Below are 221,309 nucleotides of genomic sequence, written 5' to 3'. Positions count from 1 at the left end.
TTCGCAGCCCGCCGCTTCAGTCCGGTTGCTTGCCTGGATGTCACAGCAACGGCGCGCTTTTCAGTCGCAGCAAACCTCGATCAATGGCCAACGAAGACGGCATTACGCCACCAGAATTGTCCACCTTACCTGCGATTTGAAGGGATTCCCTTTAACCCTCCTCAGAGAATTCCTAAACCCCCGTAACGGGTGCCTGCATGCATTGAATCGTTCCGGCGCGAGGCTTAATTTTCGCGGCCCATAGATAGCGATCAATCCAAGCAGCGGTGGTCAGCGTGTTCAAGAACGTACTGGTTATCTGCGCAGGCAACATCTGTCGCAGCCCGACAGGCGAACATCTGCTCCGGCGGAACCTGGCTCAAACAGGCATCCAGGTCAGCTCTGCTGGCCTGACCGCCGTAGTCGGTCATCCACTCGAACGCCACGCGCTCGCGACACTGCAACGCCACGGCCAAGCCCCCCGGGAGCATCAGGCGCGCCAACTGACGCCCCAGCTTCTACAGGCTTCCGACCTCGTGCTGGTCATGGAGCACCGCCAACTACAGGACGTCATCCGGCTCTCCCCCGTATCACGCGGCAAGACCTTCCTGCTTGGCAAATGGCAAAGCGAGCGCGAGATCCCCGATCCCTATCGCCGCGGACCCGCCGCTTTCGAGCATGCCTATGCCCTGATCGAGGAAGGCGCCGATGCCTGGACCCGACGTCTTCAACCTCAACGCTGAACTCCTCAAGAAGCCCTTTATGCAATACCCACAAGCGCCCGCCATTCCGCCGGCCGTCAGTGATGATGACGAAATCGACCTGCTCGCCCTGTTCGGCACCCTGCTCGACCACAAGTGGCTGATCGCGGGTATCACCGCCGGCTTCATGGTCGTGGGGGCTGCCTATGCCCTGCTGGCGGCCCCGGTTTATCGCGCGACAGCCACCATTCAGGTCGAACAGAAAAAGCCCGGTATTCCGGGACTGTCGGACATGAGCGATCTGCTGGGAACACAATCGCAAGCGGTTACTGAAATCCAGTTGTTGACGTCCCGCTCGGTGATCGGCAAAGCCGTGGATGCGCTCAAGCTGGATATCGATATTCAGCCATCGCTGTTCCCGGTGCTCGGAAACTTCCTCCATCGCCGCTATTCCCCGGACCATCAGGGAGACATTGCCTCGCCTCTGCTGGGTATGAGCCGTTTCGCCTGGGGCGGGGAAACGCTGAAGATATTCCAGCTGGATGTACCCGATGCACTGCTCGAGAAGAAGCTGAAGCTCATTGCCGGCGACAACGGCCAGTTCACCCTCCAGGATGATGACAACAACACGCTGGTGGAAGGCCAGGCTGGTCAGCCCGCCGAGCAGAACGGCGTAAAGATCCAGGTCGAAACGCTGCATGCCAACCCCGGCACGCGCTTCACGGTCATCCGCGAGCGTCGCCTCAGCGCCATTCTCGATTATCAGCGGGCGCTCAACGTCAGCGAGACCGGCAAGGAGTCCGGCATCCTCACCTTGTCGCTGGATGATGAACAACCTGACCAGGCGCTTGCCGTCCTCAATGCCATCAGCCAGCAGTACGTGCTGCAAAACGTCCAGCGTGCTTCTGCCGAAGCCGCTTCCAGCCTCGACTTCCTGCGCGGACAGTTGCCGGAAGTAAGGCATGACCTGGAGCAATCGGAAAACGCCTTGAGCGGTTATCAATCCCGCGCCAAGTCAGCCGACATCAGCCTGGAGACCAAGGCACTGCTGGACCATAGAAGAAGTTCGTCGTCACATCACCGAGGCGCTTGCCGATTATGTCGAACAACCGCAGGTGGACATTGCGGTCATGCGCTATTCCAGCCAGCGCGTGGTGCTCAATGGAGCCTTTGTAAAAGCCGGCCAGCAACCCATCACCGCCACACCTTTGACACTGATGGAAGCTATAGGCGCCGCCGAACTGGACACGGCCAATGCCGACCTTTCCGGCCTGACGCTCCAGCGGGACAAACAGGTGTATCGCCTGAACCTGGATGCCCTGAATACTGCCCAGGGCTCGGACCTGTACAACCTCTACCTGAAAGACGGCGACCGCATCTACCTGCCCTACAACGACCGCAAGAAGGTCTACCTGATGGGCGAGGTCAACGCACCGCGCGCCCTGACCTTCAAGACCCGCGAGATGAACCTGGCTGACGCGCTGGGCAGTGTCGGCGGCCTCAACCAGACCACCGCCAATGGCAAGGCCGTGTACGTCATCCGCGGCGTGGAGAACCTGGAAGCCGAACGTGCGACGGTCTTCCAACTGGACGCGAACTCACCTACCGCCTTCATCCTTGCCCAGCAGTTCCAGCTGCGCCCTCAGGACGTCGTCTACGTCGGCCCGGCCGGGGTCACTCGATGGAACCGTCTGATCAGCCAGTTGGTGCCATCTGCCGGCATCGTGGGCACCGGCTCAACCGTCCAGCGCAACCTCAATAACAACTGATACGACCCCATGACTGCCCTTCGCCTGATCGCGCTGGCCGCATTGGCCGCGTCACTGAGTGGCTGCAACCCCTTGATGCAAGGCTCCCTGAATACCCTGGGCGCCAGCCTTCACGGTCCTGCGAAGCTGGAAGTCACGCAGGCGCAGGTCGATGCGCTGCCCTATTACCAGATCCAGGTGACGACCGAGTATGGCTCGGCGGTAATGGCGCTGGTGCGCGTGCAGGGCAAGCTGCAGTATTGGCGGACCAACGCCAACCAGCTATTGCTGCTGGAAGACGGTGTCATCGTACGCACTCTCGGCTTCCCGAATGATCTTCTGGGGACGCGACTGGCCTCGGACTCACCCTTTTCCCGTGGGTTGCAGGGCATTGCGAACGGGCAGCCAAGCCAGCGCTGGATCGATCTCGACTCGAACGCCCAGTTCGATGTCCCCCTCAAGGGCGCTTTCCGTCTGGCCGGTATCGAGACTGTGCGCATTCTCGACCGGGACCACTCCCTGCTGCGCGTCGACGAATCCCTGGACTCCCCGCTTGCCGGCATGTCTTCGACCAACCACTACTGGGTCGACCCACAGGATGGCTTCGTCATGCAAAGCCGCCAGCAGGTCACGCCCAGCCTGAGCGTCACACTCACCCAACTGCGGCCCCTGCGGGGGCAACCATGAGTCTTGCGCGGATCGGCTGCCTGCTGCTGGGCCTCACGCTCGGCAGCACATTGTCTGCCAACACCCGCATCGAGGTGCTCGGAGCGATCCCCTCTCCAGGGGAAAAGGAAATTGTCGAAGGCTTGCGCCTGGGTGACCTGTTAGGTCAACTGCGGATAGATCCGCTGGGCTACTGGCTGGGTGCGTCCTGGCAACGCGAAAGCCTGAAGCAGGAACAGCAGCGCCTGAAAGCAGGCATCCTGTTCGACCTGATCCAGCTCCGGCGCCTCGCGCTGCTTCAGAACGAGCCTGGGATGGCCAATGCGGCCCTGCAATTGAACGAGCAGGTGAGCCGTCTTCCAGTCACCGGGCGGCGCTTTTACCGGCTCGATCCGTTGGCCGTCGAACTGAATGCCGCCCACTCGCCCAAGCTTCAGGGCGGCGACCGGCTGATCTTTCCAGCACGCCCCGACAGCATCCGTGTCATCGGCGCGGTATCGAGCGATTGCACCCTTCCGTTCGCCACCTTGCAGCAAGCCTACCGGTATGCGCAGCAGTGCCCCGCCCTGGCGGAGGCGGATCCGGACTACCTCTACCTGATTCAGCCTGACGGGCAGGTTTCCCGGCTGGGTATCGCCCTGTGGAATCGAGAAGAAGCCGATCCCCCCGCGCCCGGCGCCGTGCTGCTGGTCCCTCTGGATGCCGCCCGGGTGGACGCAATTACTCCGGACCTGAACCATGAGCTGGCCCAATTCATCGCTACCCAGCCTCTGCCGATGGAATCGCCATGAACTGCCGCCACGGTCTTTACCTGCTGCTGGTCGGCGCCAACCTGGCCTTCGCCGAGCCACGCTACACACAGAACGACTTCGGGGGTGTCGGCCTGCTGCAAACGCCAACCGCACGCATGGCGCCAGCAGGCGAGATCAGCATCAACGCCAACCGCACCGATCCCTACTCGCGCTACAGCTTCTCGCTGCAGCCCTTCGAGTGGATGGAGGGTAGTTTCCGCTATACGTCCATCAGCAACCGCAAATATGGCGCAGATGACTTCAGCGGTGATCAGAGCTACAAGGACAAGGCTTTCGACGTCAAATTCCGCCTCTTGCAGGAAAGCCGCTGGGCTCCCGAGATCGCCCTGGGCGGCCGCGACGTCGGGGGCACCGGCCTGTTCTCCAGCGAGTACTTCGTCGCCAACAAGCGCGTCGGCGATTTCGACTTCAGCCTGGGTTTGGCATGGGGCTATATCGGTAATCGCGGAGAGCTGGACAACCCGTTAGGGTGGATCGATGATCGATTCAAAACCCGTCCAGCACCAACCGGAACCGTCGATACGGCGGGTTCGGTCAACTCCAACAGCTACTTCCGTGGCCGCCCCTCCCTCTTCGGCGGCATCAACTGGCAGACGCCCTGGAAACCGCTGTCCTTCAAGCTCGAATACGACGGCAACGACTACCAGCACGAACCCCTCGACAACCCACAGAAGCAGGATTCCCCGTTCAACATCGGTCTGGTCTACAAGGCCAGCGATTCGATCGACCTGACGGCCTCCTTCGAGCGCGGCAACACCGCCATGTTCGGCATCACCCTGCACACCAACTTCGCTACCCGCAAGGCGCCGGCGAAAGTGAGCGACCCCGCTCCCGAAGCCTTGGCAAAGCGAGTTGAGCAGAAGCCAGGCGAGACTACCGACTGGGCCGACGTCTCCCGTCGCCTGGAAGAAAACGCCGGCTACAAGGTGGGGCGCATCACGCAGAAAGACCGCGAGATCGTGGTCTACGGCGAGCAGACCCGCTATCTCTACGCGCCCGAAGCGGTAGGACGTACCGCACGTATTCTCGACAACACGACCGACGACAGTATCCAGTGGTTTACCGTCGTCGATACACGCTATGGCCAGCCCATCGTCGAAACCAGCGTGCCGCGTCGACTATTCGAGGAAGTGGCCAATCAGGAACGGCCGCTGGAAGACCTGCGCCGCACCACCGAACAGAACGTGCCGCTGCCGCAGCGGGAACAGCTGCTGTATCAGCAGAAGCCCGAACCATTCAGCTACAACGTCGGCCTCGGCTACAACCAGAGCATCGGCGGGCCGAACGACTTTCTGCTCTATCAGTTCACCGCCGACCTCGACGGCGAATACCGCTTCACACCGAGCCTGTGGGCGAACGGCCTGCTCAGCGTCAACCTGTTCAACAACTTCGACAATTTCACCTACGACGCGCCGAGCAACCTGCCACGCGTGCGCACCGATGTCCGCGAGTACATGACGACCTCCAACGTCATGCTGCAGACCTTCCAGCTGAACAAGACCGCACGGTTGGACCAGGATCTGTACGGCATGGTCTACGGCGGTTATCTGGAAAGCATGTATGCCGGGGTGGGCGGCGAACTGCTGTATCGCCCCATGAACGAGAATTGGGCATTGGGCGCCAACCTCGACCTCGTTCGCCAGCGCGAGTTCGACCAGCACTTCGCCCTGCGCGACTACCAGACGGCCACCGGCTTCGTCACCCTCTACTGGCAGACCGGTTTCGAGGACATCCTCGCGCAGGTCAGTGCTGGCCGTTATCTGGCGCGCGACTGGGGCGGCACCCTCGATCTGTCCCGCCAGTTCAGGAACGGTGTGCGCTTCGGCGCCTGGGTCACACTGACCACGGCGGACAAGGAGGCCTATGGCGAAGGCAGCTTCGACAAGGGCATGTACGTGTCGATCCCCTTCGACGAGCTGATGAGCAGCTCCACCATGCGCCGCGCCAACCTGACCTGGGACCCGCTGACCCGTGACGGCGGCGCGCGACTGAGCCACGACTATTCACTGTACGACCTCACCGATGGGCGCGATCAGGTCATGTTCCAGAACCTCTTTGGACGCATCGTGAAATAACTCGGAGCTCACCCAGATCATGGCGCGGAAACCAAAGTCACCCACAATGGTCTGACGCGCCCTGAATCCAAGGAGAGCTCCCCATGAAAACCCTCCCCCTGCTGCTGATGACCGGCCTGCTCGCCGCTTGCAGCTCCACGTCTTCCGGCGACAAGGCATCGCTGGAGGGCGAAGTCTTCTACCTTCAGCGCATCGCCCTGCCACCAACCGCCGAGGTCACCGTCAACCTGCAGGACGTATCGCTGGCCGACGCCCCGGCCATCGACCTTGCCCAGCAGCAGTTGGAGCCGGGGCGTCAGATGCCGCTGGCGTTTCATCTGGACTACGACCGCAACCAGGTCAAGCCGGGCCACACCTACGCCGTCAGCGCGCGCATCGAAGACGGCGGCCGCCTTTTGTTCATCACCACCGAGCGCCACAGCGTCAAACTTGACGGCGGCGATCCGCAGCCGCTGCGCATCCGCGTCGATCCCGTGCACTGATTCACCACGCCGCCGGGTTTTCTCCGGCGGCCATCCTCCGTTAATCTCCCCCCTCCCTTCTCCACCTCGGCGGTTCGCAACCGTCGTGTTTCACCAAGGAAGTATCGATGCTGCGATTCCCCGTTCTGCTGGCCGGCGCCCTGCTGTCCGTCAACGCCTTTGCCCTGTCCCTCTCCGACCTCAGCCAGAGTGACGCCACCGGCGGCCTGAAGGACGCGCTGACCCAGGGTGCGCAGGTGGCCGTGAAGCAGCTCAGCCAGCCCGGCGGTTTCAGCAATGATCCGGCCGTGCGCATCGAACTGCCCGGCAGGCTGGGCAAGGCCGCCAAGACCATGAAGCAGTTCGGCATGGGCGCTCAGGTCGACCAGCTCGAAGCGAGCATGAACAAGGCCGCCGAGGCCGCCATGCCGCAGGCCCAGGCGCTGCTGGTGGACGCGGTGAAGAAGATGACCGTGACCGACGCCAAGGGCATCCTGCAGGGCGGCGATCACTCCGCCACCGACTACCTGAACCGCAGCAGCCGCGAACAGCTGCGCGCCAAGTTCCTGCCGATCATCAAGCAGGCCACCGACCAGGTGGGCGTGGCCAAGCAGTACAACGCCTTCGCCAGTCAGGCTGCGGCCTTCGGCGTGGTCGATGCCAAGAGCGCCAACATCGAGAACTACGTGACCGAGGAAGCGCTGGACGGCTTGTTCAAGATCATCGCCGAGCAGGAGAAGACCATTCGGCAGAACCCGACAGCTGCGGCCACTGGCCTGGCGAAGAAGGTGTTCGGCGTGCTCTGAGCACATCCGAATGTCAAAAGCAAAAGCCCGGCATCTGCCGGGCTTTTGCTTTTCTGTTCATGCAGAGCAAGCGTGGGTTAATCGCCTCTCGGGCGCTCATATCTGCTGCTGAGGAACGGCGGAAGCCTTCCGCTCGGCGATTGCTTGCAGCGCAAGTGGGTCATCATCGAACCAACCCGTCTGCGAAAGACCCAGTTTCTCCTCCAGCAATACGCAGATCGCCAGCGCCGCATTGGCTCGGTCTTCGCGTGCTTCCCGAATGGTTTTTTCGATTTCTTTTCGCAGTTTCATGCTGTCCTGCCTTGGGCTTGGCCACTGTCATGTGGAGGCGCTCGATGCACCATGTACTGGCGGTGGGCTTGTCAACCTCGTCGCCGCTGTCGAGCTCCTTTGTATTCCTATTTACACAGGGGATCTTTCTGATTCTGAACTAAGAATGCTTGAAGCGCACAGCTGTGCACAAAGTCTCGCCGGAGGCTTCCTACTCCAATTTGGGTCATAGGCGTACTGGACAATCACCCTGTCATACGCACGTGCGTTCGCAGAAGCGCGGCATCCGTAGGGCGGATAACCCGCTCCGGGTTATCCGCCCTACAGGCTGCAATCGATGGGGTATCGCTTCGCTCCACGCCATCCTACGCAGTGCCGCCACGCTCAAGCACGCGGGCGGCGTCGCCGAGGCGCGCCAGACGCTGCCTTGCCATTCGAGCACCGCCAGCGGGTAACCCTGTACCTCGCGCAAGGCATGGCGGGGGGCGGAGCCCGCCGGCAACTGCGCGTCGCGCAGGACCGGCACGACCTCATTACTCAGCCACTGCCGCAGGTTGCGGTTCTCCGGGTGGTAGAAGTACACGAGCAGCAGCGTGTAGAGGCCGCTTTCGCTGACCAGCAGTTCGTCCTCCCGGCTGCCGACCAGGCGCTCCCAGCGGTACTGGTCAGGGTCGAGCTTGCGGGTGGTGCGACCGCTCACATCGGAATTGGTCAGGCGCGCGAGGTCGCGGGCGGGGAACCAGGCCTGACGATCGATCATCAGGCCCCGCAAAAATCGATCGTAGCGCTGGAAGGTCTGGAAGCTCAGGCCATTGTCGGCCGGGAACAAGGTTGAAGGGCTCATGCGGTCTCTCCTTGTACAGCTGGAAAGCCGCCATCCCGGGGAGGGAGGCGGACCGTGCAAGGGTGGAAGACCGGGCGTTTGGGACCAATATCCGGCCGGGCCGAAGCCCGCCTCGCACGGTCCGCCATAGACAGCCAGAGTCGGTCCGGCCTTCGAAAAGGCCGGACCATCCCTGCTACAGCAATACTCAAACGCTACAGGCTTCCACACCTGACCACGGCTGTTCCGTGGCGGAGAGAACGCTAAGCAGCCGGCTTGTAGGACCGCAACGCCGTTGATGAGTCAGGCGGTTCCTGAATGGGTAACCCGAGCCTGACGGAGTGATCCGGGCTTGGGAATCGTGCTCAGGAAAGGACAGCGAGGGTGACAGGCCAATGGGTTCGCGTCTGTCAGGCGATTCACTTCATAAGGTCGGACGGCGGATAACGCTGCACGTTATTCGCCCTACGTCGCGTGCCGGCCTGTCGGAGCGTGGTGGCCCGCTACCCGGACGGACGGCGGTGCGTCCGGAAATCCGTTCGCGAGCAAGCTCGCTCCTACAAGGGACCACCGGCCCAGGGCCGGCGTCCCGTCAGACCTCTTTCTTCACCCGGAACCACGCCGCATAGAGTGCCGGCAGGAACAGCAGCGTCAGCGCCGTGGCGACGATCAGGCCGCCCATGATCGCCACCGCCATCGGCCCGAAGAACACGCTGCGCGACAGCGGGATCATTGCCAGCACGGCGGCCAGGGCGGTCAACACGATGGGGCGGAAGCGTCGTACCGTGGCCTCGATGATGGCGTGCCAGGTGTCCATGCCGTGGGCGCGGTCCTGCTCGATCTGGTCCACGAGGATCACCGAGTTGCGCATGATCATCCCCGCCAACGCGATGGTGCCGAGCATGGCCACGAAGCCGAAGGGTTTCTGGAAGATCAGCAGGAACAGCGTCACCCCGATCAGCCCCAGCGGCGCGGTGAGGAACACCATGATCATCCGCGAGAAGCTGCGCAGCTGGATCATCAGCAGGCTGAGCACCACCACGATGAACAGCGGCACGCCGGCGTTCACCGAATTCTGGCCCTTGGCCGAATCCTCCACGGTGCCGCCGACGTCCAGCAGGTAGCCGTCGGGCAGTTCGGCGCGGATGGGGTCCAGCGTGGGCGATATCTGTTTCACCAGGGTCGCCGGCAGCGAGTCATCGTAGATATCGGCGCGCACGGTCACGGTGGGCAGGCGGTTACGCCGCCAGATGATGCCTTCCTCGAAGCCGTACTCCAGCGTTGCCACCTGCGACAACGCCACGCTGCGGCCGCTGCTGGTCTGCATCGACAGGCTGGGCAGCTGCGACAGGTCATGCCGGCCGCGCTCGTCGCCACGCAGGAGGATCTCGATCAGCTCGTTGTCCTCGCGGTAGAAGCTGACAGTGGAACCTGTCAGCGAACTCTGCAGGAACTGCGAGATGTCCGAGGTGCTCACGCCCAGGGCGCGGGCGCGCTCCTGGTCGATGTCGAGGAAAATGGCCTTGCTCGGCTCCTCCCAGTCCAGGTGCACGTTCACCACGTGGGGGTTCTGGCGCATCTTGTCGGCGACCTTGCGCGCCAGCTCGCGGACTTCCGGGATGTGCTCGCCGGAAACGCGGAACTGCACCGGGTAGCCCACCGGCGGGCCATTCTCCAGCCGGCTGATCCGGGTACGCAGGGTCGGGAAGTCTTCGTTCATGTGCTTGATCAGCCACTGACGGACTTCCTCGCGGGTCTCCAGGCTTTTCGCAAGGACCACGAACTGGGCGAAGCTCGCCGCCGGCAATTGCTGGTCCAGCGGCAGGTAGAAACGCGGCGAACCGGTACCGACGTAGGCTACGTAGTTGTCGATGCCCGGATGCTCGGCGAGCATCTTCTCCAGGCGATTGACCTGCTCGGCGGTGGCGGTGAGCGAGTCACCCTCGGCCAGCTTCAGGTCCACCAGCAGCTCCAGGCGCGCCGAGGGCGGGAAGAACTGCTGCGGTACCAGGCGGAACAGCATGATCGAGCCAATGAAGGCCGCCACGGTCAGCAGGATCACCGTCTTGCGGTAGCGCACGCACCACTCCACCACACGGCGGAAACGCTGGTAGAACGGCGTCGAATACGGGTCGTGGCCCTTGTCGCTGCCGCCGTGCTTTTCCGCATGGCGCTTGGCGAGATCGGGCAGCAGCTTCTCGCCCAGGTAGGGCACGAAGACCACGGCAGCGATCCACGACACCAGCAATGCAATGGTCACCACCTGGAACAACGAGCGGGTGTATTCGCCGGTGCCCGATTGCGCGGTGGCAATCGGCAGGAAGCCGGCGGCGGTGACCAGGGTGCCGGTGAGCATCGGGAAGGCCGTGCTGGTCCAGGCGTAACTCGCCGCCTTGAGCCGGTCGTAGCCCTGCTCCATCTTCACCGCCATCATCTCCACGGCGATGATCGCGTCGTCCACCAGCAGCCCCAGCGCCAGCACCAGCGCGCCGAGGGAAATCTTGTGAAGGCCGATGCCGAAGTAGTACATGCAGGCGAAGGTCATCGCCAGCACCAGCGGGATCGACAGCGCCACTACCAGGCCGGTACGCAGGCCGAGGGAGAAGAAGCTCACCAGCAGCACGATGATCAGCGCCTCGGCCAGCACGCGGACGAACTCGCCGACGCCTTCGCGCACCGCCGCCGGCTGGTCGGAAACCTTGCGCAGCTCCATGCCCGCCGGCAGCGTCTGCTGCAGGCGCTCGAACTCGGCGTCGAGCTTCTGGCCCAGCACCAGGATGTCGCCGCCGTCCTTCATGGCCACGGCGATGCCGATGGCGTCCTCGCCCATGAAGCGCATGCGCGGCGCGGGCGGGTCGTTGAAGCCACGGTGCACGTCGGCGACATCACCGATGCGGAAGGTGCGATCACCGACGCGGATCGGGAAGGCGCGGATGTCCTCCACCGAATCGAAGCGTCCGGACACACGCAGCTGCACACGGTCGGTCGCCGTCTCGAAGAAGCCGGTGGCGGTCACGGCGTTCTGCTCTTCCAGCGCCTTCTGCACTGCCGCCAGCGGCAGGCCGAGGGTCGCGAGCTTGGTGTTGGACAGGTCGATCCAGATCTTCTCGTCCTGCAGGCCGACCAGTTCGACCTTGCCGACGTCCTTGATGCGCTGCAGTTGCAGCTGCAGGCGGTCGGCGTAGTCCTTGAGCACCGCATAGTCGAAGCCCTTGCCCGACAGCGCGTAGATATTGCCGAAGGTGGTGCCGAATTCGTCGTTGAAGAACGGTCCCTGGATGCCCTGTGGCAGCGTGTAGCGGATGTCGTTGACCTTCTTGCGGATCTGGTACCAGAGCTCGGGAATGTCGCGGGAATGGAAGTCCTCACGGGCGACGAAGGTCACCTGGGATTCGCCGGGACGGGAGAAGGACACGATGCGGTCGAAGTCGCCGGTCTCCATCAGTTTCTTCTCGATGCGCTCGGTGACCTGGCGCGAGACTTCCTCGGCGGTCGCGCCCGGCCAGTTGGTCTTCACCACCATGGCCTTGAAAGTGAACGGCGGGTCCTCGCTCTGCCCCAGCTTGGTGTAGGACAGCGCGCCGACTATGCCCAGCAGGAGCATCAGGTAGAGGACGATGGAGCGGTTCTGCAGCGCCCAGGCGGAAAGGTTGAATTGCATCGGGCGTTACTCCTTCGCCACCAGCTTGATCGACCGGTTTTCCCGGTCGACAGGCCGTACCTCCTGCCCTTCGCGCAGCACCTGCACGCCGGCGGCCACCACCCAGTCGCCGTCCTTCAGGCCTTCGAGTACCGGCACGCGATCCTCGGCGTAAGGTCCGATGCGCACCGGGCGGCGATGCAGGGTGGAAGTCTGCGGGTCGACCACCCAGACGAAGGGCTGACCGGCCTCCGAGGTCAGCGCGGCGAGCGGTACCGCCAGCGGCACGGTGCCCTCGGCATGGATGTAGACACGGGCGCTCTGCCCCAGCTCGGCGGGCACCTTGGCGTCGTCGAAAGCGACCCGCGCGGCGAAGGTGCGCGACTGCGGGTCGGCCGCGGGTGACAGCTCGCGGATCTTGCCGCTGAAGCGTTTGTCACGCTGCGACCAGAGCTCGACGCTCACCGACTCGCCAATGCGGAAGCGGTCGATGGCATGTTCAGGGAAGCTGATCAGCACTTCGCGGTCGCCATCGGCTGCCAGGGTGAAGACGGTCTGCCCGGCGGCGACCACCTGCCCCACTTCAACCCGGCGGGTGGCGATCACGCCGTCCTGGGGCGCACGCAGAATCGCGTAGTCCGCCTGGTTGCGGGCCACGTCGTACTCGGCGCGAATCTGCTTCACCCGCGCCTCGCCGGCGCGGTAGGTGTTTTCGATGTTGTCGAACTGCGACTGGCTGACCAGCTGGCGCTCCAGCAGGGTCTTGTAGCGGGCGTATTCGGAGCGGACGGTCTGCAGGTTGGCCTCTGCGGCAACCACCTGGGCGCGCGTGGCTTCGAGCTGCAGGCGAACGTCTTCAGGATCGAGTTCCGCCAGCGGCTGGTCCTTTTTCACCCGTTCGCCCGTTTCCACCAGACGCTTGCTGACTTTTCCGCCGATGCGGAAGGCCAGTTCCGGCTCGTGGCGGGCATGGACTTCGCCGGGATAGGCCTCGGTGATGTCCCGCGCCGGTAGCGGCTGCACCACGATGGCCGGGCGCGCCGCTGGTTTCGCGGGCTCGCCGTTACCGCAGGCGGAAAGGGAAAGGATGAAGGCAGCAGGCAGCGCGACAGACAGAGCATGGCGGAACATGATGTGTGACCTTTCGCAAAACGCGGTTGGAATTCTTATACTCCCCGGTATAGTAAAAATACAGAACCCATCAGTCCAGTATTAGAAATGTAAAGACATGTCACCATCGAACTCATCGAACGGACCGGGTCGCCCGAAGGATCCGGCCAAGCGCAAGGCGATTCTCGAAGCCGCCAAGGAGCTGTTCGTCCGCTACGGCTACGACGGCAGCAGCATGGAGGCCATCGCCGCCGAGGCCGGGGTGTCCAAGCTCACCGTTTACAGCCACTTCACGGACAAGGAGACGCTGTTCGTCGAAGCGGTGCAGGCCAAGTGCGCAGAAAACCTGCCCGAGCTGTTCGCCGAGCCGCCTGCCGATGCGCCGCTGGAAAGCCTGCTGCTGACCTTGGCGCGCGGTTTCAACCAGTTGATCAACAGCCCCGAGGCGATTGCCCTGAGCCGGCTGATGGTGGCTCAGGGTGCGGGCAACCCGCATCTGTCGCAGCTGTTCTTCGAAGCCGGTCCGCAACGCGTTCTGGACCAGATGGAGCGCCTGCTCGAGCAGGCGCGCCAGCAGGGCAAGCTGACGATGGACAGCCCGCGCCGGGCGGCCGAGCACTTCCTGATGCTGGTGCAGGGTTGCGTGCACTTCCGCCTGCTGATCGGCTGCGAAGCACCGCCCACGGAGGCGGAAGCCGAGGCTCATGTCCAGGAAGTGGTCGCGCTGTTCCTCAAGGCGTTCCGGCCGTGACGGAGTCAGGCCCACGCTGGCGCTTCGGAAATCGCTAGGAGCAACGGTCTGCTTCTGAAAGTCCGTGCCTGTATTTCCCTCTCCCTAACCCTCTCCCTGAGACCATAGGGTGCAGGTTGAAACCAAGGCGTCAGCTGGCACGGGCGGCTCCCACTCCCTTCGGAGCGGGGCGCGCAGCCAGGGCGGGAGAGAGGGCTGGGCTCAGCACAGGACTCTTCCGGTAGGAGCGGACTCCGTCCGCGATGACATTCGGCGCGATGCGAACCTATCGCGGACAGGGTCCGCTGCTACCCAAAGCCTTGGCCCCGCGGCTTGCAGTCAGCCCTTGAGGCTCTTCAGCGGATAGATGTCATACCGGCTGGACTTGCCTTCCAGGCTGTAGCCGGGCTTGGCGCCCTCGATGATCGGCGCCTTGCGCGGGCGCTTGACCACCACGCGGTGGCTGGCCAGTTTCAGGGCGGCTTCGAGCAGCGCCGGGGCGTCGAGGTCATCGCCCACCAGCGGGCGGAACAGGCGCATCTCCTTCTTCACCAGCGCACTCTTGTCGCGGTGCGGGAACATCGGATCGAGGTAGATCACCTGCGGCGCCACCCCTTCCCATGCGGCCATGCGCTCGATGGCATTGCCCTGCAGCAGACGCATGCGCGCGACGATGGCGCCCACCTCGAAATCCCCCGCCGCCCGGGCCAGGCCGTCTTCCAATAGCGCGGCGATGATCGGCTGGCGCTCGGTCAGGTTCATCTCGCAGCCCAGGGTCGCCAGCACGAAGGCGTCCTTGCCCAGGCCGGCGGTGGCGTCCAGTACATGGGGACGCACGCCCTGCTGGATGCCGACGGCCTTGGCAATCATCTGCCCGGCGCCCCCGCCGAACTGCCGGCGGTGGGCGGCGGCGCCTTCGAGGAAGTCCACCCGCACCGGGCCGGGCGAATCCGGCCCCAGCTGCAGCAACTGCAGGCCATCATCACCCAGTTGCAGGGCGAAGTCCGCCTCGTCTTCGCCCATCGGCAGCCCGAGCCTCTGCGCCCACTGCTCGGCGGTGGCCTGCCAGGCAGGCGCCAGCGCCTGGACGACGATGCGCGGCGGGGTGAGGACTTCGGTCATGACGAGGCGATCCTGGGAAAAACCGCGATTCTACCGCAGCGTGAATGCCCGCGGGCTCACCGGCAGATCTGCCAACCGCCGAGGTCGAGGTGGAAGTGGTCGTGATGCGCGCGGTTGTAGTCCGGCCCGAGCACGCCGTCGAAGTTGTCGCATGCGCCATCGCGCACGGCACGCAGGAAGCGCGCCGCCTCGTCCTCCCCGCGCCAGTTCTTCGCGACGACGATGCGCCGGCCATCGGCGAGGCGGAAGGCGGCTATGTCCAGTGCGTTGGCGGAGGCGTGCTGGCTGCGCCGGGCATCGGTGCGACCGTAGATATTGCGACAGGCGAAGCTCCCCAGATGCTCCACACCAGCAACCGGCTGGCCATAAGTTTCCCGCGCGGCGGGCTGCAGGGAATGCCGCTCGAACAGCGCGAAGCTTACCGCCAACGGACAGCTGGCGAGGAAGCTGCTGCTCAGCTTCACCCCGGCGGCCTGCACGCGCCAGACGTTCCGCAGCGGGCAACCGGCCACGGGCTCGCCGTCGGCCATGGGCTGCACCTTGAGGTCGGAGCTTTGCAGCGCCAGCCGGCAAAGGTCGACATCGTCGCGCAGGCGCCAGAGCTTGTAGCCTGTCAGCAGGTTCGGCTCGTCCCGCACGTCCAGCGGCGCCCAGGGATTCCAGCGATCGGGCAGCTTGGCCCATTGCTGCTGCACCGCCAGCGCAAGGCCGCCGACAGCGAAGAAGAATCCCAGGAGCCACCGGCGCAAGCGTCAGCCCCGGAACAGCCCGTTGAGTTGGTCGAACGGCATGGCGCCGTGCATGGGCTTGAGGTCACCTTTCACCAGAGCCTGCGAAGCGCTGAAGAAAGCGCCATAGGCCGCGCGCGCCAGGGTCGAACCGACGCTGACGCGCTTGACCCCCAACTCAGCCAGCTCATCCAGGCTCAATTGCACGGCGGGCGAGCCCACCAGCACGTTGACCGGGCGCGGCGCCACCGCCTGCACCACCGCCGAGACTTGCTCGCGGGTCTTCAGCCCTGGCGCGTAGAGCACGTCGGCTCCGGCCTCGGCAAAGGCCACGAGGCGGCGAATGGTGTCATCCAGGTCGGCACGGCCATGCAGGAAGTTTTCCGCCCGCGCCGCCAGGGTGAAAGTGAACGGCAGCGCGCGAGCGGCCTGCACAGCGGCGGCGACGCGCTCCACGGCCAATTCCAGCGGGTAGATCGGCGCATCGGCACGGCCACTGGAATCTTCGATGGAGCCGCCGACCAGGCCGCAAGCGGCCGCCAGTCGAATGGTCTGCGCGCAGTCCTCCGGCGTATCGCCATAGCCATTCTCCAGATCGGCAGCGACCGGCAGCGGCGTCGCTTCGACGATTTCGCGCGCGTTCGCCAATGCCTCGTCGCGACTCACCGCGCCTTCGGCGTCGGGGCGGCCGAGCGCGAAAGCCAGGCCCGCGCTGGTGGTCGCCAGCGCCTCGAAGCCCAGGTGCGCGAGCATCTTCGCCGAGCCGGCGTCCCAGGGGTTGGGCAGGACGAACAGGCCGTCGCGCTGGTGCAGGGCGCGGAAGGCTTCGCCGCGTTCTTGTTGGCTGCGCTGGGGTTGTTGCGATGTCATGGGCGTCTCCTTGCCGAACGGGGGAAGCAGCAGGTTAGCCCCCTCGCCCATCGAACGCCATGCACAGTGGCCAGCTCAGAGCAGGCCGAGCTGCTCCACTTCCGGTTTGGGCTCGAACAGCGGTGGCAGCCCCGGCAGGCGCTCGCGCAGCAAGGCGTGGAAGCGTTGCGCCTGTTCGGCGGCGCGGTGATTGTCCGGAGTATGGAGGAAGACGTAGGGCGTCAGGCCCTGCTCGATCCACTGGGCGACCTTGCCAATCCAGGGCGTGAGATGGACGAGATTGGCATCCAGATCCGGCCCGCCGATGAAGCGCACCTGCGGGCTGTCGCTGAAGGCCGCCGGGCGCACCGGCACCTTGGGTTTCTTCGACTGCGCATGGAGCACAGCCGGGTCGTCGGACTGCACCGCGAATAGCGCCCGCGAGTCCAGGCAGATGCGTTCGACACCGCGATCCAGCAGCAGGCGGTTCAGCGCGCGCTCCTCGTCACCCTTGGCGAAGAATGCCGGGTGGCGCACTTCCACAGCGATGCGCCGCGCGGAGAATTCATCCAGCCAGGCGGCCAGCTCGCCCAGGCGATCGGGCCCGAAACTGGCGGAAACCTGCAGCCACAGCGGCGCCACGCGCTTGCCCAGCGGCGCCAGCAGGTCGAGGAAATCCCGCGTGGTCTCCAGCTGGCCGCGCAGGTCGCCGCCATGAGTGATGTCGCGCGGCAGCTTGGCGCAGAAGCGGAAGCTCTCCGGCATGGTCTGCGCCCAGCGCACAAGCGTTTCGGCGTTGGGGCGGGCGTAGAAGGTGGTGTTGCCTTCCACGGCATTGAACACCTGGGAATAGAAACCCAGGGTATCGGCAGGGCGAAGATCAGCGGGATAGAAGGTGCCACGCCAGGCGGGCTCGTTCCAGGAAGGACAACCGAGGTAGTACGGCAGCAGCATCAGGCGTAGAGGTCGAGACCGACGACTTCCTGGCCTTCGTACGGGCCGGCCATGCTGGCGGTGCTGGTGTAGCTGGCCAGGGCCTGGGCGGCGCGGGAACTCAGCGGGCGCTGGTATTCGAGGTTGTCGCGCAGGGTCGCGGGCACGCCATAGCTGCTCGCGCTGGAAGACTCCACGCGGCGGGTGCGGGCCTGGGAATCCAGCCCCTGGCTGGCCGAGGTCGGCGCGGGCTGCTCGCGGCGGGTCTCGACGTCACGCTGCACTTCCCGATACGGAGCGACCGCAGTACCCGTTCGGGAACCGCGCTCCGGCGTCTGGGAAGTGGAGGTGAAACCATCGATACGCATGGCAGAAACTCAGTGGGAATGCAGCCACTCTAGCGAGCGGGGTCCGCTGCGGTCAATTGGCGCCGGTCAGGCTTTCTTCGGGGTCGCCACGTTGTCGCGCAGGTACACCGGCTGGGCCTGCTCTGCGTCAACCGCCTCACCGCGAGCCCAGGCGAATTCGGCCAGGGTCAGCAGGTCTTCTGCATGCGGCAGCAGGCTGGCGTCATGGGCGGCAACCTTAACCGCGAGGCGCTCCTCGAAGCCCCAGCCGGTACCGGAACCGAACCACTCGCCCTGGGCGTCGCGCGGCAGTTCCACGCGCTCGGGCGGCAGTACCGCCTCGGCGCCGGCCAGGCGCATCTCGCCCTGCCCCAGGCGGTAGCAGCCCCAATACACCTCGTCCATGCGCGCATCGATGGCGGCAGCCACCTGACTGGCGCCATGCTCGCGGTAGGCGCGCTGGGCCAGTACGGCCAGGTCGGAGATTGGCAGCACCGGTTTCTGCAGTGCGAACGCCAGGCCCTGCACCACGCCGATGGCGATACGCACGCCGGTGAAGGCGCCGGGGCCGCGGCCAAAAGCGATTGCGTCGACGGTGGACAGCGCGATGCCGGCCTCGCCGAGGAGGTCCTGCACCATGGGCAGCAGGCGCTGGGCGTGCAGGCGCGGGATCACCTCGTGGCGTACGAACCGGCGGCCGTCATGCAGCAGGGCGACGGAACAGGCTTCGGTCGAGGTATCCAGGGCCAGCAGCGTGGGCATGGTGTTTTCCATCAGAAGAAAAAACGGGCGGGCATTATAAACGCCAAAGGCCCGCATGTGCGGGCCTTTGGCTGTTACGGCGATGGATCAGTTCAGAGCGCCGAGCACCTTGGCGGTGATCTGCTCGACCGAACCGACACCTTCGACGCGGGTGTACTTCGGAGTGCCCTGGGCGTCGGCCAGCTTCTGGTAGAAATCGACCAGCGGCTTGGTCTGCGAGTGATAGACCGACAGGCGGTGACGCACGGTGGCTTCCTTGTCGTCTTCGCGCTGGATCAGGTCTTCGCCGGTCTCGTCGTCCTTGCCTGCCACCTTCGGCGGGTTGTGCTCGATGTGATATACGCGGCCCGAGGCCGGGTGAACGCGGCGACCGGCGATACGGCCGACGATTTCCTCGTCGTCCACGGCGATCTCGACCACGTGGTCGATGCTCACACCGGCTTCCTTCATGGCCTCGGCCTGGGGAATGGTGCGCGGGAAGCCGTCGAACAGGAAGCCTTTGGCGCAGTCGGGCTGGGCGATACGTTCCTTGACCAGGTTGATGATCAGGTTATCGGATACCAGGCCGCCGGCGTCCATGACGCTCTTGGCCTGCAGGCCGAGCTCGGTGCCAGCCTTGACCGCTGCGCGCAGCATGTCGCCGGTGGAAATCTGCGGAATGCCGAACTTCTCAGTGATGAAGCGAGCCTGGGTACCTTTGCCGGCACCGGGCGCCCCGAGCAGAATCACACGCATCGATATGCTCCTTAATACTTGTTAAGCGAAATCACGGATCCGCCTCGTGGGGCCAATCTCATCATGCTTGCAATGGCGCAGAGGTGCGCCGAAAGGTTGCTCACGATACACAGCGGTCCCACACCACACAAGCCGGCCATGGGGACTGCGCACGCCGATCCCGGGCCATGTTTGCGCCCGGAATCAGCCATCAAATTAACCTCATTTGGCGGCTCGGCAATCCACCTTTGGTGGGGGGAGCGACCCTTCAGCCGGTATTGCGCAGGCCCGCTGCGATACCCGCCACCGTCACCAGCATGGCTTGCTCCAGACCGCCGCAGGCATCGCCCGTGCAGCGCCGCGAGCGAGCCAGCAGCTCAGCCTGGAGCAGGTGCAGCGGGTCCAGGTAGGTGTTGCGCACGCCGATGGATTCGCGCGTCTCGGCGGCGTGGGCGAGCAGCTGCGATTGCCCTGTAAGCCCCAGCACCACTCGCACCGACTGCGACAATAGGTCGCGTAAATGCGCACCTAATGGTCGCAGTTCCGATTGCACCAGTCGCTCGTCGTAGAGTTGCGCGATTTCCCGGTCGGCTTTTGCCAGCACCATTTCCAGCATGTCGATGCGCGTGGTGAAGAATGGCCACTCCTTGCGCATGCGCCCCAGCAGCGCGCCTTCGCCGCGTTCGATAGCCTTGAACAGGGCGTCTTCCCAGCCGAGCCAGGCCGGCAGCATCAGCCGAGTCTGGGTCCAGGCGAAGATCCAGGGGATTGCCCGCAGGCTTTCCACCCCACCCTCGCGACGCTTGGCCGGGCGGCTACCCAGCGGCAGCCGGCCCAGTTCCTGCTCCGGCGTGGCTTCGCGGAAGTAGTCGACGAACTGCGGGTTTTCCCGCACCACCGCGCGGTAAGCGAGCACGCCGTCGGCGGCCAGGCGATCCATTTCCTCGCGCCAGGCCGGCTCGGGCACCGGCGGCGGCTGCAGGGTGGCCTCCAGCACAGCAGCGAGATAGAGATTGAGGTTCTGCTCGGCGATGTCCGGCAGGCCGAACTTGAAGCGGATCATCTCGCCCTGCTCGGTGGTGCGGAAGCGCCCGGCCACCGAGCCCGGCGGCTGCGAGAGGATCGCCGCGTGGGCCGGGCCGCCGCCACGGCCGACGGTACCGCCGCGGCCATGGAACAGCAGCAGCTCGACACCGTGGTTGCGGCAGATGTCCACCAGCGCCTCCTGCGCACGGTACTGCGCCCAGGCGGCGGCGAGGGTGCCGGCGTCCTTGGCCGAGTCGGAGTAGCCGATCATCACTTCCTGCGGCCCGGCCAGCCCGGTGCGGTAGCTGTCGAGGCTGAGCAGGCGGTCGATGCAGGGACCGGCGTTATCCAGGTCGTCCAGCGTCTCGAACAGCGGCACCACGCGCATCGGCCGTTGCAGCCCGCATTCCTTGAGCAGCAGCTGCACGGCGAGTACGTCGGATGGCTGCCCGGCCATGGAAATGACGTAGGAGCCCAGCGACGCCGCTGGCGCCTGCGCCACCACGCGGCAGGTGGCGAGCACTTCGGCGGTCTCCGGCGAGGCCTGGTAATTGGCCGGCAGCAGCGGACGGCGGCTGGAGAGCTCTTCCAGGAGGAATTCCTGGCGCACGCTTTCGTCCCACGCCGCGTAGTTGCCAAGGCCCAGGTATTCGGTGATCTCGCCCATTGCCTTGGCGTGGCGAGTGGAGTCCTGGCGTACGTCCAACCGCGCCAGGAACAGCCCGAAAGTCGCGGCGCGGCGCAGGGTGTCGAGCAGGTCGCCATCGGCGATCACGCCCATGCCGCATGCTTGCAGCGAGCGATAGCAGAGCTGCAGCGGCTCCAGCAGTTCGCGGTTGTCCTGCAGCACTTCCGCGCCCGGCTCCTCGCCGGTATGGATGGCGCGCTCGGCCCAGGCACGGGTGGCACGCAGGCGTTCGCGCAGTTGCTTGAGCAGCGCGCGGTATGGCTCGGCGACGTCGCCAACTTCAGCGCGCAGTTCGTCGCTGGCCTGCTGCATGGAAAGCTCGGCGGCCAGGCTGTCGACGTCGCGCAGATACAGGTCGGCGGCCATCCAGCGCGCCAGCAACAGCACCTCGCGAGTGATGGCGGCGGTGACGTTGGGATTGCCGTCGCGGTCGCCGCCCATCCACGAGGCGAAACGGATCGGCGCCGCCTCCAGCGGCAGTCGCTCGCCGAGTGTTTCCTGCAGGGTGCGGTCGACGTGACGAAGGAACGCCGGCAGCGCCTGCCAGAGGGAATGCTCGATGACCGCGAAGCCCCATTTCGCCTCGTCCACCGGGGTCGGCCGGGTGCGGCGGATCTCGTCGGTGTGCCAGGCCTCGGCGATCAGGCGCTGGAGTTTTTCCTGCACCGCCTGGCGCTCCTCGGGCAGCAGGTCGGAGTGATCGCCGGCAGCCAATTGCGCGGCGATGGCGTCGTATTTCTGGATCAGCGTGCGCCGCGCCACCTCGGTGGGGTGCGCAGTGAGCACCAGCTCGATCTCCAGCTCCGCCATCTGGCGCGCCAACCCCTCTGCGCCCAGGCCGGACTTGCGCAGGCGCCCCAGCAGTTCAGCCAGCACGCGGTTTTCGAAGGGCTCGGGCTCCTTGGGCGTGCGCCGGCGGATGCGGTGGTACTGCTCGGCGATATTGGCCAGGTTGAGGAACTGGTTGAAGGCGCGCGCCACCGGCAGCAGTTCTTCCTCGCCCAGGCCGTCGAGGGTCGCGGTGAGCTGCCTGGCGCCTTCGGCGGAGCCGCGGCGGGCGGCCTTGGCGCCGGTGCGGATCAGCTCGATCTTGTCGAGGAAGCCCTGCCCGTACTGGGCGCGGATGGTCTGCCCGAGCAGCTCGCCGAGCAGGTGAACGTCCTCGCGCAGGCGCGCGTCGATATCCGGCATCACGGTCTCCTTGGTGCGAGTCCTTGATTGAAAAAGCGTCGCTTGGCGCTTCACAGTGCCGCCCAGTGCGCTGGCTGGCAAGGGCGCGACGAACGCCCACAGTCATGCTCGGACAACGTCTAGGCTGAAAGTTATCCCCATCGACGGGAAAACCTGCGGCGACCTCACGAGGGCCGACCGCCATGCAAAGACCCTAGAGGTGAACATGAAGATTCGCGAGCTGGTACGCCATTGGGAAAAGAACGCCAGGGGGCGCATGACCCACCACCAGTACAGCATTCCGCTGGATGTCGAGACCGCCGCGCGCCTGGGCGCGCTGCACGACATGTACCCCAAGCGCAGCGTCGAGGAACTGCTGGGGGAACTGGTCAATGCGGCGCTGGAAGAACTGGAGGCAAGCTTCCCCTACGTGCAGGGAAACAAGATAGTGGCGCAGGACGAACAGGGCGACCCGATCTACGAGGACATCGGCCCGACCCCGCGTTTCCTGGCGTTGTCGCGCAAGTACCTGCACGAGCTGACGGAGGCCGAGCATTCCTGATGAAAGCGCCCCGGCAGATGCCGGGGCGTTTGTTTTACCTGTAGAAGCGACAGCATGCCTCTGGGAGGTCGTGCCCAGGGTTTCCCTCTCCCCCGCCCTCTCCCTGAAGGGAAAGGGAGCCGTCTGCGTCGGCTGACACATTGGTTTCAACCTGTGCCGAACCGGTCCCCTCGCCTTCAGGGAGAGCGCAGATCCTCGCACCGGACCTCATGCAGGAGCGCGCGCATAGGGCGCTCCGGGCGGGTGCGATCAATGCCGGCCGTGGACGCCCGGGACGTGCAGATGCCCCGCCTCGGCGCAGGCTTCAGGAATCACCGAAGGCTCTGCCGGCTGTTCCAGCTCGCGCAGGATGCCGCAATCCTCGCTGCTGCCTTCGCCCTGGCACTGCGCACGCAGGTCGCGCAGTTGCTGGCTGAGCGACTGCAGCTCGGCGATACGCACCTCGACATGGTGCAGGTGTTCGTCGATCAGGCGATTGGCGGTGCCGCAGTCGGATTCGGGGCGGTCGCGCAGGCCGAGGAGAATGCGGATTTCCTCCTGGGTCATGTCCAGCGAGCGGCAATGGCGGATGAAGGACAGCCGCTCGACGTGGCTGGCATCGTACTGCCGGTAGTTGCCTTCGCTGCGCGACGGCGCGGGCAGCAGGCCTTCGCGCTCGTAGTAGCGGATGGTTTCCACCGGGCAGCCGGTCAGTTTCGCCAGTTCACCGATCTTCATTCGAGACTCCTCGCCAAGGGACGCTTGACTCTGTAGTTGCTACAGGGTGTGCAATCAGCAGCAACTCGTCAAACAGGAACGGACGACATGACTGCCAATCGCCAGGGGCCGATCATCCATGGCCCCGCCTCAATCCAGGAGCAGCACCGCGAACACGAAGCCGCCGGCTGCTGCGGCTGCGACAAAGGCGCGCTGCTGCGTGCCCCGGCCGCCGAACCTGCACCGCACTCGCACGATCACGATCACGATCACGATCACGATCACGATCATGGCGAGGGCCACGGCGCTCGGGCGCAAGACGCGGCGAAAGCTGCGGCCGGCTCGGCCAGCGGCGAGCTGCGCTGGACCAGCCTGCGCATCGAAGCCATGGACTGCCCCACCGAGGAACGCCTGCTGCGCGATGCGCTAGGCCGCGTATCCGCCGTGGAGGACCTGGACTTCAACCTGATGCAGCGCCTGCTGCGCGTGCAGCATCGCTTCGACAGCATCGAGCCGCTGCAGAAGCTGGTCGCTTCCCTCGGCATGCAGGCCGAGCCAGTGGACGAAAACGCCCCCGTTTCCGCACAGCCCACCCGGCAGAAGCCCTGGTGGCCGCTGGCGCTGGCCGGTGTCGCAGCGGCAGGCGCGGAGTTCTTCGAGTGGTTCGCCATCGGCCCGCAGTGGCTGGTGGCGGCGCTGGCCATCGCCGCCATCCTCGGTGCAGGCCTGCCGACCTACCGCAAGGGCTGGATCGCCCTGAAGAACCGCAACCTCAACATCAACGCCCTGATGAGCATCGCCGTGACCGGCGCCATGCTCATCGGCCAGTGGCCGGAAGCGGCGATGGTCGCGGTGCTGTTCGCCATCGCCGAACTGATCGAGGCCAAGTCGCTGGACCGGGCACGCAATGCCATTCGCGGCCTGCTGCAACTGGCTCCGGAACTGGCCACGGTGCAGGTCGACGGGCAGTGGCAGGAAGTTTCCGCCAAGTCCGTCGCCCTCGGCGCACGAGTGCGGGTGCGTCCCGGCGAGCGCATCGCCCTCGACGGCGAGGTGCTCGAGGGCCGCTCCAGCGTCAACCAGGCCCCCATCACCGGCGAGAGCCTGCCGGTGGAAAAACAGGCCGGCGACACCCTGTTCGCCGGCACCATCAACGGTGAAAGCGCGCTGGAATACCGCGTCACCCGCGTCGCCGACGACAGCACCCTGGCGCGGATCATCCACGCCGTGGAAGAGGCACAGGGCTCGCGCGCACCGACCCAGCGCTTCGTCGACCAGTTCTCGCGCATCTACACCCCGGTGGTCTTCCTCATCGCCATCGCCACCGCCCTGCTGCCGCCGCTGTTGTTCGGCGGCGCCTGGCTGGACTGGGTCTACCGCGCCCTGGTACTGCTGGTGATCGCCTGCCCCTGCGCCCTGGTGATCTCGACCCCGGTGACCATCGTCAGCGGCCTCTCGGCGGCGGCGCGCCTGGGTATCCTGATCAAGGGCGGGGTGTTCCTGGAAATGGGCCGTTCGCTGGAGTGGATCGCCCTGGACAAGACCGGCACCCTCACCGAAGGCCGCCCGCGCCAGACCGACTTCACCGCCCTGCGGGAGACCGCCGCCGGCGACGTGCGTGCACTGGCCGCCAGCCTCGCTGCTCGCTCGGATCACCCGGTGTCGCACGCCGTGGCCCAGGCCGCCGAAGCCGACAATATCTCGCTGTACAGCGTCGGCGAGCTGACCGCCCTGCCCGGCCGCGGCGTGAAAGGCGAGATCGACGGCCACACCTACCACCTGGGCAACCACCGCCTGGTGGAGGAGCTGGAGCTGTGCTCGAAGGAACTCGAAGCACGCCTGGACGCCCTCGAGCAACAGGGCAAGACGGTGATCGTGCTGCTCGATGCCGAAGGCCCGCTGGCGCTGTTCGCCGTGGCGGACGGCGTCAAGCAGACCAGCCGTGAAGCGGTCGCTCAGTTGCACGACCTGGGCGTGAAGACGCTGATGCTGACCGGCGACAACCCGCACACCGCCAATGCCATCGGCGCGCAGGTCGGTATCGACGTCGCCCTGGGCAACCTGCTGCCCGAAGACAAGCTGAGCGAGGTGAAGCAGCGCCAGGAAGGCGGCAAGCGCGTCGGCATGGTCGGCGACGGCATCAACGACGCCCCTGCCCTGGCCCGCGCCGATATCGGCTTCGCCATGGGCGCGGCGGGCACCGACACGGCCATCGAGACCGCCGGCGTGGCACTGATGGACGACGACCTGCGCAAGCTGCCGTCCTTCATCCGCCTGTCGCGCCAGACCCACCGCGTGCTGATCCAGAACATCACCCTGGCGCTGGGCATCAAGGCGGTGTTCCTGGCCCTCACCCTGGCCGGGGAAGGCACCCTGTGGATGGCGGTTTTCGCTGACATGGGCGCCAGCCTGCTGGTCGTGTTCAACGGCCTGCGGTTGCTGCGTCATCGCGGCTGATTCCAGCGGATCGTCGCCAATGCCCGCCAATACGGCGGGCATTTTTTTTGAACCCCCTGACAAAACCCTTAGTCCCCTAATCAGATGCCCACGAAGCCGCAGACCCGTGCGGCGGCATCCGCCGGCACTCGAAACGCCGAGGGAACCCCTTACCAATCGTCAGAGGATTCACCCAATGGAACTGAAATCTCAAAGCGCTCGAACCGTCCCTGCTCTTTCCACCTCCACTTCGCTGCGTCGCTGGCGCCTCGGGCTGCTGGCCGTGGGCAGCGCCGTGCTGCTGGCCGGCTGCGCCGGCAACCCGCCCAGCGAGCAGATGGCCGTTACCGAATCGGCGGTGAATGCCGCTGTCAGCAACGGCGGGCCGGAATACGCCCCGGTGGAAACCAAGAACGCCCAGGACAAGCTCGCCCAGGCGCGTATCGCCCTGAACGACAAGGAATACGACCAGGCCAGGAAACTGGCTCAGCAGGCCGAGTGGGATGCTCGCGTGGCCGAGCGCAAATCCCAGGCCGTGAAGGCCCAGAACGCGGTGAAGGACGCCCAGCAGGGCGTGATGGAGTTGCGTCAGGAAGGCCTGCAACAGGCCCAGTGATCCCGCCCTTACGCCCGGCCAAATCAGGAATTTCGACATGAAAAAGTTCATCGTACTGCCCGCTGTTTCCACCCTCGCCCTGGCCCTGGCCGCGTGCTCCACGCCGCCGAACGCCAACCTGGAGAAAGCCCGCGGCGACTTCCAGGCGCTGCAGGCCCAACCCCAGGCTACCCAGCAGGCCGCCCTGGAAACCAAGGATGCCGGCGACTGGCTGGCCAAGGCCGACAAGGCCTACCGCGACGGCGCCGACCAGCAGGAAGTGGACCAACTGGCCTACCTGACCCAGCAGCGCATCGAACTGGCCAACCAGACGGTGGCCCTGCGCGATGCCGAGGATCAGTTGAAGAACACCTCCGCCCAGCGTGCCCAGGCGCGACTGGATGCCCGCACCGCGCAGCTGAACAAGCTCAAGGGCGAGCTCAACGCCAAGCAGACTTCGCGCGGGACCATGGTGTCCTTCGGCGATGTGCTGTTCGACCTCGACCGTGCCGAACTCAAGCCCGGCGCCATGGGCAATGTGCAGAACCTCGCCGGTTTCCTGCAGCAGAACCCGGAGCGCAAGGTGATCATCGAGGGCTACACCGACAGCAGCGGCTCGGCTTCGTATAACCAGAGCCTGTCCGAGCGCCGCGCCGACGCCGTGCGCATGGCGCTGTTGAGCCAGGGCGTGTCGCCCGAGCGCGTGACCACCCGTGGCTACGGCAAGGAGTACCCGGTGTCGAGCAATGCGACCCCGGCCGGCCGCGCCATGAACCGTCGCGTGGAAGTGACCATCTCCAACGATGCCAATCCGGTGCAGCCGCGTTCTTCGGTGAGCGCCACCTACTGATCCTTCGGGACACGGCGCTCTTGCAGGATGGCGTGGAGCGAAGCGATACCCATCGATCACTGCACCTGCAGCATGGGTATCGCTGCGCTCCACCCCTCCTACGATCAGGATCCGGCGACACAGTCCGCTCTTGTGCTCTTCATAGGAGCGAGCCTGCTCACGAAGCGAACGTCCTCATCCGCTCCGTTCATTAAGCCAGAGGCCGGGGCGATCAGCCCAGCAAGCGCCGATAGAGCTCTGCCATCTCCGCCGAGAACGGCACCAGCACCAATTCCCGCAGCGAACTTCCCTCCCCGCGCGGGCGACTCAGCTCGTCCACGGCGACCTGCGCTGCCGCTTCGGCGGGATAACCGTAGATGCCGGTGCTGATGGCGGGAAAGGCAACACTGGCAACGCCCTTGTCCTCAGCCAGTTGCAGGCTGTTGCGATAGCACTGGGCGAGCAGCTCCGGCTCGCCGTGCTCACCGCCGCGCCAGACCGGCCCGACGGTGTGGATGACGAAACGTGCCGGCAGGCGGAAGCCGGGGGTGAGCTTCGCCTGGCCGGTCTTGCAACCACCCAGCGGGCGGCAGGCATGGACCAGATCCGGACCGGCGGCCCGATGGATGGCGCCGTCGACGCCACCACCGCCCAGTAGCGAGCTGTTGGCGGCGTTGACGATGGCGTCGACATCGAGACGGGTGATATCGCCCTGCCAGACGCGGATCTGGGGATGGCTCATGTTGCTTGCTCCCTTGGCCTGCGATGGCGGGCTCGCCGTCACTTGACCTCTTGCGGGGTCTGCTCGCCCAGGCAGCGCACGGCGCGCTTGCGGCCGTCGACCAGCACGCCGGTCAAGCCCTTCTGGGTCATGTCGAACATCACCAGCACGCCATCGATGCACTGCGCCTGCTGGTCGGCCGGGTCCAGCGCGAGCTTGGTGTCCTGGCCAGGGACGCTTTTCAGCATGGTGAACTGGGTCAGCTCCAGCGCGTCCTCGGGCTTGGCGAAGTGCAGGTAGCCGTAGTACCAGAGCGTGCCGACCGAGACGAAGATGGTGGCGATGACGGTGAGGATGTAGGAGATCGGGTTGCGGTCGTTCATGGGTTGCCTTGTTGTTTCGGGTCGGCCTGCGATTCCTCTGGCTTCGCCGGAGAGGGAGAGTTCGGGACTTCGGCCAGCCGGCGCAACCCGGTGAAGTGCTGCGGGTCGTCGAGGAAGCGCAGCATCACTTCGCGCCACACGGGTTCGCCGAAGGTTTCCACGTGGTTGCCGCGCGTCAGCTGCAAGACCTTGGGCGGTGGCGCGGCCTTGTAGAGGCTCAGGCCGTTGTCCAGGGGCACAATGGTATCGTCGATGCTGTGGAAGAACAGCACGGGTGCGCCAGAAAGTCGCGGCACGGAGCGGATCGCGCTGTCGACATCGGGCACCAGCCAGGACAGCGGCACCTGCAGCGGCCAGGTCAGCCAGCTGGTGTTCAGGGTGTATTGCGCTACGTTGCGATAGCTGGCCGGCACCCCGTCGAGCACTACGGCGTACAGCTGTTTCTGGCGCTGCGGGTGCGCGCCCAGGTAATGCACGGCCATGGCGCCGCCCAGGCTCTGGCCGAGCAGGATCACCGGCTTGCCCTGCACCTCCGGCGCCTTGTCCAGCCAGGCGAAGGCGGCATCGATGTCCTGGTAGATCGCCGGCAGGCTCGGCGATCCCTGGGAATGCCCATAGCCGCGGTAATCCAGCATCAGCACCTGGTAGCCCTGCTCCGGCAGCCAGTAGGCGCCTCCCAGGTGCCAGGCCATGTTGCCGCCGTTGCCGTGCAAGTGCAGCACGGTGCCCTTCACCGGCACGCCTGCCTTCGCCGGCAGCCACCAGCCGGCGAGCTTCACGCCATCGGCAGTGGTCAGGGTGACGTCGCGATAGTCCAGCCTGGCGCGGGCCGGGGTGATGGCGACGTCGTCGCTGGGGTAGAACAGCAGGGAGCTGCAGCCGCCTAGTGCGAGGAGCAAGGTCAGAGTGGCGGCGCGGAAACAGCGGTTCAGCATGAGTTCGTCCTTGGCATACATCACCCCAGGATTGCAGGGAAACACCTTGCGTAGGATGGGTGGAGCCTGCGATACCCATCACCCTGCAGCGCCGAAACATCGATGGGTATCGCTTCGCTCCACACCATCCTACGACCGCGGTCCATCCCGCGTAGGCAGTCAGAGGATATTGGCGTAATCCGCCTCGATACGGTCGAGGCTGAGGTGATTGAGGAAGTTGGAGAAGCACATCCACGCCGACAGGGCGTTGAGGTCGCGGAATTGCGGCGGCAGGTACTTGGGCGGCACCACCAGGCCCTCGTCCACCAACTGCCGCAGGGTACGCATGTCTTCCAGGGTCGCCTTGCCGCAGAACAGCAGCGGGATCTGCTCGAGCTTGCCCTTGCGCACGGCGAGCTGGATGTAGTTGTAGATCAGGATGAAGCCCTTCAGGTACGACAGGTCCTTGGTGAATGGCAGGCCCGCGGGCGTCGAGCCGCGGAACACGCGGCTGGAATTCTGGTAGCTGCTTTCCTGGCTGTAGCCCTGCTCGCGGTAGAAGTTGAAGACTTCCATGAAGTCCGCGCCCTCCTCGGCCATGTGGATGGCGCGGGTGCGGTTGGTGAGCTTGCGCAGACGCGTCGGGTAGGAGGCGAAGGCAATCACTTCCATCAGGATCGCCAGGCCTTCCTGGGTCACGGTGGAGGACGGCGGGCCCTTGGCCAGGAAGGTGCAGATCGGCTGGTTGAGGCCGTTGAGCGTGGTGCCTACGTGCACCAGCCCTTCATGGACTTCCAGCGCGCGTACGTCGCGTTCGTTGAACATGGCGTCGGCGCGCACCTTGATGTAGTCGGCGCCGGCCGCGGCGTCGGCGACTATGCCATCGGACTCGAAGACGCGGATGGTGTCTTCCTTGCCGTCGAACACCTGGTTCAGGCGCTCCTGCAGCATCTTCACCGCGTCGCTGGCGGTGAGGGTCTTGGGCTCGTCCTTCAGGTCGCCGCGGTCGGCGATGTTGTTCAGGTAGTCCGAGAGCATCAGGCCGAGGTCCGCCAGGGTCGGATCGCCGGCATGGAAGGCGTCCGAGGCCGAGCCATAGAGCTCCTGGGAAATCAGGCCGAAGTCCTGGGTGCCGCGCGCTTCGAGCATGCGGATGACCATGCGGTATTCCTTGCACATGCGCCGCATGATCTGCCCCACCGGGTTGAACTGCCCCAGGTGGCGGGTGATGTCGCGCTCGATGTTCTGGAATTCCTGCTTCTTCGCGCTGCTGTCGAAGGACAGGGGGCGGCCGTCATAGTAGGAGCGGTCGACCCTGGGCGCGTGCTTGCCGCGCCCCTTGAGGAAGTCGTCGCGGATACCGTCGTCCCACTTGATGGCGTCGAGGACGCGGATCGGCGTCTGCGCCTCGACGATGCGGTCGGACAGGCCACGGATGATCTGCTGGTATTCGTTGGGCGTGGACTTCTTGCGCCGTGGGGTCATTGCCTTTCTCCCGGGGTCACGCGCGAAAAGCGCAGCGCTTCGACGAACACGTCGGAGTTGGCCGGCTCGTTGAGGTACTTGATCACCTCCGGCAGCGGGCTGCTCACCAGGGCGCCGGCGCCCTGCTCGGTATCGACCTTCTCGCCCTTCAGCGTGCCGTCTTTCATGTCCTGCAGGATGTGGTCGACGTCGAGGTTATAGATCACCAGTTCGTCCTTGTCGGTGATCTCGAAACCGGCCAGGGCGAAATTGCCGCCCATGCTTTTCGGCAGCCCGGCGGAGAGGTACCAGCGCTTGCCATGGTGGGCAACGGTAAAACCGAAGTCCTCGACGCTGTCGGTATTGTCCTTGCTGTCGACATAGCTGACAGCGCGGTAAAGGTTGGAACCGGAGCGGGTGACTTCGAGGAACTGCTCCTCGCCGTACTCGTCCACACGCGACCACTGGCCCAGCAGGTGAGCCGGCGCGGGCTCGTTGGCCGGAATCGGGTCCTTGAACGTCACCAGGCAACCACTGAGCAGGCAGATGCTCAACAGCAGCAGTGCACGCCAGACTTTCATCACGCCCTCCTTAGATCCGTTTGCCTTCCCATGCGACAGGCGCAGGCATCCGGAATTCCGACACGAAAACCCCGCCGGATGGCGGGGTTGGAATGCAGCAGCCGGGGCTACAGGCCCATCACCAGGTCGAGATAGCGGCTAAGGATGGCACGCATTTCCTCGATCTGCAGGTGGTCGGCCCCGTCCAGCAGGCCCTGATACTCCATCTGCAGGATGATGGCCGTCAACACCCGGGCATCCTGCTCGGGCTGCCTTGAACCGAGCACTTCGAAGAAATGCACCACGCCCAGCGACAGGATGCGCCGGTGGCGCTGCGCCAGATCGCTGAGGCTGGGGTTGAGCAGCGCTTCCTGGCGGAAGGCCTGTTCGGCCAGCAGGTGCTCGCGGCGCTCGTTGAGCTGGACCTGCACATATTTGATCGCCAGCTCGACGATATTGGCAGTCAGCTCGCGGCGCGCCTGCGCATCGTCCTGGGCGAGGCCCGCCGCCATGGCCTGGAGATCGCCTTCGACGCTGGACCAGAAGGTCGACAGGGCTTCGGCGCTGCGTTCGACGAAGAGCGCAAAGGTGTCGGTGATGAGGTCCTGGATGTCCTTGAAGTAGTAGGTGGTGGCCGACAGCGGCACACCGGCCTCGGCGGCCACGGCGCGGTGGCGCACGGCGCGGACGCCGTCGCGCACGATGATCCGCAGGGCGGCGTCGAGGATCGCCTGGCGGCGCTGTTCGCTGCCCTGGCGGCTGGCCTTGCGGCCCTGGTATTTGACGCTTTCTGCGATGGCGCTGGCGACTTGCGCGGCGCTGTCTCGCGGGGACACTTGGGTCACTGGCATTACCTCCGGCGGCGCGGCCTGATGGCGCATTGTTCGAGCTTTTCTGTGGGAAAACAATTGCTGCCGTGCGGCTGCGACACCGGCGCAAGGAGCGGGCCGCGAGGCAGAGCAGGCGGCTTGGAATCAGGCCTGGGTGTGAGACGTGCTACAGGTCCGCCAAGCCACGGGAACAGGATGCATTTCGTCGGATGGTATATCGCCCGAATCCCACGTCTCTGCAGGAGCGAGCCGGCTTGCGAACGGCCCCACCGGAAGCCCCTGAGTGGACCCGTTCGCGAGCACGCTCGCTCGCACAGAAGCTGTCCGCTGCCCAAACGAAAAAGGCCGCCCGAAGGCGGCCTTTCTCGCTGATCCTGCACTTACGCCTGCGGGCGCATGTGCGGGAAGAGGATGACGTCGCGGATCGACGGCGAGTTGGTCAGCAGCATCACCAGGCGGTCGATGCCGATACCTTCGCCGGCGGTGGGCGGCATGCCGTATTCGAGCGCGTTGACGAAGTCGGCGTCGAAGTGCATCGCCTCGTCGTCACCGGCGTCCTTCTCCTTGACCTGCAGCATGAAGCGCTCGGCCTGGTCTTCGGCGTCGTTGAGCTCGGAGTAGGCGTTGGCGATCTCGCGGCCACCGATGAACAGCTCAAAGCGGTCGGTGACGCTCGGGTCGTTGTCGTTGCGGCGGGCCAGCGGCGACACTTCGAACGGGTACTGGGTGATGAAGTGCGGCTGCTCCAGCTTGTGCTCGACCAGCTCTTCGAAAATCATCACCTGCAGCTTGCCCAGGCCTTCGTGGCCGAGGACCTTGGCGCCGGCCTTCTTGGCGATGGCGCGGGCCTTCTCCAGGTCGGTGAGGTCAGCCGCGGTGAGTTCCGGGTTGTACTTGAGGATGGCGTCGAACACGGACAGGCGGGCAAACGGCTCGCCGAAGTGGAAGACCTTGTCGCCATAGGGCACGTCGGTGCTGCCGAGCACGGCCTGGGCCAGCTCGCGGAACAGTTCCTCTGTCAGGTCCATGTTGTCTTCGTAGTCGGCGTAGGCCTGGTAGAACTCGAGCATGGTGAACTCGGGGTTGTGCCGGGTCGAGACGCCTTCGTTACGGAAGTTGCGGTTGATCTCGAAGACCTTTTCGAAGCCACCGACCACCAGGCGCTTCAAGTAAAGCTCGGGGGCGATACGCAGGAACATGGGCATGTCCAGCGCGTTGTGGTGGGTTTCGAAGGGCTTGGCCGCCGCGCCGCCGGGGATGGTCTGCAGCATCGGGGTTTCCACTTCGAGGAAGCCGCGATCGGACAGGAAGCGACGGATGTGGGCGATGACCTGGGAACGCACACGGAAGGTGTGGCGGGTTTCCTCGTTGACGATCAGGTCGACGTAGCGCTGGCGGTAGCGCTGCTCGGTGTCGGTCAGGCCGTGGTGCTTGTCAGGCAGCGGGCGCAGCGACTTGGTCAGCAGGCGCACGCTGGTCATCTCGACGTACAGGTCGCCCTTGCCCGAGCGGGCCAGGGTGCCTTCGGCGCCGATGATGTCGCCCAGGTCCCAGGTCTTGATCTCGGCCAGGGTCTCCTCGGGCAGGGTCTTGCGGTTCACGTAGACCTGCAGGCGGCCGCTGCTGTCCTGCAGGACGATGAAGGAGCCGCGGTTGAGCATGATGCGACCGGCAACCTTGACCGGGATGGCGGCTGCTTCGAGCTCTTCCTTGGTCGCGGTTTCGTACTGTTTCTGCAGGTCCGCGAAGTAGTTCTCGCGGCGGAAGTCGTTGGGGAAGGCGATCGCCTTGGCTTCACGCACGGCGGCAAGTTTTTCCTTGCGCTGGGCGATCAGCTTGTTTTCTTCCTGTTGCAGTTCGGTAGCGTCGAGTTGTTGGTCGCTCATGGTCGTCTATCTGCCTGGCGTCTATATCAAAAGGGGATACGGTAGGAGCGGCCGGCCGGTTCGCGAGCAGGCTCGCTCCTACAAGGTGTCGTGGATCAGAGGCCCTGTTTCAGGCTGGCTTCCAGATACTCGTTCAGGTCGCCGTCGAGCACCTTGTCGCAATCGCTGCGTTCCACGCCGGTACGCAGGTCCTTGATGCGCGACTGGTCGAGCACGTAGGAGCGGATCTGGTGGCCCCAGCCGATATCGGACTTGGTGTCTTCCAGCGCCTGCGAGGCGGCGGTGCGCTTCTGCATCTCCTGCTCGTACAACCGGGCCCGCAGCATCTTCATGGCGGTGTCCTTGTTGGCGTGCTGGGAGCGTTCGTTCTGGCACGCCACCACGGTGTTGGTCGGCACGTGGGTGATACGCACCGCGGAGTCGGTGGTGTTCACGTGCTGACCGCCCGCGCCGGAGGAGCGGTAGGTGTCGATGCGCAGGTCGGCCGGGTTGATCTCGATCTCGATGTTGTCGTCGATCTCCGGCGAGACGAACACCGCGGTGAACGAGGTGTGGCGACGGTTGCCGGAGTCGAACGGGCTCTTGCGCACCAGGCGGTGCACGCCGATCTCGGTGCGCAGCCAGCCGAAGGCGTATTCGCCCTTGATGTGCACGGTGGCACCCTTGATGCCGGCGACCTCGCCTTCGGACAGCTCGACGATCTCGGCGTCGAAACCGTTCTTGTCGGCCCAGCGCAGGTACATGCGCAGCAGCATGTTGGCCCAGTCCTGGGCTTCGGTGCCGCCGGAGCCGGCCTGGATGTCCAGATAGGCGTTGTTGGGGTCCATCTCGCCGCTGAACATGCGGCGGAACTCGAGCTTCTCGAGGATTTCGCGCAGGCGCTGGACTTCGGCCTCGACGTCGCCGACGGCGCCCTCGTCGTTCTCCTCGACCGCCATGTCGAGCAGGTCGCGGGAGTCGGCCAGGCCGCCGGTGAGCTCGTCGAGGGTCTCGACGATCTGCGCCAGCATGGCGCGCTCGCGGCCCAGGTTCTGGGCGTATTCGGGCTTGTTCCAGACCGCCGGGTCTTCCAGTTCGCGGTTTACTTCGATCAGACGATCATGTTTCAGATCGTAGTCAAAGATACCCCCGAATGGAGTGGGTACGGTCGGAGAGGTCCTTGATGCTGTTGAGGATCGGTTGGATTTCCATGGCGGGCATCTCTCACGGGTAAAGGGCGTAGAAAAGCCGGCAAGTATACGTGAACTGTCGCGCCCCTAAAAAGGTTTACGACAGATCGCCGCCACCCGCCCGGCGCCCTTCCCCGCTCGCTCAGCCGGCGATGGCCACCTGGTTGCGCCCGCCGTGCTTGGCGTTGTAGAGCGCCTGGTCGGCCAGCTCGATGAGCTGGCGGCAGGTTTGCCCCGCCTGCGGGATCAGGGTCGCGACGCCGACGCTGACGGTCAGCGGGGACCCGGGACTCGGCAGTTCGTGGCGGATGTTCAGTTCCTGCACCGAGCGACGCAGCTTCTCGGCCAGCAGGCGTGCACCGCCGGGAGAAGTGTTGGGCAGGACCATGACGAACTCCTCGCCGCCGTAGCGCGCCGGCAGGTCGGAGGGCCGGCTGGCGCTGGCACGCAGGGCCCCGGCCACCTGGCGCAGGGCCTCGTCGCCCTGCACATGGCCGAAGGTGTCGTTGTAGGCCTTGAAATGGTCGACATCGACCAACAGGATCGACAGCTGGGTCTGTTCGCGCAGGCAGCGGCGCCACTCCATTTCCAGGTATTCGTCAAAGTGCCGGCGGTTGGACAGCCCGGTGAGGCCGTCGGAATTCATCAGCCGCTGCAGCACCAGGTTGGTCTCCAGCAGCTGCTGCTGGCTCTCGCGCAAGGCGCGGTAGGCCTCGTCGCGCTGCTGCAGGGCGAGGTAGGAGCGCGAGTGGTAGCGCACCCGGGCGATCAGCTCGATGGCGTCGGGCAGCTTGACCAGGTAGTCGTTGGCGCCAGCGCTGAACGCCGCGCTCTTCACCGCCGGGTCTTCCTTGGTCGACAGGACGATGATCGGCAGGTCGCGGGTGGCCGGGCTGGCGCGGTACTCGCGCACCAGCGAGAGGCCGTCGGCGCCCGGCATGACCAGGTCCTGGAGGATCACCGTGGGCTTGATCTGGATCGCCAGGGCGATGGCCTGGTGCGGGTCGGAGCAGAAGTGGAAGTCGATGCTGGGATCGTCCGCCAGGGCACGGCGCACGGCCTCGCCGATCATCGGCTGATCATCCACGAGCAGCACCATCACAGCGGAGTCGCCGGGGGTGTTCACGGGGTAGTTACTCTGACTTGAATTCATGGAGAGGGGGTTCATGCAATCAGCTCCGTAGCCCGCGCTCAGGCGCAGACCTCAGCGAGTCTGCGGGCGATGTCGCCCAGGGGGCGGATCTCTACCGCGGCGCCAATCGCCGCCGCGGCCTTGGGCATACCGTACACGGCGCTGCTGCCCTGGTCCTGGGCCAAAGTCAGGAAACCGCGCTCACGCATGTGCTTCAGGCCCTCGGCGCCGTCCCGGCCCATGCCGGTGAGCAGCACGCCGACGGCATCGCCGCTCCAGCATTCGACCACGCTGTCGAAGAACACGTCTATCGAGGGCCGGTAGATATGACCGCTGGGCTCGGCGGTATAGGCCAGTTCGCCGCTCTTGAGCAGACGGATATGGTGGTTGGTGCCGGCCAGCAGCACGCAGCCGGGCTGTGGCGATTCGCCATTGCGTGCCAGGCGCACCGGGATACGCGACTGGGTCGACAGCCATTCGGCCATGCCCGCGGCAAAGACTTCATCGACGTGCTGGACCACCACGACAGCCGCCGGGAAGCTTTGCGGCAGCGCGGCGAAGAGTTCCGCCAGCGCCGCCGGGCCGCCGGCCGACGAGCCGATCGCCACCAGCTTGTGCGCACCGCTGCCCTTGCGCACCCGCGGCGCGCTGGCGATCGGGCGGCTGTCCTGCGGGGCATTGAGCCACGCCAGGTTCTGCAGCTTGCGCAGCAGCGGGCGCGCGGCTTCGGCCGGGTCGCCGCAGCCCATCACCGGGGTGTTCACCGCATCCACCGCGCCGTTGCCCATGGCATCGAACACACGGCTCATGTTGCGCTCCAGGTCCACCGTGACGACGATGATCGCGCAGGGGCTCTGCGCCATGATCCGGCGGGTCGCCTCGACGCCGTCCATCACCGGCATCAGCAGGTCCATCAGCACCACGTCGGGCTTGTGTGCGGCGCACATCTCGATGGCCTCGGCGCCGTTGGCGGCGACCCAGACGACGCGGTGCGCCGGCTCGAAGGCCAGCGCGCGGCGCATGGCCTCCACCGCCAGGGGCATGTCGTTGACTATCCCTATCTTCATCCCTGCGCACTCCCGATCAGGTCGACCACCGCATCCAGCAGGGCCTCGTCGTGGAAGCTGGCCTTGGCCAGATAATAGTCGGCGCCGGCGTCCAGGCCGCGCCGGCGGTCTTCTTCGCGATCCTTGTAGGACACCACCATGACCGGCAGCGATTGCAGGCGGGTGTCGCGGCGGATCAGAGTGACCAGCTCGATACCGTCCATGCGCGGCATGTCGATATCGGTGATGACCAGGTCGAAATGCTCCGAGCGCAGGGCGTTCCAGCCGTCCATGCCGTCCACCGCCACCGCGACGTCATAGCCACGCCCCAGCAGCAGCTTGCGCTCCAGCTCGCGCACGGTGAGCGAGTCGTCCACCACCAGCACGCGCTTGCGCGCAGGGCCGCTGAGGCGGCCGGTGGGGTCGATGCGCTCCAGGCGACCGGTGGCAAGGAGCTTTTCCACCGAGCGCAGCATGTCCTCGACGTCGAGGATCAGCACCGGCGTGCCGTCGTCCAGCAGTGCGCCGGCGGAGACGTCCTGTACCTTGCCCAGGCGAGCATCCAGCGGCACCACCACGAGGGTACGCTCGCCGATGAATTTCTCCACCGCCACGCCGTAGGCGCTGTCCCGTTCGCGGATCACCACCACGGCAATCTCGTCGGGCGAAGCCTCGCCGTCGGGGCGTTGCAACAGCTGGCTGGCGGACACCAGGCCGACATGCCGGCCCTCATGCCAGAACTGCTGGCGGCCTTCGAGCTGGACGATCTCGTCCGGCGCCAGGCGGCGCATGCGCTCGATGTGCGCCAGCGGGAAGGCGTAGGCTTCGCCGCCGATGCTGACCACCAGGCTGCGCACCACCGACAGCGTCAGCGGCACTTCCAGGTGGAAGCGCGCGCCCTGCCCGCTCACCTGCTCCATGCGGATGCCGCCGCGCAGCAGGCGCACCATGTGCTGCACGGCGTCCAGGCCGACGCCACGGCCGGACACCTCGGTGACCTGCTCGCGCATGCTGAAGCCGGGCAGGAACAGGAAGCTCAGCAGTTCCTCCTCGGTGAGGCGCGCCACGGTTTCCTCGGTGGACAGCTGGCGACGCACGATGGCGCTGCGCAGGCGTTCGAGGTCGACGCCACCGCCGTCATCCTGCAGCACCAGCACCAGCATGCCGGCGTGGTGGCGGGCCAGCAGCTGGATCGTACCCTCCTCCGGCTTGCCATTGGCAGCGCGCACTTCGGCGGACTCGATACCGTGGTCTACGGCATTGCGCAGCAGGTGGGTGAGTGGCGCTTCGAGCTTCTCCAGCACGTCGCGGTCGACCTGGGTGGTGGCGCCGTGCACTTCCAGGCGCACGGTCTTGCCCAGCGAACGACCCAGGTCGCGGACCATCCGCGCCTGCCCGGAGAGCACGTCGGAGAAGGGCCGCATGCGGCAGGACAGTGCCGTGTCGTAGAGCGACTGGGCGCGCTGTCCGGCCTTGAAGCTGAATTCGTCCAGCTCGGCGATCTGCTCGCTGAGCAGTTGCTGGCACTCGCCGACCAGGCGGCGCGCGTCAGCCAGGTAGGCCTGCGCCTCGGCGTCGAGATTGGCCGTGTTGGCGGCATCGCGGGCGCCATCGAGCACGCGGCTGGCGCTGGCCTGGATGCGCTTCAGACGCTGCAGCGAATCGAGCAGCGGCTTCAGGCGCTGGGACTCCACCAGCGACTTGCTGGAATAGTCGAGCAACTGGTTCAGGCGCTCGGCGGTCACCCGCAGTACACGCTCGCCCGCTTCATCGCTGTCGCTGGAACGACGACGCTGGGGGCGCTCAGCAGAGGCCGACGGAGCTTGCGCAGGCGCCTCCACAGCTGCCGGAGCAGGCTCGACAGCTATCGCCGGCGGCGGCGCGGCCTGGGCTGGCGCCTTGCCCGACAGCAAGGCCTGCAGACGCTCGACCATGACCGGCACGCCCTGCTGCGCCTGCTCGGCCCGTTCGGGCTGGGCATCGGCGATATGCAGGAGGATATCGGCGCCGGCCAGCAGCGCGTCGATATGCCCCGAGCTCAGCAGCAGGCGGCCCTCCTGGGCGCCGACCAGGCAATCCTCCATCACATGGGCAACCTGCACGCCGGCATCCAGCCCGACGATCCGCGCCGCCCCCTTGAGCGAATGCGCGGCACGCATGCAGGCTTCGAGCTGGTCGGCCTGGGTCGGGTTGCGCTCCAGCGCCATCAGCCCTTGCACCAACACCTGCGTCTGGGCCTCCGCCTCCAGGCGGAACAGCTCCAGCATCGATGCATCCTTCATCTGGTCCGGGGTCATGCGAGGCTCCGGGCGGCGGCGTCGAGCAGGGCTTCCTGGTCGAGCAGGCGGATGCTGCGATTGCGCCACTGCATCACCCCGCGGGTGAAGCGGTCGTTGGCGGCGTGGCTCTGGGAGGCGGCTTCGACGATGGCCGTCTCATCCAGCTCATGGATGCCGTCCACTTCATCCACCGGCGAAATGATCGGCCCGCCGACGGCGGCCAGGATCAGCATGCGCGGCACGATGCGCGCGTTGTCACGGACGGCCGCGCGAGCGTCGAGGCCCAGCAACTCGCCCAGGGAAATGCAGGCCACCAGCGTGCCGCGCACATTGGCCACGCCCAACAATGCCGGCGAACGCTGGTGCGGTAACGAATGCACGACACAGGCAGGCGCCACCTCCGCCAGGGCACGGGTGGGCAGGCCCAGCCATTCCTCGCCGAGGCGGAAGATCAGGTGCGGACTGCCCTCTTCGACCGCGGGCTCGGGGCTTTCCATCGGGTCCAGGTCTGCCGTTTCGCTGCTCAGTGCGTAACGGTCCAGCAGGCTGATGGCGGCGGCGGCATGCACCGGACAATTGCGGCAATGGATGTACTCGGCGAGCCTCGGGCAACTGCGGTCGCCGCGCACGCCGATGCGGTTCCAGCAGTCGTCCACGCTCGGCAGGTCGCCGCCCAAGGACGAGCTGTCGAGGTATGCAGAATCGCGTTCAACCATTGCGCTTCACTCCTCGCGCGGCACGCTCCTGCAGGCGCCGGGCGCCGGCGGCATCCCCCTGCGCCGCGAGCAGCGCGGCCAGGTGTTGCAGGCTTTCCTGGTGATCGGGCTGCAGATACAGGGCCTTGCGGTAGAACGCCTGCGCCTCGCTGCCGTGGCCCTGCGCATCGGCCAGCAGGCCGAGCCAGTAGAAGGCTTCGGCGTTCGGGCCCTTTTCGGCCAACAATGCCTCGCAGCGCTGGCGCGCCTCGGCGGCATGGCCGGAATTGGCCAGCCGGGCAATCTCTGCCAGCGCGTCACCCGCGGTCGCAGGCACCGGCTCCGGGGCCCTGGCGACCAGACGCGGGCGCACCGGCGCCGGCTTGGGCGGCGCCGGACGAGGAGTCGGCGCGGGGGCCACCCAGTTCAGCGGCGCCGCACGGGGCGCCGGTTCGGCAACCTGCAGCGGGAAGGCAAAGGACTGCGGCACGCCCAGCGGACGCAGGCCCACGCGCGACATCAGGCTGGCCTCGGCCGGGCCGATGAACAGCACGCCGTCGGCCCGCGCCAGGCGGCGCAGAACATCCACCACCTGTTCCTGGGTCGGACGGTCGAAGTAGATCAACAGGTTGCGGCAGAACACATAGTCATAAGGCGCCTCACCGGCCAGCAAGCCCGGCGCCAGAAGGTTGCCGGCGCGGAACTGCACCTTGCGCCGCACCGCCTCGGCCACCTGGTATTCGTTGCCGTCGACGCTGAAGTAGCAGTCACGGAAACTCAGGTTGGCGCCGCGGAACGAATTGCGCCCGTAGCGCCCCTCCTGCGCCCGCTCCAGCACCGCGCGGCTGACGTCCAGCGCATCCACCTGGAAGGCGGAAGGCGCGAGGCCGGCGTCCAGTAGCGCCATGACAATGGAGTACGGTTCCTCGCCGGTGGAGCACGGCAGGCTGAGAATACGCAGCGGCCGGGAGCCGGCCAGTTCCAGCACGCGCCGGGACGCGAGGTCGGCCAGCGCGCCGAAGGATTCGGGGTAACGGAAGAACCAGGTTTCGGGGACTATCACCGCCTCGATCAGCGCCTGCATTTCCTCGGCGGAGCCTTGCAGTTGCATCCAGTAATGCTCGGCGTTGCCACCGCTGACCTTGTTGCAGCGCTGGCGCACGGCGCGCTCGATCACGGCGTCGCCGACCGACTCGGCATCCAGGCCGATACGCTCCTTGAGCAATTGGGCGAAACGCGGATCGGTCATGCCGACGCTCCTCCCGCGTCCTGCAGAAGGCGCGCGCGGGCTTCATCGCTGAGCAACTGGTCGACGCCCACGCGCTGCAGCAGGCCCTGCTCGTCTTCCAGCACGGGGCCGAGGTAGCGGGCGCTGCCGTTGTCGAGTTCGTAGTCACGGAAGGCCGCAGGATCACGGCGCAGGGTGTGGGTCGCCTGTTCGAGGATCAACCCAAGGCGCTGCTCCGGGCCCTCACCTGCGGCGCGGTAACGCACCAGCACCAGGCGTGTGCTGGTGCGGCGCGGCGCGCTGTGCCCAAAGGCCAGTTGGTTCATGTCCAGCACCGGCAGCAGTTCGCCGCGGTGCGGGAACAGCCCTGCGACCCAGGCTGGCGCTTGCGGCACGCGCTTGAGCGCAGGCACCGGCAGCACCTCGATGACGTCGTGGACGTCCAGCGCATAGCGATCCGCGCCCAGGCGGAACTGCAGGTACAGCCTGCCCGCCGCGGCGGCGTCAGACCTTGAAGCGGGAGACGCCATTGCGCAGTCCGTTGGCCACGAGGTTCAGCTCGTCGATGGCGAAGCTCGCCTGGCGCAGGGATTCCACGGTCTGGCCAGTGGCCTCGCCGAGCTGCACCAGCGCCTGGTTGATCTGCTCGGCGCCGGTGGCCTGGGCCTGCATGCCTTCGTTGACCATCTGTACGCGCGGCGCCAGCGCCTGCACCTGCTGGATGATCTGCGAGAGCTGCTCGCCGACCTGGCCGACTTCCGAGATGCCGCGACGCACCTCCTCGGAGAACTTGTCCATGCCCATCACACCGGCCGACACGGCGGACTGGATCTCGCGCACCATCTGCTCGATGTCGTAGGTGGCCACGGCAGTCTGGTCGGCCAGGCGGCGCACTTCGGTGGCGACCACGGCGAAGCCGCGGCCGTATTCGCCGGCCTTCTCCGCCTCGATGGCGGCATTGAGCGAGAGCAGGTTGGTCTGGTCGGCCACCTTGACGATGGTGGTCACCACCTGGTTGATGTTGCCGGCGCGCTCGTTGAGGATCGCCAGCTTCGCGTTGACCAGCTCGGCCGCGCCCATCACGTGATGCATGGTTTCTTCCATTCGCGCCAGGCCCAGTTGGCCGGAGCCGGCCAGGGTGGAGGTCTGTTCGGCGGCCGAGGACACTTCGGTCATGGTGCGCACCAGGTCGCGCGAGGTGGCGGCGATTTCCCGCGAGGTGGCGCCGATCTCGGTGGTGGTGGCGGCCGTTTCGGTGGCGGTGGCCTGCTGCTGCTTGGAGGTGGCGGCGATCTCGGTCACCGAGGTGGTGACCTGGATGGCCGAGCGCTGCGCCTGCGATACCAGGCCCTTGAGCTCTTCGGCCATGCCGTTGAAGCCGGTCTCGATCACCGCGAATTCGTCGTTGCGTTCCATCGCCAGGCGCGTGGTGAAGTCGCCGCTACCCATGACCTGCAGACCCTTTACAACCTGGCGCACCGGCTCGGTGATGGCGCGCATCAGCAGCAGCCCGCAAGCCGCGGCGGCGGCGATGGCCAGTAACAGGGAGATGAGCATGATCGCCTTGGCGGCAGCCACCTCGTCGACGATGTCGGACGCTGCGGCATCGGCGATTTCCTTGTTCAGTGAGATCAACTGGTTGAGCGTCTTGCGGCCGTCGTCCCACAACGGTTCCAGGCGTTCCAGCAGCAGGCGCCGCGCGCCTTCACGGTCTGTGCCGTAGAGCTGCAGCACCTGCGCCAGCAAGGTGTCGTACTCGCTCGCCTGCTGCTTGAAGTGAGCGAGCATTTCCTTATCGCGGGGGTCATTGACGGTGAGCTCGTAACGAGCGATGCGCTCGACCAGTGCGTCATGGTTGGCGCGGAACTCCTGGCGACGGGCATCGTCCAGAGGCTTGCCATCACTCAGGCCGACCACCACCTGGGTCATCAGGATGCTGTCGGTCCATGCCGAACGCACAGTGGTCAGCGCGTAGGTGCCGGGCATGGCGTCCTGACTCACCCGCTGGGTGCTGTGCTCCACCCGCAGCAGGCGCGTGTAGGAAATCACCACCATCAGCAGCATGATCGCGACGACGACGGCAAAGCTGGCCAGGATGCGTTGGCGTAGAGTCCAATTCTTCACAGCGTTCCCCAGAAGATGTGTGGCGTGCCGACGGATGATGGATTCGGGCGGACAATCGCGCGAATGTAAATTCCTACTAAATCGTCAGCAAGATAGGACATATAGTATCTGTAGACGCCTGAAGCTCCTCTCTTTATTCCAAATTTTTAGTACGACGGTTCCTTTCATTCTGACCGCCCCTACTCGCCGTTTCGCCCGCATCCGATGTTGAGCCTCTCTCTCGCCGCCCTCGCCGGTCTCTTCCTCTCCGCCTTTGGCGCCGCCACCCTGCTGCCGCTGCAATCGGAAGCCGTGCTGGTCGGCCTGTTGCTGGGCGGCCAGTACCCGCTGTGGTCGTTGCTGCTGGCCGCCAGCCTGGGCAACGTGCTCGGCTCGCTGGTGAACTGGTTGCTGGGACGCGGAATAGAGCGCTGGCACGGTAGCCGCTGGTTCCCGGTGAGCGATGCGGCGCTGGAAAAGGCCCAGCGTCACTACCGGCGCTTCGGCAGCTGGTCGTTGCTGCTGAGCTGGGCGCCGGTGATCGGCGACCCGCTGACCCTGATCGCCGGTGTCATGCGCGAACCGCTGTGGCGCTTCCTGCTGCTGGTCACCGTCGCCAAGGTCGGGCGCTACGCGGTGCTGGCCTGGCTCACGCTCGTCTGAATATTCCATCGTAAAAAGCGGACAGAAATTTCGTCTGCTAGTCCTGTTTTGCCACTGCTTGAAAAAAATGGCGCCAATTAATATCAATACGCCACTATTTCCTTGGCAGAGGCCTGCGGGCCTAGACCACGACCGATGAAAAGGAATTCGCGATGTTCAGAAGCATGAGTATTGGCCGCCGCGCCTCCCTGGGTTTTGCCGTGATGGGCTTGTTGCTGGTATTCCTCGGGCTGTTCTCGCTGTACAAGCTCTCGACCTTGCGCGCCGCCTCCGAAGAGATCGACAGCAACTGGCTGCTGAGCATCAACCACATGAACCAGCTGTCGGGCGACATCGCCCGCATCCGCCTGGAGTCCATGCGTCTGCTGGTCAACCACGACAGTGCTGCGCGCCAGCGCAGCCTCGACCTGATCGCCGAGGCGCGGCAGGACAAGGACAAGGTGCTCGCCGACTACCGCCGGCTGATCCTCAGCGCCGAGGAGCAGCAGCACACCGATGAGCTGCGCCAGGCGCTGGATGGCTACCTGGGATACGTCGACCAGCTGCTGGAGAATGTCCGCCGGGACGACAACGAAGGCGCGCTGCAAATCCTCAACGGCAGCATTGCCCAGCAAGGCGCGGAACTGAACAAGCGCCTCACCGCGCTGATCGACCTCAACCGCAACGGCGCTGCTGCGGCAGCCAACCGCGCCGTGGAGCAGTACCAGAGCGGTCGGCTGGTGGTGGGCACGGTGCTGCTGCTGAGCGTCGGTCTCACCCTACTGCTGGCCTGGCAACTCACCCGCAGCATCGTCGTGCCGCTCAACCAGGCGGTGCGCGTGGCCCGGACCATTGCCAGCGGCGACCTCAGCCAGCGTTTCAGCGTCGAAGGTCGCGACGAGCCGGCGCAACTGCTCAACGCCCTGGCGGACATGCAGAACAGCCTGCGCGAGACCATCCGTGGCATCGGCAACTCCGCCAGCCAGCTGGCTTCGGCCGCCGAAGAGATGCACAGCGTGATGGAGCAGAGCAGCCGCGCGCTGCAGCAGCAGAGCGACCAGATCGAGATGGCCGCCACTGCCGTCAACCAGATGACCAGCGCCGTGGAAGAAGTGGCCAGCAACGCCGCCTCCACCTCCGCCGCCTCCCGCGAGGCCATCGACGCCGCGCGCAGCGGCAGCGAGCGGGTCGACGAGACCTCCAGCGCCATCGGCACCCTGGCCGACGAAGTGGGCCAGGCCTCGCAGCAGGCGGAAGTCCTGGCCAGCCAGGCGCAGGACATCGGCAAGGTGCTGGAAGTGATCCGCAGTGTCGCCGAGCAGACCAACCTCCTGGCACTCAATGCCGCCATCGAAGCCGCCCGCGCTGGCGAAGCCGGGCGCGGTTTTGCGGTGGTCGCCGATGAAGTGCGCTCGCTGGCCCAGCGCACCCAGAGCTCGACCCGCGAGATCGAGGAGCTGGTCTCGGCCATCCAGAACGGCAGCGACCGCACCGTTGCCGCCCTGCTCAGCAGCACCGCCCACGCCGAGCGCACCGTCAGTCGCACCGGCGAGGCCGGCGCATCGCTGCAGGTGATCCTCGAGCGCATGTCGCTGATCAACGAACGCAACCTGGTCATCGCCAGCGCCACCGAGGAACAGGCCCAGGTCGCCCGCGAGGTGGACCGCAACCTGCTGAACATCCGCGACCTGGCGACCCAGACCTCGGCCGGCGCCACCCAGACCAGCGCAGCGAGCCAGGAGCTGTCCCGCCTGGCCGTGGACCTGAACGGCATGGTGGCGCGCTTCGTGGTCTGACGCGCCACTGCTTACTCCCGTTTCGCTCGATATAAAGCGAAACGGGAGCTGTCAGCAGGGAATTTTTCCGGCATTTTCCTATCCAATGGCCATCATGGAACGCCACAGGGTGGATAGATGAAACTGTTGAAATTGTCGGCCGTGCTGGCCGCCGCCGCGTTGCTGAGCGCCTGCGGAGGCAACGAGGCCAAGGTCTGCGGTTCGGACGATGTGAAGAACCAGTTGGTGAAGATCTTCCTGTCCGGCGCGCTTTCTGCCCAGTCCGACGCGCTGAGCAAGGCCGAGCTGAAAGACGTGGCGATCATCGAAAAGGACCCGGACAGTGGCGTACTGGAGTGCGTCGGTACCCTGACCGTGCCGGTGGTTGGCCAGGTCGCCTCGGGCACCCTGAAGTACCAGATCGCCCCGGCGGCCAAATCCGAGCACGACTACCTGCTGCTGCTCGCCGATGGCCCGCTGGCGAATGCCTTCGCCAAACGCATCGAGGGGATGATCCCGCGGCAGTGAGGGGTCTGCGCAGGCAATGAAAAACCGGCCCATGTGGCCGGTTTTTCATTGACGGTTTTTTTGCAGGCAGGGACCCGCAGCCTCCGGAGAAATCAGAACCCTTCCAGATCGATCAACTCGCCCTCGAAGCGAATCGACCCACCCTCCTCGTTCGCCTCGCCACCCTGGATTTCGCCGTAATAGGACAGCCCATTCTCCAGCGTCACACAGACGTGGGTCGGCTCTTCCGGCGCGTCCAGCTGGCCCTTGAAGCTCACCTCGATCACCCCCTCCTGCGGCGCGCTGAGGGTCACCGTCACGCGGGCGTTGTCCACCGCTTCGGCCTCGCGGCCCCAGTGCTCGGCGCTGACGGTCACGGTGGCGATTTCCTGTTTCATGCTCGAAGACTCTCCAACAAGGCTCCGGCGCCATGCGCGCCGGCTGATGGCGCCAAGGATACCGCGCCGCCGAAGCTACCGAAACGGCGGTTTTTCCCTGCGACCGCCTGTCGCCTGCCCTCCCCGCACTTCCACGCACCGCCCGCCACTGCTGGCCCCGGGCGCTCCGACTCCAGGGCAAATACGCCTTGCGCAAACCGTATTATGGTATACCATGATACCGAATCCCTTCCCCAACCCAGCCGAAGTCACAACTGGAGCGACCCATGAGTTTCGAGATTCGCAAGATCGTCACCTACAGCGAGCAGACCTTCATCGAAGCCGGCAAGGCTACCGACACCCCGGTGACCATGGTCGGCCTGGCCGTGGTGATCAAGAACCCGTGGGCCGGTCGCGGGTTCGTCGAAGACCTGAAACCCGAGATCAAGGCCCACTGCTCCGAGCTGGGCGCGCTGATGGTCGAGCGCCTGACCGCCGCCATCGGTGGCGCTGACAAGATCCAGGCCTACGGCAAAGCTGCCGTAGTGGGCGCCGATGGCGAGATCGAGCACGCCTCCGCCGTCATCCACACCCTGCGTTTCGGCAACCACTACCGCCAGGCCGTGGACGCCAAGAGCTACCTGAGCTTCACCAACAAGCGCGGCGGGCCGGGCACCTCGATCCAGATCCCGATGATGCACAAGGACGACGAAGGCCTGCGTTCGCACTACATCACCCTGGAAATGCAGATCGAAGATTCGCCGCGCGCCGACGAGATCGTCGTGGTCCTCGGCGCCGCCGACGGTGGCCGTCTGCACCCGCGCATCGGCAACCGTTACATCGACCTGGAAGAACTGGCCGCCGAACAGGCTCAGTGATTCACACCGTGCAGGAGCGCTCCATGATTCGGCTCACCGCTGAACGCACACCGGCCGGCACCAGTTACCTGGCGACCGGCCAGGGCCACCCCGTGGTACTGATCCACGGCGTCGGCCTGAACAAGGAAATGTGGGGCGGCCAGATCGTCGGCCTGGCCCCGCATTTCCAGGTCATCGCCTATGACATGCTTGGCCATGGCGCGAGTCAGCTGCCGCAGCCGGACTGTGGACTGGTCGGTTACGCCGACCAGCTGCGCGAGCTGCTCGACCACCTGGGCGTGGCCAGCGCGATGGTCATCGGTTTCTCCATGGGTGGTCTGGTGGCGCGGGCATTCGCCCTGCACTACCCCGAACGCCTGGACGGCCTTGTCGTGCTGAACAGCGTGTTCAACCGCAGCGCCGAACAGCGCGCCGGCGTGATCGAGCGGACCCGCCAGGCCGCCGAGCACGGCCCGGACGCCAACGCCGAGGCTGCCCTGTCGCGCTGGTTCAGCCGCGAATACCAGGCGGCGAACCCGGCGCAGATCGCGGCGATCCGCCAGACCCTTGCCAGCAACGATCCGCAGGGTTATCTGACTACCTACACACTATTCGCCACGCAGGACATGTACCGCGTGGACGATCTGGGCAGCATCAATGTGCCGACCCTGGTCGCCACCGGTGAGCTGGACCCGGGCTCGACGCCGAAGATGGCCACCGAGCTCGCCGAGCGCATTCCGGGCGCCAAGGTGACGGTGCTCGACGAACAGCGCCACATGATGCCGGTGGAGTCGCCGCGGCTGGTCAACCAGATGCTGCTCGACTTCCTGCAACAGGCGCAGGTTTCCAAGAATCACGTACAGGGGAATGTCGCATGACCCTCGCACGCTTCCAGATGTTCATCGATGGCCAGTGGGTCGATGCCGTGTCCAGCAAGACCTTCGAGAGCCTCGACCCCGCCCGCGCGCAAGCCTGGGCCGAACTGCCCGACGCCGATGAAGTCGATGTCGAGCGCGCCGTTCAGGCCGCCCAGCGCGCCTTTGACGACCCGGTGTGGCGCGGCCTCACCGCCACAGCGCGGGGCAAGCTGCTGCGCCGCCTGGGCGACCTGATCGCCGAGAACAAGGAACACTTGGCGCAGCTGGAAAGCCGTGACAACGGCAAGCTGATCCGCGAGACCCGCGGCCAGGTCGGCTACCTGCCGGAGTTCTTCCACTACACCGCGGGCCTTGCCGACAAGCTCGAAGGCGGCACCCTGCCGCTGGATAAGCCGGACCTGTTCGCCTACACCGTGCACGAGCCGCTGGGCGTGGTCGCCGGGATCATCCCGTGGAACAGCCCGCTGTACCTGACCGCGATCAAGCTGGCCCCGGCCCTGGCCGCCGGCAACACCATCGTGCTCAAGCCTTCCGAACACGCCTCGGCGACCATCCTCGAACTGGCCCGCCTGGCCACCGAAGCCGGCTTCCCGGCCGGGGTGGTCAACGTGGTCACCGGCTTCGGCCCGAGCACTGGCGCTGCGCTCACCCGCCACCCGCTGGTGCGCAAGATCGCCTTCACCGGCGGTGCCTCCACCGCGCGCCACGTGGTGCGCAGCAGCGCGGAGAACTTCGCCAAGCTGTCGCTGGAGCTGGGTGGCAAGTCGCCCAACATCATCTTCGCCGACGCCGACCTGGACAGCGCCATCAACGGCGCCGTGGCCGGCATCTACGCCGCCTCCGGACAGAGCTGCGTCGCCGGTTCGCGCCTGCTGGTGCAGGACGAGATCTACGACGAGTTCGTCGCCCGCCTGGTGGAGCGCGCCCAGCGCATCCGCATCGGCAACCCGCAGGACGAGCAGAGCGAGATGGGCCCCATGGCCACCGCGCAGCAGCTCGCCGTGGTCGAAGGCCTGGTGGCCGACGCCCTTGCCGAAGGCGCCCGTCTGCGCCTGGGGGGCAAGCGTCCGTCGATCGACTCCGAGGGCTGGTTCTACGAGCCGACCCTGTTCGAGTGCGACAGCAACTCGATGAAGATCATGCAGGAAGAAGTCTTCGGCCCGGTCGCCTCGGTCATCCGTTTCAAGGACGAAGCAGAGGCCCTGGCAATGGCCAACGACTCGCAGTTCGGCCTGGCCGCCGGCATCTGGACCCGCGACCTGGGGCGCGCCCACCGCATGGCCCGTGGCATTCGCAGCGGGATCATCTGGGTCAACACCTACCGCGCGGTGTCCGCCATGGCCCCCATCGGCGGCTTCCACAACAGCGGCTACGGTCGCGAGAGCGGCATCGATTCGGTGCTGGCCTACACCGAGCTGAAGACGGTGTGGATCAACCTCTCGCAGGCGCCCATGCCCGATCCCTTCGTGATGCGCTAAGAGGAGCGACGAGATGATCGAACCTGGCATCTACAAAGAAGTGATGGGCTCCTTCCCGTCCGGCGTCACCGTGGTCACCACCCTGGATGCCGATGGCGAGATCGTCGGCATTACCGCCAGTGCGTTCAGCGCGCTGTCCATCGACCCGGCGCTGGTGCTGTTCTGCCCCAACTACGGCTCGGACACCTACCCGATCCTGCGCGACAGCAAGCAGTTCGCCATCCACCTGCTGTGCTCCGACCAGCAGGCGGAGGCCTACGCCTTCGCCAGGAAGGGCAAGGAGAAGGCCAAAGGCATCGAGTGGCGCCTAAGCGAGCTGGGCAACCCGCTGCTGACCAAGGCCACCGCGATCATCGAATGCGAGCTGTGGCGCGAGTACGACGGCGGTGACCACGCGATTATCGTCGGCGCGGTGAAGAACCTGATCCTGCCGGAGCAGGAGGTCACCCCGATGGTCTATCACCGCGGCAAGCTCGGCGCACTGCCGGAGATAGCCGGCTGAAGCTTTCCAAGGCCGCTCGCCAGCACCCTCGGCAGCGGCCTTTTTTATTCCAGCCCGTTGGCTGGAGCTCTTCGTAGGAATGGACAGGAGCGACCGATGAGCAACGAGAAATACGAAAAGGGCCTGGCCATCCGTACCCAGGTGCTGGGCGAGGCCTACGTCAACAAGTCGATCCAGAACGCCGACGACTTCACCCGTCCGCTCCAGGAGATGGTCACCGAGTACTGCTGGGGCCACGTCTGGGGCCGGGACGGCTTATCGCTCAAGGAACGCAGCATGATAAACTTGGCGATGATTTCGGCACTCAACCGCCCCCACGAACTCAAGCTGCACGTGCGTGGGGCTCTGCGTAACGGGTTATCCCGCGAGCAGATCCGCGAGATCCTCCTGCAGGTCGGCATCTATTGCGGGGTTCCCGCAGCGGTGGACAGTTTCCGCCTCGCCCGCGAAGCCTTCGCCGAGGCCGACGCCGAGGAACGTGGTTGATTGCTGGCCCGACTTGACGATGGCGCGCCTTCAGGCGCTCCATCGTTCTTCCTATGGACAGCCAGAACACAGAGCGGACCCCATGAAACGCTTGCCACTCGACGATAGCTTCAAGGTCAATCGCAACCCCGTCACCCTGCGCGAAATCGTCCTCGACAAGCTGCGCGGCGCCATCCTCAACTTCCAGCTGCTGCCGGGCGACCGCCTGGTGGAGCGCGATCTGTGCGATCGCCTGGGCGTCAGTCGCACTTCGGTGCGCGAGGCACTGCGCCACCTGGAGTCCGAGGGCCTGGTGGAGTTCGCCGATGCCAAGGGGCCGCGCGTCGCCATCATCACCCTGGAAGATGCGGTCGACATCTACGAGCTGCGCTGCGTGCTCGAAGGCCTGATCGTCCAGCTCTTCACCTTGAACGCCAAGGCCCGCGACATCCGCAACCTGGAGCGCGCGCTGGAAGAGAACCGCCAGGCGTTGGAAGACGGCGAGCTGCAGCAGGTGATCGAATCGGTGCAGGGTTTCTACGACGTGCTGCTCGAAGGCTCGGGCAACCGCACCGCCGCCACCCAGCTACGCCAGCTGCAGGCACGCATCAGTTACCTGCGAGCCACCTCCGTGTCTCAGGAGAACCGCCGCAGCGCCAGCAACCAGGAAATGGAGCGCATGGTCGAGGCGATCAAGAGTGGCGACCCGGTCGCGGCTCACCAGGCCTCGGTCGACCACGTCCGCGCCGCCGCCAAGGTCGCCCTGGACTACCTGCGCTCCAAGCAGGACGGCGCCGGCAACGTGCGCGACATCGCCACCCCCATCGCGCTCAAAGAGCCGCGCATAGGCCGCTGACGCCATGCCCGCCCCGCGCTTCTGTCCTGCTTGCGGCAGTGGCGGCCTCAGCCGCCAGTGCCCGCCGGGCGATACCCATGAGCGCCTGATCTGCGCGGGCTGCGGTTACATCCACTACGAGAACCCCAAGGTCATTGCCGGCTGCATCATCGAGCGCGACGGCAAGTACCTGCTCTGCCAGCGCGGCATCCCGCCGCGCCCAGGCACCTGGACGCTGCCGGCCGGTTTCATGGAGAACGGCGAAACCACCGAACAGGCAGCCCTGCGCGAAGTCTGGGAAGAAACCGGCGTACGCGCCGACATCGTCTCGCCCTACTCCATCTTCAGCGTGCCGAAGATCAGCGAGGTCTACGTCATCTTCCGCGCCAGCGTGATCGAGGAAACCGGCGAGCACGGTCCCGAGACCCTGCAGGTGAAATTCTTCGCCCCGGAAGATATCCCCTGGGAATGCATCTACTACCCGGCGATCCGGCAGATCCTCGAACGCTACATCGAGGAGCGCCAGGCGGGGGTGTACGGCATCTACATGGGCAATGACGACACCGGCAAGGTGCACTTCATTCGTTGATACCCAACGCTGCGGCGAACAACGCCCCCCGTCACCCGACTCCAACCTGAAGGAACGTGCCACGCACGCGATCCGTCGACACGGCCGACGATCGATACCGACGCCATCGCCACCCACAAAAAAGCCCAAGCAAAAAAAGCCCCCGGCTCCACGATGGAAGCCGGGGGTTCAAGGGATGAAACGTCAGAACCGAATCAGTGCGCGCCCTTGGTCAGGTCGCTCTCGTTCCACTGGTCGTACACGCAGGCATCGGCGGCGGCCCAGCGCACGCGGACTTCGCTGCCAGGGGCCAGCGGCTGGGTGTTGCCGGAAAGCTCCTTCAGCGTCAGGGTCGCACCGCTGGCGGTGACCACGCTGCAGGTCAGGCTCTCGCCGAGGAACACCGTCTCGGCCACCTTCGCCGGGATTTCGTTCCAGCCTGCCGCCAGCGGTGTGGCAGCGGCTTGAGCGGGGCTCAGCACCTGAGCTTTTTCAGGGCGCACCATCAGCAGGATGTCCTGGCCTTCGCGCAGGTTCGCGGTCGGGCGGATGGCCAATGCGCGGCCTTCGAACTCCGCCGCGGCGTTGCCGTGGGCACGGGCGCGGAGGAAGTTGGAGTTGCCGAGGAACGACGCCACGAAGGCATTCGGCGGGTTCTGGTAGAGGTCGTAGCCGCTGCCCAGGCCGACGATCTTGCCGTGGCTGAAGATGGCGATGCGCTGGGACAGGCGCATGGCTTCTTCCTGGTCGTGGGTGACGTAGACGATGGTAATGCCCAGGCGACGATGCAGGTGGCGCAGTTCGTCCTGCAGGTCTTCGCGCAGTTTCTTGTCCAGCGCGCCGAGGGGTTCGTCCATCAGCAGGATGCGCGGTTCGTAGACCAGCGCCCGGGCGATGGCGACGCGTTGCTGCTGGCCGCCGGAAAGCTGCGCCGGGCGGCGGTGGGCGAACTTGTCCAGCTGCACCAGCTTGAGCATGGCGTCGACGCGGCGGTCGCGCTCGGCGCCCTTCTGCTTGCGGATGTCCAGCGGGAAGCCGATGTTGTCGCGCACCGAGAGATGCGGGAACAGCGAGTAGCGCTGGAACACCATGCCGATGTCGCGCTTGTGCGGCGGCACGTTCACCAGCGACTGGCCTTCGACCAGGATTTCGCCGCTGCTGGGCGTCTCGAAGCCGGCCAGCATCGACAGCGTGGTGCTCTTGCCCGAGCCGCTGGAGCCGAGGAAGGTGAGGAATTCGCCGTCCTGGATGTCGAGGGAAATGTTGTCCACGGCGGTGAAATCGCCATAGAACTTGTTCAGGTTGCGCAGGCTGACCAGGGTCTTCTGCTCGCGGGATTCTTGGATCACGGCACTCATGGCATTTACCTCGGCACTCAGGCGCGGATTTCGTTGCGCCGGCGCAGGGCGGCGGCGATCACCATCACCAGCACCGACAGGCCGATCAGCAGCGTCGAAGCGACGGCGATTACCGGGGTCAGGTCCTGGCGCAGGGTGGTCCACATTTTCACGGGCAGGGTCTGCAGGGTCGGGCTGGCCATCATCACGCTCAGCACCACTTCATCCCAGGAGACCAGGAAGGCGAACAGCGCGCCGGCGACCATGCCGGGGCGGATCGCCGGGAAGGTCACCTTCATCACCGCCTGCAGGCGCGACGCCCCGCAGATCACCGCGGCGTCCTCGATGGACTGGTCGAACAACTTCAGCGAGTTGATGATCGAGATGATGGTGAACGGCAACGCGACGATCACGTGGCTGACCACGAAGGAGAACAGCGTGCCGGTGTAGCCGAGCTTGAGGAACAGCGCGTAGACCGCCACCGCGATGATCACCAGCGGCACGATCATCGGCAGGGTGAACAACCCGTAGAGCAGCTCGCGGCCGGGGAACTTGCCGCGCACCAGGGCGAACGCGGTGGGCAGGCCCAGGGCGACGGAGCAGATCGTGGTGAGGATCGCCACTTTCAGGCTGGCCAGCGCCGCGTTCATCCATTCGGGGTTGGAGAAGAACTGGCCGTACCACTTCAGCGTCCAGCCCGGCGGCGGGAATACCAGCCACTGCGAGGAGCCGAACGACAGCAGGACGATGAACACGATGGGCAGCAGCAGGAAGGCCGCGATGGTGCCGGTCGTGAGGTAGAGGCCGACACGCATGCGCCGGCTCATGGCATTGGGTGAGAGCAGCATGGCTTACCTCGCGCTACTGGAAGCCACCGGGGATTCCGGCTGCAGCTTCAGGTAGAGGTAGAACAGCACCAGGGTGATGGCGATCAGCAGCGCGGCGGCGGCGCTGGCCAGGCCCCAGTTGAGGAAGGATTGCACCTGCTGGACGATGAACTCCGGCAGCATCATGTTCTGCGCCCCGCCCAGCAGCGCCGGGGTGACGTAGTAACCCAGGGACATGACGAAGACCATCAGGCCGCCGGAGAACAGACCCGGCCGACACAGCGGGATGAATACCCGGAAGAAGTTGGTCCAGGGGCTGGCGCCGCAGATCGAGCCGGCCTGCAGCACCATCGGGTCGATGGCGGCCATGGTCGCCTGCAGCGGCAGCACAATGAACGGGATCATGATGTAGCTCATGCCGATCACCACGCCGGTGAGGTTGTGCACCAACTCCAGCGGCTGATCGATGATGCCCAGCGCCATCAGGGCCTTGTTGATCACCCCCGAGGCCTGCAGCAGGACCAGCCAGGAGTAGGTGCGCGCCAGCAGGCTGGTCCACATCGACAGCAGCACGATGTTCAGCAGCATGCGCCCCCACCCACGCGGCACCAGGGTGATCGCCCAGGCCAGCGGGAAGCCCAGCAGCAGGCTGATCAGGGTGACCAGCGCGCCGACCGCGAAAGTGTTGAACAGCACCCGCGAGTATGCCGAGTTGGCGAATAGCTGGGCGTAGTTGTCCAGGCCCAGGGTCGGTTCCAGCACGCCGCGCAGCAGCAGGCCGATCAGCGGGGCGAGGAAGAACAGGCCGAGGAACAGCAGCGCCGGCAGCAGGTTGCGGAAGCCGCGCCAGCGGTGGGTGAGCACTTCATCCTGTCGCATGGGTTCTGCCTTCGGGGTGGCGCTGCCGGCGGCGCGGGATGCGCCCCCGGCGGCCTGGCCCGGCTGCATCACAGCCATTTTCACTTGACCAGCCATTCGTTCCACCGTGCGGCGATCGCCGGGCCATTCTTCGCCCAGTAGCCGTAGTCCAGGGTGATCTGCTCCTGCGCGTAGGCGGTGGGCAGGTTAGGCGCGAGGTCGCCCTTGAGCTGGCCGACGCTGTCCAGGTTCACCGGGGCGTAGGCAGTCAGGTTGGCGAAGTCGGCCTGGCCCTTGGCGCTGCTGGAATTGGCCAGGAACTTCATCGCCGCGTCCTTGTTCTTGGCGCCCTTGGGCACCACGAGGAAATCGGCCATGACCAGGTTCTGCTTCCAGCTCACGCCCACCGGCGCGCCGTCCTGCTGCAGGGCGTAGATGCGGCCGTTCCAGAACTGGCCGAGGGTCGCCTCGCCGGAGGCCAGCAGTTGCTGCGACTGTGCGCCACCACCCCACCAGACGACGTCCTTCTTGATGGTGTCGAGCTTCTTGAAGGCGCGGTCCAGGTCCAGCGGGTAGAGCTTGTCCTTGGGCACGCCGTCGGCCAGCAGGGCCAGTTCCAGCACGCCGGGGCTCGGCCACTTGTACAGCGCGCGCTTGCCCGGATAGGTGGCGGTGTCGAACAGCGCCGACCAGTCCTGCGGCTGCTTGCCGCCGACCTTGCCCTGGTTGTAGCCGAGCACGAAGGAGAAGTAGAAGGAGCCGACGCCGTGGTCGGAGACGAAACGCGGGTCGATGCGGTCGCGCTTGATGGTGTTGAAGTCCAGGGGTTCCAGCAGGCCTTCGGCGGCAGCGCGCAGGGCGAAGTCGGCTTCGACGTCGACCACGTCCCACTGGACGTTGCCGCTCTCCACCATGGCCTTGAGCTTGCCGTAGTCGGTGGGGCCGTCCTGCACCACGGGGATGCCGGTGGACTGGCTGAAGGGTTCGGCCCAGGCCTGCTTCTGCGCATCCTGGGTAGTGCCACCCCAGCTGACGAAGCTGAGGCTGTCGGCGCCGAAGGCAGCGGTGCCGGTTGCGCCGAGGAATGCAGCGGTCAGGACCGCGATCGCACGTTTTTTGAACACCATCTTGCTTGCCCTCATTGTTGTGATTGTTCACGGCGGTCTTCGTGGAACGCCTGTCTGGAGCAGGTGGCCGTAGCGTCGTCAGGTTGCGATGGAGTGGCACGCTGACCGGCAGAAATTGCAAGGCCTACGGAATGTCATATTATGGTATTCCAAACTTTCCGCAAGTCCCCGGCGACACCGGCCATCGTGGCAGCGAAGCTTGGGTGAACACCCCGTCGTTCCTCGTGTTGCGCAGGTGATTGATTGAAAAGGAAATCTTTTTTCATCCTCACCGTGCTGAATTTTCCTGGCGAAAAGCCAGCACGGCGAGCGGACGAACGGATCAACTTTCGAAAGGCAGCGTCTCCACCACTTCCAGGTCGTAGCCGGTGAGCCCGGCGTACTTCAGCGGCGCGCCCAGGTGGCGGATCTTGCCGACGCCGATGTCCTGCAGGATCTGCGCGCCGGTGCCGACCTCGGAATAGATGCGCGACTGCGAGCGGGTGAACTGCCGCGGCGCCTGGGTGAGCTGCGGCACGCGAGCCAGCAGCGCCTGGGACGACTCGTTGTTGGCCAGCACCACGACCACGCCATGGCCGACTTCGGCGACCTTCTGCAGGGCGGCCCAGAGCGTCCAGTTCTTCGGCCCGGTGTACTCGGCGCCGACCAGGTCACGTAGCGGGTCGATCACGTGCACGCGCACCAGGGTTGGCTCGTCGCGCTTGATATCGCCCATGACCATGGCCATGTGCACGCCGCCTTCGATGCGGTCCTCGTAGGTGACGAGGCGGAAGGTGCCGTGCACGGTGGGCAACTCGCTCTCGCCGATGCGCGCGACGGTGTGCTCGTTGCTCAGGCGGTAGTGGATCAGGTCGGCGATGGTACCGATGCGGATGCCGTGGCGCTTGGCGAAGGCTTCCAGGTCCGGGCGCCGGGCCATGCTGCCATCGTCGTTCATGACTTCGACGATCACCGAGGCCGGGGTCAGCCCGGCCAGGCGCGCCAGGTCACAGCCCGCCTCGGTGTGGCCGGCGCGGGTCAGCACGCCGCCTTCGCGGGCGCGCAGGGGGAAGATGTGGCCGGGCTGCACCAGGTCCTCGGCGCGGGCGCCCGGCTGCACGGCGGTAATCACGGTGTGCGAGCGGTCGGCGGCGGAGATGCCGGTGGAAACGCCGGTGGCCGCCTCGATGGACACAGTGAAGGCGGTGGAATAGGCGCTGCCGTTGGCCGGCACCATCTGCTCCAGGCCCAGGCGGGCGCAGTGCTCGTCGGTCAGCGTCAGGCAGATCAGCCCACGCGCCTCGCGGGCCATGAAGTTGATCGCCTCGGGCGTGCAGCGCTCGGCAGCGAGCAACAGGTCGCCTTCGTTTTCACGGTCTTCGTCGTCGACCAGGAGCACCATCTTGCCCTGGCGGTAGTCTTCGATGATGTCTTCGATGCGGTCGAACGGCATGGTGCAGTACTCGGCTGGATCGTGGATGAAAAAATCTGGTATACCATAATACATTTCTTAGCCGAAACAGCAGCAAGCAGAGGTGAACATGAAGGCTTACTGGATCGCTCACGTCGATATCACCGACCCGGAGCAATACAGCGAATACACCCGTCGCGCCCCGGCGGCCTTCGCCAGGTACGGAGGCAAGTTCCTCGCCCGAGGCGGCCGTTCCGAGGCCCTCGAGGGACGCCCTACTCCTCAGCGTAGCGTGGTGATCGAGTTCGATTCCTATGAGCAGGCGATGGCCTGCTACCGCTCGGCGGAATACCAGGAAGCCTGCGCGCACCGGCAGGGCGTGGCGAAGGCGGATATCGTCATCGTCGAGGGGTTCGAGGGGTAAGGCCCGGCCATGGGCGAGCGGGATTGCCGTCGGCCCTGCCGACGGATCGCGGGCATGGCCCGCTCCTACAGGGGGGCAGTACCGCTCTGGCTCTGGCTCTGGCTCTGGCTTTAATGAGGCTTCCAGAGAAGTATCCACACGCGCCGACTGCCCCGTTCAGGAGGCTTCGTTGAAGCGGAGTTTCAGGGGTTGAGCGACATGGATGTCGCGAGAGCTGCGATGGGCCAGGGACGGCCCTTCGCAGCGTGCCCCTGAAACTCCGCTTCAACGAGGGAATTTTTCGCCTAAGCAAAAAACCGGATGTCCGGGGCAAGACCTTTTGGTTCCTTTTGGGAGGGCGGCTATCCGACGTTTGCCAAAAGGGACTCGCCCGAGGGGGCGAAACCCAATCTCTCAGCGCACACATCAGCGGCGCAGAAACACTGCCCTCCCTGCAACCAAAGCTCTAGCTCCAGACCGTACAGGCAAAAAAAAGCCCCACCGAAACCCGGCAGGGCAGAGAGTGTAAAACCCAGGTCGAAACCTTATTCCGCGATCCCCAGCGCCACCGGCTGGCCGACTTCGCGGGCCTGGCCGCGGGTGGCCAGGCAGTAGTACAGCGGGACGGTCACCAGCAGGCCGACCAGCCACGACAGGTCCACCCCGTCGATGTAGTTGGCGTAAGGGCCGATGAACAGCGAGGTATTGGCGAACGGCAGCTGCACGATGATGCCGATGAAGTAGGCAATGATCGCGTGCGGGTTGAAGCGCCCGTACACGCCGCCGTCACGACGGAAGATCGAGTTGATGTCGTAGCAGCCGCGCTTGATCAGGTAGAAGTCGATCAGGTTGATCGAGGCCCAGGGCACCAGCACGATCAGCATCGCCAGAATCAGGCCGATGAACTGCGAGATGAAGTTGGCCGAGGCGCCCAGCGCCATCAGGCAGCTACCCGCCAGAACCACCGAAGACAGCACCACGCGCACCCGCACGCTGGGCGTCCAGCTGCCGGCGAAGGTCTGGATCGAGGTGACGATGGAGAGCACCGCGCCGTAAAGGTTCAGCGCGTTGTGGCTGATGATGTTGAGCAGGAACAGCAGCATCAGGATCGGGCCGAACATCCCGGTGGCCTGCTTGACCGCGACCATCGCATCGGTGCCCTCCGGGGTCGCCAGCACGGCGACGGCGCCGAAGCTGAACGACAGGCTGGTACCCGTCACCGCGCCGGCGAAGGTCGCCAGGAACGGTTTGCCGATACCGACGCTGGCCGGCAGGTAGCGCGAGTAGTCCGAGGTGTAGGGCGCGAAGCTGATCTGCCAGATGATGCCCAGGCACAGGGTGGCCAGGAAGCCGGACAGGTTGAAGGCGCCGCGAGAGAGGAAGTTCGCCGGCAGATCACCGCCGAGCATGATGACAAAACCCAGCAGCAGCGCGCCGCCCATCACCCAGGTGCCGATACGGTTGAGGGTGTGGATGAAGCGATAGCCGATCACGCCGATGGCGGTGGCACTGAGTGCGCCAATGATGATCGCCACGGACGTCGGGGTCGCCGGAACCAGGCCCTGGATCGATTTGCCCGCCAGGACGATGTTGGAAATGAAGAACCCGACGTAGATCAGTGCGGTGAAGAACACGATCAGCAAGGCGCCGTAACGACCGAACTGGCCCCGGCTCTGGACCATCTGCGGGATGCCCATCTGCGGGCCCTGCGCCGACGCCAGGGCGAGGAACACGCCGCCGAACATGTGGCCCAGGACAATGGCAACCAGCCCCCAGAGCAGGTCGAGGTGGAACACCTGAATCGCCATCGCGCCGGTCACTACCGGCAGCGGTGCGATATTGGTGCTGAACCACAGCGTGAACAGGTCGCGGGAGCGGCCATGACGCTCGGCCGGCGGCACGTAATCGACGGTATGGTTCTCGATCAGCGGAGTATCGGACATCGTTTTTGCCTTGCTTATTGTCTTTGTAAGGTCAGGTCATCCGGCGCCCCTGAATCGGGCAGAAACGGCGCTGCGGTGACGCCTGCAATATTATGGTATTCCAAATACCAAGCAAGGTATTTCTGAGTAACCGTTGGTCGAATGGTAGCCAACGGCGTGTCTGGCGGACACTCACCCTATCGGCGAAAGCCCCGTATTCCGTAGCCTCCAGCCGACAGTCGGCCTTACACCGTCCATCCATCGGGAAAAGAAAGGGCTTGCTTTCGAAGTATTACGGTATACCATCATACGAAACGACCACTCCCGATGGCCGGCTCACAAGACAGGTACTCGCAATGATCGACCACGCTGCCTACAAACAAGTCATGGGCTCCTTCCCGTCCGGAGTCACCGTCATCACCACGATGGACGACGATGGCCAGGTGGTCGGCCTCACCGCGAGTGCCTTCAGCTCCCTGTCGATGGACCCGGCCCTGGTGCTGTTCTGCCCCAACTACAGCTCCGACTCCTACCCGGTGCTGATCCGCCGCAAGCACTTCGCCATCCACTTGCTCTCCGCGGACCAGAAGGGCGAGGCCTATGCCTTCGCCAGCAAGGGCAAGGACAAGGCCCAGGGCATCGAATGGACCCTGAGCGAACGCGGCAACCCGCTGCTGGAAAATGCCACCGCCATCATCGAATGCGAACTGTGGCGCGAATACGAGGGCGGTGACCACGCCATCCTGGTCGGCGCGGTGAAGAACCTGATCGTGCCGGACCAGCAGATCACCCCGATGATTTACTGCCGCGGAAAGATGGGCGCGCTGCAGGCTTTCGCCTGACCGCCTGATCTTTCGCCGTCCGGCGCAGGCCCCTTCTTGCGGGAGTGAGAAGGGGCTTTTCTTTGGCCCGCTGATTGGTCCTGGTGCGCTCTAACTCCGCCAGCGGCGGAGCCACCATGAGACGCAAACGTAGGATGGCGTGGAGCGCAGCGATACCCATCGATCCAACGCACCGATAAGCCCGGCGTAGCGCCAGGTGGGCCAGGCGTGCGCAGCCTGTAGGAGCGCGCCATGCGCACGATCGCGGGCATGGCCCGCTCCTGCAGGGAGCCTCTTTCTCAGCCCCAAAGAAAAGGGCCCGCCTTCGCGAGCCCCTTTTCCCCATCAGGTCCTGAACCGCGACACCAGGCGGTTCAGCTCGTCCGACAGCCCGCTCAGGGTCTGCGCATCGCCCCGCGTGGCCTCTGCCAGCCCGGCCACTTCCTGGGCATCGCGGTGGATCTGGCTGATGTGCCGGTTGATCTCCTCCGCCACCTGGTGTTGCTCCTCGGCGGCGGTGGCGATCTGGGCGTTCATGTCGCGGATCACGTCCACCGATTCGCGGATCGCCCCGAAGCACGCGCGCGCCTCGCGGATCGAACCGACGGTGCGCTGCGACGCCTCCAGACTCGACTGCATCTGTCGCCCGGTATCATGGGTGCGGCGGGCCAGGGTGCCGAGCAGGTTGTCGATCTCCCCGGTGGATTCCGCCGTGCGCCGTGCTAGCGCGCGCACCTCGTCGGCCACCACGGCAAAACCCCGGCCCTGGTCGCCCGCCCGCGCCGCCTCGATGGCCGCGTTGAGTGCCAGCAGGTTGGTCTGCTCGGCGATGGAGCGGATGGTGCCGAGGATCGACTGGATGTCGTTGCTGTCCTGCTCCAACTGGCGCATGGCATCGGCCGAGTGGGCGATCTCCTCGCTCAAGCGGCCGACGCTGTCCACCGCCTCGTCGATCTGCTGCTGGCCGTCGTGGGCCTGGCGCTGGCCACTGTCGGCGGATTCTGCCGCCTGACTGCAGGAGCGCGCGACCTCGTTGGCGGTCATCACCATCTCGTTGAACGCGGTGGAGACCATGTCCACCGCTTCGCGTTGGCGTGCGGCGGTATCGGCCAAGGCCTGGGAGGTCTCGCGGCTGCTGCCGGAACTCTGGTGGATGCTGCCGGCGGCGGTGCCGATGCTCTGCACCAACCGGCGAATGGCATCGAGGAACTGGTTAAACCAGCCGGCCAGTTGCGCCGTCTCGTCGCGGCCACGCACGGCGAGGCGGCCGGTGAGGTCGCCGTCGCCCTGGGCGATGCCCTCGAGACCAGCGGCCACAGCCCGCACCGGACGCACGACCAGCCCGGCGAACAGCGAGCCGATACCGGCGAATGCCAGGGCGATGACCACGGCTATCAGGGCAATGCCCCAGGTCAGGCGGGTCGCCTTGCTCATCACTTCGCTTTCCTTGATCAGGCCGACGAAGCGCCAGCCCAGTGTCTCGGACGGCCAGACGTTGGCCAGGTAAGGCTCGCCGCCGATGGTGACTTCTACCAGCCCCTTCTGCGCGCTGGCCAGGCGCTGATAATCGCCACCCAGTTCGCCCAGCTGCTTGAAGTTGTTCTCCGGGTTATGCGGGTCGACCAGGATGGTGCCGTCGCCTTCCATCAGCATCAGGTAGCCACTCTCGCCAAGGCGGATGGCCTTGACGATGTCGGTCAGGCGCTTGAGCGAGACGTCGATGTTGACCACACCGCCCTGCGGACCGAACTGGTTGGCGAAGGTGCGCACGCTGCTCACCAGCACCACCTTGTCCGCCGCCCAGTAGTAGGCCTTGGTGCGCAGGGTCTTGCCCGGCTGCGCCATGGCCGCCTGGTACCAGGGGCGGGTACGCGGGTCGTAGTTGGCGAGCTGGGCGTCGCCCGGCCAGAAGCTGTAGCCGCCCTCGCGGGTGCCCAGAGAGACGTAGGCGTAGTCCGGGTGGCTCTGCGCCAAGCCGGTGAAGAGGTCGAACACGCGCTTGTCCAGCTCCCCGGTCGGGTGCTGTGCGGCGTCGGCACCGATGTACTGCTTGAGGCTGCTGTCGATGGCCGTCAGTTGGGGATGGTCGGCGAGGTATTCGACGTTCTGGGTGATGCCGTCGAAGAACAGCTGCATGGCGTTCTCGACCTGGCGGATCTCCCGGCTGCTGCCATCGATGAAGCTTTCCCGCGCCTCGCCGCGCAGGTTGAGGATCACCAGCACGGCGACGAGGATCACCGGCAGGCTGGCGATGGCGGAAAAGGCGAGGATCAGTTTTTGTTTGAGGTTCATCCCTACTCCCTTGGTCTGCTCACGGCAGAAACGCCTTGCAGACATCCCGTATTATGGTATACCAATATGCAACGGAACCCCAGCGTGGAGATGGCCCATGGCCAATACTCCATGCCAGCCACCGACAAGACGTGATGCGTGCCTGCGCATCCCAACCGCCGGCTGCCGCGCCGGAAACAAGAAAGGTTCGAGGTAAGCGATATGAAGTTTTCCCTGTTCGTGCACATGGAGCGCTACGACGACCAGCCCAGCCACCGCCAGCTGTTCGAAGAGCTCACCGAGTTGACGCTGATGGCCGAGGCCGGCGGTTTCTCCACCGTCTGGATCGGCGAGCACCACGCCATGGAGTACACCATCTCGCCGAGCCCGATGCCCCTGCTGGCCTACCTCGCCGCGCGCACCGAAACCATCCGCCTGGGCGCCGGCACCATCATCGCGCCCTTCTGGCACCCCATCCGCGTGGCGGGTGAATGCGCCCTGCTCGACGTGATCAGCAACGGCCGCATGGAAGTAGGCCTGGCCCGCGGCGCCTACCAGTACGAGTTCGACCGCATGGCCAACGGCATGCCGGCCGGCGACGGCGGCAAGTACCTGCGCGAGATGGTCCCGGTGGTGAAGGCGTTGTGGCAGGGCGATGTGGCCCACGACGGCGAAATCTGGAAGTTCCCCACCTCCACCTCCTCGCCGCGCCCGATCCAGAAGCCGACTCCGCCGATGTGGATCGCTGCCCGTGATCCGGACTCGCACAACTTCGCCGTGGCCAATGGCTGCAACGTGATGGTCACGCCGCTGATGAAGGGCGACGAGGAAGTCGTCGACCTGAAGAACAAGTTCGAGGCCGCCCTGGCCAACAACCCGGATGTGCCGCGCCCGCAACTGATGGTGCTGCGCCACACCCACGTGCACACCGCCGACGACCCGGAAGGCTGGAAAGTGGGCGCCGAGGCGATATCGCGCTTCTACCGTACCTTCGACGCCTGGTTCGGCAACAAGCAGACTCCGGTCAACGGCCTGTTGCCGCCCAGCCCGGAAGAGAAGTTCAAGGAGCGTCCGGAGTTCGAGCTGGAGAACATCCGCAAGAACACCATGATCGGCACCCCGGAAGAAATCATCGCGCGCATCCGCCACTACCAGGAACTGGGCGTGGACGAATTCAGCTTCTGGGCCGACAACAGCCTGCCGTACGCGCAGAAGAAGAAGTCGCTGGAACTGTTCATCCAGCACGTGGTACCGGCGTTCCGCTGATCGTCGCTGCTTGCCACAAAGGGCGCCTTCGGGCGCCTTTTGTTTTTCTTCTCGCACCCACCGATATCGGGAAAACCTCGAGCGCAGGATGGCGTGGAGCCCAGCGATACCCATCGACTCCGGCGCACCGACAGCATGGGTATCGCTGCGCTCCACCCATCCTACAAGGTGCCTCCCTCCCTGCCCGCGAACTACCAGCTCCTACAGGCGGACTTCGGCTTCCCAATGAAAAGGCCCGGCATCAGGCCGGGCCTTCGTCATTTCAAAGAAACTCGAACGAGCTACCACTCGCGCGGCGCGATCAGCTCTTCGATATCGGCATCGAAACCGTAAGCGTCGGCGATGAAAGCGACGTCCCCGCCGATGCTGTCCCGGGCGGCCGTCTCGATCTCGCTGCCCTGATCCTCGAACTCCTCGCCCAATGCATTGAAGGCCAGAGTGGTTTCATGGGTCAGTGCGTACAGCGCCTCCAGGTCCGCCGGCGCCTGCGCCTCAATGGCCTCGCACAGCGCCACCAGCAGCTGCTGCCCCTTGGCGACCAGCTGCGGCGGGAAGTAGCTGTCGCGCACCATGTCGTCGAGGAAGCTGTACTGACTCAGCTTTTCATTCTTGATGGCCATGATCGTATTCGCTCCTTGAGTGATCCAGCGGTGTACCGGGCACGGCATCCTAAGGCGAAGCCGCAACCGATGCCACGCAGGACTCCCGCGCTGGCGACAGACATGAAAAAAGCCCGGCAACCAGCCGGGCCCTTTCACCTCAGCCGGGGATCAATTCGCGTGGATATCGTTGTCCTTGGTCTCCTTCAGGAACAGCAGCGAGCAGACCAGGCTCATCGCCGTTATCAGCACCGGGTACCACAGCCCGTAGAAGATGTTGCCGGTGTACACCACCAGGGCGAACGAGATGGTCGGCAGCAGCCCGCCGAACCAGCCGTTGCCGATGTGGTACGGCAGCGACAGCGAGGTGTAGCGGATGCGCGTCGGGAACAGCTCGACCATCAGCGCCGCCAGCGGGCCGTAGCAGCAGGTGGCAATGAAGATCAGCGCGACGATGATCGCCACCACCATCGGCCGGTTCACCAGCGAGGAGTCGGCCACGGTCGGGTAGCCGGCCTCCTTCACGGCAGCGCCCAGCGCGGCGGCATCGAAGCCCTCGATACGCTTCTCGCCCACGGTCACAACCAACTCGCTGCCGGCCGGCGCGGCCACCGAGCTGTAGGGCACGCCGCCCTTCACCAGCAGGGTCTTGGCCTTGTCGCAGGCGCTGTCGAATTTGGCCTTGCCCACCGGGTCGAACTGGAAGGTGCAGGTCGCCGGATCGGCCATTACCGTCACCGGAGCCTGGCGCGAGGCCGCGTCGATCTGCGGGTTGGCGTAGTGGGTCAGCGCCTTGAACAGCGGGAAGTACAGCACCGTGGCCAGCAGCAGGCCGGCGATCAGCACCGGCTTGCGACCGACCTTGTCCGACAGCCAGCCCATGACCACGAACAACGGCGCACCGATCACCAGGGAGATGATCAGCAGTCCGTTGGACAGCGCCGGGTCGACTTTCAGCACCTGGGTGAGGAAGAACATCACGTAGAACTGCGCGGCGTAGAAGGTCACCGCCTGGCCGGCGTTGATGCTGAACAGCGCGATCAGGACGATCTTCAGGTTGCTCCAGTTGGTGAAGGACTCCTTGAGCGGCGACTTGCTCACCTTGCCCTCGGCCTTCATCTTCAGGAACGCCGGCGACTCCTGCATGGACAGGCGAATCCAGGTGGAGATGCCCAGCAGTACGATGGAGATCAGGAAGGGCAGCCGCCAGCCCCAGGTCTCAAACTCCGGCCCGGTGATCTGCCGGCAGCCCCAGATCACCACCAGCGACAGCAGCAGGCCGCCGGTGGCGGTGCACTGGATCCAGCTGGTGTAGGCGCCGCGCTTGTGGTCCGGCGCGTGCTCGGCCACGTAGATCGCCGCGCCGCCGTACTCGCCGCCCAGCGCCAGGCCCTGCAGCAGGCGCAGCACGATGAGGATGATCGGCGCGGCCACGCCGATGGTGGCGTAGGCCGGCAGCAGCCCCACCGCGAAGGTCGACAGGCCCATCAGCAGGATGGTGACGAGGAAGGTGTACTTGCGCCCGATCATGTCCCCCAGGCGGCCGAACACCAGTGCGCCGAAGGGGCGGACGAGGAAGCCGGCGGCGAAGGCCAGCAGGGCGAAGATGAACGCGGTGGTGTCGTTGACCCCGGCGAAGAAATGCTTGGCGATGATTGCCGCCAGCGATCCGTAGAGGAAGAAGTCGTACCACTCGAACACCGTGCCGAGCGACGAGGCGAAGATCACCTTGCGCTCATCGCGGCGCGAGGTCGCGGGCCGCTCGTAGGAACTGGACTGCGCTACATCGGTCATTACGGGCTCTCCTGCCCCTTCTGGGGGCTTTTGTTTTTGTCAGCCTCGACTGCCACGGCTGTCACACCGCGCGATACCGTTGAGTTGCTACACGCCAAATAAAAAGTGGGCAGACGGGATCACCGTCACGCCACCGGAGCTTCCTCCTGTGTGCGCCCACTGGAAGGGATGACCTCCGCGCCGCGCGCGGGTTCGCTCAAAATCATCTGTGCGGCCTTCTCCGCGATCACCAGCACCGGCGAGCAGCTGTTGCCGGAGGTCAGGCTGGGCATGATCGAGGCATCGGCGATACGCAGGCCGGGAATGCCATGCACGCGCAACTGGCTGTCCACCACCGCACCCTCTCCCTGCCCCATGCGGCAGGTGCCGGCCGGGTGGAAGATGGTGGTGCCGATCTCGGCGGCGGCGCGGTGCAGGTCTTCTTCGGTCTGGTAATCCGGGCCGGGCTTGAACTCCACCGGCTGGTAGCGCGCGAGCGCGGGCGCAGCAGCGATGCGTCGAGTCAGGCGGATGGCATCGGCAGCCACGCGCAGGTCTTCCGGGTGGCTCAGGTAGTTGGGCTGGATCACCGGCTTGTCGCGCGGGTCCAGCGAGCGCAGCGTGACCGAGCCACGGCTCAATGGACGCAGGTCGCACACCGAAGCGGTGAACGCCGGGAAGCTGTGCAGCGGCTCGCCGAAGCGCTCCAGCGACAGCGGCTGCACGTGGTACTCGAGGTTGGCCGAGCGCTGGTTCGGATCGGACCTGGCGAACGCGCCCAGCTGGCTCGGGGCCATGGACAACGGGCCGCTGCGCTTGAGCAGGTACTCCAGGCCCATGCCCATCTTGCCCCACAGGGTGGAGGCGATCTGGTTCAGCGAGGGCGCGCCGTTCATGCGGTAGATCAGGCGCAGCTGCAGGTGGTCCTGCAGGTTGCCGCCCACGCCGGAAAGCTCATGGCGCACGCCGATGCCATGCTTCTCCAGCAGGTCGCGCGGGCCGATGCCGGAGCGTTGCAGCAGCACCGGCGTGTTGATCGCCCCCGCACAGAGAATCACCTCGCGCCGGGCTCGCAGCTCACGCCGCGCGCCCTGCCAGCTCACTTCCAGCCCGGTGGCGCGGCCGTTCTCGAGCAGCACGCGCAGGGCCTCGACATTGGTCAGCACGGTGAGATTGGGGCGGTTGGCGATGGGCCGCAGGAAGGCCTTCGACGCGTTCCAGCGCACACCGGAACGCTGGTTGACCTGGAAGTAGCCGCAGCCCTCGTTGTCGCCGCCGTTGAAGTCCTCAACCGGGCGCACACCAGACTGCGCCGCCGCCTCGCGGAAGGCATCGAGGATCGCCCAGGACAGGCGCTGCTTCTCCACCCGCCATTCACCACCCAAGCCGTGCAGCTCGCTCGCCCCGCCGAAGTGGTCCTCCATCTTCATGAACAGCGGCAGCAGGTCGTTCCAGCCCCAGCCTGGGTTGCCCTCGGCCGCCCAGCCGTCGTAGTCCAGCGCCTGGCCACGCATGTAGATCATGCCGTTGATCGAGGAACAGCCGCCGAGCGTGCGCCCCCGCGGGTACTTGATGGCGCGACCGTTCAGGCCCGGCACCTGTTCGGTGTCGAAACACCAGTCGGTGCGCGGGTTGCCGATGCAGTAGAGGTAGCCGACGGGAATGTGGATCCAGGGATAGTTGTCCGGGCCACCGGCTTCGAGCAGCAGCACGTGGTTGGCAGGGTCGGCGGACAGACGATTGGCCAGCAGGCAGCCGGCAGGGCCCGCGCCGACGATCAGGTAGTCATAAGCATCCAGTGCCTGGGGCATGGAGTAGTACCTCGTCGTGCTTGTTCTTTTTATCTGAAGACCGAGCCTAGTCGTTCGTTCGTGATAAAAGAACAGTCGTTTCGAGTCAGCTGCTGTGCGTTTTCTAACAACAAGGACCGCCGAGATGTTCGACTGGAATGACCTGCGCTACTTCCTGGAGCTGCACCGCAGCGGCCGCCTGCTGACCACCGCCAAGCGCCTGGGCACCACCCATGCCACGGTGGCACGGCATATCGAGAGCATCGAGCGCGACCTCGGCACCCAACTGTTCGCCCAGCACACCGGCGGCTACCAGCTCACCCCGGCTGGCCAGGCGCTGCTCAAGCACGCCGAGGCCATGGAGAACACCGCCCTGCTCGCCCAGGAAGAAATGAGCCAGGCCATCTCACCGCTGGGGCAGATCCGCATCGGCGTCACCGAAGGCCTGGGCACCATGTTCCTCGCTCCGCGCCTGGGCGAACTGATGCAGCGTTACCCCGGCCTGGAAGTGGAACTGGTGTCAGTGCCGCGCTTCGTCAGCATCACCAACCGCGAGGCGGACATCGCCATTACCCTGGAACGCCCCAGCGCCGACCTGGTCATCAGCCGCCTGCTCACCCGCTACCGCCTGAGCCTGTTCGCCAGCCCCGCCTACCTGGAAAAAGCCCCGCCCCTGCGCGACCGCGAAGACCTCAGCCAGCACCCGTGGATCGGCTACGTCGACGACCTGCTGTTCAGCCAGGAACTGCTGTTCCACCACAGCTTCTGCCGCCACCCGCAGGTGGTGTTCCGCAGCACCAGTGTGGTCGCCCAGCAACAGGCCGCCCAGGCCGGCATCGGCATCGCCATCCTCCCGCAGTACATGGGCCTGCACGACCCGCGGCTGGTGCCGGTGCTGCCGGAGGAATTCATCGAGCGCGAATACTGGATGTGCACCCGGCGCGAGCTGCACCGGTCGGTGCGGCTGAGATTGGTGTGGGATTTCCTGGTGGAAGTCTGTGGGCGCGAGCAGGGAATTCTGGTGGAAGGGAAAACCGGAGTACCCGCGTAGGGCGCATAAAGCGGAACGCTTTATCCGCCGACCAGACGACGGATAACGATTGGGGCGTATCCGCCCTACAGGGAATCAACTAGCAGCGCAGGATATGGCAAATGCTCGCCATTCCAGACTCATCAATATCAGGGAAGAATCATGAGCCTGGACTTTTTTCTGGAGGCCAGCAGCGATCTGTCCCTCGAGCTAATTGAAGGCACGCTGAACTCAATCGGCGTTCATGCAACCCAAGCACTGCCGAACGAACTGGAAGCAGTATTCGAGTCAGGGCTTTCCATATGCGTCAGTTATTCCTCCGACCCGAACATTCGCGCCGAAGATTCGAAAGGAATGTCTTTTGCTGTCGCGTTGCGAGGCTACCTGAGGATTAAGGGCGCTGAGCCGGACGGCCTCTCCCCGTTGGACGATCTGGACAGATTGATCACTGCAATTTCGAACCAAGCCACCGGACAATTCCTGGTCAGCTTCCAATATGAGTCGACGATTTACTGGAGAGACCGGAAGGAACTGCAGCGCAATATCTAGCAGCAAACGGGCTCAGGGGGCAGCAAACCTTTTCAGACGTCAAATTCAGCAACTGCTTGATTGACCGGATCATGGACATTTTCTAACGTCCTTCGCCATGGTGCTGAACACACCCTCGCGGCGGAATACATGCCCGTTAGCATGGAGCGTTACGTATAGGACGCCCAATCCATGTCCCTTTCCACACCCCAATCCCTTCACCGCGAAGAGCGACAAGCCCTGGCCCGGCGCCCATGGCCTGTCCGCCCAGCTGTGGAGCGAGACCACTCGTACCGACGAGATGATGGAATACAAGCTCTACCCGCGCCTGCTGAGCGTGGCCGAGCGCGCTTGGCATCGTGCCAGCTGGGAGCAGCACTACAAGGCGGGCCGCGAGTACAAGGGTGGCGAAACCCACTGGGTGGACACTAAAGCCCTGCAGCGCGACTGGGAACGCTTCGCCAACCTGATCGGCCAGCGTGAGCTGACCAAGCTCGACAAGGCCGGCGTCGGTTATCGCCTGCCAGTGCCGGGAGCGAAGGTGGTCAATGGCAAGCTGGAAGCCAACAGCGCCCTGCCCGGCCTGGGCATCGAATACTCCACTGATGGTGGTCGGCACTGGCGCCGCTATGAACAGACCGCGCAACCGGAGGTGGGCGACCCGGTGCAGGTCCGTTCCGTCAGTCCGGATGGCAAGCGTCATAGCCGGGAGGAACCGGTGGAGAGCTGAATCGGCCAGCTCTGCCGAAATAAGGAACACCCTGTGGCTTGGGCCATGGGGCGTTCTGTTTTCTGAGCCCCTGCTGCCAGAACCTCAGCGCAACTGGCTTGCAGAAACCAGCCTATTCAGGCCTGGCTCACTGGAGCATCGCTGCTCATGAACAGGCAAGCATTTCAAGCTGGCACTTCCGTTTTTCCTAGCCCTTCTGAAGCCGTACCTTTCAGACAACGGTACGCCTTCTGCCTTTGAAACAGAAACCGAGCAGCCAATTGCCTGAAACATCTGTTTTAGAGGGTCTGCCATAAATCAGTATTGCTGAACACAAGCTGAACGAACCATAACTTCGAAGTAGCAGGCGCCACCGTTTCGGGGGGGCCGTTCCTGACGGGAATTATCGAAGTTGAATGCTGTACAGCAAGACGATGCCGCGCCGCCGCAGGACAGCGGCCTCGAATGCCTGGTGACCCTGGCCCGCTTTCATAATATTGCCGCCAGCGCCGAGCAGTTGCGCCATGAGTTCGTCGGCGGTACCCAGACCTTCAATCGCGACCAGCTTCTCCTCGCCGCTCGCAAGCTCGGCCTGAAAGCCAAAGCTGTCGACACGCGCCCCGAGCGCCTGGCCCAAACCCCGTTGCCCGCCATCGCCGAGGCCGTCGATGGCACCTTCTTCATCCTCGCCCGCGTCGATCAGGGCCAGGCGCTGGTGCACATTCCTGGCAGTCCGCGTCCGCAGACGCTTTCGCTGGAGGACTTGGCCAGTCGCTGGGAGGGCCGGCTGATTCTGCTGCAATCCCAAGCCTCGATTACCGGTGAACTGGCGCGCTTCGACTTCACCTGGTTCATCCCCGCCATCGTCAAGTACCGCAAGCTGCTGGGCGAGGTGTTGTTGGCTTCGTTCTGCCTGCAGATTTTTGCTCTGCTCACGCCGCTGTTCTTCCAGGTGGTGATGGACAAAGTACTCGTGCACCGCAGCCTGTCCACGCTCAATGTGCTGTGTATCGGCTTGCTGGCGATCATGCTGTTCGAGACGGTGCTCAGCGGTTTGCGTACTTATGTGTTCGCCCATACCGCCAGTCGAATTGACGTGGAGCTGGGCTCGCGTCTGTACCGCCATCTGATCACCCTGCCCCTGGCCTACTTCCATGCGCGCCGGGTAGGCGACTCGGTGGCGCGAGTGCGCGAGCTGATTGGATCACATCCTTCGTCGATCTCGACCTAAACAAGTATCAGCACGTTGAGACAGGTGAACTATTCGGATACGCGACAACCATCACAGGAAACAACTTAAACAACACAATCATTGGAAACGGGACAAACAACGTACTTTCTGGCAATGCTGGAAACGCCACACTTAAAAGCACGCATGGAAACGACACTTATTTGTTCGGAAGAGGTTTCGATCAAGACACCGTCATAGAAAAATGGAGAGCAGACACGCTCATCCAGACAGACACTCTGCAATTTGGAAGCAGCATAACCGCAGATCAACTCTGGCTTTCCAAAGATAAGAATTCAGCCTACGGCCTATCGATAAAAATTATAGGCACAACCGACGAAGTGACCGTCAGTGACTTCCTAGCCCCAGTAAATGGCCGCACTATAGAACATTTAACAACCAATGATGGCAAGGTACTACTGGCAAGCAATGTAGACAAACTGATCGACGCCATGGCTGCATTCTCTCCACCAAGCTTGGGCCAGACAACACTTCCGGCGAACTACCAACAAGCGTTCTCCTCCGTAATAGCAGCTGCGTGGAGCTAACGCCAGATCCGGCGGCATCCTGAGGGCTGCCGCCCTTCCGCCACATATATAGAAGGTTATTTAAATGCCAAAAGTCAGCGTTATACTTCCCGTATACAACGGATCAGCTTATCTTGTCGAATGCATTGAGTCTCTGCTTCAGCAAAACTTCAAGGACTTCGAAATTTTGCTGATCGATGATTACTCTACTGATAATAGCCGCGACATCTGCGAAGCTTATAGCACTCGAGATAAGCGCATCCGTTTCTTCCAGAACTCTGTAAACCAAGGTACTGCCAGCACCACCAACTTAGGACATAGGTTAGCGCAAGGAAAATATATTGCACACGCAGACCAAGACGACATTTCGAAACCACAACGTCTAGCCGGACAAGTGGCTTTCCTTAACAGAAACCCTGAAATCTGCATGATAAGCGGGCAAATGCAAGCCTTTGGCTTGAAAAATGGCTCTCTCGGCATTCCACAGCAGGACCCCGAAATAAAGAGCAATTTTCTGCCGGCGATGCATAATTTATTCAACCCTACAGCAATGATCAGGAAGTCATTTCTGGAAGAGAATTCCTTGTACTTCAATCCAAACCAAAAGGGTGCAGCGGATTATGGCTTTTTTGTCAACGCAATGTGTAGTGGTGGTAAATTTGCCAATCTTCCAGAAGTGATACTTAGCTATCGCCTTCACGGTCAACAACAGTCAGGCGACAAGGCATTGCAAGCTATCACCAGCAGAATTCGTTCTCAGGTGATCAATGAGTTCTTCCCTGAACTCAATCAGTTGGAGGTTGCTCAAGTCGAACCCCTGCTCCGCTGGCTTGCCCCGCCCGCCTTGCATCGCTCGGACGTTGAAGCCGGTCTTGAACTGTTACCACGCCTTATGGCCGCCAAAATTTCAAAACATGGGGAGAGCCGCGAACAACGCAATGGCTTCCTGAAGGCTTGTCAACAGCGCTGGAGCGACGGACTCACGCAGCTGCAAACCAAAGCCTGAGTAGTCATCGCTTGCGGTACTTCAAGCCGAATCCAGAGCGTCTCTCCGGACCGACCTAGGTCCAAAGCAGTGAGTTTCCTCCTGAATGTGGTCCTGAGCCGTAATATCCAGCGTTGCGCGCTACGCCAATGGCAGCCACTGCAGTGGTGACCGGTGTGCAACACGTCAGGCCCGGACGTAAATCGGGGAGGACTAGAGGAGTTACTAGCGACGCCCCCTCTTTGACGTGAATGCCCCAATCCCTGCCGCAGGGCATCGTGCAAATACCACCGTACAGTAGAAGCGAGCTTGCTCGCGAACCCGCCCAACGCGGGAGCCATGGGGAAACGGTTCGCGAGCAAGCTCGCTCCTACAAGGGCAATAGCGGAGGCGTTACTCCGCGCGGGCCTGCTCGACCTTATCGGAAGCGGACCACAGGCGGTAGCGCACTTCGACGTCTTTCGGCGCGTAGACCACGATGGGCAGCTTGCTGTTGTAGCGCAGCACGAAGCCGTCACCGATCACGGGAACGAAGGCCTCGTGCTTCTTGCCGTCCGGACAGGCCATCATCGTGCTGGCCGGGCCGCTGACCTTGTCCAGGCGGTAGTAGGTGTAGCCCCAGCCTTCCAGGGTCTTCTCTTCCAGGGTGCCGCCCAGGCGCTGGCGGTTGCAGTCGACGGTCAGCGTCTTGCCGGCCAGGATCTCGACCTTGAAGTTCTCTTCATGGGCCTGCTTGGGCAGGTGGATGACCTGGCGGACGAAGCCGTCATCGGCCTTTGGGTAAGGCGCGACATCTTCGAGCTTGGCGGCGTTGGCCAGGGTGGCTGTGGCGCTGAGCAGCAGCGCAGTGGGCAGGGTGTAACGAGCGAACGGCATGAAGCCTCCTTGCAGAATTGAGGAACGAACGCGCCGCGAAGGTGCGTTCGTCCGAGCCTCTCTGACCGTTAGATTGTACGAATGCTCCTACGGCCATGCCCTGAGTTGTATCAAGCTACTTCGCCGCCCGTCTTGGCCTGTTGCTCCAGGTGCGCCTGCAGCTGCGGGTCGAGGTTGAGGTTGTAGGCCAGTTCGTCGAGGTAGGTCCGCTCGGCGTCCTGCTGGTCATCCACCAGCATCACGCTGACCAGGTACATCTCCGCTGCCACCGCAGGGTTGCCCTGGGCCGCGCGGGCGACATCGGCGGCGTCCAGCGGCTTGCGCATCTCGGCGTCGATCCACGCTTGCAGTTGTGGCTCGCCGGCATGGCGTTGCAGTTCGGCCTGGATGGCGGCCTGCTCACGCTGATCGATGCGGCCGTCCGCCTTGGCCGCCGCCAGCATGGCCTGGAGGATGGCGTGGCTGTGGGCTTCGGCTTCGGGGCCATCGAGCTGGTCGACAGTGGCCAGCGATTGTTGCTGCGAGGCATTGGCGTTCTGCTGGCGCTGCCAGTTCTGGTAAGCCTGGAACGCCATCATGCCCAGCGAGGCCAGCATGGCGTAATTGGTGCCGCCGCCAGAGCGGCCCTGCGGCATGCCGCCACCGCTGTTGCCGCCACCGAGCATGCTGCCGAGCACGCCACCCAGGCCGCCGAGCCCACCTCCACCGGCGCTGCCACCGCCGAGGATCGAGCCCAGCCCACCCAAGCCGCCACCACCGCCGGCTGCGCCGCCGCCCAGAAGCCCGCCGAGCAAGCCGCCCAGGCCACCCAGCGGATCTGCGCCACCGGCGCCGCCCTGTTGCTGTTGCGCCGGCGCGCCCTGTCCGGCCCGCAGCAGTTGTTCCAGTAGATCGGTTGTGTTCATGACCAGTCCCTCGCCATCGCGCGGTGTGCGTTGGGCAACGATAGTCCCGCCACACCGATGCGCCAGCGCCGTCCGCCGGCCGGCCCGGCATGCTCGGGACGCCCGGCGACGGAGACTGCCGCCCCGCGCCATCGGGAGCCAGACGAAGCGGTGCTGTGACGATCTTTATTCAGCGCTTGCGAGGGAGATCACGGGCTAGGCCGGAACAGCCTCCAGTGCCTTCTGCGCCTGGGCCTCCAGTTCCACCTTGAGGCCGGCGTCGAGGCTTAGCTGGCGGGCCAGTTCGTCGAGGTAGGCGCGCTCCATGAAATTGGTCTCGTCCACCATCAGCAGGCTCGCGAGATACATCTCGGCGGCCATTTCCTCGCTGCTGGCGGCGCGGGCGACTTCGGCAGGATCGAGCGGCTTGGCCAGCTCGCGGTCGAGCCAGCCCTGCAGCTCGAGGTCCCCGGTGAGCTTGGCGATCTCACCGTCGATCAGCTGGCGTTCGCGATCGTCGATATGCCCGTCGGCCTTCGCGGCCGCGACTATGGCCCGCAGGATGGCATGGCTGTGCTGCTCGGCCTGCGCCGGCGGCAGGCGGTCGACGGTCTGCGGCTCACCGCGCGGGGCACTGGCCTGCTTCTGCTGCCAATTGCCGTAGGCCTTGTAGGCGAGCACGCCGAGCGCCGCGAGACCGCCATAGGCGACGACCTTGCCGCCCACCTTGCGCGCCTTCTTGCTGCCCATCAGCAGACCCAGCGCGCCGGCGGCCAACGCACCGCCACCGGCGCCGGACAGCAGGCTGCCCAGGTCCAGGCCGCCCTTGCTGCTGCCCTGCGAGCTCTGGCCGCCGCCCTGTTGGGTGAGGCCCTTGTTCTGCATCAGTTCCTGCCCGGACTTGAGCAGTTGGTCGAGCAGGCCACGTGTGTTCATGGCGATCTCCGCTAGCTATCGAGATGAAAAGTCAGGCCTTCGACTCTAGCTCGCAGCCTTGTCACAGCGCAGGCGCAGAGTGCTTCCGGATATTGCGGGCCGATGCCCGCGGGGTGCACAGGACAAACAGGCCGCTTTCATTCGATTAAAAAGAATGCTCCTATAGATTTTCGATAATTGACAATGAAAAGCGCCCTGCCCGCTCTGGAGAGCGGCTCCCGGCGCTTTCCCGACTTCGCAAGCGGTTACCGCCCATGATGACGCTCCGCCAGATCCGCCACTTCATCGCCGTCGCCGAGACCGGCTCGATCTCCGCCGCTGCCCAGGCGGTGTTCATTTCCCAGTCCACCCTGACTTTGGCCATCCAGCAACTGGAAGAAGAGATTGGCGTGCGCCTGTTCGACCGCCACGCCAAGGGCATGACCCTGACGCACCAGGGCCACCAGTTCCTGCGCCAGGCGCACCTGATCCTGGCCACGGTGGAGAACGCCAAGCGCAGCCTGCAGCAGAGCACCGACCAGGTGGCGGGCAGCCTGACCATCGGGGTGACCAGCCTGGTGGCGGGCTATTACCTGGCGGACCTGATCAACCGTTTCCAGCGCGCCTACCCCAACGTCAAGACCCGCGTGGTGGAGGACGAACGCCCGTACATCGAGCACCTGCTGGTGAGCGGCGAGATCGATGTCGGCGTGCTGATCCTCTCCAACCTGGAAGACCGCCACGCCCTGCAGACCGAAGTACTGACCCACTCGCCGCACCGCCTCTGGCTACCGGCACAACACCCGCTGCTGGAGCGCGACAGCATCGCCCTGGCCGATGTGGCGGGCGAGCCATTGATTCAGCTGAACGCCGACGAGATGGGCCTGCACACCCAGCGCATCTGGTCGCGCGCCGGGCTGGTACCACAGGTGACGCTGCGCACCGCCTCGGTGGAAGCGGTGCGAAGCCTGGTGGCGGCCGGCCTGGGTCTGTCGATCCAGCCGGACATGACCTACCGCCCCTGGTCGCTGGAAGGGGACATCATCGAAGCGCGGCCGCTGGTGGACCTGTCCGAGCCGCTCGACGTGGGACTGGCGTGGCGTCGCGGTACCGCGCGTCCGGCACTGGTGGACCCGTTCCTCACCGTCGCCCGCGAGCAGCCCAACGCAAAACGCCTTTCGATCTAGAGGCTTACAGCGTTCTATTTAATCGAACGGCGCTTTCAGTAATTAGAATTTGTCGACCCCACGCCCGGACTCTAGTCTCTCGTCCCATACCAAAGGGCCAGGTTCCGGGCACCGCCCTACGCCGGAGCACGTACATGGCCCCCGAAAACAAGACAGATAAAAGACGAGTTTCCAAGATGACCGGCGCAACCCTGCATACCGCCTTGCTGATCGACGGCCAACTGGTCGCTGGCGAAGGCATGGCCGAGCCGATCATCAACCCGAGCACGGGCGAGACTATCGTCAGCATCGCCGACGGCTCCATCGATCAGGTCGAGCAAGCTATCGCTGCTGCCCATCGGGCCTTCCCCGCCTGGGCCCGCACTACGCCCGCGCAACGTTCCGCCGCGCTGCTGGCTATCGCCGACGCCATCGACAAGCGCGCGAGCGATCTCGCCCAACTGGAGTCGCTGAACTGCGGCAAGCCCCTGCATCTGGCGCGCCAGGACGATATCCCGGCCACCGCCGACGTGTTCCGCTTCTTCGCTGGCGCCGTGCGCTGCCAGCAGGGCCAACTGGCCGGGGAGTACGTGCCCGGTCACACCAGCATGGTGCGCCGCGACCCGGTGGGCGTGGTCGCCTCCATCGCGCCGTGGAACTACCCTCTGATGATGGCCGCGTGGAAGATCGCCCCGGCACTGGCCGCCGGCAACACCCTGGTGTTCAAGCCGTCCGAGCACACCCCGCTGAGCATCCTCGCCCTGGCGCCGGCCTTGACTGAAATCCTCCCCGCCGGCGTGATCAATATCGTCTGCGGCGGCGGCGAAGGCGTCGGCAGCCACCTGGTCAGCCACCCGAAGGTGCGCATGGTCTCGCTCACCGGCGACATCGTCACGGGGCAGAAGATTCTCCAGGCCGCCTCCCGCACCCTCAAACGCACCCATCTGGAGCTGGGCGGCAAGGCGCCGGTGATCGTCTGCAACGACGCCGACCTCGAAGCCGTGGTCCAGGGCGTGCGTACCCACGGTTACTACAACGCCGGGCAGGACTGCACCGCCGCCTGCCGCATCTATGCCCAGGCCGGCATCCATGACCGCCTCGTCGCCGAACTGGGCGACGCCGTGGCCAGCATCCGCTTCGCCCGCAAGCGCGACGCCGACAACGAGATCAGCCCGCTGATCAGCGCCCGCCAGCGCGACCGCGTGGCCAGCTTCGTCGAACGCGCCCTCGGCCAGCCGCACATCGAACGCGTCACCGGCGCCGCTGTGCATTCGGGCCCCGGCTTCTACTACCAGCCGACCCTGCTGGCCGGCTGCAAGCAGCAGGACGAGATCGTCCAGCGCGAGGTGTTCGGCCCGGTGGTCACCGTGACCCGCTTCGACCAGTTGGAACAGGCGGTGGACTGGGCCAACGACTCCGAATACGGCCTGGCCTCCTCGGTGTGGACGCAGAACCTGGACAAGGCTTTCCAGATCGCCAACCGCCTGCAATACGGCTGCACCTGGATCAACACCCATTTCATGCTCGCCAGCGAGATGCCCCACGGCGGGCTCAAGCGCTCGGGCTACGGCAAGGATTTGTCCAGCGACTCGCTGCAGGACTACAGCGTGGTGCGCCACATCATGGCGCGCCACGGCCAGCAACTGGATTGAACCGTCCGGCGGCATCGCCCGCCGGCCTATAAGAAACGCCCCGACGCCAAGCCGTCAGAGGGCTGTTGCTCGATTGAACTGCCCCACCAATAGAGACAACAACGAGAGGGAGACACCCGATGCGCAAGACTGCACTGCTCAGTGCCATCACCACCGCCCTGCTGGCCAGCGCCGGCGTCCAGGCCGCCGAGGCCCTGAAGGAAGTCGGCAACGGCGAAGGCCGCCTGGACATCATCGCCTGGCCCGGCTACATCGAGCGCGGCCAGTCCGACAAGAACTACGACTGGGTTACCCAGTTCGAGAAGGACACCGGCTGCCAGGTCAACGTGAAGACCGCCGCCACCTCCGATGAAATGGTCAGCCTGATGGCCAAGGGTGGCTACGACCTGGTCACCGCATCCGGCGACGCCTCCCTGCGCCTGATCTACGGCAAGCGCGTGCAGCCCATCGATCCGTCGTTGATCCCCAACTGGAAGAACATCGACCCGCGCCTGAAGGACGCCGCCTGGTACGTGGTCAACGGCAAGACCTACGGCGCGCCGTACCAGTGGGGCCCGAACCTGCTGATGTACAACACCAAGGTCTTCCCCACCGCGCCGGACAGCTGGAAGGTCGTGTTCGAAGCGCAGAACCTGCCCGATGGCAAGCCGAACAAGGGCCGCGTGCAGGCCTACGACGGCCCGATCTATGTCGCCGATGCCGCGCTGTACCTCAAGGCCACCCAGCCGGAGCTGGGCATCACCGATCCGTACCAGCTCGACGAGAAGCAATACGCCGCCGTCGTCGACCTGCTGCGCAAGCAGCATGACCTGATCCACCGCTACTGGCACGACACCACCGTGCAGATGAGCGACTTCAAGAACGAAGGTGTCGCCGCTTCCGGCGCCTGGCCCTACCAGGCCAACGCCCTGAAGGCCGAAGGTCAACCGATCGGCACCGTGTTCCCGAAGGAAGGCGTCACCGGCTGGGCCGACACCACCATGCTGCACGCCGAAGCCCAGCACCCGAGTTGCGCCTACAAGTGGCTGAACTGGTCGCTGGAGCCCAAGGTACAGGGCGACGTGGCGGCCTGGTTCGGCTCGGTGCCGGCCGTGCCGGAAGGCTGCAAGGCCAGCACCCTGCTGGGCGGCGAAGGCTGCGCCACCAACGGCTACAACCAGTTCGACAAGATCGCGTTCTGGAAGACCCCGGTGGCCGAGGGCGGCAAGTTCGTCCCCTACAGCCGCTGGACCCAGGATTACATCGGGATCATGGGCGGCCGCTAAGGCAGGGATTTCCCCCGAGCGCCTGACAGCTCCCTCTCCCTTCAGGGGGGGACGCCTAGTCAGAGGGTTGGGGAGAGGGAATCCAGGCTCCGTGCCTGAGGCCAGCCCTCTCCCCCTGCCCCTCTCCCTGAAGGGAGAGGGGAGCCAGTCCCGCGCAACGCCTACCCACGAACCACATCCGTACCGATTCACCCGTATCTCAGATTCACGGGCAGGGCTCCCCTACGCCGGATTCCTGCCCCTTGGAGCGTGCACCATGACCACTCCCGCTGTTCAATTCACCCAGGTCTCCCGCCAGTTCGGCGACGTCAAGGCCGTTGACCGGGTGTCCATCGACATCAAGGACGGCGAGTTCTTCTCCATGCTCGGCCCGTCGGGTTCGGGCAAGACCACCTGCCTGCGCCTGATCGCCGGCTTCGAGCAACCCACCGCAGGCTCCATCCGCATCCATGGCGAGGAGGCCGCGGGCCTTCCGCCCTACCAGCGCGACGTCAACACCGTGTTCCAGGATTACGCGCTGTTCCCGCACATGAGCGTGCTGGAGAACGTCGCCTACGGCCTCAAGGTGAAAGGCATCGGCAAGGCCGAACGCCTCAAGCGCGCCGAAGAAGCCCTGGCCATGGTTGCCCTGGGTGGCTACGGCGTGCGCAAGCCGGTGCAGCTCTCCGGTGGCCAGCGCCAGCGCGTGGCCCTGGCCCGCGCCCTGGTGAACCGTCCGCGCGTGCTGTTGCTGGACGAACCCCTCGGCGCCCTCGACCTCAAGCTGCGCGAGCAGATGCAGAGCGAGCTGAAGAAGCTGCAGCGCCAACTGGGCATTACCTTCATCTTCGTCACCCATGACCAGAGCGAAGCGCTGTCCATGTCCGACCGCGTCGCCGTGTTCAACAAGGGCCGCATCGAACAGGTCGACACCCCGCGCAACCTCTACATGAAGCCGGCCACGCCGTTCGTGGCCGAGTTCGTCGGTACCTCCAACGTGCTGCGTGGCGACATTGCCCAGAACCTCACCGGCAACGCCCAGCCCTTCTCCATCCGTCCCGAGCACATCCGTTTCGCCCACGGCGAGCGCAGCGCCTCGGATATCGAGATCAGCGGCCTGCTGCACGACATCCAGTACCAGGGCGCGGCGACCCGCTACGAGATCCGTCTGGATAATGGCCAGAACCTCTGCCTCAGCCAGGCCAACAGCCAGTGGGCCGACGTCGACCTCGCCCACCAGCCGGGCCAGCGCGTGACCGCTCGCTGGGCGCGCGAGGCGATGGTGGTGCTGAACGAGGGCGCGTGACATGGAACTGACGATGAACGCACCGGTACCGCAGGCCAGCAATGGCCCGCTGCGGCGCCTGTCCAACCTGCTCTACCGCAAGCCGACGCTGTACCTCTCGCTGCTGCTGATCCCGCCGCTGCTGTGGTTCGGCGCGATCTACCTGGGCTCGCTGCTGACGCTGCTGTGGCAAGGCTTCTATACCTTCGACGACTTCACCATGACGGTGACGCCGGACCTGACCTGGGCCAACTTCGGCTCGCTGTTCAGTGGCTCCAACTTCGACATCATCCAGCGCACCGTGCTGATGGCGGTCGCGGTCTCCATCGCCAGCGGCGCGGTGGCCTTCCCCATCGCCTACTACATGGCGCGCTACACCACCGGCAAGACCAAGGCTTTCTTCTACATCGCCGTGATGATGCCGATGTGGGCCAGCTACATCGTCAAGGCCTATGCCTGGACCCTGCTGCTGGCCAAGGGCGGCGTAGCCATGTGGTTCGTCCAGCACCTGGGCCTGGAGCCCGTGCTGAACCTGCTGCTGGGCATTCCGGGGATCGGTGGCAACACCCTGTCCACCTCCAGCTTCGGGCGCTTCCTGGTGTTCGTGTACATCTGGCTGCCGTTCATGATCCTGCCGATCCAGGCTTCCCTGGAGCGCCTGCCGCCGTCACTGCTGCAAGCCTCGGCGGACCTCGGCGCGCACCCGCGGCAGACGTTCCTCCAGGTCATCCTGCCGCTGTCGATCCCCGGCATCGCCGCCGGCTCGATCTTCACCTTCAGCCTGACCCTGGGCGACTTCATCGTGCCGCAGCTGGTGGGCCCGCCGGGCTACTTCATCGGCAGCATGGTCTACGCCCAGCAGGGCGCGATCGGCAACATGCCGATGGCCGCCGCCTTCACCCTGGTGCCCATCGTGCTGATCGCGGTCTATCTCTCCATCGTCAAACGTCTGGGGGCCTTCGATGCACTCTGAGAAAGCATCCTGGGGGCTCAAAGCAGCTGCCTGGGGCGGGCTGGTGTTCCTGCACTTCCCGATCCTGATCATCTTCCTGTACGCCTTCAACACCGAGGACGCGGCCTTCAGCTTCCCGCCCAAGGGCTTCACCCTGCACTGGTTCAGCGTCGCCTTCGCGCGCCAGGACGTGCTCGAAGCCATCGAGCTGTCGGTGAAGATCGCCAGCATCGCCACGCTGATCGCCATGCTGCTGGGCACCCTGGCCGCGGCCGCGCTGTACCGCCGCGACTTCTTCGGCAAGGAAGGCATCTCGCTGATGCTGATCCTGCCGATCGCCCTGCCCGGCATCATCACCGGTATCGCGCTGCTGTCGGCGTTCAAGACCCTCGGCATCGAGCCGGGCTTCCTGACCATCGTCATCGGCCACGCCACCTTCTGCGTGGTGATCGTCTACAACAACGTCATCGCGCGCTTCCGCCGCACCTCGCACAGCCTCATCGAAGCCTCGATGGACCTGGGCGCCGACGGCTGGCAGACCTTCCGCTACGTGATCCTGCCCAACCTCGGCTCGGCGCTGCTGGCCGGCGGCATGCTGGCATTCGCGCTGTCCTTCGACGAAATCATCGTCACCACCTTCACCGCCGGCCATGAACGCACCCTGCCGATCTGGCTGCTCAACCAGCTGGGCCGCCCGCGCGACGTGCCGGTGACCAACGTGGTGGCGATGCTGGTGATGATCGTGACCATGCTGCCGATCCTCGGCGCCTACTACCTGACCAAGGGTGGCGAGGGCGTGGCGGGGAGCGGGAAATAACCTGGGTGCCGTGCGGCCCTCTCCCTAACCCTGGCTGCGCGCCCCGCTCCGAAGGGAGAGGGGACTGGATCGGCGCAGGAGGAAACCACAGTTTCAGCCGGCACGAACTGCTCCCTCTCCCTTCAGGGAGAGGGCGGGGGAGAGGGAAAAGCCCCCACTCCGAACTCACAGAACCCCTCAGGCCCGCCGGCCCCCAGGACCGGCAGGCCCCCAAGAAGAAACACCCCAACCGAATTGGCACCACGCTTCTGAACAAGAGGACCCAACCATGCAAACCCACCTGCTGATCAACGGCCAACTGGTCGCTGGCGAAGGCGAGAAGCTCGCCGTCCTGAACCCATCCCTGGGCACCACCCTGGTGGAAATCGCCGAGGCCACCCCGGCCCAGGTCGATGCCGCCGTGCTGGCCGCCGACGCAGCCTTCGACAGCTGGTCGCAGACCGCGCCGAAAGACCGCGCCATGCTCCTGCTGCAACTGGCCGACGCCATCGACGCCAACGCCGAGGAACTGGCCCGCCTGGAGTCCAACAACTGCGGCAAGCCCTACTCCGCCGCGCTGAATGACGAACTGCCGGCCGTGGCCGACGTGTTCCGCTTCTTCGCCGGCGCCTGCCGCGTGATGCAAGGCTCCGCCGCTGGCGAATACCTGCCGGGCCACACCTCGATGATCCGTCGCGACCCGGTGGGCGTGGTCGCCTCCATCGCGCCGTGGAACTACCCGCTGATGATGGTCGCGTGGAAACTCGGCCCGGCCCTGGCCGCCGGTAACACCGTGGTGCTCAAGCCCTCCGAGCAGACCCCGCTGACCGCCCTGCGGCTGGCGCAGCTGATGGCCGGCATCTTCCCCGCCGGCGTGGTCAACCTGGTCTTCGGCCGTGGCCCGACCGTGGGCGAGCCGCTGACCACCCACCCGAAAGTGCGCATGGTGTCCCTGACCGGCTCGGTCGCCACCGGCAGCCGCATCATCGCCGGCACCGCCGATACCGTGAAGCGCATGCACATGGAACTGGGCGGCAAGGCCCCGGTACTGATCTTCGACGACGCCGACATCGACGCCGCCGTGGAAGGCATCCGCACCTTCGGCTTCTACAACGCCGGCCAGGATTGCACCGCCGCCTGCCGCATCTACGCGCAGAAGGGCATCTACGCCAAGTTCGTCGAGAAGCTCGGCGCCGCCGTGGCCAGCATCCAGTACGGCGAGCAGGACGACCCGAACACCGAACTGGGCCCGGTCATCACCGAGCAGCACCTGGAGCGCGTGATCGGCTTCGTCGAGCGCGCCCGCCAGGTTCCGCACATCGAAGTCGTGACCGGCGGCAAGCGTGCCGACCGTGCGGGCTTCTTCTTCGAGCCGACCGTACTGGCCGGCGCCCGCCAGGACGACGAAGTGGTCCGCCGCGAAATCTTCGGCCCGGTGGTCTCGGTCACCGAGTTCGAGGACGAAGCACAGGCGCTGGCCTGGGCCAACGACTCCGACTACGGCCTGGCCTCCTCGGTGTGGACCCGTGACATCGGCCGCGCCCATCGCCTGTCCGCCCGCCTGCAGTACGGCTGCACCTGGGTCAACACGCACTTCATGCTGACCACCGAGATGCCCCACGGCGGCATGAAGCTGTCGGGCTATGGCAAGGACATGTCCATGTATGGCCTGGAGGACTACACCGCGATCCGCCACGTGATGATCAAGCACTGATCTGACAGCGGTCTGCAGGTCCCGGCGCCGTGCCCTGCATGGCGCCGCACTTACCGGCCATCCGGCCGACAACCCGCGGGCACGCCCGCAACGGAGGCAAGCATGCGTCACCTCGTCAGAGCGTTCTACCTGCTGTCGCTGTTCACCTTTGCCGGCCTCGTACAGGCCGCAGAGTCGCCAAAACAGATAGTCGATGCCTACATGGCCGCATGGAACGCCCACGACGCCGAGAAGGCCGCCGGCTACCTGGCCAAGGATGCGGAGTACTTCGACGTCACCGTCGGCACTCCGCAGAAAGGCCGCGAGGCCGCACGCGACAATGTGATCAAGGTGTTCGTGGGGGCCGTTCCGGACCTGAAATGGAAGATGAACGGCAAGCCGATAGTCGACAAGGACGGCATCGCCTTCCAGTGGACCTTCAGCGGCACCAACACCGGCGCCTGGGATGCCCAGACCCCGGCGACCAACAAGCCGCTGTCGTTCGACGGCGTGAGCTACGTGAAGGTCAAGGACGGCAAGATCGTCTACCAGGGCGACTACTACGACGCCCTGGGCCTGCACAAGCAGCTCGGTTGGTAAGCGTTTCGTAGGAGCGGACTCCGTCCGCGATCGGTCCGCCATCGCTGGGGATCCTCGCGGGTGAATGTGCACCTACGCTGCCGGGAGGCCATTGCAGGATGGGTGGAGCGCAGCGATACCCCTGCGGTTTACGCGAAGAACGATGGGTATCGCTTCGCTCCATACCATCCTACGCCCCGCCCGCGACTGAAGCCGCACCGCTGGAAAGCGGCTGACATAAGAAAAATCCAAGCCCTCGCCTACCCCTGCCCTCCTCCGCCACTGCAGTGTCCCAACCCATGCCAACCACACTCGAACCACGGCCCGCCAAGGCCGAAGAAAGCTCCAGCCCCCGCTCCACCATCGACCAGGTCAAGCAGCTGATCGCCGACCTCAACGAGCGCTGGACGCAGATCAGCAAGGTCTCCGAAGTCATCAAGCAGATCGCCAGGAACACCAACCTGGTCGCTCTGAATGCCGCCATCGAAGCCGCCCGCGCCGGGGAAAGCGGGCGCGGCTTCGCGGTGGTCGCCGACGAGGTGCGCCGCCTGGCCACCCAGTCGGCCAACGCCACCGCCGACATCGGCAATGTCGTCGCCTCGATCAGGAGCGAGAGCGCTCGCGCCCTGGCCGACGTCGAACAGGCCGAGCAGTCAAGCCTGCTGGACACCGCCCGCGTTGTGCTCGCCAGCGAGACCCAGCGCCTGGAAGCACGCTTCGCCGTGATGGCCACCGCGCTCTATGGCCTGAAGCACTTCATCCTCGGCATGAAGAGCCGCAACCTCGGTCCGCAGCGTGAGCAGATCGACGCGGTGATGCACGAATACCTGACCCGTAACCCCGAGCTGCTGGCCTTCGCCTGCGCTTGCGAGCCCAACGCCTTCGACGGCCGCGACCGCGAATTCATCGACTCCCCCGGCCACGACGCCAGCGGCCGGCTCATGGCTTACTGGCACCGGGGCAGCGGCGTGGCCCAGCGCGAATGTCTGGTCGGCTACGACAAGGCCGACGGCAGCGGCGACTGGTACCAGATCCCCCGCGACAAGGGCCGCGACGTGTTCATGGAGCCCTACGAGTACAGCGTCGGCGGCAGCACCGTGCTGATGACCTCGTTCATGTCGCCCATGTACGCCAATGGGCGTTTCCTCGGCATCCTCGGCGCCGACTACACCCTGCACCAGTTGCAGGAAAACCTCGGCAAGCTGACACCCATGGGCAACGGCCAGTACATGTTGCTCTCCAACGCCGGCGTCTACGTCACCCATCCCGACGCCAGTCGCCTGGGTGACAAGGCCAGCGAACTGCCGCAGGAGGCACGCAACGCCGTCGCGCAGGGGCGCAGCTGGGAACTGGTGAAGGGCCGCAGCGTGCAATTGCTGCACCCCATCCGCGTGGGCGACAGCGATGCGCCCTGGGCGCTGTTGATGAGCTTCGAGCTGGCGCAGGCCGGCGAGTAGCACCCGGGCCGTGACGCTGCTCGTGGTTCGCGAGCTACCCCCGATCCGGCAGCTCGGTGATATGGATTTCCGTCACCAGCGCCGGCTTCACCAGCGGCGTGCGCGACAGCAACGGGCAGAACCGCGCCAGCGTGCCGATCAGCTCCCACTGGGTATCCAGCGATCTCGCCAGCTCCTCCACGTCCGCCAGCGCCCGCTGGCCTGCGCGTTGCAGGAGCGGATCGGGGCTATGGCGGAGCTCCACCGACAACTGGGTGATCAGCGCGCTGAGGTTGGACATGTTGCGGGTGGCGAGGGCGAGGATGTTCGCCAGCAGGGCGATTTCCGATTGCGGAATGACAGCAGGCGTTGCAGAGGCGTCCATGCGTGCTCCGATGGTGCTCAGGTGGGTAGGGCGCAATCCTTGCGCGAGCCCCGTGAGAGTAGCATCAGAACGCCACATTGCGACAGATATCACATTTCATTTCTTTTCCTGACCAATTGGTCATCTTCATCCAAGGGCCGCACACTCCGACCTCAAAGCGCGACCTGATACGCAATTCCCCCTCCCCGGCGACGGAACCCCCCAGGCGCGTTTGAGCGCAATAACCCCGCTTCCTATGATCCGCGGCCATTTTTGAACATTGTCTGCCTACCCAGCACGGGAGCCAGGCCTTCGCCTCCTGAAGATGCCGCCGATGGAACCGACCGCGAACTCCCCCCGCCCTCCCGACATCCGGACGCCGCCGAACCGCCCGCCCGCCAACGCGTTCGAACCCGTCGATCCCTCGGTCGAGGAGTCCGCCGCCGTCGAACCCCTGAGTTCCTGGTACGGTCCCGGTACGTCCTACACCGTGATGCCACGCGCCGTGCCGCCTGCGCCCGTAGAGCCAGCCCTCCAGCCGAGCCCCGAGGTACCGGCTGACACCTTGTCGCCGGGAGTCGCGGAGCTTGATGGCGCCGAGGCCGCTCTGCTGAAACCTGCCGCCAGGCCATTGATGAACTGGCCGCTGATGGTCGGTGTTGTCGTTGGCATGCTGCTCACCGTGCTGCTCATAGCGCTGTGGTACTCCTGGGTGACCTACAGTGCGCCGGACGCCCCGGCCAATCGAGCAGGCGCACCGGCAGAAGCGCCGGATTCCGCCCCCCCTGCCCCTGCCAACTACAGCCAGGACGACATGCTGACCCAGGAACCGCTGGACGATGCTCCATGGCTCACGGCGCCCTCCGAGCCGACACCGGAAGCACTTCCCGCCCCGGCTGTCGATGACCGGCAACCCGCGGCCGACGCCGATGGCGCAGTGCATTTGCCGCCGATCCGGTCGAGCGCTCCAACAGCTACGCCTGGCGCAGAGCAGACAACGCCCACGGTTCCGGCCCCGGTGCAGAAGCACCCGCAACCGAAGCAGCCGGCGCTTCCTGCGCCGGCGCCGAGGAATATTCCTGAGCCGATCAAGACCTCGACCATCACCGACAAGAAGCCAGCCATCCCGGCAAAGCCTCGCAGCGCACCAACGCCTGCCGCATCCGGCACGCTGGTCGTCGCCGTGCAGCCGTGGGCCGAGGTCTGGATCGATGGCCGCAAGCGCGGCATCAGCCCGCCGCTGCTCAAGCTGCAACTGCCACCCGGCATCTACACGATCGAACTGCGCAACCCGGACCTGCCCAGCTACAGCCAGAAGGTGCAGATCGCCGGCGGCCAGTCGGTGACGCTGCAGCACAGCTTCCAGTGAGCGCCGGCAGGCATTCTCTTCCGCATACGGACCGCCCTATGAAGACGCTGCACTTTCTTTCGACATCGCTGCTGATCGGCCTTGTGGCGCTGGCCTCAGGCTGCGGGAGCCATCCGGACGCACCACCCGCGCCGCCCGCAAACGACACCCAGGCACACGCGGAAAGCACCTTCGGCGAAGGCCTGCGGCTGTATGAGGCAGGGCATTACTACCTGGCCGAGGAGCAGTTTCTCTCTCCGTCCTTGTGGGCCGGCGACACCCAGGTACAGCTGAAGGCGCTCAAGTACCTGGCGTTCAGCTACTGCGTCACCGAGCGGCCGATCCAGTGCCGCTTCTCCTTCGACCGCGCCTTGCAGATCGACCCGACCTTCCACCTGGGAACCGCCGAAGCGAGCCATCCTCTCTGGGGGCCGGTGTTCGTTTCGGCGGCACGCCGTTGAACCACGTCCCCGACCCCGAGGCCCCCATGTTTCTCACTTACCGACCACGCCGCTGCCTGGCGCTATGCTTGCTGGCGGTCTTGCCGCTGGCCCAAGCCGAGGCTCATGAAAGCCCGAGTGCCGCCGTGCAGAGCCTCTGGAGCGACGAGCAGGTTTCCAGCCGCGTACTGAGCGCCAGTTTCACCGAGCAGGTGTCCAAGGCCGGCCTTGAGTTCCGTACCGAGGTGAAGAACGCGCCGATCTATCGGCAAGCCGCCGGGGAATCCGCCTGGGTGGCGGTCGGCAACAAGCGCTTCGACGCGGTCGCGACAGCCTGGGGTAACTTCCCCCGGCTGGACATGCGCCATACCCGCCTGCTGGAAATCAGCCTTCCGAAAAAACGTTATCAGCTGATCGCCGGGCCCGGCACCGGCCTGTTCGGCGTCGGCGACTGGCAGCGCTACGGCTTTCTCCACGTGGTCGACGTGAGCTCGCCGTCGGCGCCGGTCTATTACCCGCTCTACGCCGACGCCGACCTGGCTGAACACGCGTTGGGCCGCCTGCCCGACTCGCCGGAGCTAAACTATGCACGCCTGGTGCCCGCCAGCCGCAACAAGGCCGGCGAGATCGATGCTTATGAAGTCTCGCTCTACGCGCTCGGGCGCAAGGGGGTTGAGCGCGTCCTCAGTCAGGGCGTTCCGCTGGTCTATCTGCTCAAGCACGAAGGCGAAGCCTGGATGATTGATCGTGTGGAGCGCACACCCGTGACGAAGGCGCGGGACGAAGAACATCGCTCCTTCACCACTCCATTGCGCCCAGCACTGTTCTCGGTGAAGGAAAGCGGCCAGCCGTGAGCCTCAGCCGTCCACAGCCCGGCTGCAACTTCGGGATTTGAAGCAAAGAGGGGACACTCGGTACTGGCCCACGCGCCCCCCGGTCAAGCGTCAAATCTGCCCGTATGCCTTGCGCTTGGGCGTGCCGCGTTGCGCGGCGCGCAGGTACTGCGCCGGCCAGGGCACCGGTTGACCGCCCAGTTCGTCGGCAGCATGCAGCGGCCAATACGGGTCGCGCAGCAACTCACGGGCCAGCAGGATCAGGTCGGCCTGCCCGGTCCGCAGGATGTGCTCGGCCTGCACCGGTTCGGTGATCATCCCCACGGTGCCGCTGGCAACCTCCGCTTCCTTGCGCACCCGCTCGGCGAATTGCGTCTGGTAACCCGGCCCCACGGGAATCTCGGCGTTCACCGCAGTCCCCCCGGACGACACGTCGATCAGATCCACCCCCAGGTCCTTCAGGCGGCGCGCCAACTCCACGGTTTCGTCGGGGTTCCAGCCGTCCTCTACCCAGTCGGTGGCGGACAGCCGGACGAACAGCGGCAGTTCCTGCGGCCACACCGCACGCACGGCTTCGGTGACTTCCAGAAGGAAGCGGATGCGGTTCTCGAAGCAGGTGCCGTACTGGTCACGGCGCTGGTTGGAGAGCGGCGAAAGGAACTGGTGCAACAGATAGCCGTGGGCCGCGTGTACTTCGGCGATCTTGAAGCCGGCGGCCAGGGCGCGCTCGGCGCCGCGCACGAACTGCTGCTTGATGGTCGCCATCTGCTCTTCGCTAAGCGCGATGGGCGCGGTGTGCTGCGGATCGAAGGCGATGGCCGAGGGCGCCACCGGCGTCCAGCCGCCTTCGCTGATCGGCACCGAGCCATGCTTGCCCAGCCAGGGCGCCCAGGTACTGGCCTTGCGCCCCGCGTGGGCGAGTTGCACACCTGCGACCGCACCCTGGGATTCGATGAAGCGGGTGATGCGCCGCAGCGGCTCGACCTGGTCGTCATTCCAGATGCCCAGGTCCTCGGCGCTGATCCGCCCCTCCGGAGCGACCGCCGTGGCCTCGACTATCACCAGGCCGGCGCCACCCACGGCGCGGCTGCCCAGGTGGACCAGATGCCAGTCGTTAGCCAGGCCGTCCTGGGCAGAGTACTGGCACATGGGCGATACGGCGATGCGGTTCGACAGGGTCAGTTGGCGCAGGGTCAGGGGCTCGAACAACTGGCTCATGATGGCACTCCCTCTTGGGTCTTCAGATCTTGTCCTACAACTGTAGACCGGGATCGCCTAAGGATAGGTCCGGATGATCGGTGGCTCCGACGCAGCCGAGTCAGCTGCGGCAGGACGGAAAACGCTGGAGCTCGCGCAGGAGCGCATGTATCCGCGATAGGCACCGCCCAGGTAGAGGATGTACCGGCGAAAAACCATCGCGGACGCAGTCCGCTCCTGAGCCACGAACTCTCAGAAGCAGACCGTTGCTCCTGCAGAGAAGGCCCAACAACCGGCCGTCAGTGCAGCTCGCTCGATCTGCCCATGGCCGCCACCGCTCCCGGTGCCAGGCTGTAGCGTTTGTTGCCATCGCGTTCGAGCAGGCCCGACAGGTGCAAGCGGCGCAGCGTCTGGCTGACGCAACTGAGCGAGATGGGCAACCCCGGCTCCTCCAGGTAGGCGTGCAACTCGACCGCCGTGGCCCTGCCGCAGACCACCAGTGCATCGAGGATGTTCAGCCGCGGCAGGCTGCTGCGCAGGCCGGCATGTTCCAGCAGTTGACGGGCCGGGCGCGGCAGACGCGGCTGCACCGGGGAACTGACTTTCATCGCTGCTCGTACGGGAGCGGTCATGGGCGCACCTCGAAAGACAGTGTGGCAACGTGGATCACGCTGTCATAGCGCTTGCCATCGAAGCTGGCGCCGCCATTGATCTGGGCGGAGACCTCCAGCACATAGCGCGCCGGGAACGGCGTGGTCAGGGTCACTGTGCCGTCCGCCGCCGGTTTCAGGCTGCGGCTCCACTGCTCGGAGGTGTACACGTTGACCTGCGAGGCCGGCACTACAGTGCCTTTCCAATGCAGGGCAAAGGTGTTGCCGCCGGGCGCGGTGGGCACCAGTTCCAGATCATTCTGCGCCCGAGTTTCGGTCCGTCCCTCACGCGCCTGATAGATGGTCAGCGTGCTGCCGTCCACGCGCTGGGCGGCGACGCGCAAGTCTCCCGCCGGCGCGTTGCCGATCTCGAAGGACTCGACCCCGGCCTTCATCGGCGCACGCTTGCCCTCGCCCAGCACGACATGGGGATTCTGCAACTGCGCCACTGGCAGATGCTCGCCCGGCTGCAGTTCGCTGAAGTAGCTTTTCGCGCTCTGGCCTGCATTGCGTTCCAGCCACAGATAGTCCGCGCTGGCCAACGGCGCGCCGCTCAGCGCCAAGGCCAGCAGCACGGGCTGGCGAAGGGAAACGTTCATGCGGGGTTCTCCTGTGTGGGGCGCTATCTGGAAAAGACGTCGCTTGCATCCGTTGCGAATCGATCGCTTTCACATAACAAGACGGATGAGCCACGGAAAACACGCAGCGCAATTGTGTAAATAAATCGAAAAGTCCGGCCAATGCGTCCCGAAACATTTGTTTGCAACTGCTGCTGGCCGGTTTTTCGATCTCATCCGTCCTTATTCCTAGAACACCGCTGCGACTGGGTGTTTTCGCGCCTCTCCGGCCCGGTCCGGGAGGAGCCCTTTTCCTTCCTCCCCTTTGCGTGACCGTGACCCCATGTCCAAGAAATCCCGCTCCAGGCTCTGGTTCCTGGTCCACAGCTGGCTGGCCCTGCCCATCTGGTTCTTCGTGCTGCTGGTGTGCATCACCGGCACCCTGGCGACGGTGAGCCAGGAGATCGTCTGGCTGGTCGACCCGGCGGTGCGCGCCAATGCACCGGACGGCGACGCACCACGTCTGGGCTACGATCAGGTGCTGGCAGCCGTCGCCGAACAGCAGCCGCAGGCCGCGGTGCGCATGCTCAGCGCACCGACCGAAGCGCACTTCGCCTTGCTGGCGCAGGTGACCTACCCCGACAGCTCCACCGCCACGCTCTATGTGAACCCCTACACGGGCGTCATCCAGGGCAAGACGCCGCTGTTCGACTTCCGCCAGTTCACCCGCGCGCTGCACGGCTGGTGGCTGGTGCCCTTCACCCACGGCTTCAGTTGGGGTTGGTACCTGGTCTCGCTGCTGGGCTTGCCGATGCTGGCCTCGCTGGTCACCGGGCTGGTGGTCTACAAACGCTTCTGGCGCGGCTTCCTCAAGCCGACCCTGCGCCTGCGCCAGGGAGCACGCATCTTCTGGGGCGACCTGCACCGGCTGATGGGTATCTGGTCGATCTGGTTCATCGCGGTGATCTCGATCACCGGCACCTGGTTCCTGATCCAGGCGGTGCTCTACGACAACAGCATCTCGATCTCCAGCGAAGGCGTGCCGACCATCATCCAGCGCGACAGCATCCCGCAGGGCGAGAACGGCGCCGCGCCGCCGCGCATAGGCCTCGACGCCGCGGTGCTCGCTGCCCAGCAACGCATTCCGGGCTTCGAGGCGAACTTCTTCCGCCTGCCGGCCAGCGCCTACGATCCGGTGACGATCTTCGGCAAGGCCTGGTATCCGCTGATGTTCGAAAGCGCCCAGGTGAACCCCTATGACGGCAGCGTGGCGGCGACCCGCCTGCTGGGCGACCGCACGGGCCTGGAGTTCGTCACCGAGTCCATGCGACCGCTGCACACCGGCGATTTCGGTGGCGTGTGGATCAAGCTGATCTGGTTCGTGTTCGGCCTGATCCTCAGCATGATGGTGCTCAGCGGCCTGATGATCTGGAGCAAGCGCACCCTGATCGCCACCGCGAAGGAACTGAAGAAGCAGAAAGCCCGCGACCGGATCACCGTCGCGACCACCCCGGAGACCAGCCAATGAGCGGCCACAGCAAGCTGCGCCACCAATGGCTGCGCTGGCGATTCCACCTCAGCGCCCTGCTGGTGCTGATCCCGCTGGGTTTCATGCCGCAGTACTTCCACGAGGCGAAGCTGGACCGCGGCCTGCGTGGCCTGGGCGAGCGCGAGATCGGCAACCTGCAGGTCGGCCCCTGGACCGCGCGCATGGCCGAATGGGAAGTGGGCGAACCGGAGGACGAAGGCCGCGCGGGCTTCGTCAAGGCCTTTACCCTGGCCTTCTGCGACAGCTGTTCTGCACAGGTGAAGGCCGCCTACCTGCGCATCGGCGAACCGCGCAGCCTGCGCGCCGCCGGTGGCCTCTTCACCGGCACGCCGCACCAGTTGTTCGCCGAGGTCACCATCCCGGCCCGCGTCACCCCGAGAGACCAGCTGTGGCTGACGGTGGAAGGCTGGGACGGCGCCGTGCACCAGGCGCAGGTCCCTCTCGACAAGGCCTCGCCCTCGCTGGTGGCCTGGCTGGAAAAAACCCGGAGCAATCGATGAAAGCGATCCTCAACTGCAGCGCACTGCTGCTCGGCCTGGCGGCCAGCGCCAGCGCCCTGGCCCACGCGCCCTTCTGCGAATGCACGGCGCTGGATGCCGAGACCATCCGCTGCGTTGGCGGCTTCACCGACGGCAGCGCCGCACCGGGCGTAACCCTGGACGTGATGAGCGCTGCCGACAACAAAGTGCTGCTGCCCGGCAAGCTCGGCGCAGACTCCAGCCTGACCTTCAAGCGCCCCGCCGAGGGCTTCTACATCCTCTTCGACGTCGGGCCGGGGTATCAGGTCGAGGTCGAGCCGAGCGAGATCAAAGGCATCTGAGCTTCGCAACGAGATAGCTCGGCGCAAGAATCGGCCCTCTCCCTAACCCTCTCCCTGAAGGGAGAGGGGACTGAACGGCAGCAAGCGGAACGCCGTACCTCCCGGCCATACCGAGCGGCTCCCTCTCCCTTCAGGGAGAGGGGGATCCCAGGCACGGATTTTCAGTAGCAGACAGATGTTCCTGCCTGTGCCAGTGAGCGCGCAGACCTGAAGCCCTCTCAACGTGGCGCGATATGCGCCACCATCAACTGCACCGTCTCGTTGCCACGGAATTCGTTGACGTCCAGCTTGTAAGCCACTTCTGCCCAGCGCACGGTGGGGTTCGGCCAGATTTCTCGGTCGATGTTGAAGGCGATGGCGTCCAGCTGCAGCGAGCCGCATTCGGTCTTGAGCACCAGCTTCAGGTGACGCTCACCAACCACGCGCTGCTGGACGATCTGGAAGATGCCGTGGAACAGCGGCTCGGGGAAATGCTGGCCCCAGGGACCGGCCTGGCGCAGGGCGCGGGCCAGTTCCAGGTGGAACTCCTCGGCGCCCAGCTGGCCGTCGGAGAGCAGGCGGCCGGTGAGGTCTTCTTCATCCAGCTGGCGGCGCACCTCGGCATCGAAGGCGGCGGCGAAGGCGCCGAAGTTTTCCTGTGGCAGCGACAGGCCGGCGGCCATGGCATGGCCGCCGAACTTGCTGATCAGCCCCGGGTGGCGCGCCGCCACGGCGTCCAGCGCATCGCGGATATGGAACCCCGGTACCGATCGCGCCGAGCCCTTGAGCGTGCCATCGCCAGCATCGGCGAAGGCAATGGTCGGCCTGTGGTAACGCTCCTTCAGGCGCGAGGCGAGGATACCAATCACACCCTGGTGCCATTCCGGGTCGAACAGGCACAGGCCGAAAGGCATCTCTTCCATCGGCAGTTCCTTGAGCTGGGCCAGCGCCTCGCGCTGCATGCCCTGCTCGATGGCCTTGCGGTCCTGGTTGAGCTGGTCGAGCTGCACAGCCATGTCACGGGCGACGCTTTCGTCCTCACAGAGCAGCAGCTCGATCCCCAGGGACATGTCGTCCAAGCGGCCGGCGGCGTTCAGGCGCGGGCCGAGGATGAAGCCCAGGTCCGTGGAGGTGATGCGCCGGCAATCGCGCCCGGCGACCTCCAGCAGCGCACGCAGGCCTGGGCGGGCGCGGCCGGCACGGATGCGAGCGAGGCCCTGGTGCACCAGGATGCGGTTGTTGGCGTCCAGCGGCACCACGTCGGCGACGCTGCCCAGGGACACCAGGTCGAGCAGTTCGGCGAGGTTCGGCTCGGCGATGCCGCGTGCGGCGAACCAGCCACGCTCACGCAGGCGGGCGCGCAGGGCGAGCATCACGTAGAAGATCACTCCCACGCCGGCCATGGCCTTGCTGGGGAACTCGCAGCCTGGCTGGTTCGGGTTGACGATGGCGTCGGCGGCAGGCAGCTCCGGCCCCGGCAGGTGGTGGTCGGTGACCAGCACGCGCAGGCCGGCAGCCTTGGCGGCGGCCACGCCGTCAATGCTGGAGATGCCGTTGTCGACGGTGACCAACAGGTCCGGGCGCTTCTCCAGCGCCACGGCGACGATTTCCGGGGTCAGGCCGTAGCCGTACTCGAAGCGGTTGGGCACCAGGTAATCGACCCAGGCCGCGCCGAGCATGCGCAGCGCCAGCACGCCGACGCTGCTGGCGGTGGCGCCATCGGCATCGAAGTCGCCGACGTAGAGAATCCGCTGACCCTTTTCCAGCGCATCGACCAGCAGCTCCACCGCCGCGTCCACGCCCTTGAGCTGCTGGTACGGGATCAGCCGCGCCAGGCCCTTGTCCAGCTCGGCGGCGCTCTGTACGCCGCGGGCAGCGTAGATACGGGTCAGCAGCGGCGGCAGGTCGCCCAGGTCGGGCAGGGTTGGCGGGAGGGGGCGGGATTCGATGCGCATGGGTATTCCAGTCGATTCATTCAGGCGCCGATCCCGGCGCCCTGGTTACAGCGGGTAAAGCTGGCGCTTAACGCTCGCCCATCAGCCATTCGACTTGCAGCTCATGCTGGCCGCGCTCGTCGGTCACGAAGATGGTCCCTTCGCTGATCATCACGGTCCAGTTGATCGAGCGCGGCAGATCGCGGGAGATTTCCTCCAGCGGCTCCTGGGGCATGGCGACGACGTTGAGGTTCTTCAGGTGGCGCACGCTGTCGAGCACCTTGGTCGTCCACACGCGCAGGTTGCCATAGGCGACCAGGGTCAGCTTCTCGCAGCGGCGCGAGCACCAGGTCAGCCGGTCAGCGTCGGGCTGGCCGACTTCGATCCAGTGCAGCACGCGGTCGTCCAGGCTCTTTTCCCAGAGCGAGGGCTCTTCCACGTCGGACAGGCCGCGTCCGAACGCCAGTTGCTCGTTGTACCAGATGACGTAGGCGAGCAGGCGCACCGCCAGGCGCTCCTCGGTTTCCGAGGGATGACGGGCGACGGTGAAGCGCAGGGTCTCGTAGACCCCACGGTCGAGGTCGGTCAGGCTGATATCGGCTTTGTAGGGCGTGGCGGACAGGGCCATGGGGGTTCCCGGCGAATTTTCGAAGGCGGCAAGTCTACCGCGAAAGAGCCGTCACCGTGGCTCAAGTGCGCGGACGTCGGTCGGCTCCGGGCTCCGGCGCGGCCAGCTCGATGCGGTTGCGGCCCTTGGCCTTGGCGGCATAGAGCGCCTGGTCGGCCAGCGACAACAGGCGCAGCAGGTCATGCCCCGCCTCGCGCGTGGTAGCGATGCCAATGCTCACGCTCAACTGGCCCTCGGCCATGAAAGGCAGCTCGGCGAACTCGCGGCGCACCCGCTCGGCCACCTGGCAGGCGCCCTCGGTATCGGCCGCCACCAGCAGGCAGGCGAATTCTTCCCCACCGATGCGGGCGAACTGGTCGTGCTTGCGCATGCGCGAGGCGGTGATGCGGCTGAATTCCACCAGCACGCGGTCGCCGGCGGGGTGGCCGAAGGAGTCGTTGAGGCGCTTGAAGTTGTCCAGGTCGCAAAGCAGCAGCGAGGCCTGCTCGCCGCGCTCGGCACACAGGCGCAGCAGGCGCTCGCCGGTTTCCATGAAGGCGCGGCGGTTGCCCACCCCGGTCAGTGGGTCGCTCAGGGCGGCGCTGCGGAACTGCAGCTCGGCGCGCTCCTTCACCATCGCCAGGGTGGCGAAGGCGATGCCGATGGCAAACAGCATGGTCTCGAAGACCAGAAAGGTGAAGAAGGTCGAGCCCTGGCCGTTGTTGGCGACGCTGGCGAACGGCATGCCGCGATCCACCACCAGGCGCACACCGTAGACGATGGTATGCAGGACCAGCAGCGCCAGGGTCGGGCGTAGCTCCACTTCCAGCTTGAGGCGACTGCGCCAGAGCTCGGCGATGGATGCCAGACAAAAGGCAATGGTGATCGCCGTGCTGACCAGCACTCGCGCGGAAAGGGACTCGTAGAAAGCCGGGACCAGGCAGAGCACCGCCCAGAGCGCAGCGCCCGCCCCCATCAGCGGCCAGTTCGGCTTGCGCCCGGCGAATACGCGCATGGCCGTCCAGGTCATGGCCGAAGACAGGTGCAGCACGACGTTGCCCAGCAGGATCGCCACCCAGTCGAAGCCCATTCCACGCAGGGTGCCGAGGAAAGTACCGATGGCGCCCAGCAGCAGCGCGGCGCTCATGTAGCCCAGGGTCGGGTCGCGGCGGCCGCTGTGCCAGGCGAAAGCCATCAGCACACCCACCAGGGTCAGGACGTAGAGGTCGACGACAACCAGCGTCGGCAAATGCAACGTCATGCAGCCCCCTCGCCACCGGCCTGCGTGCATTCGTCGGGGAATGCCGCCAGGCCAAGGGGCTGTTTGCGAATCGGCGAGCGCATCACGGTGTACCTGTCCGAAAACCGGCGAGCTGAAGTAAGAAACATCCTTGAATGCCGCTACTCTACGCGCGCCAAAGGTCGGCGCAAAGCGCCGTTGCCAGGCGTCTGCCCGGCGGCCTGTTCGAAGCGGCGCGCAAGGGTTAGAGTCCGGCGATTCCCCTCTGATCGGACAGACCGATGAACAGCACCGCCAAACCCCTCGCCGGCCTCAAGGTCATCGAACTCGGCACCCTGATCGCCGGCCCTTTTGCCTCGCGCCTGTGCGCGGAATTCGGCGCCGACGTCATCAAGGTCGAATCCCCCGATGGCGGCGATCCGTTGCGCAAGTGGCGCAAGCTTTACGAAGGCACCTCGCTGTGGTGGTTCGTGCAGGCGCGCAACAAGCGCTCGCTGACGCTGAACCTCAAGCATGAGTCCGGCCGCGAGGTGCTGAAGAAGCTGCTGGCCGAGGCCGACATACTGATCGAGAACTTCCGCCCCGGCGTGCTGGAAAAGCTCGGCCTGGGCTGGGAGGTGATCCATGCGCTGAACCCGAAACTGGTCATGGTGCGCCTGTCCGGCTTTGGCCAGAGCGGCCCCTACAAGGATCAGCCCGGCTTTGGCGCCGTGGGCGAATCCATGGGCGGCCTGCGCTACATCACCGGTTTCGAGGATCGTCCGCCGGTACGCACCGGCATTTCCATCGGCGACTCCATCGCCGCGCTGTGGGGCGTGATCGGCGCGCTGATGGCGCTGCGGCATCGCGAGGTGAACGGCGGCGCCGGCCAGGTGGTGGACGTGGCGCTCTACGAGGCGGTGTTCGCCATGATGGAGTCCATGGTTCCGGAGTTCGACGTGTTCGGTTTCATCCGCGAGCGCACCGGCAACATCATGCCCGGTATCACGCCCTCCTCCGTGCACACCACGGCGGACGGCAAGCACGTGCAGATCGCTGCCAACGGTGACGCCATCTTCCGCCGCTTCATGACCGCCATCGGCCGCCGCGATCTCGCCGAAGACCCGGCCCTTGCCAGCAACGACGGTCGCGATGCCCGTCGCGACGAGCTGTACGGCATCATCGACCGCTGGGCGCGCTCCGAATCGCTGGAGACGGTGCTCAAGGTGCTGAACGAAGCCGAAGTGCCGGCCAGCCGCATCTTCTCCGCCGAGGACATGTTCAGCGACCCGCAATTCCTCGCGCGGGAGATGTTCCTCTCGGCGAAGCTGCCGGATGGCAAGCCGTTCCGCATGCCGGGCATCGTCCCCAAGCTCTCCGACACCCCCGGCAGCGCCGAGTGGATCGGGCCCAAGCTGGGTGAGCATACCGATGAGGTGCTGAGCGGGCTGGGTTACGACGCCGCGGCCATCGCGGCGCTGCGCAAGGACGGAGCACTCTGACGCGGAACCTGTAGGAGCGAACGTGCCGGCGCACCGTCCAACCGACCAGCACGGTGACACGCGGCTCGCGAGCACGCTCGCTCCTGCAGGAGGTCCTGTCAGCCGGCTTCCTGCTCCGGTTGTTCGGTCTGGGCGATGAACTCCAGCATCTTTTCACTGCCGTCCAGCAGGTCGGCGTGGATTGCCTCGCGTGCGGCGGCGCCGTTGCGTTCGCGCAGGGCGCGCAGCACATCCCAGTGGTGCTCGATGGCCATGCGTTCGTTGAAGTCGGCGTAGGCCTGGGCGATCAACGGGCCGGTGCGCATCCACAGGCTGTCGAGGAAGGCACGCAGCAGCGGCATGCCGGCGATATCAGCCAGGGCAAAGTGGAAGGCCTGGTTGAGTTTGAGCGCCAGCACCAGATCGTCGGCGTGAATCGCGTCGAGGTTCTCGCGGATGTTGGCTTCCAGTTCATCCAGCTGCGCGTCACTGGCGCGTTCGGCGGCGGTCTGCGCGGCAAGGCCTTCGAGCGCGACGCGGATGCTGCGGATCTCCAGGTACTGCTCGCGGGTCAGCAACGGCACGCGGATGTCACGCGGAGTCTTGAGCACCAGCGCCTGTTCCTTGGCCAGTTGCAGGATGGCATCGCGCACCGGGGTGACGCTGGTGCCAAGCTGCTGGGCGAGGTCGCGGATGCGCAGGCGGTCGTCGGGCTTGAAGCGACCGGTGATCAAAGCCTCGCGCAGAAGCGCGTACACGCCGCTGCCAAGGTAGGAGTGATTCAGGCCATCGATCGGGTAGTTCATCGCCGTCTCATCGCGGGGTGCGGAATTCGGGCGCGCATGATGGTCGCTGCTCGCTCCGAATGCCAACCGGTTTCACACATGCTGGCCACCGTTGACGTGGATTTCCGCGCCATTCACGTAGGACGCGCCGCTGGTGCAGAGGAAGTGGATCAGCGAGGCGACCTCCTCCGGCTTGCCCAGGCGGTGCATGGGAATGTCGCGCTCGACGATCAGCTCGGTGCCCGAAGACAGGATGGCCGTGTCGATTTCCCCAGGCGCGATGGCGTTCACCCGCACACCGTGCGGGCCGAAGTCGTGGGCCATCTCGCGGGTCAGCGCTGCCAGCGCGGCCTTCGAGCAGGCATAGGCGGCACCGGCGAACGGATGCACGCGGGAGCCGGCGATGGAGGTGACGTTGATCACCGAGCCCTTGGCCGCCTTCAGCTCGTCGAACAGCCCGCGCGCCAGCAAGGCCGTGGAGAACAGGTTGACGTTGAACACCTTGAGCCAGGTGGCGTAGTCGCTGCCCAGCACGCCCAGGCGCTCGCCTTCCGGGCCCTTGGGCGAGATGCCGGCGTTGTTTACCAGCGCATGCAGGGTGCCACCGAGCTTCTCGCGGATCATCGGCAGGCTGGCCTGCACGCTGTCGATGTCTTCCAGGTCCAGGTGGATGTGGTTGATCAGCCCCTCGGCCCACGGGCATTCGGCGCTCCAGTCCTGGCGCGAAGCGGTGAACACCCGCCAGCCGGCGGCGTTGAAGTGCTTCACCGTGGCGTGGCCGATGCCTCGGCTGGCGCCGGTGAGAAGCAGGGTACGGGTCTGGTTCATCAGTGCATCCCCTTTGCTGTTCGTTTGCGTCCGTGGATCTATGCCGCCAATAAAAACATGATGCATCATGTTTTGGAAGATGTTTTAATCGGCTCAGCTTGGTCCTACAACGAGCTATCCGAACAACAACAAGAAACGGAGCACCTTCCCATGATCGACTTCACCCGTTCCGCCCGTTCCTCTCCCTGATGTCCGTGGGCGTATCAGCCGGCCTTCCAGCTTGGTCCGGCATAGCGCCCCACTCTTGAAGCTGCCCTCTTATTCATGGGCCGGATTGGCCCGCTCAGGAGTCATCGCATGTTCAAGAAAGCCATAGCACTGATGATGTTGGCCGGCGCCGCCGTCCAGGCCCAGGCTGAAACACTCACCGTGGTGTCCTTCGGTGGAGACAACAAGGTGGCCCAGGAAAAGGCCTTCTACAAACCCTTCGAGCAGCAGGCCAAGGTCACCGTCCAGGGCGCCGAGTACAACGGCGAGATGGCCAAGATCAAGGTCATGGCCGACACCGGCAAGACCAGTTGGGACGTGGTCGAGGTGGAATCCCCGGAGCTGATCCGTGGTTGCAGCGAAGGCCTGTTCGAGCAGCTCGACTGGTCCAAGCTGGGCAAGCGCGAGGACTTCCTCGACGCTGCCGTAAGCGACTGCGGCGTGGGTATCTTCATCTGGTCCACGGTGCTCACCTACGACGCCCGGAAGCTCGCCAGCGCGCCCACCGGCTGGGCCGATTTCTGGGACGTGAAGAAATTCCCCGGCAAGCGCGGCCTGCGCCGTGGCGCCAAGTTCACCCTGGAATTCGCCCTGGAAGCCGACGGCGTGAAACAGGCCGACCTGTACAAGGTGCTGGGCACCAAGGAAGGTGTGGACCGCGCGTTCAAGAAGCTCGACGAGATCAAGCCGTACATCCAGTGGTGGGAGGCCGGTGCGCAGCCGCTGCAGTGGCTGGCCGCCGGTGACGTGGTGATGACCAGCGCCTACAACGGCCGCGTCGCCACCGCGCAGAAGGAAGGCCGCGACTTTGCCATGCAGTGGAACGGCAGCATCTACGACCTGGACCACTGGGCCATCGTCAAGGGCAGTCCGAAGAAGGACCTCTCCGAGCAGTTCATCGCGCTGGCCAACAAGCCCGAGCACCAGAAGGTGTTCGCCGAGAATATCCCCTACGGCCCGACCAACAAGAACACCATCCCGCTGATCGACCCGGCCATCGCGGCGAAGCTGCCCACCGCGCCGCAGAACCTGGAGAACGCGCGCGCCATGGACACCGAGTTCTGGATCGACCACGGCGAGGAACTGGAGCAACGCTTCAACGCCTGGGCGAGCAAGTAAGGCAATGACCCCTGCCCGGCCCTGCGCCGGGCAGGCAGCCCTGCCTCACCCAGCTCCCGATCCTCCATGACCGCCGTACCCGCAACACCCTGCTGAACCCTGTTGGATCCGTTGCCCCTGTTGGACCCGCTGCCCCTGTTGGAGATGTACCCGTGCCCCTCAATACCGCTCCCGTCCACGACCACCTGCTGGAAGCGGCCCCCGCCCAGGTGAGCGACGCCCAGGCCGCTGCCATCGCCGAGGAATACTTCGGCCAGCGCGGCACGCTGCACCGCCTCGCCGGCGAGCGCGACCTGAACTTCCACATCGCCCACGGCCATGGCGACGACCGCCTGCTGAAGCTTTCGCACCCGCTGGAAGACCCGCAGGTCGTGGACTTCCAGACCCGCGCCCTGCTCCGTGTCGAGGCCCAGGACCCGGCCCTGGCCGTACAGCGCGTCTACCCTTCGCTCAACGGCGAGCACCAGATTCCCCTCACCGTCGACGGCCAGCCGATGATTGCCCGGCTGTTCTCCTTCGTCGACGGCGTTCCGCTGCACCGCGTGCATCAGCGCAGCCGCGTCCTGCGCGAGAACCTGGGCGACGACCTGGCCCGCCTGGGTCTGGCGCTCAAGGGGTTCGAGCACCCGGCCACCGCCGGTCACGAACTGCTCTGGGACCTCAAGCACGCCTCGCGCCTGCGCAACCTGCTGGCCTACATTCAGGACCGGGAGCAACGCGCTCTGGTGGAGCGCTTCCTCGACAACTTCGAGCGCCATGCCCTGCCCCGCCAGGCCACGCTGCGCGCCCAGGTCATCCACAACGACCTGAACCCGCACAACGTCATTGTCGATGCGCAGCACCCGGACCAGGTACGCAACATCCTCGACTTCGGCGACATGGTTCACGCACCGCTGATCAACGATCTCGGCGTTGCTGCCGCCTACCAGGTGGGCGAGTCGGACGCACCGTTGGCCACCGCCTGCGAGATGATCGCCGCCTACCACCGCCGCTGCCCGCTGCTGGCCGAGGAACAGGAAATCCTCGCCGACCTGATCGCCACGCGGTTGATCATGACCCTGAGCATCACGGCCTGGCGCGCCAGCCTGCACCCCGAGAACCGCGACTACATCCTGCGCAACACCCGCCACGCCTGGCAGAGCCTGCAAGGCCTGGCCGGCCTGAGCCGGGAACAGGCGCAGGAGCAGATCATTGCGGCCTGCCAAGCCGCCAGGAAAGAAGAGGAGCCCCGCCCATGACCATGCCCAACGGATTCAGCGCCGCCGACGCCGAGCGCCTGAGCGAACAGGAGCGCCGCCTGATCGAGCGCCGGGCGCGCCTGCTTGGCCCGGCCTACCGGCTGTTCTACGAGCGCCCGCTGCACACCGTGCGCGGCGAGGGCGTGTGGCTCTACGACAACCAGGGCAACCGCTACCTCGACGCCTACAACAACGTCGCCTCCATCGGCCACTGCCACCCGCGCGTGGTACAGGCCATCGCCAACCAGGCGGCCGTGCTGAACACCCACACGCGCTACCTGCAGGAAGGCATCCTCGACTATGCCGAGAACCTGCTCGCCACCTTCCCCGCAGGCCTGGACCAGGTGATGTTCACCTGCACCGGCAGCGAGGCGAACGACCTGGCCCTGCGCATCGCCCGCCAGTACACCGGCGGCACCGGGGTGATCATCACCCGCTTCGCCTACCACGGCGTCACCGGCACCATTTCCGAGCTGTCGCCGTCCCTCGGCGCCGGCATCACCCTGCCCGCCCATGCCCGCACCGTGATTGCGCCGGACGCCTACCGGCTGGGTATGGAGAACGTCGGCAAGCTGTTCGCCGACGACGTGCGCGCCGCCATCGCCGATATGCGCGCCCACGGCATCAAGCCCGCCGCGCTGCTGCTCGATGGCATCTTCGCCAGCGACGGCGTGCTGGCAGGCCCGGCCGGTTGCCTCGCCGAAGCGGTGAAGGTCGCCCAGGACGAAGGCCTGCTCTACATCGCCGACGAAGTGCAGAGCGGCTTCGCCCGCACCGGCGACGCCATGTGGGGCTTCCAGCGCCACGGCGTGCAGCCGGACCTGGTCACCCTCGGCAAGCCCATGGGCAACGGCCAGCCCATCGCCGGCGTGGTGGTACGCCCGGAAATCCTCGAACGCTTCGGTCGCGAGGTGCGCTACTTCAACACCTTCGGCGGCAACCCGGTGTCCTGCGCAGCCGCCCAGGCGGTGCTCGACGTGATCCGCGACGAGCAGCTGCAGGAACGCTCCCAGCGCATCGGCGCCTTCCTCGCCGACGGCATCCACCGGTTGGCCAAGCGCCATGAACTGATCGGCGACGTGCGCGGCGCGGGGCTGTTCCTCGGTGTCGAACTGGTCACCGACCGTGCGGCGAAATCCCCTGCTGCCGACCAGACCCGCCAGGTGGTCAATGGCATGCGCGAGCGCGGCGTGCTGATCAGCGCGGCCGGTCCGCTGGAAAACATCCTGAAGATCCGTCCACTGCTGGCTTTCGAGCAGGAGCATGCCGAGATGTTCATCGATTGCCTGGACAAGACGCTGGCAGCAGGATAGCGGTGAAAGTGTCGAGAGCTGGAACCTCGACTCGAAGGAGAGCATGGAGAGTCGTTTGCCGGACAGCCATCCCCCCTTGTCGGCTCGACCCAAAGGAGATAGGCACTGATCGGCCAGCCGCGCCCTGCCCCGGAGCAGCAGCGACGCAGCACAGCGTTATCCTCCAACCGGCTTGATTGGTACAGGCAGCCCTTCGGGTGGAACAGGCGACAGCGGTACCTCGCCCGGAAAGGGCGAGATGCCGTAAGGGTTATAGGCCGGTTGTCCGTTGTTCACCACGTCCCACAACGGTTGTCTGTAGGTACCATTCGGATCTTTCCTGGACTCCAGCGTATTGAACATGGTCTGGCTCGCGATCAAGTGACTGCCGCACTGTGTCGACATGCCGTTGGTGGCTATCATTCGTCCATCGATCAAAATGGTTCTACCCCCTCCGATAATCGGATTATCGCCATGCGTGGGGCAAGAAACAGTGTCCCCCACACAGGCAATAGGCTTGCCTGCCCTATGTCCGCTCGAAGCGGTCAATACTCGGCCACCATGATCGGTGACATCACCCAATAGGATCAGAGGCGTACGCGCCATTAAGCGTCCTCGCAATCAAGCCGACTTGAAATCCGTCATAGGTGCCTCGGTGACCAGGGTGCCGGAAGCAACGACATTCACGTTCACACCGCTGATGGTCACCGTGCCGCCGCTCTCCATGACAATGCTGGCCGCCCCACAGACGAAACTCATCTGCGTTCCCGCCGTGATCGTTACGCTGGCTCCGACGGAGGTACTTTGGCCACCACTTACGCTCACGTTCTGAGCGCCATTGACCGTGAGACTCTGCCCATCGTTCAGCATGGTGAGCTGCGCGCCGTTCACCACATGCTGCTCCACGCCCAGTACGCTCACCGTTCTGGCACCGCCGATGCTGGTGGTGTCGTTCCCGCCGGTGGTGCGCACACGATCAGCCCCGACGCAGTGCACCTCGCAGTGTTCGACTTCCCCAAGCAGATCCCGTTGGGCGTGAATCCACAATTGCTCGGCGCCGGCCCGATCTTCGAAGCGGATGGCATTGGCCAACTCGTAGTGACCGCCTGGCGTAGAACGCGAGAAGGTGCCGCTCTGCGTGGCATTATGCGGCAACAGCCAGGGCGGCATGTTAGCGGCGTTGTAGACCCGTCCGATGACGATCGGCCGGTCAGGGTCGCCATTTTCGAAATCGACGATCACTTCCGAACCCACCCGTGGAATCGCAACGCTGCCATACTGGTTTCCCGCCCAGGGAAACGCCACGCGAACCCAGCAGGACGAGTTATGGTCGGTAATGCCGGAGCGGTCCCAGTGGAAGCGCAACTTCACCCTGCCGTACTGGTCGGTCCAGATCTCGTGCCCTGACGGCCCCGTGACCGTGGCTGTCTGCGGCCCGGTTGTCCTGGGCCGCGGTATGTCATGGGGTGCCCGATACTGCAGGTTGGCGGCTTGCACGACGAACGAGCAGCGCAAGTTCCAGTCGCCTTCTCCCGACACGGGTGACGCCGTTTGAATCTCGAGCGACGCCTCGACCACCAGGTAATCCCGATTGGCGCTGCGGTGCGCAAAGCCTTCCAGTGCAAAGGTGGTGCCACAGACAATGCTGCGCAAGGGACCTGTCCCGTGAAATCGACCATTGCGCGAACTGACTTCCTGCATTCGGACATCAGCTAAGCGCTGCCCCTGCTCAAGACTGGCATGGTCGCCGGGCCAGACGTATTGCTGGAGCGCATCGCCAGAGCATGGATCTGCGAAGGCCCGTGCCTCGACATCCAGCGGCATCAAAGGTGCCTCGAAATTGAAATCGCTCGATGTCCAGCTGGACGAGTGAAGCTTGCGACTGACGCTGAAACTGTTGACGTGCTCCTGGTCATTCGTACTGCTATCAGGGTGATACGGGAGGGCGCTCCCCTTGTGCAACGAGCAGGGGAAATGTGCGCCAGGCTCGTCCGCCAGCACCAGGTGATGGGCGCCATCACAGTGTTCGAAGAACCAGTAGATACCGTGCTCCTGCATCAACCGCTGTGCAAAGGCAAAGTCCGTTTCACCGTACTGAACCTGGTAATCAAGGGCGGGATAATGCGAGCGCAGACGTAGTTGGCACGGCCGACCATAGCGCTGGAATACCCTGAGGACGATATCCACCACCGACTCATTCTGGAAGATTCGGTAATCGGTACGATGTTCCGCCAGATGCAACCAAGGCCGCATGCTCAACTGGTAGCGGCAGAATCGCTCACCAGCTCCCAGAAAGCGTGCCTCAGTGATGATTCCGCTGATCTGCCTGACAGACTGGGGGACGGGCCTGACAGACTCGATACCGATGAACACCGTCATTTCACGGCCGATCATTCCGCCCAGGTCCAGGTTCGCCATTTCGCCGGGCGATGCCGAATCATTAGTGGCGGAGACGCAATCCAGGCTGTACAGATAGACCAGGGACAAAGCCTCACTCCCCTGGATGCCCACCAACTTGAGCGCGGCTTCGCCGCTCGCCAGCCTCGGTATTGCAGCGCCCTGCATATCGATCACACATCGTGCTCCTGATACCACAGCGTGTTCCCGCCTCTCCTCTTGACTTGGCGGTACAGTAATACCTCACGACCGCCGCCTTCTGAGGAACAGGCGCTTGTTGCCCTAAAAGGACTAAAAGAAGAATCTGCTCACAGCCCCCGGTGAATCCGCCCCTCGGAAATCGACTACCCACAGGTCCCCCGCATGGGCACCGAAGTCGGCTCAGAAGCGCACGCCGACGTTGACCATGGCTGCCGCATTGCCCAGTACCACAAGCTCTGCGCCAACCGGGCCGAAGTGCGCGCCAACCGAAGGAATGATCGCCGGCGCCACGCCGAAGCGGTTCAGCGGGATCTTGTCGCGATAATCGCCGCGATAGCCCTGCAGCGCGCCGCCGGTGACCTTGGCGTAGAACGGCGTGCCTTCCCAGTCGAAGCGCTTGCCGGCGTAGACGTAGTTGGAGCGCTGGCTGAAGGAGTTCTTGAAGGTCGCGCCGCCCCAGACGATGCCATCGGCGCGGTTACGCTCGAGGCCGATCAGTTCCTGGTGGTTGTTGTGCTCCGGATCGTGGGTCCAGTGGGTGGTGTAGACGCTGGTCTGCAGGTACCAGAATCCCCCGTCGTCATCGGCCATGGCGGTGCCACAGCCGAGGGTCAGCAACAGAGCGATCAACAGGCGGCGCATGGTGGGCTCTCCGCGTCAGCTCAAAGGGTCACGCGGCTGGCGCCGTTGACGGACAGGATGCGAACGCGATCACCGACTCGGAACTGCTGGGAATCCACCGCCTGGACATAGGCGCGGGTGCCGCCGTCATCCTCGCGGACCACGATTTCGACGCCCTGGGTACGGGTGATGCCCTCTTCCACCGCCGAGCCTGCCGCGCCGCCAGCAACGCCGCCAAGAATGGTGGTAATGGCCTTGCCGCGGCCGCCGCCGATGGAGTTGCCGGCGATACCGCCGACCGCCGTGCCGGCCAGGGTGCCGATGGGCGTCCTAGTGCCTTCGATCTGCACCGGCCGCAGGGACTCGACAGTACCCATGCGCACGTTCTGCACGGCGCGGGCATCCGCACGGGAGTAGGAAGAACCCGACAGGTTGGAAGCGCAGCCACTCAGCAGAGCGGCGCTGGCAATCAGGGCAGTCAGAAGCAGCGTGGGACGGTTCATGATGTTGACCTCGGAAGGCTCTCAAAAGTGATGGAGAAAGCCTAACGAGCGGTCCCTGAACTCCCCCTGAACCCTCTCTGAACCAACGCTGAACGAAGCTGAACGAACTTTCTTTCAGCCTTCCAGGGCAACCAGTTGCATCCGACTGCGTTCGAACCAGCGCAGCAGATACTCCGCCAGAAGCTGCGTGCGGCGCGGCAGGCGGCTCTGGTACGGGTGAATGAGAAACACCGGCTGGGTACGGGTCTGGTAATCACGCAACAGCCAGACGAGGCTGCCTTCAGCCAATTCCTGCTGAATCATGTAGGACGGCAGCCGGCTGATCCCCGCCCCGGCCAGCGCTGCCTTCTTCAGCAAGGTGTAGTGGTTGCTCGCCAGCAGGCCATTCACTGTCACACGGAACAGTTCGTGGTGGCGCTGGTAGAGCCAGACGTCGCTGTCCTGGTAGTGAGTGTTCTGCAGGCAGGAGTGTCCGGCCAGCTCCGCGGGAGCCTGCGGCACGCCGTGCTCGGCGAGGTAAGCCGGTGTCGCGCAGGTCAGTTCCTGAAGGGCGAACAGCGGCCGCGCTACCAGGCGCTCGTCCACTGCCAGGCTGCCCGAGCGGATGGCGAGGTCGAAGCCGTCCGCCATCAGGTCGCGGCGCTCGTTGGACAGGTCCAGCTCCAGACGGATGTCCGGGTACTGACGGGAAAACTCCATCAGCCAGGCATCGAAGAAGGTCTCGCCCAGGGACACCGGCACGCTCAGCCGGACCTTGCCCTGCGCCTCCTCCTGCAACGCCAGCACCGCCTGCCGCGCCCGTGCCGCCTGTATGTTGAGCGCCTGGGCCTCGGGCAACAGCGCAGCGCCCGCGGCGGTCAGCGACAGACGCCGTGTCGTACGGTGCAGCAGCGTCGCCCCCAAAGCCCGCTCCAACGCGGACATCCGCTTGGACAGCTGGCCCTTGCTGCAGCCGAGCTTCTCGGCCGCACGGGTGAAGCTGCCGCTTTCGAGCAGCACGGCGAAGGCGGCGAGAGCTTCCAGATCGCTGGCGATTGTTTCCATATAAAAACCAAAGGTTATCGATTGGCTGGATTATCAAAACAGAAAGCCACTCTAGACTGAATTCACTTTCAGCCAAACACCTCAGTGGAGTGCTTATGAAAATCATCCTGATCGGCGCCAGCGGAACCCTCGGCCGGGCGGTCGACAACGAACTGGCACCACGCCACGAGATCATCCGCGTCGGCCGCAGCAGCGGCGACTATCGCGTGGACATCACTGACAGCGCCTCGATCCGCGCCCTGTTCGAACAGGTCGGCGGCTTCGATGCGCTGATCAGCGCCGCCGGCAAGGTGCACTTCGGCGCGCTTTCTGAAATGGGCGAGGCGGAAATGGCGGTCGGCCTGAAGGACAAGCTGATGGGCCAGGTGAACCTGGTGCTGATCGGCAGCCAGTACGCCAACGACGGCGCCTCCTTCACCCTCACCACCGGCATCCTCAGCGAACAGCCCATCGTCCTGGGCAGCTCGGCCAGCCTGGTCAACGGCGCGGTGGAAGGCTTCGTGCGCAGTGCCGCACTGGAGCTGCCGCGCGGCCAGCGGATCAACGCCGTGAGCCCGAACGTGCTGGTGGAATCGATGGAAGGCTACGCGCCGTTCTTCCGCGGCTTCAAGCCGGTGCCGGCGGCCGATGCCGCGCTGGGCTTCGCCCGCAGCGTGGAAGGCAAGCAGAGCGGGCAGGTGTACAAGATCTGGTGAGGCTGGCGGCCTGATATTTCTGCGTCACTCGTTGGCCCTGCTTCGCGAGCAACTTCGCTCCTACAGAAAAGCCTTCGCCAGGAACTCTCGGAGCGAGCCTGCTCGCGAACAGCCCTACTCGCTCTTGCCGGCGTAGCACACCGGGGAACTCCCCTCGCCCTGCTTCTCCAGCTCGTCCTCGAGGAACTCGGCCAGCACCCGGGCGTTGTTGTGCTCCTCGTCCTTGGCCGCATAAAGCAGCGTCAGGGTGCCCTTGCGCGCCAGGTCCAGCAGCCCGATCCAGTGCTCCGGGTGGGCATTCAGCTCGCCGTGGTAGGCCTTGCGGAAGTCCTCGAACAGACCCGGATCGTGGTGGAAGCGCTGGCGCAGTTCGTTGGACGGCGACGCCTCCTTGGCCCACTGCAGCATGTGCAGGTCTTCCTTGCGAATTCCCCGTGGCCACAGGCGATCCACCAGGACCCGCTGGCCATCTTCCTTCGTCGCCGGTTCATAGGCGCGCTTGCAACGAATCATCCGAAAACCTCCTCGTCGGCTTGAGATGGCCGGCTTCGCTGGGTAACGTGGGCGCACTTTCGAGGGAGCCCGTTCCATGCGATCCAGCCGTTTCATTCTGTTCAGCCTGCTGCCCCTGTTCGCCGCCTGCCAGGTGTGGACGCCGAACAAGACCGATCTTAATGCCTCCACCCGCCTGCAGGGCGAACTGACTCGTCAGGACGGCAAGCTGGTGTTCCGCAGTTGCACCGAGCAGCGCCGCTTCAGCATCGAGGACACCGGCAACACCGGCCTGCCCCGCGACGCGCTGGAGATGTTCAACGACGGCGCCACCTCGCTGTACGCCGACCTGCGCGGCAGCTTCAGCGGCAGCAGCGCCCAGGGCACCGACGGCAAGCTGGAGGTGGCCAAGGTCTATCGCCTGCAGAACGAAGGCTCCGGCTGCGACGACCCGAACTTCAAGCGCGCGGTGGTCCGCGCCCACGGCAACGAGCCGGGCTGGAGCGTGCTGGTGAACAGCCAGGGAATGCTGATCGAGCAACCGGGCAAGGAATCGCTGGCGCTACCGTATATCGCCGAAGGCGTGCCCGACGGCAGCACCAGTTATTCCAGCGAGGCCAACGGCGAGAAGGTCGAACTCTGGGTCGCCCCGGCACGCTGCCAGGACAGCATGAGCGGCGCGCTGAGCAACCTCTCCGCCGAGCTGCGCCTGGATAACAAGGTCATGCGCGGGTGTGCCTATCCAGGCGGTTCCAGCGGCGACTGATGAGGTCCGCTGCGGGTCTCCCTGCAACGTAGGAGCGGATTTCGTCCGCGATAGGTTCGAATCACGCCGGACAGCAATCGCGGACAAAGTTCGTTCCTACGCAGCCGGTGGTCTCACACAATCAGGCCCGCCGCCGCCAGCCGTGCCTTCAGCACGGCAAATTCCCCGTCGTACTCCCAATACGCCAGCCGGCCATCGCTGGCCGTCACCAGCACGTACTTTTCGCTGATCGACTGGATACGCTCGAGGCGCACCAGCTTCTCGACGAAATCCGGGTCCGAGACCTGCTCGATCACCTCGCGGTTCTGCTCGTCATAGCCGTGCATGATGAACGCGGCGCGTACCTTCAGGCTGATGAAGGTCATGCGGGTTCTCCGTGGATGGCAGCGTCGGCCGCCTGCAGCGCATGGAGCGCCGTGGTGTCGAACAGCGGTACCGAGGCGTCCTGCGGGCCAACCAGCAGGGAAATCTCCGTGCAACCGAGGATCACCGCCTCGGCGCCCTGCTCCACCAGCGTGGCGATGATGCGCCGATACTCCTGCCGCGACTCGTCGTGAATCTGTCCCAGGCACAGCTCTTCATAGATGATCCGGTGCACGACCTGGCGATCGGTCTCGTTCGGCGTCAGCACCTGCAGGCCGAACTTCTCCACCAGGCGATCCTTGTAGAACGCCTGCTCCATGGTGAAGCGCGTGCCCAGCAGGCCCACCGTGGACACGCCGGCCGCGCGGATCGCCTCGGCGGTGGGGTCGGCGATGTGCAGCAGCGGAATGTCCACCGCCGCCTCGATGGCCGGCGCCACCTTGTGCATGGTGTTGGTACAGAGCACGAGGAAGTCCGCCCCTGCCGCCTTCAGCGAACGCGCCGCATCAGCCAGCACGCGGCCGGCAGCGTCCCAGTCGCCGGCATGCTGCAGGCGCTCGATTTCGTGGAAGTCCACGCTGAATAGCGCGACCTTCGCCGAGTGCAGGCCGCCCAGGCGTTCCTTGATGCGTTCGTTGATCTGCCGGTAATAGGGAATGGTCGATTCCCAGCTCATGCCGCCGATCAGGCCGATGGTCTTCATGCCTCCCTCCATGGGAATCAGTCCAGTCCGATGCAGGGCAGATCGCCGGGCAGCGCGGCACCGTGCTCGGCGCACTGGCGCACGGCCTCAATCAGCGGATCGAGGTCGAAGCCCTGGGAGATCAGCCACAACGGGTTGTAGTAGGTGGTCTCGTAGCGCTCACCGCCGTCGCACAGGATCGCCACCACCGAGCCACTCTCGCGCCGCGCCACCATCTGCCGCGCAGCCAGCAGCGCGCCGATCAAATTGGTGCCGCTGGAGCCGCCGACGCGCCTGCCCAGGCGTTGGGCGAGATAGTGCATGGCGGCCAGCGAAAGGTCGTCCGGCACCTTGCAGCAGGCGTCGAGCACGTTGGGCAGGAAGGACGCCTCCACCCGCGGCCGGCCGATGCCCTCGATGCGCGAGCCGTAGCTCAGGGTCAGGTCGCGATCGCCGGTCTTGTAGGACTCGAAGAACACCGAGCGCTCGGCATCGGCGCAGAGCACGCGGGTGTCATGCCGACGGTAGCGGGCGAAGCGCCCCAGGGTCGCCAGGGTGCCGCCGGTGCCGGGACTGGAGACCAGCCAGGCCGGCTCGGGGAAGCGCTCGTGGCGCAACTGCTGGAAGATCGACTCGGCGATGTTGTTGTTCGCCCGCCAGTCGGTGGCGCGTTCGGCGTAGGTGAACTGGTCCATGAAGTGGCCGCCGGTTTCCTTCGCCAGCCGCTCGGACTCGGCGTAGATCTGCGTCGGATCCTCCACCAGGTGCGCCTGGCCACCGTAGAAGGCGATCTGCGCGATCTTCTCCTTCGAGGTGCTGGCCGGCACCACGGCAATGAACGGCAGGCCGACCAGGCGGGCGAAGTACGCCTCGGAGATCGCCGTCGACCCGCTGGACGCCTCGATCACCGGGGCGCCCGGCTTCAGCCAGCCGTTGCACAGCGCGTAGAGGAACAACGAGCGCGCCAGGCGGTGCTTGAGGCTGCCGGTGGGGTGGCTCGACTCGTCCTTGAAATACAGGTCCACGCCCGGCAGGCCGGGCATGTCCAGGGGGATCAGGTGGGTATCGGCGCTGCGCTGGAAATCCGCTTCGATGATGCGGATCGCCTCTCGGGTCCAGTTGCGTTCCTGGGTGGCCATCGTGTCGTTCTCCTGGCAGGGCAAGCGATTCAATAGGTTCAGTCCAGCACACCGGCGGGCGCTGTGGGCGGCGCGCTGCGCCATTGGCTGAGGGCGACGCCGGCGAACACCAGGCCGGCGGCCAGCGCCTGCTGGCCGCTGAGTACCTCGCCCAGCAGCAGCGCGGCGAAGATCAGGGTGAACACCGGGATCAGGTTGATGAAGCCAGTGGCCTGGCTCGCCGGCAGGCGGCTGACGCCGAAGTTGTACAAGCCATAGGCACCGACAGTGACCACGCTGCCCAGGTAGACCAGGGCGAACCAGCCGGTCGGGCCGGGCGCCGCTGGCAGGCCCGAGGTTGCCAGCGCCAGCGGCAGGAAGAACAGCGAACCGATGAACGCCTGCATGGCGGTGAGGATGAAGGGCGAGTAGCGCGCCGACAGGTGCTTGAGCAACAGGGTGTAGCCGGTGGCGCAGAGCATCGCCAGCAGCTCGTAGAAATTGCCCAGCAGCGGATTGGGCGCGTGGCGGTCCGGCTCGCTGGCCAGGGTCAGCCAGAGCGAGCCGAGCACCGCCAGGGCGAAGCCCAGCCAGGTGTTGCGGGCGATCTTCTCATGCAACAGGAAGAAGGCGCCGACTGCCACCAGCAGCGGCAACAGCGCGGTGATCATCCCGGCCTGCGCGGCGCTGGTCTGCTGTAGCGCCAGGGACTCGAAGATGAAGTACAGGCAGGGCTCGCATGCAGCCAGCGCCAGCAGCCACTTCCAGTCGCCGGGACGGTAGTCGATGCGTCCCCGCCAGCGCCAGGCGGCGAGGAAGATCAGGCTGCCCAGCGCCATGCGAGCGAAGATCACCCACATGGCCGGCATTTCCTGGAAGGCGAATTTCAGTGCAATGAACGAACTGCCCCAGAGCGCCATGGCCAGCACCAGGCACGCGAGGGCGAACGGCCGGGATTGCTGCACGGGACGCTCCAGTCAAAAGGTCCCCGGAGTATAGGAGGCGCTGGCTTTCGGCCGACAGGTACAGAATCGTGGGGAAACTGTATGGGCCGGAGATTGGCGGCTCAATCCGGGCAGCGCTGAAAGACGAGGCTTCTGTTTGGTTGGAGCCGGTTGTCGAGGTCCCGCACTGTCAGTTTGTCGCGTTCCGCGGTAAACATTTGCCAGCGCGGAAACTCATCGCCTTCGAAACGCTCGATGGACGCAATCCTCCAGCGGTTCCGCAGCTTACTATCGACTTCTATTTGCTGAGGCGCGAACTCGGATTCATGGGAAACGATTGCGTGCGCAGTAACCCTGAGCAGGGCATCGGATCCAAACTTTCGCGCAAGTCGGCAAGAATCTGCGTACTCAGCAATGATCCAGTCTCCTTGAAGCGCACTCGGGTAGCTGGCGGGAGAGATGGCGGGGGTCGAAATGGCCGTAGTGGCGGCCAACAGCATTAGGTTTGCTTCGATAGACATGGCAGGAGCACCTGATAAAAGTGCACGCCACTATAGGGGCCGCCATCACGCGTCTGGTCAGTCCCGGTCTGTTCCGACGCGAAAATCGGTGGAGCCAGTTGTACGAAAACTCGCACGCCCCGCAGCTCAGTCCCACGGCCTGCCCTGGGTCCCCCGCTCCACCGGCACACGCTGCTGCATCGCCGCCTTGGCCAGCAGGTGCGCGCTCACCGGCGCGGTGATGAAGAGGAACACGGTGATCAGGAGTTCATGCAGGCTGACGCCCTCGCCGCGGGTGCTGAAGTACAGCAGCGAAGCCAACACCACGCCGCCCACGCCCAGGGTCGACGCCTTGGTCGGCGCGTGCAGGCGCGTGTAGAAGTCCGGCAGGCGGTACAGGCCGATGGCGCCGAGCAGGGCAAACAGGCTGCCGGCCAGCAACAGCAGGCAGACCAGCGCTTCGATCAGAACATTCATTCGATGATGTCTCCGCGCAGCAGGAACTTGCACAGGGCCACGGTGCTGACGAAACCCATCACCGCGATCAGCAGCGCTGCCTCGAAGTACAGGCCGCTGCCCTTCCAGATGCCGAACAGCACGATCAGCGCGATGGCTTCCACCGACAGGGTGTCCAGCGCGAGGATGCGGTCCGCCACCGAGGGGCCGCGAATCAGCCGCGCCACGGTGAGCAGCACGGCGACGCCCAGCAGCGCCAGGCAGATCGGGATCACGATGCCGAGCACGGGAACACCTCCTTCAGCGGCGCCTCGTAGCGCGCCTTGATGTCCGCCACCAGCGCCTGTGGGTCCGGTACGTCGATGCCGTGGACCAGCAGTATGCGGCGGTCGGCGGACAGGTCGGCGGAACAGGTGCCCGGGGTCAGGGTGATGACGCTGGCGAGGATGCTGATGGCCAGGTCATCGGTCAGCTCCAGGGGAATCTCGACGAAGCCCGGTTGCAGCTTCGCCTTCGGCCCCAGCACCAGCTTTGCCACCTGCAGGTTGGCGACAACGATGTCGTAGAGCACCAGGCCGATGAAGCGCAGCAGCAGGCCCGGCCGCTGGATGCGCGGCGCGGCCAGCAGCAGGTTGCGGCACAGCAGCGGGATCGTCAGGCCGAGGAAAGCTCCGAGCAGCCAGTGACCGAGGGAGAAATCGTTGACCAGCAACAACCAGCTCAGCAGCAGCACGCCACTGAGCAACGGGTGCGGCAGGATGCGACGAATCATGCGCCACCTCCCAGCAGGATCGCCTGGCGGTAGAGCCCGGCATCCAGCAACTGCACCGCCGTGGCCTGTGCGTAAGTGATCAGTGGCCGCGCGGCGACCACCATCAGCGGAGCGCTGGCCAGCAGGCCGAAAGCGGCGAGCATCTTCACCGGCTCGCGATTGGCGCTGCCCAGCACGCTCAGGCCGGTCCGCCAGAACAGCGTGCTGCCGGCGCGGCTCAGCGCGACCAGGGTGACCAGACCACTGACCAGTACCACGCTCCACAACGCAATGGCTTCGCTGCCGCCACTCACCGAACGCAACAGCATCAGCTTGCCGAGGAAGCCGGACAGCGGCGGTAGGCCGGCAACGGCAATGGCACCGAAGAAGAATGCGCCACCGAGCAGATGCGGTTGCAGCAGCGCCGGCCCCTGCACCAGCCGGCCCCCCTTCTCGCCGCGCTGGCGGGCAATAAGGTCGGCGAGCAGGAACAGGCCACCGGCCACCCAGATGCTGTGCAGCAGGTAGTAGAGTGCGGCGGACAGCGCTTCCGGCGTTCCCAGCGCAATGGCCGCCAGCAGCGTGCCGGCAGAAACCACCACCAGGTAGGACAGCAGGCCTTGCAGCGTGGTCGCTGCCAGCGCCCCCAGCGCCCCGACGACTATCCCGGCCAGCGCCAGCGGCCACAGCCAGGCCTGCGCGAGGTTCGCCAGTTCGCCGGCCTGCTCGCCGAAGATCAGCGTGTAGACCCGCAGGATGGAGTAGATGCCCACCTTGGTCATGATCGAGAACAGCGCCGCCACCGGCGCGCTGGCCTCGGCATAGGCTTTGGGCAGCCAGAAGTACAGTGGCAGCAGCGCCGCCTTCAGGCCGAACACCACCAGCAGCAGCAACGCTGCCGCACGCACCAGTGGCGCCTGCTCGGCGCTCAGCTGAGCCACACGTTCGGCAATGTGCGCCATGTTCAGGGTGCCGGTGATGCCGTAGAGCGTGCCCACCGCAATGAGGAAGAACGCCGAGCCGACGAGGTTGAGCACCACGTAATGCAACCCCGCGCGCACCCTCCCGGCCCCGCCGCCATGCAGCAGCAGCGCGTAGGAGGCGATCAGCAGGATCTCGAAGAACACGAACAGGTTGAACAGGTCGCCGGTGAGGAACGCCCCGTTCAGCCCCAGCAATTGGAACTGGAACAGCGCATGGAAGCGCTTGCCACGCCGGTCATCCCCACGCACCGCGTAGATCAGCGACAGACTGGCGAGCAGCGCGGTGGCAGCGATCATCAGCGCACTGAGACGGTCCAGCACCAGGATGATGCCGAACGGCGGCTGCCAGTTGCCCAGCGCGTAGAACTGCACCACGCCGCTGTCGGCCTGTTGCAGCAGCACGGCGGAAAGCGGCAGCAGCGCCAGGGTCGCGAGCAGCGACAGGCCGCGTTGCCAGCGCTCGCCCACGAGCAGCAACGCGCAGCCGGCGAACAGCGGCAGCAGGACGGGCAGGATCAGCCAGTGGTTCATCGACCGTCCTCCCCTTCTCCACCATCCACATGGTCACCGCCGGTTTCCGCCAGCCCGCGCAGGGCCAGCACGATGACGAAGGCGGTCATGGCGAAACCGATGACAATGGCGGTCAGCACCAGCGCCTGGGGAATCGGGTCTCCGGCGTTGGCGACCTGGCCGATCACCGCCGGGTCGCCGGCCAGCCGGCCCATGGCGAAGAGGAACAGGTTGACCGCGTAGGACAACAGGGTCAGCCCCAGCACCACCGGGAAAGTGCGTGCGCGCAGCAGCAGGTAGACGCCGCTGGCGGTCAGCAGGCCGAGGGCAATGGCGAAAAGCGCTTCCATCAGGGCGCCTCCTTGGACAGCACGGGCTCCGGTGGTGCGGTGACCGAACCGAGGCCCGAAAGGATCAATAGCGTCGCGCCGACGACAGTGAAGTACACGCCCAGGTCGAAGAGCATGGCGGTGGCCAGTTCGATATCACCCACCAGCGGAATGTGGAAGTGGCCGAACGCCGAGGTGAGGAACGGGAAGCCGAAGAACCAGGCGCCCAGGCCAGTCAGCCCTGCGATCAGCACACCGAGGCCGGCCAGGCGGCTGTAGTCCAGCGGCAGGCGCGTGCTCACCCAGCGGCTGCCGCAGGCGATGTACTGGAGGATCAGCGCCACCGAGGTGATCAGCCCGGCGATGAAGCCGCCGCCCGGCAGGTTGTGCCCGCGCAGGAAGATGAACACCGAGACCAGCAGCGCCAGCGGCAGCAGCAGGCGCGACAGCGTGGCGAGGATCGGCGGGAAGCGGTCTTTCGCCCAGGCGCGCCCCTCGTCGTCAGCCTCGCGGCGCAGCAGGCGCAGGCCGTCCAGCAGCGCGAAGATGCCGACCGCGGCAATCGCCAGCACGGTGATCTCGCCGAGGGTATCGAAGCCCCGGAAGTCCACCAGGATCACGTTCACCACGTTGTGTCCGCCGCCACCGGTGACGCTGTTCTCCAGGTAGTAGCCAGCGATGCTGTCATAGGGACGGGTGAGCACGGCGTAGACAAGCAGCGTGACCATCACCCCGGCACCAATGGCGATCACGAAATCGCGCAGGCGGCGCAAGCTGCTGGAAGTTTTCGGCGTGCGTGCCGGCAGGTAGTACAGCGCCAGCATCAGCAGGACCATGGTCACCACCTCCACCGACAGCTGGGTCAGCGCCAGGTCCGGCGCGGCGAAGCGGGCGAAGGCGAGCGCCACCAGCAGGCCGGCGATGCTGAGAATGACCAGCGCGGTCAGGCGCTGACGGTGGAACCAGACGGTGAGCGGCCCGGAGATGGCCAGCAGGACCAGGCCCAGGGCGGTGATCCCGTCCAGCGGCATCTGCGCCCGGTGACCTTCGATACCCGGCAACGGCGCGAGGCCGGCGAACACCACGACCACGGCGGCCAGCACCAGCAACATCGAGTAGCGCTGCAGCGAGCCGCTCTCCAGGTAGTCGGTAACCCGCGCGGCAAAGCGCACCACTCGCTGCACCTGTTGCTCGAACACCCGCTTGGCGTCCATCGCCGGCAGCCCGGCGTACCAGTCGAACAGCGGCTTGCGCAGCACGTAGAGCAATATGCCGCCGGCGGTCGCGACGAAGCTCATGGCCAGCGGAGCGTTGAAGCCGTGCCAGATCGCCAGGCTGTACTCGGGCAGCGCGCCGTTCAGGCTCGACGCGGCGGCGCCGGCCAGCAACGGGCCGATGATAATCCCCGGCATGACGCCGACCAGCAGGCAGATCAGCACGAGGATTTCCACCGGTACCTTCATGTAGCGCGGCGGCTCGTGAGGGTGCGGGTTGGGCAGGTTGATCGGCTCGCCGTTGAAGAACACGTCGTGGATGAAGCGCACCGAGTAACTCACCGAGAACAGCGCGCCCACGGTCGCCAGCGCCGGGATCAGCCAGTTCAAGCTGCCCATCATGTTCTGCGCCAGGGTCTCGCCGAAGAACATCTCCTTGCTGAGGAAACCGTTGAGCAGCGGCACGCCGGCCATGGACGCCGACGCCACCATCGCCAGCACGGCGGTGTGCGGCATGTACTTCCACATGCCGTTGATGCGGCGCATGTCGCGGCTGCCGGTCTCGTGGTCGATGATCCCGGCGGCCATGAACAGCGAGGCCTTGAAGGTGGCGTGGTTGATGATGTGGAAGATCGCCGCGACGTTGGCCATGGGCGAATCCAGGCCGAACAGCAGGGTGATCAGGCCCAGGTGGCTGATGGTCGAGTACGCCAGCAGGCCCTTGAGGTCGTTCTGGAACAGCGCCATGAAGGCGCCCATCAGCAGGGTTGCAAGGCCCGTCAGGCTGACCAGGTAGAACCACAGGTCGTTGCCCGACAGCAGCGGGTAAAGGCGCGCCAGCAGGAACACGCCGGCCTTTACCATGGTTGCCGAATGCAGATAGGCCGACACCGGCGTCGGCGCCGCCATCGCATGGGGCAGCCAGAAGTGGAACGGGAACTGCGCGGACTTGGTGAATACACCGAGCAGCACCAGGCACAGCGCCAATGGGAACAGCGGGCTGGCCTGCAGCACCTCGCGGGCGCCGAGCACCGTAGAAAGCTCGAAGCTGCCGACCACGTGGCCGATCAGCAGGATGCCGGCAAGCAGCGCCAGGCCGCCCCCACCGGTGACCGCCAACGACATGCGCGCGCCCTTGCGCGCGTCCGAGCGATGGCCCCAGAAGCCGATCAGCAGGAACGACGACAGGCTGGTCAGTTCCCAGAACACCAGCATCAGCAGCAGGTTTTCGCTCAGCACCACGCCGAGCATGGCGCCCATGAACAGCAGCAGGAAAGCGAAGAAGCGCCCGGCAGGCTCTTTCTCCGACAGGTAATAGCGGGCGTAGAGGATCACCAGCAGGCCGATGCCGAGGATCAGCAGGGCGAACAGGAAGCCCAGGCCGTCCAGGCGCAGGCTGAGGTTCAGGCCCAGTTCCGGCAGCCAGTCCACGCGCTGCACCAGCGGCTCGGCGCCCAGCACGGCGCGCTGGGACATCAGCAGGATCAGCCCGGCGAGCGGCACCACCCCGGTTGCGGCAGCGCAGGCGGTGCGGCCGAAACGCTCAGCCAGCAGCGGCAGCAATACCCCGAGGAAAGGCAGCGCAATGATCAGCGCCAACGTCATGACCCACTCCTTTTCACCGCCGGATGGCGTTCAGACAGGCAACCCCGCGCACAGGCAGCCGGCTTGCAAAGGCGACGATTATCCATATCTATCGATTGCGCGTCATGGATTGAATTATTACGAAATAGCAAGCTTGAGCCGCATCAGCATTGAGCTTCGGCGGATTTTGCGATCCCGCAAACGATAGCGCGCGACAGTCGAAACGACTGTCGCGCGCTGGGTTTCGCCGGCTGCCATGGACGGGCAGCCGTCAGCCGGTCAGTGAGCGACGCGGCTGGTACCGTTGACGGTCAGGATGCGCACGCGCTCGCCGACACGGAACACGGCGCCTTCGTCGACCTGCTGGACGTAGGCACGGGTGCTGCCGTCGTCTTCGCGGACGGTGATTTCCACGCCCTGGGTGCGGGTCAGGCCTTCTTCGGTGGCCGCACCGAGCAGGCCGCCAGCCACGGCGCCGATGATGGCGGTGACATAGCTGCCCTTGCCGCCACCGATGGCGCTGCCGCCGATACCGCCAACCGCGGCGCCGGCAACGGAGCCGATGGGAGTCTTGGTGCCTTCGATCTTCACCGGGCGCAGGGCCTGGATGGTACCCATGCGAACGTTCTGTACGGTACGTGCTTCTTCACGGGTGTAGGTGTCGCCGGTCAGGCTGGACTGGCAACCGCCGAGGGAGATGGCCAGGGCGGCGAAAGTCACGGCGATCAGGGCAGTTTTACGCATTAGGGAACCTCCGAATAGGGCTACGACTATTAGACTCCGACGGCAGCCCGCCTGTCACGCCAGGTCGTGAAACAGCTGATCTCGATTCAGCTTTCGTACAGTTTGTGCCATATCCGCCAAAAACGCCTGCCGTGGCTCAGTTTTTCCTGTCGGGGGATCGGTTAGGCTGGCGCCCGCAGCAGAAGCGCCCCACATGGATACCCACATGGACTACTTCATCATCGTCGTCACCACCGCCGCCGGCCTGTACTTCCACTGGTGGATCTACTGGCGCATCCGCCGCTGGATGGACCGCGACCTGGCGCTGTCACTGGCCGGCGACGACCCGCAAAAGCGCAGCTACCTGCTCGAACGCCTGGCCGATGCCAAGCGCCAGAAGGTCAAGCGCCGCGACCTGCCCGACTGGTTGCAGCGCGCCGCCGACGACTACCGCGCGGCCTGAGCCAGCGACCAGAAGCGCGCCAGCGCCTCGGCGCGGTTTTCCAGTTCCTGCGCCGCCCGTGCGCAGGCATCGGCCAAGGTGATGGGTCCAGGCGCCAGGCTGAACGCCGCTTCGATCCCCACTTCACGCAATTCGGCCAGTCCTTCGCCGACGCTGCCTGCCAGCGCGATCACCGGCACGCCCGCGCGACGCGCGACATGGGCCACGCCCACCGGCGTCTTGCCGTGCAGGCTCTGGCCATCCAGCCGCCCTTCCCCGGTGATGACCAGCGATACGCCGGCCAGCGCCGCTTCCAATTCCGACAGCTCGGCGATCAGTTCGATGCCCGGACGGAAGCGCGCCTTGAGAAAGGCCCGGCAGGCGAAGCCCAGCCCGCCTGCCGCACCGACGCCCGGGAACAGGCTGTGATCCTGCCCCAGGGCCAGCGCCGCGACCTCGGCGAAACGCTTGAGCGCAGCATCCAGCAGTTGCACCTGCGCCGGGCTCGCGCCCTTCTGCGGGCCGAAGACCGCCGAAGCCCCCCTGGGACCGCAAAGGGGATTGTTCACGTCGGCTGCCACTTCGACTTCGACGCCGGCCAGTCGCCGGTCGATGCCCGACAGGTCGATACGTTCCAGCTCCGCGAGCCGCGCTCCGCCAGCGCCCAGTTCCTTGCCCTCGTGATCGAGGAAGCTCACGCCCAGCGCCTGCAGCAGCCCCAGGCCACCGTCGTTGGTGGCGCTGCCGCCCAGGCCGACGATGATCTTCTTCGCGCCGGCATCCAGCGCTTCGCGGATCAGCTCGCCGGTGCCCCGGCTGGTAGTACGGGTAGCGTCGCGCTGCGCCTCCGGGACCCAGTGCAGGCCGCTGGCGGCGGCCATCTCGATCACTGCAGTGGCGTCCTCCAGCCAGCCCCAGTGGGCTTTCACCGGCTGCTCCAGTGGGCCGCAGACGTCCAGTTCGCGGCGCTCACCCGGCCGCGCCGCCAGCACCGCGTCCACCGTGCCTTCGCCGCCGTCGGCCATGGGCCGCAGCAGGGTTTCGTCACCGGGCCGCGCGCGCAGCCAGCCACGGGAAATGGCCCCGGCGACTTCGGGGGCGCAGAGGCTTTCCTTGAAGGAGTCGGGAGCGATGACGACTTTCATGGTGCAGGTCCGTTGTGCGGGAGGATGGCGGGCATCCTACACCGCAGCACGGTTTCCCGACGTACGCAGGAGCGGACTTCGTCCGCGATTGGTCTGATTCGCGACTGAAACCATCGCGAACCACGTCCGCTCCTGGGCCCCGCTCACCTTGGGTACAAATTCAGGGCGCCAGGCGCTCCCGCACCCAGACGCCATTTTCGTTGCGGAAATTGAGGCGATCGTGCAGGCGGCTCGGGCGGCCCTGCCAGAATTCGATGCGGCTCGGCAGCAGGCGATAGCCGCCCCAGAAGTCCGGGCAGCTCGGCGCGCTGTCGGCGAAGCGTCGCTCGGTCTCGGCCAGCAGCTGTTCCAGCTCGCCACGGCCATCGATCACCCGGCTCTGCGGCGAGGCCCAGGCCCCCAGGCGACTGCCCAGCGGACGCACACGGTAGTAGGCCGCGGATTCCTCGGCGGAAACCTTCTCGACTCGTCCCTCGATGCGCACCTGGCGTTCCAGCGCCGGCCAGAAGAAGGTCATGGCCGCGCGCGGATTTTCCGTCAGTTGCTGGCCCTTGGCGCTTTCGTAGTTGCTGAAGAAGGTGAAGCCGCGCTCGTCCAGCCCCTTGAGCAGGAGCACACGGCAGTGCGGCTGGCCATCGGCGTCCGCGGTAGCGAGCATCATCGCGTTGGGTTCGACCGGCAGTTGCTCGGTCTTCACCGCGTCCTCGAACCACTGGCTGAACAGGCTGAACGGTTCGGTGGGCGCCTGGGTTTCGGTCAGTCCGTCACGGGTGTATTCGCGACGCATATCGGCCAGGGTCTGAGCCATCGGAAATCTCCTGCAGAAGAAGTCCCTAAGCTTATCCAGAGTTGCGCCTTCGCGCTTGATCCACGACAAGCGTCATTCCGTCCGGAATGACGCATTGCCAGCAGAGGATCAGTTGGCCTGGGCGAGCGCCAGCAGGCTGGTGCGCTGGGTGACCAGCACTTCGACGCGACGGTTCAACGCGCGGCCTTCGGCGCTGGCGTTGTCGGCGCGCGGCAGGCTCGAGCCGACACCCTTCAGGCGCAGGCGGTCGGCGCCCAGGCCGCTCAGGCGGAAGATCGACGAGACCGCCTGGGCACGCTGCAGGCTGACCTTGTCGTTGAGCGCCTTGTCGCCCGAGCTGTCGCTGTGGCCGAGGACCAGCACGCCGCTTTCGGGGTCGTTCTGCAGCATCTTCGCCACGTTGCCCAGCGGTGCCAGGGTGATCGGCAGCAGCAGTTCAGGACGCTTGGGATTGAACGAGCCTTCCACCGGCGCGATCAGCACCAGGGCGTTTTCGCGGCGCTCGACGGTGAACTTGCTGCCGGCCACTGCGGCGCGCAGGGACTTCTCGTGCTGGTCCAGCCATTCCTTGCTGACCTTGATGTCCTGCGGCTTGGCGGCCTTGTCGGCGCCCGGCTTGCTCTCGCTCACGCCGAAGGGCCACCACCAGTGACCACCGGGCTGCTGGCTGCCAGCGTCGGCGACCTTGGCCGCTTCGGCGGGCGTTTTCTCCTGCGCGGAGGTCGCTGCGGTCACCGCCTCGTCACCACCGAAAGGCCACCACCAGTGGCCAGTGCCGGGTTTGGCGGCAGCCGCTGCACTTTCCGGCGCCTTGGCCTGATCCTGAGACTGGAACTGGCTACAGGCGGAAAGACCGACACACAGTGCCAGGGTGGAGACTTTCAGCGAATGGGAAAACAGCAGGTTCATGGGAGCGATTCCATAAGTCGGAACATGAAGGGAGGCTCGGCGCGGCTGGGTGGCAGCGGCACCGCAACTTCAGCAATCAGCTTAAGAGTTGTACATAACTTACTCAGTTGGAACGAGATTTTAATCCCGAACTGACGAGCGGCGCATACCTGTGCGCAGGGGATGGCCGTCGTAGCCAGCGCGACGGCGAATGCGGACGACCTTAAGAAGGCACGGTGGGAGGAAGGTTCCTCCCGCTCGTCGCTACAGACAGTCGCCGGCGATACGCGCCAGGCGCTGGGCGCGTGGGTCCATCAGCACGTAGGGGCCGAGTGTGTTGACGACGAACCCCAGAGCCAGCTCACGCTCGGGGTCGGCGAAACCGATGGAGCCGCCCGCTCCCGGATGCCCGAAGGCCTGCGGGCCAAGGCCGTAGGTGGCGTTGGCCACGCTCGGCTGGTCAAGCATGCAGCCCAGCCCGAAGCGCGTAGAGGTCAGCAAGGTTCGATCCTCGCCAACGGCATGCTCGCGGGTGAGTTCGGCCAGCAGCGCTTCGTCCAGCAATTGGCCCTGCAGCAGGCCGGTGTAGAAGCCGGCCAGCGAACGCGCATTGCCGTGACCGTTGGCCGCCGGCTGTGACATGCGGCGCCATTCCGGCTTGTTGGTGCTGGTGAGCACCGAGGGCGGATTGGTGAAAGCGCGGGTGGAGAGCGCGGCCGCATCGGTCATCATGGTGCGCAGCAGGCGTTGCGCGGCGGCATCGCCCAGATTGCCCTTGCTCCGGGCGATGTGCGCGACACGGTGGAATTCGGCGTCATCCAGGCCGATGTGGAAATCCAACCCGAGCGGTTCGGCGGTGCGCGCGATGATCGCAGCACCGGGCTCGCGCCCATCGACACGGCGGATCACCTCGCCGATCAGCCAGCCGTAGGTGATGGGCGCGTAGCCGTGCTCGGCGCCCGGCGTCCACCAGGGCGTTTCGGCGGCCAGCGCAGCGGTCATGGTCGACCAGTCATACAGCGCTTCGGGCGCCAGCGGCTCGCGGATCGCCGGCAGCCCCGCGCGATGGCAAAGGAGCTGGCGTACGCTGATGTTCTGCTTGCCGGCCTGCTCGAACTCCGGCCAGTAGCGCGCAACCGGGGCGTCGAGCTCCAGGCGGCCCTCGCCCACCAGTTGCAGCACAGCAACGGCAGCGAAGGTCTTGGTGCAGGAGAACAGGTTGAGCAGCGTGTCGGCCTGCCAGTCCTGGCCCGGCTCCTTGCCCGCGCTGCCGGCCCAGAGATCGACCACGGTCTCGCCGCCGACCTGGATGCACAGCGCCGCGCCACGCTCCTGTGGGTCTTCGAACAGCGCACTGAAGGCATCGGCAACAGGGGTGAAGCGCGGATCGCAGTGGCCGTTCAGGGTCATCTCAAGCTCCGGAAATGCACAGGGGCGGAAGACGCCATTCTTTCAGCGCGCTCCGCCCCTGGGAACCCTGCCGAAGGCAGGGTGTGGCTTCACGAATGACGGATTATTGCTCCGAGGCCTGTTCCTCGTCGTCGCTGTCGTCAGCGGCCGGCGCGGGTTTGGGTTGCGGCTCCGGCGCCACCTTGGCGGCGGCGCGGGCCTGTTCGTCGATGCCTTTGAGCGTCTGCTGGTTGGCCTTGCGCACGGCGTCGACGAAGCCGGTGAACGGCAGGTCGGTGATGCCGACCAGGCCGATGTGGCCGTTCTCGCCGTCGAGCAGGCGGCCGGTCACCGGCTGGTCGAGATACTGGAACCAGTGCGCGCCGACGATGTTCGGCTCCTTCGCCGCCTCGGCGAGGAAGCGCTGGTAGGCCTCGCCACGCTGCTGCTCGTTGTACACCTCGGCGACACCACCCCAGAACGGCCCGCGATCGCGGGAGCCGAAGTGGAATTCGGTGATCAGCACCGGCTTGTCCAGGCTGCGCACGTAGTTGGCGTCGAAGCCCTGCTGCGGCAGCGGCACATAGAGGTTGAAGCTGAGGACGTCGCAGTATTGCGCGCAGGAGGCCAGCGCTTCCGGCGTGCTGACGGCGAAGCGCGGGCCGAGCAGCAGGTGGTTCGGTGCGTGCCACTGCAGCGAGTCCTTCAGGGTCTTGAAGTACTGATCGGCGTACAGGCGCAGGAAGGCGCTGTAGTCCTGGGCGATGGCCGGGTGCGCTTCGCTCGGGACCGGCGCCTGGTAGCCCGGCGCGTCGAGGTCTTCCCAGGAGCCCAACTGCACGCCCCACGCCCCGGCAAGCTGTTCGTGATCCTCGTACTTGTCCTTGAGCTGCTTGATGAAGGCACGCTTGGCCGGGCTGTCGGTGGACAGCTTGAGCGTGCCGAAAGCCAGGGCATAGTGCGCCTGGTCGTCGTCGCCACGGCCGGCCCAGGCCAGTTCGTTGTCGGCGTAGTAACCCAGCAGCCAGGCGTCCTCGCGGTGGTCGCGGGCGGCGATGGCGATGGCGCGCTCGGCGGCCATGGCGAAGCGCGGGTCGAACGGGTCGGGCATCGCGCCCCACCAGTCGTAGCCGGTGCTGACCGTGGCGTAGTCGCCGCTGATGGACAGCGGCACGCTGTAGGGCATGCGCGGGTCGTCAGCAAAGGCTGGATCGCTCCAGTCCCCCAGGGTGTTGAAGCCCCAGGAACCGAGGCGCTGCAAGGTGCGCTCGCGCCAGGCGGCGGCAGCGGCATCGCCGCTCAGGCCGCCGTCGGCGCGGAAGCGGTTGGCGGCGTAGAAGTCGAACCAGCGACCGTTACCGAACGCACGGCCCTGCTGGGCGCCGACGCCGCTGCGGTCATCGCGCTGGCCGTAGAAGGCAGCCAGCGGCTCGTCTTCCTTGGGCAGGCTGGCGAACATGTATTCGCGGCCCTCCACGTAGGTCTGGCTGCTGTCGGCGTTCACCGCGTTGACGCCCATGGACCAGAACGAGTGCCCTTCCGGCGTCACCAGCCACCAGCGACCGTTGCGCTTCTCGGTGCGGAAGAAACCGCTGCCTTCGAAGGCCGGGCCGTCCAGCAAGCCGCCAAAGGCATCGCGACCGGGCGCCGGCTGCCACTTCTTCAACTGCTCGCCTTCGGCTTTCCAGGCGCTGGCCAGTTGCTCTGGACTCTTGACCTTTTCCGGCCAGTCGCTGCGGGTGGACTGGCCGAAAGCGTCGACGATGCCGGCGTAGGCCTTGTGGTACTCGTCGTTGCCAGCACGGGTGCCGAAGCGGCCCACGAGGATGTCCTGCGCCGCCTTGGGCGAGGTGAGGAACAGCTTCACCGCACCGACCTGGCTGCGGTTCAACTCACCCGTGACCTTGCTCGCCAGCAGCAGGCGCTGGCCATCCAGGGTGACGGGCATGGGCACACCGGCACGCATGCCGAAGTCTTCCGGGGCGATGGCGTGCAGCGGGATCACCAGGGTCTGCGCCGGGCCCGGCGGCAGGGCGATGCTCGCGCGCAGGCCGGGGGCGCCAGCGATACCTTCGATCTCCACCTCGAGGGTGATGGCCCAGTCCATGGCGTTCTGGATGCGCAGGCTGACGCTGTCGGCCTGGGACCAGTCCCAGCTGCCGCTGGAGGGTGCCAGGCGCAGGGTCGGTTGCGGCGCCGGGTTGAAGTTCACGCGACGGAGGATCTCACCTTCTGGCGTGGCCTCGGCGGTGGAACTGGGCAGGTCGGCGTTCTGCGTGGTAACGGTGACCACGGCCATCGGCTTGACGAAGTTGAACAGGGTTTCATTGCCGCCGGCCGACCAGGCCGGGGCACTGGCGATGGCCAGGCTGAGCAGCAGAGGCAGATGCCAACGCATCGAGGTCATGGATTCGAGTCCTTGCAACACGCCCGCCGGGCGGCGGGCGTTCGTTTGACAGCAAGCGCGGGAGCTTGCTCCCGCACACTCAAGCTATTTCACGGCGGAACGGCGGCAGTGCGTTGAGAATGGCCTTGCCGTAGCGCTGCGTCACCACGCGGCGGTCCAGCAGCGTGATGGTGCCGCGATCCTGTTCGGTGCGCAGCAGGCGACCGCAGGCCTGCACCAGGCGCAGCGAGGCGTCGGGCACGGCGATCTCCATGAAGGGATTGCCGCCGCGCGCCTCGATCCATTCCGACAGTGCCGCTTCCACCGGATCATCCGGCACGGCGAAAGGAATCTTGGCGATCACCACGTGCTCGCAATAAGCGCCGGGCAGGTCCACGCCTTCGGAGAAGCTGGCCAGGCCGAACAGCACGCTCGGCTCGCCGTCGTCGACCCGCGAACGGTGCTTGTTCAGGGTTTCCTGCTTGGACAGGTTGCCCTGGATCAGCACGCGCTTGCGCCAGTCGCGGTCCAGGCCGTCGAAGACCTCCTGCATCTGCTTGCGCGAGGAAAACAGGATCAGCGAACCGCGCGAGCCTTCGACGATTTCCGGCAACTCGCGGATGATCGCCGCGGTGTGGGCGGCGGCATCGCGCGGGTCGGCCTTGAGGTCGGGCACGCGCAGCACGCCGGCGTCGGCATGGTGGAACGGGCTCGGCACCACGGCGGTGACGGCGGCGCGCGGCAGGCCGGCGCGCATGCGGTAGCGGTCGAAGGTGCCCAGCGCGGTGAGGGTCGCGGAGGTCACCAGCACGCCGTAGGCGACGTTCCACAGGTTGCGGCGCAGGGTCTCGGCGGCGAGGATCGGGCTGGCGTTGGCCTCGATGTCGTAGAAGGTGCCGCTCTCGGCGAGGGTCAGCCAGCGCGCCATGGGCGGGCTGTCTTCGGGGTCTTCGCTGGTGAAGGCGGTCCACAGCTCCCAGTTGCCCTGGGCGCGGGACAGCAGGCTGCCGAACAGCGGATACCACTCCTCGGCCTGATGACTGGCGATGCCGACGCTGCCCTCTCCGTCCATGGCCTCCTTGAGCAGTTCGGTGAGGCGGGTGAAGAGATCGGTGAGCTTGGAAAAGCCCTTCTTCAGCTCGATGCCCATCTCGCGGATGTGCTCGGGGATCACCCCGCCCTCGAAACGATGGCGCGGCCGCTCGCGGCCTTCCATGTCCTCGCCGGCGCGGAAGTCGCCGACCTCCTCGCAGGCGGTGAACATGAACTGCTGGTGCGTGCGCAGCTCGCGGGCCAGCTCCGGCACCTGCTCGATCAGGCGGCCGAGGTCGCCCGGTAGCGGGTTCTGCGCCAGCAGCTTGGTCAGGTTCTTCTCCACCTGGCCCAGCCAGTCGGCAGTGGCGCGCAGGCGGGTGAAGTGGGCGAAGTGGCCGATGGCCTTGTCCGGCAGGTGATGGCCTTCGTCGAACACGTAGAGGGTGTCGCGCGGGTCCGGCAGGATCGCGCCGCCGCCCAGGGCGAGGTCGGCCAGTACCAGGTCGTGGTTGGTGACGATCACGTCGACCTTGGTCATGCCTTCGCGCGCCTTGTAGAAGGCGCACTGCTGGAAATTCGGGCAATGGCGGTTGGTGCACTGGCTATGGTCGGTGGTGACCTGCGCCCAGTGCGCGTCCTCTATGGCTTCGGGCCAGGAGTCGCGGTCGCCGTCCCAGCGGTTGCCCGCCAGGCGTTCGATCATCTGGTTGAACAGCTTGGTGGAGGTCTCGTCCACGTCGATGCGGAAGCCCTCCTCCTCGAACAGCTGGGCGGTGGCGCTCTGCGCCTGGCCTTCCTGCAGCAGGTGGTCGAGCTTGGACAGGCACATGTAGCGCCCGCGCCCCTTGGCCAGGGCGAAGCTGAACGACAGGCCGGAATTGCGCAGCAGGTCGGGCAGGTCCTTGTGGACGATCTGCTCCTGCAGGGCGACGGTGGCGGTAGCGACCACCAGGCGCTTGCCGGCGGCCTTGGCGCAGGCGATGGCGGCGAGGCTATAGGCGACGGTCTTGCCGGTGCCGGTGCCGGCTTCCACGGCGACCACGGCGGCATCGCCCAGACGATGGCCTTCCTCGTCGCTGGCGATGGTCCCCAGGACCTTGGCGACTTCGGCAATCATCAGGCGTTGGCCGTAGCGCGGCTTGAGTTCCTTGGCCTCGAGGAAACGCGAGTAGGCGCCCTGGATCGTGGCCTTGAGTTCGGTGCTGAGCATGGACTTCCCGGGCCCCGGACACGCCCTGGCGGACATATCCGGATGCTGGATAAATTTTCAGTGGTTCGAATCGGCGGCTATGATAGCGCGCTTGACTTCAATCGCCAGCGGAGATCGTCCGAATGACACCCTTTGCCTTCGTCTATGCCCTGCACGTCCTGGCCGCCCTGGTCTGGGTCGGCGGCATGTTCTTCGCCTGGATGGTGCTGCGCCCGGCCGCCGTCGCCGCGCTGGAAGCCCCGCCCCGGCTGAAGCTGTGGCTGGAGGTGTTCCCGCGCTTCTTCCGCTGGGTGTGGGCGGCGGTGATCCTGCTGCCGGTAACCGGCGTGGGCATGCTGCACCTGAGCTTCAATGGCATGGCCGGCGCGCCGCGCTACGTACAGGTGATGATGGGCCTGTACGTGGCGATGCTCGCGCTGTTCCTGCGCATCCAGGCGCTGCAACTGCCGGAACTGCGCGCAGCGGTAGGCGCCGAGGACTGGCCGGCCGGCGGCGCCGCGCTGGGCAAGATCCGCAAGACCGTGGGCCTGAATCTGCTGATCGGCATGGCGCTGGTGGCTTTCGTCGCCGCCCGCCCGCACTGGTAAACAAAAAGGCCCGCCCGGTTGCCGGGCGGGCCTTCACTTCAAACGAGCCACCGGTTCAGAAGCGCTTCACGTCCAGGCGACCTTCGCTGCCTTTCACCCCTTCCGCACCGCCCTTGCCTTCCGCACCGGGCTTCTCGCCCGCCACCGAGTAGAACCAGCAGCCCTTCTCGCTGCTGCGCGCGCCAGCCTTGCCGGGCTTGCCGCCCGCCCCGCCAGCGCCGCCATCCAGGCGCACCTTCACCTTGTCGATGTCGAACTGCTCGGGCACTTCCAGACGCACCGCACCACCGGATGCGCCCGGCTGGCCATCGGCGCCGTTCTGGCCGTCGCCGGCGGATCTGCCGCTGCCCCACAGGCAACCGGAAGTCTGCGCGCTGCCACCGTCCAGGCCGTCATAGCCCGGCGCGCCGACACCGCCGCGAACGTCGATCAGCAGATTCTCCACCTGCACGTCCTGCAGCCGCAGCACCAGGTTGCGACCGCCGCTGGCGGGTTTCTCGAAGCTGCCGGAACTGCCCTGCGCGGCAATGACACTGCCGTCGGCCAGGCTGCCGTGCTGGACGTCGATGTGCAGCGCATCGCTGCCGGGGAACACGCCGATCCGCGCATTCTTCGCCAGGTCCAGCTCGCCGATTTTCAGTTCCTTGACCCGTGACGGAATCAGCAACGCGCCTTCGGGGCCGACGCTGATGCGATCCAGGCTCAGGCTGTCGCCCTTCACCGGCAGGCGCAGCACGGTATTGGCTTCTACCGAAACGGTACCGGCGGCCGAACAGGCCAGCGGTGCGAACAATGCCAGGCCCAGTAGCGACTTACGCATGGGTATCTCCTTCTACTTTTGCGGATGCCGCTTTCTCCACGGCCGACAGCGGCAGAGAGGCGAAATGGAAGACACCGAACAGCAGGATCTGCAGGCGATCCATGCCCGGATGCGGTCGGCCCTGCAGCCGTTTGCGCAGCGCCAGGACTTCGAGGATGTGGATCAGCAGGATCAGCGCGCCCGCCGCATTGAGCAGCAGGGCGAAAGGATGTGCAAAGGGTTGAATCAGGTTGGCCAGCACCGCCAGCCAGAACAACAGGGCAATCAGTTTGCCCAGCCCCAACAACGCTTTCATGAAGTGCCCCCGTGTTTTTCTTTGCCGGGGAACATACGCCTCTGCCCTGGCCTGTGCCAGTGGCAACCGGGAATGACAAAGGGGGCCACGAGGGCCCCCTTTGCACAGATCACCCCGGACTTACTGGCGGGTGATCTTGATTTCCACGCGACGGTTCTCGGCGCGGCCTTCCTTGGTCTTGTTGTCCGCAACCGGCTGGCTCTCGCCATAGCCGACGACCGACTTGATGCTGCTGGCAGGCACGCCAGAGTCGACCAGGTAGTTGGACACGGCGTTGGCGCGGCGCTCGGACAGTTTCTGGTTATAGGCGTCGGTACCGATGCTGTCGGTATGGCCGCCGATGTTCAGCTCGGTAGTCGCGGCCTCGCCTTTCAGGCGGGTAGCGATGGTGTCGAGCTTGTCCTTGTCCTGCGCATCGATCTTCGACGAGTCGAAGGCGAAGTGCAGGTCACGCACCACGATGGTCTCTTCCTTGGGCAGCGGAGCCGGTGCGGGCTCAGGAGCCGGCGCAGGCGGCGGAACCTCGGCCACTTGTTCTTCAGCCCCATGCACCCAGCAGTAGGACGCACCCAGCACGCCACCAATCAGGGCCCCCCAACCCGCCCAGGCGCTGCTCTCGATGGAACCCAGACCTGCGCCCCCGACACCGCCAACCACGGCGCAAGTCGGCCAGTCGGACTTCTGCAACCCTGCGCAACCGGTGAGCAACGTGCTTACCAGCAGCAGGGGTAAAGCGGTCCTTGTGATGCTCATAAAGTTATGTCTCCTCTAATGATCGGGTCTTGACCGACAATTACCGAGTAAAGACGTGACTGACAGAATGCGCCAGCACTAGGCCATATGGGCGTCACACGCTAGTCTTCGTTCATTATTTTTTGCCTTCGACGAGCCCCATGATTTCGACACGCACGCCGCAACAAGCCCTTGCCGCCCTGCTCGATCGCTACGCGCCACGGCGCCTTCTGCTGGTGGGCGCCAGCCAGATTCCGGCGGTGGATGCCTTTCTCGCGGCGCATCCGGATTGCGAACTATTTCACGCCGATGCCGGCGCGCTGCCAGCGGAGCTGGCCGGTCAACGCTACGACCTCGCCCTGCTCGCCGATTGCCTTGAGCACCTGCCACGCCGCGAAGCACAGCAACTGGTGGGCGGCATCCGCAACCTCAACAGCAGCCGCGTGGCGGCACTCGTCGACCTCGACGCGGCGCAGGCACAGGACGCGGATTTCTACGCCCTCGCCATGCAGGCCAGCGAGCGCTTCCAGCGTGACGAGCAGGTGATCACCCTGTTCACCTACGATCTGCACGAATACAAACAGGTCCCGGACTGGCTCAACGCGAAGTTCTGGGCCAACCCGGAAAACTTCGGCAAGTACTGGTGGTGACCATGACCGAACCGACCTGCCCCTGCGGCAGTGGCCGCCCATTGCCCGACTGCTGCGGGCGCTTCCATGCCGGCGTTGCGGCGCCCACCGCCGAGGCGCTGATGCGCTCGCGCTACAGCGCCTACGCGCTGGGCCTGGTTGATTACCTGCGCGACACGACGCTACCCGCCCAGCAGCAGGGCCTGGACCTGGACGCCATCCGAACCTGGAGCCTGGGCAGCACCTGGCTGGGCCTGGAGGTGGTGAGCCATGAAGTCCTCGGCGGCCAGCCGGAACATGCACGGGTGACCTTCATTGCGCGCTGGCACGATGCAGGCGGCGAACACAGCCACCGCGAGTGCTCGGGATTCGTCCAGCGCGACGGCCGCTGGTACTTCCTCGACCCGACCGTGCCGATGAAGCTGGGGCGCAACGACCCGTGCCCCTGCGGCGCCGGCGGCAAGCTGAAGAAATGCTGCGGGCCCTGGATCGAGTGAAGCGCGAACCCGCCCCACTTGGGGGCAACCGGTGTCTGGGCTAGAATCCGCGCTTTTTTCCGGGGCGGCGCTGATTCGCCGCACCGGCTACCCCTGCCGGACCTCGCCATGCTGCTGACCGTTCTCTACATCATCGCCATCACCGCCGAAGCCATGACCGGCGCGCTGTCCGCCGGTCGGCGGAGCATGGACCTGTTCGGCGTGGTGCTGGTGGCCTGCGTCACCGCCCTGGGCGGCGGCTCCGTGCGCGACATGCTGCTGGGCCATTACCCGCTGACCTGGGTGCGCCACCCGGAGTACCTGGCACTGACGGCCGGCGCCGCACTGTTCACCGTGTTCATCGCCCCGCTGATGCGCCACCTGCGCTCGATGTTCCTCGCGCTCGACGCCGTGGGCCTGGTGGCCTTCACCCTGATCGGTTGCCAGGTCAGCCTGGAGATGGGCCACAGCCTGCTGATCGCCGCCGTGAGCGGAGTCATCACCGGGGTGTTCGGCGGTATCCTGCGGGACATCTTCTGCAACGACGTGCCGCTGATCTTCCGCCGCGAGCTGTACGCCAGCGTGTCCTTCGCCAGCGCCTGGTGCTACCTGATCTGCCTGCAGATCGACCTGCCCAAGGAGCAGGCCATGCTGATCACCCTGTTCGCCGGCTTCCTGTTCCGCATGCTGGCGATCCGCTTCCGCTGGGAAATGCCCAAGTTCGTCTACAAGGACGACCCGCACCAGGGCGACTGATCAGTCCTGCAACCTGAGGTGGCTGGTGTCCGGCGCAGGCCCCGCAGGTTCGGGCTTGGCCTGGCCCATGTCGCTGCCCACCGGGGCGACGCTGAACTGGCTGAAATCCACGCGCGGCGCCCGGGCCTCGGGCTTCTCGTCCTGCAGGTCGGCGCCCACCGGAGCCAGGCCGAAATCCGGTGCATCCACATCGGCGAAAGCGGCCATGTACTCGTCACGCGGCGCGACCTTCAGACGCCCCTGCGCCCCAGCGGCAGACGCTACCGGCTGTACCGGTGCACTGACAGGCTCGGCGGGCGGCGGCGGAGCCAGCTCGATCTCCTCGATCTGCGCGTCCATGTCGACCACTTCGACGACAGCGCCAGCACGCTCGATCACACTGCGGTACTTTTCCGCAGCCTCGGCGTCGAGGTTGTTCTTGATCACCATGCGGCGACCGGAGAACAGCAGTTCGATGCGCTGGGCGTCGGCCTGGAACAACCTGGCCAGGTTGGCTTTCACCGTGTCGAGCTGAGCACCGGGAACGGTCTGTCCCGAGAAGGCAATTTCAAAGCGGCTCATCTTCACTCTCCTGTGTTAACCCGCCGGTTACATTCGGCCAGTATGGTGCAGCTTCTTTTAACGTAACAACAACTTGCGGCCGAGCAGGTGCTTGGTACACTGGGGCGTCTTGAGGGGTAGACATGAATTATCAGGCGCAAATGATAAGAATTCTCAGCCTGTGCTGGCTGTTCAGCCTTGTTTCGGGCTGCGGCTGGATGGCAGGCGATTTCGAGCAGCCCGACGTGAAGCTGCAGAAAGTGGACGTCGTGAAAGCTCGTTTGCTGGAGCAGGAATTCGTCCTGCATTTCCGCATCGACAACCCGAACGATTTCAGCCTTCCGGTCCGTGGCCTGGCCTACAAGGTCAAGCTGAACGATATCGACCTGGCCGAAGGCGAGTCGAATAACTGGTTCACAGTGCCGGCCAACGGCCACGAAACCTTCGAAGTACCGGTGACCACCAACCTCTGGCGGCACATGAAGTACATCGTCAAACTGCTGGAAGACCCGGACAAGCCGATCCGCTATCGCCTCGACGGTGAAGTGAAGACCGGCCTGCTCTTCGGACAGAGCGTGCACATCGCCCGCAATGGCGAGATAATTCCCGGCGATTTCATACCCGAGTGAGCGTCACCATGAGCCAGGAACCCCACGTACACGGCCCGAACTGCAACCACGACCACGATCATGACCACCACCATGATCATGGCCATGTGCACGGCCCGCACTGCAACCACAGCCACGAGCCGGTCCGAAACCCGCTCAAGGACGTGGGCCGCAACGACCCTTGCCCCTGCGGCAGCGGCAGCAAGTACAAGAAGTGCCACGGCGCCTGAACCAGGCCCCGAGCACTGCGAAGAAGGCCCGCCCAGCGCGGGCCTTCTGCTGTCCGGCCCCACTCTTCGTCGGCTGCTGAAAATCCCGCCGCGCGCGGCTTGCGCAGCTATCCTCGGCTCACTAACGTAGCGCCTTTTCCGCGACCCTCTTTGTGCAGGAGCACATCCCCATGGCCCCGCGCGCCTTCCGCCGGCTTCCCACCTTCGGCCTTGCCGCCATCCTCAGCGCCGCTGTCAGCCTCACCGGCTGCCAGGGCTGGCTCAACGACCGCTACTCCGACAGCCTGCCGCCCACCTATGGCGTGCAGCCGATCAAGGGCCTGGCGGACAACGTGTCGATCCGCCGGAACAGCCTGGGGATGCCGCTGATCGAGACCAGCACTTTCCACGACGCGCTGTTCACCCTGGGCTACGTGCATGCCAGCGACCGCCTCAGCCAGATGGTCGGCCTGCGCCTGATGGCCCAGGGTCGCCTGTCCGAGATGGTCGGCCCCGGCGCCCTGGAAACCGACCGCTTCATGCGCACGGTGAACCTGAAGAAAGCCGCCGATGCGCTCTATGCCGGTTCCTCGCCGCGTCTCAAACGCTTCTTCGAGACCTACGCTCGCGGCGTCAACGCCTACCTGTACCGCTACCGCGACAAATTGCCGATGGACCTGGCCGAATCCGGCTACCGTCCCGAGTACTGGAAAGCGGAAGACTCCGCACTGGTCTTCAGCCTGCTGAACTTCGGCCTGGCGGTGAACCTGCAGGAGGAGATCGCCTCCCTGGTGCTCGCACAGAAAGTCGGCGCCGACAAGCTGCCCTGGCTGACGCCGATCTACCCGGACGAGGCACTGCCTTTCGAGGAAGCCGAGAAGCTCAAGGGCCTGCGCCTGGATGGCAAAATCGCCGGCCTCGACGCCCTCGACCGCGCTGCCGGCCAGATCGCCGCGCTGCAGATGATGGGCGTCGCCGCTTCCAACAACTGGGCCATCGCCCCGCAGCGTACGCGCAGCGGCAAGAGCATCCTGGCCAACGACACCCACCTGCCGCTGTCCATGCCCTCGGTGTGGAACTACGTGCAGATCCGCTCGCCCAAGTACAACGCCGCAGGCGTCTCCATCGCCGGTGTGCCGGGCGTGGTCGCCGGCTTCAATGGCAAGCTGGCCTGGGGCATGACCATGGTCATGGGCGACAACCAGGACCTCTTCCTCGAACAGGTCAAGCGCCAGGGCAGCAAGCTCTACTACCTCGCCGACGGCCAGTGGAAGCCGGCCATCGAGCGCAACGAGACCTTCTTCATCAAGGGCCAGAGTCCGGTCCGCGAGGTCATCTACGAAACCCGCCACGGCCCGCTGCTCAACAGCGCGCTGGGCGAGCGCAAGCACGACCTGCAGCCGCTGCCGCTGTCCAGCGGCTACGGCATCGCCTACCAGAGCATCCAGGGCGAGACCGACCGCACCCTCGACGCCTTCTTCGACCTGTCCAGGGCGAAGAACGTCGAGCAGGCCTTCGACGCCACCCGCGATGTGCGTGCCATGGCGCTGAACATCGTATTCGCCGATGAGAAGCACATCGGCTGGCAGGTCACCGGACGCTTCCCCAACCGCAAGGAAGGCCGCGGCCTGCTGCCCTCCCCCGGCTGGGACGGCCGCTACGACTGGGACGGCTATGCCGACCCGATCCTGCACCCGTCCGACCAGGACCCGGCGCAGGGCTGGCTGGGCACCGCCAACCACCGCAGCGTGCAACCGGGCTACGGCGCGCAGCTGTCCAGTTCCTGGTACTACCCGGAGCGCTACGAACGCATCGCCCAGCTCGCCGGCGGCAGCAAGAGCCACGACTACCGCAGCATGATTGCCATGCAGTACGACCAGACCACGCCGTTCGCCGGCAAGCTGCAGTCGATGCTGGATGCGCCGGGCATGGCGCAGCCGCTGAAAAAGGCCATCGACGCCCTGCCCGCCGACCAGCGCGCCCGCGCCCGCGAAGCGCTGGACCGGATCATGGCGTTCGACGGCAAGCTTTCCGCCACCTCCGGCGACGCCGCACTGTACGAAGCCTTCCTGCAGCAAAGCACCCGGCAGATCTTCCTCGACGAACTGGGCCCGGAAGACAGCCCGTCGTGGAAGGCCTTCGTGGAGAACGCCGACCTCTCCTACTCGGCCCAGGCCGACCACCTGCTGGGCCGCGACGACAGCCCGTTCTGGGATGACACCCGCACCCCGCAGAAGGAAGACAAGCCGGCGATCCTCGCGCGCAGCCTGGCCGCCGCCACCGCCTTGTGCGAGCAGAAGCTGGGCAGCGACCGCCGCGCCTGGCAATGGGGCAAGCTGCACACCTACGAGTGGGTCAGCGACAGCACCAAGATGGCGCCCAACCTGAGCGCCGGCGACCGCGCCAGCCTCAGTGCGATCAAGGGCTACCTGGATCGCGGCCCCTACCCGGCCGGCGGCGACCACAGCACGCTGAACGTCTCGGCCTACCACTGGGGCCAGGACTTCGATACCTGGCTGATCCCGGCCATGCGCATCGTCGTCGACTTCGGCCAGAGCGAGCCGATGATCGGCCTCAACAGCAGCGGCCAGTCCGGCAACCCTGCCAGCCCGCACTACGCCGACGGCATCGACGCCTGGCTGAAGGGCAACTACATGAGTTTCCCCTTCCAGTCGCAGAACCTGGAGAAGGTCTACGGGGTGAAACGCCTGACACTGGTGCCACAGAAGTGATGATCTGAAAATTATTTCCGGGAGTCGGGAACTTGCTTCCCGCCCCGGGATCAGAATTGTCGACTTACTCCATGATCATATTCAGGCACCCTCTGGGTGCCTTTCTTTTTTCCGCTCCATTTCCGCTGCACCGCCCTTCTGCAACACCTCCCCTGCTGGCATTCCTCTGCATCCTTTTCTTCAGGAGCCATCGCCATGCCCGAATCCCTCATCGTCATCACCGGCGGCCCCGGCGCCGGCAAGAGCACGCTGCTCGACCATCTGCACCGGCATCACGGCCTGAACGTCGTCGAGGAAGGCGGCCGCGCCATCATCCGCGAGCAACTGGCTCGTGGCGGCGAGGCGCTGCCATGGGCAAACCGCGAGGCTTTCTGCCAGGCGATGTTCGACCACGCACTGGCCACCCGCGAGCGCGCGCTCGGGGCCGGCGGACTGTGGCTGTTCGATCGCGGTCTGCCAGATGTGCTGGGGTATGCGCGGCTTTGCGCCCTGCCGATTCCGGATGGACTGGAAGTCGCCGCGCAGGAACTGCGCTATGGGCAACCCGTGTTCCTGGCGCCCGCGTGGGAGGCTATCTACCGCAACGACGCCGAACGCCGGCAGGACTTCGCCGAGGCGCAACGAACAGCCGCGGTCATGGCCGAAGTCTATGAAGCATTGGGCTATCGGGTGCTGGAACTTCCCCTGTGCAGCCTGCAGGAACGTACAGAGTTCGTCCTGGCAAACTGCGACTTGTAGGAGCAAGCTCGCTCCTGCAGATTTCAGCGCAACAAAAAACCGGGCCAAGGCCCGGTTTTCATGAAGAACAGGGTGATCAGGCCTTCGGCAGGGTAACGCCGGTCTGGCCCTGATACTTGCCGCCGCGGTCGCGGTAGGACACTTCGCAGGCTTCGTCCGACTGCAGGAACAGCATCTGCGCCACGCCTTCGTGGGCGTAGATCTTCGCCGGCAGGTTGGTGGTGTTGGAGAACTCCAGGGTCACGTGCCCTTCCCACTCGGGTTCCAGCGGGGTCACGTTGACGATGATGCCGCAGCGTGCGTAGGTGCTCTTGCCCAGGCAGATGGTCAGCACGTCGCGCGGGATGCGGAAGTACTCGACGGTGCGGGCCAGGGCGAAGGAGTTCGGCGGGATGATGCAGACGTCGCTGTTGATGTCCACGAAGCTCTTCTCGTCGAAGTTCTTCGGGTCGACCACGGCCGAGTGGATGTTGGTGAACACCTTGAATTCGGCGGCGCAGCGCACGTCGTAGCCGTAGCTGGAAACACCGTAGGAAATCACCCGGCTGTCATCGGCACCACGAATCTGGCGCTCGACGAACGGCTCGATCATGCCGTGTTCCTGAGCCATGCGGCGAATCCACTTGTCCGATTTGATGCTCATGGCGGGTGTCCTGTGCGGCGGGTGAAAAAAGAAGGCGAATCTTACCGGCAGGCGCGCCGCCCGGCAAAGGGGCGCGCCCGGCGGCGTTGTCACAGATCAGTCGTCGCTGATGGAGATGTTCGGCATGTCCGGCGCGGCCTTCTCGCTCAGGGCGATACGGGCGCCGACGCAGCGGGCCATTTCCTGGTAGATCATCGCCAGCTGGCTTTCCGGGTCGGCAATCACGGTGGGTTTGCCGCCGTCGGCCTGCATGCGGATGGCCATGGACAGCGGCAGCGAGGCCAGCAGCTCCACGCCGTACTGCGCCGCCAGCTTCTCGCCGCCGCCTTCACCGAACAGGTGCTCGGCGTGACCGCACTTGGAGCAGATGTGCACGGCCATGTTCTCGACCACGCCCAGCACCGGGATGTTGACCTTGCGGAACATCTCCACGCCCTTCTTGGCGTCAAGCAGGGCCAGGTCCTGCGGAGTGGTGACGATCACCGAGCCGGCCACCGGGACCTTCTGCGCCAGGGTCAGCTGGATGTCGCCCGTACCCGGCGGCATGTCGATGACCAGGTAATCCAGGTCGTTCCAGGCGGTCTGGGTGATCAGTTGGATCAGCGCGCCGGAGACCATCGGGCCGCGCCAGACCACCGGGGTGTTGTCATCGGTGAGGAAGGCCATGGACATGACTTCCACACCGTGGGCTTCCAGCGGGATGAACCACTTCTGGTCGCGGATCTTCGGCCGGGTGCCTTCGGGGATACCGAACATGATGCCCTGGCTCGGGCCATAGATATCGGCGTCCAGGATGCCGACCTTGGCACCCTCGCGGGCCAGCGCCAGAGCAAGGTTGGCGGCGGTGGTGGACTTGCCCACGCCGCCCTTGCCGGAGGCCACGGCGATGATGTTCTTGACGTTGCTCATGCCCGGCACCTGGGCCTGGGCCTTGTGCGCGGCGATGTGGGTTTCCACCTTGACCTGCGCCGAGTCGACGCCGTCCAGCGCTTCCAGGGCCATCTGCACGGTCTGCGCCAAGCCGTTCTTGAACAGGCCCGCGGCGTAGCCCAGCTCCAGGGTCAGCGCGACGCGCCCGCCCTGGATATCCAGTTCGCGCAGGTAGCCGGCGTCCATCAGGTTCTGGCCGGTGTGGGGATCGTTGATCTGGCGGAGAAGGTTTTCCACCGTGGCTCGGTTGGCGGCGCCCATGGGTACTCCCGATGAAAGACTGAGCAGAATAGGCGGGCATATTACGCCTCTCGTGACGCCCTTGCTCGTGATCATCGGTCGCATGAACGGCCAAGGCTTACTCCCAGGCGGCACACGGGTGAAAAATCAGCCACGTCCCTATATAGTTGCCGACTTCCCTCGTTTTTCCGTCACGGCCGATCATCATGTCCGAAGCCCGCAAGATTCTCGTCACCAGCGCCCTGCCCTACGCCAACGGCTCGATCCACCTGGGTCACATGCTGGAGTACATCCAGACCGATATCTGGGTGCGCTTCCAGAAGATGCGTGGCAACCAGGCGGTGTACGTGTGCGCGGACGACGCCCACGGCTCGGCCATCATGCTGCGCGCCGAGCGCGAAGGCATCACCTCCGAGCAGCTGATCGACGGCGTGCGCGCCGAGCACATGGCCGACTTCGCCGACTTCATGGTCGACTTCGACAACTACCACTCGACCCACTCGGAAGAGAACCGCGAGCTGTCCTCGGCCATCTACCTGAAGCTGCGCGAAGCCGGCCACATCGCTACCCGCCCGGTGACCCAGTACTTCGACCCGGAAAAGCAGATGTTCCTGGCCGACCGCTTCATCAAGGGCACCTGCCCCAAGTGCGGCACCGCCGACCAGTACGGCGACAACTGCGAAGCCTGCGGCGCGACCTACTCGCCCACCGAGCTGAAAGACCCGAAATCGGCGATCTCCGGCGCCACTCCGGTGCTCAAGGAATCGCTGCATTACTTCTTCAAGTTGCCTGACTTCCAGCAAATGCTGCAGCAGTGGACCCGCAGCGGCACCTTGCAGGACTCGGTAGCCAACAAGCTCGCCGAGTGGCTGGATTCCGGCCTGCAGGAGTGGGACATCTCCCGCGATGCCCCCTACTTCGGCTTCGAGATTCCCGATGCGCCGGGCAAGTACTTCTACGTCTGGCTGGATGCGCCGATCGGCTACATGGCCAGCTTCAAGAACCTCTGCGCGCGCCGTCCGGGGCTGGACTTCGACGCCTACTGGCAGCAGGGTTCCGACGCCGAGCTGTACCACTTCATCGGCAAGGACATCGTCAATTTCCATGCACTGTTCTGGCCGGCCATGCTCGAAGGCGCCGGCTACCGCAAGCCCACCGCGCTGAACGTGCACGGCTACCTGACCGTCAACGGCCAGAAGATGTCCAAGTCGCGCGGCACCTTCGTCAAGGCGCGCACCTACCTGGACCACCTGGACCCGGAATACCTGCGCTACTACTACGCCTCCAAGCTGGGCCGCGGCGTCGACGACCTCGACCTGAACCTCGAGGACTTCGTGCAGAAGGTCAACTCCGACCTGGTCGGCAAGGTGGTCAACATCGCCAGCCGTTGCGCCGGTTTCATCCACAAGGGCAACAACGGCCTGCTGGTGGATGCCAACCCCGCACCGGAGCTGGTCGAGGCGTTCCGCAGCGCCGCACCGAGCATCGCCGCCGCCTACGAAGCCCGTGACTTCGGCCGCGCCATGCGCGAGATCATGGCCCTGGCCGACCAGGCCAACGCCTGGATCGCCGACAAGGCGCCGTGGGCCCTGAACAAGCAGGAAGGCAAGCAGGACGAGGTCCAGGCCATCTGCGCCCTGGGCGTGAACCTGTTCCGCCAGCTGGTGATCTTCCTCAAGCCCGTACTGCCGAAGCTGGCCGTTGCCGCCGAAGCCTTCCTCAACGTCGCCCCGCTGAAATGGGCCGACCACGAGCAGCTGCTGGCCAACCACCCGCTGAACCCGTTCAACCCGCTGATGACCCGTATCGAGCCCGCGAAAATCGAAGCCATGATCGAAGCCTCCAAGGAAGACCTCGCCGCCGCCAACCAGCCCAAGGGCAATGGCGAACTGACCAAGGACCCGCTGGCCGCGGAGATCAACTTCGACGCTTTCGCCGCCGTCGACCTGCGTATCGCGCTGATCGAGAAGTGCGAGTTCGTCGAGGGCGCCGACAAGCTGCTGCGCCTGTCCCTGGACATCGGCGACGAGAAGCGCAACGTGTTCTCCGGCATCAAGAGCGCCTACCCGGACCCGAGCAAGCTCGAAGGCCGCCTGACTCTTTACGTGGCCAACCTGGCGCCGCGCAAGATGAAGTTCGGCGTCTCCGAAGGCATGGTCCTGGCCGCCGGCCCCGGCGGTGAAGAGATCTACCTGCTGAGCCCTGACAGCGGCGCCAAGCCGGGTCAGCGCGTCAAGTAAGACGCCCCGTCACGGCAAGGAGGCCAACGATGAAACTGCACCACTGGGCAGCGCTCGTCCTGAGCGCCGCCCTCGCCGGCTGCGGCGCTCCCTCGGAACACGCCGCCGGGTCCGGCGCCGCTTTCCTGGGGGAAGCGGCGAAAGCCGGTTCCTTCCTCGCCTATGAACACCAGGTCGGCATCCGCCTGGCCAGCGAGCGCATCGACGCGCAACTGGCCGCCACCCGCGATGCCTGCACCCAGGACCGCTTCGGCTCCTGCGAGCTGATCGCCATCGAGCAGGGCGGCGACAGCCAGATGCGCAATGCGCACCTCGTCGTGCGCATCGTCCCCGAGGGCGTGGAGAAACTCGTCACCCTTGCAGCCGTTGGCGGGCAGCTGCAAAGCCGCCGCACCCAGGCCGAAGACCTCGCCCAGGCCGTCAGCGACAACCAGCAGCTGCGCGACCGTCTGGAGCGCGAGTACCAGACCCTGCAGGGCTTCCAGGGCCGCAAGGACATGAGCGTCAGTGACCTGCTGGCGCTGGCCAGGGCCACCGCCGAGGTCGAGCAGCAACTGCAGGCCGCTCGCCAGGACTCCGCCCAGCAGCAGCGGCGCATCTCCACCAACCTGCTGACCCTGGACTTCTCCAGCGAGTACCAGCCCACCGGCCGCTGGTCGCGCATCGGCAAGGCCTTCGGCAACTCGCTCGACGAACTCACCGACGGCACCGTCAACGCCATCCAGGTGGCCGCCTTCGGCTTGCCGCTGCTGGTCGTGCTGCTCATCGCCGGCCTGATCCTGCGCTGGCTGTGGCGAAAACTCGGAACCCGACGCGTCACGAACCTAGCATGAAGAAATCCAATCTCGTCTTCACCACCCTGCTCACCGGCGGGGTGCTCTACGGCGTGCTGCACCACAACCCGGTGTACCGCGACCTCTACGCCAACCGCGAAGACTGCCTGAAGGACTGGGGCAATACGCCCAATGCCTGCGAGCCGGAATCCACCACCAGCACCAGCGGTGGCGGCGGTTACGCCGGCAGTTCCGGGCGCTATCGCGGGCCGAGCTACGAGGACGGTTCGCGGCCCATGACCGCGCAGAACTACCAGGTGCAGTCGCGCCAGTTGGTCACCCGCGGCGGCTTCGGCCACTCCGGCGCGCGCTTCTCCGGGGGCGGCTGATGCGTCGCCTGGCCATGACCCCGCGCCCCGACTGGCGCGAGCGCTGCGAGGCGGTCGGCTTCACCTTCCACAGCATCGACGGGCGTTACTGGGACGAATCGGCGGCCTACGAATTCAGCCTCGAACAGATCGAGACGCTGGAGGCCGCCAGCGAAGACCTGCACCAGCGCTACCTCGAATGCGTGGAGTGGGTGATCCGCACCGGCCACTTCGAGCCCTTCCAGTTGCCGCCGGGCGCCCGCGAGGAAATCATCCGTTCCTGGCAGCGCCAGGACCCGAGCCTCTACGGCCGCTTCGACTTCGCCTGGAACGGCGAAGGCCCGCCGAAGATGCTCGAGTACAACGCCGACACCCCCACCGGCCTGCTGGAGGCCAGCGTGGTGCAGTGGCAATGGCTAGAGGACGTGAACCCGGCCGCCGACCAGTTCAACTCGCTGCACGAGAAGCTGATCGCGCGCTGGAAGGCCATAGCCCCGGACGGCCTGCTGCACTTCACCGCCATCGACGGCCACGAGGAAGACACCGGCAACGCCCTCTACCTGCTCGATACTGCACATCAGGCCGGGCTGCCCACGCGTTATCTACCGGTCGAATTCATTGGCCATCACGCCGGGCGCGGCACCTTCATCGACCAGTACGAGCAGGACATCCACCACTGCTTCAAGCTCTACCCCTGGGAATGGCTGCTGCAGGACAGCTTTGCCGAGCATCTGGAGCGCAGTGCCATCCGCTTCCTGGAGCCGGCGTGGAAGCTGCTGATGTCGAGCAAGGCCATGCTGCCGATCCTCTGGAAGCTCAACCCGGACCACCCCAACCTGCTGCCGGCCAGCTACCGCCAGGACATCCCCGGTGCCTACGTGCGCAAGCCGCTGTACTCCCGCGAGGGCGAGAACATCCGCATCGTCGCCGGCGAGCTGCAACTGGAAAGCGACGGCCCCCACGCCGACGCGCCCTGCATCTACCAGGGCTACGCACCACTGGCCAACCACGACGGCAACCATGCCGTGCTCGGCTGCTGGGTGATCGACGGCCAGGCCGCCGGCCTGGGCATCCGCGAGGACGCCAGCGCCATCACCCGCGACAGCAGCCGCTTCGTCCCCCACTATTTCGTCTGAAGGATCCGCCATGAACCTGCTGCAGACCCTGCCCAATTTCCTCGCCTACTTCGCCTCGGCCATCGGCCTGTTCGGCCTGTTCACCCGTCTCTACATCCGCCTGACGCCCTACGCGGAAATCCAGCTGATCCGCCAGGGCAACCTCAGCGCCGCCTTGGCGCTGGTCGGCACCCTGCTGGGCTTCGCCCTGCCGCTGGCCAGTGCCATCGCCCACAGCGTCAGTCTGGTCGACATGCTGATCTGGGGTGTGATCGCCATGCTGGTGCAGATGCTGGTGTTCCTGGGCCTTTCGCGCCTGGTGCCGGAGCTCAAGAGCGGTATCGAAAGCAACACCCTGGCCCACGGCGTATTCCTGGGCGGCGCCTCGCTGTGCGTGGGGCTGCTCAACGCCGCCTGCATGACTTACTGAGGGGCTTGCTCGCACTCCACATCCGCCGCTCCCAGATGTTCGAAGCCTTCCAGATACAGGCACGACGCATCCTCGGCGCAACCCTGCAGCGAGGCGTTGCTCAGGTTGGCCCGGGAAGTGGGATCGTCCAGGTTCACGTCCGGGAAAATATCGGTCACTTCCTCGGCGGACATGATCCTGTCGAAGGTGACGTTGACCGATTGCAGGCGGCCGAACTCCCAGTCCAGGTCCACCGCCGAAATGCGCTGATCGATCTGGCGCACCAGCGCTTCCGGTAGCTGAGGGCCGGCGTAGCTGAGATCCGTAGGGTGGCAGGCGTCACCCCAGTTGCTCAGCTTCCCGCTGGCGGCGCAGCTGAACTGCGCATCGGCGTGCCCCGTGCGTTGCTCCAGCAGGCAGGCGAAGTCGGCGACATTCATCCGCGGCCAACTGACCAGGTCAGCCGTGGTAAAGGGCGCCGCCGAGGCCAGGGCACTGGAGAACAGCAGGCAGAGGGCGGTGAAACGTCGGAGCATGGGCAGGTCCATGGGAGAAACCGAGCAGGAGGCAGCCGCCGATATTCCTCCCGCCATGCCTGGCACCGCAACTGATTTACAGCACAGGACAATTGTACCTGAGCAGCAATGCGCATAACCTATGCGCATCTACCGTGGAGGTGCCCATGCACACGACCTACGACCCCCACGCGCCGAAGAAAGCCACCAACCTGAGCCTCAACAGCGACCTGTTGAAACAGGCCCGAGAACTGGACGTGAACCTTTCGGCGGTGCTGGAGGAGGCGCTGGCCGATGTGGTCAAGGAGCGCCTGGGCCAGCGCTGGCTGGAGCAGAACCGCGAAGCCATCGAAACCTACAACCAGCATGTCGAGGCAGCCGGCGTGTTCAGCGACGGATTGCGGAGCTTCTGATGAAGCAGTTCGACCTGTACCGCAACGCCAACCCGCGCACCCGCGAGGCGATCCCGCTGCTGCTGGACGTCCAGAGCGACCTGCTGGGCTCGCTGAACACGCGCATGGTGATCCCGCTCAGCCGCGCCAAGGGCCTGGCCGGGATCAACCGGTTGATGCCGGAAGTACGCGTCGGCGACGAGACGCTCCTGATGCTGACCCCGCAGATGGCCGGCATCGCCCGCCGCGAACTGGGCGAGCCGGTGGGTAGCCTAGCGCACCTGCGCCTGGAGATCATCGCCGCCATCGACCTGTTGATCAGCGGAATCTGAGCATGAACACCCCACGCCTGTGCCCGGGTCGCCAGCCATGACCGAACTCGCCCTGATCCTGGTCAGCGCCATCCTGGTCAACAACTTCGTGCTGGTGCAGTTTCTTGGCATCTGCCCGTTCATGGGCGTGTCGCGCAAGATCGAGACGGCGCTCGCGCTGGCCCTGGCGACCACCTTCGTGCTCACCCTCGCCTCGGCGTCGAGCTACATCCTGCAACGCTACGTGTTGCAACCGCTGGACCTGGAGTACCTGCGTACCATCGGTTTCATCCTGGTGATAGCCATGGTGGTGCAGTTCACCGAACTGCTGGTGAACAGGACCAGCCCGCTGTTGGCCCGTACGCTGGGCATCTTCCTGCCGCTGATCACCACCAATTGCATCGTGCTCGGCGTGGCGCTGCTCAATGCGCGCAAGGCCGAGTTCGGCTTCCTGCAATCGACCTTGCAGGGTTTCGGCGCCGGGCTGGGCTTCACCCTGGTGCTTGTGCTGTTCGCCGCCCTGCGTGAGCGCATCGCCATCGCCGACGTGCCCAAGCCGTTCAAGGGTGCGGCCATCGGCATGATCACCGCCGGGCTGATGTCCCTGGCCTTCATGGGCTTCAGCGGGTTGCTCAAGCCATGATCGCGGCGCTGCTGATCATCCTGGCGTGCCTCGCCGGCGCCGTGGCGCTTCGCGTGGCTGCGGCACGAGTGAAAGCCGCCGACGAATCCATTGCCGGGCAGATCAACGACCTGCTGCCGCAGACCCAGTGCGGGCAGTGCGGCTACGCAGGTTGCAAGCCCTACGCCCAGGCCATCGCCGAGGGCGATGTGATCAACAAGTGCCCGCCCGGCGGTGCCGCGACCATCGCCGCCCTCGCCGAGCTGCTGGGCGTCGAGCCCCTGCCGCTGGACGCCGCCGAAGAGACGCCACTGCGCGTGGCCTACATCCGCGAGGCGGAGTGCATCGGCTGCACCAAGTGCATCCGCGCCTGCCCGGTGGACGCCATCGTCGGCGCGGCCAAGCTGATGCACACGGTGATAGCCGACGAATGCACCGGCTGCGACCTGTGCCTGGAACCCTGCCCGGTGGACTGCATCGAGATGCGCGACCCGCCGCTGCGAGTCGTCGACTGGAAATGGCCGCTGCCCCAGGGCCGGCTGATCCAGACCGACCGGGAGCAAGCGGCATGAACGCTCAGGTCTGGAGCTTCCCCGGTGGCCTGACGTTACCGGCCAACAAGCGGCAGTCCACTGCCACAGCAATCCAGCAGCCGCCGCTACCGCGCCGCCTGGTACTGCCGCTGCAGCAACATATCGGCGAACCCGCCGTGCCAAGCGTCGAAGTGGGCCAGCGCGTACTCAAGGGCCAACTGATCGCCGAGGCTGGCAGCGCCATCAGCGCCGCGCTGCATGCGCCGACGTCCGGCACTGTGGTCGAGATCAGCGAACGACCCTATCCACACAGCTCCGGCCTTTCCGCGCCCGCCATCGTCATCGACAGCGATGGCGCGGAGGAATGGACGACGCTGGAGCCCGCACCCGCGTATGCGTCCCTCTCCGGACTCGAACTGCTGCAGCGCATTCGCCGGGCGGGCATTGCCGGCCTCGGCGGCGCCGGCTTCCCCACTGCCGCCAAGCTGGCCTCCCGCGCCCAGGACGACCTGCACACCCTGATCATCAACGGCGCCGAGTGCGAGCCGTACATCAGCGCCGACGACCTGCTGATGCGCGAGCGCGCCGCGGAACTGGTGGAAGGCATCGAGGTGCTGATGCACATCCTCCAGCCGCAGCAGGTACTGCTCGGCATCGAGGACGACAAGCCCGAAGCGATAGCTGCCGTGCAGGCCGCCATCGGCGAGCGGCCGATCCACCTGCAACCGATCCCGGCCCGATACCCATCCGGCGGCGAGCGCCAGCTGATCCAGGTTCTCACCGGCCGCGAAGTGCCCTCCGGCGGGCTGCCGGCGGATATCGGCATGCTCTGCGTGAACGTCGGCACCGCCGTCGCCGTGGCCGACGCCGTGCTGCGCGGGCGGCCGCTGATCTCCCGCATCACCACCCTGACCGGCGCCGCACTGGCGCGCCCGTGCAACGTCGAAGCGCTGATCGGTACGCCCGTCGGCGAGTTGCTGGACTTCGCCGGCCTCGACCGTGCCAAGCTGGACCGCCTGCTCCTCGGCGGCCCGCTGATGGGCGACAGCCTGCCGTCGCTGGACGTGCCGCTGATCAAGACCGCCAACTGCCTGCTGGCCGCCACCCGCGAGGAACTTCCGCCACCGCAGCCGGAGATGCCCTGCATCCGCTGTGGCGACTGCGCTCAGGTCTGTCCCGCCAGCCTGCTGCCGCAGCAGCTGTATTTCTTCGCCGAAGACCACGCCCAGTTGATGGCGCACAACCTGTTCGACTGCATCGAGTGCGGCGCCTGCGCCTACGTCTGCCCGTCGAGCATTGCGCTGGTGCAGTACTACCGCGCGTCCAAGGCCGATATCCGCGAGCTGGAACAACGCCAGCTGAAGGCCGAGCAGTGGCGTCTGCGCTTCGAGCACCGCCAGGAGCGTCTGCGCCGGGAAGAAGAACAACGCTCCGCAGACCGCCTGGCCCGCCAGGAGCGTGCGGCACGCGTGCAGGAAGACCAGCCCGAAGCCGAAACGTCCTCCGCGCCAGCCGCGCAGTCGGTGATCGAACGGGTCAAGGCCGAGAAATCCGTGGGCAATGCGCCCGACCAGCTCAAGCGGCTGAAGATCGAAGCGAGCATGGCGCAGGTCGCACTGAAGAAAGCCGAGAAGCAACTGGCCGCCCACGACACCGAGCAACTGCGCAGCCAGGTCGCCGAACTGCGCATCGCCGCCGAAGAGGCAAAAGCCGCGCTGGCGACTGCCGAAATGCAAAGTGACAGCACGGGGCCGGCCCCCACTGCCGCTTCCGCCACGGGCGAAGCGGCGCTGAAAAAAGCCAGGATCGAGGCTGCGATGGCCCGGGCGCAGCTGAAGAAGTCCGAGAAGGCCTTCGGCGAATCGCCCAGCGACGAGCAGCGCGCCACCCTCGACGCCTTGCGCGCGAACGTCGAACGCATCGAGCGTCAACTCAACGAATTGCAGGGAACCACCATGCCCACCGAACCGCAAGCCGAGCAGCCCGCCGACGGCATTCTCGCCCTGCGCCGGGCCAAGCTGAACTACATCACCCAGCGCGATGCCCTGCGCGCCGCCGAGCGCGAAGGTGCCTCCGCCGAAGCGCTGGAAGCGATCCGCCAGACGCTCAGCACCGCAGAAGCAGCCCTGCACGCTGCCGAGGACGCCAGCGGCAAGGCGCCGCCAGACCTCGTGCGAACCGACAAGCGCCCGATCACCGATGCCCTGCGCGCCGCCAAGACCGAACTGGCCTACGCCCGCGCCGACCTGAAGAAGCTCGAACGCGAAGGCGCTGGCGAGCTGGCACTGGCCACGGCCCGCGAGCGCCTGCAGGCGGCGGAATGTGCCGTTGCCGATGCCAGTGGTGAGGCTCCTTGATGAGGCTGCCACGCATCAGCTCGCCCCACGCCACCGGCACGAACCGCACGCAGAGAGTCATGCTGACCCTGCTGGCTGCCTGCGCACCGGGCGCGCTGGTGCTGATCGGCCTGTACGGCGTCGGCACGCTGTTCAACCTGCTCTGGTGCAGCCTGCTCGCCCTCTCCACCGAAGCGCTGATGCTCAAGCTGCGCGACCGCCCGGTGACGTTGTTCCTCAAGGACGGCAGTGCCCTGGTCACCGCCGTTCTGCTCGCCCTCGCCCTGCCGCCTTACTCGCCCTGGTGGTTGAGCGCAGTCGCCACGGTATTCGCGCTGATCTTCGGCAAACACCTGTATGGCGGCCTCGGACAGAACCCGTTCAACCCGGCGATGGTCGGCTACGCGGTGGTGCTGGTGTCCTTCCCGCAGCTGATGAGTCAGTGGCCGGCACCGGACAGTGCGCTGGGGCTCGGCGAAGGCCTGCGGCAGATAGCCGGTTTCGCCAGCCAGGGGCCGGACGCCTGGGTTGGCGCCACAGCACTGGACGTGGTGCGCAACAACCACAGCCTGACCATGGAAGAACTGCTGGCGCAATCGCCGGCTTTCGGCAGCGTCGGTGGACGCGGTGTGGAACTGGTCAACCTGGCCTTCCTCGCCGGCGGGCTGTTCCTGCTCTGGCGCAAGCTGTTCACCTGGCACGCGCCGGTGGGCATGCTCGGCGGGCTGTTCGTCATGAGCCTGCTGTTCTGGAACGGCTCCGGCTCCGACTCCCACGGCTCACCGCTGCTGCACCTGTTCAGCGGCGCGACCATGCTCGGCGCCTTCTTCATCGTCACCGACCCGGTCTCCGGCGCCACCAGCAACCGCGGCCGGCTGCTGTTCGGCTTCGGGGTCGGCGTGCTCACCTACGTGATCCGCGCCTGGGGCGGCTACCCCGACGGACTGGCCTTCGCCGTGCTGCTGATGAATCTCGCCGCACCGACCCTCGACTACTTCACCCGCCCGCGCACCTACGGGCACAAGAAGCCCGAGCGCGGCTTCAAGGCGGGTGATCGATGAACCGCGAGTTGCTCAAGAGCATCCTGGCGCTGGGCATGGTCGCGCTGATCGCCACTGGCGTGGTGGCGACCGTTCACCAATTCACCGCTCAGCGTATCGACACCGCCCAGCGCGAATTCCGTGGCCGCGCAGTGCTGGAACTGCTACCCGGGGGCAGCTACGACAACCATCCGCTGGAAAGCGAAGTCAGCACCTTCGATCCCAAGCTGCTGGGCCGCGACGAGCCGGCGCCCGCCTATATCGCACGCCTCCAGGGGCAACCCACCGCGGTCGTGCTCCAGCCCGTGGCGCGGGATGGTTACGGCGGCTCGATCCAGTTGCTGGTGGGCGTAACCGTACAGGGCCGTCTGCTCGGCGTGCGGGTCGTGGCCCATCACGAAACACCGGGCCAAGGCGACCGTATCGAACTGGGCAAGAGCGACTGGCTGCACGGCTTCGACGGCCGCTCGCTGAACGACCCGGCCGACGCCGGCTGGAAGGTGAAGAAGGACGGCGGCCAGTTCGACCAGTTTGCTGGCGCCACCGTGACCCCGCGCGCAGTGGTCAAGGCCACGCACCTGGCGCTGCAGTACTTCGATGCGCACAAGTCGGAGCTGCTCGCCCCCGCCGCCTCGGGAGAAAAGCATGAATAATCCCGGCTACCGCGAAATCGCTCTGCAAGGCCTTTGGAAGAACAACCCAGGCCTGGTGCAACTGCTCGGCCTGTGCCCGCTGCTGGGCACCAGCAGCTCCATGGTCAATGCCCTCGGCCTGGGGCTGGCGACGATCTTCGTGCTGGTCTGCTCCAGCGTCAGCGTGTCGCTGATCCGCAGGACGCTGAGCGAGGCCGTGCGCCTGCCGGCCTTCCTGCTGGTCATTGCCACCCTGACCACCTGCGTCGAGCTGCTGATGCAGGCGTGGCGCTATGAGCTGTACCAAGTGCTGGGCATCTTCGTGCCACTGATCACCATCAACTGTGTGATCCTCGGCCGTGCTCAGTCCTTCGCCTCGACCAACAACGTGGTGCGCTCGGCCTTCGACGGACTGATGATGGGGCTGGGCTTCGCCCTCGTCCTGCTGGCCATCGGCACGCTGCGCGAACTGCTCGGCCACGGCACGCTGTTCGCCGGTATGGACCTGCTGTTCGGCCCAAGCGCCGCCGAGTGGAAGCTACAGATCCCTGGCTACCAGGGGCTGCTGCTGGCCGTACTGCCGCCCGGCGCCTTCCTGGTGCTGGGCCTGCTGATTGCCCTGAAAAACCGAATCGATGAAAGCCTGGCGGACCGCGCCAAGGCGCCAACGGGGGACGAACCCGCGACCCAGCGCCAACGCGTCCGCGTGACCGGAGTGATCGAATGAATGCCGCCAAGCGCGCGGAGATTTTCCGCCGACTCAAGGAAGACAATCCCAACCCCGAAACCGAGCTGGCCTACAGCACGCCCTTCGAGTTGCTCATTGCCGTGCTGCTCTCCGCCCAGGCCACCGACGTCGGAGTGAACAAGGCCACCGCCAAGCTCTATCCGGTGGCCAATACCCCGGAGGCGATCTACGCCCTCGGTGTGGAAGGCCTGTCCGAGTACATCAAGACCATCGGCCTGTACAACAGCAAGGCGAAAAACACCATCGAGACCTGCCGCATCCTCATCGAGAAGCACGGCGGCCAGGTACCGGAAAACCGCGAAGATCTCGAGGCGCTGCCGGGCGTGGGCCGCAAGACCGCCAACGTGGTCCTCAACACGGCTTTCCGACAGCCGGCGATGGCAGTGGATACGCACATCTTCCGCGTCTCCAACCGCACCAACATCGCGCCGGGGCGCAACGTGCTGGAGGTGGAGCGCAAGCTGCTCAAGTTCGTGCCCAAGGAATACCTGCTGGATGCGCACCATTGGCTGATCCTGCATGGGCGCTACGTCTGCAAGGCGCGCAAGCCGCAGTGCGGTAGCTGCCGAATCGAGGACTTGTGCGAGTTCAAGCACAAGACTTCGGACGATTGAGCGTTATGGGAAAATTCCTTCAGGCCGATTGAAAAAATCTTTTTTACCGCTTGGCCCTTTGTCGTTATAAGGGGCGCCAACACACCCCGTGTTGTGGAGTGCACCGAATGGCAAACGACAAAGAAGACCTCGAACTCGAGGACGATGTCAGCACAGACGACAGCGATGACGGCGCAGAGGCCACGGCAGAGGTCGCCAAGACCAACCTGACCAAGCGCCGCATCATCGACAATTACCTGGAAGAGCGTCGCCTGCAGCGCCAACTGTCCGACTACGATTTCGATCTGTAAGCCTTCTCCTGAACGAAGTACCGCATGAAAAAGCCCCGCATCCTGGCGGGGCTTTTGTTTTCTGCTCGTTGGGCGAGCTCGCTTCCGGATAGCTTTGCGTCAGAGGGACTGCCCTCTCCCTATCCCTGAAGGGAGAGGGCGCTGTCCGCGCCAGCTGACGCATTGGTTTCCGCCGGTGCCGAACCAGTCCCCTCTCCCTTCGGAGCGGGGCGCGTAGCCAGGGTCAGGGAGAGGGAAATCCCTGGCACAAGGTTCCAGGGACAGACACACCCTACAGAATCACACCGCGACGCTCGCGCGCTGCACCACGCGGTAGCACGGTTCGTAGGCCGCACCACCCGGCAGCTTCATGCGGTGCTGTTCGACGAAGGCCTGCAGCAGGGCATCCAGGGGTTCCATGATGGCGGCGTCGCCGTTGATCTCATAGGGGCCGTACGCCTCGATCATGCGGATGCCATGTTCCTTCACGTTGCCGGCGACAATGCCGGAGAAGGCCCGGCGCAGGTTCGCCGCCAGCTCGTGGGGCGGCACGTCGCGGCCCAGGTCCAGGCTTGCCATGTTCTCGTGGGTCGGTTCGAACGGGCGCTGGAAGCCTTCGTCGATCTTCAGCAGCCAGTTGAAGTGGTAGGCATCGTTGCGCTCGCGGCGGAACTGCTTGACCCGCTTTAGGCCGGTGCTCATTTCCCGCGCCACTTCCGCCGGGTCGTCGATGATGATGCGGTAGCGTTTCTGCGCCGCCTCGCCCAGGGTCGCGCCGACGAAGGCATGCAGCTGTTCGATGTAGGCCGCCGCGCTGCGCGGGCCGGTGAGCACCAGGGGGAACGGCATGTCCTGGTTCTCCGGATGCATGAGGATGCCCAGCAGGTAGAGGAATTCCTCCGCCGTGCCCACGCCGCCGGGGAATACGATGATGCCATGGCCGACGCGGACGAAGGCCTCCAGGCGCTTCTCGATGTCCGGTAGGATCACCAGTTCGTTGACGATGGGGTTCGGCGCCTCGGCGGCGATGATCCCCGGCTCGGTCAGCCCCAGGTAGCGGCCGTCGGTGATGCGCTGCTTGGCATGGCCGATGGTGGCGCCCTTCATCGGGCCCTTCATCACGCCCGGGCCGCAGCCGGTGCAGACATCGAGGCTGCGCAGGCCCAGCTCATGGCCCACCTTCTTGGTGTACTTGTACTCGTTGGTGCTGATGGAGTGGCCGCCCCAGCACACGACGATCTTCGGCTCCACGCCGGCGTGCAGGGCGCGCGCGTTGCGCAGCAGGTGGAAGACGTAGTCGGTGATGCCGGCCGAGCTGTCGAGGCCGAAGCGTCGGCTGTTCAGCGCGTTCTGGGTGTAGACGATGTCGCGCAGGGCGCTGAACAGCATTTCGCGGGTACTGGCGATCATCTCGCCATCGACGAAGGCGTCGGCCGGCGCGTTGAACAGTTCCAGGCGCACGCCGCGGTCCTGCTGGTGGATTTCCAGCTCGAAGTCGCGGTAGGCATCGAGGATGTGCTTGGCGTTGTCGATCTGCGTGCCGGTGTTGAGGATTGCCAGGGCACACTGGCGGAAGAGTTTGTAGGTACTGCCAGAGCCCGCTTCGCTGAGCTGGTGGACTTCACGTTGGGAGAGGGTTTCGAGGCTGCCCTTGGGGCTGACCGAGGCGTTGTTAACCGGTCTTGGGGACATGCTGTATTCCTTGACGATGGAAGCCGGGCGCCAAAGCGCGGGGCCTTCCGATAAATCGATGCGGCCGTCCGTTCGGCCGTCACTGCCGAGGGCGTCGCGGCGGGGATTCTCCGGCCCGCAGCGCGCTCCTTCTGACTGTGACAAGCGAATGGCGGAAACTGCTTCCGCAATCGACGCGTCCGACGTCGATGCCTCTTGAGTATGAACGCTGTGGTGACTTTCTGATGACAGCCAGAAAGAAAAACCCCGCCAGGGTGGCGGGGTTTCTCGTCAGGAGGTCTGCGTGAAGATGCAGGATCAATCCTTGCGTTGCGGGCTCAGCAGCTCGATCTTGTAGCCGTCCGGGTCCTCGACGAAGGCCAGGATGCTGGTGCCGTGCTTCATGGGGCCCGGCTCGCGGGTGATCTTGCCACCACGGGAGCGGATGTCTTCGCAGGCCTTGTAGACGTCGGCGACTTCCAGGGCGATGTGGCCATAGCCGGTGCCCAGCTCGTACTTGTCCACACCCCAGTTGTAGGTCAGCTCGATGACGCTGTTGTCGTCCTCGTTGCCGTAGCCGACGAAGGCCAGGGTGAACTGGCCGTCCGGGTAATCCTTGCGGCGCAGCAGGGTCATGCCCAGGACTTCGGTGTAGAAGGCGATGGATTTGTCCATGTCGCCGACGCGCAGCATGGTGTGCAGCAGTCTCATCGGTTCTTTCCTCATCAGGTGCCCGGATAGCGGGCTTATAAACACAAACCCCGGCTCGTGGCCGGGGTTTGCTTGTCACGAGAGACGCAAGCTTATCAGAACAGCTTGCGGCCCTTGTTCGCGGCGATACGCATGCGCAGCGCGTTGAGCTTGATGAAGCCCGCGGCATCGGCCTGGTTGTAGGCGCCGCCGTCTTCCTCGAAGGTCGCGATGTTGGCATCGAACAGCGAGTCGTCGGACTTGCGGCCGACCACGATGACGTTGCCCTTGTACAGCTTCAGGCGCACGACGCCGTTCACGTGTTCCTGGGAGGCATCGATCATCTGCTGGAGCATCTCGCGCTCCGGGCTCCACCAGTAGCCGGTGTAGATCAGCTTGGCGTAGCGCGGCATCAGCTCGTCCTTCAGGTGAGCGACTTCGCGGTCCAGGGTGATCGACTCGATGGCACGGTGCGCCTTGAGCATGATGGTGCCGCCGGGGGTCTCGTAGCAGCCGCGGGACTTCATGCCGACGTAACGGTTCTCGACGATGTCCAGGCGGCCGATGCCGTTGGCGCCGCCGATGCGGTTCAGCTCGGTCAGGACCTGCGCCGGGCTCATGTCCTTGCCGTCGATGGCAACGATGTCGCCCTTGCGGTAGGTCAGCTCGATGTAGGTGGCGGTATCAGGGGCCTTCTCCGGGGAGACGGTCCACTTCCACATGTCTTCTTCGTGCTCGGTCCAGGTGTCTTCCAGCACGCCGCCTTCATAGGAGATGTGCAGCAGGTTGGCATCCATGGAGTACGGCGATTTCTTCTTGCCGTGGCGCTCGATCGGGATGTTGTGGGCTTCGGCGTAGTCCATCAGCTTCTCGCGGGACAGCAGGTCCCACTCGCGCCAGGGAGCGATCACCTTCACGCCCGGCTTGAGCGCATAGGCACCCAGTTCGAAGCGCACCTGGTCGTTGCCCTTGCCGGTGGCGCCGTGGGAGATGGCGTCAGCGCCGGTGGCGTTGGCGATCTCGATCAGGCGCTTGGCGATCAGCGGACGTGCGATGGAAGTACCCAGCAGGTACTCGCCCTCGTAGACGGTATTGGCACGGAACATCGGGTAGACGAAGTCACGGACGAACTCTTCTCGCAGGTCCTCGATGAAGACCTCTTTCACGCCCATCTGCTTGGCCTTGGCGCGGGCCGGCTCGACCTCCTCGCCCTGACCGAGGTCGGCGGTGAAGGTCACCACTTCACAGTTATAGGTATCCTGCAGCCACTTCAGAATCACGGAGGTGTCCAGGCCACCGGAATACGCCAGGACTACCTTCTTCACGTCCGCCATGCCACTCAACTCCACGGGGGTTGTCACGAAAGGGACCGATTCTACTGTCCGCTCGGAATAATTTACAGAGGGGCGACAGCTTTTGACGACAAAGCGACAAATACTATCGTCGGTGCGACCCGGCGCCGCAGCTCAGCCCTTGGGTGCAGCGGGCGGGGTAGCAGGTGGGTTGGCGGCATTGGCGGCTGGCGCTGCGGGGGCGCCCTGAGCCGGCGCGCTGGCGGCGTTGGGCGCCGGAGCGGAGGCGGCTGGCGGAGCTTCGGCGGGAGCCTGCTCGACGACCGCCTCGCGGGACAGGTTCACCGTCACGCGGCGGTTCTTCGCACGGTTGGCGGCGGAATTGTTTTTCACCAGCGGGTAGCGCTCGCCATAGAAGCGCACGGTGATCTGCGATTCCGCCACGCCGTTGGCCTTGAGGTACTCCATCACGGCGACGGCGCGCCGGCGCGAGGCCTCACGGTTGGCCAGGCGGTTGCCGCTGTTGTCGGAGTGGCCATCCAGTTCGATGCGGTTCACCGTAGGATCGGCCTTCATGTACTGCAGGATGATGTCCAGCTTGGCGCGCCCCAGCGGGTCGACTTCGGTGCCGCCGTCGGGGAAGCCGACCTGGCTCTGGCGCACCTGGTCGAAGTTGACCGGAAGCATCTTCGTCGAACAATCCTGGAACTGTGCATATCCGTCGGCGAAACGCGTCGGCAGCAGGCGGACCAGCAGATTCTCGCCGGTACGCGTGCGATGGCGGACTTCCGGCGTACGGCCTTCCAGCAGCCCACCAAGCAGGCGCCCGGCCTGTTGCTGGGTGCTGTTGAACGGCACATCGCCAGAGCCTACGCGCACCGAGCCCAGGTTCAGGTCGCCCTGCCCCGGCCGCCATGGCGGCGCGGCGGCCAGCAGGGTCGCCGAACCGGTGTCCAGCCAGCCCTGTTGCGACTTGAGGCGGAAAGTGGGCTGTTCACCGGCGCGCCAGACGAACTCCCCCACACCGAAAGCCCCCACGCTCTGCGACAGCCGGCACTCGAACTGATCCCCCGCCACCGTCCACTGAGCGCTCTCCAGACGCGGCTGGAAGGTCAGCCCCCAGGCCGGCAGGCTTGCACAAAGTGTGAGCAGAAGAAGAGAAGGCTGGCGCACGGTGGCATCCACACAGGTAAAAAGGCGTCCCACAATCTATCGGTCGGCGCTGGCAAAACTTGATAGCGAGTGCCGGCGACGGCCTTTTCCGGTAGCATTTCCCCCTCTTCTCGCTGCAACCGCACCCCTGGAATCCGCATGTCCGACCGCCTGACACTCCTGCGCCCCGACGACTGGCACATCCACCTGCGCGACGGCGCCGCACTCGCGCAAACCGTCGGCGATGCCGCCCGCACCTTCGGCCGTGCCATCATCATGCCCAACCTGGTCCCGCCGGTGCGCACCGCCGCCGAAGCCGACGCCTACCGCCAGCGCATCCTCGCCGCCCGCCCGGCCGGCAGCCGCTTCGAGCCGCTGATGGTGCTCTACCTCACCGACCGCACCAGCGTCGAGGAAGTCCGCGCCGCCAAGGCCTCCGGCTTCGTGCACGCCGCCAAGCTGTACCCGGCCGGCGCCACCACCAACTCCGATTCCGGCGTCACCAGCGTCGACAACATCTTCCATGTGCTCGAAGCCATGGCCGAAGTCGGCCTGCCCCTGCTGGTGCACGGTGAGGTGACCCGCGCCGAGGTCGACGTGTTCGACCGCGAGAAGCGCTTCATCGACGAGCACCTGACCCGCGTGGTCGAGCGTTTCCCGACCCTCAAGGTAGTCTTCGAGCACATCACCACCGGCGATGCCGCCGCCTTCGTCAAGGCCGCTCCGGCCAACGTCGGCGCCACCATCACCGCGCACCACCTGCTCTACAACCGCAACCACATGCTGGTTGGCGGCATCCGCCCGCACTTCTATTGCCTGCCGATCCTCAAGCGCAACACCCACCAGGAAGCCCTGCTGGATGCCGCCACCAGCGGCAGCCCGAAGTTCTTCCTCGGTACCGACTCGGCTCCGCACGCGCGCCACGCAAAGGAAGCCGCCTGCGGTTGCGCCGGCTGCTACACCGCCTACGCCGCCATCGAGCTGTACGCCGAAGCCTTCGAGCAGCGCAATGCGCTGGACAAGCTGGAAGGCTTTGCCAGCTTCCATGGCCCGGACTTCTACGGCCTGCCGCGCAACAGCGACCGCATCACCCTGGTCCGCGAAGAATGGGAAGCCCCGGCGGCCCTGCCGTTCGGCGACTTCGACGTGATCCCGCTGCATGCTGGTGAAAAACTGCGCTGGCGCCTGCTGGAGACCGAGGCATGAGTGACGAGAACGAAATCTTCGAAGAAGAACTCGACGGTTCCTTCCCGCCCGGCCCGCGCCACCCGATGGCGCGTCGCTTCCGTGGCTACCTGCCGGTGGTCGTGGACGTAGAGACCGGCGGCTTCAACGCCGGCACCGACGCCCTGCTGGAAATCGCTGCCGTCACCATCGGCATGGACGAGAGCGGCTACCTGTTCCCGGAACACACCTACTTCTTCCGCGTTGAGCCTTTCGAAGGCGCCAACATCGAGCAGGCCGCCCTGGAATTCACCGGCATCAAGCTGGACCATCCGCTGCGCATGGCCGTGCCGGAAGAGCAGGCGCTGACCGAGATCTTCCGTGGCGTACGCAAGTCGCTGAAGTCCAACGGCTGCAAGCGGGCCATCCTGGTCGGCCACAACAGCAGCTTCGACCTGGGCTTCCTCAACGCCGCGGTGAACCGCAGCGGCGTGAAGCGCAACCCGTTCCACCCCTTCTCCAGCTTCGACACCGCGACGCTGGCCGGTCTCGCCTATGGCCAGACCGTCCTGGCGAAGGCCTGCCAGACCGCCGGCATCGAGTTCGACAACCGCGAGGCCCACTCGGCGCGCTACGACACCGAGAAGACCGCCGAGCTGTTCTGCGGCATCGTCAACCGCTGGAAGGAATTCGGCGGCTGGATGGAAGACGACCACTGATCGTGCCTTCCTGAAAGAAAAAGCCCCGCGATTGCGGGGCTTTTTTTTCAGACACCAACAGGCTTACAGCTTGCTGGAATTCTCGGCCAGGTAGGCGGCGACGCCTTCGGGCGAGGCGGTCATGCCCTTGTCGCCCTTCTTCCAGTTGGCCGGGCAGACTTCGCCGTGCTCCTCGGTGAACTGCAAGGCATCGACCAGGCGCAGCAGCTCGTCCATGTTACGGCCCAGCGGCAGGTCGTTGACGATCTGCGAACGCACCACGCCGTTCAGGTCGATCAGGAAGGCACCGCGGAAAGCCACGCCGCCTTCGGACTCGACGTCATAGGCCTTGGCAATCTCGTGGGTAATGTCGGCGGCCAGGGTGTACTTGACCGGGCCGATGCCGCCCTTGTCCACCGGGGTGTTGCGCCAGGCGTTGTGGGTGAAGTGGGAGTCGATGGAAACGCCGATCACCTCGACGTTGCGCGCCTGGAACTCGGGGATACGGTGGTCCAGGGCGATCAGCTCGGACGGGCAGACGAAGGTGAAGTCCAGCGGGTAGAAGAACACCAGGCCGTACTTTCCCTTGATGGCTTCGGACAGCACGAAGCTGTCGACGATCTCGCCGGTGCCCAGCACGGCGGCCACGTTGAAATCGGGAGCTTTCTTACCTACGAGTACGCTCATTCCTTGTCTCCAATGATGGTGAGGCGCTAGGGAGCGGAGGACCCGCTGTCCGATCGAAACTGCCGGGCTTGGGGCTGCGCTCCAGTGGGGCAGCCATCATACACCGGCCGCGCAAAGCCTTCATCCGTGCGGCTTTCATCGCTAACTCCCTGACCCCACAACCATTTATCGGAGACCGTGAAAAGCGTTCCTGGTAAATTTTGACAATCATTCTCATTATTATTAGTATCGCTTCCAACAACCCCACAGCGACTGTAGTGCAACCATGTACGTCTGCCTCTGCAACGGTGTTACCGATACCCAGATCCGCGATGCGATCTACGACGGCGCCTGCAATTACCGCGAGGTGCGCGAATGCACCGGTGTCGGCACCCAGTGCGGTAAGTGCGCCTGCCTGGCCAAACAGGTGGTTCGGGAGACCCTCGGCGAACTGCAGGGCGCCCAGGCGATGAACTACAACCTGGCCTACGCGGCGGGTTGAAAAAAATACCGCTGATCGATTCCGTTGAAATTCCAAAGAAACCGGGCCTTGGCCCGGTTTTTTTATGCCCGTAATTCAGTGTCTTAGCGTCAAGTTGCGGAATGAAAACATTCGCATTCATATTCCTTTTTATAACAAATTCAAGGACTTATGTTTGACAGATGGTTATAAGGGCGCGAGAATTTCACTCTCTCCCACTCCACACGGCAGGACTCCGGCATGAAAGGCGACAAGAAAGTCATCCAGCATCTGAACAAGATCCTCGGCAACGAGCTGATCGCCATCAACCAGTACTTCCTGCACTCGCGCATGTGGAACGACTGGGGCCTGAAGCGCCTCGGCGCGCACGAGTACCACGAGTCCATCGATGAGATGAAGCACGCCGACAAGCTCATCGAACGCATCCTGTTCCTCGAGGGCCTGCCCAACCTGCAGGACCTGGGCAAGCTGCTGATCGGCGAGAACACCCAGGAAATGCTGCAGTGCGACCTGAACCTGGAACTCAAGGCCTGCAAGGACCTGCGCGACGCCATCGTGCATTGCGAAAGCGTGCATGACTACGTCAGCCGCGACCTGCTCAAGGACATCCTCGAATCCGAGGAAGAGCACATCGACTACCTGGAAACCCAGTTGGGCCTGATCCAGAAAGTGGGTCTGGAAAACTACCTGCAGTCGCACATGCACGAAGACGATTGATGAAAAAAGGCACCGGCGCTGTTGTGGACGCCGGTGCCCTTCTCTTCTAGGCGTTCGCCTTCGGCGGACGGCGCACCAGTGACGCCTTCAGTACCAGCCCGGCGCACAGCCCCACCACCACCAGCAACGACAGGCGCAGGCCCACATGCTCGGCGAGGAAGCCGATCAGCGGCGGGCCCAGCAGCAAACCGCCATAGCCGAACGACGCCACCGCCGCCACGCCGCGCGACGGTTCGATGCCCGGCCGGTTGCCCGCCGCGCCGATCAGGATCGGCACCACCACCGACAGTCCCGCGCCCACCAGGGCGAAACCGGCAATCGCGCCGGCGACCCAGGGACTGAACAGCGCCAGCAGCATGCCCGCAATGGCCAGCAGCGCCAGGTTGCGCACCAGCGCCTCGTCGGCAAAGCGTACACGCAGACGATCACCGAACAGCCGGCCCAGTACCATGGTCGCGGAGAAAGCCGCGAAGCCCAGTGCAGCCAGGCGTTCGGACGCTCCCAGCACCTGATGCAACAGCAAGGCGCCCCAGTCGGCGACCGCCCCTTCGGAAACAAAAGCGCAGAGCGTCAAAAGCCCCAGACCGATCAGGGCCGGTGGCGGCAGGCGCCAGCCACGTCGGGCCGGCGCCTCCTCCTCCATGGGCTCGGGACGGCCCTCGAACAGGTTGCGTGCGAAGAACGGCAGTATCGCCACGGCGATCAGCGCCAGCAGGCTGAAGTGCCAGATCGGCGCCAGGTCGGCGAAGGCCGCCGCACCGACAGCACCCACCAGGCCGCCCAGGCTGTACATGCCATGCAGGCTGGAGATGCACGGACGGCCGAGGCGCCGTTCGACTTCCACCGCCTGGGTGTTCATCGCCACGTCCATGGTCGCGAAGGTCAGGCCGACGGCGAGAAAGCCCGCCGCCAGGACCCAGACGTCCTGCGCCAGCCCGAGCAGGGGAAAGGTCGCCATCAGCGCCAGCCCCGAAATCACCGTGATCGCCCGGCTGCCGTAGCGGCGCACCAGCGCGCCGGCAAAGGCGAACGCCAGCAGCGCGCCGAAGCCCGCACCCAGCAGGGCCTGGCCCAGTTGCTGTTCGTCCACCCCGGTCATGCTCTTGAGAGCTGGCACCCGCCCCATCACGCTGCCATGGACCATCCCGCCCATGGCGAAGCAGAAGCCGCACGCCCAGCGCGCGGCGTTGGCCCGCGTCTGTTCAGTCATTTTTTTCTTCCCAAAAACAAAGCCCCGCCAAGGCGGGGCTTTGTGCAGCAGCACGAAAGACTCAGGCGTTGGCCTTGCTCACGGCGTCCTTGATCAGCGGTTGCAGTTCACCCTTCTCGAACATCTCGGCCAGGATATCGCTGCCGCCGACCAGCTCACCACCGACCCACAGTTGCGGGAAGGTCGGCCAGTTGGCGTACTTGGGCAGGTTGGCGCGGATTTCCGGGTTCTGCAGGATGTCGACATAGGCGAATTTTTCGCCGCAAGCCATCAGCACCTGCGCGGCGCGGGACGAGAAACCGCACTGGGGAGCGTTCGGCGAACCCTTCATGTACAGCAGAACGGGGTTGCTGGAGATCTGCTCTTTGATGGTATCGATGATATCCATGAACTTCCTCGGCTTAACTATCAGACACTGACCCGGCAGTCGCCTCTCGGGGCATAGGCCGGCACGGTACTGCGCATTGTACTGCAAAGCCGAGTGCAGCGCTCGGCTTTGCAGGTGACGTGCGTCAGCTTGTCAGGCTGCCTCGACCTCCACCGGAACGCCGTTGAGCGCGGTGTTGCCGGAGAGCGCATCCAGATGGCGCCGTCGGTCAGGTCGTTGGCGCTGGCTCCGCCCTGCTCGCGGGCGATGGACAGCTGCACTCCCGGCCGCCCATGGCCCCAGCCGTGGGGCAGGCTGACCACGCCGGCCATGACTTCATCGCTGGAAGCGACCTCGATCTCAATGCTGCCGACCCGCGAGCGAACGCGCACTTTCTGACCATCCACCAGCCCGCGCGAAGCAAGATCCTGCGGGTGCATCAGCAACTGGTGACGCGGCTTGCCCTTCACCAGGCGGTGATAGTTGTGCATCCATGAATTGTTGCTGCGCACGTGCCGGCGCCCGATCAGCAGCAACTGATCGATGGCCGGCGACTGGGTGTCGGCGAAACGGCGCAGGTCGCCCAGGAAGAGCTCGGGCGCCGCCTCGATGCTGCGGCTGGCGGTCTTCAGACGCGGCGCCAGGTTCGGCTGCAGCGGCCCCAGGTCCAGCCCATGCGGGTGTTCGCGCAGCCGGGCGAGATTGAGCTTGAGCTCGCTGGCATCGCCGTAAGGGCCGACGCGCAGGCCCATCTCGATCATCAGTTCCGGCGCCATGGTGGGTTTCAGCTCGGTGCCCATGCGCGTGGCGTAGGCCTTGGCCAGACCAACGAAAATTTCCCAGTCATGCAGGGCACCTTCGGGTCTGGGCAGGATCGCCTCGTTGAAACGGGTCACGTTGCGCACCGCGAAGACGTTGAAGGTGGTGTCGTAGTGATCATGCTCCAGCGGCGCGGTGGGCGGCAGTATCAGGTCGGCGTAACGAGTGGTCTCGTTGACGTACAGGTCGACGCTGAGCATGAACTCCAGGCCGTCCAGCGCCTGTTCCAGGCGACGACCGTTGGGCGTGGACAGCACCGGATTGCCGGCCACCGTCACCAGCGCACGCACCTGCCCTTCCCCTTCGGTGAGCATCTCCTCGGCCAGCGCCGCCACCGGCAGCTCGCCGCCATATTCCGGCAGGCCGGACACGCGGCTCTGCCAGCGATTGAAGGCGCCGCCCGCGGTGGTCGCCACCAGATCCACTGCCGGTGTGGTGCACAGGGTGCCGCCGACGCGGTCGAGGTTGCCGGTGACCAGGTTGATCAATTGCACCAGCCACTGGCACAGGCTGCCGAAGACCTGGGTGGAAACACCCATGCGCCCGTAGCAGACCGCCTTGTCGGCGGCGGCAAAGGCCCGTGCCAGCTCGCGGATGTCAGCGGCCGGCACGCCGCAGCGCGCCGCCATGGCATCGACCTTGAACGGCGCCAGCGCTTCGCGTACCGCTTCCAGGCCATTCACCGGCAAGTGGGTTTCTCGGGTCAGGCCCTCGCTCAGCAGCGTGTCGAGGATGCCCAGCAGCAGCGCGGCGTCCTCGCCGGGGCGGACGAACAGGTGCTGGTCGGCAATGGCCGCCGTCTCGGTGCGACGGGGGTCGACCACCACCAGCTTGCCGCCACGCGCCCTCAAGGCCTTCAGGCGTTTTTCCACATCCGGCACGGTCATGATGCTGCCGTTGGAGGCCAGTGGGTTGCCGCCCAGGATCAGCATGAAGTCGGTGTGATCGATGTCGGGAATCGGGATCAGCAGGCCATGGCCGAACATCTGCTGGCTGACCAGGTGGTGCGGCAGCTGGTCGACAGAAGTGGCCGAATAGCGGTTGCGGGTCTTCAACTGGCCGAGGAAGTAGTTGCTATGGGTCATCAGCCCGTAGTTGTGCACGCTGGGGTTGCCCTGGTACACGGCAACGGCGTCATTGCCATGGCGCTCGCGGATTTCGGCAAGCCGCGTGGCGACCAGCTCGAAGGCCTCGTCCCAGCCGATCGGCTGCCATTCGTTGCCGACGCGTCGCACCGGCTGGCGCAGGCGGTCCGGATCGTTCTGGATGTCCTGCAGCGCCACCGCCTTGGGGCAGATGTGGCCGCGGCTGAAGCTGTCTTGGGCGTCGCCCTTGATCGAGAGGATGCGTTCATCCTCGGTCTCGATGGTCAGGCCGCAAATGGCCTCGCACAGGTGGCACGCACGGTGGTGGAGGGTCTTGCTCATGGCTCGCCTCGTTATTGTTCTCGCCGGCGCCTCATGGGGCCGGTCGCGGGGTCGCAAGCACTATGAATCCTGGCCTGGCGAAGCACCACCAGCTTCCGTCGGGTGAATCGTGGGGCATCAGGAACGACCATGTTGAAGCCCCGCCCGGCGGGGCCTCCGGGCGAAACTTGCGTATATCCGTCATTTCCTTATAGGATCGCGCCTTCCCCCATTTCCCGCTCCATGCGGTCCCGCCGCAGGTTCAGCCCGTTTTTTCTCACGAAAGCCGGTCGGTACCTCGGCCTGATTCTGAGAATAAGTAGTAGGTACGAACCATGAGCGCACGCCACTTCCTCTCGATGCTGGATTACACGACCGAAGAACTGCTCGGTCTGATCCGCCGCGCCACCGAGCTGAAGGACCTGCGGGACCGAGGCGTGCTCTACGAACCGCTGAAGAACCGCGTGCTGGGCATGATCTTCGAGAAGGCCTCGACGCGGACGCGGATTTCCTTCGAAGCCGGCATGATCCAGCTTGGCGGCCAGGCCATCTTCCTCTCCCCGCGCGACACCCAGCTGGGCCGTGGCGAGCCGATCGCCGATGCCGCGCGGGTGATGTCGCGGATGGTCGATGCAGTGATGATCCGCACCTTCGCCCACAGCAACCTGATCGAATTCTCCGAAAACTCCCGCGTGCCGGTGATCAACGGCCTGTCGGACGACCTGCACCCCTGCCAACTGCTGGCCGACATGCAGACCTTCCACGAACACCGCGGCAGCATCGCCGGCAAGACCGTGGCCTGGATCGGCGACGGCAACAACATGTGCAACAGCTACATCGAGGCGGCGATCCGCTTCGACTTCCAGCTGAACGTGGCCTGCCCGGAAGGCTACGAGCCGAACGCCGCTTTGCTGGAACTGGCTGGCGAACGCGTGAAGATCTTCCGCGACCCGCGCGAGGCGGTGGCCGGCGCGCACCTGGTGAGCACCGACGTCTGGGCCTCCATGGGCCAGGAAGACGAAGCGGCCGCGCGCCTGCGGCTGTTCCAGCCATATCAGGTAACACGTGGGCTGCTCGACGGCGCGGCGGCGGATGTACTATTCATGCACTGCCTGCCGGCCCACCGCGGCGAAGAGATCAGCGAAGACCTGCTGGACGATGCGCGCTCAGTGGCCTGGGACCAGGCGGAAAACCGTCTCCACGCCCAGAAGGCGCTGCTCGAACTCTTGGTCGAGCATGCCCACTACGCCTGATCCCGTTTAGAGTCCAATGACCCAGACGCTGCTGCTCAACCTCGAAGATCTTTCCTGTGGCTATGAACAGCAGCGTGTGGTGCAAGGCGTCAGCCTGCACCTGAACGCCGGTGACATTGGCTGCCTGCTCGGCCCCTCGGGCTGCGGCAAGACCACCACCCTGCGCGCCATCGCCGGTTTCGAGCCGGTGCAGGGCGGCCGCATCGAACTGGCCGGCGAAGTGATTTCCCGCCCCGGCTTCACCCTGTCGCCGGAGAAGCGCCGGATCGGCATGGTGTTCCAGGACTACGCGCTGTTCCCACACCTGTCGGTGGCCGACAACATCGCCTTCGGCATCCGCAAGCACCCCGAGCGCGAGCGCATCGTCGGCGAGTTGCTGGAGTTGGTGAAGCTCGACGGCCTCGGCCAGCGCTTCCCCCACGAACTTTCCGGTGGCCAGCAACAACGCGTGGCGCTTGCCCGCGCGCTGGCGCCGCAGCCGCAACTGCTGCTGCTCGACGAACCCTTCTCCAACCTCGACGTGGAGCTGCGCCGCCAGCTCAGCCACGAAGTGCGCGACATCCTCAAGGCCCGTGGCACCAGCGCCATCCTGGTGACCCATGACCAGGAAGAAGCCTTCGCCGTCAGCGATCACGTCGGCGTGTTCCGCCACGGCGTGCTGGAGCAGTGGGACACCCCTTTCAACCTTTACCACGAGCCGCAAACGCCCTTCGTCGCCAGCTTCGTCGGCCAGGGCTATTTCATTCGCGGACAGATGCACGGGAACGATGCGGTGCAGACTGAACTGGGCCTGCTGCGCGGCAACCGCGCCTACAGCCTGCCGGACGGCAGTGCAGTGGACGTGCTGCTGCGTCCGGACGACCTGGTGCCGGCCGCCCACGACGGCCTGAAGGCGCAAATCGTCGGCAAGTCCTTTCTTGGCGCGGCGACGCTCTATCGCCTGCAACTGCCCACCGGCACCCAGCTGGAATCGCTCTTCCCCAGCCACTCCGACCATCAGCCGGGCGAGGAAGTGACCATCGGCGTGGCCGCCGAGCACCTGGTGCTGTTCCCGGCCCAGGGCAGCGTGGCGCTCTAGCCGAGCGCGCTGTCCAACTCGAGCATCAGCTCCGGCAGCAATTCGAACAGGTCGCCCTGCAGGCCGTAGTCGGCGATCTCGAAGATCGGTGCATCCGGGTCGAGGTTGATCGCGGCAATGACCTTGGCGTCCTTCATGCCCGCCACATGCTGTACGGCACCGGAAATCCCCACGGCCAGGTAAAGCTCCGGCGCGACGATGCGCCCGGACTGGCCTATCTGCAGCTCCGCCGGTGCGAAACCCGCGTCCACCGCCGCCAGTGACGCGCCCACGGCGCCCTGCAACCGATCTGCCAGCGGATAGAGCGCGGCAAAACCTTCCTGCGTCTGCAGCCCGCGCCCTCCAGCGACAATGACTTTCGCCGACTCCAGGGCGGGACGCTCGAAGTCCGGGTGCTCCTCGCCCTGCCAACGCGACAGGCCAAGATCGCCCGGCCCGCCAATGCGTTCGAGCACGGCGCTGCCGCCCTCGGTTGCGATGGGGTCGAATGCCGTGGGACGGGTGCCCAACACGATCACCGGCCCGTCGCAGCGCACTGTAGCGATAGCGTTGCCGGCGTAGATCGGGCGCTGGAAGGTGTCGCGGTCGAGCACGGCGATGACGTCCGACACTGCATCGACATCCAGCAGCGCGGCGATCCGTGGCAGGCAGTCACGGCCCACAGCGGTGGCCGGCGCGAGGATATGCGAGTAGTGCGGCGCCAGGCTGACGACCAGCGCCGACAGGTTTTCCGCCAGCAGGTGGTCATAGGTCGTATCGTCCGCGAGCAGGACCCGCGCCACACCGTCGAGGCGGCAAGCGCGCTCGGCCAGATCGCCGAGATCGCTGCCAGCCAGCAGCAGATGGACCTCGCCGCCGATTTGTCTCGCAGCCGCCAGGGCGCTCAGGGTCGCCGGAGCGAGGGCGGCAGAACAACCGGTGGATTGATAGTCAGCAATGAGCAGGATTGCCATGGGTTTGCCTCCTTTCGGACGCGCCGAGCAGAACCGACGCGGCCGTATGTGAAGGCAAGGGTACGCCGGGGGGACGGCATGCCCCCCGGTCACAGATCAAACAACCAGCAGACGACCGCTGGCCACCAGGCGCGCGTATCCAGCGATGCTCACGCGATCCTCCTCCAGGCGGCACCACAGCTCGCCACCACGCGCCGAGCACTGGAAGGCGCGCATCTGCAGCTTGTTCAGGCGGCCCGACCAGTAGGGGATCAGGCTGCAGTGGGCGGCGCCGGTCACCGGGTCTTCGTTGAGGCCGATGGCCGGGGCGAAGAAGCGCGAGACGAAGTCATAGTCGTCGCTGCGCGCAGTGACGATCACGCCCAGGTAAGGCAGGCGCGCCAGGGCGGCAAAGTCCGGCTTGCAGTCGCGCACGGCCTGCTCGGATTCCAGCAGCGCCAGCAGGTGCGAGGCGTTGCTCAGCGCATCCACCACATCCACGCCCAGTGCGCTGGCCAGCTCCACGGTAGCGCCCGTTTCGCTCGGCGGCTGAGCCGGGAAGTTCAGTGCCAGCCGGCCGTCCTCGCGGCTCACGCGCAGCGGGCCGGACAAGGAATTGAGCTCCAGCGCCTCGCCCGGCTCATCGAACACCTCGAACAGCACGTGGGCACTGGCCAGGGTGGCGTGGCCGCACAGCGGTACTTCGGCGGTCGGAGTGAACCAGCGGATGCGCCAGCCCTCGGGCTCCTTCACCAGGAAGGCGGTCTCCGAGAGGTTGTGCTCGGCGGCGATCTTCTGCATCAGCTCATCGCTCAGCCAGGCGTCGAGGCGGTAGACCATGGCCGGGTTGCCGGCGAACGGACGGTCGGTGAAGGCGTCCACCTGATGGAAGTCGAGCAGCATGGCAATCTCCTTGTCAGTGATGGCCGAGCATGACAGAAGCCGACGGGCGGCGAACCGTACAGTAGGGACCACACAGTCCCCGAGGTCAGGCGATCAGGGGCGCCCGATGGGCGCGAACTTCGCCGAGGTCAGCCCGGCCAGGGTCTCGGCACTCAGCTCCACTTCCAGGCCGCGTCGCCCGGCGCTGACATGGATGGTCGGGAAGCCCTGGGCGGACTCGTCGATGAAGGTGCGCAGGCGCTTCTTCTGCCCCAGCGGGCTGATGCCGCCGACCAGGTAACCGGTGGCGCGCTGCGCGGCGTTGGGGTCGGCCATGTCGGCCTTCTTCACGCCCGCCGCATGGGCCAGCGCCTTGAGATCCAGGCTGCCCACCACCGGCACCACGGCCACCAGCAGTTCGCCCTTCTCGCTGGCCGCCAGCAGCGTCTTGAACACCCGCGCCGGGTCGAGGTTGAGTTTCTCCGCGGCCTCCAGACCATAGGACGGCGCCTTCGGGTCATGCTCGTAGCTCAGTACATGGTGCTCAGCGCGGTTCTTCTTCAGCAGGTCGATGGCGGGGGTCATGATCGGCGGGCTTCTCGCAGGCAACTTTCCAGCGCATAACAGTAAGCCAAGGTGTGGCGCACTGCACGATGTTCGCTTCACCGACGCGGATGAATCCCGTATGTTCACCGCCAATCCCCTCCCGGACCTGCCACCGGGACCGCCGAACGGAATCCGCACAAGGCGCCGTCATGACCGACCTGAAGAAGAAGAAATACGTCGTCGCCCTCGACCAGGGCACCACCAGCTCGCGCGCCATCATCTTCGACCACGATGCCAACGTGGTCAGCACGGCCCAGCGCGAGTTCGCACAGATCTACCCGCAGCCGGGCTGGGTGGAGCACGACCCGATGGAAATCTGGGCAACCCAGAGTTCGACCCTGGTGGAAGCCCTCGCCCAGGCCAACATCAGCGTCGCTGAAGTGGCCGCCATCGGCATTACCAACCAGCGAGAAACCACCCTGGTGTGGGACAAGGCCAGCGGCCGGCCGATCCACAACGCCATCGTCTGGCAGTGCCGGCGCAGCGCGGCGATCTGCGAGCAGCTCAAGCGCGACGGCCTGGAACAGCACATCCGCGACACCACCGGGCTGGTCATCGACCCCTATTTCTCCGGCACCAAGCTCAAGTGGATCCTCGACAACGTCGAAGGCGCCCGCGAGCGCGCCCAGCGCGGCGAACTGCTGTTCGGCACGGTCGACAGCTGGCTGATCTGGAAGCTCACCGAAGGCGAGGTGCACGTCACCGACTACACCAACGCTTCGCGCACCCTGATGTTCGATATCCACAAGCGCGACTGGGACGAGCGCCTGCTGGCCGCGCTGGACGTGCCGCGCGCCATGCTGCCGCAGGTTCGTCCGTCTTCAGAGGTCTACGGTCACGCCAAGGTCGGCGGCCTGGGTGTGCACCGCACGCCGATCGCCGGGATCGCCGGCGACCAGCAGGCCGCACTGTTCGGGCAGATGTGCGTGGAGCCGGGCCAGGCGAAGAACACCTACGGCACCGGCTGCTTCCTGCTGATGAACACCGGGGCCAACGCGGTGAAATCCACCCACGGCCTGCTCACAACAATCGCCTGCGGCCCGCACGGCGAAGTCGCCTATGCGCTGGAAGGCGCGGTATTCAACGGCGGCTCCACCGTGCAATGGCTGCGCGACGAGCTCAAGGTGATCAACGACGCCCACGACTCCGAATACTTCGCCACCAAGGTGAAAGACAGCAATGGCGTCTACCTGGTCCCTGCCTTCACCGGCCTCGGCGCGCCCTACTGGGACCCGTACGCCCGCGGCGCGCTGTTCGGCCTGACCCGTGGGGTGAAGGCCGACCACCTGATCCGCGCCACCCTCGAATCCATCGCCTACCAGACCCGCGACGTGCTCGACGCCATGCAGCAGGACGCCGGCGAGCCGCTGCGCGCCCTGCGCGTGGACGGCGGCGCGGTGGCCAACAACTTCCTCATGCAGTTCCAGGCCGACATCCTCGGCACCCCGGTGGAGCGCCCGCAGATGCGCGAGACCACCGCCCTCGGCGCCGCCGTGCTGGCGGGCCTGACCTGTGGCTTCTGGGGCAGCCTGGCCGAGTTGAAGAACAAGGCAGTGATCGAGCGGGTGTTCCAGCCGGCCTGTGACGAGGCGGAGCGCACGCGGTTGTATGCGGGATGGAAGAAAGCCGTGGAGCGTACGCGCGGCTGGGCGGCCGAAGACTGAACGCATTACCGGCACCGTAGGATGGTGTGGAGCGAAGCGATACCCATCGATGACCGTGCGAGCAGCGCTGATGGGTATCGCAAGCTCCACCCATCCTACGGACCAGGGCAATTCCTGAGCGAAGCATAACCCTCTCCCTGAAGGGAGAGGGTTAGGGAGAGGGAAAGCGCCCGCGCCGAACCCGCCTGGCATGACAGAGAGGCCGCGGTACGGCATCCTTGCCCTCCCGGCCCGTCCGCACGAGCGCACCGCATGAACCTGCCCCCTCGACAGCAAAGCATCCTCGACCTGGTCCGCGAACGCGGCTACCTGAGCATCGAGGAGCTCGCCCAGCAGTTCACCGTGACCCCGCAGACCATCCGCCGCGACATCAACCAGCTCGCCGAACAGAACCTGCTGCGCCGCTACCACGGCGGTGCGGCCTGGGATTCGAGCATCGAGAACACCGCCTACAACACCCGCGCCGACCAGATGCGCGACGAGAAGCAGCGCATCGCCGAGGCCATCGCCGCCCACATCCCGGACAACGCTTCGCTGTTCATCAACATCGGCACTACCACCGAGGCCATCGCCCGCGCCCTGCTCGGTCACAAGAACCTCAAGGTCATCACCAACAATCTGCACGTCGCCAGCATCCTCGCCGGCAAGGACGACTTCGAAGTGCTGATCGCCGGCGGCACGGTACGCGGTGACGGCGGCGTGGTCGGGCAGGCGGCGGTGGACTTCATCGAGCAGTTCCGCGTCGACTTCGCCGTGGTCGGCATCAGTGGCATCGACGAAGACGGCAGCCTGCTGGACTTCGACTACCAGGAAGTGCGTGTTTCCCGTGCCCTGATCGACAACGCGCGGCAGGTCTTCCTCGCCGCCGACTCCAGCAAGTTCGGGCGCAACGCCGTGGTGCGCCTGGGCCCGATCTCCCTGGTCAGCCGGGTGTTCACCGACAGCCCACCGCCCGCCGCCGTGGCGCGTCTGATGCATCAGCACAAGGTCCAGCTCGAACTGGTCTGAGCCCCGCAACCGCCTTCACTTTCGAACATTCAGACGAACGCCTGCGCGAATTCGCGCTTCAGGCTGGTCATATTTCGTTCATTGAACTAGGATATTTTCGAAAACGAACATCACAAGATTCACTTTCAATCCCCAAGGCGGCCTTCATGAACCCAACCAGCAAGCGCCACGCGCCCCTGGCCGAAGTCTATGACCTGGCCGTCGTCGGTGGCGGCATCAATGGCGCAGGGATCGCGGCAGACGCCGCCGGGCGCGGGCTTTCGGTGTTCCTTTGCGAACAGCACGACCTCGCCAGCCATACCTCCTCGGCCAGCAGCAAGCTGATCCACGGGGGCCTGCGCTACCTGGAACACTACGAATTCCGCCTGGTCCGCGAAGCCCTGGCCGAGCGCGAAGTGCTGCTGGCCAAGGCGCCGCACATCGTCCATCCGTTGCGCTTCGTGCTGCCGCACCGCCCGCACCTGCGCCCGGCCTGGATGATCCGCGCCGGACTGTTCCTCTATGACCACCTGGGCAAGCGCGAGAAGCTGCCAGCCTCCCGTGGCCTGCGCTTCGGTCCGGACAGCCCGCTGAAAGCCGAGATCACCCGCGGCTTCGAATATTCCGACTGCTGGGTGGACGATGCCCGCCTGGTAGTGCTCAACGCCATGGCCGCCCGCGAGAAGGGTGGCCATGTACACCCACGCACCCGTTGCGTCAGCGCCCGTCGCAGCAAAGGCCTGTGGCACCTGCACCTGGAGCGCAGTGACGGCAGCCTGTACTCGGTGCGCGCCCGCGCGCTGGTCAACGCCGCGGGCCCCTGGGTCGACCGCTTCCTGCGCGACGAACTGCGGCAGAAGCCGCCCTACGGTATCCGCCTGATCCAGGGCAGCCACCTGATCGTGCCGCGCCTGTACGAAGGTGAGCACGCCTACATCCTGCAGAACGAGGACCGGCGCATCGTCTTCGCCATCCCCTACCTGCACCAGTTCACCCTGATCGGCACCACCGACCGCGAATACCAGGGCGACCCGGCGAAGGTCAGCATCAGCGAAGAAGAGACCGATTACCTGCTCAACGTGGTCAATGAACACTTCAAGCGCCAACTCGGCCGTGAGGACATCCTGCGCAGCTTCTCCGGGGTACGTCCGCTGTGCGACGACGAATCCGACGACCCGTCCGCCGTGACCCGCGACTACACCCTGGCGCTGGACAACACACCCGGCGAAGCACCCCTGCTGTCGGTGTTCGGCGGCAAGCTGACCACCTACCGCAAGCTCGCCGAAGCTGCGCTGGAACAACTGGCACCGCATTTCGCCGGCGTCATGAAACCCAGTTGGACCGCCAGCGCCCCGCTGCCCGGCGGCGAGGCGATGACGACGGTGGAAGACCTGGCCATCCAGCTCATGGACCGCCTGCGCCAGCTCGACCCGGCCCTCGCCCGGCGCTGGGCCGGCACTTACGGCAGCCGCATCTGGAAGCTGCTGGACGGCGCGCATAACCTCAGCGAACTGGGCGAACACCTGGGCGCCGGGCTCTATACGCGGGAAGTGGAATATCTGGTGCGCGAAGAGTGGGCGCGCGACGCCGAGGACATCCTCTGGCGCCGCACCAAGCTGGGCCTGTTCCTCAACGCCCGGCAGCGCGAGCGCCTGGAGCAGTTCCTCAGCAGCGAAAGTCCGCTGGAGCCGAGTACGCAGGTGGCCTGAACGTCGAATTGGAGCGGGAAGCCCGTCTCGCGGATAATCCACCGACCATCCCCCGACCCCACCGCCCCGGTGGCGTCGCCGCAGTGAGAACGACGTGGACCTGATCCTCAAGGCAACCATCGGCGCCGGCGTGGTACTGATCCTCGCGGCGCTGTCGAAGACGCGCAATTACTACATCGCCGGCCTGGTGCCGCTGTTCCCCACCTTCGCCCTGATCGCCCACTACATCGTCGGCAAGAGCCGTTCTCTGGACGACCTGAAGACCACCATCCTGTTCGGCATGTGGTCGATCATCCCCTACTTCGTCTATCTCGCCGCGCTCTACCTGATGGTGGATCGCCTGCGCCTGGAGATGTCGCTGGCGATGGCCGCGCTGGCCTGGCTGGTGGCGGCCTCGCTGCTGGTGTTCGTCTGGGTGCGGTTGCACTGAAGACCAGCAGGTAACGCCTTGGATCACAGCTGGGCGACGTGTCCGCCGCCCTGGTGCTCGCGCAGGTAGGGCAGCACCGCGCCCAGCAGCGGTTCCTTGAAGTCTTCCTGGAAGCGGTGCGCCATGCCGGGAATCAGCTTGAGCACCGAGCCGCGGATGTGCGCCGCCACGTGCACGCCATGCATGACCGGCAGCAACGGGTCGGCGGTGCCATGGACCACCAGCGTCGGCACGTTCAGGCGGTTGAGCAGTTCCACCCGGCTCGGCTCGGCGAGGATCGCCAGCATCTGCCGTTGTACGCCTTCAGGGTTGAAGGCACGGTCGTAGGAACGCGCCGCCTGCTGCAGCAATTGCTGACGGTCATCGCGCACGTTCGGGCTGCCAAGCGCGGCCAGCAGGTCGGCCTGTTGCTCGATGGCCTGCTCGCGGCTGGCCGCCTCACGCCGGGCAAGCAGGCGCAGCAGCGATTCGCTGGGGGCCGGCAGGCCTTCGGCGCCGGAGCTGGTCATCACCAATGTCAGGCTGATAACGCGGTCGGGCGCCATGTCGGCCACGTGCTGGGCGATCATCCCGCCCATGCTCGCGCCCAGCACATGGGCGCGCTCGACATGCAACGCGTCCAGCAGATGCAGCGCATCGCGGGCCATGTCGGTCAGGCTGTAGGGCGCACTCACGGGCAGGCCTAGGCGATAGCGAATGACTTCGTAGGTCAGGTTGCCGCTGCGCGTAGGAACGCGCCAGGAAGACAGCCCGACATCGCGGTTGTCGTAGCGGATCACCCGGAAGCCCTGCTGGCAGAGCGCCTCGACCATTTCGTCCGGCCAATGGATCAGTTGGCCGCCCAGGCCCATGACCAGCAGCAGCGTCGGGTCCTGCGGGCGGCCGATACTCTGGTAAGCCAGGCGCACGTCGCCCAGGTCGACCAGTTCGGTCGGCACCCGCGCATCGCAGCGATCGGCGGCAACCGCCCGATCGGCAAAAGAAAGAGAGGACAGGCCGCAGAAAAGAGCGACTGCCAGAAGAAAAGCACGCATGAATGAAAATCCGGAACGCAAAACCCCAGTTGAGCGCGATTCTGATGAATTTCCGTCGCGCGCTCTGCCACAGGTCCGTGACAGTTTGATGAAAGGCGCTGAGCGGTCACCGACAGCCCTTCCCGACTTCCCATGACAGGGATCAAGGGCAATCAGCCCCGAGAGTCGCGAAGATAGGAGCCCCCGCTCGGACCTTTCGCCATGGCCTACCCCATTCTGCTGGTGCTGCACCTGTTTGCCGCGATCCTGTTCGTCGGCACGGTGTTCTTCGAAGTGCTGATACTTGAAAGCATCCACCGCCAGGTGCCGCCGCGGGCGATGAAAATGGTCGAGGGCGCGCTGGGTCGCCGTCTGCGCCGGGTGATGCCCTGGGTGATCCTGACCCTGTTCGGCAGCGGCCTGGGCATGTTGCACCTGCGTTACGCGCCGCTGCTGGCCGGCCCGCTGGCATCGCCCTTCGCCACATTGCTCAGCCTCAAGCTGCTGCTGGCCACCAGCGTCCTGGGCCATTTCATCTTTGCCATGTACTCGTTCCGCGTGGGGCGCATGACCGGCCAGCGCTCCCGGCGCATCCACTACAGCGTCTTCGCCCACGTGGTGCTGATCGTGTTGCTGGCCAAGGGGATGTTCTACCTGAGCTGGTGACTCCTGGCTGATGGAAGGGGCCAACGAAGCCGTGCTGGTGAAGTGCCAGTTGCCGGCTTATCATGAGAACAGCTCAATTGAACTGCTGTTTCATCAAGATTTCCTCATAATGAGGCGAGGCCGCGCCATGCTTGAACTCCGTCACCTGAAAACCCTGCATGCCCTGCGCGAAGCCGACAGCCTGGTGGAGGCCGCCGAGCGCCTGCACCTGACGCAATCCGCCCTGTCCCACCAGTTCAAGGAACTGGAAGAGCGCCTCGGCCTGTCCCTGTTCATCCGCAAGACCAAGCCGGTGCGCTTCACCAGCGCCGGCCTGCGCCTGCTGCAGCTGGCCGACGCCGTACTGCCGCAGCTGCGCGGCGCCGAGCGCGACCTGGCGCGCCTGGCCGGCGGCACCGCCGGCCGCCTGCACATGGCCATCGAATGCCACAGCTGCTTCCAGTGGCTGATGCCGACCATCGACCAGTTCCGCGACGCCTGGCCGGAAGTGGAGCTGGACCTCGCCTCCGGCTTCTCCTTCGCCCCGCTGCCGGCACTGGCCCGCGGCGACCTGGACCTGGTGGTGACCTCCGACCCGGTGGACATCGCCGGCATCACCTATGTGCCGCTGTTCACCTACGAGGCGCTGCTGGCGGTGGACAACCACCATGCGCTGGCCGGCAAATCCTTCATCGTCCCGGAAGACCTCGCCAGCCTCACGCTGATCACCTACCCCATCGAGCGGGATCGCCTGGACATCTTCACCCGCTTCCTCGAACCCGCCGACGTCGAACCGGCGCAGGTGCGCACCTCGGAACTGACGGTGATGATGATGCAGCTGGTGGCCTCCGGACGCGGCGTCTGCAGCCTGCCCAACTGGGCGCTGCACGAGTACAGCTCGCGGGGCTATGTGACCGCCAAGCGGCTGGGAGAAAAAGGCCTGTACTGCACCCTGTTCGCCGCGATCCGCGCCGACATGCTGGACGCACCGTTCATGCGCGATTTCCTGCTGACGGCGAAGGACACCTCTTTCGCCACGCTGGAAGGTGTCAGCGCAGCGAAGCATTGACCTGACACCGGGCCTTTTTCGCAAAGTGCCTGCCCCACCGGTGGGCAAGGCTCCGGAGCTGGGACGCCAAGAGCGCATCGCGGTATAGGGAAGGATTTCTCCCAGGAGAATTTCCAGTGCTCAAGGACTTTCCGCCCAGCTATTTCGCGCTGGTCATGGCGACCGGTATCGTCTCCCTGGCCTGCCATCTGATCGGCCTTCAGCCAGTGGCGCTCGGCCTGTTCTGGCTCAACATCCTGCAGTACGCGCTGTGCCTGGCGTGCAGCCTGTATCGGCTGGTCCGCTATCCGCAACCGATGTGGCAGGACCTCACCCACCACGCACGCGGCCCGGGCTTCCTCACCCTGGTGGCGGGCTCCAACGTGCTGGGCGTGCAGTTCATCGTGCTGGCCGACCAGTACGCTGTCGCGCAGGCCCTGTGGTTGTTCGCCGGGCCGCTGTGGCTGCTGTGCATGTACGCGATGCTCGCCGGCGTCACGCTCACCCAGCACAAGCCCACCCTGGAGCAGGGCCTGAACGGCACCTGGCTGCTGTGCACGGTGTCCAGCGCCTCGGTCTGCGTGCTCGGCAGCTACCTGGCGACGCGCTTTGCCGATCCGGAGCTGATCCTGTTCGTCTGCGTGGCGACCTACATGGTCGGCATCATGCTGTACGTGCTGATCATGTCGCAGATCCTCTACCGCTGGCTGTTCCTCGACCTTGAAGCCGGCGAGCTGTCGCCCTCCTACTGGATCAACATGGGTGCCCTGGCGATTTCCACACTGGCCGGAGCGCGCCTGCTGACAGCCGGAGCCGACAGCGCACTGATCCAGTCCCTTGCACCCTTCATCCTCGGGCTGTCGGTCTTTGTCGGCGCTTTCGCCTGCTGGTGGATTCCCTTCCTGGTGCTGGTTTTCGTCACGCACCGGGTGCGCTATGGCGTCGGCATCCATTACGACCTGCAGAACTGGTCAGTGGTGTTCCCGCTGGGCATGTTCTGCGTGGCCTCGTTCAGCTTCCTGCCGCTGGTTCACCAGCAGGTGTTCCTGCCGCTCATCCAGGCGTTCGCCTACGTCGCCGTGGCCGCCTGGGCCGCCACCTTCCTCGGGTTGCTGCGCCATCTGGCGCGGCGCTGAAGCGCAAAAAAAGGCCCATCCTTGCGGATGGGCCATCGGGGACATAGTCGATCAACACCTGTGGTTCTTATGGTTGCAGCGGCGCCGTGTGATGGGGTTACGCGGCGTTGGGGCAATCATTGACCAGCGGTCCGCAACGGAAAATATGGCTACACGAAAAAAAGAAACTTCCCACATAACCTGAGACCAATTCCGCAAAACACCGTCTGATCACCACGGCTCGGCGACATTCGCCTATGGCTCTGGCGAGCTCCTTCGCCGGACGTCAGGGCGCTTTCGCTTCCGCCGCGCGGGTGTGTTCCTCCGCCCACTGCACATCGCGCTCCCACACCCGTTTGAAGGCGGGGCGCGATGTCACCAGTTCCACGTAGCGCTCGAACACCGGCAACTTGGGCACCACGCCGAAGCCGATGGTCCAGCGCAGGGCCGCGCCCCACAGCACATCGGCGGCGGTCATGCAGTTACCCAGCAGGTAGGGGCCGGTTTCCAGTTGCTCGGCGAGGGCCCGCATCACACTGTCGTAATCGCCGTAGGGGCTCATGGCCTGCGGGGCGGCGTCGCGTTTCAGGGCGCGATCGACGATGGCCGGCTCGAAGCTGGAGCCGTAGAACACCAGCCAGCGCAGATAAGGACCACGCAACGGGTCGTCGAGCGCGGGGGCGAGATTGGCGCGGGGGAACAGGTCGGCGAGGTAGATGAAGATGGCGCCCTGCTCGGTCACCAGCGACTCGCCAATGCGGATCGCCGGGACCTTGCCCAGCGGGTTGACCGCCAGGTACGCCGGCTTGCGCTGCTCGCCGGCCTTCATGTTGATCAGTTCGAGGTCGTACTCGGCACCCAGTTCTTCCAGCAGCACGAGGGTGCCGCTGGAGCGTGTCTGGGGCGAATGGTAGAGGGTGAGGCGGGGCATGACGGGATCTCCTCGGGCATCACGGCTCGGAGTCCCCAGCATAGCCCCGCGCGCGGTTCACGCCTCCTCGAAGTGCATTTCCGGCGGTTGCTGGCGGAAGCCGCCAGTGATCACCGCCAGGTAGATCACGCCGAGTACCAGCCAGGTGGCGCCGAGCCAGATGGCCAGGTGGTCGAGGCTGACCATCAGCCACAGGTCGGCGAGCAGGCCGATCAGCGGGAATAGCAGGAACAGCACCAGCTCGCGCAGGCCGCGGCGCTCGGCGTTGAGGTAGTAGTGGAAAATCACCGAGAGGTTCACCAGGCTGAAGGCCAGGAAGGCGCCGAAGTTGATGAACGAGGTGGAGGTGGTGACGTCCATGTGCAGCGCCAGAAGCGCCACCACGCCGCACAGCACGATGCTGTTCACCGGGGTTTCGAAGCGTTTGCTGATGCGCCCGAAGAACGGACGCGGCAGGACGCCGTCGCGGCCCATGGCGAACAGCAGGCGCGAGGCACTGGCCTGGGCCGACAGGCCTGACGTGAACTGCCCGACGATCAGGCCGATCAGGAAGAAGCTGACGAACAGGTCGCCACCGATGTTGCGGGCGATTTCATACGCGGCGGAATCGGCGTTCTGGAACTCCACCGACGGGTGCGCGAGCTGTACGAAGTAGCTGGCGGCGATGAAGATGCCGCCGCCAATCAGGGTGATCAGCAGGATGGCGCGCGGAATGGTCTTGCGCGGCTCGTGGGTTTCTTCCGTCAGGGTGCTGACGGCGTCGAAGCCCAGGAAGGAGTAGCAGGCGATGGCCGCGCCCCCCATGATCAACGGCAGCTGGGTGCCTTCCTTGAGGAAGGGTTCCAGGGTCCACAGCGGACGACTGGCATCGCCCATCACGTAGTGGATGGCCAGGCCGACGAAGGCGATCAGCACCAGGAACTGCACCAGCATCAGCACGCCATTGATGTTCTTCGCCAGGCGCAGGCCCACCACGTTGATCGCGGTGGTCACGCCGATGAAGGCCAGCACCCACAATGCCTGCGGCACCGCAGGGAAAGCCGAGTGCAGGTAAGCCGCGCCGATCAGCCAGATGGCCATGGGCAGGAACAGGTAGTCCAGCAGCACGGCCCAGCCGGCGAGGAAGCCCAGTTTCGGGCTGATCGATTTGCGCACATAGGTATAGGCCGAGCCCGCCACCGGGAAGGCGGCGGCCATGCGCCCATAGCTGAGCGCGGTGAAGAGCATGGCCACGGAGGCGACGAGGTAGGCCGAGGGGACTACGCCGCGAGTGACGTCGGCGAGGATGCCGAAGGTGCCGAGGACGATGATCGGGGTCATGTAGGCGATGCCGAACAGCACCACCGAACCCAGCGACAGGGTTCGTTTGAGTCGAGCCATTACTGCTTACTCCGCGTTGTGTTTGTTATGGCAGTACTAAGTTGCTGGCCTGCGCTCACCCGCAGGCCCCGCGGGCGCTCTCGTCGCCCGTCGATCTTGAAGTAACGCTGTGTCGGCGCAGCCCTGCGCCCCGGCCCTGCAGAAGGCCGGAGGGGAAACTCAGGCGGGAATGATCAGCTCGCGCAGGCCATCGTCGTGCTCGCGCATCTCGCCGGGCAGCACGAAGCGGCGCTCGGCCAGGTAGCTGTAGTCGCGGCGCGATTGCGCCAGGCGCTCGAAGTCCAGCTCGACGATCTGCCGGCACTCTTCGCGGCCGGCTTCGACGATCAGCTGGCCGTAGGGGTCGACCACCGCACTGCCGCCGGCGAACACCAGGCCGTCGTCGCCTTCGCCGACGCGGTTGACCATCACGGCATAGGCCTGGTTTTCCATGGCGCGGCCCATGATCGCGGTGCGGTGGGTCGGGCCATACGGGTCCATGTTGCCGTTGGTCACGATGATCAGCTCGGCGCCGAGCTGGCCCAGGGCGCGGGCGGACTCGGGGAACTCGATGTCGAAGCAGATCACGACGCCGACGCGGATGCCGTTCCACAGGCAGGTGGAGTAGCGGTCGCCAGGGGTGAAGATGCCGCGGTCCGACGCCCACAGGTGCGTCTTGCGGTACTTCAGGGCGATGCCTTCGGGCGTGATCAGCAGCGTGGTGTTGTAGAAGCGGCCGTCTGCGGCTTCGGCGAAACCCACGGCGACGGAAACGTTCTTCTCCCTTGCGGCGCGCTGAACAGCCTGCACGCTGGGGCCGTCCACCGGCTCGGCGATGGCGGCGATGTTCTGCTCGGTGGGGAAGCCCGTCAGCTGGGTCTCGGGGAACACCACCAGCTGGGTGTCGTCGGCGCAGGCGTGGATGGCCTCCAGGGTGCGGGCCAGGTTCCAGGCCACATCGCCATCACGGCCGGCGAGTTGGACGAGTTCTACTTTCATGGGCTTCCTCGGATTCTTGTCTTGGCGGTGACCGGGCGCGGCAAAAGGGTCAAAATGCGCACCGCGCCGGCTCAAGGCATTCATCGAGTATGCCGGGCGTGCCATCACCGGGTAATTACGCCCGCGTGGTAACCCATCGGGGGTAGAGTGATGAGCCTTTCCCTTCAGGATATCGCCTGGCACCGCTCGGTCGGGCAACTGATCGAGGCGCTGGACAAGCCGAACTTCTGGACCTCGCTGGTACGCCTGCTAGGCCAGTATGTACCCTTCGACAGCTGGGTCGTGCTGCTCTTCAGCGACGGCCGCCCCCAGGTGTTCGCCGAATGCCCGGGCGAGGACGGCGGCCCCGACCCGCTGTTCCAGGACTACCTCAAGGGCCTCTACCTGCTCGACCCGTTCTATATCGCCAGCCGCGAGGCACCCGGCAGCGGGCTGCTGCGCCTGGACGACGTGGCGCCGGAGATGTTCGAGCAGACCGACTACTACCAGCGCTACTTCAGCCTCAACGTGGTCGCCGACGAAGTGCAGATCAACGTGCAGCTCGACAGCGAGCGCACCCTCTGCTGCTCGCTGGGCAGCAGGGGCCGCTTCCTCCCGGAGCAGATCGCCCTGCTCGCCCTGGTACAGCCCTGGGTCGCGGGCCTGATGCGCCAGCGCATGGCCTTCGAGCGCGAAGTGCAGGAAGCTCCACCGCCGCCGCGCTGGCAGAACCGCCTCGAATCCACCGCCCAGCAGGTGGAAACCCCGCTCACCGCCCGTGAGCTGGAGGTCGGCCGCTTGATGCTCAGCGGCTGCTCCGGCAAGGAAATCGCCCGCAAGCTGGCGATTTCCGCCGAGACGGTGAAAGTCCACCGCAAGCACATGTACGCCAAGCTGGGGATCAAGTCGCAGTCGGAGCTGTTCTCGCTGTTCCTCCAGGCGCAGGGCTGACAGTGCTTTTGTAGGATGGGTGGAGCGTAGCGATACCCATCAATCGCGGCGCCAGCAGCGTGGCTATCGCTGCGCTCCACCCATCCTACGTTCCCCCCTGTACGAACGAACCATGCCCAACGAGCACCCTTGCGGCCTGCCGTCGAGCGGCGGGTGAGCAATAGTGCCTGTGCGGGTCCATGCTTGAGGACAGGAGGAATGCCCATGAGCCTCAGCGTCTTCGATATGTTCAAGCCTGGCGTCGGCCCGTCCAGTTCCCACACCGTGGGGCCGATGCGCGCCACCCGCGAGTTCGTCGACCGTCTGCGCGACGCCGATCTACTGCCTCGCACCGCCGCCATGGAAGTGCATCTCTACGGTTCCCTCAGCGCCACCGGCAAGGGCCACGCCACCGACCGCGCCTGCCTGATCGGCCTGCTCGGCATCGACCCGGCCGAAGCCGACCCTGCCGCCCTCGCCCCGCAGGTGGACGACATCCTGTTGCGCCATCGCCTGCACCTGGGCGGCCTGCGGGAGATCGACTTCGACCCGGCGCGCCAACTGGTCTTCCACGACGACAGCCTGCCCGCCCACCCCAACGGCCTGCACTTGCGGGCGCTGGATGAGAACGGCGAGCTGCTGGCCGAGCGCATCTGCTATTCGGTCGGCGGCGGTTTCGTGGTGGATGCGGCGGACTTCAACACCGACCGCGCCTTGCCGGACAGCCCCATGCCCTACCCGTTCCGCAGCGCCGAGGAGCTGCTTCGCCTGTGCCATGAGCACGGTTTCGAACGCATCAGCGACCTGATGTGGGCCAACGAACGCGCGCTGCGCAGCGACGAGGAAATCCACGCCGGCCTTGCGCATATCTGGGATGAAATGCAGGCCTGCGTGAACCGCGGCCTGGAAACCGAAGGCACGCTGCCCGGCGGCCTCAAGGTACGACGCCGAGCGCCCACGCTGTTCCGCCGGTTGAACGAGGCGGACAGCGGCAACCTGATCGCCACCACCCTGGGCGCCCTGGACTGGGTGGACCTGTGGGCGCTGGCGGTGAACGAGGAAAACGCCGCCGGCGGCCGCGTGGTGACCGCGCCCACCAACGGCGCTGCCGGCATAGTCCCGGCGGTGCTGCATTACTATGCGCGCTACGACAGCAACGCCAACGCCGACGGCATCGAGCGCTACCTGCTGACCGCCGCCGCCATCGGCATCCTTTGCAAGCTCAACGCCTCCATTTCCGGCGCCGAGGTCGGCTGCCAGGGTGAAGTGGGCTCGGCCTGCGCCATGGCAGCCGGCGGGCTGGCGGAAGTGCTTGGCGGCAGCCTGGAGCAGGTGGAGAACGCCGCCGAGATCGGCCTGGAGCACAACCTCGGGCTGACCTGCGACCCGGTGGCCGGACTGGTCCAGGTGCCCTGCATCGAACGCAACGCCATGGCCTCGCTCAAGGCCATCAACGCCGCCCAGCTCGCCCTGCGCGGCGACGGCCAGCACCTGGTCAGCCTCGACAAGGCCATCGACACCCTGCGCGACACCGGCCGCGACATGATGGACAAGTACAAGGAGACGGCGAAGGGTGGGCTGGCGGTCAATGTGATTGCCTGTTAGCCCGAGTGAATGGTGGTTCGCGAGCAAGCTCGCTCCTACAAAGAGCGCACCGGCTTCAGTCCTGTAGGAGCGAGCTAGCTCGCGAACAGCCCAGACACAAGATTTCTTGCAGTGCCCGAAACAGCCTTTTTCAGCCCCGGATAAAATCGTTAGCTTGCTTCCTTTTTTCCCAACTTCGGGCTACCGTCGATGCCCGCCAGAACTCGAAAGACTTCCGAAAGTCCGCCGCATTGACCTCCGCCCGGGCATGTTCGTGCAATGCCTGCCATGCTCTGTGGCGGCCCTTTGGGCCAACCTCACCGTAATAAAAGCCCGACGACTGGAGATTCCATGAACCTGTCGCTGCTAAGCCGCTATGCCTTTTTCGCCGCGTGCGTCCTGTTCACCGTGCTCAGCCTGCCCTTCCTCGGGCACGACTGGGTGTGGCCCTTCACCCTCACGACGCTCGCCCTGAGCGTGCTCGGGGTCTTCGACCTGCTGCAGGAGCGTCATGCGGTGCGCCGCAACTACCCGATCCTGGGCAACATCCGCTACCTGGTGGAAGCCATCCGCCCGGAAATTCGCCAATACCTGCTCGAAGGTGACCAGGAGGCGCTGCCCTTCTCCCGCGCCCAGCGCGCCCTGGTGTACTCGCGGGCGAAGAACGAGACCGCCGACAAACCCTTCGGCACGCTGATCGACGTCTACCAGTCGGGCTTCGAATTCATCGCCCACTCTATCCGCCCAGCGCCGGTGGCCGACCCCTGCACCTTCCGCGTCACCGTCGGCGGCCCGGAGTGCAAGCAGCCCTACTCCATCTCGGTGTTCAACATCTCGGCGATGAGCTTCGGCTCGCTCAGCGCCAACGCCATCCGCGCGCTGAACAAGGGCGCCAAGCTCGGCGGCTTCATCCATGACACCGGCGAAGGCAGCATCAGCCCTTACCACCGCGAGTACGGCGGCGACCTGACCTGGGAACTGGGCAGCGGCTACTTCGGCTGTCGCAATGATGACGGCACCTTCAGCCCCGAGCGCTTCGCCAAGCAGGCGGTCGACCCGCAGGTGAAGATGATCGAGATCAAGCTCAGCCAGGGCGCCAAGCCCGGCCATGGCGGCATCCTGCCCAAGCACAAGGTCACCGAGGAAATCGCCGCCACCCGTGGCGTGCCCATGGGCAAGGATTGCATCTCGCCGTCCTCGCACAGCGCCTTCAGCACGCCCAAGGGCCTGCTCGACTTCATCGTCCAGCTGCGCGAACTTTCCGGCGGCAAACCGGTGGGCTTCAAGCTGTGCATCGGCCATCCGTGGGAGTTCATGGGCATTGCCAAGGCCATGCACGAGACCGGCATCCTCCCCGACTTCATCGTCGTCGACGGCAAGGAAGGCGGCACGGGCGCAGCGCCCCTGGAGTTCACCGACCACATGGGCCTGCCGATGCGCGAGGGCCTGCTGTTCGTTCACAACACCCTGGTCGGCCTGGGCCTGCGCGACAAGATCCGCATCGGCGCCAGCGGCAAGATCGTCAGCGCCTTCGACATCGCCAGCGTGCTAGCCATGGGCGCCGACTGGGCCAACTCGGCGCGCGGCTTCATGTTCGCCATCGGCTGCATCCAGTCGCAGTCCTGCCACACCAACAAGTGCCCCACCGGCGTCGCCACCCAGGACCCGCTACGCCAGCGCGCGCTGGTGGTGCCGGACAAGGCCGAGCGCGTCTACAGCTTCCACCGCAACACGCTCAAGGGCCTGGCCGAGATGATCGCCGCCGCCGGCATCCAGCACCCGTCGCAGCTGGAAGCCAAGCACCTGGTGCGCCGTGTCTCGGCCACCGAGATCCGCCTGTTCTCGCACCTGCACTACTTCCTCAAACCCGGCGAGCTGCTCTCGGGCAACATCGAGGGCGAGTTCTACGAGCGCATCTGGCGCATGGCGCGCAGCGACAGTTTCGAGGCCGCCTCGGGCTGATCCAGCCCAGCACGGAGTGCCCGCGCTGGGCGCTCCGTTTCAAGGTCGCTATAGCAACCGATTCCACACCTGCGCCAACCCAAGCAGGTGCACCAGCGCGAACCCCAGGCAGATCGCCGAGCTGATGTAGATGAAGCGCTGGCTGCGCCCGGTGCCCTTGAGAATGACGGGGCCGGCCACGCCGCGCAGCAGGTAGACCAGCGAGATCGCCACCAGCGCGGGACGCAGCAACGGCAGCGGGCCCAGCACCCCGGCCGCGGACAGCGCATAGGCGGCCCAGGCGAACAGGACGAAGGCGATGCCGAAGGTGATCAGCGCCGGGTAGGCCCGCCCCATCTCGGCGGCCCGCGCGAGCTTTTCCCCGGCACCGAACAGCCGGTACCAGCGCGGCCCGACCAGCACCACGCCGATATGCAGCGCCCCTGCGATGGCACTGAGCGCCGCGGCGATCATCAATGCCAGGTTGTATTCCTGCCCCATGAACGGCTCCTTCCTGGAGATCGTATTGTCTGCTCGCTGCATTCTATCGTCAGCGCGGATTCACGACACTCGACCACCGGCTGCACGAATCTTCCAGACAGGCCACCTGCGCGCGCTATGCTGACCGACCGGGCAAGCGAGGCGAAAACGGCCCATGCACAAAGACAACTGGATCGACCTGCTGCAGGACGCCGACACCGGCATCCAGAGCCTGCGCGCGCACTTCAAGGGCCACGCCTACGACCCGCACTGGCACGACAGCTACCTGATCGGCTTCACCGAATCGGGTGTGCAGCAGTTCCGCAGCCGCAACCAGCGCCACATCAGCACCACCGGCAAGGTGTTCTTCCTCGAGCCCGGCGACATCCATGACGGCGACGCCCCCACCGAAGGCGGCTTCACCTACCGCACGCTGTACCTCGACGCGCCCTGGCTGGAGCGCGAGATCGCCACGCTGTTCGAAGAGGCGCCGGGCAACTGCCAGCTGTCCGTGCCCAAGCTGCTGATCGACGACCCGCAACTGGCGCGGCGCATCGACAACGCATTCCAGGCCGTACATGGCCATGACCTGAAGATCGTCCGACAAAGCGCCATCGACGACCTGCTCGACGGCATGACCCGGCACTTGCACTGGCGCCAGCGCGGCACCACGCAGGCGCACCTGCCGCTGGTGGCGCAGCGCGCGCGGGATTTCCTGCACGCCAACCTGACCGCCGACATCGGCCTCGATGACGTGGCCAAGGCCAGCGGCTGCGACCGCTTCCGCCTGACCCGCGCGTTCAAGCAGGCCTTCGGTCTGCCGCCCCATGCCTACCTGATTCAGCTACGCCTGGCCCGCGCGCGGCAGCTGCTGGGTCGCGGCCTGGCGCCGGCGGACATCGCCGCCGACCTCGGTTTCGCCGACCAGAGCCACCTCGGCCGCTGGTTCCGCCGCGCCTATGGCGTGACGCCCGCCTATTACCGCAACCGCTGCTCAAAGCTTCCAGACTGAGCCCGCCGCGCTGGCGAAGATGAACTCCCACCGATTCGACGGAGTTTCCGCCATGCACCTGTCGCAGCTCGGCCAATGGCTGCCCTTCCTCCTCTTCGCCTTCGTCGCCTCGATCACGCCGGGGCCGACCAACCTGCTGATCTTCAGCAACAGCGCACGCTTCGGCTGGGGCGCCGCGTTGCCGATCATGTTCGGCGGCTGCGCGGCCGCCGCGGCGCTGGTGCTGGCGGTGGGCAGCGGCCTGGGCGAGGTGCTGGCCAGCGCACCGCGCGTGCAACAGGCGATGAGCGTGGTCGGCGTGTTCTGGCTGAGTTGGCTGGCCTGGCAGATTTTCCGCAGCCCGCCGGCGGACCTTGCGCGCGACAAGGACGCCGCGCGCCTGGGAGCGGTCGGCGCTGCCGCACTGCAACTGGTCAACCCCAAGACCTGGATGATGGCGCTGGCGGTTATCAGCGTTTACGCCGGCCACGGTGTGGATCGGCTGGACCGCGTGCAGCTGCTGTCCCTGCTCTTCTTCCTCGTGTCGATTCCCTGCACGGCGGTATGGGCCGGCCTTGGCATCGGCAGCCAGCGCCTGCTTTCGCCTATGCAGATGCAGCGGCTCAACCGGCTGATGGCAGTCCTGCTGCTGGTGTCGGCCTGGGCCGGGGCGCTGCTCTAGGGACTCACAGGATGCCGTCGCGTCGCAAGTACTCGCGCAGGTGCTCGATGAACGCGTGGATCTTGCGCGTCGCCCGCCGGTTGCTCGGGTAGACCGCCAGGATCTGCGTACCGAAGGTATCTGGCTCAAAGAAGTAGTCGTCCAGCACGGTCACCAGCCGCCCGCTGCGCAAGTGCTCCAGCACGCTCCAGCGCGGGCACGGCAGCAGGCCATGGCCGGCCAGGCAGGCGGTCAGCAACACCGCCTGGTTGTCGCTGTTCAGGCGGCCATTGCGGGGGGTGGAAAAGCGCTCGCCCGCCACGTCGAACCACCAGCGGTCATCCAGCGCCGGGTGGCGGTAGACGAGGCAGTCGTGGTCGATGATCTCGCTCGGGTGCCGAGGCGTGCCGCGCCTTTCCAGGTAGGCGGGGCTGGCGCACATGGCCAGGCGGCTTTCGGCCAGCGGCTGGGCGATCAGCCCCGGGAGATCGCTGTTGCCCATGCGCAGGGCAAGGTCGTAGCGACCGTCGAGCAGGTCGACATAACTGTCGGAAAGGTCCACCTGCAGGCGCACGTCCGGGTGCAGGTCGAGGAACTCGGCACAGGCCCGGTCGAGGAACACCGGGCCGACGATCAGCGGCCCGGTGATGCGCAGCACGCCGCGCAGGCTGTGTTGCAGCTGGGCGATTTCCTCGGTGGTCTCGCGCATCCGCGCCAGCACCTCACGCGCGCCGTCCAGGTAGAGCTGGCCGGCTTCGGTGAGCGACATGCTGCGGGTGGTGCGCTCGAACAGGCGCGCGCCGACTTCAAGTTCCAGCTGGCCGACCGCCTTGGTCACCGCCGAGGGCGTCTTGCCCAGCTGCTCGGCGGCGCGGCTGAAACTGCCGGTCTCGGCGCTGGCGACGAACATCGCCAGGCTGCTGAATCTGTCCATCGTCATTCGTGCCAATCCTTCACAAGTGTTATGCCCACTGGCGACTTCCGCGCCTTTCTCCGCACCGTTAGCCTGCGCGACAGACCAACAATAATCCAGCAAATAGCAAGGGGAAGTCATGCACGGCATGCTCAAGGGCGCGTTGGCGCTCGCCATCGCACTCGGCACTTTTGAAGCACAGGCACAGAACGCGGACCTGATCCTGTACAACGCCAAGGTCTTCACCGCCGAGCCCGGCCAACCGCTGCAGCAGGCCGTGGCGGTCGCCGACGGCAAGGTGCTGCAGGTGGGCTCCAACGAAGACATCCGCAAGCTCGCCGGCAGCGGCAGCAAGCAGGTCGACCTGGGCGGCAAGGTGCTGATGCCCGGCTTCATCGACAGCCACTCGCACTCGATCTTCGGCGGCCTGGAACTGATCTCCGCCAGCCTGCTCGACGAGCAGATGGACCTGGACGCCTTCGAGAAGCGCCTGAAGCAGGACCGCGACAGCGGCAAGGCCAAGGTGCATGACACCATCGTCATGAACGGCATGAACTCCACCTACTGGTCCCAGGCCGACGGGCTGGCCAAGCGCTTCAACCAGGGCGAGTGGAAGGATACCCCGGTGGTGCTGATCGGCAGCGACCACCACACCGCCTGGGCCAACGTCGCCATGCTCAAGCGCGCCGGGCTGGACGCCAAGCGCCTGCGCGGCCTGAGCCCGCTGGAGCAGCAGAACGTCGCCCACGACAAGGACTTCAACCCCACCGGCTTCCTGGTGGATTCCGGGTTCGACCTGGTCGCCGCCGCCATGCCGGTTCCCGACGCCGCGACCATGGACCGCGCCGGCATCGCTGCCGTGAAGTACAACAACAGCCTGGGCATCACCGCCTGGATGGACCCGGCCGCCAACGGCACGCCCGGCGAGGCGCTGTTCGCCATCAAGCCCACCGAAAAGACCGTCGGTGTGCTGCCGGTCTACCGCGACCTGGCCCGCGACGGCCAGCTCACCGCCCACGTCGCCGCACTGCAGGTGGTCAACCCGAAGAGCACGCCGGCCGACCTGGACGTGATCGACAAGGTCCGCCAGCAGTTCCAGGGCATCCCGAACCTGACGCTGCCGGGGATCAAGGTCTTCGCCGATGGTGTGATCGAGTTCCCCGCGCAGTCCGCAGCGCTGCTGGAGGACTACAAGAACAGCCACAAGCCGGGCGAGCTGCTGATCGATCCGAAGCACTTCGGCGAACTGGTCAGCGCCGCCGACGCGCGCGGCTGGCTGGTGCACGTGCACGCCATCGGCGACCGCGCGGTACGTGAATCCCTCAACGGCTTCGCCCAGGCACGCAAGGACCGGCAGAGCGGCGTGACCCACTCGATCACCCACCTGCAACTGGTCAACCCCAAGGACTTCCCACGCTTCAAGGAGCTGGGCGTCATCGCCTCGATGCAGCTGGACTGGGCCACCGCCGAGCCCTACACCGTGGAGCTGGTGAAGCCCTACATCGCCGACGAGGCCTATCGCTACATGTATCCGGCCAAATCCCTGCTGGACAACGGCGCGACCATTGCCGGCGCCAGCGACTGGCCGGTGTCCACGCCCGACCCGCTCAAGGCCATCTACCAGGCCGTCACCCGCCAGGGTGAGGAAGGCGTGCTCAACGCCGCCGAGCGCGTGGATCGCCAGACCATGTTCTACGCCTACACCCGCAACGCCGCGCAGACCATCGGCCTGGGCGACAGGATCGGCACCCTGGCCCCAGGCAAGCAGGCCGACATGGTCGTGATCGACCGCGACGTATTCAGCGTGCCCGACCAGCAACTGGACGAAGCCCGCGTGCTGCGCACCCTCTTCGAAGGCCGCGAAGTCTACCGCGCCGACGACGTGCCGGCTCTGTAAGGAGCCGGGCTCCTGCGCCGGGGTCTGAACAGCCCCGGCGCCTTGCCCGCCAGCCCTGCACTCCCTTCACGCTCCTCGGCTTGGCCGGGAGGGCCGGTGCTGCGCGGGATTTTTCATCTGCCCACAGACAATCACAACAAAGGGACTCCCCGCATGAACCGCCCCCTCTGGCTGGCCGGCGCGCTGCTCGCCTGCGCGCCGTTCACCTCCACCCCGGCCGTCGAGCTGGGCCACGACTTCAACCTGCAGATCGACACCGCGCTGGTCAGCGACTACCGCACCCGTGGCATCTCGCAGACCCAGGGCGACCCGGCCCTGCAGGTCGGCGCCACCCTGCAGCATGCCTCCGGCGCCTACCTGGGCGTGTGGAGTTCCAACGTCGATTTCGGTGGCGGCCTGAAGACCCGTCAGGAAATCGACTACTACGGCGGCTGGTACTGGCAGGCCAACGAGGACGTCGCCCTGGACCTGGGCTACATCAAGTACGCCTACCCGAAGGAAAGCCAGTTCAACCAGAGCGACACCTACGCCATCCTCCACGCCTATGGCTTCGAAGCAGCGGCCTACTATGGCAACGATTACCCCACCTACTTCGGCGAAGACCAGGCCAACCTCTACACCTACCTGGCCTACAACGCCGAGCTGCCGGCCGAGTTCAAGCTGCGCGTGCGCTACGGCCGCAACGACGCCAAGGACCCGCTCTACCTTTCCGGAGACGGCAGCACCCGCGACACCTACCACGAGTGGGAGGCGAAGCTGAGCCATGAATGGGTGGGCTTCGACTGGGCGGTGAGCTACATCGACACCGACCTGTCGCAGAACGAATGCCGCACGCAGTTCGGCTTCGGCGATGTGTGCACGGCGACCGTCGTCGCCAGCGTCTCGCGCAGTTTCTGACGTCTAACGCAGCGAAGTGGGACGCGAGCCGTGCGCGTCCCGTTCGCCCAGCAGGGCGATGGCGCACAGCGCCAGGGCGGCGATATTGGTGGACACCGGATTGAACGCGCCCAGCAGCAGTTCCGGGGCGAACAGCGCGACGTCCACCAGCAGCCCGGCCAGCGCAGCCGCTGCCAGCCACAATGGCCAGCGGCTGCGGCGCAGCAGCAGGATGAACAGCGCCAGGACGATCTCCAACGCGCCTGCCACCTCGGCGATACGCTGAGTGGACAGCGGCCAGCCGTGGGCCTCGATCATGCGGACTTCGTCAGGGCTCAAGAACAGCAGCTTGGGCACCAGCCCGTGATAGAGGAACACCACCCCCAGCGCCAGCCGCGCGATGGCCGCGCTAGTCATTGCCGAGGTAACGCCCGCGGTACTGTGGCGACGGCATCAGGCAGATATCTTCACGGCCGAACAGGCGATAACGGTTGAGCGCGATGCGGTCGTAACACCAGTCACGCAAGGGGCGCGGAATCAGCCAGAGCGCACGCAGCCAGTTCCATGGCGCCGGCAGCTGCGCGACCACGCGCAGGAAGGCGTCACTGCGTTCGAAACCTTCGCGGCCCTCGACGTAGAGCATGGTGTCGAAATACTCGGTAGGCACTCCGAACCAGTCGAGGATCGCCTGGCCCTCGGCGGACTGCACGCTGCACAGCTTTACCCGGCGCTCGCGGTCATGCCGCAGGAGGAAGCGGCTCCAGCCATTGCACAGGCGGCAGGTGCCGTCGAACAGCACCACCTTGTCGTCGGGCTGCATGTTGGGGGGCAGAGCCATGGCGTCGTCTCCAGATCCCTGATGCGCCAACTGTGCCCGCCGCGTGTGACAAGTCTTGTTCTTCATCGCTCATCCATTGCCGAGTGAGTACAACCGGTATTCGACCCACCCCGGCCCCAGCCGGCCTTCGCCCACCGCCAGTTGGTGGTTGAGCCAGCGGTAGCGGTCGTCGCCGACTTCGAAGCGCGGCTGGATCATGAAATAGGTGTCGCCGAACTCGGTGCTGTCGCCGCGCGAGACCGCGTGAATGATCTTCGGGTTGGCCACCAGCAGCCCGTTGTGCTGCATCAGGATACGCGCGCCATCGTCGGTACGCAGCACGAGGCGCACCTCCAGGTGCCAGCCGCCGTCGCCGTCCACCAGAATCCAGTCGCCGCCGCCGGGCAGGACTTCGCCGCTCAGCCGCTGGCCCTTGAAGGTCCCTCCGCCGGCTGCCGAGATCAGTCGCTGGCCCTGCGGCACGCGGCCGATTTCCACAGGCACGCTGGCCTTCACGTTCATTTCCATCAATGGCTCGAGCTTCATCGCCGACTCCTGCGCACTGTCGTCGTAGAGGGATGAATTAAAGCAGCCAGCGGCCGAATCGGCCTGTCTTGCCGAAGCGATAACGCAGCAGGCGCCCCATGCGCCGCATCGCCGGAATGGTCAGGGTGATCTCGTAGAGCAGACGCATGCCCAGGGACAGCCGTGCAATCTGCTTGCGGTCGTAGGCAGCGATGGCCTCGACGAAACGCAGGGCCGGCACCTGCTGTTCCAGCTCCTGCGGCTCGTCGATGCCCCAATGCAGCACGGCGCCGGTGCGCCGGATCATCGGGTTCCACTGCAGCAGGCGGATACCCAGGCGGCTGTAGCCATCCAGCGCCAGCTCTCCCTGGCCACAGTGCTCGACCAGCGCGCGCAGCAGCCAGGGCACCTTGCCCGCCTCCACGTAGGGCAGCACGCCTTCGGAAAGGATCAGGACCGGCCGCCCGGTCGGCACCGCGCGCCACCAGCCCGGCGCCGTCAGCGAGGTGGCCAGCAGATGGCAGTTTTCTCGCAGCGGATACAGGCGCTCGCGTAGCGCGATCACCTCGGGGAAGTCCACCTCGAACCATTGCACGGTGGGCGGCGGGTCGATGCGAAAGACGCGACTGTCCAACCCGCAGCCCAGTTGCAACACCACGCAGGCCGGGTACTGCGCAAGGAAGTCGCGCACCCAGTCGTCGAACAGCTTGGCCCGCAGGGCGATGCCCACCTGCTCGGCGCGGCCGATGTGCAGGCGGGCGAAGTCGTAGTCGATCTGCTCCACCGCCTGCCGCGAGAAATGGTCGCGCAGCAGGCTGTCGGGCAGCTCGCTCTCCTTCGCCTTGGCGTAGAGGGTGATCAGCAGGGTTTCCGGCGTACCGCGCAGCGCCAGGCGTTCCACGTCATTCGTGCAGGTAGTAGAGCTTGTTGACGATCTGCCAGCCGCCGCCAATGCGCAGCAGGGCCAGGTAGTCGGTGAAGTGCATGCCCTGGAACTCGTCGGCGACCTTGGCCACTGCGCTGTCGCCGGTGATGTCCAGCGACTTCAGTTCCCAGGGCGGCGGCGCGCCTTCCGGAGGCGGGGACTCGGCCCTGATCGCGCCGATGAATTCGTCCAGTGACGACCACTCCAGCGCGCCGTGGTAGTTGCCGACGATCTTGCAGGACGGGTGAAAGGCCTGTCGCAGACGCGACTCGTCGCCGAAGGTCATGCCCTCGACGTAGTCTGTCAGTACGCGGTTGATCGCGGCGCTGTCCGCCGTGTAGTTGCTCATCGCTGCAGCCCTCCCGGCCGGTGACCAATGGGGCAAGGCTAGCACCGCACCCCGGCCGCGCTCCGGCGAGCGACGGCCGGGGCTCCGGCTTCAGACCACCGCCAGATGCCGCTTGCGGGTCGGCGGCGGGAAGGCCGCGTCGAGGGCCTCGAGGTCCTCGGGCGTCAGGCGTAGCTGCAGCGCGGCGGCGTTGTCGCGGATGTGCAGCGACTCCACGGCCTTGGGGATGGCAATGACGCCCGGCTGGTGGATCAGCCAGGCCAGCGCCACACGGGCAGGTGTGGCGCCGTGGCGCCCGGCGATTTCCGCCAGCACCGGGTGGCGCAGCAGCTTGCCGCCCTGCCCAACCGGGCAGTAGGCCATCAGCGGCATGCGCTGTTCCTGGCACCAGGGCAGCAGGTCCCACTCGATGCCGCGCTCCTCCAGGCTGTATTGCACCTGGTTGGTGGCACAGGCGGGCTCGTTCAGTTCCTGCATGTCGTCGAGGTCGAAGTTGGATACGCCCCAGCGCTTGATCTTGCCCTGCTCGCGCAGGCGTTCAAAGGCCTCGACGGTTTCGTCCAGCGGATACTGGCCGCGCCAGTGCAACAGGTAGAGGTCCAGGCAGTCGGTGCCCAGGCGCTTGAGGCTGCGCTCGCAGGCTTCGGGAATGCCGCGCCGGCTGGCGTTGTGCGGATAGACCTTGCTGACCAGGAAGACCTGGTCACGCAGGCCGGCCAGCGCCTCGCCGACCACCTCTTCGGCGCCGCCCTCGGCATACATCTCGGCGGTGTCGATCAGGGACAGGCCGCGCTCGATGCCTTCGCGCAGGGCGGCAATCTCGCGCTTGCGCTGGAAGCTGTCCTCGCCCATGTGCCAGGTGCCCTGGCCGATGGCGGGAACGGCGGTGCCGTCGGCGAATACCACAGTGTTCATCTCGTGCTCCTTCTTGCGCTGGTCATGGGGACACGGGGCCGGCCGCCCGAATTCGGGCGGCGGGGTGTCAGGGTAGCGCAGAAGGCGGGGCCTGGGAGCGGATCAGCGGTTGGTCTGCAGGTTCCGGCGAGCGGCGTGGCGCTCGATGGCCAGGTCGATCAGGCGGCTGACCAGCTCGCTGTAGGTCATCCCCGCGGCCTGCCAGAGCTTGGGATACATGCTGATGCGGGTGAAGCCGGGCAGCGAGTTCAGCTCGTTGATCAGCACCTCGCCGCTCTGCGTGAGGAATACGTCGACCCGCGCCAGCCCCGAACACTCCAGGGCAAGGAAGGCCTCCACGGCAAGCTGGCGGATACGCTCGCTGGCCTCGGCAGGAATATCCGCCGGGACCACGACCTTGGCGGCATCCTCGTCGATGTACTTGCTGTCGTAGGAGTAGAAGCCGCTGCCCACGACGATCTCACCGCAACCACTGGCGACCGGCTGTTCATTGCCCAGCACCGCACATTCGATCTCGCGGCCGTTCACGGCGGCCTCCACCAGCACCTTGTCGTCGAAGGCGAGCGCCAGGCGCACGGCTTCGTCGTAGGCGGCCTCGTCCTCGACCTTGCTCACGCCCACCGAGGAGCCCATGTTCGCCGGCTTGATGAACAGCGGCAGGCCGAGCTTGCGCTGCGCTTCGGCGAAAGGCGTGCGTGCAGCATTGGCGCGGGTCAGGGTGATGAACGGCGTGATAGCGATGCCGGCGTCGCGCAGCAGGCGCTTGCTCACATCCTTGTCCATGCAGATGGCCGAGCCCAGCACGTCGGAGCCGACGAAGGGAATGTCTGCCATACGCAGCAGCCCCTGCAGGCAGCCATCCTCGCCCTGGGTACCGTGGACGATGGGGAAGATCACATCGACATGGTCGAGCAACTGGCGGCTACCGGTTTCCACCAGCTGCTGCTCGGCCTTGCCGGGCACCACGGCCAGCTCGCGATTGGAGCGATTGAGCGCGATCAGCGCCGGGTTCTCCTGGTTGAGCAGGTAGTCGGAGGCATCATTGAGGTGCCAGCGCCCCTCCTTGTCGATACCGATCAGCACCGGCTCGAAGCGCTCGCGGTCCAGTGCGTCGACGATGTTCTTCGCCGACTGCAGCGACACCTCGTGCTCCGCCGAACGCCCACCGAAAATCACCCCAACGCGCAACTTGCCCATGACAGCCTCCGAATGATCGATGGGCGCTTTCTAACACGGCATAGGGCGCTTGGGTAGAAACAGTGGCCGCCGAGCAGCTCGTGCCGTCGCGCAGTGCAAGCGGCATCCTGTCCGCGCTGACACGGCGGCTTCCGCCGGTGCGGCTGCGCTCGCTGTCCCGCAGTTTCAATGTGAAGCGTCCCGCTTTACGCCAGAGAAGCTGATGACGGCTGCGCATCCAGCGGGCGAGGCTCGCACAACCAGGCTCAATGCCAGGGATCGTAGGTGCCGAAACTCCAGATGTGCCCTTCCGGATCACGACAGGTGAAGCCCTGGCCGCCGTAGTCCTCGTCCTTGATATCGATGACGATCTGCGCACCGCCGTTTACTGCCGCGCGGTACAGCACCTCGGCATCCCTCACCACCACATAGATGCTCTGGGTGCAGCCGCCGATCTCGTCGGGCAGGCGCATCAGCCGGCCGTACTCGTTGTCGTGCAGCGAACCGAGCATCACCAGCCCGCTGCCGTCGGCCAGCGCCAGCTGCGCGTGAGCGATGCCGCCGTGATCATCGGCAACCACCAGTTGCCGCTGGAAACCAAAGGTGGCGCACAGCCAGTCGATGGCCTGGGGCGCATCGCGATAGCGCAGGCAGGGAATGACGCTGGGGCGGGCAATGGCGGCAGGCGTGGACATGGCGGGCTCCGGGAAAACGAACGCGATGTTCTGAGCATAGTCGCCCGCTTTTCACACCTCAGCGCTGTGCGGCGACCAGCAGCAACATGGGGCGTTCGCGCTCTTCGGCCAGCGCCGGGTCGGCCTGAACCTGTTCGGCGCTGGGGCCCCAGTCCTGGACATGACGCAACCTCAGCCCCGAGCCGATCACGGCGTTGAGGACGCTGCCCAGGGTGCGGTGATACTTGAGTACGCCCTTGGCCAGCCAGTCCGTGCGGCGTTCGCCTTCGTCCTGGTAATGGTCTACGGCCCAGCAGCGAAGGCCATCGGCATCGACGACCCAGCCGGGTTTGAGCGAGGCCATGTAGATCGGGTGCTCGATGGAGAACACCAGGCTGCCGCCGGGGCGCAGCGCATCGTGCACGTTGCGGAAGAAGCGCGGCAGGTCTTCAAGGTAATGCAGGGTCAGGGAGCTGTAGGCGAGGTCGAAGGCCGCGGTGGGCAATTCGAGTTGGTCGAGATCGGCACGCAAGTAGCTCACCTGCGCAGATTCGGTGCTCTGCCGTGCGCGATCGAGCATCTTCTGCGAAACGTCCAGCCCACTCACGGTACGGGCGCCCTGCTGCGCCGCGTAGCGGCAGAACCAGCCATAGCCGCAGCCGAGATCGACCACGTCGAGGCCCTCCAGCGGCGGCAGCAATGTACGCAGTGCGGCCCACTCCGGCGCACCCTCAAGGCCGTGCCGCGAGCGCGGCAACTGGGCGTAGCTGGCGAAGAATCCGGGGTTGTCGTAGATGTTCTGCGCCATGGATCGGCACCTCCTTTCTGACGGACCGAGGGTCGATTGTCAGCGTCGACGACAGGGCCGGCAAGCCGGCAAGGTCCGTGCCCCCAGGATTGAAGCGCAATTTCCTGCAAGACCGCGCCACGGGCCGACAGTAGTTTTCGCAGACCGATACCAGGAGGAAAAAACCGTGACCCAACGCCAACCGATCAACCTGCAGGACAAGCTCGGCCGCATCACTGAAACCTGGCAACCGCGGGTTATCGCCGAGATGAACGATTACCAGCTCAAGGTCGTGAAGCTGCAGGGGGACTTCGTCTGGCACAGCCACGCCGACACCGACGAGACCTTCATCGTGCTCGACGGCGAGCTGCGCATCGACTTTCGCGACGGCCCGCTGACCCTGCGCGCCGGCGAGCTGTACGTGGTGCCCCGCGGCGTGGAGCACAAACCCTACGCCGAGCAAGAGGTGCAGTTGATGCTGATCGAACCGCGCGGCGTACTGAACACCGGCGATGCGGGCGGCGAGCGCACGGCGGAGAATGATCGCTGGATCTGACCGTCGATCGACAGCACCGATGGCCGCCGATCAGCGGCCTCTCGCATTGTGGCTACCACTGCTATGCCTGTCGGAAGAACGCCGCTCCCAGCCGGAGGCTGTCACGCCTGGGATACACAGGCGCGGCCCTGGCGGCGTTGCCGGTTCGGGTCCGCGCCATCGAAGCCCGGAGGCGGGCCGGAGGTGCGACATGCTCTATCTGGTGAACTGGACCATCCCCATCGAGAACCGCGACAAGATCATTCAGCGCTTCCTCAAGACTGGTGGCCTGCCGCCGCCCGGCGTAAAGCTGGTCGGCCGCTGGCACGCCATGGGCCACATGCTCGGCTTCGGCCTGGCCGAAGCCGAGAATCCCCTCGACGTGCAGCGCTGGATGCTGCAGTGGACCGACCTGATGCACCTGCAGGTGCACCCGGCGATGACCGACGCGGAATATGCACCGCTGCTCGCGCAGATGCTGCAGCACACGGCGGACACGCCATCGGTCAGTCCCTGAGTGCGACCTCGGCGGGCTTGGCGCCGAAGCGCTTGCGGTAGTCGCTCGGCGCCATGCCGGTGATCTTGCGGAAGGTGCTGCGGAACGAGCCCGGATCGAGGTAGCCCACCGTATAAGCGATGTGGTCCACCGTACCGTTGGTGAACTCCAGCAGCTCGCGCGCCTTGCCCACCCGCAGGTGCTGGCAGTACTCGGTGGGCTTCAGGCCGGTGGCGGCGCGGAAGCGGCGCAGGAAGGTGCGCTCCTCCAATCCGGCCTGGGCAGCCATGGCGGGGAGGCTGACGTCCACCGCGCCGTTGCCCTGCAGCCAGTGCTGCACCTTGAGGATCGCGGCGTCACCATGCCCCAGCAGCGGCGCGAAGTTGCTGCCGCATTGCTGGGCGCTATCGCTGTGCTCCACCACCAGGAAGCGCGCGGTGCGGTTGGCGATGCTCGGGCCGAGCAGGCGGTCGACAATGCGCAGGCCCAGGTCCGACCACGCCATCAGCCCGGCGGAGGTGATCAGATCGCCGTCGTCCACCATGGGTTTGTGCGCTTCCAGGCGCACGCGCGGAAAGCGTTTGGCGAAAGCCTCGGCGCCACTCCAGTGGGCTGTGGCGCTGCGTCCGTCAAGCAGCCCGGCCTCGGCCACCAGCAAGCCGCCAATGCACACCGAGCCGACGATGGCGCCCGCGCCGTGGCGCGCGGCGAGCCAGTCAGTGAGGTTGCGCAGCGGTGCGGCGTTGGGCAAGCCGAACAACGACGGCGGCACCAGCACGGCGACCAGCCGGCTATCCGCGCCGGGATGAGTGTCGAACACACGTCGCGGCTCGCCGCCGTCCTCACCGGACCAATGACTGACGCGCAGCACCGGCAGCTGCTGCGCGGCTTCATCGCTGGCGATGCGATCGGCAACCGCGAACAGGTCGGTGAGCCCATGCAGCGCCGCCGTCTGCACCCCGGGATAGAGCAGCAACCCGATCTCGACGACGCTCCGTTCCACAGCCATTGTCAGTTTTCCCCCGGTTATTGTCGTTCCGCCTGATCCCCGCGCGGCACGCGGCGAACCATACTGGCTCCACTTCCTCACCACTGAAGAAAGGAACCTGAAATGGCCAAGCAAGCGCTCATCCTAGTGGATATCCAGAACGACTACTTCCCTTCCGGCAAGTGGCCGCTGGTGGGCATCGAAGCCGCCGCCGACCAGGCCGCCAAGGTCCTGGCCGCCTTCCGCGAACGCGGTGACCTGGTGGTGCACGTGCGCCACGAATTCGACAGTGCCGACGCCCCGTTCTTCGCTCCTGGCAGCGACGGCGCGAAGATCCACGGCAAGGTCGCCAATCTGCCCGGCGAGCCAGTGGTGCTCAAGCACTTCGTCAACGCCTTCCGCGACACGGACCTGAAAGCCATCCTCGACCAGCACGGCGTGGAGTCGCTGGTGGTGGTCGGGCACATGAGCCACATGTGCGTCGACGGGGCAGTGCGTGCCGCCGCCGACTTCGGCTACCCGGTGACCGTGCTGCACGACGCCTGCGCCACCCTGGACCTGGAGTTCAACGGCGTGAAGGTTCCGGCCGCCCAGGTACACGCGTCCTATATGGCGTCCCTGGCTTTCGCCTATGCCGACGTCGTGTCCACCGCTGACTACCTGAACTGCTGATCCGCAGGGTTTGCAAAAGGGCCTCCGGGGAGGCCCTTTCTTCAGTCAGATTCGCACCACGACAGCGCCGGAAAATCGGCGGATCAAGACGTGAAAAGTTGCCCAACACGCCGCTGGCTTTCCGCTATTATCGACGCTCGATCGCCCGTCGATAAGGACATCCCATGAGCGTTTCCTCCATCATCATCCTCGCCATCATCGCTGGCGTCATCTTCCTGCTGATCAGCGTGTTCAACCGCCTGGTGGCGCTGCGTAACCGCTACCAGAACGCCTTTGCCCAGATCGAAGTACAGCTCAAGCGCCGCTACGACCTGATCCCCAACCTGGTGGAAACCGCCAAGGCCTACCTCAAGCACGAGCGCGAGACCCTGGAGGCGGTCATCGCCGCGCGCAATGCAGCGGTCGCCGGTCTGAAGGCCGCTTCAGAGCAACCCGGCGACGCCGGCCGCATGGCGCAACTGGCCGCCGCCGAAAACGCCCTGGGCGGTGCCATGGGGCGCCTCAACGTGACCCTGGAAGCCTACCCGGACCTCAAGGCTTCGCAGAACCTGCAGCAGGTCAGCGAGGAGCTGTCGAGTACCGAGAACAAGCTGGCCTTCGCCCGCCAGGCCTACAACGACGCGGTGATGGAGTACAACACCTACCGCCAGTCGTTCCCCGCCAACTTCCTGGCCACCACCTATGGCCACAGCAAGGACGCCAGCCTGCTGGAGTTCGAGGACAGCAAGGACATCCAGTCCGCGCCGAAAGTCGCTTTCTAAAAAACCGGCGCAGGACGCGCGATGAACTTCTTCGAACACCAGGACCGTGCCCGCAGGCAGACCGGGCGCCTGGTCCTGCTGCTCAGCGTGGCGGTGGTCTGCCTGGTCACCATCACCAGCTTCGCCCTGGGCTGGCTCTGGCGTCACCTGGGCGAGCCGGCGCTGCACCTGACCTCCCGCGCCACCCTGCCCGACCCGGAGCTGTACCTGTCGGTGGCCGCGGTGATCGTCGGCGTGGTCGTGCTCGGTGCGCTGTACAAGCAGGTGCAGTTGAGCGCCGGCGGCAAGGTGGTGGCCGAGAGCCTGGGCGGCCGCCTGCTCAACCTGAGCGCCAGCAATGCCGATGAGCGCCGCCTGCTCAATGTCGTCGAGGAGATGGCCCTCGCCTCCGGCTCGCCGGTGCCGCCGGTCTACGTGCTGGAAGACGGCTCGATCAACGCCTTCGCCGCCGGCCTGACCCCGCGCGACGCGGTGATCGGCATCACCCGTGGCGCCATCGAGCAGCTCGAGCGCAACGAATTGCAGGGCGTGATCGCCCATGAATTCAGCCATATCCACCACGGCGACATGCTGCTCAACACGCGGCTGACCGCCCTGCTCCACGGCATGCTCCTGCTCGGCCTGATCGGCGGCATGCTGCTGCGCGGCTGGAGCGAGACCAGCAGCGGCGTGCGCATCAGCAGCCGAAGCAGCAGCAACGACAAGAACGGCGGCGGCAGCGTGGTGCTGCTGGTAATCGGCGCCGGCCTGGTGCTCTATGTTCTGGGCTATGTCGGCACCTTCTTCGGCCAGCTGATCAAGGCTTCGGTGAGCCGTCAGCGCGAATACCTCGCCGACGCCTCGGCGGTGCAGTTCACCCGCGATCCCTCGACCATCGCCGGCGCGCTCAAGAAGATTGGCAGCAACCCGCTGGGCGCCCTGCTCAGCGCGCCGCGCGCGGCCGAATACAGCCACCTGTACTTCGGCGATGGCGTGGGCAGCAGCTGGTTCGACACCCACCCGCCGCTCAAGGACCGTATCCGGCGGGTCGACCCGGGCTGGGACGGTCGCTACCCGAAATTCGAGCCGCGCCTGGACGTGGCGCTGATGAACCAGGAAGCCTGGACCGCCGCCGTCACCGGCCAGCCTTACCAGCCCAGCGCCGTGGACGTGGCCGTCGCCTCCGTGGGTGCGCCGACCGTCGCCCACCTGCAGGAAGCCCGCAGCACGCTGCGGCGCCTGGATGAACGCCTGCAACGCGCCGCCCACGACAGTGAAGGAGCGCAAGCGCTGGTCTACGGCCTGCTGCTGGACAGCGAACCCGGCCAGCGGGCGCGTCAACTGGAAGCGATCAAGCAGCGCCTGAACCTGAGCCTGGCACTGCAACTGGACCTGCTGGAGGAATCGCTGCTGCGGCTCGACCCCGGCCAGCGCTTGCCGCTGCTGGACCTGGCCATGCCGGCGCTCAAGCAACTGGACACCAAGGCCTTCCTTGCCCTGCGCGAGAACATGGCGCTGCTGATCAAGCTGGACGGCAAGGTGAAGCTGCTGGAGTGGACCCTGCTGCGCATCATCGAGCGCAACCTGCGACCGGGCAGCGGGAAGATCGGCAATGTGGCGCTGGCGGAGCTGTCCGAAGCCTGCGCGACGCTGCTGGCCTTCCTCGCCCGAGTGGGAGAAACCAGCGATTTGCAGACCGAGCAGGCGTTCGCCGATGCCTGGAGCGGCCTGCCCTTCGCGCCCCGGTCCCTCCCCGCTGCCGCCAGCCTGCGCGACCTGGAAGCCGCGCTGAAACAGCTGGAACAACTGCGCCCACTGCAGAGGCCGCAACTGCTCAAGGCGCTGGCACGCTGCATCGAGCATGACGGCCACATCACCGCCGGCGAGGCGGAGCTGATGCGCGCAGTGGCGGATATCCTGGATTGCCCGATGCCGCCGTTGCTGGCGAACTGAAACGCCTCCCAACCCAACCCCGCAGCGAACCTTCTCTGCAGCCCTCCCCGGCGAACGCATTCGTAGGATGGGTGGAGCTTGCGATACCCATGCTGCTTCGGTGCACAGGAAGCGATGGGTATCGCTTCGCTCCACGCCATCCTGCGTTGATGCTTCAACCGTATATTCGATGTGGATGCAAACTCCGAATCGCGCCCGCGGGTGTTTCTGCAGATCGGACCCGTCAAATACGTAGTCACCCGCATATCCCCAACGAACCCGTCGCCCTAGGATGGCTGGCATCACTGATGCCGGACTGTCCCCATGCCCCACATCGCCATCGACTACACCACCAACCTCACCGACGATCTGCTCCCGCTGGAGTTGCCCCGCAAACTCCACGAGGCGGCACGAGAATTGGGCGTTTTCCCCCTGAACGGCCTGCGCACCTTCGCCCGCGTCATCGAGCAGCACCACGTTGGCGCCGATACCCGCAACGAAGGCTTCGTCAACATCCAGATCCGCATCGCTCCCGGCCGCCCGGAGGAACTGCGCCAGCGCATCGTCGATACCCTGTTCGCCACCGCCGAGCAGACCCTGGCCGCGCTCATCGACAGACGCCCCGTGGGCCTGCAACTGGAAATCACCGAACTCGACCGCAGCCTGACGCGCATGGCCGGCAGCCTGCCCAGCGCCTGAATTGCCACGAGAAAGAAAAAGGGCCTCCGAAGAGGCCCTTTTTTCATCCACTCAACCGAGCATCAGGCACGGCTGGCAGCAGCGCCCTGCTCGCCTTTCGGCGCGAGGTTCAGCACGTAGTACAGCACCGTCAGCAGCACCAGGAAGGCCGGGCCGATGTACAGCGCGATGCGGGTGTCCTCGAAGAAGGCCATCAGCACAACCACCAGCACCAGGAAGGCCATGGCGAGGTAAGAGCTGAGCGGGTACAGCCACATCCTGAACTGCAGCTTGCCGGCTTCGGCGGCGGAGAGGCCGCGGCGGAATTTCAGCTGGGCCAGCAGGATCATGGCCCAGGTCCAGATCGCCCCGAAGGTGGCAATGGAGGTCACCCAGGTGAACACCTTCTCGGGCACGAGGTAGTTCAGCAGCACGCCCAGCAGCAGCGCGAAGATCGACAGCAGCAGCGCATTGCGCGGCACGCCGCCCCTGGAGGTCCTGGCGAACACGGCCGGGGCCTGGCCGTGCTGGGCGAGGCTGTAGAGCATGCGGCCGGTGCTGAAGATGCCGCCGTTGCAGGACGACAGCGCGGCGGTGATCACCACGAAGTTGATGATGCCGGCAGCGGTCTTGATGCCCATGCGCTCGAAGGTCATCACGAACGGACTGCCCTGGGTGCCGATCTCGTTCCACGGGTAGATGGACATGATCACGAACAGCGCGCCCACATAGAACAGCAGGATGCGCCAGAACACCGAGTTGATCGCACCGGGAATGGTCTTCTGCGGGTTCTTCGCTTCGCCGGCGGTCAGGCCGATCATCTCCACGCCCAGGTAGGCGAACATCACCATCTGCAGTGACATCAGCACGCCGGTGATGCCGTGGGGCATGAAGCCGCCATTGCTCCAGAGGTTGGAGATACCCGTGGCGATGCCGCCGTTGCCGAAACCGAAGAAGATCATGCCGGCGCCTACCAGGATCATGGCGACGATGGTGACGATCTTGATCAGCGCGAACCAGAACTCGAACTCGCCGAAGGCGCGTACGGCGATCAGGTTGATGGTACCCATGCTCGCCAGTGCGGCCAGCGCCCAGATCCAGCGCGGCACATCGGGGAACCAGATGCCCATGTAGATGGCTACCGCGGTGATCTCCGCGACGCAGGTCACCAGCCAGAGGAACCAATAGTTCCAGCCGGTCAGGTAGCCGGCCAGCGGGCCGAGGTAGTCCTGGGCGTAGCGGGCGAAGGAGCCGGCCACGGGATTGTGTACGGCCATCTCGCCGAGGGCGCGCATGATCACCAGGATGGCGAGGCCACCGATGATGTAGGACAGCATGATGGCCGGGCCGGCCATCTGGATGGCCTTGGCGGAGCCGAGGAACAGGCCGACGCCGATGCAGGCGCCCAGGGCCATGAGACGGATGTGCCGCTCGTTGAGATCCCTTTGGAGATCGTGGGACGACATGGTGATGCAACCTCATTTTGTTCTTGGGAGTAATCAGCTGCGGACTCTGAGCGCCGTCAGGGTGCGGAACCACCGGAAAGGCTTCGCCACCGCGCCGGGCGGCACGGAGGGAGAAGTGTCTGGCAGTTCCAGGACGGCACACCGGAAGAGGCTGTCCGCTCTTGTGAAGCGGACGTGGGCATTGCGGGAGGACCACGGCTGAGGTCGCGGGCGAGTGTTACACAAGTCTGTGGGAAACGTCTGCACCACCAAGGTGCAATTTGACCAAAGGAATAGCGGCGTATCGCCACATCTTCGTCACTCGCGAGGGCCGGTTTAGAGCGGTTCAACCTGACAGCGGCTGCAATTCCAGCAACAGCGAGCAGGGCTGGCCGGTGCGCGGATGGCGCGGTTCGCGCAGTTGCCGCAGGCGCCAGCCGCTGGCGGCCAGCAGCGCCAGCCAGGACTCCAGGGTGCGGAAGAACCAGGGCATCGGCGCGCTGAACTCAGCGCCGAAGGCGGCAAAGGTTTCCAGGCGCCAGCCGTCCGCATAGGGCTCGTCGCCACAGGCGGTCCAGGGGTGAAGGGTCTGGATCAGCAGTCGCCCGCCAGGATTGAGCCGCTCGCGCAGTGCGCCCAGCAAGGGCGCGAGGCACTCGTCGAGCAGCGCGAAGTTGCACACCAGGACGTCGAACTGGCCGAGGCTGCTGCCCGACTCGGTCAGCGCCACGTAGTCCATCAACTCGAAACGCCCGCCGCCGGACGCCCGCGCCGAATCGACCAGGGGCGCCGAGGCGTCCACGCCGACGCACTCGCTGCCCCGCGCCGCCAGCGCGCGACACAACCAGCCTTCGCCACAGCCGATATCGAGCACACGCCGCGCCGGGCCCTCGGCGATGGCGCCGAGGATCGCCGCGTCAGTCACCAGCCGCCGGCTCTCGATGCGCTGCTCGCGCACGGCGCGGGTCCAGGCATCGGCGTTGGTTTGCCAGCTCTGGCGGATGTGGGTTTGGTGGTCGGTCATGGAGGGCTCCGTGCGTGGGTGAAGCGATCGCGGATGATTCCGCTCCTACCGGAGTAGCCCTCTGCCGTGCCCAGCACTCTCCCTGACGGGAGAGGGAATCCCTGGCACGGACTTACCAGGAGGAATGGGTGCCTACAGGTATGTCGGGCTACTGCCCCTTCCACCCCTTGGGCACCGCCAACCCCTTGGGCGGCGGCGTCTGCGGCAGCATCTCGCGGCATCCGGCGTCGCGGAACGGCCCACTGACCTTCTGCCAGCCCTCGCCCGGCGACGTCTGCTGGCAGGTATAGGCGCCATCGAGCTTGCTCTGCCAGCGGTAGAACGGCATGGGCGCCGCCTGGGCGCTCAAGGACAGCAGCAGAGCGGTCAGGGGCAAGGCCAGGGACAGATTATGCGAACGCATGGGGAAGGGTTCCTGTCGAAGTCAGTACATTGCACCTGCTGGCCGTCGGCAAATCAATCCGCAAGGCCATGAACGGTGCCGGGCGGCGCGCAGTTTTTTCGCCGCCGACTACGCTGGAAGTTAGGAAAGCCGCGGGGGACAACGGCTTTCGCGGCGCCAGGAAGGTGCCGGCCATCACGTGGGCGGAGTCCGCTTCCTGGGCTGTCGTACGAGCATGGGCGGGGCGTGAAGATGGGCAACTCGAAGCATTCCGGTACGCAAGTGGCAGGTCAACCGGGAAGTCTGGGGCCCGGCCTTTCCCCGCAGAAAGTGCATCATCACCGTTTCCTCATCCTCTTCCTGTTTCTCCTGCCGTTGCTGGCCGCCATGGGTGCGGCGCTGCTCTATGAAGCGCGCACCTCCAAGCTGCAGGCGCGCGAGCTGGCGCGCTACGCGACCGGACTGACCTGGAGCCTGGAACAGGGCAGTACCGGCAACGTGGTTTATCCACAGGGCGGGCCCTTCGACCGCCGCCTGGGTTACCAGCAGCTGCCCAGCTTCCTCGGTCGCCTGCACGAGCGCAATTTCGTCACCCTGAGCCAGGCGCGCTTCTCCGATCCACTCATGCAGTACACCAGTCACGGCCTGTTCCCGCCCTACCCGGAGAAGGCCCAGGCCGGAGTCGACATCGCCGACTGCCGCGGCCTGCCGATCTACAATTTCCGCTACCCGCAGCGGCTCTACGCCAACTTCGAGAGCATCTCGCCGGCCATCGTCAATAGCCTGCTGTTCATCGAGAACCGCGACCTGCTCGACCCCGAGCGCCCCTACCTGAATCCGGCCATCGACTGGAGTCGCTTCACCCAGGCCTCGGTGGCGCAGGTGGGCAAACTGGTCGGCCTGGGCAATCACGCCCCCGGCGGCAGTACCCTGGCCACGCAGATCGAGAAGTACCGCCATTCCGAGGATGGCCGCACCAACTCGATCACCGACAAGCTGCGGCAGATGGCTTCGGCCAGCGTACGCACCTACCAGAACGGACCGGAAAACCTGGCCGCGCGGCGCAACGTCGCCCTCACCTACCTCAATTCGGTGCCGCTCTCGGCGCAGCCGGGCTACGGCGAAGTCAGCGGTCTGCCGGACGGCCTTTGGATCTGGTACGGCGCCGACTACCAGCAGGTCAACAAGCTGCTCAACGCTGCGCCGGGCTCCGGCGCGGAACTCGCTGCACAGGGCAAAGCCCTGCGCCAGGTGGTGTCGCTGATGATCGCCCACCGTCGACCGTCCTGGTACCTGGCGCGCGGCCGCGACCAGCTCGCCGTGCTGACCGACAGCTACCTGCGCCTGCTGGCACAGAACAAGGTGATCGCCCCCGAGCTGCGCGACGCCGCGCTCAAGCAGAAACTGGTGTTCCGCGACCCGCGCAGCGAGCCGAGCTTCACCCCGCTGGAGAACAACAAGGGCATCGGCCTGGCCCGCACCCGCCTGGCCGGCATGCTCGACGTGCCGCTGTACGATCTCGACCGCTTCGACATGAGCTTCACCACTACCCTGCAGCATGAGTTGCAGGAGCAGGTCACCGCTTACCTGCGGCATCTGTCCGACCCGGAATTCGCCGAGCAGATCGGCCTGTTCGGCGAGCACCTGCTGTCCAAGGACAAGACCCGGGACGTGCGCTACAGCTTCACCCTGTTCGAGCGCACTCCCAGCGGCAACCGTGTGCGCGTGCAGACCGACAGCACCGAGCAGCCCTTCGACATCAACGAGGGCAGCAAGCTGGAGCTGGGCTCCACCGCCAAGCTGCGGGTGCTCGCCACCTACCTGGAAACCATCGCCGACCTGCACCAGCAGTACGCGCCGCTGTCCGTCGCGGAACTGAAGAAGGTGTCGGTGGAACCGCTGGACTTCCTCACCCGCTGGTCCATCGACTACCTGATCACCGCCAAGGACCGCAACCTGCCGGACATGCTCGCCGCCGCCCTGCAGCGCAAGTACTCCGCCAGTCCGTACGAGAGCTTCTTTACCGGCGGCGGCATCCACACCTTCAGCAACTTCCGCAAGGAAGACAACGGGCGAATCCCGACCCTGCAAGACGCCCTGCGCGAGTCGATCAACCTGCCCTTCGTACGCCTGCTGCGCGACCTGGTGCGCCACGACATCTATGCCAATGAGGGCAGCAAGATGACCGTGCTGGCCGATGACAAGGACCCGCGCCGGCAGGACTACCTCGACCGCTTCGTCGACAAGGAAAGCCAGGTCTACCTGCTGCGGTTCTGGCAGAAGTACAAGGGCAAGGACAACGACGCGCGCCTGACCACCTTCCTCGACGGCCTGCGTGCCTGGCCGGTACGGCTGGCGGCGATCCACCGCTACCTGCAGCCGCAGGCGGATGTCCCGACCTTCGCCGCCTTCCTGCAGGACCGCCTGAAGCAGGGCCATTACGCCGGCGACAAGCTCACCGACAAGCGCATCGAGGACCTCTACACCCGCTACGGGCCGGGCGCCTTCAACCTCAACGACCAGGGTTACGTCGCCCGCGTGCACCCGCTGGAGCTATGGCTGCTGGGCTACCTGCAACGTCAGCCGGCGGCGACCTTCGCCGACGCCGTGGCTGCCAGTAGCGCCGAGCGAAAGGAAGTCTATGGCTGGCTGTTCAAGTCGCGGCACAAGTACGCCCGCGACAAGCGCATCCGCATCATGCTGGAAGTGGAAGCCTTCCTCGACCTGCACGAACAGTGGAAGCGCCTGGGCTACCCGTTCGATCATCTGGTGCCGTCGCTGGCCACCGCGCTGGGCAGCTCCGGCGACCGCCCGGCGGCGCTGGCGGAACTGATGGGCATCATCCTCAACGACGGTGTACGCATGCCCACCCTGCGCATCGACAGCCTGCACTTCGCCGCCGCCACGCCCTACGAAGTCACCCTCGGCCCGGAATCCAACAAGGGCCGGCAGGTGATGCGCTCGGAAGTCGCCCAGGCCCTGCGCACCGCGCTGTCGCAAGTGGTGGACGCAGGCACCGCGCGGCGCCTGTCCGGCACCTTCAAACTGGCCAACGGCAACGCCCTGGTGATGGGCGGCAAGACGGGCACCGGCGACAACCGTATCGAGAGCGTCACCCGCAGCGGCTGGGTGAAGAGCTCCAAGGCGATGAACCGCACGGCGACCTTCGTCTTCTACATCGGCCCGCGCCACTTCGGCACGCTCACCGCCTATGTCGCCGGCAGCGAGTCGGACGGCTTCAAGTTCACCTCGGCGCTGCCGGTGCAGGTGCTCAAGGGCATGGCGCCGACGCTGTCGAGCTACCTGGAGCCGGGCATCAGCACCGGCTGCCAGGAGCGGCTGGATAACCTGCGGGTGAGCTGGCGCTGAGCGCCAACGGCGACAGGGAGCGTAGGAGCGGACTTCCCACCCTCAACGCTTCTGGACAGTCTTCACGTACAGCGCCTCGACCTGCTCCCGCGCCCACGGCGTGCGGCGCAGGAAGGTCAGGCTGGACTTGATGCTCGGGTCGTTCTTGAAGCAGCGCACGTCGATGCGCTTGGCCAGCCCGTCCCAGCCGTACTGCGCCACCAGCTGGTTGAGGATGGCTTCCAGGGTCACGCCGTGCAGCGGGTTCTTCGGTTTGTCGTTCATCTTCGGTGCCGTGTTGGAGAATGGGCGGCACCTTAGCATCAGGCCCGCAACCCGGCCACGCCGGCCACGATCAGCGCCACCGAGGCCAGCTTGGTCAGCGTCAGCGCCTCGCCCAGCAGCAGGAAGCCGAAGAACACAGTGCCCAGCGTGCCGATGGCCGTCCAGACCGGGTAGGCGATGCTCACCGGCAACTGGCGCATCGCCAGGGTAAGGAAGAAGATCCCGCCGATCACGGCGAGCACCGTCACCACGGTCGGCAAGGGCCGGGTGAAGCCTTCGGCGTACTTCATCGACACCGCGAACATCACCTCGAACACCGCCGCCACCATCAGCATGGTCCAGGCCATCACGCACGCGCCCACTCGCTCTCGGCGAGATCGGCCAGGGCCTTTTCGGCCTGTTGATAAGACGCGCGGAAAGCTTCGGGATTGCCCTCCTCGCCCTCGGCCGCGATCACCTGTACATCCTCGATGCCGAGGAAACCCAAGGCCACGCGCAGCCAGGCATCCGCGTGGTTCATCCACTCCAGCGCGCCGCCCGGCCCCATGCCGGCACCACCCCGGCTGGTAATGATCAGTGCCTTGCGGCCCGTGAGCAGCGGTTCGTATTCGGCTTCGCCGTCCTTGACGTGCAGGTCGAAAGTGCGGCCGAGACGGACAATCTGGTCGACCCAGGCCTTCAGCCCGCTGGGCACGCTGAAGTTGTACATGGGCGTGGAGATCACCAGCAGATCGTGGGCGAGCAATTCGTCTACCAGTTCCTCGCTCAGCGCCAGCTCGGCCTGCAAAGCAGCCGGACGATTGTCCGGCTCCGGATGGAAGGCGGCGGCGATGAAACCTTCGCTGACATGGGGCAGATCGGCGCGACCCACTTCCCGGCGGGTAATCGATGCTTGCGGCAGCGCGGCGAGAAAGCCCTCGGCCAGGCGGCGGGAATGCGAGCGGTCGGCACGGGGACTGGCGTGAATGGAAAGAATCCTGCTCATCTGTAATTCCTTGCTCAAGATGTACACTGCGGAGGCCATGACTGGCCTCCAGTTGCTGCCTAAGCTATTTACGGGTTGTCGACCGGACAACTGAGGGGATCTCCTTCCAGATGAATCCAGCTCACCCATGGAGCGCTGTATGTTCGCCAACCTGCCGCTACCCGCCCTGCGCACTTTCGAGTCCGCTGCGCGCCAGCTGAGCTTCAAGGCCGCCGCCCAGGAACTGGCAGTGACACCCACGGCGGTGTCCCACCAGGTCCGCGCGCTGGAGCAATGGCTGGGCCTGCCGCTGTTCGAGCGCCTGCCGCGCCAGGTGCGCCTGACCGAGGCCGGCGAGCGACTGTTCCGCAGCCTGCATGGCGCGCTGCTGGAGGTGTCGCAGTCGGTGGACAGCCTGCGCCCGCAGCGCAGCGCCAGCAGCCTGACGATCTCCACCACGCCGGCCTTCGCCGCACTGTGGCTGGTGCCGCGCCTGGGCCGCTTCTACGCGCGCCATCCGCACATCCGCCTGCGCCTGGACAGCCAGTGCGAGCTGCTCGACCTGCAGCAGGACGCCAGCGTCGACCTGGCGATCCGCTACGGCTTCGGCGACTACCCGCGCATGCACAGCCAGTTCCTGCTGGCGGAGCGCTTCGCCGTCTATGGCGCGCCGGCGCTGGTGGCTACCGCCGATGTGGAAGTGCCGGAGATGATCAGCGTGCGCTGGCACAACTCCGAGCTCTACGAGCGCGGCTGGAAGGCCTGGTGCCAGGTGGCCGGCGAGGAGTGCCTGCTTGCCCAGGCGGTGCAGCGCGAGTACGACGAGGAGTTCTACGCCCTGCAGGCGGCCATCGCCGGCCAGGGGCTGGTGCTGGCCAGCTCGCTGCTGGTGTCCGAGAGCGTGGAGAAGGGCCTGCTGGTACCCTACCGCCCGGAGATCAACGTGCCCGGCGCCCGCTATACCGCGCTCTGCGTACCGGGCCGCGAGCGCCACCCACCGGTGCGCGCCTTCCTCGACTGGCTGGGCGAGGAAGCGGCGCAAGCCCCAGACCCGTTGATCGGCAACGCCGCCTGAGCCTGCCGCTGCACCCGCGCAGGTGCCGCTTCGCCGTGCGCGATGGGCTGGCCGTGGGTAGAATCAAGCCTGCCGCAACAACAATTCTTCTTTGCCCGCGACACGCCCGCGCGTGATCCCAGGGCACGGCCTGAGCCCCACTTCACCTCAGGATTCCCATGACCACCGCGCAAGAAACCCACTCCGGCAGTTGGCTGAACGTCATCGCCCTCGCCATCGCCGCCTTCATATTCAACACCACCGAGTTCGTCCCGGTGGGCCTGCTCAGCGACATCGGCGCGAGCTTCGACATGCGTCCGGAACAGACCGGGCTGATGCTCACGCTCTATGCCTGGGTCGTGTCGCTGGCCTCGCTGCCGCTGATGCAACTGACCCGCAACATGGAGCGCCGCCGCCTGCTGGTGGTGATCTTCTGCCTGTTCATCGTCAGCCACGTGCTCTCCGGCTTCGCCTGGAACTTCACGGCACTGATGATCAGCCGCTTCGGCATCGCCTTCGCCCACGCCGTGTTCTGGTCGATCACCGCGTCGCTCGCGGTGCGCGTGGCACCGCCGGGCCAGCAGGCGAAAGCCCTCGGATTGCTGGCCACCGGAACCATCCTGGCGATGGTTCTCGGCATCCCGCTTGGGCGCATGCTCGGCGAGGCGCTGGGTTGGCGCACGACCTTCCTCACCATCGCCGGCGTCTCGGTGGTGGTGGTGCTCTGGCTGGCCCGCGCGCTGCCGCTGCTGCCGAGCCAGAATTCCGGGTCGCTGCGCAGCCTGCCGATGCTGCTGCGCCGTCCGGCGCTGGTGTCGATGTACGTGCTCACCGTGCTGGTGATCACCGCGCAATTCACCGCCTACAGCTACATCGAACCGTTCGCCCGCGAGGTCGCTGCGCTCGATAGCCAGAAGACCACCCTGCTCCTGCTGCTGTTCGGCGGCGCCGGAATGTTCGGCTCGATCCTCTTCAGCCGCTACAGCGAGCGCGCCCCCCGCGCCTTCCCGTGCATCGCCATCGCCGTGCTCGGCGGCTCGCTCCTCCTGCTGATGCCACTGGCCCACTCTTCCACTGCACTCTTGGGCCTGAGCCTGTTCTGGGGCGCGGCGATCCTCTGCTTCGGCCTGGCGCTGCAGGCCAAGGTACTGCAGCTCGCCCATGACGCGACTGACGTGGCCATGGCGATGTTCTCCGGCCTGTACAACGTCGGCATCGGCGGCGGCGCGCTGCTGGGCAGCCGCGTGGCAGTGGGCATGGGGCTGGAATGGATCGGCTACGTCGGCGGCGCGCTGGCGGTGGTCGGCCTGCTGCTGTGCCTGTTCGCCTGCTGGCGCTATGCGGCAGCGCTGAGCGGCAGCACCTCGCGCTGATCGCCCCGCGCCGGATTTGCCCACGCACAGGTCAGCACGGAGCCATGATCTGCAGGAGCGCGCTTCCGCGCCACCCCACCCGGCACCCCGGCATCAAGAGGTTCGCGAGCAAGCTCGCTCCTATAAAAAAACAGAAAGAAAAAGGCCGCGCCCCTTTCGGGAACGTGGCCTTTTTCATTCAGCTGAGGATCAGCGGCTGGTCGCGGCAGTGCCGGCCGGCTGAGTGGCCTCGGCGTATTCCGCCTCGGCTTCCTCGAAACGCTGGATCATCGCCTTCGACGGTGCCGAACCGATCAGGCTGAACACCACGATGGAGATGCTGGAGAGGATGAAGCCCGGAATGATCTCGTACAGGCCGAGCCAGCCGAACTGCTTCCAGACGATCACGGTGACCGCGCCAACGATGATGCCGGCCAGCGCGCCGTTGCGGGTCATGCCCTTCCACAGCACGGAGAACAGCACCAGCGGGCCGAAGGCGGCGCCGAAGCCGGCCCAGGCGTAGGACACCAGGCCCAGTACGCGGTTTTCCGGATTGGCAGCCAGGGCGATGGCGATCAGCGCCACCAGCAGCACCATGGCGCGGCCGACCCACACCAGCTCGAGCTGGCTGGCGTTCTTGCGCAGGAAGGCTTTGTAGAAGTCTTCGGTCAGGGCCGAGGAGCACACCAGCAGCTGGCAGCTCAGGGTGCTCATCACCGCCGCGAGGATGGCAGACAGCAGCACGCCGGCAACCCACGGGTTGAACAGGATCTTCGCCAATTCGATGAAGATGCGCTCATGGTTCTCGCCCACGGCGCCAGCCTGTTCCGGGTGCGCCTGGAAGTAGGCGATGCCGAAGAAGCCGACGGCCACGGCGCCGCCCAGGCAGAGGATCATCCAGGCCATGGAGATGCGGCGGGCAGCCGGGATCGACTTCACCGAATCGGCGGCCATGAAGCGCGCCAGGATGTGCGGCTGGCCGAAGTAACCCAGGCCCCAGGCCATCAGCGACAGCACGCCGACGAAGGAAGCGCCCTTGAACATGTCGAAGTTGGCCGCGTCCTTCAGCTCGATGGCGGCGAAGGCCGGATCGATACCGCCGGTAGCGAGCAACACGAAGATCGGGGTGAGGATCAGCGCGAAGATCATCAGCGAGGCCTGCACGGTGTCGGTCCAGCTCACCGCCAGGAAGCCGCCGACGAAGGTGTAGGCGATGGTCGCGGCGGCACCGGCCCACAGGGCGGTCTCGTAGGACATGCCGAAGGTGCTTTCGAACAGGCGGGCGCCGGCGACGATGCCGGAGGCGCAGTAGATGGTGAAGAACACCAGGATCACCAGCGCGGAGATGACGCGCAGGACGCGGCTGTTGTCCTCGAAGCGGGTGCTGAAGTAGTCCGGCAGCGTCAGCGCGTTGCCATTGTGCTCGGTGTGCACACGCAGGCGGCCGGCGACGAACAGCCAGTTCAGGTAGGCACCGCAGATCAGGCCGATGGCGATCCAGCTTTCCGAGATGCCCGACAGGTAGATGGCGCCCGGCAGGCCCATCAGCAGCCAGCCGCTCATGTCCGAAGCACCGGCCGACAGCGCGGTGACGAAGCTGCCGAGGCTGCGGCCACCGAGGATGTAGTCGGAGAAGTTGTTGGTCGAACGGTAGGCGGCCAGGCCGATCAGAACCATGGCTGCGATGTAGATCACGAAGGTGATCAGTGTTGGCGTGTTGACGCTCATGGGGACTCCCCTACAGCTTGTTTTTATCCGGGCTCGCGGGGTGTCGCGGACCCTTGACTGGCAGCCGGCGTGGTTGACGCCGACCGGTTAGCGCTTGCTCACAGGCAAACCGGGGTGCGCGTGGCGCCAAACCGGCACCGAACCGCTACGCATCCCGACGCAGGCACGCCCCCGTCCTTGCTGGCGTCTTCCTGCGGCCACCGTCTCACCACGGTGGCCTCCGTCCCGCCTTCGCCGGTAAGCGATGTGCGAGGCGATTTCCGGGCGGAGCCCGGTCATCCATCAAGCGCCGATGTGGGCGCCCTGCTCTCGGCAAATGCCTGCCAGCCGCACGATACGGGGCTGGCAACGGCGTTCGTCGCGAGTGATTGAAACTGTGCTGATGCGCGCATAAAGGTGCGGCAGGGGCAGGCCGGCGCGCGAGGGCGCGGATTGTACAGAAAGCGACGGGGCGAATGGCGCCGCTGGTCCGAGGGCGGACGGCGCAAGGGCACGGGCGGGCGCTGCGGGCCGGGCCGTGGCGGGGGTGGCGCGGCCAGGTGCAGGCGCGCCACGAGCGTAGACAGAACCGGTGATGGGCATGCTGCCCCTCCCGCGTATCGAGCTGGCTGTTGTTCTTGGTCTGACCGGGTTGCACCTTGGAACACCAGCAACGCGGTGGGCGGACTCTATGGGTTGCACCCTGCGAATTTCTTGCTGAAAGCTCTGGAGTTCTTGCAAAAGACTCCGGCACCCGCAGGTCGACAATTGACCATTCGATCAGCAATCGGCGGTGCACAGACTAACGAACTCAGCAGCGGCGCAGGTTGCCCGGCGTCAGCCCCAGGTAGCGGCGCATCGCCGTGTTCAGCGCGCTCTGGCTGGAGAACCCGCATTCCCCGGCGACGCCGACCAACGGCAGGTCGGATTCCCGGAGCAGGCGTGCGGCGCGGTCGAGACGCTGGCGCAGCAGGTACTGGTGTGGCGTGAGGCCAACGCGGTCCTTGAACTGCGCATGGAAGTGGCTGGGGCTCAGGCAGGCGACCTGCGCCAGTTCGGCCACGGTAATGCGCCGGGACAGGTGAGCGGCGATATAGCCGTCCAGCCGCTCCAGGTCCAGCGGCCCGTTGCGCGGCGCGCGATCCTCGCCAAACAGCCGCAGGTGCAGTGCCCGCAGCAGCACGCCGCCCAGGGCGCGGGCCAGCAGCGGGTCATCACCGTAGCGGGCGATCTCGGCGCCGGCGTAGCTGAGCAGGTTCTGGAAGTCCGCATCCAGGGTCGGGTAGCGCGGCGCCTCGAACAGCCGCGCCAGCAGTTCGCGGTCCTGCTCGCCAGTGCCGGCCTCGTCGAGATCGACGATCAGCATGCGGTTGTCGCCCAACCCGGCGAACTCGTGCCCGACATCCCCCGGCACCAGGCACGCGCGCATGCGGCAGACCTCGCCGCCCGCGCCGTCGATCTCGAACTCCGCACGGCCGCTCAGAGACATCACCAACTGGTGGTGGTCATGGGCATGCTGGTCGGTCTGGTCGGACAGCCTGACGAGGCGGGTATCGAACATGGGCATTGGCTGATCAAATTTTGAGCATGATACGAAATTTCCGTCAGCCTGCCCAGCCAGGAGGTGCAACCTGGCGCAACTCCGCTTGAGCTCACGCAAAATCATCTAAGGCCAAAAATCTTGCTAACGAATAGGCATGTTATGTTATAACAAATAATATCTCTTCCTTTTCCCTTCCCCGCCGCCTGGCGCATCCCTGATCACGAGGGAGGGGTTCGCTTTGCCAAGAAAAACCAGGAGTTCGTCATGCCCCCATCCCTCTTCCGCCCACGCTGGCGTCTAGCGCCGCTGGGCCTGGCCCTGTGCGCCGGCGCGCCCTCGCTGGCCGATGCCGCCCCCACCGAACTGGAGCCCCAGGTAATCACCGCCAACCCGCTGGGAGACGCCTCACCAGCAGCCCCCAGCAGCGTGTTGTCGGGCGACGAGCTGACCCTGCGGCAGAAAGGCAGCCTGGGTGAAACCCTCAATGGCACGCCTGGCGTCTCCTCCACCTGGTTCGGCCCCGGCGCCAGCCGCCCGGTGATACGCGGCATGGACGGCGATCGCATCCGCATCCTGCGCAATGGCGTGGGCGCGCTGGACGCATCGTCGCTGTCCTACGACCACGCCGTCCCGGAAGACCCCAACGTGGTCGAGCGCATCGAAGTGGTCCGCGGTCCGGCCGCCCTGCTCTATGGCGGCAACTCCATCGGTGGCGTGGTCAACAGCTTCGACAACCGCATCCCCAGCGAACCGGTGGACGGCATCCACGGCCAGGGCGAGTTGCGCTACGGCGGCTCGGACACCACCCGCAGCGCCGCCGGCGCGCTGGAAGCCGGCGACG

At 65.6% G+C, this 221,309-nt stretch carries 219 protein-coding genes and 5 pseudogenes (1 of these 224 only partly in view); 107 read left to right on the top strand and 117 right to left on the bottom strand.

Going from position 1 to position 221,309, the window contains the following annotated elements; translation table 11 throughout:
- Nucleotides 1–275 precede the first annotated feature (275 nt).
- The 8 genes and pseudogenes from MJ122_RS23425 to MJ122_RS23390 all read left to right on the top strand — a co-directional run bounded on the left by MJ122_RS23425 (nt 276) and on the right by MJ122_RS23390 (nt 7,248).
- On the top strand, nt 276–722 hold the full coding sequence (locus MJ122_RS23425; protein ID WP_088418247.1) for a low molecular weight protein-tyrosine-phosphatase: 447 nt from the start codon (nt 276–278) through the stop codon (nt 720–722).
- Nucleotides 688–1,050, top strand: a pseudogene (locus tag MJ122_RS23420) (Wzz/FepE/Etk N-terminal domain-containing protein); the annotation flags it as partial. The gene MJ122_RS23425 and the pseudogene MJ122_RS23420, both read left to right, overlap by 35 nt.
- 682 nt (nt 1,051–1,732) lie before the next feature.
- Nucleotides 1,733–2,449 (top strand): annotated as a pseudogene (locus MJ122_RS23415) (capsular biosynthesis protein); the annotation flags it as partial.
- Nucleotides 2,450–2,458: 9 nt separating this feature from the next.
- Nucleotides 2,459–3,115: a YjbF family lipoprotein gene (locus MJ122_RS23410; protein WP_088417927.1), complete on the top strand. Its 657-nt coding sequence runs from the start codon at nt 2,459–2,461 to the stop codon at nt 3,113–3,115.
- Nucleotides 3,112–3,885, top strand: a complete 774-nt coding sequence (locus MJ122_RS23405; RefSeq protein ID WP_239746197.1) for a capsule biosynthesis GfcC family protein — start codon at nt 3,112–3,114, stop codon at nt 3,883–3,885. Before MJ122_RS23410 ends, MJ122_RS23405 begins: the two co-directional genes overlap by 4 nt.
- Nucleotides 3,882–5,981: a YjbH domain-containing protein gene (locus MJ122_RS23400; RefSeq protein WP_239746196.1), complete on the top strand. Its 2,100-nt coding sequence runs from the start codon at nt 3,882–3,884 to the stop codon at nt 5,979–5,981. The genes MJ122_RS23405 and MJ122_RS23400 overlap by 4 nt, the downstream gene beginning before the upstream one ends.
- Nucleotides 5,982–6,064: 83 nt before the next feature.
- On the top strand, nt 6,065–6,463 hold the full coding sequence (locus MJ122_RS23395) for a YbaY family lipoprotein (RefSeq protein ID WP_239746195.1): 399 nt from the start codon (nt 6,065–6,067) through the stop codon (nt 6,461–6,463).
- Between the two features lie 107 nt (nt 6,464–6,570).
- Nucleotides 6,571–7,248, top strand: coding sequence for a DUF4197 domain-containing protein (locus MJ122_RS23390; protein ID WP_239746194.1), 678 nt, complete (start codon nt 6,571–6,573; stop codon nt 7,246–7,248).
- Between the two features lie 96 nt (nt 7,249–7,344).
- Here MJ122_RS23390 and MJ122_RS23385 read toward each other — a convergent pair whose 3' ends face one another.
- The 4 genes from MJ122_RS23385 to MJ122_RS23370 form a co-directional block, all read right to left on the bottom strand.
- A complete protein-coding gene (locus MJ122_RS23385) occupies nt 7,345–7,539 on the bottom strand; it encodes a hypothetical protein (protein WP_239746193.1) in 195 nt (64 codons plus the stop codon).
- A gap of 232 nt (nt 7,540–7,771) precedes the next feature.
- On the bottom strand, nt 7,772–8,362 hold the full coding sequence (locus MJ122_RS23380; protein WP_239746192.1) for a Bro-N domain-containing protein: 591 nt from the start codon (nt 8,360–8,362) through the stop codon (nt 7,772–7,774).
- A 571-nt stretch (nt 8,363–8,933) separates the two neighbouring features.
- Nucleotides 8,934–12,002: an efflux RND transporter permease subunit gene (locus MJ122_RS23375; RefSeq protein WP_239746191.1), complete on the bottom strand. Its 3,069-nt coding sequence runs from the start codon at nt 12,000–12,002 to the stop codon at nt 8,934–8,936.
- A 6-nt stretch (nt 12,003–12,008) separates the two neighbouring features.
- Nucleotides 12,009–13,112 (bottom strand): efflux RND transporter periplasmic adaptor subunit, encoded by a 1,104-nt coding sequence (locus tag MJ122_RS23370; protein ID WP_088417919.1) that lies wholly within the window; start codon nt 13,110–13,112, stop codon nt 12,009–12,011.
- A gap of 97 nt (nt 13,113–13,209) precedes the next feature.
- On the opposite strand from MJ122_RS23370, the gene MJ122_RS23365 reads away from it, so the two are divergent.
- Nucleotides 13,210–13,842, top strand: coding sequence for a TetR/AcrR family transcriptional regulator (locus tag MJ122_RS23365; protein WP_239746190.1), 633 nt, complete (start codon nt 13,210–13,212; stop codon nt 13,840–13,842).
- A gap of 318 nt (nt 13,843–14,160) precedes the next feature.
- On the opposite strand, the gene MJ122_RS23360 is transcribed toward MJ122_RS23365, so the two are convergent.
- The 8 genes from MJ122_RS23360 to ppc all read right to left on the bottom strand — a co-directional run bounded on the left by MJ122_RS23360 (nt 14,161) and on the right by ppc (nt 22,181).
- Nucleotides 14,161–14,943 (bottom strand): class I SAM-dependent methyltransferase, encoded by a 783-nt coding sequence (locus MJ122_RS23360; protein ID WP_239746189.1) that lies wholly within the window; start codon nt 14,941–14,943, stop codon nt 14,161–14,163.
- 56 nt (nt 14,944–14,999) lie between these two features.
- Nucleotides 15,000–15,692: an extensin family protein gene (locus tag MJ122_RS23355; RefSeq protein ID WP_239746188.1), complete on the bottom strand. Its 693-nt coding sequence runs from the start codon at nt 15,690–15,692 to the stop codon at nt 15,000–15,002.
- A gap of 3 nt (nt 15,693–15,695) precedes the next feature.
- Nucleotides 15,696–16,541 (bottom strand): isocitrate lyase/phosphoenolpyruvate mutase family protein, encoded by an 846-nt coding sequence (locus MJ122_RS23350; protein ID WP_239746187.1) that lies wholly within the window; start codon nt 16,539–16,541, stop codon nt 15,696–15,698.
- Nucleotides 16,542–16,616: 75 nt separating this feature from the next.
- Nucleotides 16,617–17,477 (bottom strand): DUF72 domain-containing protein, encoded by an 861-nt coding sequence (locus MJ122_RS23345; protein ID WP_026079276.1) that lies wholly within the window; start codon nt 17,475–17,477, stop codon nt 16,617–16,619.
- Nucleotides 17,474–17,821, bottom strand: coding sequence for a hypothetical protein (locus MJ122_RS23340; protein ID WP_239746186.1), 348 nt, complete (start codon nt 17,819–17,821; stop codon nt 17,474–17,476). The genes MJ122_RS23345 and MJ122_RS23340 overlap by 4 nt, the downstream gene beginning before the upstream one ends.
- Before the next feature lie 66 nt (nt 17,822–17,887).
- Complete coding sequence (gene tsaB / locus MJ122_RS23335) at nt 17,888–18,562, bottom strand: tRNA (adenosine(37)-N6)-threonylcarbamoyltransferase complex dimerization subunit type 1 TsaB (protein WP_239746185.1); 675 nt, start codon at nt 18,560–18,562, stop codon at nt 17,888–17,890.
- An 87-nt stretch (nt 18,563–18,649) separates the two neighbouring features.
- Complete coding sequence (gene adk / locus MJ122_RS23330) at nt 18,650–19,297, bottom strand: adenylate kinase (protein WP_239746184.1); 648 nt, start codon at nt 19,295–19,297, stop codon at nt 18,650–18,652.
- Nucleotides 19,298–19,544: 247 nt separating this feature from the next.
- Nucleotides 19,545–22,181 carry a phosphoenolpyruvate carboxylase gene (gene ppc, locus MJ122_RS23325; RefSeq protein ID WP_239746183.1) on the bottom strand — a complete coding sequence of 879 codons (2,637 nt, stop codon included), beginning with the start codon at nt 22,179–22,181 and terminating at the stop codon, nt 19,545–19,547.
- 205 nt (nt 22,182–22,386) lie between these two features.
- Between ppc and MJ122_RS23320 the strand changes: the two genes are divergently transcribed.
- On the top strand, nt 22,387–22,722 hold the full coding sequence (locus MJ122_RS23320) for a pilin assembly protein (RefSeq protein ID WP_088417912.1): 336 nt from the start codon (nt 22,387–22,389) through the stop codon (nt 22,720–22,722).
- Between the two features lie 249 nt (nt 22,723–22,971).
- On the opposite strand, the gene cadR is transcribed toward MJ122_RS23320, so the two are convergent.
- Nucleotides 22,972–23,439, bottom strand: a complete 468-nt coding sequence (gene cadR, locus MJ122_RS23315) for a Cd(II)/Pb(II)-responsive transcriptional regulator (protein WP_088417911.1) — start codon at nt 23,437–23,439, stop codon at nt 22,972–22,974.
- An 87-nt stretch (nt 23,440–23,526) separates the two neighbouring features.
- On the opposite strand from cadR, the gene MJ122_RS23310 reads away from it, so the two are divergent.
- The 3 genes from MJ122_RS23310 (at nt 23,527) to MJ122_RS23300 (ending at nt 27,299) form a co-directional block, all read left to right on the top strand.
- On the top strand, nt 23,527–25,875 hold the full coding sequence (locus MJ122_RS23310) for a heavy metal translocating P-type ATPase (protein WP_239746182.1): 2,349 nt from the start codon (nt 23,527–23,529) through the stop codon (nt 25,873–25,875).
- 175 nt (nt 25,876–26,050) lie between these two features.
- On the top strand, nt 26,051–26,470 hold the full coding sequence (locus MJ122_RS23305) for a DUF4398 domain-containing protein (protein WP_017521128.1): 420 nt from the start codon (nt 26,051–26,053) through the stop codon (nt 26,468–26,470).
- A gap of 37 nt (nt 26,471–26,507) precedes the next feature.
- Nucleotides 26,508–27,299, top strand: a complete 792-nt coding sequence (locus MJ122_RS23300; protein ID WP_239746181.1) for an OmpA family protein — start codon at nt 26,508–26,510, stop codon at nt 27,297–27,299.
- A 211-nt stretch (nt 27,300–27,510) separates the two neighbouring features.
- Here the strand turns inward: MJ122_RS23300 and MJ122_RS23295 are convergent, their stop codons facing one another.
- From MJ122_RS23295 to MJ122_RS23225, 15 genes are all read right to left on the bottom strand, one after another.
- Complete coding sequence (locus MJ122_RS23295; protein WP_239746180.1) at nt 27,511–28,020, bottom strand: O-acetyl-ADP-ribose deacetylase; 510 nt, start codon at nt 28,018–28,020, stop codon at nt 27,511–27,513.
- A gap of 38 nt (nt 28,021–28,058) precedes the next feature.
- On the bottom strand, nt 28,059–28,382 hold the full coding sequence (locus tag MJ122_RS23290; protein WP_088417907.1) for a hypothetical protein: 324 nt from the start codon (nt 28,380–28,382) through the stop codon (nt 28,059–28,061).
- Nucleotides 28,379–29,317, bottom strand: a complete 939-nt coding sequence (locus MJ122_RS23285) for an alpha/beta hydrolase (RefSeq protein ID WP_239746179.1) — start codon at nt 29,315–29,317, stop codon at nt 28,379–28,381. The genes MJ122_RS23290 and MJ122_RS23285 overlap by 4 nt, the downstream gene beginning before the upstream one ends.
- A gap of 159 nt (nt 29,318–29,476) precedes the next feature.
- The gene (locus tag MJ122_RS23280; RefSeq protein ID WP_239746178.1) at nt 29,477–30,781 is read right to left on the bottom strand and encodes a flavohemoglobin expression-modulating QEGLA motif protein; all 1,305 of its coding nucleotides are present in this window, start codon (nt 30,779–30,781) and stop codon (nt 29,477–29,479) included.
- Nucleotides 30,778–31,341, bottom strand: coding sequence for a hypothetical protein (locus MJ122_RS23275; RefSeq protein ID WP_088417905.1), 564 nt, complete (start codon nt 31,339–31,341; stop codon nt 30,778–30,780). Before MJ122_RS23275 ends, MJ122_RS23280 begins: the two co-directional genes overlap by 4 nt.
- Nucleotides 31,342–31,448: 107 nt before the next feature.
- On the bottom strand, nt 31,449–32,165 hold the full coding sequence (locus MJ122_RS23270) for a TetR family transcriptional regulator (RefSeq protein WP_088418241.1): 717 nt from the start codon (nt 32,163–32,165) through the stop codon (nt 31,449–31,451).
- Nucleotides 32,166–32,530: 365 nt separating this feature from the next.
- Nucleotides 32,531–34,036, bottom strand: coding sequence for a lysine--tRNA ligase (gene lysS / locus MJ122_RS23265; protein WP_017521120.1), 1,506 nt, complete (start codon nt 34,034–34,036; stop codon nt 32,531–32,533).
- A gap of 95 nt (nt 34,037–34,131) precedes the next feature.
- Nucleotides 34,132–35,227, bottom strand: a protein-coding gene (gene prfB / locus MJ122_RS23260; RefSeq protein WP_100227314.1) for a peptide chain release factor 2 whose coding sequence is annotated in 2 segments (ribosomal slippage) — nt 34,132–35,154 and nt 35,156–35,227 — 1,095 coding nt in all. Because the reading frame shifts where the segments join, the coding sequence is not laid out codon by codon here.
- A gap of 120 nt (nt 35,228–35,347) precedes the next feature.
- Nucleotides 35,348–36,358: a PleD family two-component system response regulator gene (locus MJ122_RS23255; RefSeq protein ID WP_088418239.1), complete on the bottom strand. Its 1,011-nt coding sequence runs from the start codon at nt 36,356–36,358 to the stop codon at nt 35,348–35,350.
- Nucleotides 36,359–36,396: 38 nt separating this feature from the next.
- Complete coding sequence (locus tag MJ122_RS23250; protein ID WP_239746177.1) at nt 36,397–37,404, bottom strand: chemotaxis response regulator protein-glutamate methylesterase; 1,008 nt, start codon at nt 37,402–37,404, stop codon at nt 36,397–36,399.
- Nucleotides 37,401–39,680 carry a hybrid sensor histidine kinase/response regulator gene (locus tag MJ122_RS23245; protein ID WP_239746176.1) on the bottom strand — a complete coding sequence of 760 codons (2,280 nt, stop codon included), beginning with the start codon at nt 39,678–39,680 and terminating at the stop codon, nt 37,401–37,403. The genes MJ122_RS23250 and MJ122_RS23245 overlap by 4 nt, the downstream gene beginning before the upstream one ends.
- Nucleotides 39,677–40,378 carry a chemotaxis protein CheW gene (locus tag MJ122_RS23240; protein ID WP_239746175.1) on the bottom strand — a complete coding sequence of 234 codons (702 nt, stop codon included), beginning with the start codon at nt 40,376–40,378 and terminating at the stop codon, nt 39,677–39,679. Before MJ122_RS23240 ends, MJ122_RS23245 begins: the two co-directional genes overlap by 4 nt.
- Nucleotides 40,371–41,606, bottom strand: a complete 1,236-nt coding sequence (locus MJ122_RS23235) for a CheR family methyltransferase (protein ID WP_239746174.1) — start codon at nt 41,604–41,606, stop codon at nt 40,371–40,373. The genes MJ122_RS23240 and MJ122_RS23235 overlap by 8 nt, the downstream gene beginning before the upstream one ends.
- On the bottom strand, nt 41,603–42,115 hold the full coding sequence (locus MJ122_RS23230; RefSeq protein ID WP_239746173.1) for a chemotaxis protein CheW: 513 nt from the start codon (nt 42,113–42,115) through the stop codon (nt 41,603–41,605). Before MJ122_RS23230 ends, MJ122_RS23235 begins: the two co-directional genes overlap by 4 nt.
- On the bottom strand, nt 42,090–43,709 hold the full coding sequence (locus MJ122_RS23225; protein ID WP_239746172.1) for a methyl-accepting chemotaxis protein: 1,620 nt from the start codon (nt 43,707–43,709) through the stop codon (nt 42,090–42,092). The genes MJ122_RS23230 and MJ122_RS23225 overlap by 26 nt, the downstream gene beginning before the upstream one ends.
- A gap of 204 nt (nt 43,710–43,913) precedes the next feature.
- Between MJ122_RS23225 and MJ122_RS23220 the strand changes: the two genes are divergently transcribed.
- The 3 genes from MJ122_RS23220 to MJ122_RS23210 all read left to right on the top strand — a co-directional run bounded on the left by MJ122_RS23220 (nt 43,914) and on the right by MJ122_RS23210 (nt 46,633).
- Nucleotides 43,914–44,351, top strand: a complete 438-nt coding sequence (locus MJ122_RS23220; RefSeq protein ID WP_239746171.1) for a YqaA family protein — start codon at nt 43,914–43,916, stop codon at nt 44,349–44,351.
- Nucleotides 44,352–44,503: 152 nt separating this feature from the next.
- Nucleotides 44,504–46,126: a methyl-accepting chemotaxis protein gene (locus MJ122_RS23215; RefSeq protein ID WP_239746170.1), complete on the top strand. Its 1,623-nt coding sequence runs from the start codon at nt 44,504–44,506 to the stop codon at nt 46,124–46,126.
- A 117-nt stretch (nt 46,127–46,243) separates the two neighbouring features.
- On the top strand, nt 46,244–46,633 hold the full coding sequence (locus MJ122_RS23210) for a hypothetical protein (RefSeq protein WP_017521109.1): 390 nt from the start codon (nt 46,244–46,246) through the stop codon (nt 46,631–46,633).
- A gap of 92 nt (nt 46,634–46,725) precedes the next feature.
- Here the strand turns inward: MJ122_RS23210 and MJ122_RS23205 are convergent, their stop codons facing one another.
- Nucleotides 46,726–47,010, bottom strand: coding sequence for a hypothetical protein (locus MJ122_RS23205; RefSeq protein WP_088417897.1), 285 nt, complete (start codon nt 47,008–47,010; stop codon nt 46,726–46,728).
- Nucleotides 47,011–47,276: 266 nt separating this feature from the next.
- Here MJ122_RS23205 and MJ122_RS23200 point away from each other — a divergent pair, with 266 nt between their 5' ends.
- The 7 genes from MJ122_RS23200 (at nt 47,277) to MJ122_RS23170 (ending at nt 52,593) form a co-directional block, all read left to right on the top strand.
- A complete protein-coding gene (locus MJ122_RS23200; protein ID WP_239746169.1) occupies nt 47,277–47,867 on the top strand; it encodes an amino acid synthesis family protein in 591 nt (196 codons plus the stop codon).
- A 23-nt stretch (nt 47,868–47,890) separates the two neighbouring features.
- The gene (locus MJ122_RS23195; protein ID WP_239746168.1) at nt 47,891–48,724 is read left to right on the top strand and encodes an alpha/beta fold hydrolase; all 834 of its coding nucleotides are present in this window, start codon (nt 47,891–47,893) and stop codon (nt 48,722–48,724) included.
- A complete protein-coding gene (locus tag MJ122_RS23190; protein ID WP_239746167.1) occupies nt 48,721–50,202 on the top strand; it encodes an aldehyde dehydrogenase in 1,482 nt (493 codons plus the stop codon). The genes MJ122_RS23195 and MJ122_RS23190 overlap by 4 nt, the downstream gene beginning before the upstream one ends.
- Before the next feature lie 13 nt (nt 50,203–50,215).
- The gene (locus MJ122_RS23185) at nt 50,216–50,704 is read left to right on the top strand and encodes a flavin reductase family protein (protein WP_239746166.1); all 489 of its coding nucleotides are present in this window, start codon (nt 50,216–50,218) and stop codon (nt 50,702–50,704) included.
- A gap of 96 nt (nt 50,705–50,800) precedes the next feature.
- A complete protein-coding gene (locus MJ122_RS23180) occupies nt 50,801–51,190 on the top strand; it encodes a carboxymuconolactone decarboxylase family protein (RefSeq protein ID WP_045209939.1) in 390 nt (129 codons plus the stop codon).
- A gap of 82 nt (nt 51,191–51,272) precedes the next feature.
- Nucleotides 51,273–52,025, top strand: coding sequence for a GntR family transcriptional regulator (locus MJ122_RS23175; RefSeq protein ID WP_239746165.1), 753 nt, complete (start codon nt 51,273–51,275; stop codon nt 52,023–52,025).
- 4 nt (nt 52,026–52,029) lie between these two features.
- Entirely contained in the window at nt 52,030–52,593 is a 564-nt protein-coding gene (locus MJ122_RS23170) for an NUDIX hydrolase (protein ID WP_239746164.1), read from the top strand.
- Nucleotides 52,594–52,787: 194 nt separating this feature from the next.
- Here the strand turns inward: MJ122_RS23170 and MJ122_RS23165 are convergent, their stop codons facing one another.
- The 5 genes from MJ122_RS23165 to ribBA form a co-directional block, all read right to left on the bottom strand.
- Nucleotides 52,788–53,930, bottom strand: coding sequence for an ABC transporter ATP-binding protein (locus MJ122_RS23165; protein WP_239746163.1), 1,143 nt, complete (start codon nt 53,928–53,930; stop codon nt 52,788–52,790).
- A gap of 17 nt (nt 53,931–53,947) precedes the next feature.
- Nucleotides 53,948–54,757 carry an ABC transporter permease gene (locus MJ122_RS23160; RefSeq protein WP_239746162.1) on the bottom strand — a complete coding sequence of 270 codons (810 nt, stop codon included), beginning with the start codon at nt 54,755–54,757 and terminating at the stop codon, nt 53,948–53,950.
- Nucleotides 54,758–54,760: 3 nt separating this feature from the next.
- Nucleotides 54,761–55,711, bottom strand: coding sequence for an ABC transporter permease (locus MJ122_RS23155; RefSeq protein WP_239746161.1), 951 nt, complete (start codon nt 55,709–55,711; stop codon nt 54,761–54,763).
- The gene (locus MJ122_RS23150; protein ID WP_239746160.1) at nt 55,696–56,721 is read right to left on the bottom strand and encodes a polyamine ABC transporter substrate-binding protein; all 1,026 of its coding nucleotides are present in this window, start codon (nt 56,719–56,721) and stop codon (nt 55,696–55,698) included. The genes MJ122_RS23155 and MJ122_RS23150 overlap by 16 nt, the downstream gene beginning before the upstream one ends.
- 322 nt (nt 56,722–57,043) lie before the next feature.
- On the bottom strand, nt 57,044–58,153 hold the full coding sequence (ribBA, locus tag MJ122_RS23145; RefSeq protein ID WP_239746159.1) for a bifunctional 3,4-dihydroxy-2-butanone-4-phosphate synthase/GTP cyclohydrolase II: 1,110 nt from the start codon (nt 58,151–58,153) through the stop codon (nt 57,044–57,046).
- Between the two features lie 88 nt (nt 58,154–58,241).
- Between ribBA and MJ122_RS23140 the strand changes: the two genes are divergently transcribed.
- Nucleotides 58,242–58,535, top strand: a complete 294-nt coding sequence (locus MJ122_RS23140; protein WP_239746158.1) for a DUF1330 domain-containing protein — start codon at nt 58,242–58,244, stop codon at nt 58,533–58,535.
- 524 nt (nt 58,536–59,059) lie between these two features.
- Here MJ122_RS23140 and MJ122_RS23135 read toward each other — a convergent pair.
- Nucleotides 59,060–60,457 carry a cytosine permease gene (locus tag MJ122_RS23135; RefSeq protein WP_239746157.1) on the bottom strand — a complete coding sequence of 466 codons (1,398 nt, stop codon included), beginning with the start codon at nt 60,455–60,457 and terminating at the stop codon, nt 59,060–59,062.
- 335 nt (nt 60,458–60,792) lie between these two features.
- On the opposite strand from MJ122_RS23135, the gene MJ122_RS23130 reads away from it, so the two are divergent.
- The gene (locus MJ122_RS23130) at nt 60,793–61,278 is read left to right on the top strand and encodes a flavin reductase family protein (protein ID WP_045209928.1); all 486 of its coding nucleotides are present in this window, start codon (nt 60,793–60,795) and stop codon (nt 61,276–61,278) included.
- 324 nt (nt 61,279–61,602) lie between these two features.
- Here MJ122_RS23130 and MJ122_RS23125 read toward each other — a convergent pair whose 3' ends face one another.
- Entirely contained in the window at nt 61,603–63,549 is a 1,947-nt protein-coding gene (locus MJ122_RS23125) for a methyl-accepting chemotaxis protein (protein ID WP_239746156.1), read from the bottom strand.
- 201 nt (nt 63,550–63,750) lie between these two features.
- Between MJ122_RS23125 and MJ122_RS23120 the strand changes: the two genes are divergently transcribed.
- A complete protein-coding gene (locus MJ122_RS23120) occupies nt 63,751–64,794 on the top strand; it encodes an LLM class flavin-dependent oxidoreductase (protein WP_239746155.1) in 1,044 nt (347 codons plus the stop codon).
- 281 nt (nt 64,795–65,075) lie between these two features.
- Here the strand turns inward: MJ122_RS23120 and MJ122_RS23115 are convergent, their stop codons facing one another.
- The 3 genes from MJ122_RS23115 to MJ122_RS23105 all read right to left on the bottom strand — a co-directional run bounded on the left by MJ122_RS23115 (nt 65,076) and on the right by MJ122_RS23105 (nt 68,977).
- On the bottom strand, nt 65,076–65,414 hold the full coding sequence (locus tag MJ122_RS23115; protein WP_239746154.1) for a DUF5713 family protein: 339 nt from the start codon (nt 65,412–65,414) through the stop codon (nt 65,076–65,078).
- Nucleotides 65,415–65,564: 150 nt separating this feature from the next.
- Nucleotides 65,565–67,187, bottom strand: a complete 1,623-nt coding sequence (locus MJ122_RS23110; protein WP_239746153.1) for an MFS transporter — start codon at nt 67,185–67,187, stop codon at nt 65,565–65,567.
- 125 nt (nt 67,188–67,312) lie between these two features.
- Complete coding sequence (locus MJ122_RS23105) at nt 67,313–68,977, bottom strand: GMC family oxidoreductase (RefSeq protein ID WP_239746152.1); 1,665 nt, start codon at nt 68,975–68,977, stop codon at nt 67,313–67,315.
- 124 nt (nt 68,978–69,101) lie between these two features.
- Here MJ122_RS23105 and MJ122_RS23100 point away from each other — a divergent pair, with 124 nt between their 5' ends.
- The 6 genes and pseudogenes from MJ122_RS23100 (at nt 69,102) to MJ122_RS23075 (ending at nt 73,984) form a co-directional block, all read left to right on the top strand.
- Nucleotides 69,102–70,007, top strand: a complete 906-nt coding sequence (locus tag MJ122_RS23100) for a LysR family transcriptional regulator (protein WP_239746151.1) — start codon at nt 69,102–69,104, stop codon at nt 70,005–70,007.
- A gap of 141 nt (nt 70,008–70,148) precedes the next feature.
- Nucleotides 70,149–70,535, top strand: coding sequence for a hypothetical protein (locus MJ122_RS23095; RefSeq protein ID WP_239746150.1), 387 nt, complete (start codon nt 70,149–70,151; stop codon nt 70,533–70,535).
- Nucleotides 70,536–70,632: 97 nt separating this feature from the next.
- Entirely contained in the window at nt 70,633–71,244 is a 612-nt protein-coding gene (locus MJ122_RS23090; RefSeq protein ID WP_275590783.1) for a chitobiase/beta-hexosaminidase C-terminal domain-containing protein, read from the top strand.
- Between the two features lie 391 nt (nt 71,245–71,635).
- Nucleotides 71,636–72,421 (top strand): annotated as a pseudogene (locus tag MJ122_RS23085) (ABC transporter transmembrane domain-containing protein); the annotation flags it as partial.
- A 194-nt stretch (nt 72,422–72,615) separates the two neighbouring features.
- On the top strand, nt 72,616–72,999 hold the full coding sequence (locus MJ122_RS23080; RefSeq protein WP_239746148.1) for a calcium-binding protein: 384 nt from the start codon (nt 72,616–72,618) through the stop codon (nt 72,997–72,999).
- A 64-nt stretch (nt 73,000–73,063) separates the two neighbouring features.
- A complete protein-coding gene (locus tag MJ122_RS23075; RefSeq protein WP_239746147.1) occupies nt 73,064–73,984 on the top strand; it encodes a glycosyltransferase family A protein in 921 nt (306 codons plus the stop codon).
- Between the two features lie 372 nt (nt 73,985–74,356).
- Here MJ122_RS23075 and eco read toward each other — a convergent pair whose 3' ends face one another.
- From eco to MJ122_RS23060, 3 genes are all read right to left on the bottom strand, one after another.
- Nucleotides 74,357–74,839, bottom strand: a complete 483-nt coding sequence (gene eco / locus MJ122_RS23070) for a serine protease inhibitor ecotin (RefSeq protein WP_239746146.1) — start codon at nt 74,837–74,839, stop codon at nt 74,357–74,359.
- 110 nt (nt 74,840–74,949) lie between these two features.
- Complete coding sequence (locus MJ122_RS23065) at nt 74,950–75,744, bottom strand: tellurite resistance TerB family protein (RefSeq protein WP_239746145.1); 795 nt, start codon at nt 75,742–75,744, stop codon at nt 74,950–74,952.
- A gap of 195 nt (nt 75,745–75,939) precedes the next feature.
- Nucleotides 75,940–76,659 (bottom strand): tellurite resistance TerB family protein, encoded by a 720-nt coding sequence (locus MJ122_RS23060; protein WP_239746144.1) that lies wholly within the window; start codon nt 76,657–76,659, stop codon nt 75,940–75,942.
- Nucleotides 76,660–76,913: 254 nt separating this feature from the next.
- Here MJ122_RS23060 and MJ122_RS23055 point away from each other — a divergent pair, with 254 nt between their 5' ends.
- The 9 genes and pseudogenes from MJ122_RS23055 to MJ122_RS23015 all read left to right on the top strand — a co-directional run.
- Nucleotides 76,914–77,825 carry a LysR family transcriptional regulator gene (locus tag MJ122_RS23055; RefSeq protein WP_088417886.1) on the top strand — a complete coding sequence of 304 codons (912 nt, stop codon included), beginning with the start codon at nt 76,914–76,916 and terminating at the stop codon, nt 77,823–77,825.
- Between the two features lie 134 nt (nt 77,826–77,959).
- Nucleotides 77,960–79,456: a gamma-aminobutyraldehyde dehydrogenase gene (locus tag MJ122_RS23050; RefSeq protein ID WP_088417885.1), complete on the top strand. Its 1,497-nt coding sequence runs from the start codon at nt 77,960–77,962 to the stop codon at nt 79,454–79,456.
- A gap of 119 nt (nt 79,457–79,575) precedes the next feature.
- The gene (gene ydcS / locus MJ122_RS23045) at nt 79,576–80,721 is read left to right on the top strand and encodes a putative ABC transporter substrate-binding protein YdcS (RefSeq protein ID WP_239746143.1); all 1,146 of its coding nucleotides are present in this window, start codon (nt 79,576–79,578) and stop codon (nt 80,719–80,721) included.
- A gap of 256 nt (nt 80,722–80,977) precedes the next feature.
- Nucleotides 80,978–82,006: an ABC transporter ATP-binding protein gene (locus MJ122_RS23040; protein WP_239746142.1), complete on the top strand. Its 1,029-nt coding sequence runs from the start codon at nt 80,978–80,980 to the stop codon at nt 82,004–82,006.
- A gap of 13 nt (nt 82,007–82,019) precedes the next feature.
- Nucleotides 82,020–82,958, top strand: coding sequence for an ABC transporter permease (locus MJ122_RS23035; RefSeq protein ID WP_088418237.1), 939 nt, complete (start codon nt 82,020–82,022; stop codon nt 82,956–82,958).
- On the top strand, nt 82,948–83,754 hold the full coding sequence (locus MJ122_RS23030) for an ABC transporter permease (protein ID WP_017521096.1): 807 nt from the start codon (nt 82,948–82,950) through the stop codon (nt 83,752–83,754). Before MJ122_RS23035 ends, MJ122_RS23030 begins: the two co-directional genes overlap by 11 nt.
- Nucleotides 83,755–84,022: 268 nt before the next feature.
- On the top strand, nt 84,023–85,447 hold the full coding sequence (locus MJ122_RS23025; RefSeq protein WP_239746141.1) for a gamma-aminobutyraldehyde dehydrogenase: 1,425 nt from the start codon (nt 84,023–84,025) through the stop codon (nt 85,445–85,447).
- A 102-nt stretch (nt 85,448–85,549) separates the two neighbouring features.
- The gene (locus MJ122_RS23020) at nt 85,550–86,026 is read left to right on the top strand and encodes an ester cyclase (protein ID WP_017521094.1); all 477 of its coding nucleotides are present in this window, start codon (nt 85,550–85,552) and stop codon (nt 86,024–86,026) included.
- A gap of 278 nt (nt 86,027–86,304) precedes the next feature.
- Nucleotides 86,305–86,655: pseudogene (locus MJ122_RS23015) on the top strand (methyl-accepting chemotaxis protein); the annotation flags it as partial.
- A gap of 841 nt (nt 86,656–87,496) precedes the next feature.
- Here MJ122_RS23015 and MJ122_RS23010 read toward each other — a convergent pair.
- On the bottom strand, nt 87,497–87,826 hold the full coding sequence (locus MJ122_RS23010; protein ID WP_239746140.1) for a hypothetical protein: 330 nt from the start codon (nt 87,824–87,826) through the stop codon (nt 87,497–87,499).
- A gap of 313 nt (nt 87,827–88,139) precedes the next feature.
- Here MJ122_RS23010 and MJ122_RS23005 point away from each other — a divergent pair, with 313 nt between their 5' ends.
- Genes MJ122_RS23005 through MJ122_RS22995 form a run of 3 tightly spaced genes read left to right on the top strand, consistent with a single transcriptional unit; the run spans nt 88,140 to nt 90,447 of the window.
- Nucleotides 88,140–89,174 (top strand): hypothetical protein, encoded by a 1,035-nt coding sequence (locus MJ122_RS23005; RefSeq protein ID WP_239746139.1) that lies wholly within the window; start codon nt 88,140–88,142, stop codon nt 89,172–89,174.
- Between the two features lie 38 nt (nt 89,175–89,212).
- The gene (locus tag MJ122_RS23000; protein WP_088417878.1) at nt 89,213–89,614 is read left to right on the top strand and encodes a TssQ family T6SS-associated lipoprotein; all 402 of its coding nucleotides are present in this window, start codon (nt 89,213–89,215) and stop codon (nt 89,612–89,614) included.
- 26 nt (nt 89,615–89,640) lie between these two features.
- Nucleotides 89,641–90,447 carry a hypothetical protein gene (locus MJ122_RS22995; RefSeq protein WP_239746138.1) on the top strand — a complete coding sequence of 269 codons (807 nt, stop codon included), beginning with the start codon at nt 89,641–89,643 and terminating at the stop codon, nt 90,445–90,447.
- 90 nt (nt 90,448–90,537) lie between these two features.
- Here the strand turns inward: MJ122_RS22995 and MJ122_RS22990 are convergent, their stop codons facing one another.
- The 3 genes from MJ122_RS22990 to MJ122_RS22980 all read right to left on the bottom strand — a co-directional run bounded on the left by MJ122_RS22990 (nt 90,538) and on the right by MJ122_RS22980 (nt 92,872).
- Nucleotides 90,538–91,644, bottom strand: a complete 1,107-nt coding sequence (locus MJ122_RS22990) for an NADH:flavin oxidoreductase/NADH oxidase (protein WP_239746137.1) — start codon at nt 91,642–91,644, stop codon at nt 90,538–90,540.
- 278 nt (nt 91,645–91,922) lie between these two features.
- Nucleotides 91,923–92,231, bottom strand: coding sequence for a ferric uptake regulator family protein (locus tag MJ122_RS22985; RefSeq protein ID WP_088417875.1), 309 nt, complete (start codon nt 92,229–92,231; stop codon nt 91,923–91,925).
- A gap of 20 nt (nt 92,232–92,251) precedes the next feature.
- Entirely contained in the window at nt 92,252–92,872 is a 621-nt protein-coding gene (locus MJ122_RS22980; protein WP_239746136.1) for a hypothetical protein, read from the bottom strand.
- A 301-nt stretch (nt 92,873–93,173) separates the two neighbouring features.
- On the opposite strand from MJ122_RS22980, the gene MJ122_RS22975 reads away from it, so the two are divergent.
- From MJ122_RS22975 to MJ122_RS22965, 3 genes are read left to right on the top strand one after another with little or no spacing between them, the layout of a single operon-like run.
- Entirely contained in the window at nt 93,174–94,358 is a 1,185-nt protein-coding gene (locus tag MJ122_RS22975; protein ID WP_239746135.1) for a PepSY domain-containing protein, read from the top strand.
- Nucleotides 94,355–94,879, top strand: coding sequence for a thiamine pyrophosphate-binding protein (locus MJ122_RS22970; RefSeq protein ID WP_239746134.1), 525 nt, complete (start codon nt 94,355–94,357; stop codon nt 94,877–94,879). Before MJ122_RS22975 ends, MJ122_RS22970 begins: the two co-directional genes overlap by 4 nt.
- Nucleotides 94,876–95,199, top strand: a complete 324-nt coding sequence (locus MJ122_RS22965; protein ID WP_239746133.1) for a hypothetical protein — start codon at nt 94,876–94,878, stop codon at nt 95,197–95,199. The genes MJ122_RS22970 and MJ122_RS22965 overlap by 4 nt, the downstream gene beginning before the upstream one ends.
- Nucleotides 95,200–95,417: 218 nt before the next feature.
- On the opposite strand, the gene recJ is transcribed toward MJ122_RS22965, so the two are convergent.
- The 3 genes from recJ to MJ122_RS22950 form a co-directional block, all read right to left on the bottom strand.
- Nucleotides 95,418–97,133: a single-stranded-DNA-specific exonuclease RecJ gene (gene recJ / locus MJ122_RS22960; protein WP_239746132.1), complete on the bottom strand. Its 1,716-nt coding sequence runs from the start codon at nt 97,131–97,133 to the stop codon at nt 95,418–95,420.
- A 67-nt stretch (nt 97,134–97,200) separates the two neighbouring features.
- Nucleotides 97,201–97,740, bottom strand: coding sequence for a YaeQ family protein (locus tag MJ122_RS22955; RefSeq protein ID WP_015478441.1), 540 nt, complete (start codon nt 97,738–97,740; stop codon nt 97,201–97,203).
- A 61-nt stretch (nt 97,741–97,801) separates the two neighbouring features.
- On the bottom strand, nt 97,802–98,980 hold the full coding sequence (locus MJ122_RS22950; protein WP_088417869.1) for a GGDEF domain-containing protein: 1,179 nt from the start codon (nt 98,978–98,980) through the stop codon (nt 97,802–97,804).
- 260 nt (nt 98,981–99,240) lie between these two features.
- On the opposite strand from MJ122_RS22950, the gene MJ122_RS22945 reads away from it, so the two are divergent.
- Nucleotides 99,241–100,440, top strand: coding sequence for a CaiB/BaiF CoA-transferase family protein (locus MJ122_RS22945; RefSeq protein ID WP_239746131.1), 1,200 nt, complete (start codon nt 99,241–99,243; stop codon nt 100,438–100,440).
- Nucleotides 100,441–100,538: 98 nt separating this feature from the next.
- On the opposite strand, the gene MJ122_RS22940 is transcribed toward MJ122_RS22945, so the two are convergent.
- On the bottom strand, nt 100,539–101,225 hold the full coding sequence (locus MJ122_RS22940) for a GntR family transcriptional regulator (RefSeq protein ID WP_239746130.1): 687 nt from the start codon (nt 101,223–101,225) through the stop codon (nt 100,539–100,541).
- Nucleotides 101,226–101,297: 72 nt separating this feature from the next.
- On the bottom strand, nt 101,298–102,032 hold the full coding sequence (locus MJ122_RS22935) for an SDR family oxidoreductase (protein ID WP_239746129.1): 735 nt from the start codon (nt 102,030–102,032) through the stop codon (nt 101,298–101,300).
- Between the two features lie 297 nt (nt 102,033–102,329).
- Here MJ122_RS22935 and MJ122_RS22930 point away from each other — a divergent pair, with 297 nt between their 5' ends.
- The 3 genes from MJ122_RS22930 to MJ122_RS22920 all read left to right on the top strand — a co-directional run bounded on the left by MJ122_RS22930 (nt 102,330) and on the right by MJ122_RS22920 (nt 105,909).
- A complete protein-coding gene (locus MJ122_RS22930; RefSeq protein WP_239746128.1) occupies nt 102,330–103,358 on the top strand; it encodes an ABC transporter substrate-binding protein in 1,029 nt (342 codons plus the stop codon).
- Nucleotides 103,359–103,510: 152 nt separating this feature from the next.
- On the top strand, nt 103,511–104,596 hold the full coding sequence (locus tag MJ122_RS22925; RefSeq protein WP_239746127.1) for a phosphotransferase: 1,086 nt from the start codon (nt 103,511–103,513) through the stop codon (nt 104,594–104,596).
- A complete protein-coding gene (locus tag MJ122_RS22920) occupies nt 104,593–105,909 on the top strand; it encodes an aminotransferase class III-fold pyridoxal phosphate-dependent enzyme (protein WP_239746126.1) in 1,317 nt (438 codons plus the stop codon). The genes MJ122_RS22925 and MJ122_RS22920 overlap by 4 nt, the downstream gene beginning before the upstream one ends.
- A 156-nt stretch (nt 105,910–106,065) precedes the next feature.
- Here MJ122_RS22920 and MJ122_RS22915 read toward each other — a convergent pair whose 3' ends face one another.
- The 5 genes from MJ122_RS22915 to MJ122_RS22895 form a co-directional block, all read right to left on the bottom strand.
- A complete protein-coding gene (locus MJ122_RS22915; RefSeq protein WP_088417862.1) occupies nt 106,066–106,494 on the bottom strand; it encodes a PAAR domain-containing protein in 429 nt (142 codons plus the stop codon).
- Between the two features lie 15 nt (nt 106,495–106,509).
- Nucleotides 106,510–108,453, bottom strand: coding sequence for a type VI secretion system tip protein TssI/VgrG (gene tssI, locus MJ122_RS22910; protein WP_239746232.1), 1,944 nt, complete (start codon nt 108,451–108,453; stop codon nt 106,510–106,512).
- Nucleotides 108,454–108,666: 213 nt separating this feature from the next.
- Nucleotides 108,667–109,128 (bottom strand): sn-glycerol-3-phosphate transporter, encoded by a 462-nt coding sequence (locus MJ122_RS22905; RefSeq protein ID WP_088417860.1) that lies wholly within the window; start codon nt 109,126–109,128, stop codon nt 108,667–108,669.
- A 20-nt stretch (nt 109,129–109,148) separates the two neighbouring features.
- Complete coding sequence (locus MJ122_RS22900) at nt 109,149–109,610, bottom strand: glycine zipper 2TM domain-containing protein (protein WP_088417859.1); 462 nt, start codon at nt 109,608–109,610, stop codon at nt 109,149–109,151.
- 114 nt (nt 109,611–109,724) lie between these two features.
- Entirely contained in the window at nt 109,725–110,654 is a 930-nt protein-coding gene (locus MJ122_RS22895; RefSeq protein WP_088417858.1) for a LysR family transcriptional regulator, read from the bottom strand.
- Nucleotides 110,655–110,749: 95 nt separating this feature from the next.
- Here MJ122_RS22895 and MJ122_RS22890 point away from each other — a divergent pair, with 95 nt between their 5' ends.
- Entirely contained in the window at nt 110,750–111,349 is a 600-nt protein-coding gene (locus MJ122_RS22890; RefSeq protein ID WP_088417857.1) for a short chain dehydrogenase, read from the top strand.
- Between the two features lie 114 nt (nt 111,350–111,463).
- Here MJ122_RS22890 and MJ122_RS22885 read toward each other — a convergent pair whose 3' ends face one another.
- The gene (locus MJ122_RS22885; RefSeq protein ID WP_239746125.1) at nt 111,464–111,862 is read right to left on the bottom strand and encodes a DUF488 domain-containing protein; all 399 of its coding nucleotides are present in this window, start codon (nt 111,860–111,862) and stop codon (nt 111,464–111,466) included.
- 76 nt (nt 111,863–111,938) lie between these two features.
- Between MJ122_RS22885 and MJ122_RS22880 the strand changes: the two genes are divergently transcribed.
- Nucleotides 111,939–112,607, top strand: a complete 669-nt coding sequence (locus MJ122_RS22880) for a hypothetical protein (protein WP_017521068.1) — start codon at nt 111,939–111,941, stop codon at nt 112,605–112,607.
- A 113-nt stretch (nt 112,608–112,720) separates the two neighbouring features.
- On the opposite strand, the gene MJ122_RS22875 is transcribed toward MJ122_RS22880, so the two are convergent.
- The 12 genes from MJ122_RS22875 to MJ122_RS22820 form a co-directional block, all read right to left on the bottom strand.
- Nucleotides 112,721–112,972: a hypothetical protein gene (locus MJ122_RS22875; RefSeq protein WP_239746124.1), complete on the bottom strand. Its 252-nt coding sequence runs from the start codon at nt 112,970–112,972 to the stop codon at nt 112,721–112,723.
- Nucleotides 112,969–113,673 carry an aspartate/glutamate racemase family protein gene (locus MJ122_RS22870; protein WP_239746123.1) on the bottom strand — a complete coding sequence of 235 codons (705 nt, stop codon included), beginning with the start codon at nt 113,671–113,673 and terminating at the stop codon, nt 112,969–112,971. The genes MJ122_RS22875 and MJ122_RS22870 overlap by 4 nt, the downstream gene beginning before the upstream one ends.
- A 17-nt stretch (nt 113,674–113,690) precedes the next feature.
- The gene (locus MJ122_RS22865) at nt 113,691–114,791 is read right to left on the bottom strand and encodes a PLP-dependent cysteine synthase family protein (RefSeq protein ID WP_017521065.1); all 1,101 of its coding nucleotides are present in this window, start codon (nt 114,789–114,791) and stop codon (nt 113,691–113,693) included.
- Between the two features lie 38 nt (nt 114,792–114,829).
- Complete coding sequence (locus tag MJ122_RS22860; RefSeq protein WP_088417853.1) at nt 114,830–115,735, bottom strand: DMT family transporter; 906 nt, start codon at nt 115,733–115,735, stop codon at nt 114,830–114,832.
- Between the two features lie 101 nt (nt 115,736–115,836).
- Entirely contained in the window at nt 115,837–116,235 is a 399-nt protein-coding gene (locus MJ122_RS22855; RefSeq protein WP_239746122.1) for a hypothetical protein, read from the bottom strand.
- Between the two features lie 126 nt (nt 116,236–116,361).
- Entirely contained in the window at nt 116,362–116,691 is a 330-nt protein-coding gene (locus MJ122_RS22850; RefSeq protein ID WP_239746121.1) for a Na+/H+ antiporter subunit G, read from the bottom strand.
- Complete coding sequence (locus tag MJ122_RS22845; RefSeq protein WP_239746120.1) at nt 116,688–116,957, bottom strand: K+/H+ antiporter subunit F; 270 nt, start codon at nt 116,955–116,957, stop codon at nt 116,688–116,690. Before MJ122_RS22845 ends, MJ122_RS22850 begins: the two co-directional genes overlap by 4 nt.
- Entirely contained in the window at nt 116,942–117,442 is a 501-nt protein-coding gene (locus MJ122_RS22840) for a Na+/H+ antiporter subunit E (protein WP_239746119.1), read from the bottom strand. Before MJ122_RS22840 ends, MJ122_RS22845 begins: the two co-directional genes overlap by 16 nt.
- The gene (locus MJ122_RS22835; RefSeq protein ID WP_239746118.1) at nt 117,439–118,935 is read right to left on the bottom strand and encodes a monovalent cation/H+ antiporter subunit D; all 1,497 of its coding nucleotides are present in this window, start codon (nt 118,933–118,935) and stop codon (nt 117,439–117,441) included. The genes MJ122_RS22840 and MJ122_RS22835 overlap by 4 nt, the downstream gene beginning before the upstream one ends.
- A complete protein-coding gene (locus MJ122_RS22830; RefSeq protein WP_017521059.1) occupies nt 118,932–119,264 on the bottom strand; it encodes a Na+/H+ antiporter subunit C in 333 nt (110 codons plus the stop codon). Before MJ122_RS22830 ends, MJ122_RS22835 begins: the two co-directional genes overlap by 4 nt.
- A complete protein-coding gene (locus MJ122_RS22825) occupies nt 119,264–122,062 on the bottom strand; it encodes a monovalent cation/H+ antiporter subunit A (RefSeq protein WP_239746117.1) in 2,799 nt (932 codons plus the stop codon). Before MJ122_RS22825 ends, MJ122_RS22830 begins: the two co-directional genes overlap by 1 nt.
- Nucleotides 122,063–122,320: 258 nt before the next feature.
- A complete protein-coding gene (locus MJ122_RS22820; protein ID WP_017521057.1) occupies nt 122,321–122,785 on the bottom strand; it encodes a glycine zipper 2TM domain-containing protein in 465 nt (154 codons plus the stop codon).
- Between the two features lie 205 nt (nt 122,786–122,990).
- Here MJ122_RS22820 and MJ122_RS22815 point away from each other — a divergent pair, with 205 nt between their 5' ends.
- Complete coding sequence (locus MJ122_RS22815; protein ID WP_017521056.1) at nt 122,991–123,227, top strand: hypothetical protein; 237 nt, start codon at nt 122,991–122,993, stop codon at nt 123,225–123,227.
- On the opposite strand, the gene MJ122_RS22810 is transcribed toward MJ122_RS22815, so the two are convergent.
- From MJ122_RS22810 to dinG, 6 genes are all read right to left on the bottom strand, one after another.
- Complete coding sequence (locus MJ122_RS22810; RefSeq protein WP_239746116.1) at nt 123,212–124,351, bottom strand: glycerate kinase; 1,140 nt, start codon at nt 124,349–124,351, stop codon at nt 123,212–123,214. The genes MJ122_RS22815 and MJ122_RS22810 overlap by 16 nt on opposite strands.
- A gap of 160 nt (nt 124,352–124,511) precedes the next feature.
- On the bottom strand, nt 124,512–125,159 hold the full coding sequence (pdxH, locus tag MJ122_RS22805; RefSeq protein ID WP_088417845.1) for a pyridoxamine 5'-phosphate oxidase: 648 nt from the start codon (nt 125,157–125,159) through the stop codon (nt 124,512–124,514).
- 108 nt (nt 125,160–125,267) lie between these two features.
- Nucleotides 125,268–126,068 (bottom strand): OmpA family protein, encoded by an 801-nt coding sequence (locus MJ122_RS22800; protein ID WP_239746115.1) that lies wholly within the window; start codon nt 126,066–126,068, stop codon nt 125,268–125,270.
- Nucleotides 126,069–126,311: 243 nt separating this feature from the next.
- Nucleotides 126,312–127,457, bottom strand: coding sequence for a serine hydrolase domain-containing protein (locus MJ122_RS22795; protein WP_239746114.1), 1,146 nt, complete (start codon nt 127,455–127,457; stop codon nt 126,312–126,314).
- Between the two features lie 103 nt (nt 127,458–127,560).
- The gene (locus MJ122_RS22790; protein WP_239746113.1) at nt 127,561–129,843 is read right to left on the bottom strand and encodes a beta-galactosidase; all 2,283 of its coding nucleotides are present in this window, start codon (nt 129,841–129,843) and stop codon (nt 127,561–127,563) included.
- A 79-nt stretch (nt 129,844–129,922) separates the two neighbouring features.
- Entirely contained in the window at nt 129,923–132,067 is a 2,145-nt protein-coding gene (dinG, locus tag MJ122_RS22785; RefSeq protein ID WP_088417841.1) for an ATP-dependent DNA helicase DinG, read from the bottom strand.
- Nucleotides 132,068–132,189: 122 nt separating this feature from the next.
- On the opposite strand from dinG, the gene MJ122_RS22780 reads away from it, so the two are divergent.
- A complete protein-coding gene (locus MJ122_RS22780) occupies nt 132,190–132,654 on the top strand; it encodes a CopD family protein (protein WP_088417840.1) in 465 nt (154 codons plus the stop codon).
- Nucleotides 132,655–132,709: 55 nt separating this feature from the next.
- Here MJ122_RS22780 and MJ122_RS22775 read toward each other — a convergent pair whose 3' ends face one another.
- The 3 genes from MJ122_RS22775 to MJ122_RS22765 form a co-directional block, all read right to left on the bottom strand.
- Nucleotides 132,710–133,474 carry a collagen-like protein gene (locus MJ122_RS22775; protein WP_239746112.1) on the bottom strand — a complete coding sequence of 255 codons (765 nt, stop codon included), beginning with the start codon at nt 133,472–133,474 and terminating at the stop codon, nt 132,710–132,712.
- Complete coding sequence (locus MJ122_RS22770; RefSeq protein WP_088417838.1) at nt 133,467–133,769, bottom strand: DUF1145 domain-containing protein; 303 nt, start codon at nt 133,767–133,769, stop codon at nt 133,467–133,469. Before MJ122_RS22770 ends, MJ122_RS22775 begins: the two co-directional genes overlap by 8 nt.
- 120 nt (nt 133,770–133,889) lie before the next feature.
- On the bottom strand, nt 133,890–134,522 hold the full coding sequence (locus MJ122_RS22765) for an OmpA family protein (protein WP_088417837.1): 633 nt from the start codon (nt 134,520–134,522) through the stop codon (nt 133,890–133,892).
- Between the two features lie 140 nt (nt 134,523–134,662).
- Between MJ122_RS22765 and MJ122_RS22760 the strand changes: the two genes are divergently transcribed.
- The 3 genes from MJ122_RS22760 (at nt 134,663) to MJ122_RS22750 (ending at nt 136,362) form a co-directional block, all read left to right on the top strand.
- The gene (locus tag MJ122_RS22760) at nt 134,663–135,151 is read left to right on the top strand and encodes a DUF6231 family protein (RefSeq protein WP_017521045.1); all 489 of its coding nucleotides are present in this window, start codon (nt 134,663–134,665) and stop codon (nt 135,149–135,151) included.
- Nucleotides 135,152–135,153: 2 nt separating this feature from the next.
- A complete protein-coding gene (locus MJ122_RS22755) occupies nt 135,154–135,627 on the top strand; it encodes a YchJ family protein (protein WP_045209861.1) in 474 nt (157 codons plus the stop codon).
- 108 nt (nt 135,628–135,735) lie between these two features.
- Nucleotides 135,736–136,362: a trimeric intracellular cation channel family protein gene (locus MJ122_RS22750; RefSeq protein WP_017521043.1), complete on the top strand. Its 627-nt coding sequence runs from the start codon at nt 135,736–135,738 to the stop codon at nt 136,360–136,362.
- Here MJ122_RS22750 and MJ122_RS22745 read toward each other — a convergent pair whose 3' ends face one another.
- Nucleotides 136,363–136,923 carry a hypothetical protein gene (locus MJ122_RS22745; protein ID WP_239746111.1) on the bottom strand — a complete coding sequence of 187 codons (561 nt, stop codon included), beginning with the start codon at nt 136,921–136,923 and terminating at the stop codon, nt 136,363–136,365.
- Nucleotides 136,924–137,045: 122 nt separating this feature from the next.
- Here MJ122_RS22745 and MJ122_RS22740 point away from each other — a divergent pair, with 122 nt between their 5' ends.
- From MJ122_RS22740 to MJ122_RS22725, 4 genes are all read left to right on the top strand, one after another.
- Entirely contained in the window at nt 137,046–137,531 is a 486-nt protein-coding gene (locus MJ122_RS22740; protein ID WP_088417834.1) for an LEA type 2 family protein, read from the top strand.
- 8 nt (nt 137,532–137,539) lie between these two features.
- Nucleotides 137,540–137,740, top strand: a complete 201-nt coding sequence (locus tag MJ122_RS22735; protein WP_017521040.1) for an SEC-C metal-binding domain-containing protein — start codon at nt 137,540–137,542, stop codon at nt 137,738–137,740.
- Between the two features lie 170 nt (nt 137,741–137,910).
- Nucleotides 137,911–140,451 carry a penicillin acylase family protein gene (locus MJ122_RS22730; protein WP_239746110.1) on the top strand — a complete coding sequence of 847 codons (2,541 nt, stop codon included), beginning with the start codon at nt 137,911–137,913 and terminating at the stop codon, nt 140,449–140,451.
- Nucleotides 140,452–140,646: 195 nt separating this feature from the next.
- The gene (locus tag MJ122_RS22725) at nt 140,647–141,189 is read left to right on the top strand and encodes an ATP-binding protein (protein ID WP_239746109.1); all 543 of its coding nucleotides are present in this window, start codon (nt 140,647–140,649) and stop codon (nt 141,187–141,189) included.
- Between the two features lie 76 nt (nt 141,190–141,265).
- On the opposite strand, the gene dcd is transcribed toward MJ122_RS22725, so the two are convergent.
- Together dcd and apbC are read right to left on the bottom strand one after the other, a co-directional pair.
- Entirely contained in the window at nt 141,266–141,832 is a 567-nt protein-coding gene (dcd, locus tag MJ122_RS22720) for a dCTP deaminase (RefSeq protein ID WP_017521037.1), read from the bottom strand.
- A gap of 96 nt (nt 141,833–141,928) precedes the next feature.
- Nucleotides 141,929–143,023: an iron-sulfur cluster carrier protein ApbC gene (gene apbC, locus MJ122_RS22715; RefSeq protein WP_088417831.1), complete on the bottom strand. Its 1,095-nt coding sequence runs from the start codon at nt 143,021–143,023 to the stop codon at nt 141,929–141,931.
- 185 nt (nt 143,024–143,208) lie between these two features.
- Between apbC and metG the strand changes: the two genes are divergently transcribed.
- The 5 genes from metG to MJ122_RS22690 are packed head-to-tail and all read left to right on the top strand — an operon-like array spanning nt 143,209 to nt 147,928.
- Nucleotides 143,209–145,242: a methionine--tRNA ligase gene (gene metG / locus MJ122_RS22710; protein WP_239746108.1), complete on the top strand. Its 2,034-nt coding sequence runs from the start codon at nt 143,209–143,211 to the stop codon at nt 145,240–145,242.
- A 29-nt stretch (nt 145,243–145,271) separates the two neighbouring features.
- Nucleotides 145,272–146,075, top strand: coding sequence for a DUF4349 domain-containing protein (locus tag MJ122_RS22705; RefSeq protein WP_239746107.1), 804 nt, complete (start codon nt 145,272–145,274; stop codon nt 146,073–146,075).
- Nucleotides 146,072–146,404: a hypothetical protein gene (locus tag MJ122_RS22700; RefSeq protein WP_239746106.1), complete on the top strand. Its 333-nt coding sequence runs from the start codon at nt 146,072–146,074 to the stop codon at nt 146,402–146,404. Before MJ122_RS22705 ends, MJ122_RS22700 begins: the two co-directional genes overlap by 4 nt.
- Nucleotides 146,404–147,519, top strand: a complete 1,116-nt coding sequence (locus MJ122_RS22695; RefSeq protein ID WP_239746105.1) for a glutathionylspermidine synthase family protein — start codon at nt 146,404–146,406, stop codon at nt 147,517–147,519. The genes MJ122_RS22700 and MJ122_RS22695 overlap by 1 nt, the downstream gene beginning before the upstream one ends.
- A gap of 10 nt (nt 147,520–147,529) precedes the next feature.
- Nucleotides 147,530–147,928: a DUF350 domain-containing protein gene (locus tag MJ122_RS22690; RefSeq protein ID WP_088417826.1), complete on the top strand. Its 399-nt coding sequence runs from the start codon at nt 147,530–147,532 to the stop codon at nt 147,926–147,928.
- Here the strand turns inward: MJ122_RS22690 and MJ122_RS22685 are convergent.
- On the bottom strand, nt 147,922–148,443 hold the full coding sequence (locus MJ122_RS22685) for a hypothetical protein (protein ID WP_239746104.1): 522 nt from the start codon (nt 148,441–148,443) through the stop codon (nt 147,922–147,924). The two genes, MJ122_RS22690 and MJ122_RS22685, sit on opposite strands and share 7 nt — an antisense overlap.
- Nucleotides 148,444–148,589: 146 nt before the next feature.
- Here MJ122_RS22685 and MJ122_RS22680 point away from each other — a divergent pair, with 146 nt between their 5' ends.
- From MJ122_RS22680 to MJ122_RS22635, 10 genes are all read left to right on the top strand, one after another.
- On the top strand, nt 148,590–148,835 hold the full coding sequence (locus MJ122_RS22680; RefSeq protein ID WP_239746103.1) for a type II toxin-antitoxin system CcdA family antitoxin: 246 nt from the start codon (nt 148,590–148,592) through the stop codon (nt 148,833–148,835).
- Entirely contained in the window at nt 148,835–149,146 is a 312-nt protein-coding gene (locus MJ122_RS22675; protein ID WP_088417823.1) for a CcdB family protein, read from the top strand. Before MJ122_RS22680 ends, MJ122_RS22675 begins: the two co-directional genes overlap by 1 nt.
- Before the next feature lie 37 nt (nt 149,147–149,183).
- Nucleotides 149,184–149,768 (top strand): electron transport complex subunit RsxA, encoded by a 585-nt coding sequence (gene rsxA / locus MJ122_RS22670; RefSeq protein ID WP_239746102.1) that lies wholly within the window; start codon nt 149,184–149,186, stop codon nt 149,766–149,768.
- Entirely contained in the window at nt 149,765–150,319 is a 555-nt protein-coding gene (gene rsxB / locus MJ122_RS22665; RefSeq protein WP_239746101.1) for an electron transport complex subunit RsxB, read from the top strand. The genes rsxA and rsxB overlap by 4 nt, the downstream gene beginning before the upstream one ends.
- Complete coding sequence (gene rsxC, locus MJ122_RS22660) at nt 150,316–152,637, top strand: electron transport complex subunit RsxC (protein ID WP_239746100.1); 2,322 nt, start codon at nt 150,316–150,318, stop codon at nt 152,635–152,637. Before rsxB ends, rsxC begins: the two co-directional genes overlap by 4 nt.
- Nucleotides 152,637–153,677: an RnfABCDGE type electron transport complex subunit D gene (locus MJ122_RS22655; protein ID WP_088417819.1), complete on the top strand. Its 1,041-nt coding sequence runs from the start codon at nt 152,637–152,639 to the stop codon at nt 153,675–153,677. Before rsxC ends, MJ122_RS22655 begins: the two co-directional genes overlap by 1 nt.
- Nucleotides 153,674–154,309: an electron transport complex subunit RsxG gene (gene rsxG / locus MJ122_RS22650; RefSeq protein WP_088417818.1), complete on the top strand. Its 636-nt coding sequence runs from the start codon at nt 153,674–153,676 to the stop codon at nt 154,307–154,309. The genes MJ122_RS22655 and rsxG overlap by 4 nt, the downstream gene beginning before the upstream one ends.
- Nucleotides 154,302–155,015, top strand: coding sequence for an electron transport complex subunit E (locus MJ122_RS22645; protein WP_239746099.1), 714 nt, complete (start codon nt 154,302–154,304; stop codon nt 155,013–155,015). Before rsxG ends, MJ122_RS22645 begins: the two co-directional genes overlap by 8 nt.
- Nucleotides 155,012–155,650 (top strand): endonuclease III, encoded by a 639-nt coding sequence (gene nth, locus MJ122_RS22640; RefSeq protein ID WP_081517715.1) that lies wholly within the window; start codon nt 155,012–155,014, stop codon nt 155,648–155,650. The genes MJ122_RS22645 and nth overlap by 4 nt, the downstream gene beginning before the upstream one ends.
- A gap of 107 nt (nt 155,651–155,757) precedes the next feature.
- A complete protein-coding gene (locus MJ122_RS22635) occupies nt 155,758–155,940 on the top strand; it encodes a hypothetical protein (RefSeq protein ID WP_017521020.1) in 183 nt (60 codons plus the stop codon).
- 279 nt (nt 155,941–156,219) lie between these two features.
- On the opposite strand, the gene ppnN is transcribed toward MJ122_RS22635, so the two are convergent.
- From ppnN to MJ122_RS22615, 4 genes are all read right to left on the bottom strand, one after another.
- Nucleotides 156,220–157,611 (bottom strand): nucleotide 5'-monophosphate nucleosidase PpnN, encoded by a 1,392-nt coding sequence (gene ppnN / locus MJ122_RS22630; RefSeq protein ID WP_239746098.1) that lies wholly within the window; start codon nt 157,609–157,611, stop codon nt 156,220–156,222.
- Between the two features lie 297 nt (nt 157,612–157,908).
- The gene (gloA, locus tag MJ122_RS22625; RefSeq protein WP_017521018.1) at nt 157,909–158,301 is read right to left on the bottom strand and encodes a lactoylglutathione lyase; all 393 of its coding nucleotides are present in this window, start codon (nt 158,299–158,301) and stop codon (nt 157,909–157,911) included.
- 95 nt (nt 158,302–158,396) lie between these two features.
- The gene (locus tag MJ122_RS22620; protein ID WP_088417815.1) at nt 158,397–159,614 is read right to left on the bottom strand and encodes an argininosuccinate synthase; all 1,218 of its coding nucleotides are present in this window, start codon (nt 159,612–159,614) and stop codon (nt 158,397–158,399) included.
- Between the two features lie 132 nt (nt 159,615–159,746).
- Nucleotides 159,747–160,745: an OmpA family protein gene (locus MJ122_RS22615; RefSeq protein WP_239746097.1), complete on the bottom strand. Its 999-nt coding sequence runs from the start codon at nt 160,743–160,745 to the stop codon at nt 159,747–159,749.
- A gap of 138 nt (nt 160,746–160,883) precedes the next feature.
- On the opposite strand from MJ122_RS22615, the gene pyrC reads away from it, so the two are divergent.
- Both pyrC and rnt read left to right on the top strand, forming a co-directional pair.
- Nucleotides 160,884–161,930, top strand: a complete 1,047-nt coding sequence (pyrC, locus tag MJ122_RS22610) for a dihydroorotase (protein WP_239746096.1) — start codon at nt 160,884–160,886, stop codon at nt 161,928–161,930.
- Entirely contained in the window at nt 161,927–162,607 is a 681-nt protein-coding gene (rnt, locus tag MJ122_RS22605) for a ribonuclease T (RefSeq protein WP_015476175.1), read from the top strand. Before pyrC ends, rnt begins: the two co-directional genes overlap by 4 nt.
- A 63-nt stretch (nt 162,608–162,670) precedes the next feature.
- Here rnt and MJ122_RS22600 read toward each other — a convergent pair whose 3' ends face one another.
- Nucleotides 162,671–163,273 (bottom strand): peroxiredoxin C, encoded by a 603-nt coding sequence (locus tag MJ122_RS22600; protein ID WP_088417812.1) that lies wholly within the window; start codon nt 163,271–163,273, stop codon nt 162,671–162,673.
- Between the two features lie 265 nt (nt 163,274–163,538).
- On the opposite strand from MJ122_RS22600, the gene MJ122_RS22595 reads away from it, so the two are divergent.
- Together MJ122_RS22595 and bfrB are read left to right on the top strand one after the other, a co-directional pair.
- On the top strand, nt 163,539–163,754 hold the full coding sequence (locus tag MJ122_RS22595) for a bacterioferritin-associated ferredoxin (protein WP_017521013.1): 216 nt from the start codon (nt 163,539–163,541) through the stop codon (nt 163,752–163,754).
- Between the two features lie 219 nt (nt 163,755–163,973).
- Complete coding sequence (gene bfrB, locus MJ122_RS22590) at nt 163,974–164,450, top strand: bacterioferritin BfrB (protein WP_017521012.1); 477 nt, start codon at nt 163,974–163,976, stop codon at nt 164,448–164,450.
- A 46-nt stretch (nt 164,451–164,496) separates the two neighbouring features.
- Here the strand turns inward: bfrB and MJ122_RS22585 are convergent, their stop codons facing one another.
- From MJ122_RS22585 to MJ122_RS22575, 3 genes and pseudogenes are all read right to left on the bottom strand, one after another.
- Nucleotides 164,497–165,660, bottom strand: coding sequence for an MFS transporter (locus MJ122_RS22585; RefSeq protein ID WP_239746095.1), 1,164 nt, complete (start codon nt 165,658–165,660; stop codon nt 164,497–164,499).
- A gap of 61 nt (nt 165,661–165,721) precedes the next feature.
- A complete protein-coding gene (gene grxD / locus MJ122_RS22580; RefSeq protein WP_017521010.1) occupies nt 165,722–166,048 on the bottom strand; it encodes a Grx4 family monothiol glutaredoxin in 327 nt (108 codons plus the stop codon).
- 132 nt (nt 166,049–166,180) lie between these two features.
- Nucleotides 166,181–168,273: pseudogene (locus MJ122_RS22575) on the bottom strand (molybdopterin oxidoreductase family protein).
- A gap of 314 nt (nt 168,274–168,587) precedes the next feature.
- Between MJ122_RS22575 and argF the strand changes: the two are divergent.
- Together argF and MJ122_RS22565 are read left to right on the top strand one after the other, a co-directional pair.
- Nucleotides 168,588–169,505 (top strand): ornithine carbamoyltransferase, encoded by a 918-nt coding sequence (argF, locus tag MJ122_RS22570; protein WP_026079260.1) that lies wholly within the window; start codon nt 168,588–168,590, stop codon nt 169,503–169,505.
- Between the two features lie 16 nt (nt 169,506–169,521).
- Nucleotides 169,522–170,583 (top strand): ABC transporter ATP-binding protein, encoded by a 1,062-nt coding sequence (locus MJ122_RS22565; RefSeq protein ID WP_239746094.1) that lies wholly within the window; start codon nt 169,522–169,524, stop codon nt 170,581–170,583.
- Here the strand turns inward: MJ122_RS22565 and MJ122_RS22560 are convergent.
- The 3 genes from MJ122_RS22560 to ybaK form a co-directional block, all read right to left on the bottom strand.
- Nucleotides 170,580–171,536 (bottom strand): FAD-binding protein, encoded by a 957-nt coding sequence (locus MJ122_RS22560; RefSeq protein WP_239746093.1) that lies wholly within the window; start codon nt 171,534–171,536, stop codon nt 170,580–170,582. The two genes, MJ122_RS22565 and MJ122_RS22560, sit on opposite strands and share 4 nt — an antisense overlap.
- A 96-nt stretch (nt 171,537–171,632) precedes the next feature.
- Nucleotides 171,633–172,418, bottom strand: a complete 786-nt coding sequence (locus MJ122_RS22555; RefSeq protein WP_088417807.1) for a PhzF family phenazine biosynthesis protein — start codon at nt 172,416–172,418, stop codon at nt 171,633–171,635.
- Nucleotides 172,419–172,511: 93 nt separating this feature from the next.
- On the bottom strand, nt 172,512–172,982 hold the full coding sequence (gene ybaK / locus MJ122_RS22550; protein ID WP_081517701.1) for a Cys-tRNA(Pro) deacylase: 471 nt from the start codon (nt 172,980–172,982) through the stop codon (nt 172,512–172,514).
- A 170-nt stretch (nt 172,983–173,152) separates the two neighbouring features.
- On the opposite strand from ybaK, the gene glpK reads away from it, so the two are divergent.
- From glpK to MJ122_RS22530, 4 genes are all read left to right on the top strand, one after another.
- Entirely contained in the window at nt 173,153–174,667 is a 1,515-nt protein-coding gene (glpK, locus tag MJ122_RS22545; protein ID WP_239746092.1) for a glycerol kinase GlpK, read from the top strand.
- A gap of 252 nt (nt 174,668–174,919) precedes the next feature.
- Nucleotides 174,920–175,675, top strand: a complete 756-nt coding sequence (locus MJ122_RS22540; RefSeq protein WP_088417805.1) for a DeoR/GlpR family transcriptional regulator — start codon at nt 174,920–174,922, stop codon at nt 175,673–175,675.
- A gap of 146 nt (nt 175,676–175,821) precedes the next feature.
- A complete protein-coding gene (glpD, locus tag MJ122_RS22535; RefSeq protein ID WP_239746091.1) occupies nt 175,822–177,363 on the top strand; it encodes a glycerol-3-phosphate dehydrogenase in 1,542 nt (513 codons plus the stop codon).
- Nucleotides 177,364–177,466: 103 nt separating this feature from the next.
- On the top strand, nt 177,467–177,793 hold the full coding sequence (locus tag MJ122_RS22530; RefSeq protein ID WP_239746231.1) for a GlpM family protein: 327 nt from the start codon (nt 177,467–177,469) through the stop codon (nt 177,791–177,793).
- A gap of 23 nt (nt 177,794–177,816) precedes the next feature.
- Here the strand turns inward: MJ122_RS22530 and MJ122_RS22525 are convergent, their stop codons facing one another.
- Complete coding sequence (locus MJ122_RS22525) at nt 177,817–178,827, bottom strand: alpha/beta hydrolase (RefSeq protein WP_239746090.1); 1,011 nt, start codon at nt 178,825–178,827, stop codon at nt 177,817–177,819.
- A 201-nt stretch (nt 178,828–179,028) separates the two neighbouring features.
- Here MJ122_RS22525 and MJ122_RS22520 point away from each other — a divergent pair, with 201 nt between their 5' ends.
- The 3 genes from MJ122_RS22520 to MJ122_RS22510 all read left to right on the top strand — a co-directional run bounded on the left by MJ122_RS22520 (nt 179,029) and on the right by MJ122_RS22510 (nt 181,635).
- Nucleotides 179,029–179,472: a hypothetical protein gene (locus MJ122_RS22520; RefSeq protein ID WP_239746089.1), complete on the top strand. Its 444-nt coding sequence runs from the start codon at nt 179,029–179,031 to the stop codon at nt 179,470–179,472.
- 127 nt (nt 179,473–179,599) lie between these two features.
- Complete coding sequence (metR, locus tag MJ122_RS22515) at nt 179,600–180,520, top strand: transcriptional regulator MetR (RefSeq protein ID WP_088417800.1); 921 nt, start codon at nt 179,600–179,602, stop codon at nt 180,518–180,520.
- A gap of 116 nt (nt 180,521–180,636) precedes the next feature.
- On the top strand, nt 180,637–181,635 hold the full coding sequence (locus tag MJ122_RS22510; RefSeq protein WP_088417799.1) for a tellurite resistance/C4-dicarboxylate transporter family protein: 999 nt from the start codon (nt 180,637–180,639) through the stop codon (nt 181,633–181,635).
- A 265-nt stretch (nt 181,636–181,900) separates the two neighbouring features.
- Here the strand turns inward: MJ122_RS22510 and MJ122_RS22505 are convergent, their stop codons facing one another.
- From MJ122_RS22505 to MJ122_RS22495, 3 genes are all read right to left on the bottom strand, one after another.
- On the bottom strand, nt 181,901–182,545 hold the full coding sequence (locus MJ122_RS22505) for a glutathione S-transferase family protein (RefSeq protein WP_239746088.1): 645 nt from the start codon (nt 182,543–182,545) through the stop codon (nt 181,901–181,903).
- Between the two features lie 57 nt (nt 182,546–182,602).
- Nucleotides 182,603–183,925, bottom strand: a complete 1,323-nt coding sequence (locus MJ122_RS22500; protein ID WP_239746087.1) for an APC family permease — start codon at nt 183,923–183,925, stop codon at nt 182,603–182,605.
- A gap of 159 nt (nt 183,926–184,084) precedes the next feature.
- The gene (locus MJ122_RS22495; protein WP_239746086.1) at nt 184,085–184,903 is read right to left on the bottom strand and encodes a carbon-nitrogen hydrolase family protein; all 819 of its coding nucleotides are present in this window, start codon (nt 184,901–184,903) and stop codon (nt 184,085–184,087) included.
- Between the two features lie 150 nt (nt 184,904–185,053).
- On the opposite strand from MJ122_RS22495, the gene MJ122_RS22490 reads away from it, so the two are divergent.
- The 3 genes from MJ122_RS22490 to MJ122_RS22480 all read left to right on the top strand — a co-directional run bounded on the left by MJ122_RS22490 (nt 185,054) and on the right by MJ122_RS22480 (nt 189,358).
- The gene (locus tag MJ122_RS22490; RefSeq protein ID WP_088417795.1) at nt 185,054–185,833 is read left to right on the top strand and encodes a helix-turn-helix transcriptional regulator; all 780 of its coding nucleotides are present in this window, start codon (nt 185,054–185,056) and stop codon (nt 185,831–185,833) included.
- A 204-nt stretch (nt 185,834–186,037) separates the two neighbouring features.
- On the top strand, nt 186,038–187,417 hold the full coding sequence (locus MJ122_RS22485; RefSeq protein WP_239746085.1) for an L-serine ammonia-lyase: 1,380 nt from the start codon (nt 186,038–186,040) through the stop codon (nt 187,415–187,417).
- Between the two features lie 330 nt (nt 187,418–187,747).
- Entirely contained in the window at nt 187,748–189,358 is a 1,611-nt protein-coding gene (locus tag MJ122_RS22480; RefSeq protein WP_239746084.1) for an FMN-binding glutamate synthase family protein, read from the top strand.
- 48 nt (nt 189,359–189,406) lie between these two features.
- On the opposite strand, the gene MJ122_RS22475 is transcribed toward MJ122_RS22480, so the two are convergent.
- A complete protein-coding gene (locus tag MJ122_RS22475; protein WP_239746083.1) occupies nt 189,407–189,838 on the bottom strand; it encodes a hypothetical protein in 432 nt (143 codons plus the stop codon).
- A gap of 154 nt (nt 189,839–189,992) precedes the next feature.
- Here MJ122_RS22475 and MJ122_RS22470 point away from each other — a divergent pair, with 154 nt between their 5' ends.
- Both MJ122_RS22470 and MJ122_RS22465 read left to right on the top strand, forming a co-directional pair.
- Entirely contained in the window at nt 189,993–190,829 is an 837-nt protein-coding gene (locus tag MJ122_RS22470) for an AraC family transcriptional regulator (protein ID WP_088417791.1), read from the top strand.
- Nucleotides 190,830–190,881: 52 nt separating this feature from the next.
- On the top strand, nt 190,882–191,490 hold the full coding sequence (locus MJ122_RS22465) for a LysE family translocator (RefSeq protein WP_239746082.1): 609 nt from the start codon (nt 190,882–190,884) through the stop codon (nt 191,488–191,490).
- Nucleotides 191,491–191,494: 4 nt separating this feature from the next.
- Here MJ122_RS22465 and MJ122_RS22460 read toward each other — a convergent pair whose 3' ends face one another.
- The gene (locus MJ122_RS22460) at nt 191,495–192,403 is read right to left on the bottom strand and encodes a LysR substrate-binding domain-containing protein (RefSeq protein ID WP_239746230.1); all 909 of its coding nucleotides are present in this window, start codon (nt 192,401–192,403) and stop codon (nt 191,495–191,497) included.
- 118 nt (nt 192,404–192,521) lie between these two features.
- Between MJ122_RS22460 and MJ122_RS22455 the strand changes: the two genes are divergently transcribed.
- Together MJ122_RS22455 and MJ122_RS22450 are read left to right on the top strand one after the other, a co-directional pair.
- Entirely contained in the window at nt 192,522–194,279 is a 1,758-nt protein-coding gene (locus MJ122_RS22455; RefSeq protein WP_239746081.1) for an amidohydrolase, read from the top strand.
- Between the two features lie 153 nt (nt 194,280–194,432).
- Nucleotides 194,433–195,176 (top strand): TorF family putative porin, encoded by a 744-nt coding sequence (locus tag MJ122_RS22450; RefSeq protein ID WP_088417788.1) that lies wholly within the window; start codon nt 194,433–194,435, stop codon nt 195,174–195,176.
- A gap of 3 nt (nt 195,177–195,179) precedes the next feature.
- Here the strand turns inward: MJ122_RS22450 and MJ122_RS22445 are convergent, their stop codons facing one another.
- From MJ122_RS22445 to MJ122_RS22405, 9 genes are all read right to left on the bottom strand, one after another.
- Nucleotides 195,180–195,572: a DoxX-like family protein gene (locus MJ122_RS22445; protein ID WP_239746080.1), complete on the bottom strand. Its 393-nt coding sequence runs from the start codon at nt 195,570–195,572 to the stop codon at nt 195,180–195,182.
- Nucleotides 195,565–195,993 (bottom strand): thiol-disulfide oxidoreductase DCC family protein, encoded by a 429-nt coding sequence (locus MJ122_RS22440; protein WP_239746079.1) that lies wholly within the window; start codon nt 195,991–195,993, stop codon nt 195,565–195,567. The genes MJ122_RS22445 and MJ122_RS22440 overlap by 8 nt, the downstream gene beginning before the upstream one ends.
- A 69-nt stretch (nt 195,994–196,062) precedes the next feature.
- Nucleotides 196,063–196,518 carry a DUF3237 domain-containing protein gene (locus MJ122_RS22435; RefSeq protein WP_239746078.1) on the bottom strand — a complete coding sequence of 152 codons (456 nt, stop codon included), beginning with the start codon at nt 196,516–196,518 and terminating at the stop codon, nt 196,063–196,065.
- Nucleotides 196,519–196,555: 37 nt separating this feature from the next.
- A complete protein-coding gene (locus MJ122_RS22430) occupies nt 196,556–197,398 on the bottom strand; it encodes a class I SAM-dependent methyltransferase (protein ID WP_239746077.1) in 843 nt (280 codons plus the stop codon).
- A gap of 1 nt (nt 197,399) precedes the next feature.
- Nucleotides 197,400–197,771: a nuclear transport factor 2 family protein gene (locus MJ122_RS22425; protein WP_239746076.1), complete on the bottom strand. Its 372-nt coding sequence runs from the start codon at nt 197,769–197,771 to the stop codon at nt 197,400–197,402.
- Nucleotides 197,772–197,861: 90 nt separating this feature from the next.
- Nucleotides 197,862–198,686 carry an aldo/keto reductase gene (locus MJ122_RS22420; RefSeq protein WP_239746075.1) on the bottom strand — a complete coding sequence of 275 codons (825 nt, stop codon included), beginning with the start codon at nt 198,684–198,686 and terminating at the stop codon, nt 197,862–197,864.
- Nucleotides 198,687–198,788: 102 nt separating this feature from the next.
- A complete protein-coding gene (ddlA, locus tag MJ122_RS22415; protein ID WP_239746074.1) occupies nt 198,789–199,883 on the bottom strand; it encodes a D-alanine--D-alanine ligase in 1,095 nt (364 codons plus the stop codon).
- Between the two features lie 245 nt (nt 199,884–200,128).
- Complete coding sequence (locus MJ122_RS22410) at nt 200,129–200,557, bottom strand: VOC family protein (protein WP_088417782.1); 429 nt, start codon at nt 200,555–200,557, stop codon at nt 200,129–200,131.
- Between the two features lie 58 nt (nt 200,558–200,615).
- On the bottom strand, nt 200,616–201,344 hold the full coding sequence (locus tag MJ122_RS22405) for a class I SAM-dependent methyltransferase (protein WP_239746073.1): 729 nt from the start codon (nt 201,342–201,344) through the stop codon (nt 200,616–200,618).
- A 166-nt stretch (nt 201,345–201,510) separates the two neighbouring features.
- On the opposite strand from MJ122_RS22405, the gene MJ122_RS22400 reads away from it, so the two are divergent.
- Nucleotides 201,511–201,879, top strand: coding sequence for a cupin domain-containing protein (locus MJ122_RS22400; RefSeq protein WP_088417780.1), 369 nt, complete (start codon nt 201,511–201,513; stop codon nt 201,877–201,879).
- A gap of 190 nt (nt 201,880–202,069) precedes the next feature.
- Nucleotides 202,070–202,375, top strand: a complete 306-nt coding sequence (locus MJ122_RS22395) for a DUF3303 family protein (RefSeq protein ID WP_088417779.1) — start codon at nt 202,070–202,072, stop codon at nt 202,373–202,375.
- Here the strand turns inward: MJ122_RS22395 and MJ122_RS22390 are convergent.
- Nucleotides 202,365–203,363, bottom strand: a complete 999-nt coding sequence (locus tag MJ122_RS22390) for a GlxA family transcriptional regulator (RefSeq protein ID WP_239746072.1) — start codon at nt 203,361–203,363, stop codon at nt 202,365–202,367. The two genes, MJ122_RS22395 and MJ122_RS22390, sit on opposite strands and share 11 nt — an antisense overlap.
- A 102-nt stretch (nt 203,364–203,465) precedes the next feature.
- Between MJ122_RS22390 and MJ122_RS22385 the strand changes: the two genes are divergently transcribed.
- The 4 genes from MJ122_RS22385 (at nt 203,466) to MJ122_RS22370 (ending at nt 207,385) form a co-directional block, all read left to right on the top strand.
- The gene (locus MJ122_RS22385) at nt 203,466–204,014 is read left to right on the top strand and encodes a cysteine hydrolase family protein (RefSeq protein ID WP_239746071.1); all 549 of its coding nucleotides are present in this window, start codon (nt 203,466–203,468) and stop codon (nt 204,012–204,014) included.
- Between the two features lie 164 nt (nt 204,015–204,178).
- Complete coding sequence (locus MJ122_RS22380) at nt 204,179–204,775, top strand: LemA family protein (protein WP_239746070.1); 597 nt, start codon at nt 204,179–204,181, stop codon at nt 204,773–204,775.
- A 21-nt stretch (nt 204,776–204,796) separates the two neighbouring features.
- A complete protein-coding gene (locus tag MJ122_RS22375) occupies nt 204,797–206,707 on the top strand; it encodes a M48 family metallopeptidase (protein ID WP_239746069.1) in 1,911 nt (636 codons plus the stop codon).
- A 303-nt stretch (nt 206,708–207,010) separates the two neighbouring features.
- Nucleotides 207,011–207,385, top strand: a complete 375-nt coding sequence (locus MJ122_RS22370; RefSeq protein WP_239746068.1) for a 5-carboxymethyl-2-hydroxymuconate Delta-isomerase — start codon at nt 207,011–207,013, stop codon at nt 207,383–207,385.
- 62 nt (nt 207,386–207,447) lie between these two features.
- Here the strand turns inward: MJ122_RS22370 and MJ122_RS22365 are convergent, their stop codons facing one another.
- The 3 genes from MJ122_RS22365 to MJ122_RS22355 form a co-directional block, all read right to left on the bottom strand.
- Nucleotides 207,448–208,830 (bottom strand): amino acid permease, encoded by a 1,383-nt coding sequence (locus MJ122_RS22365; RefSeq protein WP_088417773.1) that lies wholly within the window; start codon nt 208,828–208,830, stop codon nt 207,448–207,450.
- Between the two features lie 325 nt (nt 208,831–209,155).
- Nucleotides 209,156–209,833: a class I SAM-dependent methyltransferase gene (locus tag MJ122_RS22360; protein ID WP_239746067.1), complete on the bottom strand. Its 678-nt coding sequence runs from the start codon at nt 209,831–209,833 to the stop codon at nt 209,156–209,158.
- Nucleotides 209,834–209,981: 148 nt separating this feature from the next.
- Nucleotides 209,982–210,236 carry a hypothetical protein gene (locus MJ122_RS22355; protein WP_088417771.1) on the bottom strand — a complete coding sequence of 85 codons (255 nt, stop codon included), beginning with the start codon at nt 210,234–210,236 and terminating at the stop codon, nt 209,982–209,984.
- Between the two features lie 330 nt (nt 210,237–210,566).
- Here MJ122_RS22355 and MJ122_RS22350 point away from each other — a divergent pair, with 330 nt between their 5' ends.
- On the top strand, nt 210,567–213,584 hold the full coding sequence (locus tag MJ122_RS22350; RefSeq protein WP_239746229.1) for a transglycosylase domain-containing protein: 3,018 nt from the start codon (nt 210,567–210,569) through the stop codon (nt 213,582–213,584).
- Between the two features lie 42 nt (nt 213,585–213,626).
- Here the strand turns inward: MJ122_RS22350 and MJ122_RS22345 are convergent, their stop codons facing one another.
- From MJ122_RS22345 to MJ122_RS22335, 3 genes are read right to left on the bottom strand one after another with little or no spacing between them, the layout of a single operon-like run.
- Nucleotides 213,627–213,848, bottom strand: coding sequence for a VF530 family protein (locus tag MJ122_RS22345; RefSeq protein ID WP_239746066.1), 222 nt, complete (start codon nt 213,846–213,848; stop codon nt 213,627–213,629).
- 38 nt (nt 213,849–213,886) lie between these two features.
- Nucleotides 213,887–214,195: a multidrug efflux SMR transporter gene (locus MJ122_RS22340; protein WP_088417768.1), complete on the bottom strand. Its 309-nt coding sequence runs from the start codon at nt 214,193–214,195 to the stop codon at nt 213,887–213,889.
- On the bottom strand, nt 214,195–214,833 hold the full coding sequence (locus MJ122_RS22335) for an NAD(P)H-dependent oxidoreductase (RefSeq protein ID WP_239746065.1): 639 nt from the start codon (nt 214,831–214,833) through the stop codon (nt 214,195–214,197). Before MJ122_RS22335 ends, MJ122_RS22340 begins: the two co-directional genes overlap by 1 nt.
- A 139-nt stretch (nt 214,834–214,972) precedes the next feature.
- Here MJ122_RS22335 and MJ122_RS22330 point away from each other — a divergent pair, with 139 nt between their 5' ends.
- Nucleotides 214,973–215,887, top strand: a complete 915-nt coding sequence (locus MJ122_RS22330) for a LysR substrate-binding domain-containing protein (RefSeq protein ID WP_088417767.1) — start codon at nt 214,973–214,975, stop codon at nt 215,885–215,887.
- 158 nt (nt 215,888–216,045) lie between these two features.
- Nucleotides 216,046–217,239, top strand: a complete 1,194-nt coding sequence (locus MJ122_RS22325; RefSeq protein WP_239746064.1) for a sugar transporter — start codon at nt 216,046–216,048, stop codon at nt 217,237–217,239.
- A gap of 189 nt (nt 217,240–217,428) precedes the next feature.
- On the opposite strand, the gene putP is transcribed toward MJ122_RS22325, so the two are convergent.
- Entirely contained in the window at nt 217,429–218,946 is a 1,518-nt protein-coding gene (gene putP, locus MJ122_RS22320) for a sodium/proline symporter PutP (RefSeq protein WP_088417765.1), read from the bottom strand.
- Nucleotides 218,947–219,736: 790 nt separating this feature from the next.
- A complete protein-coding gene (locus MJ122_RS22315; RefSeq protein WP_239746063.1) occupies nt 219,737–220,486 on the bottom strand; it encodes an AraC family transcriptional regulator in 750 nt (249 codons plus the stop codon).
- Between the two features lie 246 nt (nt 220,487–220,732).
- On the opposite strand from MJ122_RS22315, the gene MJ122_RS22310 reads away from it, so the two are divergent.
- On the top strand, nt 220,733–221,309 hold the beginning of the coding sequence (locus MJ122_RS22310; RefSeq protein ID WP_239746062.1) for a TonB-dependent receptor. 1,472 nt of this gene lie beyond the right edge of the window; 577 of the gene's 2,049 nt are visible here — the first part of the coding sequence; it begins with the start codon at nt 220,733–220,735; the stop codon falls past the right edge of the window.

This window comes from Pseudomonas sp. DP-17 (assembly GCF_022380625.1).
In the GTDB taxonomy this organism is placed as follows: Bacteria; Pseudomonadota; Gammaproteobacteria; order Pseudomonadales; family Pseudomonadaceae; genus Pseudomonas; species Pseudomonas nitroreducens_A.
Note: the sequence above shows the minus strand (reverse complement) of the source record. Positions and strands in the feature narration are given on the sequence as shown.

What these genes read in the sequence shown, in the direction of transcription:
- MJ122_RS22680 (WP_239746103.1), top strand. Translation starts at nt 148,590, where the DNA reads ATGCACACGACCTACGACCCCCACGCGCCGAAGAAAGCCACCAACCTG.
- pdxH (WP_088417845.1), bottom strand. Translation starts at nt 125,159, where the DNA reads ATGGCTCAGACCCTGGCCGATATGCGTCGCGAATACACCCGTGACGGA.
- MJ122_RS23245 (WP_239746176.1), bottom strand. Translation starts at nt 39,680, where the DNA reads ATGACCCCGGACCAGATGAAGGATGCATCGATGCTGGAGCTGTTCCGC.
- MJ122_RS22770 (WP_088417838.1), bottom strand. Translation starts at nt 133,769, where the DNA reads ATGAAAGCGTTGTTGGGGCTGGGCAAACTGATTGCCCTGTTGTTCTGG.
- MJ122_RS22870 (WP_239746123.1), bottom strand. Translation starts at nt 113,673, where the DNA reads ATGAAGACCATCGGCCTGATCGGCGGCATGAGCTGGGAATCGACCATT.
- MJ122_RS22475 (WP_239746083.1), bottom strand. Translation starts at nt 189,838, where the DNA reads ATGGGGCAGGAATACAACCTGGCATTGATGATCGCCGCGGCGCTCAGT.
- MJ122_RS22335 (WP_239746065.1), bottom strand. Translation starts at nt 214,833, where the DNA reads ATGAGCAGGATTCTTTCCATTCACGCCAGTCCCCGTGCCGACCGCTCG.
- MJ122_RS22930 (WP_239746128.1), top strand. Translation starts at nt 102,330, where the DNA reads ATGTTCAAGAAAGCCATAGCACTGATGATGTTGGCCGGCGCCGCCGTC.
- MJ122_RS23360 (WP_239746189.1), bottom strand. Translation starts at nt 14,943, where the DNA reads ATGACCGAAGTCCTCACCCCGCCGCGCATCGTCGTCCAGGCGCTGGCG.
- MJ122_RS23300 (WP_239746181.1), top strand. Translation starts at nt 26,508, where the DNA reads ATGAAAAAGTTCATCGTACTGCCCGCTGTTTCCACCCTCGCCCTGGCC.
- eco (WP_239746146.1), bottom strand. Translation starts at nt 74,839, where the DNA reads ATGCCGTTCGCTCGTTACACCCTGCCCACTGCGCTGCTGCTCAGCGCC.
- MJ122_RS22395 (WP_088417779.1), top strand. Translation starts at nt 202,070, where the DNA reads ATGCTCTATCTGGTGAACTGGACCATCCCCATCGAGAACCGCGACAAG.
- MJ122_RS22390 (WP_239746072.1), bottom strand. Translation starts at nt 203,363, where the DNA reads ATGGCTGTGGAACGGAGCGTCGTCGAGATCGGGTTGCTGCTCTATCCC.
- MJ122_RS22375 (WP_239746069.1), top strand. Translation starts at nt 204,797, where the DNA reads ATGAACTTCTTCGAACACCAGGACCGTGCCCGCAGGCAGACCGGGCGC.
- MJ122_RS22835 (WP_239746118.1), bottom strand. Translation starts at nt 118,935, where the DNA reads ATGAACCACTGGCTGATCCTGCCCGTCCTGCTGCCGCTGTTCGCCGGC.
- MJ122_RS22820 (WP_017521057.1), bottom strand. Translation starts at nt 122,785, where the DNA reads ATGCGTAAAACTGCCCTGATCGCCGTGACTTTCGCCGCCCTGGCCATC.
- MJ122_RS23340 (WP_239746186.1), bottom strand. Translation starts at nt 17,821, where the DNA reads ATGCGTATCGATGGTTTCACCTCCACTTCCCAGACGCCGGAGCGCGGT.
- MJ122_RS22725 (WP_239746109.1), top strand. Translation starts at nt 140,647, where the DNA reads ATGCCCGAATCCCTCATCGTCATCACCGGCGGCCCCGGCGCCGGCAAG.
- MJ122_RS23220 (WP_239746171.1), top strand. Translation starts at nt 43,914, where the DNA reads ATGTTGAGCCTCTCTCTCGCCGCCCTCGCCGGTCTCTTCCTCTCCGCC.
- MJ122_RS22330 (WP_088417767.1), top strand. Translation starts at nt 214,973, where the DNA reads ATGTTCGCCAACCTGCCGCTACCCGCCCTGCGCACTTTCGAGTCCGCT.
- MJ122_RS22560 (WP_239746093.1), bottom strand. Translation starts at nt 171,536, where the DNA reads ATGGCAATCCTGCTCATTGCTGACTATCAATCCACCGGTTGTTCTGCC.
- MJ122_RS22465 (WP_239746082.1), top strand. Translation starts at nt 190,882, where the DNA reads ATGCACCTGTCGCAGCTCGGCCAATGGCTGCCCTTCCTCCTCTTCGCC.
- MJ122_RS22520 (WP_239746089.1), top strand. Translation starts at nt 179,029, where the DNA reads ATGGCCTACCCCATTCTGCTGGTGCTGCACCTGTTTGCCGCGATCCTG.
- adk (WP_239746184.1), bottom strand. Translation starts at nt 19,297, where the DNA reads ATGCGTGTGATTCTGCTCGGGGCGCCCGGTGCCGGCAAAGGTACCCAG.
- MJ122_RS22445 (WP_239746080.1), bottom strand. Translation starts at nt 195,572, where the DNA reads ATGACTAGCGCGGCCATCGCGCGGCTGGCGCTGGGGGTGGTGTTCCTC.
- MJ122_RS22340 (WP_088417768.1), bottom strand. Translation starts at nt 214,195, where the DNA reads ATGGCCTGGACCATGCTGATGGTGGCGGCGGTGTTCGAGGTGATGTTC.
- MJ122_RS22790 (WP_239746113.1), bottom strand. Translation starts at nt 129,843, where the DNA reads ATGACCTCGATGCGTTGGCATCTGCCTCTGCTGCTCAGCCTGGCCATC.
- ribBA (WP_239746159.1), bottom strand. Translation starts at nt 58,153, where the DNA reads ATGCCGTTCGACCGCATCGAAGACATCATCGAAGACTACCGCCAGGGC.
- MJ122_RS22895 (WP_088417858.1), bottom strand. Translation starts at nt 110,654, where the DNA reads ATGGAAACAATCGCCAGCGATCTGGAAGCTCTCGCCGCCTTCGCCGTG.
- MJ122_RS22735 (WP_017521040.1), top strand. Translation starts at nt 137,540, where the DNA reads ATGAGCCAGGAACCCCACGTACACGGCCCGAACTGCAACCACGACCAC.
- MJ122_RS23380 (WP_239746192.1), bottom strand. Translation starts at nt 8,362, where the DNA reads ATGAGCCCTTCAACCTTGTTCCCGGCCGACAATGGCCTGAGCTTCCAG.
- MJ122_RS22705 (WP_239746107.1), top strand. Translation starts at nt 145,272, where the DNA reads ATGAAACTGCACCACTGGGCAGCGCTCGTCCTGAGCGCCGCCCTCGCC.
- MJ122_RS23215 (WP_239746170.1), top strand. Translation starts at nt 44,504, where the DNA reads ATGTTCAGAAGCATGAGTATTGGCCGCCGCGCCTCCCTGGGTTTTGCC.
- MJ122_RS23005 (WP_239746139.1), top strand. Translation starts at nt 88,140, where the DNA reads ATGGAACCGACCGCGAACTCCCCCCGCCCTCCCGACATCCGGACGCCG.
- MJ122_RS22985 (WP_088417875.1), bottom strand. Translation starts at nt 92,231, where the DNA reads ATGAAAGTCAGTTCCCCGGTGCAGCCGCGTCTGCCGCGCCCGGCCCGT.
- MJ122_RS23310 (WP_239746182.1), top strand. Translation starts at nt 23,527, where the DNA reads ATGACTGCCAATCGCCAGGGGCCGATCATCCATGGCCCCGCCTCAATC.
- MJ122_RS23120 (WP_239746155.1), top strand. Translation starts at nt 63,751, where the DNA reads ATGAAGTTTTCCCTGTTCGTGCACATGGAGCGCTACGACGACCAGCCC.
- MJ122_RS23395 (WP_239746195.1), top strand. Translation starts at nt 6,065, where the DNA reads ATGAAAACCCTCCCCCTGCTGCTGATGACCGGCCTGCTCGCCGCTTGC.
- MJ122_RS22595 (WP_017521013.1), top strand. Translation starts at nt 163,539, where the DNA reads ATGTACGTCTGCCTCTGCAACGGTGTTACCGATACCCAGATCCGCGAT.
- MJ122_RS22765 (WP_088417837.1), bottom strand. Translation starts at nt 134,522, where the DNA reads ATGAGCATCACAAGGACCGCTTTACCCCTGCTGCTGGTAAGCACGTTG.
- MJ122_RS22775 (WP_239746112.1), bottom strand. Translation starts at nt 133,474, where the DNA reads ATGCGTAAGTCGCTACTGGGCCTGGCATTGTTCGCACCGCTGGCCTGT.
- glpD (WP_239746091.1), top strand. Translation starts at nt 175,822, where the DNA reads ATGAACCCAACCAGCAAGCGCCACGCGCCCCTGGCCGAAGTCTATGAC.
- MJ122_RS23240 (WP_239746175.1), bottom strand. Translation starts at nt 40,378, where the DNA reads ATGGTTGAACGCGATTCTGCATACCTCGACAGCTCGTCCTTGGGCGGC.
- MJ122_RS22740 (WP_088417834.1), top strand. Translation starts at nt 137,046, where the DNA reads ATGAATTATCAGGCGCAAATGATAAGAATTCTCAGCCTGTGCTGGCTG.
- ydcS (WP_239746143.1), top strand. Translation starts at nt 79,576, where the DNA reads ATGCGCAAGACTGCACTGCTCAGTGCCATCACCACCGCCCTGCTGGCC.
- MJ122_RS22410 (WP_088417782.1), bottom strand. Translation starts at nt 200,557, where the DNA reads ATGTCCACGCCTGCCGCCATTGCCCGCCCCAGCGTCATTCCCTGCCTG.
- MJ122_RS23385 (WP_239746193.1), bottom strand. Translation starts at nt 7,539, where the DNA reads ATGAAACTGCGAAAAGAAATCGAAAAAACCATTCGGGAAGCACGCGAA.
- MJ122_RS22315 (WP_239746063.1), bottom strand. Translation starts at nt 220,486, where the DNA reads ATGTTCGATACCCGCCTCGTCAGGCTGTCCGACCAGACCGACCAGCAT.
- MJ122_RS22965 (WP_239746133.1), top strand. Translation starts at nt 94,876, where the DNA reads ATGAAAGCGATCCTCAACTGCAGCGCACTGCTGCTCGGCCTGGCGGCC.
- MJ122_RS23095 (WP_239746150.1), top strand. Translation starts at nt 70,149, where the DNA reads ATGAGCCTGGACTTTTTTCTGGAGGCCAGCAGCGATCTGTCCCTCGAG.
- MJ122_RS22880 (WP_017521068.1), top strand. Translation starts at nt 111,939, where the DNA reads ATGCGATCCAGCCGTTTCATTCTGTTCAGCCTGCTGCCCCTGTTCGCC.
- MJ122_RS22890 (WP_088417857.1), top strand. Translation starts at nt 110,750, where the DNA reads ATGAAAATCATCCTGATCGGCGCCAGCGGAACCCTCGGCCGGGCGGTC.
- cadR (WP_088417911.1), bottom strand. Translation starts at nt 23,439, where the DNA reads ATGAAGATCGGTGAACTGGCGAAACTGACCGGCTGCCCGGTGGAAACC.
- MJ122_RS23050 (WP_088417885.1), top strand. Translation starts at nt 77,960, where the DNA reads ATGGCCCCCGAAAACAAGACAGATAAAAGACGAGTTTCCAAGATGACC.
- recJ (WP_239746132.1), bottom strand. Translation starts at nt 97,133, where the DNA reads ATGCGCATCGAATCCCGCCCCCTCCCGCCAACCCTGCCCGACCTGGGC.
- rsxB (WP_239746101.1), top strand. Translation starts at nt 149,765, where the DNA reads ATGATCGCGGCGCTGCTGATCATCCTGGCGTGCCTCGCCGGCGCCGTG.
- MJ122_RS22505 (WP_239746088.1), bottom strand. Translation starts at nt 182,545, where the DNA reads ATGCCCCGCCTCACCCTCTACCATTCGCCCCAGACACGCTCCAGCGGC.
- MJ122_RS22955 (WP_015478441.1), bottom strand. Translation starts at nt 97,740, where the DNA reads ATGGCCCTGTCCGCCACGCCCTACAAAGCCGATATCAGCCTGACCGAC.
- MJ122_RS22745 (WP_239746111.1), bottom strand. Translation starts at nt 136,923, where the DNA reads ATGAGCCGCTTTGAAATTGCCTTCTCGGGACAGACCGTTCCCGGTGCT.
- MJ122_RS23305 (WP_017521128.1), top strand. Translation starts at nt 26,051, where the DNA reads ATGGAACTGAAATCTCAAAGCGCTCGAACCGTCCCTGCTCTTTCCACC.
- MJ122_RS22460 (WP_239746230.1), bottom strand. Translation starts at nt 192,403, where the DNA reads ATGGACAGATTCAGCAGCCTGGCGATGTTCGTCGCCAGCGCCGAGACC.
- MJ122_RS22975 (WP_239746135.1), top strand. Translation starts at nt 93,174, where the DNA reads ATGTCCAAGAAATCCCGCTCCAGGCTCTGGTTCCTGGTCCACAGCTGG.
- MJ122_RS23125 (WP_239746156.1), bottom strand. Translation starts at nt 63,549, where the DNA reads ATGAACCTCAAACAAAAACTGATCCTCGCCTTTTCCGCCATCGCCAGC.
- MJ122_RS22525 (WP_239746090.1), bottom strand. Translation starts at nt 178,827, where the DNA reads ATGCGTGCTTTTCTTCTGGCAGTCGCTCTTTTCTGCGGCCTGTCCTCT.
- MJ122_RS23205 (WP_088417897.1), bottom strand. Translation starts at nt 47,010, where the DNA reads ATGAAACAGGAAATCGCCACCGTGACCGTCAGCGCCGAGCACTGGGGC.
- MJ122_RS22750 (WP_017521043.1), top strand. Translation starts at nt 135,736, where the DNA reads ATGCTGCTGACCGTTCTCTACATCATCGCCATCACCGCCGAAGCCATG.
- MJ122_RS23160 (WP_239746162.1), bottom strand. Translation starts at nt 54,757, where the DNA reads ATGCTGCTCTCACCCAATGCCATGAGCCGGCGCATGCGTGTCGGCCTC.
- MJ122_RS23150 (WP_239746160.1), bottom strand. Translation starts at nt 56,721, where the DNA reads ATGGTGTTCAAAAAACGTGCGATCGCGGTCCTGACCGCTGCATTCCTC.
- MJ122_RS22865 (WP_017521065.1), bottom strand. Translation starts at nt 114,791, where the DNA reads ATGGCCACCCAGGAACGCAACTGGACCCGAGAGGCGATCCGCATCATC.
- MJ122_RS22635 (WP_017521020.1), top strand. Translation starts at nt 155,758, where the DNA reads ATGGCAAACGACAAAGAAGACCTCGAACTCGAGGACGATGTCAGCACA.
- metR (WP_088417800.1), top strand. Translation starts at nt 179,600, where the DNA reads ATGCTTGAACTCCGTCACCTGAAAACCCTGCATGCCCTGCGCGAAGCC.
- MJ122_RS22490 (WP_088417795.1), top strand. Translation starts at nt 185,054, where the DNA reads ATGAGCCTTTCCCTTCAGGATATCGCCTGGCACCGCTCGGTCGGGCAA.
- MJ122_RS22940 (WP_239746130.1), bottom strand. Translation starts at nt 101,225, where the DNA reads ATGAACTACCCGATCGATGGCCTGAATCACTCCTACCTTGGCAGCGGC.
- MJ122_RS23035 (WP_088418237.1), top strand. Translation starts at nt 82,020, where the DNA reads ATGAACGCACCGGTACCGCAGGCCAGCAATGGCCCGCTGCGGCGCCTG.
- MJ122_RS22620 (WP_088417815.1), bottom strand. Translation starts at nt 159,614, where the DNA reads ATGGCGGACGTGAAGAAGGTAGTCCTGGCGTATTCCGGTGGCCTGGAC.
- lysS (WP_017521120.1), bottom strand. Translation starts at nt 34,036, where the DNA reads ATGAGCGACCAACAACTCGACGCTACCGAACTGCAACAGGAAGAAAAC.
- tssI (WP_239746232.1), bottom strand. Translation starts at nt 108,453, where the DNA reads ATGCAGGGCGCTGCAATACCGAGGCTGGCGAGCGGCGAAGCCGCGCTC.
- MJ122_RS22370 (WP_239746068.1), top strand. Translation starts at nt 207,011, where the DNA reads ATGCCCCACATCGCCATCGACTACACCACCAACCTCACCGACGATCTG.
- MJ122_RS22795 (WP_239746114.1), bottom strand. Translation starts at nt 127,457, where the DNA reads ATGACCCTGAACGGCCACTGCGATCCGCGCTTCACCCCTGTTGCCGAT.
- MJ122_RS22855 (WP_239746122.1), bottom strand. Translation starts at nt 116,235, where the DNA reads ATGTCTATCGAAGCAAACCTAATGCTGTTGGCCGCCACTACGGCCATT.
- MJ122_RS22365 (WP_088417773.1), bottom strand. Translation starts at nt 208,830, where the DNA reads ATGTCGTCCCACGATCTCCAAAGGGATCTCAACGAGCGGCACATCCGT.
- MJ122_RS23185 (WP_239746166.1), top strand. Translation starts at nt 50,216, where the DNA reads ATGATCGAACCTGGCATCTACAAAGAAGTGATGGGCTCCTTCCCGTCC.
- MJ122_RS22655 (WP_088417819.1), top strand. Translation starts at nt 152,637, where the DNA reads ATGAGGCTGCCACGCATCAGCTCGCCCCACGCCACCGGCACGAACCGC.
- MJ122_RS23275 (WP_088417905.1), bottom strand. Translation starts at nt 31,341, where the DNA reads ATGAAAGTCTGGCGTGCACTGCTGCTGTTGAGCATCTGCCTGCTCAGT.
- MJ122_RS23390 (WP_239746194.1), top strand. Translation starts at nt 6,571, where the DNA reads ATGCTGCGATTCCCCGTTCTGCTGGCCGGCGCCCTGCTGTCCGTCAAC.
- MJ122_RS22920 (WP_239746126.1), top strand. Translation starts at nt 104,593, where the DNA reads ATGACCATGCCCAACGGATTCAGCGCCGCCGACGCCGAGCGCCTGAGC.
- MJ122_RS22470 (WP_088417791.1), top strand. Translation starts at nt 189,993, where the DNA reads ATGCACAAAGACAACTGGATCGACCTGCTGCAGGACGCCGACACCGGC.
- MJ122_RS22495 (WP_239746086.1), bottom strand. Translation starts at nt 184,903, where the DNA reads ATGAAAGTAGAACTCGTCCAACTCGCCGGCCGTGATGGCGATGTGGCC.
- MJ122_RS23060 (WP_239746144.1), bottom strand. Translation starts at nt 76,659, where the DNA reads ATGAACACACGTGGCCTGCTCGACCAACTGCTCAAGTCCGGGCAGGAA.
- MJ122_RS22900 (WP_088417859.1), bottom strand. Translation starts at nt 109,610, where the DNA reads ATGAACCGTCCCACGCTGCTTCTGACTGCCCTGATTGCCAGCGCCGCT.
- ppnN (WP_239746098.1), bottom strand. Translation starts at nt 157,611, where the DNA reads ATGTCCCCAAGACCGGTTAACAACGCCTCGGTCAGCCCCAAGGGCAGC.
- MJ122_RS22990 (WP_239746137.1), bottom strand. Translation starts at nt 91,644, where the DNA reads ATGAGCCAGTTGTTCGAGCCCCTGACCCTGCGCCAACTGACCCTGTCG.
- MJ122_RS23170 (WP_239746164.1), top strand. Translation starts at nt 52,030, where the DNA reads ATGCCCGCCCCGCGCTTCTGTCCTGCTTGCGGCAGTGGCGGCCTCAGC.
- grxD (WP_017521010.1), bottom strand. Translation starts at nt 166,048, where the DNA reads ATGGATATCATCGATACCATCAAAGAGCAGATCTCCAGCAACCCCGTT.
- MJ122_RS23040 (WP_239746142.1), top strand. Translation starts at nt 80,978, where the DNA reads ATGACCACTCCCGCTGTTCAATTCACCCAGGTCTCCCGCCAGTTCGGC.
- MJ122_RS23100 (WP_239746151.1), top strand. Translation starts at nt 69,102, where the DNA reads ATGTTCGACTGGAATGACCTGCGCTACTTCCTGGAGCTGCACCGCAGC.
- MJ122_RS23075 (WP_239746147.1), top strand. Translation starts at nt 73,064, where the DNA reads ATGCCAAAAGTCAGCGTTATACTTCCCGTATACAACGGATCAGCTTAT.
- MJ122_RS23155 (WP_239746161.1), bottom strand. Translation starts at nt 55,711, where the DNA reads ATGGCTGGTCAAGTGAAAATGGCTGTGATGCAGCCGGGCCAGGCCGCC.
- MJ122_RS22675 (WP_088417823.1), top strand. Translation starts at nt 148,835, where the DNA reads ATGAAGCAGTTCGACCTGTACCGCAACGCCAACCCGCGCACCCGCGAG.
- MJ122_RS22915 (WP_088417862.1), bottom strand. Translation starts at nt 106,494, where the DNA reads ATGGCGCGTACGCCTCTGATCCTATTGGGTGATGTCACCGATCATGGT.
- MJ122_RS22440 (WP_239746079.1), bottom strand. Translation starts at nt 195,993, where the DNA reads ATGGCTCTGCCCCCCAACATGCAGCCCGACGACAAGGTGGTGCTGTTC.
- MJ122_RS23030 (WP_017521096.1), top strand. Translation starts at nt 82,948, where the DNA reads ATGCACTCTGAGAAAGCATCCTGGGGGCTCAAAGCAGCTGCCTGGGGC.
- dcd (WP_017521037.1), bottom strand. Translation starts at nt 141,832, where the DNA reads ATGAGCATCAAATCGGACAAGTGGATTCGCCGCATGGCTCAGGAACAC.
- MJ122_RS22935 (WP_239746129.1), bottom strand. Translation starts at nt 102,032, where the DNA reads ATGAACCAGACCCGTACCCTGCTTCTCACCGGCGCCAGCCGAGGCATC.
- MJ122_RS22700 (WP_239746106.1), top strand. Translation starts at nt 146,072, where the DNA reads ATGAAGAAATCCAATCTCGTCTTCACCACCCTGCTCACCGGCGGGGTG.
- MJ122_RS22755 (WP_045209861.1), top strand. Translation starts at nt 135,154, where the DNA reads ATGACCGAACCGACCTGCCCCTGCGGCAGTGGCCGCCCATTGCCCGAC.
- MJ122_RS23000 (WP_088417878.1), top strand. Translation starts at nt 89,213, where the DNA reads ATGAAGACGCTGCACTTTCTTTCGACATCGCTGCTGATCGGCCTTGTG.
- rsxA (WP_239746102.1), top strand. Translation starts at nt 149,184, where the DNA reads ATGACCGAACTCGCCCTGATCCTGGTCAGCGCCATCCTGGTCAACAAC.
- MJ122_RS22425 (WP_239746076.1), bottom strand. Translation starts at nt 197,771, where the DNA reads ATGAGCAACTACACGGCGGACAGCGCCGCGATCAACCGCGTACTGACA.
- MJ122_RS23020 (WP_017521094.1), top strand. Translation starts at nt 85,550, where the DNA reads ATGCGTCACCTCGTCAGAGCGTTCTACCTGCTGTCGCTGTTCACCTTT.
- MJ122_RS23130 (WP_045209928.1), top strand. Translation starts at nt 60,793, where the DNA reads ATGATCGACCACGCTGCCTACAAACAAGTCATGGGCTCCTTCCCGTCC.
- MJ122_RS22325 (WP_239746064.1), top strand. Translation starts at nt 216,046, where the DNA reads ATGACCACCGCGCAAGAAACCCACTCCGGCAGTTGGCTGAACGTCATC.
- MJ122_RS23255 (WP_088418239.1), bottom strand. Translation starts at nt 36,358, where the DNA reads ATGAATTCAAGTCAGAGTAACTACCCCGTGAACACCCCCGGCGACTCC.
- MJ122_RS23200 (WP_239746169.1), top strand. Translation starts at nt 47,277, where the DNA reads ATGAGTTTCGAGATTCGCAAGATCGTCACCTACAGCGAGCAGACCTTC.
- MJ122_RS22815 (WP_017521056.1), top strand. Translation starts at nt 122,991, where the DNA reads ATGGACTACTTCATCATCGTCGTCACCACCGCCGCCGGCCTGTACTTC.
- MJ122_RS22830 (WP_017521059.1), bottom strand. Translation starts at nt 119,264, where the DNA reads ATGGAAGCGCTTTTCGCCATTGCCCTCGGCCTGCTGACCGCCAGCGGC.
- MJ122_RS23410 (WP_088417927.1), top strand. Translation starts at nt 2,459, where the DNA reads ATGACTGCCCTTCGCCTGATCGCGCTGGCCGCATTGGCCGCGTCACTG.
- pyrC (WP_239746096.1), top strand. Translation starts at nt 160,884, where the DNA reads ATGTCCGACCGCCTGACACTCCTGCGCCCCGACGACTGGCACATCCAC.
- MJ122_RS22685 (WP_239746104.1), bottom strand. Translation starts at nt 148,443, where the DNA reads ATGCTCCGACGTTTCACCGCCCTCTGCCTGCTGTTCTCCAGTGCCCTG.
- ddlA (WP_239746074.1), bottom strand. Translation starts at nt 199,883, where the DNA reads ATGGGCAAGTTGCGCGTTGGGGTGATTTTCGGTGGGCGTTCGGCGGAG.
- rnt (WP_015476175.1), top strand. Translation starts at nt 161,927, where the DNA reads ATGAGTGACGAGAACGAAATCTTCGAAGAAGAACTCGACGGTTCCTTC.
- MJ122_RS23115 (WP_239746154.1), bottom strand. Translation starts at nt 65,414, where the DNA reads ATGGCCATCAAGAATGAAAAGCTGAGTCAGTACAGCTTCCTCGACGAC.
- metG (WP_239746108.1), top strand. Translation starts at nt 143,209, where the DNA reads ATGTCCGAAGCCCGCAAGATTCTCGTCACCAGCGCCCTGCCCTACGCC.
- MJ122_RS22345 (WP_239746066.1), bottom strand. Translation starts at nt 213,848, where the DNA reads ATGAACGACAAACCGAAGAACCCGCTGCACGGCGTGACCCTGGAAGCC.
- MJ122_RS23090 (WP_275590783.1), top strand. Translation starts at nt 70,633, where the DNA reads ATGGTGCTGAACACACCCTCGCGGCGGAATACATGCCCGTTAGCATGG.
- MJ122_RS22980 (WP_239746136.1), bottom strand. Translation starts at nt 92,872, where the DNA reads ATGAACGTTTCCCTTCGCCAGCCCGTGCTGCTGGCCTTGGCGCTGAGC.
- MJ122_RS22355 (WP_088417771.1), bottom strand. Translation starts at nt 210,236, where the DNA reads ATGCGTTCGCATAATCTGTCCCTGGCCTTGCCCCTGACCGCTCTGCTG.
- MJ122_RS22585 (WP_239746095.1), bottom strand. Translation starts at nt 165,660, where the DNA reads ATGACTGAACAGACGCGGGCCAACGCCGCGCGCTGGGCGTGCGGCTTC.
- MJ122_RS22645 (WP_239746099.1), top strand. Translation starts at nt 154,302, where the DNA reads ATGAATAATCCCGGCTACCGCGAAATCGCTCTGCAAGGCCTTTGGAAG.
- MJ122_RS22970 (WP_239746134.1), top strand. Translation starts at nt 94,355, where the DNA reads ATGAGCGGCCACAGCAAGCTGCGCCACCAATGGCTGCGCTGGCGATTC.
- MJ122_RS23105 (WP_239746152.1), bottom strand. Translation starts at nt 68,977, where the DNA reads ATGCCCCAGGCACTGGATGCTTATGACTACCTGATCGTCGGCGCGGGC.
- MJ122_RS23405 (WP_239746197.1), top strand. Translation starts at nt 3,112, where the DNA reads ATGAGTCTTGCGCGGATCGGCTGCCTGCTGCTGGGCCTCACGCTCGGC.
- MJ122_RS22380 (WP_239746070.1), top strand. Translation starts at nt 204,179, where the DNA reads ATGAGCGTTTCCTCCATCATCATCCTCGCCATCATCGCTGGCGTCATC.
- MJ122_RS22875 (WP_239746124.1), bottom strand. Translation starts at nt 112,972, where the DNA reads ATGACCTTCATCAGCCTGAAGGTACGCGCCGCGTTCATCATGCACGGC.
- MJ122_RS23365 (WP_239746190.1), top strand. Translation starts at nt 13,210, where the DNA reads ATGTCACCATCGAACTCATCGAACGGACCGGGTCGCCCGAAGGATCCG.
- ybaK (WP_081517701.1), bottom strand. Translation starts at nt 172,982, where the DNA reads ATGACCCCCGCCATCGACCTGCTGAAGAAGAACCGCGCTGAGCACCAT.
- MJ122_RS22485 (WP_239746085.1), top strand. Translation starts at nt 186,038, where the DNA reads ATGAGCCTCAGCGTCTTCGATATGTTCAAGCCTGGCGTCGGCCCGTCC.
- MJ122_RS22780 (WP_088417840.1), top strand. Translation starts at nt 132,190, where the DNA reads ATGACACCCTTTGCCTTCGTCTATGCCCTGCACGTCCTGGCCGCCCTG.
- MJ122_RS22945 (WP_239746131.1), top strand. Translation starts at nt 99,241, where the DNA reads ATGAACAGCACCGCCAAACCCCTCGCCGGCCTCAAGGTCATCGAACTC.
- MJ122_RS23165 (WP_239746163.1), bottom strand. Translation starts at nt 53,930, where the DNA reads ATGAGTGCCGTGATCCAAGAATCCCGCGAGCAGAAGACCCTGGTCAGC.
- MJ122_RS23370 (WP_088417919.1), bottom strand. Translation starts at nt 13,112, where the DNA reads ATGTTCCGCCATGCTCTGTCTGTCGCGCTGCCTGCTGCCTTCATCCTT.
- MJ122_RS23250 (WP_239746177.1), bottom strand. Translation starts at nt 37,404, where the DNA reads ATGAAGATAGGGATAGTCAACGACATGCCCCTGGCGGTGGAGGCCATG.
- MJ122_RS22810 (WP_239746116.1), bottom strand. Translation starts at nt 124,351, where the DNA reads ATGAAAGTCGTCATCGCTCCCGACTCCTTCAAGGAAAGCCTCTGCGCC.
- MJ122_RS23290 (WP_088417907.1), bottom strand. Translation starts at nt 28,382, where the DNA reads ATGAACGACCGCAACCCGATCTCCTACATCCTCACCGTCATCGCCACC.
- MJ122_RS23235 (WP_239746174.1), bottom strand. Translation starts at nt 41,606, where the DNA reads ATGACCGATCCGCGTTTCGCCCAATTGCTCAAGGAGCGTATCGGCCTG.
- MJ122_RS22905 (WP_088417860.1), bottom strand. Translation starts at nt 109,128, where the DNA reads ATGCGCCGCCTGTTGATCGCTCTGTTGCTGACCCTCGGCTGTGGCACC.
- MJ122_RS22480 (WP_239746084.1), top strand. Translation starts at nt 187,748, where the DNA reads ATGAACCTGTCGCTGCTAAGCCGCTATGCCTTTTTCGCCGCGTGCGTC.
- MJ122_RS23375 (WP_239746191.1), bottom strand. Translation starts at nt 12,002, where the DNA reads ATGCAATTCAACCTTTCCGCCTGGGCGCTGCAGAACCGCTCCATCGTC.
- nth (WP_081517715.1), top strand. Translation starts at nt 155,012, where the DNA reads ATGAATGCCGCCAAGCGCGCGGAGATTTTCCGCCGACTCAAGGAAGAC.
- MJ122_RS23285 (WP_239746179.1), bottom strand. Translation starts at nt 29,317, where the DNA reads ATGCTGAACCGCTGTTTCCGCGCCGCCACTCTGACCTTGCTCCTCGCA.
- MJ122_RS23320 (WP_088417912.1), top strand. Translation starts at nt 22,387, where the DNA reads ATGAAGATTCGCGAGCTGGTACGCCATTGGGAAAAGAACGCCAGGGGG.
- MJ122_RS22840 (WP_239746119.1), bottom strand. Translation starts at nt 117,442, where the DNA reads ATGATTCGTCGCATCCTGCCGCACCCGTTGCTCAGTGGCGTGCTGCTG.
- MJ122_RS22420 (WP_239746075.1), bottom strand. Translation starts at nt 198,686, where the DNA reads ATGAACACTGTGGTATTCGCCGACGGCACCGCCGTTCCCGCCATCGGC.
- MJ122_RS22500 (WP_239746087.1), bottom strand. Translation starts at nt 183,925, where the DNA reads ATGGCTCGACTCAAACGAACCCTGTCGCTGGGTTCGGTGGTGCTGTTC.
- MJ122_RS22800 (WP_239746115.1), bottom strand. Translation starts at nt 126,068, where the DNA reads ATGAACCTGCTGTTTTCCCATTCGCTGAAAGTCTCCACCCTGGCACTG.
- MJ122_RS23400 (WP_239746196.1), top strand. Translation starts at nt 3,882, where the DNA reads ATGAACTGCCGCCACGGTCTTTACCTGCTGCTGGTCGGCGCCAACCTG.
- dinG (WP_088417841.1), bottom strand. Translation starts at nt 132,067, where the DNA reads ATGCTCAGCACCGAACTCAAGGCCACGATCCAGGGCGCCTACTCGCGT.
- putP (WP_088417765.1), bottom strand. Translation starts at nt 218,946, where the DNA reads ATGAGCGTCAACACGCCAACACTGATCACCTTCGTGATCTACATCGCA.
- ppc (WP_239746183.1), bottom strand. Translation starts at nt 22,181, where the DNA reads ATGCCGGATATCGACGCGCGCCTGCGCGAGGACGTTCACCTGCTCGGC.
- MJ122_RS23025 (WP_239746141.1), top strand. Translation starts at nt 84,023, where the DNA reads ATGCAAACCCACCTGCTGATCAACGGCCAACTGGTCGCTGGCGAAGGC.
- MJ122_RS23210 (WP_017521109.1), top strand. Translation starts at nt 46,244, where the DNA reads ATGAAACTGTTGAAATTGTCGGCCGTGCTGGCCGCCGCCGCGTTGCTG.
- MJ122_RS23175 (WP_239746165.1), top strand. Translation starts at nt 51,273, where the DNA reads ATGAAACGCTTGCCACTCGACGATAGCTTCAAGGTCAATCGCAACCCC.
- rsxG (WP_088417818.1), top strand. Translation starts at nt 153,674, where the DNA reads ATGAACCGCGAGTTGCTCAAGAGCATCCTGGCGCTGGGCATGGTCGCG.
- MJ122_RS22600 (WP_088417812.1), bottom strand. Translation starts at nt 163,273, where the DNA reads ATGAGCGTACTCGTAGGTAAGAAAGCTCCCGATTTCAACGTGGCCGCC.
- MJ122_RS22360 (WP_239746067.1), bottom strand. Translation starts at nt 209,833, where the DNA reads ATGACCGACCACCAAACCCACATCCGCCAGAGCTGGCAAACCAACGCC.
- MJ122_RS22695 (WP_239746105.1), top strand. Translation starts at nt 146,404, where the DNA reads ATGCGTCGCCTGGCCATGACCCCGCGCCCCGACTGGCGCGAGCGCTGC.
- MJ122_RS23180 (WP_045209939.1), top strand. Translation starts at nt 50,801, where the DNA reads ATGAGCAACGAGAAATACGAAAAGGGCCTGGCCATCCGTACCCAGGTG.
- MJ122_RS23065 (WP_239746145.1), bottom strand. Translation starts at nt 75,744, where the DNA reads ATGAACACAACCGATCTACTGGAACAACTGCTGCGGGCCGGACAGGGC.
- MJ122_RS22850 (WP_239746121.1), bottom strand. Translation starts at nt 116,691, where the DNA reads ATGAATGTTCTGATCGAAGCGCTGGTCTGCCTGCTGTTGCTGGCCGGC.
- MJ122_RS22455 (WP_239746081.1), top strand. Translation starts at nt 192,522, where the DNA reads ATGCACGGCATGCTCAAGGGCGCGTTGGCGCTCGCCATCGCACTCGGC.
- MJ122_RS23010 (WP_239746140.1), bottom strand. Translation starts at nt 87,826, where the DNA reads ATGGACGCCTCTGCAACGCCTGCTGTCATTCCGCAATCGGAAATCGCC.
- MJ122_RS23190 (WP_239746167.1), top strand. Translation starts at nt 48,721, where the DNA reads ATGACCCTCGCACGCTTCCAGATGTTCATCGATGGCCAGTGGGTCGAT.
- MJ122_RS23135 (WP_239746157.1), bottom strand. Translation starts at nt 60,457, where the DNA reads ATGTCCGATACTCCGCTGATCGAGAACCATACCGTCGATTACGTGCCG.
- MJ122_RS22950 (WP_088417869.1), bottom strand. Translation starts at nt 98,980, where the DNA reads ATGACGTTGCATTTGCCGACGCTGGTTGTCGTCGACCTCTACGTCCTG.
- MJ122_RS22540 (WP_088417805.1), top strand. Translation starts at nt 174,920, where the DNA reads ATGAACCTGCCCCCTCGACAGCAAAGCATCCTCGACCTGGTCCGCGAA.
- MJ122_RS23295 (WP_239746180.1), bottom strand. Translation starts at nt 28,020, where the DNA reads ATGAGCCATCCCCAGATCCGCGTCTGGCAGGGCGATATCACCCGTCTC.
- MJ122_RS22405 (WP_239746073.1), bottom strand. Translation starts at nt 201,344, where the DNA reads ATGGCGCAGAACATCTACGACAACCCCGGATTCTTCGCCAGCTACGCC.
- MJ122_RS23140 (WP_239746158.1), top strand. Translation starts at nt 58,242, where the DNA reads ATGAAGGCTTACTGGATCGCTCACGTCGATATCACCGACCCGGAGCAA.
- MJ122_RS22730 (WP_239746110.1), top strand. Translation starts at nt 137,911, where the DNA reads ATGGCCCCGCGCGCCTTCCGCCGGCTTCCCACCTTCGGCCTTGCCGCC.
- MJ122_RS23280 (WP_239746178.1), bottom strand. Translation starts at nt 30,781, where the DNA reads ATGACCCCACGGCGCAAGAAGTCCACGCCCAACGAATACCAGCAGATC.
- tsaB (WP_239746185.1), bottom strand. Translation starts at nt 18,562, where the DNA reads ATGCCCACGCTGCTGGCCCTGGATACCTCGACCGAAGCCTGTTCCGTC.
- MJ122_RS22825 (WP_239746117.1), bottom strand. Translation starts at nt 122,062, where the DNA reads ATGACGTTGGCGCTGATCATTGCGCTGCCTTTCCTCGGGGTATTGCTG.
- MJ122_RS22385 (WP_239746071.1), top strand. Translation starts at nt 203,466, where the DNA reads ATGGCCAAGCAAGCGCTCATCCTAGTGGATATCCAGAACGACTACTTC.
- rsxC (WP_239746100.1), top strand. Translation starts at nt 150,316, where the DNA reads ATGAACGCTCAGGTCTGGAGCTTCCCCGGTGGCCTGACGTTACCGGCC.
- MJ122_RS23110 (WP_239746153.1), bottom strand. Translation starts at nt 67,187, where the DNA reads ATGACCGATGTAGCGCAGTCCAGTTCCTACGAGCGGCCCGCGACCTCG.
- MJ122_RS23195 (WP_239746168.1), top strand. Translation starts at nt 47,891, where the DNA reads ATGATTCGGCTCACCGCTGAACGCACACCGGCCGGCACCAGTTACCTG.
- MJ122_RS23350 (WP_239746187.1), bottom strand. Translation starts at nt 16,541, where the DNA reads ATGACATCGCAACAACCCCAGCGCAGCCAACAAGAACGCGGCGAAGCC.
- bfrB (WP_017521012.1), top strand. Translation starts at nt 163,974, where the DNA reads ATGAAAGGCGACAAGAAAGTCATCCAGCATCTGAACAAGATCCTCGGC.
- MJ122_RS22995 (WP_239746138.1), top strand. Translation starts at nt 89,641, where the DNA reads ATGTTTCTCACTTACCGACCACGCCGCTGCCTGGCGCTATGCTTGCTG.
- MJ122_RS22435 (WP_239746078.1), bottom strand. Translation starts at nt 196,518, where the DNA reads ATGAAGCTCGAGCCATTGATGGAAATGAACGTGAAGGCCAGCGTGCCT.
- MJ122_RS22760 (WP_017521045.1), top strand. Translation starts at nt 134,663, where the DNA reads ATGATTTCGACACGCACGCCGCAACAAGCCCTTGCCGCCCTGCTCGAT.
- MJ122_RS22565 (WP_239746094.1), top strand. Translation starts at nt 169,522, where the DNA reads ATGACCCAGACGCTGCTGCTCAACCTCGAAGATCTTTCCTGTGGCTAT.
- argF (WP_026079260.1), top strand. Translation starts at nt 168,588, where the DNA reads ATGAGCGCACGCCACTTCCTCTCGATGCTGGATTACACGACCGAAGAA.
- MJ122_RS23230 (WP_239746173.1), bottom strand. Translation starts at nt 42,115, where the DNA reads ATGGCGTCTCCCGCTTCAAGGTCTGACGCCGCCGCGGCGGGCAGGCTG.
- glpK (WP_239746092.1), top strand. Translation starts at nt 173,153, where the DNA reads ATGACCGACCTGAAGAAGAAGAAATACGTCGTCGCCCTCGACCAGGGC.
- apbC (WP_088417831.1), bottom strand. Translation starts at nt 143,023, where the DNA reads ATGGGCGCCGCCAACCGAGCCACGGTGGAAAACCTTCTCCGCCAGATC.
- MJ122_RS22885 (WP_239746125.1), bottom strand. Translation starts at nt 111,862, where the DNA reads ATGATTCGTTGCAAGCGCGCCTATGAACCGGCGACGAAGGAAGATGGC.
- MJ122_RS23055 (WP_088417886.1), top strand. Translation starts at nt 76,914, where the DNA reads ATGATGACGCTCCGCCAGATCCGCCACTTCATCGCCGTCGCCGAGACC.
- gloA (WP_017521018.1), bottom strand. Translation starts at nt 158,301, where the DNA reads ATGAGACTGCTGCACACCATGCTGCGCGTCGGCGACATGGACAAATCC.
- MJ122_RS22690 (WP_088417826.1), top strand. Translation starts at nt 147,530, where the DNA reads ATGAACCTGCTGCAGACCCTGCCCAATTTCCTCGCCTACTTCGCCTCG.
- MJ122_RS22450 (WP_088417788.1), top strand. Translation starts at nt 194,433, where the DNA reads ATGAACCGCCCCCTCTGGCTGGCCGGCGCGCTGCTCGCCTGCGCGCCG.
- MJ122_RS22555 (WP_088417807.1), bottom strand. Translation starts at nt 172,418, where the DNA reads ATGCTGCTCGACTTCCATCAGGTGGACGCCTTCACCGACCGTCCGTTC.